Below are 230686 nucleotides of genomic sequence, written 5' to 3'. Positions count from 1 at the left end.
CGGTCGGACCGGCCGCGGCGAAGGTGAGGAACATGAGGCCCACCAGGGTCACCGCGACGGGAATGTGCCGCCACGGCTTGGGCTGGCGGGGCGCCACCTTCTCCAGCATCTCCATATTGGAGAAGCGCAGCATCTGTTTGCGACGCCGCTGCTGCATCAGGATGTAGATCAGCGCCGCCAGCGCGATCACGGCCAGGAAGGCCAGCCAATACTGGTAGGCGAAATGCGAAAGGCTGAAGGTCAGCTCGCCGATAGTCACTGGCGCGGCACCCGTCCGGCGTTCGGGGCGCCAAAGGTGTGGCGCCGGGTGGACACGAATCGAACCACGTCCGCGATCCAGTCGCCGTCGGTGCGCAGGGTCATCACCGGCGCACCACAACTGCGCAACGCCTGCTCGACCTGATCCCGATGGCCTTGCGCGGCGCGCGCGAAATCGGCGCGGAGCGTGGGGGTCACACTGAATTCCCGGGTCCGTCCGGTCTCCGGGTCGTGCAGGACCACATCGCCCAGATCCGGAAGCTCCAGATCGCGCGGGTCCAGCACCTCGACACCGAGCAGGTCGTGGCGGCCGGAGATGGCGCGCAGCGACCGCTGCCAGTCGATATCACCCAGGAAATCGGAAATGACCACGGCCAGACCGCGTTTGCGCTGCGGTCTGCGCAACGCCTCGATCGCGTCGCGCAGGTCACCGCGGACACCGTCCGGGGCGTGCGGGGTGGTCGCGATCTTGCGCAGCAACGACTGCTCGTGCACCCGGCCGCTGCGGGCCGGAATGCGGATCAGCTCATTGCCATTGGTCACCACCGCGCCGATCCGGTTGCCGCCGCCGCTGGTCAGATGCGTGACCGCGGCCGCCGCGGCGACCACCAGATCCCGCTTCTCGCACAGCGCGGTACCGAAATCGAGGCTGGCCGACAGGTCGACCACCAGCCAGGTCTCCAGCTCACGGTCGGCGATCATCTGCCGCACGTGCGGGTGGGTGGTGCGGGCGGTGACCGACCAATCCATCTGCCGCACATCGTCGCCCGGCTGATACATGCGGGCATCGCCGGGCTCGGAGCCGGGACCCGGGATCAGGCCCAGGTGGTCACCGTGCAGCACGCCGTCCAGGCGCCGGCGCACGGTGAGTTCGAGCGTCCGCAGCGCCGCCGACAACCGCGGGTCGGTGAGCTGACCCTGCCGGAACGAGGGCGGGGCGTGCGGGGAGTCGCTGGGAGTTGAGATCGTCACGGGCGCAGTCGATTCCGTGGCCACCTACTTCGGCTGCGGCTGACCGGGGACGCCGGGCATCTGACCGTTCGGAGGCTGCGGGATGCCCTGCTGCGGCGGCTGCGGAATACCCTGCGCGGGCACGCCCGGCTGCTGCGGAATGCCGGGCTGCGGCACGGCGGCGGGCATCGGGGCGGGCGCGCCGGCCGGAGCGTTGGCCTGAGCGGCGACCTGCGGCAGGCCGACGGTCTGCAGCACGCGCTTGATCACGTCGTCCGGGCTGACCTCGTCGGCCAGCGCGTCGTAGGACAGCACCAGGCGGTGACGCAGCACGTCCGGGATCACCTCGACCACGTCCTGCGGCACCACGTAGTCGCGGCCGCGGATCAGGGCCACCGCGCGGGCGGCGGCGATGATGCCCAGCGAAGCTCGCGGGGACGCGCCGTAGGAGATCCAGCCGGCGACATCCTGCATGCCGAAGTCGGCGGGCTTGCGGGTCGCGGCGATCACCCGGACGACGTAGTCGACCAGGGCGTGGTGCACGAAGGTGTTGGCGGCGACGTTCTGCAACCGCACCAGCTCGGCCGGGTCGAGGACCCGCTTGGGCTCCGGCGGGGTGACACCCATCCGGTAGATGATCTCGCGCTCCTCCTCGACCGAGGGGTAGTCGACGACGACCTTGAACAGGAAGCGGTCGCGCTGCGCCTCGGGCAGCGGGTACACACCCTCGGACTCGATCGGGTTCTGAGTCGCCATGACCAGGAACGGATTCGGCATCGGGTAGGTCTTGCCGCCGATGGACACGTGCCGCTCGGCCATCACCTCGAGCAGCGCGGACTGCACCTTGGCGGGCGCGCGGTTGATCTCGTCGGCGAGCACGAAGTTGGCGACCACCGGGCCCAGCTCGGTGTCGAACTCCTCGCGGCCCTGCCGGTAGATGCGGGTACCGACGAGGTCGGTGGGCACCAGGTCCGGGGTGAACTGCACGCGCGAGAAGCTGCCGCCCACCACGGTCGCGAAGGTCTCCACGGCCAGGGTCTTGGCGATACCCGGCACACCTTCGAGCAGCACGTGCCCCTTGGCGAGAACACCGACCAACAGCCGCTCGACCAGCCGATCCTGACCGACGATCACACGTTTGACTTCGTAGATCGCCTTTTCCAGGGTCTGGACATCGCGCTCGAGGGTGCTCGGAGCCGAAGGTGCGTCCTTCACCGTGCTTACCCCGCTCACACCGTCAGTCGAAGTCACCAACATCCCCGCTTTCGCCTTGGTCCTGTGCGTTCCGCCCCAACTATTCCAGGTATCTCGCGCGATTGCCGCACCCGCCCGCGATCGGGGCGCGAAATTTCGGCGCGAAATGTGGCTTTCAGCTAATCCGGAGCCGGATCGGCGGCCGGGCGGGTCAATTCGCGCAGCGCCGCCGCCGACGCGGTGCCGGGCTCGGCGCTGTAGACGACCAGGGCACGAACGCCGGGGTCGGCGGGCAGATTCAGGAACTCGAAATCCAGCCGCAGCTCACCCACGCGCGGATGGTCCAGGTGGTAGCGACCGTAGGCGAGATCGCTGACATCGTGCGATTCCCACATGTAGCGGAATTGATCGCTGGCCGCGGTCATGGTGGCGACCAGGTCGCGCAGGGCCCGGTCGTCCGGGCGGGCGCTGGCCCGCAGACGCAGGTAGGTGACCACGCGCCGGGCCATGTCGGGCCAGGTGGGCGCGGTGATCCGGCGGACGCGGTCGTCGAGGAAGATCAGATGGGCCCAGGTGCGCTCGGCGGCGGGCACCGCGTCGAAGTCGACGTCGAAGACCACGCTCGCGGCCCGGTTCCAGGCCAGGATGTCGGTGCGGTGGCCGACCACATAGGCCGGGTTCGGGTCCAGGGCGGTCACCAGTTGCCGCAGGCGGGGCCGCAGCCGGGGCGGCTCGGACATCCCGTCGGCGGGCGGATGCGCCAGGTTGCGCAGGTGCAGCCGTTCGTCGGAGTCCAGGCGCAGGGCGGTGGCGATCGCGTCGAGGACGGAATCGGAGACATTGTCCACGCGGCCCCGCTCGACGCGGACGTAGTAGTCGGCGCTGATCCCCGCCAGCTGGGCCAGCTCCTCACGGCGCAGCCCAGGGACCCGCCGGCGGGTGCCGTAAACCGTGAGGCCGACGTCCTCGGGGCGCAACCGGGCCCGCCGGGACCGCAGGAACGCGCCGATCTGCGAGGACTCTTCCACGACCGGACATCCTAGAGGGGTTCTCGCAAACCCCCGTTTCGGCGAGCCCCGGGATCGACCGGGCTCTGGCTGCGAGTTCGCGGCGCGCGCACGCTGATTCGCATGAACCGAGCTTTGATCGTGATCGATGTCCAGAACGAGTACGTGACCGGGCGGCTGCCCATCGCCTATCCCCCGCTGGATGTCAGCCTGGCCAATATCGCGGCCGCCATGGACGCCGCGCGGCGTGCCGGAATTCCGGTGGTCGTGGTGCAGCATGTCGCGCCCGCCGAGTCGCCCGTCTTCGCGCGCGGCGGAACGGGATTCGCGCTGCACCCCACCGTCGCCGAGCGGCCGTGGGACCTGCTGGTGGAGAAGACGCTGCCGTCCAGCTTCCCCGAGACGGGGCTGGCGCAGTGGCTCGCCGAGCGGGACGTGGACACCATCGTGGTCTGCGGGTACATGACGCAGAACTGCGACGAGTCGACCGCGCGGGACGCGGTGCACCGGGGCTTCGCGGTGGAATTCCTCTCCGATGCCACCGGCACGCTCGCCCTGACGAATCAGGCCGGGGCGGTCGCGGCCAAGGAGTTGCACGAGGCGGTGCTGGTGGTGATGCAGTCGCGATTCGCGGCGGTGGCGACCACCGCGGAATGGATCGAAACCATCACCGGCGGAGCCGAATTGGAGCGATCCGGGATCCTCGCCAGCGCCACGACCGCAAGGCCGTGAGCGGCGCGCTGCAGATACCGGCCTGGCTGGATCTGACAGCGGTGGCGGTCGGCGCGCTCACCGGAGCCGTCACCGCCACCCGCCACGCCGATCGCATCGACGCGATCGGCGTGGCGGTCATCGCCATCGCGACCGGGCTGGGCGGGAGCATGCTGCGCGACGCGGCGCTCGGGCAGCTTCCGGCCGCCTTGCGCGGGGACCGCTACCTGATCGCCGCGCTGCTGGCGGCGGGCGCCGGAATGGCCTTCGCGCGCTGGCTGGTTCGCGCGGCCGGAGTGCTCGCGGTGTGCGACGCGGCGGCGCTGGGCATGTACCTGGCGCTGGGCATCACCAAAGCGCAGGCCGCCGGCGGCGCGACGACCGGGACGGTGCTGGTCGGCGTCCTGGCCTGCACGGGCGGCGGGGTGGTGCGCGACCTGCTGCTCGGCGATCCGGTCGGTCTCGTCCGGGTCGGATCCTGGTATGTCACCGCGGCGCTCGGCGCGGCCGGGGTGTTCCTGCTGTGCCAGCCGCGGACCGGGATGACCGTGGCCACCGGCGCGGCCGCGGTGACCGCCTTCGCTTTGCGCACCGCGGCGCTGCGGTGGCGGTGGTCGACCCCGGCCGTCGGGCAGCCACGAGCCTGACCAGTGCTAGCGCCGGAGCGTGGTCGACCGCTCGAGCACGAGCTCGATCGCGTCCGCGACCGGCGTGTGGCCCTCGGTGAGCTCGAGGATCACGCGATTGAGGGCCGGGCGGTGCAGGGCCACATCGATGAAGGCGGCGACGTCGTCGCGGCGCACATCGCCGTATTCGATCGCCAGTCCGGCGGTGACCAGACCGCTGCCGGGTTCGTCACGCAGGGTTCCGGGACGGATGATCAGCCAGTCCAGGTCGGTGCCGACCAGGTAGGCGTCGGCGGTCTTCTTCACGCGCATGTAGTTCTCGAAGCCCGGCGTGGTCTCGCGGTCGCGGCCCGCGTCCGGGAACACCGAGACCAGGACGAAGCGGGCGACACCGGCGAAGCGGGCGGCGTCGGCGGCTTTCTCCAGCCCCCGGCCGTCGATGAGGCTGGTCTGGTCCATGCCGGTGCCGTGCGCGCCCGCGGAGAAGACGATGGCGTCGTGGCCGTGGAACTTGGCGGCCAGGTCGTCCACCGAATCGGCGATCAGGTCGCCGTGCAGCGGGATCGCGCCGGTCGCGGCGATGACCTCGGCCTGCGCCGGGCCGCGGTGCATGCCGGTGACCTCGTCACCGCGGGCGGTGAGCAGGGTCGCCAGGCGGCGGCCGATACCGCCGGCCGCGCCGATCTGGAACACCTTCACGATGACTCCTCTCGTAGATAGACGGTACCGGTCCAGCTTCCGTTCACGGAGTGTGTTGTCTTGTTCCGTGACCTGCCCGATTGCTCCGGTAGGGTTGGCCCGCAACCGCAGTTTCGGGTCTTCCCGTGGCGATACCACCGCCCGGCGTACCGGGTCTTACACGGTTTCCAGCGGGCATCTTTACCGTCCCGACGCAACTCGCCGAGGACACCAACGCCGCCAAATTACGGGCAGCGTTCACATCACGATCCAACACCAGACCACAATGATCACAGCGAAATACGCGCTCACCCAAAGCCAGCTTGGCTTTCACTGCCTTGCAGGACGAACACGTCTTGGAACTGGGATACCAGCGGTCAGCAGTCACCAGCACCCCGCCGCGCCAGCGCGTCTTGTATTCGAGCTGGTGGCGCAGTGTGGAGAACCCGGCCGACCAGATCGCCTGCGCCAGGCACCGATTGCGCAGCATCCCCGCAACATTCAAGTCCTCCACCATGATTGTCCCGTACTCACGGGTCAGGCGGGTGGCGAGCTTGTGCAGCCCGTCACGGCGCATCGCGGTCACACGATGCTCGAGACGGTTGGCTTTGGCATTGGCCTTCTCCCACCGCCGCGACGCTGCCACACCGTGTTTGTGGTCGGGGCTTCGGCGGCGAGACCGCGCCCGCGCCAAGCGGCGACGCTGCTTCTGCGTCCGCTGGTAGCGCTTCGGGTTCGGGACGACCTCGCCTGTGGACAGGACCGCGAGGGACTTGACGCCGAGGTCCGCCGCGACCACGGCGTCGAGCCGCGCGGGTTTCGGATCATTGCGCTGGACCCGGACGGTGAACGACACCCACCACCGGCCACTCCGCCACGACAGGGTCATGGCACCCAGTTTCGCGGTCCCGTTGCGCAGCCGCCGCGCGAGCTTGCGCGTCGATTCCCCGGTCCGAACGATCCCGACCCGGGGAATCTTGACCTGCCGCGACCCTTCGCCGAGACCGTAACCGCCCGTGGTGACGGTGAACGACTGGTGCGAATGCTTCTTCTTCCGTGCCGGGACACCCACACGTGCCCCGGCACGGGTGCCGCGCGTGGACTTCGAATAGTTGGCGAACGCATCAGCAACACGCGCGATACCCGACGAGTACGCCTCTTTACCGTTATCCGCCCACCACGGCGCGACCATGCCCTTCTCCGCGTTCCAGGCTTTGCGGAGACTGTAGGCGGATTGATCGATCCACGGAGCGCGTTCGTGGGTCGGCTCCAACGCGAACCGGTACGCCTGCACCTGCCTCGCCCCCTCCTCGGGGCGATCATTCGACGACCATGGTTCGCTCACCTGTTCGACAGTAGAGAAACCGGACCAGACACGACAACAGCGAAACCGAGGACACGCCAATCGAATCGCGGCAACCGCGCCGCCGCCCGACCCTCCCACCGCAACACTCCAACACGCAACGACGTGAAACGTCACAAACCACCCAACAGTTGACAGCCCCCGGCGCGGTGATGGCACGCAGGCATTTCGGGCCGGTGTCGAGAAAGTTTCCGGACCCAGGATCGCTGGGGCGGAAGTGCGCCTATTCTTGCGAATGTCTCTGCCGCCGACCGTTTCTCCGCCGGTAGCGTTATCCATATCGGTCGACGGTGTCCGGTGATACGGGATGTGGTGTGCAGTGTGGGATTTCGAAGTTTCGCCCGGGCAGTCCATCGGCGAAACGGTGTTGCAGGAACTGCGGGAGCGGGCCGCCGCGGAGGGAGTCGCGCTACGGGTAGGGGTGGTCGTCGAGCACAATGACTCGGTACTGATGCTCGAGCACGAGGAGCACGTCGAAGGGCGTAGTCCGCTGCACCTACCGGGCACCGTGGTGCGCCCGGGCGAGTCGCTGGCCAGCGCGGTGGTGCGGGCCGTGCGCGAGGAGACCGGTCTGGCGGTCACCGATATCGTGCGCCACCTCGGCAGCTTCGACTACCTGTCCAGCGCCGGGAAACCGGTGCGCCGGGAGCATTTCGCCGCGGTGGTCGCCAGCGCCGGACCGGTGCGGGTGACCAACTACGCCGAATACCGGTGGGTTCCGCTGACCGGGGACCTGCCGGTCACCTCGTCGATCCGGCGCATCCTCACGACCTATCAGGAGTAGCCGGGGCCGCGCCGCGCCCGAGATACGACAGGGCCTGCGCGGCAACATGATCACGCAGGCGTGCCACCGCGGGAGTCGGGCGGTGGCTGCCCGAGACCAGGCCGATGCTGCGGTCCCGCGCACCGGCCAGGCTCACGCGTGACAGGCCCGGGTGGGCGACCTCCGGAGCGGGCAGCACCGCGATGCCGAGATTCTGGGCGACCAGGGCGCGCAGCGTCTCGAACTCGGTGATCTCGAAGCCGACGCGCGGGGTGAATCCGGCCTCGGCGCACCAGGAGTCGACCAGGCGACGCAGGTGGTAGGTCGGCGGGTTCGCGATGAACGGCTCGTCGGCCAGTTCGGCGAGCTCGACCTCGGCACGGGTTGCCAGCGGGTGGGCGTCGGCGACGTACAGATGCAGGCGCTGGTGGCCGAGGATGATCGCGGGCAGGTCGTCGGGGGCCGGGATGGTGACGGCCAGATCCAGGCGGCCGTCGCGGACCATCTCGGTCAGGGCGCTGCCATGAGCCTGCACGAGGTGCAGGCGGATACGGGGCGCGCCCGCGTGGAAGTCGGCCAGGAGTGACGGGATGCTGACCGGGCCGAGGGTGAACGGGAAACCGAATCGGACCAGGCCGCTGTCGGGGTCGGCGTCGCTGCGGACCACGTCGACGGCATCGGTGAGGGCCTGGACCAGGCCGCGGGTGCGTTCGTAGAGTTCCTGGCCGGCGGCGGTGAGGGCGATGCGCCGACCGACCGGTTGGAAGAGTTTCACCCCGACCACCTGCTCGACCGCCTTCAATCGGCGACTCAACGACGACTGCGGCACGCCCAGCCGCTGCGCCGCACGGGTGACATGCCCCTCCCCCGCGGTCGCATCGAACGCCGCGAGCAACGGGATCAGGGCTTCCACCTGCGATGACGCCAATTCATCCATATTCGGATCATAACGGTGCGGAATGAACATTGGACGGATGGATACGCGCGGCGTGACGATGACGAAGTACCCGCCGACCAGGAGGTCACGCAGATGAACGACCACGCCACACACAGCGAAACCGCCACGGACACAGAAATTCTCGATGTCGTACTGATCGGCGGCGGCATCATGTCGGCCACCCTCGGCGCGATGATCGCGGCGCTGCAACCGGATTGGTCGATGGCCTTGCTGGAGCGGCTCGACCGGGTCGCGGCCGAGAGTTCGGATCCGTGGAACAACGCGGGCACCGGGCACTCGGGCCTGTGCGAACTCAACTACATGCCCGATCCGGGCGATGCGGGCAAGGCGGCCGAGATCGCGTCGATGTTCGCGCTGTCGCGGCAGTTCTGGACGGGACTGGCCGAGCGGGGCGCGCTGGCCGACACCGGATTCGTCACGGCGACACCGCATATGGATGTGGTCTTCGGCGAGCGAGATGTCGACTACCTGCGGCGGCGATTCGAGACCCTGCGCGCGCTGCCCGCGTTCGCCGCCATGGAGTACAGCGAGGATCCCACCGTCATCGCGAACTGGGCTCCCCTGCTCATGGCGGGCCGGAAGCCGGGGCAACCGGTGGCCGCCACCCGGTTCGAGGCTGGCACCGACGTCGATTTCGGGGCGCTGACCGGGTCGCTCGTGCGGGCGATGACCGACGCGGGCGCGCGGGTGCGCACCGGTCACGAGGTGAAGGGGCTGCGGCGCGACGCCGATGGCATCTGGACGGTGACGGGCCGGGATCGGCACGGCGAGCGGCGCTTCACCATTCGCGCCCGCTTCGTATTCGTGGGTGCGGGCGGCTACGCGCTGAAGCTGCTCCAGCGGGCCCGCATCCCCGAGGTGCGCGGTTACGGCGTGTTCCCGGTCGGCGCGCAGTTCCTGCGGACCGACAACCCCGAGGTCGTGGCCCGGCACGAGGCGAAGGTCTACAGCCAGGCCCCGCTGGGCGCTCCCCCGATGTCGGTGCCGCACTTGGACAAGCGGAATGTCGGCGGCGAGTCGTCACTGCTGTTCGGCCCGTACGCGACGTTCAGTACGCGGCTGCTCAAGCACGGCAGGTTGATCGACCTGTTCACCACGCTGCGGCTGACGAACATCGTGGTGCTGGTGGCGGCGGGATTGCAGAATCTGCCGGTGGTCCGCTATCTGGTCGGCGAGTTGCTCGCGACCCGGCGGCGCAAGTTCGCTCAGCTGCAACGCTTCTACCCCGAGGCCGATCCGGCCGACTGGTATCTCGTCCAGGCCGGACAGCGCGCGCAACTGGTGAAGCCCGACCTCGACCGGGTGGGTGTGCTGACCATGGGCACCGAACTGGTCACCGGCGCCGACGGCACGATCGCGGGCTTGCTGGGCGCGTCCCCCGGTGCGTCGACCGCACCCGCGATCATGATCGAACTCCTGGAACGGTGCTTCCCGCAGCAACGTTCGGGCTGGGAGCCGGGCCTGCGGCAGCTGGTGCCGGGCTACGCCGAGGGCTCGAACTCCCAGAGCTCGGGCCCCGCCGCCGCGGCGGGGATCGGGAAGTAGCTGTGATGATCGGCCGGATCGACCACGACGACGTGCGCGCCGTCGGCCAGGTGCTCGGCTCCGACGGGAGCCGGGTGCCCGGTCCTGGCGTCGAACATACCGACCCAGCCGCTCTCGGCGGCCACGTAGACGCGCTGCGCGCCGGGATCGTAGGCGAGTACGTCGGGGGTCGGGCCGACGCTGTTCCGGTCGGTGACAGCGTGTTTCGCCAGATCGACCGTGGCCAGCGTGGCGTCGTCCTCGCAGCCGACGTACATCAGCTGCCGGGCCGCGTCCAGCGCCTGACCGTGCGGTCCCGAGCAGCCGGGCGTCGGAATCCGGTCGGTGACCGACAGCGCGCCGGGGTCGATGACCGCGAGATCGCCTCGGCCCTGCACCGCCACGATCATGCGGTCAGGACCCGGGTCGTAGACGACATTGCCGACTTCGCCGCCCAGAGTGACCGTGCCGCGGGCATGTCCGGTGTCGGCGTCGAGGACCGACTCGCTGCCCGCGCGCTCATTGGTGGTCCAGACCGCGTCGCGCACCGGATCGTAGGCCAACCCGTCCGGGTACGTCCCGGTCGGCGCGGTGAACAGCACCGACCCGCTGTCCTCGTCCAGGGCGACGAGCCGATCACGCCCGGTCACGGTCGCGTACACCCGGTGCTTCTCCGGAACGACCAGCACGCCATGGACATCCGGGGTGTCGGCGATCGTGCGCACCACGCGGTGCGCGCGGACGTCGACCTCGACGATTTCACCGGCTCCCAGGTGTGCCAGGAACAGCAGTCCACGACCGGAATCCAGGCTCGCGTAATCGAATCGGGCCGAGCCGCCCGGCAGGGCCACCTGGGCGACCTTCCGCAGCGGCAGCGGTCCGCCGGAGGTGGCCGGGCCGGATGAGCAGCCCGCGACCAGTGCGATCGCGGTCAGCGCCCATCCGGCTCGTCTCGGCCACATCCGGCTCACCTCACGCGGGTCAGCAGACGCCGCGGAACAGGTCGGCGGCCGCGTCGGCGGCGGGCTCGATCAGGCGGGGATCGTCGTAGAAGTCGATCTGGCCGACCGAGTCCAGCCACAGCTCCGATTTCGGGGATGCCACCCCAGCGTAGAACTTGCGCGCCCACGGCGGGACCAGGGCGTGCTCGGAGTGCACCAGCAGGAACGGCACCGACAGCCGGGCCGCCGCCTCCTGGGCGTCGAAACCCGCGGTGTGCTCGAAGGATTCGACGGCGAAACCGTTCGTGTAGTTGGGGACCACGCCGCGCGGGGTGCCGTAGTACTCGAACGCCTCGGTCAGGGGCATGGCCACGTCGCCGTTGTCCGCGGCCACCGCCGGGATGGTCTCGACCTCGCCGGTGGCGAGGCGGCGCTCCCGTGCCAGGCGGCCGCGCTCGACCACCGCCGGATCCGCCGGGTTGGCGGCCGCGTCGGCATACACGCCCGCGACGCCGGCGAACGCCCGCAGGCGCGGGTCGTCGGCGACCGCGCGGGCCATGTAGCCGCCACCGGCGCAGACGCCCAGCGCGACCACGGTCTTACCGGTGAAACGCTCGTCCGCTTCCAGCGCCGAGACGGCGGCGCTGATGTCGGCGGCCTTGCCCAACGGGTCCTCCAATTGCCGCGGCTCCCCGGCGCTCTCGCCGAAGGTCCGGTGATCGAAGGCCAGGGCGGCGAACCCGCGGCGCGCCAGCGCTTCGGCGTAGACGCCCGCCGCCTGCTCCTTGACGGAGGTCAGCGGGCCGGTCGTGACCACCACGCCGGTGGGCTCGCCCTCCGGCACATACAGGGTGCCGACCAGTCGGTCTCCGGCACGGGTGAAAGTGAACGGAACTGTGCTGACAGTCATCTGGTGCTCTCGTCCTCGAAGTCGTCGCATTACGGTGAAACACGACGGTAGGCGCGGACCCCCGCCACCGATAGAAGGCACTTCGAAGTGCCCTTCCGAACGGAGGCGCGATGGACCTGGTGATTCCCGACGTACTCGAGGAATCCTGCACCACCCGCCAGGCCCTCGAACGCCTGGCCGCCAAATGGCGCATCCTGCTGATCTACGCGTTGCTCGACGGCGCCCAGCGCCCGGCCGCGCTGCGCCGCCGCCTGCCCGGCATCACCCAGAAGGTGCTCACCGAAACCTTGCGCGGCATGGAATCCGACGGGCTCGTCGAACGCCACGTCTTCAAGGAGACCGCCCCGCAGCACATCGAGTACTCCCTCACCGAACTCGGCAAATCGCTGCAGACCCCGCTCGCCGCCATCTGCGCCTGGGCCGCCGACCACCCGTGACCGAACGGTCGGCGGACCACACGGCTCCGGCCCTCACCCCTCCCGAGGGCCCGAGCGTTCCGCGATCCCGGCCAATCGGGCCAGATCGGAGTGCAGCGCCGACCGGCGATCATGATGGGCCGGGGTCGCGACCCAGACGACGCGGTCGAACCACATCGGCATGGACAGCACCCGATAGGTCTGCACGATGCGCGTGCCGCCCTCGGAAGGTTCGAGGGTGTAGCGCCATTCGGTGTTGTCACCGCAGACCCCGCCGTGGGTGACCCAGCCCAGTTCGCGCGGCGCGTCCAGCACCGTGATCGTGCAGGCGCGGCTCCAGCGCATGACACCGGACTTGCTGTACCCGACGAATCGGGCGCCCGGGGACGCCTCGGTCGCGCCGTCGAGCCAGCGCGCGGAACGGCACTCGTGACTCCACTCGCCGACGCGGGTGACGTCGGTGAGAATGTCCCAGACCTGTTGCGGTGACGCGGACGTCGTGTATTCCTGGCGGCCGCCGAGTGTGGTCTTCAGGGAACTGAACTCGCTGGTGCGCCACCGCTGGAACGCGCCGTGCCGGTAGCGGTGGATCATCAGGTGGAGAATGATCCAGCGCGGCACCGCGGGGACCAGTTCGGTGATGGCGGTCCGATCCTGACCTCGCAGGCCGTCCAGGATGAACAGGCCCTGATCCGATAAATCGATGGGCCCCAACGGTTTCACGTTGTATTCGAGATCCCAGTGCCGCCACTCGGCGTCGGTGAGGGTCTGCGAGACGATCGGCATCATCTCCGCCTCCTCGCGCGCGAGATGCGGAAGCAGGACGCCGGTCAGCGCATCGAGGGCGTCGACCACGCGCGGGCGATGCTCGGCCGAGTCACGGTAGGTCCGGGCGGCGGCGCCGAGGTCGTCCATGGCGGGCGCGATGGACCGATGATCGGTGTTCATGGTGTCGAGGAGGGCCCAGGCGCCCGAATTGCGCTCACGGACCAGCGGATACAGGTGCTCGTCCTCGGATTCGTGGTGATGGTGCAGGAAGTCCATCATCCAGAGCAGATGGGCGGCCAGCGCCCGGCGTTGCTCGTCGAAGGGATAGGGCCATTCGGTGAGCGCGTGGCGGGCGCGTTCGAAGTCCCGCCGCAGGGCGGAATGAACGATTCGCATGACTCGGGTATCCGCGGGTCCGGCCAGGCCGGTGTCGGCGGTCATGGCATTGCTACTCCTCGTGAAGGTCGAGCAGCCGCACGATCGCGTCGGCCGCCCACTGTTGATACTGGGCATGACTCCACCCGCTGACCGTGGTGAGGAGCCGGTAGATCTCATTGCTGAACACCGACTGGACCGCATCGGCTTCCAGCTCGGTCAACGGCCGTCCGGCCGCCGCGGACACGAGCGCGGTGCGCGAGATGCGTTCCTGCGCACGGCTTCCGGCGTCCAGCTGAGCGAGCTCGGCGTTGCTCCGAGCCGCGCTGTCGAGGACGCGGCGCAGTTCGGCGGTGCGCCGGTAGATCCCGGCGCTCACCTCCGCCAGTGCGGCGACGCGGGTCGCAAGGGGACCTTCCCCCACGCCGAACCACGGGCGATCGTCGAGTGCGATCTGCGCGTCGTCGCCGACGACCGCGATGTCGAGGACGGTCTTCAACAGTGCGGTCTTGTTCCCGACGCTCGCGTACACCGTCTCCACCGAACATCCCGCTTCGCGCGCGACATCGCGCATGGAGGCGCCCTCCCAGCCGCGCTCGACGAACAGTCGCGAGGCGACCTCGACGACCCGCCGGCGGGTCCGCGCCGCCGTCTCCTGACGAAGCGGCGACTCGTAACGACGGGACTTGGCGGGTGACACACAAAAAGTATGGAACGACCAAGTATTCAACACAAGACTGTTCCAGTGATTTACCACGGAGCCATCGATTGACAGGTTGCGCCAAGTTCGCCAGTGACCCTCCCCTTGAGGGTTCGAGGCGTGCGAGAGGCTAGCTTTCGATCTGGTCTCGACTCACGTCACTGTGATTTTCACGGCTAAACTGCACCAATATCGCAGGTCACACACCATGAACTAACGTTCGGCCATCCGGATCCCATGCTGTGAGGCACAACCTTTTCCAACATTTTGATCAATAAACCGACTGGTTGCGGCATCGGAGCGCAGAATCATCATGGACAGTCGCTTTTCAAGTTGGGAAGTTCGGCATGGTCTCAGTCGACACTGCGGTCGAAGGCATACTGGACGGTTTTCCGGGAGGTCTGAGGGTGATTCGGGGGTCGGGGTGGATGCGATGTAGCGAACGAATGCCGGGAATCGAGCGCCGACGTCGGCACATACGAACCGGTTGGTACTCGCTGTAATGATCTCAGCGGCGGACCCGACGTACACAGCAATGCGGGTGTCGGAGTCACACCCTGCCGCCATATTCCATGGTCCCCGGACCCGGCGCGCGTGAGCGTATCGACAGCCGGCCCTCGGGCGTTTTGAGTTCCTGACGTGAACGTTGTTTGCTGGAGGTCGAAATGCGCCAACTGCACAATGGCATCGAAAGCAATCCTGACCAGCCAGAATCGTTGCCAGATGGCACATTTCATTCATCACACGAGGTCTTTCCGCTGACATCCGCGCAGCGGGGAATCTGGTTCGCCCAGCATCTCGCGGTCTCCACACCCATATCCGTCGCCCAATACGTCGAGATCGTCGGCGAATTGGACGCCGAACTCCTGGTCGAAGCCTGCCGAACGGCCGGCCGGGAGTTCGGGTCGGGGCATACTCGCCTGGTCGAGATCGACGGCGAGCCATTCCAGTACGTCGACGCCGACAACGGCGCCTCGGTGTGGGTCGAGGACTTGCGACAGGATGCCGATCCGGTGGCGACGGCACATCGCAGAATGACCGAGGACTATTCCGCACCCCTGGATCTCTTGCGCGACTCCCTGGTGATCGCCATTGTCTTCCAGGTCGGCGACGACCATTACCTGTGGTACCAGCGCGCGCACCACATCGCGCTCGACGGATTCGCCGCCGTGACCATGCTGCACCGCATGACCGAGCTGTACAACGCGTGGATCAAGGCCGAGGAGCCCCCCGCGTGCGTGGCCCAGGACCTGCGGCTGGTCGCCGAACAAGATCTGGCGTACCGCGATTCGACGCGGATGGAGAACGATCGCGCCCACTGGATGGAGCATCTGACGGGCGCACCGGCGGGCGCCAGTCTGGCCGCCCACGTCAACAAGCCCACCATTCATCCGACGCTGGTCAGCACCGAACTCGCCGAAGACACCGCACATCTGCTCGATACCGTCGCGCTCGACCACGACAAGAGCGTGACCCCGATCATCGTCGCCGCGTTCGCCGCCTATCTGGCGAGAATGACCGGCAGCGACGAAGTTCTCCTGAGCCTGCCCGTGTCGGGCCGGCATTCCGCGGTATTGCGGCGTTCGGGCGGCATGGTGGCCAATGTGGTCCCGTTGCGCATCCGAGTCGCGGATCGCACCGTCGGCGAACTGATCGCGGCGGTGAAAAGCGAATTGACGAGCGCCCTGCGACGGCAGCGGTATCGCCAGGAGGACATATTCCACGATATGGGAATCGCGCGCGACGAGGCCGCCTCGTTCGGCCCCGCCGTGAATCTCATGATGGTGGAGAACGAAGTCGTCCTGGGCGAGACGACGGGCCGTTTGCACGTGCTCACCTCGGGCCCCACCTCCGACCTTTTCGTCAACATCTACCCGGGCGCGGGCAAAGAGAGCACATATATCGACTTCCAGGGGAATCCGAATTCCTACAGCCATGACGAACTCGCCGGTCACCATCGGCGATTCCGCATGTTCCTGCACGAATTCCTGGCGAGCGGATCCGACGGCCGGATCGGCGCTCTGCCGCTGCTCGACGTCCAGGAACGCGATGAGCTGCTGCCCGTGCGCGGGCCCAGCGCCGTCGACACCCGCCTGCTGCCCGACATGCTGGCCGAGAGCGCCCGCCGGAACGCGGCCGGCTGCGCGATCATCTCCAATGGCCGGAGCATGACCTACGCCGAACTGGACTCCGAGTCCTCGCGGCTCGCCCGGCAGCTGATCGCGCTGGGTTGTGGCCCGGACACGGCGGTGGCGATCATGCTGCGCCGGTCGACCGATTCGGTGGTGGCGACCTGGGCGGTCGCCAAGAGCGGCGCGGCCTTCGTGCAGATGGCCCCCGACTATCCGGCCAAGCGGATCGAGCACATGGTCGCCGACAGCGGTGCGACCGTGGCGATCACGGTGAACGCGCTGCGCGAGACCCTCCCGGCGGACCTGCGTCAAGTAGTGCTCGACGACCCCTCGACCCTGGCTCTGTCCGACGCCGCGGACGGGCCGATCTCCGACCTCGACCGCAGCCATCCGCTGCGGCCGTCCAATGTCGCGTACATGACCTACACCTCGGGCTCCACCGGAACGCCGAAGGGTGTGCAGGTCACGCACACCGGTCTGGCGAATCTGGTCGCCGATCGCGCGGCCACCTTCGGCATCGACACGACTTCCCGTGTGTCGTACGCCCTCTCCCCCAGTTTCGACGCCTCCCTCGAACAGTTCCTGACCTGCTTCGCGTCCGGGTCCACGCTGGTGGTCGTGCCGCCCGAGGTGGTCGGCGGCGACTCGCTGACCCGGCTGCTGGCCGACGAGCACGTCACCCACCTGACGCTGACGCCGACCATGCTGGCGACGGTGGATCCGGAGCTGCCGACCGATGTGCGAGTGGTCGTGGTGGGTGGCGATGTCTGCCCGCCGCATCTGGTCGAACGCTGGACGCTGTCGGCGGCCATGTTCAACGAGTACGGGCCCACCGAATCGACCGTCACCGCCGCGGGAGCGATGCTCGAGCCCGGGCAGGTGCACACGATCGGCGGCCCGATCCGCGGCGTCGAGGCCATGGTCCTCGACCGTGCGTTGCAGCCCGTGCCACGCGGCACCGTCGGCGAGTTGTATCTGGCCGGACCGGGATTGGCCCGCGGCTACAGCCACCGATTCGTCGAGACCGCCGCCCGCTTCGTCGCCGACCCGTACGGCGGGACCGGTGCGCGCATGTACCGCACCGGCGATATCGCGCGCTGGACCGGCGAGAACGGCGACACCGCGCTCGAACTGATGGGCCGCAGCGATTTCCAGGTCAAGATCCGCGGCTACCGGATCGAGCCGGGCGAGGTCGACGCCGCGCTCACCACCCACGAGGACGTGGATCTGTGCGTCACCGTGCCGGCACAGAACAATGTCGGCACCACCGTGCTGGCGTCGTATGTCGTGCCGGTCGAGGGCCGCGATATCGATCCGGTCGAGATCCTGCGCTTCGCCCGCGAAACGCTACCGCCGCACCTGGTTCCTGCGATCGTGCTGCCCCTGGACAGCCTGCCGATGAACGCCTTCGGCAAGGTGGATCGCCACGCCTTGCCGAAGCCCGAGTTCGGGACCGCACCCGCCGGGCGGGCCCCGGCGACCGAACGGGAGAAGACGATCGCGGGGCTGTTCGCGGAGGTGCTCGGGGTGCCCCGGGTCGGGGCCGACGACAGCTTCTTCGTCCTGGGCGGCGACAGCATCCTGTCGATCCGCCTCGTGGCGCGCGCCAAGGCCGAGGGCCTGGGCTTCTCGACCCAGGACGTCTTCGTGCACAAGACGGTCGCCGGGCTGGCGGCCGTGGCCACCGAGGTCGGCGATGCGCCCGGGCTGGCCGAACTGCCGGGCGGCGGCGTCGGGCGGATGCCGTTGTCGCCGATCATGCACGCCATGCTCGACCGCGGTCACTACGACCGGTTCGCGCAGGCCGCGCTCGTGGAACTCCCGGACGGAGTCGATCGAGCCGGTCTGGTGCGCGCACTGGGCTCCCTGATGGACCGCCACGACATGCTGCGCGCGGCCTTGCGCGGCGTCGGATCGGGTGGCTACGTCGAGGTCCTCGAGCGGGACGCGGTCGACCCGGGTTCCTCACTGCACGAGGTGCGCCTCGGCCGTCGCGACGCCGACGAGATCGACCGTCATCTCCAGGACGCCGCGGATCGATTGGATCCCGGCAACGGCGTACTCGTTCAGGCCGTGTGGCTGCGGGACGACCGCGATTGCGGACCCGACCTGCTCTGGCTGGTGATCCACCATCTCGCCGTGGACGCGGTGTCGTGGCGCACCGTGCTCACCGATCTCGCACAGGCCTGGACACAGGGCGATGAGCCGCGGTGGGGTCCGGCCACCACCTCGGTGCGGCGGTGGCTGCACGGTTTGGCCGAGCGGGCGCACGGTAGGCGCGCGACCGAACTCGAGCACTGGAAAGACGTTCTCGCGCACGAGGACCGACTACTCGGCTGGCGTCGCCTGGACCCGGACGTCGACACCGGGGCCACCGCGGGCCGGATCCACGAACGGATTCCGGCGGCGGTGACCGAGGCGGTCCTCACCACCATCCCGGACCGATTCCATTGCGGCGCCAACGATCCGCTGGTTGCGGCCCTGGTGCTGGCTCTGGCGGAGTGGCGGCGCCGGCGCGGCGTGACCTCGACCGGGGAGTCGATCCTGTTGGAGGGCCACGGCCGCGAGGAACACGCCGTCCCGGGCGCGGATCTGGGCGCCACCGTCGGCTGGTTCACCACCCGCTTCCCGATCCGCATCGAGTGGGACGACCTCGACCTCGACGACGCCCTCGCCGGCGGCCCGAGCGCGGGACGGGCGATCAAGCTGGTCAAGGAGCAGCTGCGCGCGGTGCCGGGCAACGGCATCGGCTTCCCGGTGCTGCGGCATCTCGATCCCGTGGGCCGCGCCGAGCTCGCGCCCCTGCCCAAACCGCAGATCAGCTTCAACTACCTCGGCCGCGTGAGTTCGGGTGAGCGGTCCGGGCCGTGGGCCCCGACCACCGAGTTCACCGCGCTCACCGGGACCAGCGATCCGGCCATGGCGCTGGCCGCCCTGCTCGATGTCAATGCCATCGCCGAGGCGGGCAACGATGGGCTGGAGCTCGCTGTGACATGGGAATTCGCGTCGCAGGCGATGGCGGCCGAGGACGTCGAGGAACTCGCCGGACTGTGGACCCGCGCGCTGGAGTCGCTGGCCGATCACGTCCGGTCCGCGACCGGACACAGCTACACGCCCTCCGACTTCCCGCTCGCCACCGTCGCCCAGGAGCAGATCGACCGGTGGCTGCGCGAATACCCGTCGATGACCGAGGTGTGGCCGCTGACCGCCCTGCAGTCCGGTTTGCTGTTCCACACCATCTACGACCGGGGCGGCGAGGACGGCTACATCGTGCAGGCCGCGCTGACGTTCGACGGCCAGGTGGACGGCGAGCGGATGCGGCGGGCCGCCCAGGTGCTGCTGGATCGGCACGACGCCCTGCGGACCGCGTTCGTCGAGACCGATGCCGGGCCGCGTCAGATCGTGCTGCGCGACACCGCGGTCGAGTGGGCCGAGTCCGATGTCAGCCTGGTCGACCGGCAGGACGAAGCGCTGCGGGACATCGCGCGCATCGCCGCCGCGCCCTTCGATCCGGCGCGGCCGCCACTGGTGCGTTTCCACCTCGTGCGCACCGGTGTCGAGCAGTTCCGGCTGCTGGTGACCAATCACCATCTGGTGCTGGACGGCTGGTCGATGCCGCTGCTCATCCACGAGTTGCTGACGCTGTACGTCTCCGACGGCGACACCGCCGGCCTCGCGCCCGCGCGGTCGTTCCGCGAATACCTGCGCTGGCTCCAGGAGCAGGACGGCGACGCCACGGCGGCCGCGTGGCGGGACATGCTCGCCGGGATCGACCGGCCGACGCGGATCACGAACGGCCCGGAGCGGACGGTCACCTCGGACGCGGGCGAGGTGGGCCTGCACCTCGATGCCGCCACCTCCGCCGCGATTCTCGACCTCGGCCGCTCGCACGGCGTCACCCCCAATACCGCCCTGCACGTGGCCTGGGCGCTGCTGGTGTCCGTGCTGGCCGGGCGGCCGGACGTGGTGTTCGGCAATACGGTCTCGAACCGTCCGCCGCGGATTCCGGATGTCGAGCGCATGGTCGGGCTGATGGTGAACACGCTGCCCGTGCGGATCCGGCTCGAGCCCGGCGAGACCGTCGGCGATCTGCTGGTGCGGGTGCAGTCCGAGCAGGCCGCGATGCTGGATCACCGGCACATCGGCTTGGCGGAATTGCAGCGGGTATCCGGGATCACCGACATGTTCGACACCGCGACGGTGCTCGAGTCCTACCCGTTCGATCGGGAGCTGCTGGCCCACGACCTCTCGGCCGCCGGTTTGCGGCTGGTCGAGATCGACGCGCACGACGCGACGCCGTTCCCGTTGAGCCTGCAGGTGACCCCACCGCGCCCGGGTGGCGACGGCGGAGCCGACACCGGAACCTATTCGGTGACACTGAAATTCGCTGCCGACCGCTTCGACGACAATGACGCCCATCAGCTGCTCGGTCGCTTCGAGCTGCTGCTCATGCAGCTCGTCGACGATCCGGCCGCCACGGTCGCGTCGATCTCGTCCTGCTGGGATTCCGAACGCGCCAAGCTGCTCTCGGTCAGCGGCGGCGAGCCCGCCCCCGAGCGGGTGCTCCGCGACATCCTGTCCGCGACCGCACGCCGGCACCCCGACGCCGCGGCTATCCGGTACGGCGACACCACGTGGACCTATCGGGAGCTGGACGAGCGCGCCGACGCGTTCGCCCGCCGACTGGTCGCCCACGGCGCACGCCCCGAGTCGACCGTGGCTCTGGTGCTGCCCCGCTCGGCCGAACTCGTCGTCGCGATCTGGGCCGTCGCCAAGACCGGCGCCGCGTTCCTGCCCCTGGATCCCGGCAATCCGGCCGCGCGGATCGGCGAGCTGCTGTCCGGCTCGCACACCCGACTGGGTGTCACGACAAGCGCTGTCGCACAGCAGCTTCCGACGGCGGTCGACTGGCTGACGCTGGACGCTTCGACGTCCGACGCCGATGAGCTTCTCCCGCACCCGCCCGAGGTGGACCTGTCGGTCGACCACGCGGCGTACGTGATCTACACGTCCGGCTCGACCGGCACGCCGAAGGCGGTCCACCTCAGCCACCGGGGTCTGGCCGATCTGGTCGCGGCGCAGGCCGACGCGTTCCGGCCCACCCCGGAATCCCTGGTGTTGCAGGTGGCCTCGCCCGGATTCGACGCCTGCGTCTCGGAGATGCTGTTGGCGCACAGCAGCGGGGCGTGCCTCGTGGTCGCGCCGCCCGAGGTGTACGCGGGCATCGACCTGGAGGAACTGCTTCGGTCGCAGCGGGTTTCGCACGCGATCATCACCCCGTCGGTGCTGAACACCATGGACCCGTCCCACCTGCCGTCGTTGACCACCCTGGCCGTGGTCGGTGAGGCGGTCGGGCCCGACACCGTGAACCGGTGGGCCCCCGGCCGGCGGCTCATGAACCACTACGGTCCGACCGAATGCACCATCTGGGCAACGGGATCCGACGATCTCGCCGCCGGTGACCCCGTCACGATCGGCGGACCCGTCATCGGCGCGTCCGCGCTGGTGCTGGACCCGTGGCTGCGACCGGTGCCGGTCGGCGTCGCGGGTGAGCTGTACATCGGCGGCCCGGGCCTGGCCCGCGGCTACCTCGACCGCCCGGAGGTGTCGGCGTCGCGGTTCGTCGCCGATCCGCGGTCCACCCGCGGTGAACGGCTCTACCGCACCGGTGATTCCGTGCGCTGGGTGCGGGCGAACGGCCGTCTCGCGCTGGAGTACCTGGGCCGCATCGATCAGCAGGTCAAGATTCACGGGCTGCGCATCGAGCCCGGCGAGATCGACGCCCACATCGCGCGCCACCCCGCCGTGTCCAGCGTCGCCACGGTGACCGTCGACGGGCCCACCGGCGAACCGTTGCTGGTGTCCTATGTCGTGGCCGCACCCGGCGAATCGGTCGACGTGACCGCCATCGAGGGCGATCTGGCGGGCAGCATGCCGCGCTACATGAACCCCGCCGCGATCGTGCGGCTCGAGGAGATGCCGCGCACGCCCACGGGCAAGGTCGATCGAAGAGCCTTGCAGAAGCGCGCCTTCGAGGTGGGCGCGACCGGCGGCAGAGCACCGTCGACCCCCGCCGAGCAGGTGATGGCGCGGCTCTTCGCCGAGGTGCTGCACCTGGAGTCGGTGTCCGCCGACAGCAACTTCTTCGCCCTCGGCGGCGACAGCATCGTGTCCATGCGGCTGGTGGCGCTGGCGCGGAACGCGGGGTTGACGCTGACTCCGCGAGATGTCTTCGAAGGCAAGACCGTTGCCGCCCTGGCCGCGATGGCCGACGGCGGGGCGACCCCGAAGGCCGTCGAGGAGCCCCCGCGGCCCGCCACCGCGCATCACGCGTATCGCGCCGCGGGTACCCAACTCGTCAAGCTCACCCGCCAGGACATCGATCAGCTCGAGCGGCAGTACCCCCGGCTGTCCGATGTCTGGCCGTTGTCGCCCATGCAGTCCGGCATGCATTTCCATACGATGTTCGACCCGGACGCGGACGACGGCTACACCGTCCAGACGATGATCGGCTTCTCCGGCGCCGTCGACGCCGAGCGGCTGCGGCGGGCCGCGCAGGCCCTGGTGGACCGGCACGACATCCTGCGGGCCGCGTTCGCGGAGACCGCGGCCGGGCCGTGCCAGGTCGTGGTCGATCACGCCGAGATCCCGTTCCGGGTGGTCGATCCGGCCGCCGGCGACGACGCGGACGGCCCGGCCGACCCGGCGGCGATCGCCGCGGCGGACGCGGCCGAGAGCTTCGACCTTGCGGCCCCGCCGCTGCTGCGCCTGACCCTGATCCGGCTCGGTGCGCAGTCCTACCGGCTGCTGGTCACCAATCACCATGTGATCCTGGACGGCTGGTCGATGCCGCTGCTCATGGCCGAACTGCTCGACTACTACGGCTCGCCCGACCACATCGACGCCGCCGGACCGGCACCCACCTACCGCGACTACCTGACCTGGCTGGGTCGGCAGGACAACGCCGAGTCCAAAGCGGCCTGGGCGCGGGAATTCTCGGATGTCGACGCCCCCACCCGGGCGTCCCGTGAGGCCGACGCGGGCCCGACGTCCTCCGGCGAGGTCGGGGCCGAGCTGACCGAGGACCGCTTCGGCGCACTGCGCCGGGTGGCCGCGGACGCGGCCGTCACCCTCAATACAGCCGTCAACGCGGCCTGGGCGCTGAATCTGCGTGTGCTGACCGGTGAGACCGACGTGATCTTCGGCGCCTCGGTCGCGGGCCGGCCTCCGGAATTGCCGATGGTCGACCAGACGCTCGGCATGTTCCTGAACACGATTCCGGTGCGCGTCCCACTCGATCCGGCCATGACGGTGCGCGAGTTGCTGAGCGAGATGCAGTCGCGGCAGGCCCGCATGCTCGACCACCACCACATCGGCCTGCCCGAGATCCACCGTAGCGCAGGCTTGTCGGAGCTGTTCGACACCGCCATCACCTACCAGTCGTTCCCCGTCGACCGCTCGGCCCTGCAACGCCTCGTCGATTCGGCGGGCCTGCGGGTGACCGACCTCGACGGCGTGGACGCGGCCCCGTACCCGTTGAGCATGGTCGTGGAACCGATGCAGTCCGAGCACGGTGCGGCGAACGGCCTGAAGATCATCCTCCGCTACCACGAACGGGTCTTCGACCACGACTCCGCGCGGCGCGTTCTCGACCGCTTCATCGACCTGCTGGGCCGGATCGGCGCGCACGCCGGCACCCGGCTGGGCGAACTGCCCCTGGACCGGGAACCGCCGCCCGCGTGGCCGGAATCGGCTGCCGAGGTGGCGCTCCCGGAGACCCTGGATCGCATCCTCGCGGCCTCGGTCATCGCCGATCCGGATACGGTCGCGGTTCGCTGCGGCGCGGATTCCCTGACCTACCGGCAGCTCGACGACCGATCCACCCGGCTGGCTCGAATCCTGTTGCGGCGCGGGGCCCGACGCGGTCAGGTGGTCGCCTCGGTGCTGCCCCGCTCGCTGGCGGCCACCGTCACCCTGTGGGCGGTGGCGAAGACGGGTGCGGCGATCCTGCCGATCGATCCGACGCTGCCCGCCGAACGGATCGAATTCCTGCTGTCGGACTCGGGCACCGTGCTCGGGCTGACCGACGGTTCCGTCCGCAAGCGCCCGCCGGACGGCGTCGACTGGCTGCTGCTGGACGGGTCGCAGGCGTTGCACGCCCTGGACTCGGTGTCGGGCGCGCCGATCACCGATGCCGAACGCGGCGCGCCGATCCGGCGCGAGCAGATCGCGTACGTCAGCTACACCTCCGGCTCCACCGGAACCCCCAAGGGCGTGCTGGTGAGCCATCGCGGCCTGGCCGATATCGTCGCGGCGCAGCGGCGGCGGTTCGGGGTGGACCCGATGTCGGTGGTGCTGCAGGTCGCCTCGCCCAGCTTCGACGCCTCGGTGTTCGAACTGCTCATGGCGCACGGGTCGGGCGGCCGCCTGGTCGTCTCCCCCGGCGAGATCTACGCCGGGCCCGACCTGGCGGAACTGATCGCGCGCGAACGGGTTTCGCATGCCGTGGTGACCCCCTCGGCGCTGGCGACGGTCCCGACCGCCGGTTTGGACGGGCTGCGGCTGCTGGCGACCGCCGGTGAACCCCTCGGGCCCGAACTGGTCGAGCGGTGGGCCCCCGGGCGCACCATGGTCAATCTGTACGGGCCCAGCGAGACCACCATCTGGGCGACGGCCACCGACGCGCTGACCCCGGGTGCGGCCATCACGATCGGCCGACCGGTCGGTCCCGTGGCGGCCGTAGTCCTCGACACCTGGTTGCGGCCGGTGCCGCACGGCGTCGCGGGTGAGCTGTACCTGTTCGGCGCGGGCCTGGCCGACGGCTACGTCGCCAGGGCGGCCTTGACCGCGGCGCGCTTCGTGGCCTGCCCGTTCGGTGCGCCCGGCCGCCCCATGTACCGCACCGGCGACGTGGTGCGCCGCACCGCCGACGGCGAGTTCGAGTTCCTGGGCCGCAACGACTTCCAGGTGAAGGTGCACGGCACCCGCATCGAACTCGGCGAGATCGACGCCGCGCTCGGCGCGCGGCCCGAGGTCGCGTACGCGGTCACCGTGCCGCGCCACGATCCCGGTCGGCCGGTCCGGCTGGTGTCCTATGTCGTGCCCGCGGCCGGAATCCAGCTCTCGGGTGCGGAATTGCGTGCGGCACTGGCCGAGTCGCTGCCCCGGATCATGGTGCCGTCCGCGGTGATCGTGCTCGACGAGGTGCCGCTGACCGCCAACGGCAAACTCGATCGCGACCGACTACCCGAGCCCGTCGCCGTCACCCGCGAATTCCGGGCCCCGACACCGGGTGCGGAAGAACTGGTGGCACGGATCTACGAGCGGGTCCTCGATGTGGCCGGTGTCGGCGCGGACGACGACTTCTTCGAACTGGGCGGCGATTCGCTCAGCGCCTCGCTGGTCGCGGGACGGCTGGGCGCGGCCCTGCAGGTGCAGGTGCCGGTGCGGTCCATCTTCGAAGCGCCGACGGTCGCCGAATTGGCCGCTCGCACCTGGACATTCAGTGACTCGGACCGGCTGCCGCTGCTGCCCGGGACCCATCCCGACCCGGTGCCGCTGTCGCTGGCCCAGCAGCGGATGTGGTTCCTCAACCGCTTCGAGCCCGAATCCCCGGCCTACAACATCCCGGTCATGCTCCGGTTGTCGGGATCGCTGGACACCGAGGCCCTCGCGGCCGCGCTCGCCGATGTGGTCACCCGCCACGAGGTGCTGCGGACGGTCTACCCCGAATTCTCCGGTGAGCCCCGGCAGGTCGTGCTCGACGAGCCCGCGACCGCGGTCGAGCCGAAGCGCGTGCCCGAAGAGGCCGTCGCCGAGGTGGTCGGCGATTTCGTGCGCCGCGGATTCGACGTCACCGCGAACGTTCCGATGCGGGTGGGCCTGTTCGAACTCGCCGAACACGACGATGGCACCGGCGAATTCCTGCTGGTGCTGGTGGTCCATCACATCGCCGGTGACGGCCAGTCGATGGGGCCACTGGCCCATGACGTGATGACGGCCTACGCCGCGCGAACCGCGGGGCACGCGCCCGAATGGAAGCCGCTCACCGTGCAGTACGCCGACTTCGCGTGGTGGCAGCGCGAGATGCTCGGCGCCGCGGACGATCCGGCCTCCCTGATGTCCGCCCAGCTGGAGTTCTGGCGCACCACCCTCGACGACGCGCCGGACCGATTGGACCTGCCCGCCGACCGCCCGCGCCCCGCCGTCGCCTCCCTGGCGGGCGGCCGGGTGCCGGTGCGGATCGACGCGGACCTGCACCGGCAACTGGTCACCCTCGCGCGGTCGCGTGGAGCGTCGCTGTTCATGGTGATGCACGCCGCGCTGGCAACGGTGCTGGGACGGCTCGGCGGCACCGACGACGTCGTGATCGGCACCCCTGTCGCCGGGCGCGGCGAACCCGGCCTGGAACAACTGGTCGGCATGTTCGTGAACACGCTGGCCCTGCGCACCCGGGTCGACACCACCGAGCGGTTCGCCGAACTCCTCATGCGCGCCCGCGACACCGACCTGCTGGCCTTCGAGCACGCCGACGTGCCGTTCGAGCGGGTGGTGGAGGAGCTGAACCCGGAGCGATCCGCGGCCCGGCATCCGCTGTTCCAGGTGGCCCTGGCGTTCGAGAACCTGGCGACGGTCGAGGTGGCGCTGCCCGGCGTCCGCATCGCCCGCGCCGAGGTCGATACCGGGGCGACGCAGTTCGACCTGCAACTCGTGCTCTCCGAAGCGGCCCCCGAGGCCGGTGTCGCACAGGGCATCTCGGGCATGCTGACCTTCGCCCGGGACCTGTTCGACGAGTCGACCGCGGCGGCGATCGTGCGCCGGTTGGTGCGGGTGCTCGAAGCCGTCGCCGCCGATCCGGCCGTGGTGGTCGGCGATATCGACTGGCTCGACGCCGACGAGCGCGCCGCGCTCACCTCCCGGGCCGGAGCGCGCACCGGCACCCGGCCGGAGCCCTCCGGACTGCTGCCGGAGGTGTTCGACACCGCCGTCCGGAACAACCCGCACGGCATCGCCGTGGTCGCCGGCGACACCGCGTTGACGTACACGCAACTCGATGAACGCTCGAACCGGTTGGCGCGGTTGCTGATCGGCCGCGGCGCCGGACCGGAGACCCCGGTGCTGGTGGCGGCCTCGCGCTCGCTGGAGACCGTGGTCGCGTGGTGGGCCGTGGTGAAGTCGGGCGCGGCTTTCGTCCCGGTGGACGCCGGATACCCGGAGAGCCGGATCGCGCAGATGGTGTCGGATTCGGCCGCGACGCTGGGTGTCACGGTGTCCGCCGTCTCCGGCCGGCTGCCCGCGTCGGTGGACTGGATCGTGCTCGACGACGCGGCTGTCGCCGAGCGCCTCGACGGGTTGGCGAGCGGGCCGGTCGGCGATCCCGACCGGCTCCACCCGATGCGCGCCGAGAACGTGGCATACGTGGTCTTCACCTCCGGGTCGACCGGAAAACCGAAGGGCGTGGCCGTCACCCACACCGGCGTCGCCGACTTCCTCGCCTCGTTCCGCGCCGACTTCGACCTCGGGCCGGCCTCCCGGGTGCTGCGCTTCGCATCGCCGTCGTTCGACGCCGCCCTGCTGGAGACCCTGATGGCGGTCAGCGGCGCCGGTGCGCTGATCATCGCGCCGACCGGCGTCTACGGTGGCGCCGAGATGACGGAATTCCTGCGCGAGGAGCGCGTCACCCACGCCTTCATGACCCCCGCCGCGCTGGCATCGGTGGATCCGGCCGGGCTCGACGACCTGCGGGTGGTCATGTCCGGTGGTGACGAGGTGTCGGCGGAGCTGGTGAACCGGTGGGCCGGAACCGATCTCGCGGGCGCCCGGATGTTCCGGGAGCTGTACGGTCCGACCGAGGCCACGATGGTGACCACGGCGACCGGACCGCTGTGGCCCGGCGACCGGCCGACGATCGGCGTTCCGTTGCAGGCCGTCCAGGCGCTGGTCCTCGATGCCCGGCTGCGGCCGGTGCCCGTCGGGGTGGCCGGTGAGCTGTATCTGGCGGGCCCCTCCCTGGCGCGCGCCTACCTGGACAAGCCCGCCGCCAGCGGGTCCCGCTTCGTGGCGCACCCGTTCGGGGAACCCGGCAGCCGCATGTACCGCACCGGCGACGTGGTGCGGTGGAACGCCGAGGGCAATCTGGAATTCCTGGGACGCAACGACTTCCAGGTCAAGATCCGCGGCTACCGGGTCGAGATGGGCGAGATCGACGCCGTCCTCGACGCGCGGCCCGATGTCGCCTACGCGATCACCACACCGTGGCGCACCGACACCGGGCCCACCCAGCTGGTGACCTATGCGGTCCCCGAGGCCGGGGCGAGCCTGTCGAGCGAGGAGCTGCGCGCGGCACTGGCCGAGGCGCTGCCGTCGTACCTGGTCCCCGCCGCGGTGATGATCCTCGACACCATCCCGCTCTCCCCCAACGGCAAGCTCGACCGCTCGGCGCTGCCCGCTCCCGTGGTGCAGGCCAAGCGATTCCGGGCCCCGTCCTCCCCCGCGGAGGAGATCGTGGCGGGCATCTTCGCCGACGTCCTCGACATCGACACCCCCATCGGCGCCGACGACGACTTCTTCGAACTGGGCGGCAACAGCCTGGTCGCCACCCGTGTCGCCGCCCGCATCGGCGCCGCGCTCGACGGGACCGTCCCGGTGTCGACCATCTTCGAAGCGCCGACCGTGGCGCGGCTGGCCGCACGCGCCGAATCGCGGGCCAATACCGGCCGGATCGGGTTGACCGCACAGCAGCGGCCGCAACGGATTCCACTGTCCTACGCCCAGCAGCGCATGTGGTTCCTGAACCGGCTCGAGCCCGACTCGGCCGCCTACAGCATCCCGATCATGCTGCGGCTCACCGGAGAACTGAACCTCGACGCGCTGCGCGCGGCCCTCACCGAGGTGGTCGACCGGCACGAGGTGCTGCGGACCGTCTACCCGTACGCCGAGGGTGAACCATCGCAGGTCGTGCTGCCCACGGCACGGGCCATGACGCCGATCACGCCGACCCCGGTCACGGAATCGGAACTGGCCGAAGCGATGTCGGCATTGGTCGCGACGGCCTTCGACGTCACCGTCGACGCGCCCCTGCGGGTCCGGCTGTTCGAACTCGGGCAGCACGAATGGGTCCTCGCCGTGGTCGCGCACCACATCTCCTGCGACGGCTCCTCACTGGGCCCGCTCGCCCGGGACACCATGACCGCCTACGCCGCCCACCTGACCGGCGAGACCCCGAATCTGCCCGAACTGCCGGTGCAGTACGCGGACTACGCGATCTGGGAACGCGCGGTGCTGGGCACCGAGGACGATCCCGACTCGCTGATCCGAGCCCAGATCGACTACTGGACCCTCGAATTGGCGGAACTCCCGCCGCTGCTGGAACTCCCGACCGACCGGCCGCGGCCGCCCGTGCAGACCTACGCGGGCGCGACCGTACCGATCAGCATCGACGCCGACCTGCACACCGGACTGCAGCAGGTCGCGCGGGAGCACAACACGACGCTGTTCATGGTGGTCCACGCCGCGCTGGCCGCCACCCTGGCCCGGCTCGCCGACATGGACGACATCGCGATCGGCACCCCGTACGCGGGACGCGGCGAACCCGAACTCGACGACCTGGTCGGCATGTTCGTCAACACCCTGGTGCTGCGGACCCGGCTGGCGCCGGAGATGACCCTCACCCAACTGCTCGAGCATGTGCGCGGCACCGACCTCGCCGCCTTCGGGCACGCCGACGTGCCGTTCGAGCGGCTGGTGCAGGAGCTGAATCCGATGCGGTCGCACGCGCATCACCCGCTGTTCCAGGTGATGCTGGCGTTCCAGAACGTCGACAAGGCCGAATTCGAACTGCCGGGCCTGTCGGTCTCGGGCGTCACACCCGACGCCGACACCGCGCTGTTCGATCTGCTGGTGTCCGTACAGGATTCCTACGACGCCACCGGCGAACCTGCCGGAATCACCGGAGCGGTGACCTACGCGAGCGACCTGTTCGACGCGGCCACGGCGAGCACCATCGCCGACCGGCTGCTGCGGCTGCTCGGCGCCCTGGCGACCGACGCGACCCAGCAGGTGTACGACGTGGACCTGCTCGGAGTCGAGGAACGGGACACCGTGCTGCGGCACTGGAATTCGACCGACCGCGACCTCCCCACCGACGAGACGCTCGCCTCGCTCTTCACCGACTCGGTGCGGGCCCACCCGGACCGGACCGCCATCGTGACCGCCGACGAGTCCCTGACCTACGCGGCATTCGCCACCCGCGTCAACCGGTTGGCGCGCTGGCTGATCGGCCGCGGCGTGGGCCCGGAATCCCTGGTGGCGCTGCGGATGCGGCGGTCCCTGGACCAGGTGACCGCCATGTACGCCGTGCACGCCGCGGGCGCGGGCTACGTGCCCATCGATCCGGACCTGCCGGACGATCGCGTCGAGTACATGCTGTCGATCGCGGCGCCCGCGCTGGAACTGTCGACCCTCGACGGCCTGGACCTGTCCGGATTCGACGACGGACCGGTGACCGACGCCGACCGGATCGTGCCGCTGCGACCACACAACCTCGCCTACGTCCTGTTCACCTCCGGGTCGACCGGACGGCCGAAAGGCGTGGCGGTGACCCATGGTTCGGTGGTGAACCAGGTGCGGTGGCTCGGCGGCACCTACGCGTGGTCACCCGACGACGTGGTGCTGCACAAGTCCCCCGCCACCTTCGACATGTCGGTGTGGGAACTGTTCGCGACCCTCGCCATGGGGGCGCGCATGGTGATCGCGCGCGCCGACGGGCACTCGGACCCGATCTATCTCGCGGAAACCATTGCCGCCCAGCGAGTCACCATCACCGCGCTGGTGCCGTCGATGCTGGCGGTGTTCGCCGACGCGGTGCCCGCCGGATCCCTCGACTCGGTGCGGACGCTGCTGGTCGGTGGTGAGGCGTTCGGTCCCGACGTCGTCGCCGAGGCGCGGCGCACCATGCCCGGGGTCGAATTGCACAACCTGTACGGGCCGACCGAATTCACCGTGTGCGCGACCTCGCATCCGGTCACCGACACCGACAGCGGGAACATGCCGATCGGCGCACCCGCCTGGAACACCCGGGCCTACGTGCTCGACAGCCGGTTGCACCCGGTGCCGCCGGGCGTCGCGGGCGAGCTGTACCTCGCGGGCGCCCAGCTCTCGCGCGGCTACCAGTCGCGACCCGGCCTCACCGCGGAACGGTTCGTGCCCGACCCGTTCGGCGACGGCGGACGCCTCTACCGCACCGGCGACCTGGTGCGCTGGAACAGCGACGGCGAACTGGAATACCTGGGCCGCACCGACTTCCAGGTGAAACTGCGCGGCCTGCGGATCGAACTCGGGGAGATCGAGGCGGTGCTGGCCGAGCACCCGAGCGTCGCCCGCGCGATCGCGCTGGTGCACAACACGGGCGCGGCCGAACACCTCGTCGGGTACGTGGTGCCCGCCGCGGGCGCGACCATCGACACCGCCGCGATCCTGGCGCACGCCGCGGGCGCGCTGACCGACTACATGGTGCCCACCACCGTGATGGCCCTGGACAGCATGCCGCTCACCGTGTCCGGCAAGCTGGACCGGAAGCTGCTCCCCGAGCCGGTGCTCCCGGTCGGCGAGTTCCGCGAACCCTCGTCGTGGCTCGAGGAAGAAGTCGCCCGAGCCTTCGGCGCGGTGCTCGGCGTGGACCGGGTCGGCGCGGACGACGACTTCTACGCCCTCGGCGGCAACTCGCTGAAGTCGGTGCAGGTGGTCACCCACCTGCGCAAGGAGATCGACTACGAGGTGCCGATCCGGTGGATGCTGTCCGATCCGTGCCCGGCCGACCTGGCCAAGCGGATCGAATCCGGCATGCGCTCCGGCAGCACGGTCGACGGCGCCGCCCTCGGCTTCGACGTCCTGCTGCCCATCCGGACCGGCGGCGACCAGCCTCCGCTGTTCTGCATCCATCCGGCCCTGGGCCTGTCGTGGTGCTACCACGCCTTCGACCGGTACCTCGCCGGCGATCGGCCGATCTACGGCATCCAGGCCCCACAGATCACCGGCGAGGACCCGGGACCGACCACGATCGTGGAGATGGCGCAACGCTACTTCGCGGAGATCCGCGCCGTGCAACCCCACGGCCCGTACCACCTGCTCGGCTGGTCGCTGGGCGGCGCTATCGCCCACCAGATCGCCGTCGAAATGCGTTCCGCCGGTGAGGAAGTCGCGCTGCTGGCACTGCTGGACGCCGAGGCGAGCGGGGTCGACGAATCCACGCTGCGCACCGTCACCGCGGGCGAGCTGATCAGCAACCTGGGCCCGGTCATGGGCGTCGACTACGTCAGCCCCGACGCGACCGCCCAGGAGGCCGCCGACCTGATCGAACAGCACCTCGGCACCGCGATGGGCATCGACGCCGCGCAGATCGAGCGCCTGACCGACGCCTACAACCTGGCGATCCGGGCCGCCAGCACCTGGCAGCCTGCGGTCCTCGACAGCGACATGCTGTACTTCACCGCCACCCGCGACCGGCGGGCCGACGCCGCCGGACACGCCGGATGGGCCGACGTTGTCAGCGGCCAGATCTCGGCCTTCGACATCGATGCGGCCCACCTCGAGATGACCGACCCGGGCGCGGTCGCCCAGATCGCCCACATCCTCAACGCCTACTTGGAGCGCTGAGGATGGTCGTTAGTCCAGAGCGGTGGATACGCCGGTCCCGTCGTCGACCGGCGCGTCCACCGGCAGCGGCGTCGTGAGGCCCACGATCGCCCCGACCGACGCCCCCAACGCCGCGCCCAGCACGGCCGCGGGCCCGGCCACGACGGCCACGCCGACAGCCGCCCCGACGAGCGGTCCGACCACCAAACCGGTAGGCAGGAACGGGATTCCGGCGACGAATCCGAGACCGGCGCCGACCAGTCCGGTGGCGATCGCCAGCGGCGCGGACACGCCCACCCCGATCCCCGCCCCGATCGCCGCGCCGACACCCGCGTCGACCACGGTGACACCGCACCGCTGCGCGTCGACCGGAATGGACGCGCACAGCGAACCCACGAACTCCGGATCCACGCCCGGCAGCGGCTCCGCCGCGTCGATCGCGGGTAGATCGATCGCGGGTAGTTGGCCGTTCATCATCCAATCCGGTGGCGCCGGTAGCGCGGCGGGCGGCGGCGCGTCGGCCTCCGGTGCCGCCGAGGCGACTCCGGTGCCGAGTAGCACGGCGAACGGCAAAGCACTCGCAATCAACAGTGGTCGCGACCGGATCCACCAATTGGCTTCCAGCATTCCGCACCTCCTGAGCGAAAAACTGCTCTACATCGAGCAATTGCCTGATGCCCTAGAGATCTTAGGCGGAGCGCATGGCGAAATAAGGACGAAACTCCAATATCAATTCACAATCAGCAAATCCACCGTCACACCCCATATTCCGCACCCTCCACCGCCTCCGGCGCGCCGCCGGCCGACCTCCCGCGGGCTCGTGCCCACAATTAGCCACCCACCCGATACAGCACTACGGGCGGCGAATTCTCCTGTCCACCAGCCGATGTGATGGCGGATATCTGTCACCATCGATATATGTCGCAATACAGAGAAGCCGTAGAATCGGCGGACGGCACCCGCATCGTCTTCCACTCCCGAGGCGACGGCCCGGCCCTGGTTATCGTCCCCGGCGCGCTGGTCACCCTCGACTTCTATTTCCAGCTGGCGGAATTGCTGGCCCCGGCCTACCGGGTCCTCGTGGTCGAACGGCGAGAATACGGCGAGAGCGGAAACGGCCCGCGCCCCGCCGAATTCACCGCCCAGGCCGCCGACCTGGCAGCGGTGCTCGCGACCCTGGACGACCACGCCTTCGTCTTCGGGCATTCCGCGGGCGGCCTGGTCGCTCTGCATGCGCTCCACCGGGATCAGTCGATGGTCCGCGGCCTAGCGCTCTACGAGCCCCCGGTGTCCCTCGCCGGTCCCCCGCTGACGTCGACCCTCGCAACGATCCGCGACCACATGGCCGCCTCGCGCCCCGCGGACGCGATCATCGAATTCTTCACCGCCATTGTCGAACCCACCCCGCCCCGCGCGGCCTTGCAGCCCCTCGCCGACGGCCTGGCCTTCCGAGCCTCGGGCCTGGTGGCCGACCTCGAATGCCTGACCGCCATGAACGCCGACATCACCCCCTGGTCGGCCATCGATGTCCCCGCCCTCCTGCTCGCGGGCGGGCTCACCGACCCCTACGGCACCGAGAGCGTCGAACTACTCCAGGCGACGCTCCCGGATGCGCGCACAATCACCCTGCCGGGGCAGTTCCACCATCCCCACGACGCCGCCGTGGTGGCCGCGGCACTGCGGGAGTTCTTCGCCTGAGCAGACGTGTTGACACCGCTTACATTCACTCCTAGCCTGATGTTAACAGCGCATACATTAGAGCGAGGAACCCGGAAACATGCCATCGACCTCTCAGAACACAGTCAAGGTCGCCCTCGACGGCCGCGTCGTCACTGTCCCCGAAGGCGGCCTGTACGACACCTACCGGATGCGACCCGACCTCGACGCCATCGCGGCGGATACACGGGTGAGCAGCGTGGATTTCTTCCGCCGGATGCCCAAGACCGAGGTCGACTCCCGGATCGGCAAGACGCTCACCCCGAACTTCTACTACCGCATCTCGACCGCCCGGCTGGTGATGCTCGCCCGCACCCGCACCATCCGCGGCCGGCTCCCCCGCGAGCTCGCACCGCTCGAGGTCGTGCCCGGCATCGGGATCGTCTCGCTGATGGTGTTCCGCTACGACGTGTGCGATATCGACTTCTACACCGAGGCCGCGGTCGGCATCGCGGTCCGCCCGGCACGGCACGGACGCCTCGGCACCGTGGACCTGCTCGCCGGACTCGCCGGCGACCATCTCCACTCGTACGTGCTGTCACTCCCGGTCAGCAGTGAGGTCGCCCAGGTGCGCGGCCACGACGGCTACGGATTCCCCAAGTGGGTCACCGACATCGACATCGACATCCGGGCCGACCGGGCCACCGCCCGGGTGGCGAACGACGACGGCGGCACCGATATCGCCCTGTCGGCGCCGACACCCGCGCAGACCACCCATCGCACCGGTGCACAGGTCTCGTCGCTCACCTCCTACACCCGGATCGATGGGGCGTGGCACTCGACGCTGAGCCAGACCAACACCCTGGCGGCCGGAAGCTCCCTGCTGCCGCGCGGTATCGACCTCGAACTCGGGACCGGCCGCATGGCGACGGACCTGCGCTCACTCGCACCGTTCCGGACCATCCGGCTCGATGTCATGACCGAAGGCCAACTCGCCCTCCACATGCCGGTCCCGACCTCGGTCCCCACCCTCGGAGCAGCGGCATGACCATCGAGTACGCCTCGCCCACCCGCGCAGCCGGTGGCACCGGCCACCGGTCCCCCGCCCCGGCATCGACCGCCGAGCTCATCTCCCGACTGGCCACCCGGGTCACCGCAGCGCCCGGCGCCGCCGCGGTCACCAAGACGATCCCGTACACGGGCGCCCCCTTGACCGATCTGCCGGTGTCGACGAACACCGACGTCGAAGCCGCGTTCGCCCGCGCGCGGGCCGCGCAGAAGCGTTGGGCGGCAACGTCTTTCCGTGACCGCAAGGCGATCATGCTGCGCTTCCACGATCTGCTGCTCGAACGTCAGCGCGAGGTGCTGGATCTGATGCAGGCCGAAAGCGGCAAAACTCGGCGCGACGCCTTCCTCGAAGTCGTCGACGTCGCGATCGCCGCCCGCTATTACGCGCGGCGCGCCGCGGGGCTGCTCGCGCCCACCCGCCGCCGCGGCGCGATCCCGCTGCTGACCCACACCACCGAACTGCGCCACCCCAAAGGCGTTGTCGCCGTGATCTCCCCGTGGAACTATCCGCTCAGCATGGCGGCGAGCGATGCGATCCCGGCGCTGCTGGCGGGCAACGCGGTGGTCCAGAAACCCGACACCCAGACCGCGCTCACCGCGCTGTGGGCGCTGGACCTGATGCGTGAGGCCGGCCTGCCCGACGACGTGTGGCAGATGGTGGTCGGGCGGGGCAGCGATATCGGCGACGCACTGATGGACAACGCCGACTACATCATGTTCACCGGCTCGACGGCCAGCGGCCGCCGCATCGCGCGCGACGCCGGTGAGCGGCTCATCGGGGCATCCCTGGAACTGGGCGGCAAGAACGCCATGCTGGTCCTCGACGACGCCGATATCGATCGGGCCGCCGCCGGCGCGGTCGATGCCTGCTTCCCGTCGGCGGGTCAGCTCTGCGTCTCGGTCGAGCGTCTCTACGTCGCCGAATCGATCCGCGCGGAATTCGTCGCGGCCTTCGTCGCCCGCACACGCACGCTGAGCACCGGCGCGGCCTACGACTTCAGCCGCGACGTCGGATCGCTGACGACGGTCTCCCAACTGGAGACCGTCACCGCGCACGTCGACGACGCGGTGGCCAAGGGCGCAACGGTGCTGGCGGGCGGCCGGGCGCGACCCGATCTGGGTCCGCTGTTCTTCGAGCCGACGATTCTCACCGATGTCACGCCCGACATGACGCTCTGCGCGCACGAGACCTTCGGCCCGGTCGTGTCGATCTACTCGTTCGACAGTCTCGACGATGCGGTCGAGCGGGCCAACGCCACTCCCTACGGTCTCAATGCCAGTGTGTGGACTCGCGATGGTGCCAAGGGCCGGGCCGTCGCGGCCCGCCTGCACGCGGGGACGGTCAACGTCAATGATGCGTTCGCCGCCGCCTGGGGCAGCATCGACGCTCCGATGGGCGGGGTGGGCGACTCCGGGCTCGGACGACGTCACGGGGCGGAGGGCATTCTCAAATACACCGAAGCGCAAACCGTCGCCCACCAGCGCGTCATGGGATTCACCCCGCCGGCCGCCGTGCCGTACCGAGCGTGGGCGGGCATTCTCACCACGTGGCTGAAGGTGATGAAGCGCTTCGGCGTCCGGTGAATCGACCCGCCCACCCGTCTCAGTCCCGGAACGCGCAGACCACGACCGGAATCTCGCGGGCGGTCCGCTGCTGATAGTTCGCATAACCCTGGTACGCCGAGGTGATCTGCGGCCAGAGGACCGCCCGCTCCTCGGCGTCGGCGGTGTGCGCGTGCACTTTTCGCCGTCGCCCGTAGATCACGACCTCGGCGTCGGGGTTGGCCCGCAGGTTGCGGTACCAGTCGGGATTTCGGTCGTCACCGCCTTTCGAGGCGACCAGGACGATCCGGTTCGGATCGTGCACGGGGGCCGTCAGATAGCACGACCGCGGTTGCCCCGATTTCCTTCCGATCGTGTGCAATTCGACCACCGGCATTCCGAACGGATTGGCCAGCAGCTTGTTTCCGCTGACCGTGAGGACGAGCCGGTGTGCGAAGTTCATCAGCTTGGCTCCGCGGTCTGCCACCGTGTTCTTGTTCATAGCGCACCCCTTGTGTCGAGTTAGCGGCGCTAACATTACCAAGGGTGTGAACAGTGTCAACATTCATTCTCGCCGGTCGGCGACCCCGACCGGTTGTGGAGGTCAGTTGGCGTGAGGCGTGTTCGAGACCTGGCTCGACGCGCCGAGCACCGCGAAGACCGCGGCGCGAATACGTTCGGCGACAGCCGTGTCGGAGATCGCCTCGAACTTGCCGTCCAGGTGCAGGAACGCCAGGCCGTGGACCAGCGCCCACACCGCGGTGGCCATGGCCTCCGGATCCGACGCCGGAAACGCCTGCCGCACAATGTTCTCCACGTACTCGTGGATCGCCTCGGTGGCCGCCACCCGCTCCGGACTCGTCGGATCACACGGATCGGCGAACATCACCCGGAACAACCCCGGCCGATCCAAGGCGAACCGCACGTACGCGACGGCGATCAGGGCCAGATCCTCCGGCGTCACCGGCGCGGGATGCACGGCGGCCAAACGGCTTGCCAGATCGCGGTATCCGACGGCGGCGACCGCGGACAGCAGGGCTTCGCGGTCCGCGAAATGGCGGTAGGGCGCGGCGGTCGACACACCGGCACGTCGGGCCACGGCACGCAAGGACAGGTCGGCGGCGCCGTTCTCCTCCAGCAGCTCGACCGCCGCACGCAACAGCGCCGAGGGCAGGTCGCCGTGATGATACGGCTGAGTGGTCGACGACGTCACGCGATCGAATCTATCAAGCGGCGACACCACGCCGGACCGCCCACCGGCCGATCTTCCGCTGGAACACCGCCCTAACGCGGCCCCGCCCACCACCGATAGCGGGGTGTGGTCGCCGACCGTCGCACCCGGTTCGCGGCCCCACCCGGTGCTGGTTCCGGATCGCCGCCGCGTCTACGATCCACCCATCGACCGGGGGACGACGATGCGTAGGAGGGGCATTGCGCACTGATCTGACTCTGCTGCACCAGTTTGTGCTCTCCCAGCTGACCTCCATGGGACTCGACCGCACGCGGCTGATCCAGGAATCCGGTGTGCCGGAGTGGACATGACCGGCGGCGGCGTCCACGTTCCCAGCGAAACCTTCTGGCGACTGTGGGAGACCGGGGCGAGGATGCTCGACGACCCGGACGTGGCGTTGCGTGTCGCGAGCCGGTACCAGCTCCGTGCAACGGGCCTCTACGACTATTTGTTCACCAGCGCACCGACCTTGGGCGCCGGATTGGCGACCTGCGGCCCCTATGTCAGCGCCGTCACCACCAATCACAATTTCACCCTCGTCGACGACGACCGCGGACCGACACTGCGCCTGGACATGGTCGACGGGGCCGACGCGACCCGTGACCACACCCAGCTGTGGGGTTTGGCCGCCGTGCTGACCCGGGCCCGCCGCGTCGTCGACGCCCCCGTGGACCCCGTGCGAGTCACCGTGCGCCGCAACGCACCTCGGCGGCTCGATGCTTACCGGGACGTATTCGGCGACGCCACCATCGAATTCGGCGCGGACATCGACGCGATGACCTTCCGCCCGTCCGACCTGGCCCTGCCGCTCACCACCGCCGACCCGGTCCTCGCCGCCGTCCTGCAACCCCTGGCGGACGCGCTGCCGCCTCCCCCGCCGCTGATCTCCGCGTGGCCCGAACGGGTCGCCGTGGCGGCCGCCGCCGCCCTCGACGAGGGCGACGCGTCCTTGGAACGGGTCGCGCGGCGACTCACCACCAGCCCGCGCACCCTCCAACGCCGGCTCGCCGAAGCCGGGACGACCTGGCGGCGGGAGCTGGACCGGGCACGCTCGGCCCGCCTCGGCGCGGCGCAGGCGACCGGACCGCTGAGCCGCGGCAAACAGGCACAACTGCTGGGGTACGCCGACGAGTCCTCCATGCGCCGGGCCGCGCTGCGCTGGGCGGTCGCCAACAGCACGCACCGCTCACCGCTGCAGCCGTGAACGACAGACGATCGAGACCACCGATCCTGCACCGAATAGCTGCATGTCTGCCTGTCATCGGCGATAGGCTGGACACCGTCGAAAGGTGAGTCGATCATGGCCCGTGCTCGCAGCCATACCGTGAGGATTGCGCGCGGCCGATGATCGACGACGCGACGAACCGAACCCCCCGCGACATGAGCCTGACGGTAGCGGAGGAATTGCGCGAACTCGGCTTCGAGAACGCCGAAAAGATCGGTAGCGGCGGTTTCGATGTGGTCTACCGCTGCCGGCAGCCGAGGCTGGATCGCACGGTCACGGTGAAGGTCCTGACCGAGAACCTGGACGAGGAGCGCCAGGCGCGGTTCGTGTCGGAGCAGCAGGCGCTGGGCCGCCTGACCGGGCATCCCAATCTCGTCACCGTGCTGGCGGCCGGTGTCACCAGCGGCGGGCGCCCTTATCTCGCCCAGCCGTATCACCCCGTGGACTCGCTGGATACGCGGATCCGGCAGCGAGGTCCGCTTCCTGTCGATGACGTGCTGAAGCTCGGAGCCGGGATTGCCCGGGCACTCGAGAGCGCGCACCGACTGGGCATCGTGCACGGAGATGTGCGGCCCGGCAACATCCTGTTCCCCGAACACGGAGAACCCGCCCTGACCGACTTCGGAATCGCGCGCGTTCCCGGAGGCCCCGAAACGTCCGCCGAGGGACGCGCACCAACTCTCGCCGCCGATATCCACGGGCTCGGCGCCACGTTGTTCTGGGCACTGACCGGGCATGCGGCCTCCGAGCCGAAGGCACCGGACCTGCGCGATCGCGGCTTCCCCGCCGAGCTGTGCACCGCCGTGGAAGCGGCGATGCACCGCGATCCCGAACAACGGCCCTCCGCGGCGGAGCTCGGCGCGACCATCCGGCAGATACAGCAACACGGCGCCGCGGCGCGAACCACGCGACACCACCGCACTCTGCTGCCCGAGTTGACCAGCTTCATCAACCGGCGCGCCGAGTTGACCGCACTCAAGCACCAACTCACCGTGTCGAGGCTGGTGACTCTGGCCGGGATGGGCGGCGTCGGCAAGACCCGGCTGGCGCTGCGAGCGGCCTCGGCCGCGCAACGCGATTTCGCCGACGGGGTGTGGGCGATCGACCTGGCCGATGTGCGCGACCCGTCACTGGTGGCTCCCATCGTCGCGGCCGCTCTGGGTGTGCGGGCCGATTCGGCACGGCCGGTCCACGACACGCTCGTCGAATATCTGCGATCCCGGGAAACCCTGCTCGTCGTCGACAACTGCGAGCAGGTCGCCAAGCCGATGGCCAACCTGGCCGAGACATTGTTGTCGGCGTGCCCGGATCTGCGGATGCTGGTCACCAGCCGCGAGCCGCTGGATATCGGCGGCGAAGCGGTGCAACGGCTACTGCCGCTGAGCGTTCCCGCCGCCGGCCGCGAACCGACGCTGCGACAGCTACGTAAGTACGACGCCGTGACACTGTTCGCCGATCGCGCCGGCACGGTCGTGCCCGGGTTCGAGGTGACCGAGGAGAACAAGGCCGCGGTGGCCGGTATCTGCGCCCGATTGGACGGTCTGCCCCTGGCGATCGAACTCGCGGCGGCTCGAATGCGCACTATGTCGCCGGACCAGATTCTGCAACGGCTCACCGACCGGTTCGCCCTGCTCACCCGGGGCCACCGGACCGCGCCGACACGGCAGCAGGCCCTGCGGTGGTGCATCGACTGGAGCTATGAGCTGTGCGCCCCGGCCGAACAGCGGCTGTGGGCCCGATTGTCGGTGTTCGCCGGCGGTTTCGAACTCGAAGCCGTCGAGTCGGTGTGCGGCGCCGAGGCCGAGGCGGCAGAGCTGCTCGACGTGCTGTCCTCGCTGGTGGACAAATCGGTGGTGATCAGGGAGGAACCCGAGGGCGCGGTCCGCTTCCGGATGCTCGACACCGTCCGGGAATACGGGCAGGACAAGCTGCGGGAGGCCGGTGCGGAGGAGGAATTCCGGCGCGGGCACCGCGACTGGTATCGGCAGCTGGTGCTCGACGCCGAGGACGACTGGATCAGCGACCGGCAATGCGACTGGATGGCCCGGCTCGACCGCGAGCAGGGCAACATTCGGGCAGCGCTCGAATTCTGCATGTCCGACCCGACCGAACAGTCGGCCGAAGCGGGGCTGCGCATCAGCGCCGCGTCCCTCACGTTCTGGAGCTTCCGCGGCCTGTTCGGCGAAGGCCGCCGCTGGCTCGAGCGCGCCTTGGCCCATCCGTGCGCGCATTCGACCACCGACCAGGTCCGGGCGCTGCACGCCAGCATATTCATGGCCACCCGGCAATGGGACCTGGAGACGGCGGCCGCCCTGCTCGCCCACGGGCGGGTGCTCGCCGAGCGCGATCCCACACCCCTGAATCAAGCCTTGATCGCCTACGCGGAGGGAGATCTGGCGCTCTATCGCGACGAGCCCCCGCGCGCGGTGGCGTGTATCAATCGAGCCATCGAGGTGCTGAGCTCCGACCCGCGCGGATCCCTGCACGTTTCCGCGCTGCTGTTGCTCGGTGTGGCGTACGCGCAGCAGGGCGACGCCGAGCGTGCCGCCGAGTGCCATCAGCGGATCCTGTCCATCACCGAGGAGTGCGGCGAGTCGCTGTTCCGATCGACCGCTCTGGGAATGACCGCGATCGCGGCCTACCGCCAGGGTGAGAGCTCCCGCGCACGGGATCTGCTGCGGGAATCGCTGCGGCTCAACCGGCGCGTGCGCAGCCTGCTCGTCGCGGCGCTCGATCTCGAAGTGCTGGCGTGGATCGCCGCCGGGGCCGACGACCAGCGAGCCGCCGTGCTGATGGGCGCGGCGGCGAACATGATGCGGACCGCCCCCGGCGTGGCGATCTACTTCCCCCAGATGGTCGAAGCCCACCTCGACTGCGAGCGGGTGGTGCGCGGCGCGCTCGGCGCCGCGCGCTTCGATACGGCATGGCGACGCGGGCAGGCGATGCGGGTCAACGCCGCGGTCGCCTACGCCCTGGACGAAGAACGCCCCGCCGACACGCCACGCGCCCGCGCGACGACTCTGACCAAACGGGAACGCCAGGTGGCGGGCCTCGTCGCCGAGGGGCTCACCAACAAGCAGATCGCGACCCAGCTGGTGATCGCCCAGCGCACCGTGGACGCGCACGTCGAGCACATCCTGGCCAAGCTCGGGTTCAACTCTCGCGCCCAGATCGCGGCGTGGATCGTGGACGCGACCCAAAAATAGGTATACCCAGTGGCCATTCCACCGTCGCGCGAGCCGTGCGGACCGACGATGCTGAGAACCGAAATCCACCAGCACCGGTCCACGGAGGTTCGGTTCCATGTCCCTACCGATTGCCCAGCACACAGCGGGTGTCAGCGACGACGAAGACATGTTCGCGATCCGGCGATGCGCGACCTGCGACAAGCTGTTCGGGCCGATGATCGGCGCCTGTTCGGCCTGCGCGTCCGCCGATCTCGAGTGGGTGCCCTCGTCCGGGTCCGGTTCGATCGTGTCTTCGCGGAGGGTGCACCGCTCGGGTGATCCGCACGGCGTGTCGACGCCGCTGACCATCGCCATCGTCGAGCTCGACGAGGGCCCCTGGGTCTACACCTCCCTCGAAGGCGAGATCCCGCTGGTCTCCATCGGGCCGGTGCGGGTGCGCTTCCAGCAGAGTCGCCGCGAGGACGGATTTCCGGTCGTCACCGTCGCCGACCGCCCGAACCGGCTGCTTCGATGACCGCTCTGCTGCCGCTCGCCTACGGATACGTGCGCGACGATCTCTTGAGCAACCGCGACCCGAGTGTCAGCGATACGCTACTGCGCGCCGCCGCCCGATCACTCGGGTACGCGCTCGGCACGGTGTTCCACGAGCCGGGACCGCAGGGCGCGACCCTGCCCCCGGTGTTCATCGACCTCGTCCACGAATGCCGGCGGGCCCGAGCCTGCCATGTGCTGACGCTCCCCGGACACCTGTCGGGCACGTCCGTGTGCCGCAAGGTCCTGCTCGCGATCCTCGAGGCTCGAGCCGAAGCCGCGGTACAGGAGGTCCGCCCATGAGCCTCGTCTCCGCGCCGCTGACGCCGGTGGCGATGCTGTTCATCCTCGGGTATCGGATCCTTCAGATCACCGAAGCGACCTACTACCGGTGGGGTAGCCGACACCACTGCTCATCCGACGGCGCCGCGCGGGTGTAGCCCGGCGGCCCGGTAGACATCGTCGATCAGTTCCATGGTGACGACGGAGTCCGCGGGCGGTGTGAGGTTGGTGTCGGCGCCGGACACCGCGCTCGCGAAGGCGCGCAGCTGACGGACGTAAGTGGGTTCACCCGGGATCCGCTCGCGGCGGGTGACACCGTCGACGGTCACCGTCACTCGGTGGAAGGCCTGCGGCAGTATGTGATTGAGGACCTTCATGGTTCCGCGCTCACCCTCGACCCGCAGCCCGATCCGCAGCAGCGAACGCGACCACATCGACGCGTTGATCCGGCCCACCGCGCCGGACGGGAAACGGAAGTCGGCGGTCATGGCCCGATCCACGCCGGGACCACGCAGCAGGGCCCGCGCGGCCGTCACCTCCGGGCGGTCGGGATCGAACAGTCGCATGCTGTGGATCGCGTAGCAGCCCGCGTCCATGGTGGCCCCGCCCGCGAGGTCCAGCCGGTAGCGGATGTCGCCGAACTTGGGCAGCGGGAAGCACATCGAGCTCTCCACCCGCCGGATGGCGCCCAACTCGGTCGCGGCGATCTCCCGCATGCGCTCGGCCAGCGGGTGATACCGATAGTGGAAGCCTTCCATGACGGTGAGCCCGGTGCGCCGCGCTTCCTCGGCCACCTGCCGGGCCTCCGCGGCATTGGCGGTGAGCGGCTTCTCGCACAGGACATGCCGACCCGCGGCCAGAGCCCGCAGCGTCCACTGCGCGTGCAGCGCATTGGGCAGCGGAATGTAGACCGCGTCCACCGCGCTCAGCAGGTCGGCGTAGGAGTCGTATACCTGCGCGACCCCGTGCTTGCGGGCGAATGCCTCCGCTCGTGCGCGGTCCCGGGCCGCGATCGCGGTGACCTCGACCCCCGGCACCACCGCGGCGGGTCCGATCAGCGCGGTGGGCGCGATCGACGCCGCACCCAGGATCCCAATCCTCAAGACACTCTCCCTTTTTCGATCGACCCCGATCCCGCCGTGGTCCGCGCGGCCGCGCTCGACAACGACGCCACGGCCGTGGCGATGCGCGATCCCGTCATCTCCCGGCCCGGATGCAGCCAGAGGTGCGCGTCGACGTAGCCGTCCGCTCCGAAGACGGGCACGCCCAGCACCGTCACATCGATCGATTCGTCGCCGTCGGGCGCGGTGGGGAAATACTCGGCGGGCCCGAGCCGGGCCAGCAGCGACAACACCGCGTCCCGCAACCGGCCATCGGCACGCGACGACGATCCGGCGATATCGGCCAGGACGTCACGAAGTTTCGTGGCGGCCGGGGTGAGGCGTTCGAGGACGAACCCGCGCCGCGCGGTCTCCTCCAGCGCGCGCCGGAGCTCCTCGCGCTCAACGGAATTCGTGGTGTCGGGCAAGCGGTTCATCCAGTCCTGGTGCCCGGCGGGATCGAACGCGGCGAACACCATCCCGACCGGCGGCGCGTACGGAACCCTGCGGCCGATCAACTCCGCCGCACCGGGGCCTACGGCGTCGACCAGCACGATCGAGTCCCCGTCCAGCACCGACACCCCGGCGGTGAATCCCGTGGTCGCGGCGAGGGACGGCAATTCCGAGGCGGCCGCCCGCGCCATCGGATACCCCGACGCGGCGGCCCGGCCGATCGCGAGCATCGCCGGTCCCAGGCCGTAGGTCAGGTCGGTCCGGGTCACCCACCCGGACCGCACCAGGCTGACCAGGATGGCATGGCATGTGGCGGTGGTGATTTCGGCCGCGCGAGCCAGCTCGCTCAGCGAGAACGATCGCCCCGGGTGCGCGGCGAGGACGGCCACGATCCGCACCACCCGCTGCGTGGGAGGCGACCCCGAGTCAGCCGGAACAGCCACCGGATTCCTTTCGACTATTCGAAAGCGTTCATCGCTATTTCGAATACTCGGCGAGAATACCCGGCATCACGGCACACCGCTCAGCGGGCGGGCGATACGCTCGGTCAGAACCCGAGACCGGTGTGGATTCGATCCAGCAGTTCGCCGGTCCGGAACGGTTTGGGCAGATAGCCCGACGCGCCCGCGCTGATCGCGAGGCCCACGAGGTCGGGATCGGTTTCGGTGGTCACGATCAGGATCGGCACCGACGAGGTCGCCCGCAGTCGCAGGCAGAACTCGGGTCCGGAAAGGTCCGGCAACAGCAGATCCGTCAGCACCAGATCCGGCTTCCAGCCGGCGACGGCGGTGAGCGCCTGTGCGGCCGTCGACGTGTGCACGGCGTCGAAGCCGGCCGCGGCCAGTACCAGCAGAGTCATCTCGGCGGTCGCGGGATGTTGCTCGACGATCAGCACGCGGGCCGCCGGCCGCATCTCATCGGGCACGTCGATCGGCGGACGGCTGGCTCGAATGGTGGAGAGTTGATGAAGGTTCATGGACGTATCCCTTGCTGACCGGATCCCCGACCGGGTGTGACCCGCCCCACTTATCCGGACGGAACTCGACGCTAAGCCGAACAGCAACTTGTCAGCAATAGCTGCGTGCTCTAGACCGTCCGATTAATCACGATCGTCACGTTCCCGTGATCTCGTGGCGTCCAGTCGGCCGCCACCGTGTCCGTATCGAGACCGAACAGCCACTTGGAGTTCATCGAAGTGGCTTCGAGAACGGCGGCCGAGGCCGACCAGGGACAGTCACTGGTTCGACGACGCCGGCCGAAGCGCACCCTGGGACATGCGAGCAACACCGCTGCTACAGGAAACGAGGAACAGGCCATGACAACCACAGGGGTTCCCGCACTGAAGCTCGAGGCGGTCGTCATCCCGGTCGCCGACGTGGACCGGTCGAAGAAGTTCTACGACGGTCTGGGCTGGCGCCTCGACGCCGACTTCGAATTCGACAACGGCTTCCGGGCCGTGCAGTTCACTCCCCCGGGCTCGCCGACGTCGATCCAGTTCGGCACCAGCATCACCACCGCGAAGGCGGGCACGGCGGAAGGCATCTACCTGGTGGTGTCCGATGTCCAGCAGGCACGCGACGCGCTCGCGGCCCAGGGCGCCGACATCAGCGAGGTCTTCCACGCCGGCGCACCCGGAGCCCAGTTCCAGCCCCTGTCGGGCGACGGGCGCGTGGCGGGAGCCGCCGACGAGCGCGCGAGCTACGGATCGTTCGCGACCTTCCGGGACCCGGACGGCAACACCTTCCTGCTGCAAGAGGTCACCGCCCGGATCCCGGGCCGGGTCGAAGCCACCGAAACCTCCTACGCCACCACCAGCGACCTGGTCGACGCGCTCGTGCGCGCGGCGACCGCCCACGGCGAGCACGAGGCCCGCAACGGCGGCCGGTACGACGCCGAGTGGCCCCGGTGGTACGCGGCCTACATGGTCGCCGAAGCCCACGGCGATCAGCTACCCGAGTAAAGGAGAACAGCCCCATGACCACCATCCATATGCACGCGAACGCGCATGTGACGCCCGAGCAGTTCGTCGCGGCCCTCACCGACTTCGGCCCGGACCGTTCGGAACTGTTCGGCAACAGCGCGGGGTCGTACCTCGCGGTGCACGCCCAGGATGCCCATCACGCGGACGTCACCGAGGGATCCACCGGAATCTGGGAGCGGCTCGTGTACGACTGGACCAACCCGGACCACGTCGTGCTGACCACCACCGATTCCAACGCGTGGGGTCACCACTCCGGACACACCTACGATCTGACCCCGCGTCCCGACGGCACCACCGATATCGACTACGTCGTGGTACGAGAGGGCAAGAATCCGCGCGGCTGGTTCCTCGGAGCGGTGCTCGCCACCGTCGGCAGGGGCGTACTGACCAAGGCGTTCAAGAACTCCGTGACCGCGATCGAGGCCCGAACCGAGACCGGCAGGTAGACCAGGCCCGGTGTCGACGAATTCCTCGCGGGCACAGCCGAATAGCAGCGCTGTCGCGCGACGACGGTGGCCTGCGGTGGCGAAACGGCCGCACAGACCACCGCTCGTCGCGGTCGGATGGTGGAAGGTCTTCGGCAGACACGGGATCAGCTCTCGACGCGAATCGCGCACCGTGACCATGAATTGCGCACCGTGACCATATGGAGAGCAAACAGCCATGTGGAGTTCATCGCGGTTCCGGAACGGCACTCGACCACGAGGCGCGACCATGGGGTATGGCAGCGAATGATGAAGATCAGCAGATCAAGGAACTCGTTCGTCGACTCACCACCAAGTTTCCGGCCGTCGGCGCCGGGACGGTCGCCGATATCGTTCACGACGCCCACCGCAGCTTCGACGGACGTCCCGTCCGCGACTTCGTCCCGCTGCTCGTCGAGCGGATGGCCGCCCGCAGGTTGACCACCGCCCCACAGTGATTCGATGCTGTCGACGGTGCCGGGCCGATCGATGACCCAGGCGATCCCGCGGGCAATGTCCTCGGGTTGCAGGCCGACACGCTCGCCGGCGTGTGATCGCTACGCGCACATCGGGTTTCGTCGCCGCCTCGGCGGACCGGTCGCGTCGGCCCTCAGCCTGCGGGCTCGGTCTGCCGGATGCCTCGCCAGCCGAGTGGAAGTTGGACGCGCCCCGCGCGGATATCGCTGATGAGGTGCGCGTAGCCGTCGCGAACCTCGCCGAGATGGACCCAGGCCGAGTGTCGAAGATCCTCGCAGTCACTGTGCAGCACCGTCCACCACGCTTCGGCGTAGGTCTTGGCCACGTGACTGATCACCTCACCGAAGGTGTGGGTGTGGCGGCGGGCGCAGCGGCTGTGGCGTACAGCGGACGCGGCCCAGGAGTTGATCTTGTCGATGACCTTCGCGATATCGGCGCACAGCGCCGCCTCGGTGACCTCCGGCGCGTTCCGCCGCGGATTCAGAACCGCCGCGATCAACGCGGCGTGCAGATCGCCGAGCTCTCGCGCCCACGTGACGAGTGGGAACGGTTCGGCGAGCCGCCCGGCGATCGCGGCCAGCAGTTGCTCCGGCGACAACAGCGATTCGGAATCGGTCGCCGGGTCCTCGTATGCCGCTACGTCCGCGTTCATGCGCGCCCGCCCGTGGGGCTGTCGGAGGAGCCGGTCATGCGATGCATGCGAGGGCTCGTCGCTCATCGACAGTTTCGGTGAGATTGGCGTGCTGATACATGGGCGGTAGGTCAACTTTTCGAGATGAATGGTTGATGTAGAGAACGCGCCGCTGCGACTCGGGGCATAATGCTAATACTGACTGCGCACTCAGTCAACGACAGGTCGCGGGGTTGATCGGTTCTCAGGGGCGTCGGAGAATACGAACGAAAAGGGGCGGGATCGATGAATGGACGTGCGGCGGGACCCGGCAAGTCGGGCGCGATTCTCGATACTTTCACGCGCCATGTCGCCGAGAAGGGCTACGACGGAACGAGTTTCAGCGATGTGGCACGCGAGCTCGGCATCTCCCAGGGCTTGATCGTGCACCATTACGGCACCAAGGCGCGGCTTCTGGAAGCGCTGCATGTTTCCTATATGCGGCGCCGTGTCGACGAGGCGGAACGAATCGTCTCGACCTTCTCGACACCACCCGAGCAGCTGGCCGGATTGTTGCACGCGGCCATGCTGTATCAGGTACACGACCGGAACCGGACCGTCGCATTCCAGCGCGAGGTCGCCCGGTTCGGGCAGCAGGAGGAGGATTCCGAGGGGCGCAAGCTGCGCAGGTATTACATCGGAATCCTGCGTGGCGTGCTAGAGGCGGGCATCGCATCCGGCGACTTCCAGCCCGTCGACACCAGTATCCGGAGCCTGCTCATCTTCGGCGCCGCGCAATGGGCGTGGACGTGGTTCGAGCCGGGCGGGCGCAATTCCGCCGAACAGGTCGGTGCTGAACTGGTAGATCTCACCCTGGGATCGCTTTTGCAGGACAGGGCGTCGCTACCGCGCCTGCGCGATCCCGGCGGCGATCTCGTCGCAACGGTGATCGGAATTATCACCGCCTAGGAGAAGAGTGACCGCAGCGGCGCATGTCCTGCCCAGGTGCGGACGACGCAGCGCGGGGACGTGGCGCGGACGGTTTCGATGAGTTCGGAGCGGGATCGGCACGCCGACCATCAGGCGGTTGCGCGGATCCCAGGATGCTTCTTGTAGCCTCAGCCCTCGTCCGAGACATCTGGCCGTCGAGCTCAGCTGTCTTACGGCATAGGACATCTGACGGGCGGGAGTTTCTGATTTCGCGGCAATCAAGGACAGCCTGGTCGGCGACGCCCACCGCGGAGGCCGACGATAGTCTGACCGATGTGTCCCGGTTGCGAGCGACAGATGCCTGACGACGGCCCGAACGGGAGTCTGGGCGGCATCGACATCGACTCCACATCCGAAGACGCTGCGGCACACAGGATTACACATTTCCGCAGCGACAGCTTCCGGTCGGGACTGGGAAATCTGCCCTTGCAGTTGACCAGCTTCGTCGGCCGCAGGACACCGCAGTCCGACGTCAAGAACCTCCTGGCCGGCTCGCGTCTGGTGACACTGACCGGGATCGGGGGCGTAGGCAAGTCACGGCTCGCGCTACGGGTCGCGCACAGCATGCGGCGGAACTTCGCGAATGGGGCATGGCTGGTCGAGTTGGGCGACGTGCGTGACGAGGAGTCGCTGCCGGACGTCGTGGCCGCCGCCTTCGGCCTGTCCGACCACGGCGGCGGATCGGCGCCCGACGCGCTGATCCAGTTGCTGGCCGGCCAGGACCTGCTCCTCATCGTGGACAACTGCGAGCACCTGGTCGCGGCCGTCGCACGGCTGGTCGAATCGATCCTGAGAGCCTGCCCGAACGTGCGGATCCTCGCCACCAGTCGCGAGACCCTCGATATCGAGGGCGAGGCGGTATATCCGCTGTCGCCGTTGGATGTACCCGATCCGGCCGCCAATCCGTCATTGCGGACCGTCACCCGCAATGACGCGATCGCCCTCTTCGCGGAGCGAGCGGCCGCGGCGGTACCCGGATTCGAGGTGAGCGACGACAACAGGCTGTCCATTGCCCAGGTCTGCGCACGGCTGGACGGCCTACCGCTGGCGATCGAACTGGCCGCGGCGCGCCTGCGCACGATGTCCGTCGAACAGATACTGAACCGGCTGGACGACCGGTTCGCTTTCCTGACCCGGGGCAACCGTAGTGCGCCCAGACGGCAGCAGACGATGCACACCTGCATGGACTGGAGCTATGACCTGTGCACATCGGACGAGCGGCGGCTGTGGCGTCGGCTCTCGGTGTTCGCCGGCGGGTTCGAACTCGACGCGGTCCTGCACGTGTGTTCCGCCGGCGCGGCCGAGCCGGATTTGCACGACACGCTGTCGGGTCTGATGGAGAAGTCGCTCCTCATCCGCAAGGAGGAGTCCGGCTCGGTGCGGTTCCACATGCTCGAGACGGTCCGTGAGTTCGGCGCGCAGAAGGCCGACGAGTCCGGGGAGTCCGAGCTGCTTCATCTCCGGCATCGGGAGTGGTGTGAACACTTGGTGCACGATTGGAGCGCCCACTGGATCGGGCCGCGCCAGATGTACTGGGTCGAACGGCTGGAGCGGGAGCAGGCGAACGTGGTGAACGCACTGGAGTTCAGCCTCACCGAGTCCGAGGACAGCGGACTGCGGATCGTGACCGGCCTGTATGTGTTCTGGCTGTTGCGGGGCCGGATCAGCGAGGGTCGCCGGTGGCACGAGCGGATTCTCGCGCGCCCGTCCTCGGGCCCGTCGACGGAACGGGCCGAAGCCCTTTTCGCCGCCAGCTTGATGGCGGCCCTCCAAGGTGACCTGCGGACCGCCACCGACCAGGTCGAGGAACTGGAGAAGCTGTCCGAGCAGACCGACGATCCGACGGTTCCCGCGCTGCTCGCGCACACGCGGGCGAACTACGCGCTCACCGGAGGCGGGGGTGATCCCCACCGGTTGGTCGCCGATCTGGAGCATGCGCTGCGCACCTACGAGAGCTGCGGTGCGGTCGCCCGGCAGTTGGATGCTCGGGTCTCGCTCGGCTGGTGCTATTCACTGCTGGGCGAGACCTCCCGAGCCCTCGGCGTTCTGGAGGAGGCACTCCGCCTCACCGAAGTCGCGGGCGAGACGATCTACCGATCCTATGTGCTGTGGACGGCGGGATTCGCGGCCTGGCGCTGCGGTGAGACCGAGCGGGCCAGACGCTCGCTCGCGGAGGCGATTCGGTTGGCCGACAAGGTCGCTGATCCGCTGGTCATCACGGGCTGCCTGGCGACGCTGGCCTGGATCGCCGCCGATGAGCTCGAGGCCCGTCGTGCGGCTGTCCTGCTGGGCGCGGCGGATGCCCTGGGGCGTCTCGCCGGCAGCCCCACGATTCTGCTGATGCCCTACCGTCACGAATGCGAGCAGAGCGGCCGCCGAACCCTCGGCGACAACGCGTTCGATGCCGCCCTCCAGCACGGCGCGTCGATGAGTCTCGAGAACGCGGTCGCGTTCGCACTCGGGGACCCATCCCCGGGCGTCTCCCCAGCCGATCGTTCGCCGGAGACTCTCACCGCACGGGAACGCCAGATCGCCGACCTCGTCGCCGAAGGACTGACCAGCAAGGCGATCGCCGATCGCCTGGTCGTGTCGCCGCGCACCGTGCAGGGGCATATCCAGCACATACTCACCAAACTGGGCTTCACCTCGCGCGCGCAGATCGCTGTCTGGGCCGCGGCTCAGCCTGCGGACACGGCCGAGTAAGGGCTCTCCGCGCCGGGAGCGGAATTGACAGACAGCTATTGATAATCCGCAAAGAGAATTGATTTCTCGAATACCCGGAGAGCAAGTAGGGTTTCGAAATCAGCCGGATGACTTCGGCTTCGCGCACACCATCGGGCGGCGATCGATTCTTTCACGCCGCCGTGAACGGATTGAACTCGGCCACCCGGCACCGTCAGTCCTCCGCCAGCAACAAGATTCGAAACCGGAAGCGGGCCGATGAGTGCGCCGAGTCGAATTCTCCACCTTCACCTGGAATTGGGACCACTGGTCTTGGACTATCGGGGCCACGCCGATCAAATCGGCGAAGTGGCCTTCGAGCTGAGCGCCGCCGGCGTGGTCGCGGTCACGGTCGACGAACTCGTGACCCCCGAGATGCCTTGTCTCCCTTGCTCTCGACTGTGGGGGGTCTAGCCGGACCACGGGAATGGAGGTCGGCACCGCTGGCTTTCCCGCCCCTTCACGGGCATTCACCAGCGATGCCGACATTTGCCTCACTGCGCTCGGCGAGGCGGTGCGAGCCTGGAATTGGAAGCGGGCTCGCACGTCTGGAAGGCCGCCGTGAACGGCGTCCGCACATTGGATTTCGCGAACCGCCGCAAATGAGGGGAACTCAATTCTTCTCGCCGCGGACGCATGAGTCATGCTAGTGCAACCGCGCTGCGAAGAGAAACCGCTGTCGATGGATTGTCCACAAGTTCCGCTTGTCAATTCGATCGCAACGTTGTCCGGCTCATCCAAGGCGATTCCCCGGGCTCGTCAGCGGCATCATCCCGCGCCTTCGAGCCCGTGCCCGCGGCCACCGTGCTTGCCTGGAAGGCCCCGTCGGAACAGAAACAGGTATACCCACACGTAATTCCACCGTCGCGGGATCACTCGCCGACGACCATGCTCGAACGAGTCCACCAGCACCGTTCCGCAGAGGTTTCCATGATCCCATCGAAAGCCCGGCTCCCGCAGGATGGCACCGACGACAGCGCCTGCGCCGCCATAGACACGTTGATGATCCGGCGTTGCACGGCATGCGACAAGATCTTCGCCCCGCTGACCACGGCCTGTTCCGTCTGCGCGGCCGATGATCTCGAGTCGGTGCCGGCGTCGGGCGCCGGTTCGATCGTGTCGTGGCGGATGATGTACCGCCCGAGCGGTCCGAGCGGTGAGCCGGCGCCCGTGGCGACCGCCATCGTGGAGCTCGATGAGGGCCCATGGATCCACACCTCCATCGAAGGACACCTGCCGCTGATCTCCAACGCGCCGACGCGTGTGCATTTCCAGCCGAGTCCCCGGCCGGACAGGTTGCCGGTCTTCACCGTCGATGCCGATCCTTGGCATCCGGCATTCTGGAGCGTCTCCCCCGCCCGCGTGTCCGGCTGATCGCGCGCCATGCGATCCCAGCATCCGCCGCACGGCCGCCACGACGAGCCGACGGTCGCGCCGCGCTCTATGGACGTTCATTCCCGCCAGTTGCGGAATTTCATCGTCGTCGCGGAGGAATTGAACTTCACCCGGGCCTCACAGCGCCTCGGCGTGACTCAGCAGGGGCTCAGCACCCAGATCAAGCAGCTCGAGCAGCATGTGGCCGTCGCATTGTTCGCCCGGAGCACACGTCATGTCGAGCTCACCGCGGCCGGAGCGGCGTTTCTCCAGCATGCGCGGGACGCGCTGCATCGCTTGGACTTCGGTGTCGAGCAGGCGCGGGCGGTGCACCGCGGCGAACACAACCGCCTGGTGCTCGGCTGTATCGAGGGGGCGGCGCTGACGCTCACCGCACCGATCCTGGCCGCGTTCCGGCAACGCCACCCGAACATCGCCCTCGAGTCGAACTACTTCACCTACGAGACGCCCTCGGCCGGATTGGCGGACCGCCAGGTGGATGTGGCGATCGTGCGGCGGCCGTTCGAGGATGACGGGCTGCGATTCGAACCCCTGTTCCGCCAGCCGCTGATGGCGATGCTCCCGGCGAACCATCGCTTGGCGCACCGGGCCGAAGTCGCGGTGGCGGAACTGCTGGACGAACCCATCCTGTCCTCCGCTGCCACCGACAAGGTATGGAACGCCTACTGGCAGTTGAACTCCCATCGCGGTGGACGGCCCGCACGCGTGGCCGCGCGCACGAAGACGCTCCTGGAGGAGCTGCACCATGTGGCGACCGGGGCGGCCATCGCGGTCACCGTGCCGTGCGCGGCGTGGATCAAGTTTCCCGGCGTGCGGCTGGTACCGGTGACCGGCACGGCCCCGAACGAGGTCGCCGTGAGCTGGCGCGCGGGGAACGACAGCCCCCTCGTGCGGTCCTTCGTCGACGTCGCGCGCCGCATCCGCGATACGAATCCGGGCATGGTCGCGCGGCTGCAGGCGCCCCGTTGCCGCAACCGCGCATCCCAACCCGCGGTGTAGCTGGGTCTCAGAGCTTGTATCCGATGGCGCGGAGCAGTTGGTGCCGGTCGGCCCGGTCGGTCTCGGTTTCGATCCCGAGGGGTGGTGCACCGTCGACGACGCCGATGATGCCGCGTCCGAGCGGGGTTTCGGCGATGAGGACTTCGACGGGGTTGGCAGTGGCGCAGAAGATGGTGCAGAGCTCGGGGATGTGGCGGATCGCGTTGAGGACGTTGACGGGGTAGCCGTCGCGGAGGAAGACGATGAAGGAGTGGCCGGCGGCGAGGGCCGTCGCGTTCCTGGTGGCGAGGTCGACCAGGCTGTCGTCGTTCCCCGACCAGCGGATCAGGCGGGGGCCGGAGGCTTCGCAGAAGGCCAGCCCGAAGCGGAGTTGCGGGCCGGTGCCGACGAGGGCTTCGTGGAGGTCCTCGACGGTCTTGATGAAGTGGGACTGCCCGATGACGACATTGAGCTCATCGGGATTCTCGATGGGCACCGCTGTCAGTTCCATGGGGCTATCGTCCCTCGTCACGCCGCTGGGAAACAAGCTTCAGGAGTTGTCGGCGCGGGCGTTTCGGTGCGTGGATCGTGGTGACCGTCCTCGACCGAGCGTGGACCGGCCCTGTTCGACGATCCAGGCGGGCCCGACGCCGCCCGCGTACGCGACATCCACAAATCATCGCGCGGATGGGCACGACGTGCCCGCCCTCATCGCCCGGTGGGATGCTCGGCGCGGCCCCGGAAAATGAGGGCTCCGGCCCGCCGACACGAAGTCCGTCCACGACGTAATGTTCGAAATCACGTACAGCGGAACGGATCACGTCATGGGCACACCACCACCGCCATCCAGCGATGACGATTACTGGAAGCCGCAGGCGCCCGGCGCGATTCCCCCGCCGCCACCTGAATACCTCCAGGGCACTGGCGAATACATCCCGCACTTCGACTATCCCGAACAGCCGGTGCGGCCCGCGCCACCGGCACCGCGCTACCAGCCCTATACCCACATTCCAGCGAGCCCGCCACCGGAGGGCAAGGGGCTGGCGATCACAGCCTTGACCTTCGCTGTGCTGTCACTCGGGGTGCCATGCCTGTTCGGTTGGGCCGGAATCTTCCTCGGTCTCACGGCCGCGAAGAAGGGCCATCCACTCGGCAAGGTAGCGATCTGGACATCCATCATCTGCATGTTCATCGGATTCCTACTGGCAGCCCTGGCGAACAAGTACTGGCTGTAGCGAAAGGCGATTCCAGCGCCGCCGTGATGTGGCGGAATCGGGATCACACCCGTTGCGAGTGGACATGATTCGTCGCCGGTCCGTTTTCCACACACGACACACGTCGGGATGGCCGGGTATTCGTCGTTGTCGGATCGTGGCTTCCTGCTGAAATCGCTTGGCGTTCTGAATATTCCAGGCCGGACATCGGCCAGGCCAGCCGCTGCTGGCGCTGGTCGACCACCTGAAAAGCAAGTTCGGCACCAACCAGGCCGCGAGCGGCAAACGCCTGGCCAGGCCGCTGTCGTCAGGGAAGGTGAGGTGGCATTCGGGGCAGTCGCAGCTGAAGACGCGGTTACTGAACGGGCCGCCGTCGACGTGCGAGCTGATGTCGAGTACCGGGTACTCGTCGGTGGACAGGATTCCAACGTCTATACCGCGGCTGTCGTTGCCGTCGATCAGCATCATGTGCGAGTAGTGGGGGATTCACCGTGAGGGATCAGGATTTCACTGAAGCGGCGCAGGGTGATTCGGTGTTCGGCCTCGATGACGCTGACGATGTCGGCGTCGCGAGCACGTTTGAGTAGCCGGCCCCGGATCTTGCGCAGGACTGCGAAGGTGTTCCATCCGTTCCAGATCTCCGTCGTCGAGCAGCAGCCGCAGTTTCTTCAGCAGCTTGAGGATTTCGACTTTGTCAGCGGCACTGTAGGTTTCGCGCTCGAACTACTCGTTCACCTGAGCGTGGGCAGCGAGGATCTCGGTAGCGACCGGTTCGGGAGCATCCATGACACGCGGCCGGGAGAACGGATTCTCCCTTGTCGGCGGCGATCCGTAACGATTCACGAGATTCCACTACCTGTCGGACATCCGTCCGATTCTCATCAAAGACTTAGATAACAATAGACATATTCACGTCCGACCCCCCATCGCTCCACAATGGAATGCGCCCCCGCCGTGGGGGTCGCGCGTGGATAAGTTGGTCGCCCGACTTGATCGGTCAGCAAAGAACTTTGAAAGATCTTCTCGTGGATGGTGAAACACTTCCTCCGGCGCCTTCGATGATTCACGTACTGAGACTCGGGGAGTTGAACAGAAACGTAAGACACAGTGCTGGAAGGGAACCCTGACTATGCCTACGAACAACGCCAAGCAATTTTCCGATGATTGGTGGGAGCAGTTGGAGGTAGGGCTCAAGGGAGTCGGATTCGCTGCCCTCGATGCGCTTCTGAAGCAGGCAATCACGGCGATGCTCGGTGAGCCGGCCGACAAGACTGAGTCGACCAACCTGATCGGCGGCAGGTACCAGCGTTCCACCAAAGGGATCATTTACAAGTACGAGCACAATGACGGCAGGCATGTCGCGGGAATAGTGCCGCGCGGCGGTGTGTACGAGCTGTGGACCAGGTCCGGGAAGGAACTCGGGCCGTTCGGTTACCCCGTCGGTCTGCCGGATTTGGCGGGCAACAAGACGACGAGCACGTTCGAGGGTGGCACGATCACCTCGATCGCCGAGGAGCCTCGCTCGGTCATGTTCTACAACACGGCCTTGATCGGTGTCGATGTCAACGGCGTGCCACAGAACAGCATCCCTGTTCTCGGCATACCCGTGTATTCGGGACGTGGCCGCGCCCCGCAACTGAAGGCGGTCATCGACACGGTGTCCGACTCTGCGGCCGACGTGGTGGTACTCGCCGAGATGATGGGCAACCGGGAACGCACCGCGGTCAAGAAGGCTGTCAAGCAGAAGTTCCCCCACACTGCCGAGGGACCGGATGAGCGGGACCCCGAGGAGGACGGCGGGTTGCTCGTCTTGAGCCGCCACCCGATCCGGGAAGTGCGGAGCACTATCTACAGGTCGTGCATCGGGGAAGACTCCTTCGCCAACAAGGGCGCCGTCATGGTGCGTGTATCCCCGACCGACGGGCCGGAGTTCTGCGTAATCGGCACCCACCTACAGGCCAGCCCCAAGGGTCAAGTACCCGAATTCGGGGTCGGGAGTGGGGCCAGCGGAAAGCGCGAGGCCCAGCTGCGGCATCTGGATTCGTGGATTCTGGCGGTGCGCGATCTCGACCTGCCGGTCATCATTGTCGGCGATTTCAATATCGACGCCAACACTCCCGGCGGCCGAGAGACCTTGGCGGAGAATCTTCCCGACGCCCGCGACCTGTGGCCCGAGTTCAACATGTGGCGGCGCGCGGACCAGAAGCTCGACGACCTCGTCACGAGCGACAAGTTCAGCACCTACGAACCGGGCAAACAGCCGATTCCCATGTCGAGTGGAGATCGCTTCAAAAAGGGTGGGCGGATCGATCTTGCCATGCTCGATCAAGGCGAACGCGTCACCGCCCACGTCAAAGGCATGAAGTTGGTTACGCCCGAACTCAGTCCTGGCATCGACGCGTCGGATCACTACGCGATCAAAGTCTCATTCGATATGTCGACGGTTAGTCACAAGCTGAACCGGAAAGTCCGCAAGACCACCGCCTGGCTGAAATACATCCACGCGCTCGAAGTTACCGACGGTGCGGGAGTTCCGGCCGCGTCGAAGCTGGATCCTGACGAAGTGGATGTCTCCGCACGGATATACAAAGGCAAACCGGGGCACGACGACCGGCCGCGCGCACGTGTCGAGTACGACCTACGCACGATGTCGATGGGCGGGCGGCACGAGTACTCGTTCAAACCGGGCAAGACGTTGATCTTCGATGGTGCTGACGACGTCCACCTCGAAATCACCCTCGACGAGGTAGACACAGTGCTCGGGGCCGAGGTCGGCCGGACCGCGATCGGCACGGACCGCGACGTCATCGTGCCGAAATCCTCCCAACTGCTGCACGAGTTGCGGGGCCGCCGATACGCGCCGAACCTCATGACCGGGGACGGATCGGAATACGTCGCCATCCTCTGGATCAACGTCGATATCGAACCGTTCACCCACCGCCGAGAACTGCCCTCCTTCCCCGACATCGTTGTCTAGCCCGACCAGAGGAACGCCCAGGACGTGCCGGATGGTGGCCTCGCCGCCGAATGCGCCGGTACCGGGAACACACCTGCCCCGACGCAGCAGCGCCACGAGAGTCAGCGCGATCCTGGTGACACCGATCTCGGCCGCGTCTTTGCTCACGTCGCCCGGGGTGATCCAGCGTAGGAACTGGTAGGCGATGGAATGCAACGACTAAGCGATGAGGCTTGCTCGTATGGACGGGGACGCGTAACAAGACAATTGGCCGCTCTGTTGGACAGATCGGCCTGCTGCCTGCGGTCCTTTTTGCGCTGGGTGGCGGGCCGGTCGACAGTTCATAGCACCCATCGTCCCCGTTGAGGCACGTGAGATTGGCAGGCTCGCCTAATCAACTGTCGCGGGCTCGTGGTGTCCAACCCGACGGTGTCCGTAGAGCGAGGGTTGTTCGCCGAGGCGGAGCAGGGGTGTGTAGCTTCTCAAGTCCTGCTTCATCTTGGAAGCGCTTGAGCTGCCGGTTCTCGTGTTGGTCCCATGTCCGAACTGAAGGAATTTCTCAGGCACCGCTTCATTTCCTAGGCGGCTCCCTGCTCCGGTGTCCTCAGCACGACGACGCGAGTACCGGGACCAAGGCAACTCGTCGCATATCCAGCCCAGCCCGATGGGCCTGGCGCTCTTGCTCGGTCACCGCTGGAACCGCCTGCGCCCGACCGTCGTCTACGAGGACGTCAACAACACTGCAGCGATCTGCCCGGCCGGGCTCTTCTTTCCGCACCACCCGGTAGTCTCCGAACCGGACTTGATCACCATCAACTGATGCGATCAGGGCCGATTACCCACAGAAGAGCCCTGCCGGTGGCCACCACCTCAGTCACAGTGACCGCTATTCGCCCGGCAGGGCTCTTCGTGGAGAGGAACGCAGCTTTGCGTCGACAAGCCAAAGGCGCCAGAGCTTTCAGTAATGCCGTCGTGCGCCTCAGTAGCCACACGGCAGCCCAACGCAAGCGCTGACCATGCATCCATCCAGATCGCGATGGTGCCCGCTCCCCACCTTCACCTCAGGCATGTGGCGTTGGTCTGTCGAAGGTTCAGCCCGGGAGAGGTTTGTCGGCCCGGGCGGTTGAGGAGACATGGGACGACGCTGTTTCCGAAGCCGTCGACCACTTTGAGGCCGAAGCGGTTGGGCAGCACCGCACCCGGGGCTATGGGTGGCAGGGTGTTCGTCCGGAACATGACCGTGGCGCCGTAGCCGCACCAGTCGGTGGCCATCCGGGCAGCTACCAGTTGTGGTCGCGCACCAGTTCCGCTTGTGCTAGCCGCAGCAGGTCATGTTGGAGTGGCCGACAATAGACCCACCAGTCCGGGCATTCCGCTGGACTGCGAACAGCGTGATGCAACCCCCGAGCATGTGCGATCACGCGATCTCGCAACGGATCAGAACAGATGATCTCGATGCGCTTCTCTGCAAGCCAGACGTTCTCGATCAGGCGCTTCAAGTCTTCGGGAGTGCCTCCGCGTTCTCGGACATCGAGCTCACCCTGAAGGCGCTGTGCCGTCTCGAAGTAGTTCAGAATCGCGGACTTCAGTTCCTCACGGTGCGCGAGACGGCTCTCAGCTCGAAACCTCAGCTTGGCCTCACGCGCCGAACTTCGTTGCACGACGAGCGTTGCCGATGCGCCGAGACCGGCGCCCAAGAGGGGCAGGAGCCCTGTCACCAACGTCGTAATCACACCCGACGACATGACCACGATTCTTCCGGTTGGCGGCCTAGTTGTGTGTCGAATGCCCTTGAACGTAGATCTGATTCCGCCCCGGATGCAGACGACACACTCGGCGTCGAATCGAGGACGGGCCGGTCAGCCGGTCACATCGCGGCCGATCAGTTTCCGGGCGATCGTCCACTGCTGTAACTCGTTCGCGCCCTCGAAGATCTCCAGAATCTTGGAGTCGCGCTAGAGCTCTTCGAGGCGCACGGACTCCCGCGTCTCGGCGACCTCGCATGCGAATCCGCAATCGCCGAGGATCTGCATCGCGTCGCGCACCGTATCGACCGCCACTTGAACCGTAGGCCCTGGCCATCGACGCGGTCCAAAGACTGTCCTCGTGACCGACCACCCGCATAGGCTGACTATATCGTCACATACGATAGATTTGTTCATTAGTCGAAGATGTTGCAATCGCTAGCACTGACGAGGAGGTGCGATGCCGGCAAGCCCGGTCCACACGACCTCGGCGCTGAGTCCAGTGCGGCTCCGCAGGGACATTGACCGCAAGGGCGGGTTCGCCCACTGGGCGGGACCGCACGCAGGCCGCGTAATCACGCTCCCCAGCCTGATGGAATATGTCCAGCACCAGCTGTCAGCGACCGACCACGGCTTCTGGCCTGCGGCGACGGGGGTGGAGACCACTATCCCCGAGGAATGGCGCATCGACGGCCTACTCGAAGCCCGCTCAACGAGCTTGGCCGCATCATTGGACGCAATCGTGCGCATGCGCTCGACGTACGTCGACGAGCAGAATGTGTTCGATCAGGCCCGCGGACAGTTGACCGGCAGAAGAGGCGGGCTTTGGTGGACACCGCGCGACCCCGACACCAGACAGCACCGGACCGTCGCCCTGCTGCAGCGGCACCCCAGCGCCAGTAAGCTCGCCTTTCGCGACTTCGTCCACGAAACCCTCGGCCCTGCATTGCGTTCCGCAGGGGCGGCAGGCTTGCGAACATACACCCTGCAGCCAGCCACGAAGCTCGATCTGATTCCTTGCGGCGGACAACCAACACCCGGCCACCACAACGCCATACTCACAATCGACACCGCAAGTCGCGACCACTTGATGCAGTTGTTCACGACGCCGCTGGTTTCGAAATTCATCCGCAGCCAAGCCGGCCTTCTTGCCCGGGCACACGCCTACACGGTTACCAGGAGCATCGAACTCATCCCGGAACCAAAGGAGCGTGACCCCGCGGAACGAACCACCATCGCGTCATCAACCACCCAGGTCCCGCCGCCGGGCCGCAGGTCGCGCTCGACCTAGACCGATACGAGAAGATGACGAAATCCTCAGAAAGACGTTGACTCGCCTCCACGCTGTACTTACACTTCGTAGCTACACGATGTAATTTGCATCACGATCGTTCCATCGAGATGCGTGCATCACAGTTGGCGATCGAGACAGCGGAGAGTGTTGTGAGACAGACAGTTTCGACCCGAACATGGGTAGTCATCGGCATCGCTCTACTGATCACTGCGGCACTCATCCGGTATGTCGGCGTGCCATTCGCGTGTCGGTTGCCAGAAGGATTCACTTCCACTCAACGGCTGACCGGCGAGTATCGGGCACTCGACCCGAGCACATTCGACCTGGGCGCACCCAGCTCGATCGATGCCCAGCGCGATACCGACGTCGAGCGGACCGACGGATCGACGGCGGTCATCAGATCGACAACGGCCTTGCAGCTCCCGTCCGGTCCAGTGACGTCTGTGTACCACTACGCCGTGGATCGAACCGACTTCAGCCAGACTCCGGCACCGTCAGGGACGAAAGTCAAGGATCAGCTTGGCGGCATGGTTATTTCACGGGCGGTCGGCGCCGACGCGGACAGCTTCAAGGTGTACAACCCCGCACTCGACAAAACCCAAAGGATGACGTTCACCGGGCAGAGCGAAATCCACGGTCGCAAGGCGTACGGATTCAGCGGTACGGCCTCCGGAGTCATCGCCGACCCTCAGCTGGCCGCTCCCTACCAAGCCGCCATCGCGCAGATGGCGAAAACCGGTGACGGTTCGACGATGCCGAAGCTCCTGCTCGAGATGATCGCGTCGGGTCTGCCTGCCAGGTACTCGGCCGGATTGAACGCGGTCCTCCCGAATCTTCCCGACGAGGTGCCGATCAGATTCACCATTGACGACGTGACGTCGATGGCGCTCGATCAGCAGCTCGGGGCTCCGATCACCTTGGCCGCCCAGCAGACCACCGTGTTGAACGTCCTCGTCGATTTCAAACTTGTGCCAGTCCTGCCGCTGTCGATGGTCTCCCTGCACAGCACCGATGAATCCGCCACCGAGGCAGCGCAGTTCATGAACGCCAACGGATGGAAACTGACGGTTCTCGGAACCTACCTGCCGATCACGTTGGTGTCAGCTGCCATCGTCATCCTTCTCATGGCCGTGACCAGCCGTCTGACAGCGCGCAGACACCGCCGAGGCTTTACCGCCCGCGACGTCGGGATTCATACCCGGGACGAGGCGCATGGACCCGAGCACGAGCACTTGGAGCTGGTGCCTTAGGGCCGGTGCGTACGTCCGCCCCGTCGCCGTCTCGCAGCTTGCGGCATCGCGAGGATGCTGTTCGCGACGCCTTCGATCGCCGCGGTGTAGTAGGCGACGAACTTCTTCCTGGACATCTTCGGATTGGCGAGCAACCACCGCCCCAGCTGCTCACCGATACCTGAGACTGCATAGGCGAAAGCAGTGAGGGCTTCGTCGCTCAGCTCCGGGACGTACGGTCGGACCGTCTCGACGGTCGAGTTGATGGATCCCTGCCGCAGGTACCTGAGTTCCTCCGCCAGCGTGCCGTCCAGGTTCGCCGAAGTCGTGAAGAGCAGGTTGAAGCGCCGGGGATCGGTGGTGATGATGTCGCAATACGCCGCACAGCCCGCTTTGATGCGCGCGGCGATATTGTCCGGCGCAGCCGCGACACGGTCGAACACCATCCGATCGCAGTGCTCGCGCGCCCGTCGAACACACGCGATGAACACGGACTCCTTCGACCCGTAGCGCTGATAGACAACCGGCCGCGTAACTTGGGCAGCCCGGGCGATGTCCTCGATCGTCACGCCGTCGAATCCCCGCTCGGTGAACAGCTTCTCGGCAATATCGAGCAGCTGCGTCTCCCGTTCGGAAACCGATAGGCGAGCGCGCCTGGGACGTTCGGCATTTGCGGGCGCAGCGGGCACATGCGTGATGTTACAGCGCGTAAGTTTCGGACGCACCGCGGTTCCAGGCCCGCGAACGCGTGACAACGGTGGCACCGAACCGCCGTGGCGATGGGGCGGGGCGTAGGCACGCGCGATCAGATCGCAGTCTGTGGGCGATCGATGGGGTGCTCGATATCGCGGCGGGAGTGAGTTCGTCTGCCTCGCCACTAAGTTCGCGTGGGAGAACGCGGTACTGCATACCGCTCACACGCCGGATCACGCTGATGTTCACGAATCGGGCGCGTGCTGGGCGGCCTTGCCTCCCGTCGAACCGCATAGGCCGGCGGTGGACTCGGGGCGACTGTCAGCAGGATGCTGGCGGAGTTGCGGCGGCCTCCAACGACTGCGTCTCGACGCTGACGGAAGACAATTTCTCTTCTGCGCACGACGTATCGAGGCCCGGTATACAGGGATTTCCGTACGCCTCGATGGCCGTAACGAATCCGACTTCGTATTGCGCGACCAGCAGCAGTTTGCCGAGCACGTGAGACGGCGGTAGCCGTAGAAACTGCGGATCCTCCTGGAGGATGAGGTCCTCGGAGGCCATCGTCGCGCCCAAGTCCAGCCAATTGCCGTGCGTGAGCTCGATGCCTTTCGGGTGTCCCGTGGTTCCGGTTGCATACATGATCGTGGCCAGGTTGTCAGGTGTCAGCTCGGCCAGCGTATACACGATCGCGTCGGGATAGGCCGAGAGCAAGGTGCGGCCGAGCTCGGCGAGTTGAGTCAGAGACAACACGGCCTCGTCGTCACTGTGACCGTCGAACAACACGAATCGACGAGCGGCCCCGATGAGGCCTTCCGCAGTCTGGACTTTCGCCAATTGCTCGGCGTTCTCTACGAAAACGACTTCCGCGGAACAGTCGCTCAGGATGTAACCAACATCCTTGGCATGGGTGCTCGGATACACCATTGTGGTCGCAGCACCAGCGAGAGCGATGGCCAGATCGGCAAGCACCCATTCCAACCGCGTCGAGCTCACGATGGCGACCCGATCCTCGATCGCCACTCCCAAGGCCAACAACCCAGCTGCGAGATGACGGCTCCGCCTAGCAACATCGAACCAGGCCACCGAGTCCCATCGGCCATCCTCGCTCGGCACTCGGAATGCCTCGCCCTGCGGAGAGCTTGCGCACTGCGCCAGAAAACGGGCACCCACCGAGGAAAAGGTCCCGGCCGTGATCGTCATGGTGTGTAACTCCAATCTGTCTGCAGTGCGCGTCCACCCGGGTCGCTTATCCGAGCAGTACGTACTCCTTGGTCAAGAAGTACGAGGACTGCGCCACGTCGATGAACTCCTTCTCGTTGTCGGCGAGCGCCTGGTTGGCCTGCGTTCCCGCCGGTGTGGCCAGAGCCGCGAGCAGCCTCTGTTCCGAGGGGAACCAGGCTTCGGTGATGCCGTCGTAGGCCGGACCGGTGCTGTGGGAGACCGCGACAGTTGCGTTGAGAACCGTATCCGTCGTGTGGCTTTGGACGTAGCGCGTGGCACCGAGTGCGGTGAGCGCCTTGATCGCAATGGGGCCATGGACTTTGAGCCAATAGTCGTTGAACTGGTCGGGAGTTCTGTCCTGCCGACGGCGTAGGGCACAAATGAGTTTGACCGCACCGCCAGGTTCGGTCTCCGCCGCCGCTCGCGGAAGCTGGGAAGTAAGCATCGCGGCGAGCCCGGCCGCAGACGCGCCGCCGAGCGGGATGCGCCACGAACGTGCGCCGCGGGTGGTGTTCTTATTCAATTGCTCAATCTCTCTTCACTGGTTTGTCCGCAACGGTCAGCCGCTTACCCGAGGAGCACATACTCTTTCGCGAGGAAGAGCGAGCATTGCGCCGAGTCCATGAAGTTCTTCTCGTCATTGACGAGGTTCTGGTTGGCGATCACCCCTTCCGGGGTGGCCATAGCGGCCACTAGAGCCTCCGTGGACCGGAACCAAGCCTCGACGACGCCGTCGTAGGCTGGCCCGGTGCCGTGCGAAGCGGAGAACAGAGAATTGACGCTGGAGTCCATCGTGTGGCTCTGGACGTAGCGATAGCCGCCGAGCGTCTCGATCTGCTGCCTGGCATAGGGCCCGTGGTGGTTCAGCCAGTAGTCGTAGAACTGAGCGGGCGTGAGGTCCGGCCTGCGGCGAAGCGCGCCCGTCAGTTTGATCGGACCCGAGTTGGGTTCGGCCGCTGCTTGCTGGACATGGGTCGCCAAGAAGACGCCGAGGCCCACCGTCGTAGCACCGGCAAGGAAGGCGCGGCGTGAACTCGCGCCTCCGCGGGTGTTCTCTATCAACTTCTCATCCTTCTCGATGGCCACCCGTGCGCGAGATGCTCAGCGTTGCTTCGCAATCGACGCAAGAGTCTTGACCGGAATCGTCGGCAGCCGACACCCCGCTGCCTCATCTGATGGTTCCATCAGGCGTGACGAGACTAACAGGCAGTAGCAAAATGACGCAACCCTCACATATGAAGACATCGTCAGCATGCGTCCTGAGGACCCCCTGGCACCACGCGACGCGCAGACAACCATCGAGATCAGACAGCCCTGGCCACCCATCGCAGCGGCAGGTTCCCGAGCGCGAATCCGATCGGAATCCACGGCCAAGCAGGAACTTTCGCCACGTCCTTTTCTCGTTCGATCGCCTTGACCATCGCGCGAACGCCCCTTTCCGTGGTGACCGCCAGCGGCCGCTTCCCCGCCCCCCTGCTCAGCTCCGACTCGATGTAACCGGGATACAGCGTCGTGACGGAGATGGGCGTGGCAATAGTGTCGGCGCGGATGGCCTCGGCGAGTGTTGCCACGCCGGCCTTGGTCGCCGAGTAGGTCGACATATGGCCGGGCAGGCCACGCAGGGCACTGATCGATGAAACCATGACGAGATGGCCGCGGTTCTGGGCACGGAAGATCTCCATCGCCGCCTCGCACTGAGCCAGCGCCGCAACGAAATTCGTCTGCGCGGTCTGCAGATTGGCATCGAAACGACCAGTACCGATCGGCTGCCCCTTCCCCACTCCCGCGTTGACGACCACCCGGTCCAGGCCACCCAGTTCACCCGCAAACCCGTGAAAGACCGTGAACACCTGGTCGTGATCGTTCACATCCAACGGAGCGATGGCCACCTTGATGCCGGGATGGGAGCGCAGCAGGTCTGCCCGCAATACCTCGAGCCGATCGACACGTCGGGCGCACAAGGCGAGACTTCGTCCGCGGGCAGCGAACTCGCGCGCCATCTGCGCACCCAGCCCCGAACTAGCCCCAGTAATGACGATGTTGGCACGCCTAGCCATCTCAGCCTCCTCAGAGTTAGAACTGATGATCAGATGTGATCATCTGATCACAGATGTGCCTGAACAAGAACGCGAGGGCCGGACCGCGTTCGAGTCGCCAAATTCCCACTTTGACGGTTTCATCAGATACGATTCTGATGACGATTCCGATTCAGGAGGGCAGATGACCGCCGATCCCGTGGCGCGCAACCGTGTCGACCGGCGACGCGAGCGCACCCGCAACGCCTTGCTCGGCGCCGCCCGCAAGTTTCTGTCCGAGGGCCGAACCGCGGTGAGCATCCAGGAGATCACCGACGCGGCCGATGTCGGATTCGGCTCCTTCTACAACCACTTCGAGTCGAAGGAGCAACTCTTCGACGAGGCCGTTCGCTCGGCACTCCAGGTCTACAGCGAAATGCGAGACGGCATCGTGTCGCTCTACGACGATCCCGCCGAGGTGTTCGCTGTCAGTTTCCGGATGACCGGACGCCTGCAAAGACAGATTCCCCAGATGGTGCGGGTGATCCTGAATTCCGGCATGTCAGTGTTACTCCGGGACGAAGGCTTGGCACCGAGGGCCCGTCACGACATCATCGCGGCGCAGGAGGCCGGCCGTTTCGAGCCGATGGACCCCAACATGGCGGTGATGGCTGCGGGCGGCGCATTGTTGGGCTTGCTACAGCTGCTCGACGCACAACCGGACGCCGACGTGGAGGCACGAACCGACGAAATGACCTTCCACGTCCTGCGCATGTTCGGCATGACCAAGCGATCGGCGCAAAAGCTTTCCTCCTCTCCCCTGCCACCACAACCTGAACTGTGACGACCTGCTAGCTCAGGACTGGCTTCGGTTGGCCGAGTGGTGCCGGGGCGGTTCAAGTCCGGGACCGGACAGTCCTCGGCGTCGGACTACGGAGAGCATCACCTCCCGCTGGCCACGGATCTCGGGGTTGTAGCAATCGATCCGGGAGCCACTGAACCGCGCGATGCACCCGTTGCAGTAGCCGCAGACCGGACGCTCGGCAAGCGGTTCACCCACGATGTTCCGATAGAGATAAGGGTCGGCGATGAACGCCCGCGCCGCCGACACGGCGTCGGCGGCTCCGCTTCGCAGAGCTGCCTCCATCCCATCTCGCGTATGGAACCCACCGACCACAATGACCGGAATGTCGAGGCTGTCGGTAAATCGTTGCGCAAAGGGGAGGTTGAAGCCCTCACGCGGCGGCCGCGCCCACTCCGCCACTCGCTCCACTACCGGGGCTACCACGCGCGCTGCCATTTTTCGCATCGCAGATCCATGGGTCGCGGCGCCGACTGTCACGCTGGCCTTGATGAAGCCCCTATACCTGCCCTGAATCATTCCCGGCCACGATTCGTAATGACCGCGGGAGATCTCGATGGCATCGGCGCCAGCCTCTTGCAGCCAATGGGCAACTCGCACAAGCTCCTCAGAAGTCGCGGCGCGTCGCAGCGGAAGATCGTCTGTCCCATTCAGTTTCACGAGAATGGGATAATCGGCGCCGCATCGTTCCCGCACCGCCCGCATCACCTCCAGCTACAATCGCGCCCGCCCTTCGAGCCCACCGCCGTAACCGTCCGTTCGCCGATTCGTGTGCGGAGTGAGGAACTGGCTCAGCAGGTAGCCGTGTGCGGAGTGGATCTGAACTCCATCGAACCCTGCTGCACGTGCTCGTGCCGCAGCAGCGGCGAAGCTGTCGATGATGCCGGGAATTTCGGCCAGGCGCAATGGCGAGGGCTTCGTCCCGTAGAGCGGCTCACGGACGTCGGACGCCGATACGATGCGATCCGCTCCTGGCGCGAGCTGAGCGATCTGCCGGCCCCCATGGTTGAGCTGAGCGACGAGCTTGGATCCCCCGGTGTGGGCAACACTGACCCACTCCCGCAGGCCGGGGACCTTGTCGTCGCTGTCGATTCCAGCTTGTCGACCCGCTGATTTGCCCTGGGGAGAGACGTAGAGATTGCCAGTCACGATCATCGGAGTGCCTGCGACTGCCATCGGTTCGTAGAACGCCAACAGGTCATCGGTAACGAAACCGTCACTGGTAGCTCGGGTTTCACTCGTCGCCGACTTGAACAGTCGACCTTCCAGACGCATCGACCCCACCTGGAGCGGGCTCTGCAGCAACTCACTCATGTTGCATTCCTGATCCAATCGTCAGATGTGATGACTAGATCATTCAATGCCATCCCGGCGCGCGACGTCAAGCACCAACAGTGACCCTTGACGCAGTTGCACAGTCGTGTGATTCTCGTAACCATAGGTGACGCTGAAGTCATCACTGACATATTCATCATCAATCGTGTTCGCTGCGCGACCGCTCGGACACGTCGACAGGACATTGTGTGAACACAAATCTCACGGGCCGGACGGTCATCGTGACCGGCGGAGCTCAGGGAATCGGCCTCGAAACCGCGCGGCAGATTGTCAAGTCCGGCGGCCGCGTCGCGATCCTCGACGTGGACGGTGAGGCCGCTGCGGCAGCTGCGGGCGGACTCGGTTCCCCGGCCGTCGTGCAGGCATTCGCCGCTGATGTCCGGAACCCGGACTCCATCGAGGCTGCACTCATCGGAGTTCACGAGCAATTCGGCGGGTACGACACCGTCGTCGTCAACGCCGGTGTAGGGCTTCCGTTGCAGACCTTCCGCTCCACTGCCGCCGAGCAGTTCGCCAGGGTCGTCGACGTGAACCTCGTCGGCGCGGCCAACACTGTCCGCGCCACGCTGCCCACGGTGATCGAACACGCCGGGCAGTACCTCATCGTGTCGTCGGTCGTCGCCTTCAATAACGGCGCGCTGGAGTCCGCCTACGCCGCCTCGAAGGCCGCGGTCGAAGCACTGGGGCGCGCCCTGCAGATGGAACTGGTGCCGTACGGTGTCGACGTGACCATCGCCTATCCGGGCTACGTGCGCACCGGCATGCTCGACCTGTTCTGGGAAAACGAGGTTGCCCGCAGGTTCGACAGAACAATTCCCAAATTCCTCAAGGGAGGCCTGTCGGCGCAAACCGCTGGACAAGCAATGGCTGGTGCGCTTGTCAAGCCAACCAAGGCGCTGGTGTTTCCGGGCCGGTGGCGACCGATCAAGGCATTGCGTGGTCTGTGGGGGCCGCTCAGCGAGGCGACGCTGTCCCGTAACACAGACTTCGCGGCGGCTGTGGCTCTGTCCGATTCGGAGGTGCTGTGATGACAACCCCGATCCACACCACCTCCTCGGTGAATCCGGTCTGGTTGCGCCAGGACGTATCCAGGGAAGATGGCTTCGCCTACTGGGCGGGACCGCATGCCGAGATCATGACCCGGTTGCCGGGTGTGACCGAGTATGTGCAGCGCCACTTCTCGTTGTCCGACCACGGGTACTGGCCGGCGACGCAGAAGGTCGGAACGCTGATCCCCGCGGACTGGCGGTTGGACGGGTTCCCGGAGGTTCGCTTGCGCAGCGCCTTCGCAGCACTGAACACCGCACTTCACCTGCGCGAGATCATCTTCGACGAGCAGAACGTCTTCGATCGTGTGCTCGGTCAGCTGACCGGACCGGGCGGGGGTCGCTGGTGGGAACCCACGCACGATGACACCGTGCCACACCGCACCGCGGTTCTCCTGCAACGTCGGCGAGGTGTGCGCGGGCCCGAGTTCCGCAACTGGGTCCACGAAACGCTGGGTCCCGCACTCCACGCGGCGGGAGCGCAGGACCTCCGGACGTACACGTTTGTTCCCTTCACGAAGTTCGCGCACCCCACACCGGGTGTCAATCACGACTACGCCGCGTACCGCCGCTACCACGGTGCGCTCACCATCGGAGCCGACAGTCCCGAGAACATGCTCGAGATTCTCTCCTCGCCCACCGTCTCCGCCGTGGTCGCGGACCAGGCCCGAGTGCTCACGGCCGCACATGCCTACACCGTCGACCGCACGATCGTGGTGATCCGTGACGGCCAGGTCGTTCCCGCCGAACAGCGTCGGTTATGACTTGTTTGTAATACTCTGCGGCACTTCGGTTTCGAGCTCGGGTGCGAATCGACGTTCGAGCTCAACGCCTTCGATGTCGAGATCGGGAACGTAGCGGGCGAACCAGCTCGGGTGATACCACATGCGATTGCCGATCAGTGCCATGACAGCGGGCACGAGCGTCAGCCGCACGATGAAGGCGTCCAGCAGGACACCGACCGCCAGCGTGAAGGCCAAGGGTCGGACGATCGGGTTGTCCACCGTGGTGAATGCGACGAAGACCGCGAACATGATGAGCGCCGCGGCTGTCACGACCCGGGCGGAGTGGGCGACACCATTCTGCACCGAGGTGACGGCGTCGGCAGTACGGGAATGCTCCTCTTTGATGCGTGACACCACGAAGATCTGGTAGTCGCTGGATAGGCCGAAGATGATGGCCAGGGTGATGATCGGCAGGAAGCTCAGAGTCTGCGCCTTGGTGACGTCGAAGAGACTTGCGCCCCAACCCCACTGGAAGACAGCGACCTGGACACCGAGGGATGCGAAGACCGACAGTATGAAACCGACGATCGACGAGAGCGGGACCAGGATAGTGCGGAACGCGATCGTCAGCAGGACCAGGGCCAGACCGACGACAACGACGAGGAAGATCGGCAACGCCTCGGCCAGTCGCTTCGAGGTGTCGATGTTCGCGGCAGTGGTTCCGCCGACGAGATATGACGCTCCGGTACCGGCTTCGATGCTGGCGCGGTCATCTCGCAGCTGGTTCACCAGATCATTGGTCGCGCTATCCGCTGGACCGGTCTTAGGCACCACTTGGAGCAGGACGAGACCATTTCCGGAAGCCGCGGGCTGGACCACCGCGACATCGGGTTCCTGCTGCAGTCGGCCCACCAGGGTCTGTACCGCATCAGCCGAGGTGGCGTGCGAGGCATCGGCCACCACCAACAGCGGCCCGTTGAAGCCGGCTCCGAACGAGCGGGTCACCAGATCGTAGGCTTTGCGCGCGGTGCTGGATTCCGATTGCGTTGCACCGCTCGGTAATCCGAGATCCATGCGGGTCGCTGGAATCGCGAGAACGGCGAGCAGTGCGACGCCCAGCACCAGCAGCGGAATGCGGAAGCGAGTGACGAAGCGCCCCCAGGCGTGGCCGCAGGTACGTTCAGGCTCGTATGCGGCGATGCGCGCCACTTCTTCGGCCTTGCCCGGCTGCAGAGGCGGCGAGATGAACTTGGCGACGAGGCGCCCGGCGAAGGACAGCAACGCAGGCAACAATGTCAAGGCGACGAGCATCGCCACCAAGACCGCCGCGGCCGCGGTCAGACCCATGACGGTGAGGAACGGGATGCCCGCGACCGCCAGGCCGCACAGCGCGATGATGACCGTGACCGCGGCGAACACCACCGAACTTCCCGCGGTGCCCACGGCCAGTGGAATCGATTCCGCCGCAGTCATTCCCAGTACGATCTGGTGCCGATGGCGGGACAAAATGAACAGCGCGTAGTCGATGCCACAGGACAAGCCGAGCATCAGTGCCAGTGAGGACGCCGCCGAGGGCACGTCGACGAACGCGGCGATTCCCAAGATTCCACTGAGTCCGATGCCGACGCCGACCAGCGCGGTGACGATAGGCAGGCCCGCAGCAACGACCGCGCCGAAGGTGATCAGCAGGACGATGAACGCCGCGACGATGCCGAGAACCTCAGGGTTGTGCGGGATTTCAGCCGTAAACCCTGGATAGATGCCACCGGCGAATTCTACCTGTAAGCCCGCATCGCGAGCCGGAGCAGCGACGGCTTCGACCGCATCGAGAGTGCTCTCGTCGACCTCCCCCGCCGACACGGAGAATTGCACGCTCCCGAGAGCGACACGCTGATCCGGCGAGACGGCCTGCGCTTGAAATGGGTCCACCACCGCTGCGACCTGCGGCAGCGCCTTCAGTTCGGCCATGACATGCCCGATCTGGCCGGTTATCTGCTGGTCGGTGACTTTGGCCAGACCGGGCGTTGCGAACACGACCTGCATCTGCGCGCCGCTGTAGGCCGGAAGCCTGTCCTGCAGCAAGGACACGGCATCCTGCGATTCGGTGCCTGGGACGGTGAAGTTGTCGTTCGTCTTCCCGCCAGTGCCGACGGAGAAGGCGATCGCGCCGCCCAGCAGCACGATCCACGTAACGAGCACCCACCAGCGCCGACGGGCTACGAACTGCCCCAGAGCGAACAGATAGCGAGACATCAGAGTCCTCCCAACGAGACACCTCAGCGAATCATTGACAGCTATCGCGCATAACTATCGATACGGTAGCACGGTAACTGACGATATCCTCATAAACGCGATTGCAATCAGCTAAGCCGCAAAACGCTCAGCTCGCGCGTGCCCGTCGTTCACTGGGCGCGAACCGAGGAGCAGCCGCACAAAGGGCGGACACGCTCTCTCCACCGCTCTGCACGGTGCCGTCGGGACGCACCAGGACGGCGACCGCGCGGCTCCGGCGAAGCCAACGACAGAGTTCCGAATCGGGCTCGGCGCGCAATACGACGCCGCCGCGCTGTTCCACCACAACCCGCTCGCCCGGCGACGGTTCCACACTTGCGATGACGGCGTAGCGTCCCGCGATGACGTCGTCGACACGCCGCGCGTCCGCCAGCCGACTGTTGGGGACAAGCCGACCAGCCAGACCTCTGCGGATCCGAGGCGCCGTGACCAGCGATGAACGGTGCAACGCTGGCGACTCCCCACTGGTGACCATCCTGGTCAAACCCGGTACCCACCGCAGACGCGGCGCGATGAGGTTGCGCAGCCGGTTGCCCAGCTCGCCGCCCTCCGTCATCGTCAGACCAGTGAGTTTCGCGAGCCTGATCATGGCGCGCGCGTGCGGCTTTCGCTCGGCTTCGTAAGTGTCGAGGACACTGTCGGGCAACTCGCCGCGCAGTACCCCGGCCAGCTTCCAACTCAGATTCGCCGCGTCGCGCATGCCCGCGCCCATGCCCTGTCCGATGAACGGTGGCGTGAGGTGCGCGGCGTCGCCGAGCAGGAAGACTCGGCCGCTGCGCCACCGGTCGGCGAGCTGGGCACGAAAGGTGTACTCGGCGACCCGCACCAACTCCAGCCGTTGGAAGGCTGCTGCGTCGAGCCACGGTTCGAGCAGCGGGCGCAGCCGTGCGAGGTCACCGTATTCGGACGCGGTTTCGTGCGGGTGCAGCCGGAATTCCCATCGGTATCTGGTTTTTCCGATGCGCATATACGTCGCCGCCCGGCTCGGGTCGCAGACCTGATACACACCTTCCCAATGACCCAGGTCAGCGGTGGTGGCGATGTCCACCACCAGCCATCGTTGTTCGAATTGCAGGTCCTGCATCCGACCACCGATCGCCGCGCGCACCAGACTGTTCGCACCGTCACAGCCCAGCACGTACTCAGTCCGGACGGATTCGGCGCGCCCCGTGACCCGGTCGTTGAAATCCACTCGGACACAACCGATTCCCTCCGTGACGGCGGTGACTTCCGAGCTGCCACGCAGAGTCGCGGCCGGGTAGAGACTCAGGTTCGTGCGCAGGATATCTTCCAGCTCCGGTTGGTCGAACAGGTTCGCCTCGGGAAATCCGTTGCGTCCACCGGCCGGGTCGCGGTCGAATTGGGCCATTACATGGTGGTCGGGATCTGCCAGGCGCAGACCTAACGCGGGCCGGGAGATCGCGTCGAACTCGTCGCCGATGCCGAGCCGCTCCAGGATCCGGCGAATCTCACCGTCCAGGTGGACCGCACGGGGCTGTGGGTACACGCCTTCCCATCGCTCCAGCACCAGTGATTCGATACCGTACTGCGCAAGCAGGGTGGCCGCGGTGAGCCCGGCAGGCCCCGCACCGACGATCACGACCGGAACCGTCGGCGAGCTCACGACGACGTACCTACCAGGGTGGCGATATAGGCCGCTGCCACCAGCGCGCTTCCGGCAGCAGGCGCGATTTCCACGGCGCCGTCACCGTTTCGAAGGTGGCTGGCGACGGCACCGGTCATCAACAGCATCAAGCCGGCACCGGCGGCCATCCCGATCGACGGCTGAGTCAAACCCGCCAGAACGCCACCTGCCGCGACAATCTCGACCGCTCCGATACCGCGGTAGGCGGTCGTGGAGTAACCGAGGTCTGCGGCGCGCTTCCGCATCGAGGCGACCGCCGCCAATTTTGCTGCCCCGAAGGACAGGAATTCGGCGGTCAGCAAGCCCGCGAGCACGATCGACACCACTTTCACTGCCGCACCTCAACTTTCCAAGTAATCGCGTAGCGGCCGAGAATCGCCTCGGTCACGCTTCGGTCGGTATCGGAGTCGAGCGCCACCGTCGCCACGATCGCGCCGTCCTCGACAGCGGCCGCGATACCGGCAACTCCGGCGATCTCGGCGAGCGCCTCCAGGAGTTCGCGACGCGTCGCGTCCGCGCGCAGCCCGAGCTTGAAGGGCTTTCCGACGTCGGTGACCGGCAGGGCGTCCAGGACAGTGACGGTCTTTGGCGCGGCGGCACGCTCGTGCACCCGCTCGCCCGCCCATGCCACGAGCTCGTCCTCGGTGACGTCCGCGCCCGCCACGAGCGCGACGTAGGCGACCGGGACCTCCCCGGAGTGCACGTCCGGGCGGCCCACAGCTCCGGCACCACTGACCTGCGGGTGGCTCAACAGCGCATCTTCGATGGTCGCGGGATCGATATTGTGTCCGCCGCGGATAATGAGATCCTTCGCGCGACCGTGCAAATGAATGAAGCCGTCATCGTCGATGTGAGCTAGATCGCCAGTGCTGAGCCAGCCATCGACCACCGTGCCCAACCCGTCGACGTAGTGGCCTGCACTGCCACGACCGGTCACATACCCGGCGAATATCGTCGGACCGCTGATAACCAGCACACCGATCTCACCGGCAGGCAGTCGTTCCCACCGCCCGTCCTCCGCAGTACGAATAACCGCCACCTGCTGATAGGGCATGCGCTGCCCGACCGCGCCGGGTCGCGGAAGTTCCGGGAAGCTGCGCGCGGTCGCGCAGGTGGCCTCGGTGAGGCCGTAACCTTCCACCAGGGTGACCCCGGTGTGCAGCTGAAAGCTCTCACGAACCGCGAGCGGCAGCGGCGACGCGCCGACCATGGCGTAGCGCAGGCTCGAGATATCGGTGTCGATCGGACAGTTTGCCAGCACGGCGTACACCGTCGGCACCGCGCTCATCGCGGCAATCCGATAGTGCGCCACGATATTCCAGAACTCCGCGTACAGTGCGAAGTCCCGGTATCCCAGGGGGCCGGCCCACACCACCGACTGACCGCGGAACAGTGGTGCCAGCAGAGTCACGACCAGCGCGTTGACATGGAACAGGGGCAGCGCGGCGAAAACCACCGACTGGTCGTCGAGTAGGGAATTCGCTGCGATCATCCACGCATTGGAGACCTCACCGGAATGGCGGTGCGCAGCGAGCTTGGGTACGCCGGTGGTGCCACCCGTGTGGAACAGTGCCGCCAGGTCCGACGGCGCCGGCGGCGCTCCGAGAAACTCGGTCGAATCCTGATTGGCGGCAAGGACTTCGAGGTAGCCGACCCGGAGGCCGCCGTCGATGCCGGGCAGGGCCGGCGGCGGCTCCGGGGCGGCAGTCGGACGCAGCACCAGTATGGCGTCCAACAAACCGCGCGCGGCTAGTTCGCGCGCGGTGGTCCATGTGTCAGGTGCGAGTTCCGGACCGGCGGTGACCACGACGCGCGCGCCCGATCGGCGCAGCAGCTCGGCGACATGGTCTTTCGACAAGCCACCATTGATCGGCGCGGCGATACCAGCCAGCTGCGCGGCTAGGGTGGCCGGGATCAGCTCCGCGCAGTTGGGTGCGATGAGCGCGACCGCGTCAGTGCGGCGCACCCCCAGTTCATACAGCAGGTTTGCGTAGCGATGCACGTCGGCGAGCAGTTCGGAGTACGTGCGCCGCACCGGCTCTCGCCACCTGGCCGCGTCTGGTAACACGGTGAGCGCGTTACGCTCCGGCCAGCGCTGCGCCGCGCGGACGAGGAGGGCATATGTTGACTCTGGCAAGCCACGTGCCTCGAGCGGCACCGCTTCGATGGCCGCCAGATCGTCCGGTCGGGCGTAGCTGGGCCACAGCAGTTCCTCGGTCGAGGTTTCGAGCGTGGACTTGTCGGTCATCGGGCGTACCTCACGACCGTGCGCTGGCGACCCAGGTCGAGGGCGCCGTCGTCGGTGCCGATCTCGGCCTCGACCACGTCGCCGTCCTTCAAGTACTTCGGATTCTTCGCCTGGCCCTGGAAAAACATCTTCCACTTGACCTTCGGCGGCAGCAGAGACCCGATGAGCGCCACCACCTTGGGCGGAGCGCTGATCGCGGTGCCGACCGGGGTACCGGTCAGCAGCAGGTCACCGACCTCCATCCGCTGGAAACGGGTGAGCGCCCGAAGCGTCTCGACCGGCCGGTAGATCATGTCGGCGACCGTCATGTCCTGTCGCACCTGGCCGTTGACCCACAGTCGCAGCCGCAGATCCTCGAACCGCTTCAGCTCGTCGGCGTCCAGCAGCACTAGCGCTGGACCGACCGGCGTGAACGTGGGATACGACTTCGCCTCGTAGAACTGCGTTTTCGGCAGCTGGACATCACGTGCGGAGATGTCATTCGTGACGACCAAACCTACGATGTAGTCCGCCAGGTTCTCGGCGGTGATATCCGAACCGACCGGCATCTCTCGACCGAAGACGAGGCCGATCTCCACCTCGTAATCGAGCAACTGCACGTGGGCGGGCCGGATGACGTCGTCGTTGGGTCCGCTGATCGACCCGGACGCCTTGCGGAAGAAGGTCAGCGGCACCGTCTCGGGATCCATGCCCGAGTCCTTCACGTGGGAGGCGAAGTTCGTCATCTGCGCTACCACACGACAGGGCGCCGTAACCGGCGAGATCAGCGGCAGGCCCTCCACCGCAACGGTTTCCGAGCTCGCTGCAGCGGCGGCAATCGCGTCACGCTCGGCCAGCAACTCCCGCGTGGTCGTCGCCGTGGTGTCGATGCGGGCCGCACCGGAGGCGGTGCGCACCCACCAGGCGTCGGCGGTGCGGAGGATGGATGTGCTCATGAGTTGGCCACTTTCAACAGGCCGCGCAGGCGGCGGATATCGAATTCGTTGTCCTCGCGCAGCGCCTTGACGATCGAGCGAACTTCGCGCGCCGACTCGGCTCCGGGCTTGATGCCGAGGAAGTCCTTGGTGGCCGGGGGTCCCCATTGCGCCAGCCCGGAGGCGGTCATCGGGGCCCAACCCGGTTCCAGGGTGCAGTCGAACATGTCTCCGTCGCTGAAGTGTTCGACCATAAATCCGTCGGGATCACGCCAGTAGTCGAAGATCTGGCTGCCTTGGATGTGCCGCCCGATCCCCCACGACCGGTGGTAGCCCTGATCCAGCAGGTACTCACCACCGGCCGCGAGGGCATCCAGATCCGAGACCTGGTAAGCCGAATGCACGTATCGGTTCGACGGTCCCAAGGTCAGCGCGAGCGTGTGGTGATCGGCAGGTGTCGATCCGCGGTCGCATCGAATGAAACTCATGACCGGTCCGAGCTCCCGCTGGCCCGGATAGAACAGAAAGTCGCTGACGATCAGTCCGAGATTGTTCAGATACCAGTCGAGGGTCTCCCGGTACTTCGTCGACTGGATAACAACGTGCCCGAGCCGCTGCACGCGAGCGGGAACCCGCGGCGGCCTTTGCGTCGCATTGGTCCGCAGCACCTCGTGTCCGAAATTCAGGACGTGCGGCTGCTGCATCGGCATGCCCGCCAGTTCGTGAGTATCGGCAACTACACGTACCCGCAACCGACTGGGGTCTACGAGGTCTACCGTCAGCCCGCCGAGTGACTCGGGCAGCGGTGCCGGTCGTGCACCCGAAGCCTCGGCCAGTCGCAGCAGGTCCGCGGACTCGGCGGCCTTGAACGCCGGGCCGACGAACCGAGAACGATCTCCCCGACGGATGAGTACGCATGGCGCGCCTGGGTCAGACCCGCGCAGCTGCAGCTCGTCGGGCGTCCGCGCCGCCGTCGAGAATCCGAAGGCATGCGCGAAGGTCTCCGCCGCGTCGAGATCGGGCTTCTCGAATTCCAGCCAGGCCAGATCGAGCACCTTGATCACCGGATTCCGGGCCCGTCCAGGATGCTCACCCGTCAGCGCGCCGTGCTCACTGTGCAGGCCGCTGTGCACATCGTGATGGCCGCTCATCGACCACTCCCTTCCACTCGCTGACGATATCGTCACTCACGAGAGGGTGATCAGTCAAGCAAATCTGAGTATTTCGTCAGCATTGACTCGAACGCTACGATGACGTGGACGCCCATCAGGAGAGGTGCATTCATGAGCGCACGCAACGGTTCGGAACCCAACCGCCTGGAACGTCGCAAGGCGCGCACACGCGCCGCGTTGATCACGGCGGCCCAGTCATTGCTCGCCGAGGGCAAGCTCAATGTGCCAATCCTCGAGATCACCCAGGCCGCGGACGTGGGGATGGGGTCGTTCTACAACCATTTTCAGAGCCGTGAAGAGCTCTACCACTTCGCCGTAGAGGAAGCGCTCGACCGTCATGGCGCACTTCTCGACACGTTGTGCGAGGACATCGACGACCCGGCTCAGGTGTTTGCCCAGAGTTTCCGCCTGACCGGCCGGTTGCATCGCATGAGTCCTACTCTCAGCAAGGTCTTGCTCAACGATGGACTCAGCCTCGCCACATCGGACAAGGGCCTCGCACCACGGGCGCGTCGCGATATCGAGGAAGCAGTCAAGGCCGGCCGTTTCGATGTCAGAGATCCGGAGCTGGCGATGACCATCGTTGCGGGAGCCACGCTATGCCTAGGACGACTGCTGCACGACCAACCAGAACGCGATGACGCCGAAGCCACCGACGAGGTGGTCGAGAATCTGCTGCGCATGTTCGGCATCCCACCCGAGGAGGCCCGCGAGATATGCCAGCGGCCCCTGCCCGCTTTCGCTACCCCTGAGGACGGCACTGCGGCCTGAACGTCGTCATCAAAATGAGCGCGGGGACTGCCGGGATCCGGCAGTCCCCGCGCTCATCGTGTCTCAGGTGCGTTTCGAGCGCATGTACCTCAGCGTTGGGGAGCGAGGGTCGCGAACAGGCGGCGACCCAGGCTTCTCGGCAGGACCCTCAGGAGGGCCGCCGAGATCTTGTACATCCGGCCGGGAACCACCATGGCTCGCCCATCGGCTGCGCCGTCCAACGATTCCGCGGCGACGCGCTCCGGCGTGAGGATGAGCGGGCGCGGGACCCGGTCGAGCGCTCCGTCGACGCCCGCCGTTTTGGTGAACTCGGTCTGCACGTAGCCGGGCATCACGGTCGTGATTGTGATCGGTGTCGAGCGGGCTTCCTCATGGATCGCCTCGAAGAGGCTGTTCACGAAAGCCTTGCTGGCGCCGTACACCGAGTGGTACGGCGTCGGTTGCAGCGCATCCATCGAGGACACGGCAATGATCGCGCCGGATCCCCTGGCGTGCATCTTCTGGATGGCCCGGCGCGTAAGCCGTAGTGGCGCAAGGACGTTGACACCAACGGTCTGGATCTCGGCGGCGATGTCGGTCGCCGTGAACGCACCGAATGTTCCGACACCGGCATTGTTCACCAGGAGATCGACGAATGGTTCCGCGCTGAGACGACGTTCGACCGCCTCCAACGAACCTTCCTCGGCCAAATCCGCGGGCAGCACTTCGACGTCGATGGCGTGGCGGGTCTTCAACTCCTCGGCCAGTTCCTCGAGCCGGCTCTTGTCTCGTGCGACGAGCACGACATCGACACCGCGTGCCGCGAGATCTCTGGCGAACGCCGAACCGATGCCGGCCGAGGCGCCCGTGACCAACGCACGTTTCCACGGTGCGGGCTTCGCGGATTCTGTCTTCATCGCTGTTGTCTTCCTTACCTAGAAGTTGTTAACGCGCACTTCTCATGCGAATCGCCGGCACCGACCGCTCGACGCTGTAGGCATGGATCGCAGTGCAGGCCAGATGCTGCTTCTCGACCGCGGCTGCGACGAAGGACGATCGAAGAAGTTCATCGACGGCTTCGCGATCACGCGCCCCGAAAATCACGGCACCATGGTGGCGATGCTCGACCGGGTTGTCGTGACACACCCCGGGCGACGTGTTGTACCACCGTGTCCACGGCAGGAAGGTGTAGGTCCGCAGGTCGCGCACGCCGGCGTCGAGGAGCGCTTGCCCGATCCCACCATGTACGAATTCCCGGAACGCCGAACCGCGTACACCGTGGCGCCTGCGCAGCAGCAGCATGACGTGATGTCCTGTGGTGTCGTCGAAGTCGCCGCTCCACCATCGGCCGCCCCCGGGCCCGGTGGCATGCCCGATGACTCTGCCGAAGACGTTCTGTTCGTCCAGGTACACCTCACGCGCATGAGGAGCAGTCATCAAGGTCGCGACAGTGCTGCGAAACCGCAGTTCAGCGCAGCCATCCAGGCGGCGATCGGCAGGGATGCTCGTCCCGACCCCGACGGTGGCGGGCCAGAATCCGTGGTCGGTGGTAGAGAAATGCCGCTGGGTGTATTCGACCAGATTGGGCAGTTTCCTGACCTTTTCGGCGTGGTTCGTCGACCAGTAGTCGGTGGCTGTCCCCCGCGGCAGATCGCCACGGAGCATCAGGGGGGACAGCATTGAACTGGTGCGAATGGGGATTGTCATCGTTGACTCCGGGCGTGTTGGTCAGGAATAGATGCTGTCGATCAGATGCGCGTGGTTGCGCACGACGACCGCGCGTTTGATCTTGAAACTGGGCGTCAGTTCGCCGGTCTCGACGCTCAGTTCACGAGGCAGAAGGCGGTACTGCTTGATGGTCTCCCACCGATTCAGGCCCGCATTGACCGAGTCGAGAGCACGTTGGATCGTCTCGTTAACCGCTTGATCCGTCATGCCACCAGTCGAGTCAGGGTCGACGGTGAGCAGCATGCTGGCGAAGTTCCGGCCGTCGGCGACGACGATGGCATGCGAGATGATCGGGCACGCGACCTTTACGGCGGATTCGATCGCGGTCGGGGCGATGTACTTTCCTCCGCTGGTTTTGACGAGATCCTTCTTGCGGTCGGTGATCCGGAGAAATCCGGCGGCGTCGAGTTCACCGATGTCGCCGGTGGCGAACCAGCCCGCGGCATCGATGACGGCGGCCGTCTGTTCGGGCAGTCCGTGGTAGCCGCGCATGATCCCAGGTCCGCGCAGCAGGATCTCGCCGTCTTCGGCGATCTTCGCCTCGCTTCCGGGAAACACCAGACCCACTGTCCCGATACGGATTTCGTGCGGGCGATTCACGAAGATGGCGCCGGTGGTTTCGGTGAGGCCGTACCCTTCGAGAACCGGCAGCCCCGCCGCGGTGAACCATTCCGCGATCTGCGGCGAAAGTGCGGCGCTGCCCGAGACGAGGTACTCGAGGTTTCCGCCGAAGCGATCACGAATACGCGCGAACACGAGTCGGTCCGCGATCGCCAGTCGAACTGCGTGCCAACGGGTTAAGGTCTCCCCTGCCGCCTTTTGGCGGACGGCGCCGATTCCGACATCGAAGGCCCACGTGTACAGCGCTTTCCGCAGTGTCCCTCCCTCGGCGGCCGCGATCGACACTCGGCTGTGGATCTTCTCGAAGATCCTGGGAGCCGCGGCCATGAAGCTGGGGCGGATCAGGGGCAGGTTGTCGATGATCCGGTCGACCCGGCCGTCGATCGCGGTCACGAAGCCGATCTCGTACTGTGCGGCCAGCATGAGCTTGCCGAACACGTGGGACAGCGGCAGCCAGAGAAACTGCAGATGATCGGCGCGAATGACACTCTCGGACGCGATGGCGGCGCCGAGGTAGAGCCAATTTCCGTGAGTGAGTTCGACACCCTTGGGCCGTCCGGTCGTGCCGGAGGTGTACACGATGGTCGCGAGATGGTCCGGGGTCACTTCGGCCAGCGCGTTGTCGATCGTGTCCGGATGACGCATGAGTCGATTGCGGCCGAGTTCGGCGAGTTCGTCGATCGACATCACGAACTCATCGTCCGCGCCACCCTCGAACATGACGGCCCAACGGACGCGACCGACAAAACCGCCGGCGCCGCGAAGTTTCGCCAGTTGTTCAGCATCCTCGACGAATACGACCGTGGCTGCGCAATCACCGAGGATGTACGACACGTCCTCGGCGTGGGTACTCGGGTACACCGTCGTCGTCGCAGCACCCGCCAGGGCTATCGCGAGATCGGCGAGCACCCATTCAAGCCGGGTGGAGCTAGCGATCCCGACACGGTCCTCGGTGGCGATGCCAAGCTCGAGCAGCCCTGCGGCCAGTTCACTACTCCGCGACGCCATGTCCGACCAGGTCAGCGACTTCCATTCGCCATCCGACCCCGGGGCGCGAAACGCCTCGGCGTTCGGATTACGCCCACATTGTGCGAGGAAGCGGGCGCCCACAGAAGGGAAGGGCGGGGTCGTAGCTTTCACAGTCCGTACTCCGGTCTTTCGTTCACTGAGGCGTGTTGGCCGCTCGATCACGGCCGGCGACCATCTTTCGACATAGTGATGAGAGTATCAACACTGTGTTGACTGAGGTCAAGACCTCACCTAGAGTCGGTTCTGCGTTGATGTGGCTGCCGTCACTAGCGCTGCGCCACGTGCCGGCCGGCCATCGCCGAGAGTCGGGCCGAAAGGAAGACCCTGTGAGAATCTGGCCCGAATCTGTTGGGTCTTTATCGCTGGTAAACGGCCAGCATGTAAATCGAGACCAACGTGTCGAGAAGCCGTTCCTCGGCTACCGCGGGCCCTTGTCCAGCGAAACTGGCGAACAGATTGCGTTCCACCATCCAACTGAGAGATGTCGCGAGATCGCGCGCTGGGATGCCGTCCGGGGCCGCGCCACGGCGCCGCTCGGACTCGATCGCGGCCAGCGCGTCACCGACGAACTGGTCCATCACCTGCGACCACTGCTCCTGGACAGCAGGACTGGTGAATTGCGCCGCCAGTGCTGCGGAGGCGACCGCACGGTGCGCAGCGAAGGTGGCAACGAATGCGCCGATCGCAGCCCTCCAGCCCTTCTCCTCGCCCTGGTCCAGATGGAGCAGCACGTCGCCTCGGTTCGCTCGGGCCTCTCGCAGAACCTTGTCGAACAGCGATAGAAGCACTTGCTCCTTCGACGCGAAGTAGAAGTAGAACGTCGGCCGGGAGATGCCGGCGCTCTTGGCCAGGTCATCGACCGAAAGTTCCGCGTACGAGCGTTCGCCGAGCAGCCTTTCGGTGCCGATCAGGATCGCTCGTTCACGATCGTCACCGCTGATAGCGGGCACCCGTCGGCCACGGGTTGCCGGCCTGGCAGCAGGCTCGATCACTGGATCCATGAACGTCATCCTACTGACGTCATCACCGATTCCGACGCGACATGGTCCTGGCCAACACATATGCAACCCAGTCCACCGAAGCAGAATGGTGGACGCTATCGAGAAGGCGTCATCATGACCGAGCGCAGTGTGCTCGCTACTCCGTTGACCATCGGCTCAATGACCCTCGAAGGCCGAGTATTCAAATCCGCAACCAGCGAGACACGTTCCAGCCCAGAGGGGTTCGTCACCGACGAGCTGCTGCGCTTCTACGCTCCCATGGTCGAGGCACGCACCCCCATGATCGTGACCGGCAATCTGTATGTGTCACCGCAGGGTAAGTCCGCGGGCCGCCAGGCCGGGATCGACGCAGACGACAAGATCCCTGGGCTGAGCGACTGGGTCGCACTCACCCGTGACAGCTCCGTCAAACTCATCGCTCAGCTCAATCACGGTGGCCGCCAGATCGGCACCCCCGCTCTGGGTGTAGATCGGGTCGTATCGGCATCCGCTGTGCGCGAGCCGATCCTTGGAACCAAACCTTCGCCGCTCCGATCCGATGAGATTCCACTCATCGTCGAGTCTTTCGCAGCCGCGGCAGCACGCGCTCGGGAGGCCGGATTCCATGGGGTCCAGATCCACGCGGCACACGGATATCTCCTCAATCAGTTCCTCACCCCGCACACCAACCGCCGGACCGACGAATATGGTGGGAGCCTTGGCAACCGCGCCCGGCTATTGCTGGAAGTCCTGCGGACCGCACGGTCCCGCGTGGGCGATGACTATCCGGTTCTCGTGAAACTGAACGGGACGGACGATCTGCCGTTCCGCGCGGGCGCGAGCACCGAGGAGCTCGTTCGCGTCGCGCAATGGCTTCAAGACGAGGGGGCCGATGCCATCGAAATCTCCCGGGGGCATTACGAATCGTGGCCCGGTACCGTACAAGGGCGGTACAAGGACTTCTTCCGGGTGAGTCTGTCGGTAGGCTCGGGCCGGGACATGCCGGCCGCCCGCAAGGCGGCGGGCCGCGCGATGGGCCCGATCGTCGAACGGATCGCCCAGCAGCTACGTCCCCCGGTCGAGGGGTTCAATCTCCCCTACGCTCGCCAGTTCACACACGCCTTGGATATCCCGGTCATCTGCGTAGGAGGGTTCCATACCCGACGCGGAATGGAGGCGGCGATCACGACGGGCAGTACCGACGCTGTTGCCGTCGCGCGGGCGATGATCGCGAATCCGCACCTGTATCGGACTGTCCTGCAGGACATCCCCGATGTACCGGTGTGCGGGTATTGCAACGGCTGCATCGCCCGGCACGGCGGAATGCCCATCGACTGTTACAGCGACGAAGTCCGATACGCCCGGGATCTGATGCTCGACCGGGAGCGGCGAAAGTCCGTACTTCCGTCTGGCCTCTATCAGTGACCGACTAGGCAATCCACCACCCACGAGAGGAATCACCTTGTTTGTAAACAGGTTCAGCACGAAGGTCGACGAGGACACATTGCGCGGCAAACGCGTCGTGATCACCGGAGGCGCCCGGGGAATCGGCCGCGCGATAGCCGCTCAATTCGTTGACGCCGGTGCGCGAGTTGTGCTCGGCGACGTCGACGGCGACGCAGCCCACCAGACTGCTGTCGAGCTCGGAAATGGCACGGTCGGAGTCGCACTCGACGTCAGCGACTCCCAGAGCTTCGCGGCGTTCCTCGACACTGCCGAGGACGCTATGGGACCGATGACGGTGATGATCAACAACGCCGGAGTCGACTGGATGGGCCCGTTCCATTCCGAACCAGCCCACGCCAGCCGCCGCCAGCTCGAGGTCAACCTGATGGGACCGATCATCGGTTCGAAACTGGCCCTCCAGCGGATGCTCCCCCGCGGTACCGGTCATCTGGTCAACATCGCCTCTGCGGCCGGCCGGGTGCCGCAGCCGGGAAGTGCGGTGTACACGGCGACGAAGTACGGTGTCGTCGGCCTGACCGAGGCTCTTCGGCTTGAATATCGTGACAGCGGTGTGCGATTCAGCGTCGTGCATCCCGGACAGGTACAGACACGGATGATCGAAGGCACGGGCCGGGCCTCACGCCTGCTCCGAGTGATCAGCCCTGACGACTGCGCACGTGCCGTAGTTGATGCCGTGCGCCACAACCGTTTCGAGGTATGGGCACCAGCTGACCAGCGGATCGGTGTCCAACTCGGGCACATGGTGCCGCGAGCCCTGCGCGAGAAGGTCATGCTGGCACTGCGCGTGGACGCGATCGCCCGGCAGGCAGATGAATCCGTTCGAGGCGACTATCACGAACGGGCGTTCGGGCGAGGCCGCTGACCGGGACGGTTCACGGGGTCCCCCGGCCGGTGCCGAGTAGATCCAGCGGCATCGTGCGATCGGTGCGCCTCTAACGATGCGACCACTGCTAGTGCAGCGCAGTGTATTTCAGCGATCGATCGTCGCGGTGGTCCAGCGCCGCGGCTCGCGCCCGCAGCGCAGTCCCGGGCCCGCGTTCCACCGATACCTCGGCATCAGGTTGATCGCGGAGGGCGTTCTGGGATCACGCCGAGTGGTCGGTATCTCAACCAGGCGATAGGCAACGATCGCCGTCTCACCCCGGAGGCATTCAACGACCCCGAACGGGGGCGCGAGCTGCTGGACGCCGCGCCCCCGTTCGGGTTCAAGCCACTACGGCAACTTCAGGATCTTTGTCGGCAATCGCCATGGGCTCGGGCTTGCGCCTCCCCGGAAGCAACACCGCGACGACGACCGTGCCGACGGCCAGCACAACCGACGCGATAAGGCTCGTGTGCGAAACCGCGTGGGCGAAGGCGGTATCCGCCGCCGAAATGAGCTCAGCGGCCTGCTCACGCATGCCGGCATCGGCCGCGTGCTTGGCCACGATGAGCGCACCACCGATCGAGTCCTGCACCGCCGCTGCGGCATCTCCCGGCAGCCGACCGGCGACCAACGGACTCACTTCTTCCCGGTAGGAGCTCGCGAGCAGCGAGCCGAACACGGCGATGCCGAGTGTGCCGCCCAATTCGACCGACGTGTCGTTGACCGCACCGCCAACGCCGAGCAAGCGCTCCGGGAACGCGTCCATGATGGTGTCGGTCGCGGGAGAGACACTCAGGCCGATCGCCAGTCCCAGCAACATCAACGGCCAGGCGAAGTTCGCATAGCCGGACTCGGCGTCGACACGGATGAGGATCACCAGGGCAGCGGTGCCGACTGCCATGCCCGCCACAACCATGGCCCGCAAACCCAGCTTCGGGGTCAATACGCCGGTAATCGCGGAGCCTACGAACACCGCGGCGGCCAATGGCAGCAGCCGGACACCAGTGGCGAGGGCGTCGTACCCGAGGACGAACTGGAGATGCTGAGTGATGTAGTAGATGGCACCGAACGCGGCCAGGAAGAACAGCAGCACGGCGAGGTTCGCGCCCGCGAACGATCGGTCACGGAACTTGCGCACGTCGAGCATGGGATTGGGGTGGCGCAGTTCCCAGGCGACGAAGGCCGCAGCTGCCAGCACTGCGAGGATCCCGGCGCTCACTGCCGAAGCATGCCAACCGTTACGCGGGCCTTCGATGATCATGTATACCAGCGACGCGACAGCCACGACCGACAGTCCACCCCCCGGCAGATCCAATCGCTGCGCCGTATGCGCCTTCGACGGAGGAACCAGCACTAGCGCCGCACCCATCGAAATCACCGCAATCGGGACGTTGATGAGGAACGTCGATGCCCAGCCGTGGTCGCGCAGCAGCCAACCGGCCACGAGCGGACCAACCGCGATCGCGAGGCCGGTCGTGGCCGTCCAGATCGTAATGGCGACAGCGCGTTCACGTTTCGGGAAGGTCGCCACGAGCAATGAGAGAGTCGCGGGCATGATCATTGCCGCGGCTGTCCCCATGATCGCACGGGCAGCGATGACCCAGCCGGCGCTGTCCACGAGCGAGCCGAGCACCGCGCCGCTCGCGAAAACCGCCAGCCCCGCCAGCAGCATGCCGCGGCGACTGTACTTGTCACCGATCGAACCCATGAGCAGCATCAGCGCCGCGTACGGGATTGTGTAGGCATCGATGATCCACTGCAGTTGCTGACTGGACAACCCCAGGTCAAGTGTCATATCGGGGGCCGCGACGATCAGTGACGTATTGGTCATGACGCCGATCAGCACGCTGAGGCACAACACCGCGAGCGCTGCCCACCGTCGGCCGTAGTTGGTTCCGGGTTCCACAGGTGTGGTGACCAGCAGGGCCATGTCCACTCCTTCCACTTAAAATGCACACCATTGTGCAATTGCACGTTGATGTGCAACTTAGGGGATTTGCACACTAACGTGCAACTGTGGGAGCCTGCTTCGTGAAAGGACTCACATGACAGCAGCGGGAGACATGACTTCATCGGCCTCACCAGGCAGCCGGGCACAAGCCAACCGCCGTCGAATCCTCGACGTCGCAGCGGCCGAGCTAGCTCGCAATCCCGCGGCGAGCATGGAGGAAATCGCCTCTGCGGCAGGCGTTGTGCGCCGCACGCTCTACGGGCACTTCCCGACCCGAGAAGCCCTGATCGACGGCATCCTGGATCTAGCATCCGAGGACATCGCCCGAACTCAGCGCTCGCTGGACCCCTCCGAACCGGTCGCGGTGACCTCCGCGAGGTGCACGATCGCCCTTTGGCGGGTCGGCGACAAATATCGGCTGCTCTTCAAGCTCACGGAGACGAATCTCGGAGCGCGGATCGAAGAACGACTCGCACCCGTGCACGAGCACGGCACGTCGATCTTGCGCCATGGTCAACAACTTGGGATCTACTCGGACCATCTTCCCGCTGAGGCACTTTCCCGAGCGCTCGCCGGGCTCGTCTTGGCGCTATTGGAGGCGCGAAACGACGAGTCGTGGGTAGAGCCCGAGGCAGATGTGGCAGCAGCCCGCGCCTGCCTGATCACCATGGGTGTGTCACCGCGCGAGGCCGATGAAATCGCCAGGGCCGCAGCGGCTCTCGAAGACTCGGTCGGATCGAGCGCACAGGAATTCGGAGCTGCCACTTAGAGGCAGAGCCCGAATCGCCCCCATGCCACAGTCAGCGCGGCGATCGCCAACAACGCAGTGGTCGCGACTTCCAGGTATTGGTTCTCCCGTGCGCGCACGACCGCCGCTCCCATCATCATCGCGACGAGGCCCGCTGCCGCAACCGGGGCCAGGCCTGCCGCCACGCCGAGCGCGGGGGGCACCGTCAAGGCGATCGCGGCGAGTAACTCGGCCAGACCGAGCAGGCCGACAAGCGGGCCCGGAAACCGTTCGACCCACGTACCGAGGTGGTCGGCCAGGATGTCACGCGGTTGAACGAGCTTCGTCGCCCCGGATCCCGCGAAAGCGAGCGCCAGGGCTATCTGCAGTGTCCAGAGCAGGGTGTTCATTTGCATCCAAGCCTTCGCGCGGCGGCAGCGATGGTGCCGACGGGTCAGAAGTCGAAGAAAGCGGCAGGTAGCGGTCTCGATGCTATGGCCATCGCTTCATCGCGAGGCAGCCCCAACGCACACAGAGCCAGTTCGGCGGCCGCGCTTCCCGCCTCACGCCATCCTTGATGACCTTCGAGGACCATCCACATTGCGCTGACTACAGTTCCCATGAGCATCGATGCGATGCCGAGCTCCATGCCAGGGGTGACGACGTAGCGACCGGCAGCGATCCCCGCGGCCACATCCTGCATCGGCGGCCCGCTCATCATTTCGCGCAACGACTCGTCGGTCAGCCCGTAGCGAACTATGAAGCGACCCATTGCCGGATTGTCATGGGCGAGCCTGATCAACATTCGCGTGCCGACGGCGAGGCGTAGTGGCGGATCCAGGTCACCGTGAGCGTCCATCGCTCGCACGTTCGCACTGTGGATGTCCATGGCAAGTTGCGCTCGGACCTGCTCGAAGAGCCGATCCATCGAATCGACGTTTCGGTAGAGCGTGCCACGCGCAACGCCGGCCTCCGCAGCCAGCTCACTGATCGTCAGATCCGTGCTCCCACGCTCGGCGAACAGCTTCATGGCCGCGGTAGTGATCCTCCGCTGTGTCGCATTCATCGGCACCTCCTCGTCTCGGAAGAAAGAGTACGTTTCCGATCCAAATGAGTCAATGATGCCCCACAGTTAACACTCTTGACACCGATTGAACACGAGTGTTCAATCTGTACAACTAGAGGAAAGGGAAAACGCCATGAACAGCTCGCCTCCGACCCAGCGCACGACCCCACTGCCCGACATCACACCAGTCCTCGTGGTGGGAGCAGGACCGGTCGGGCTGACGCTGGCACTGGAGCTGGATTTCCATGGCGTGGAATGCGTTCTCGTGGAGCGGAATACAACCACCACCCAGCATCCGAAGATGGATATCACCAACTGCCGGAGTATGGAGCTCTACCGCCGGCTCGGCGTCGCCGACGATCTGCGTAAGGTGGCCATCCCCGCGGATACGCGCATCAAGGTGACCTGGGCGACCAACGCGGTCGGCTGGGAGCTCGCATCCTTCGAATACCCCAGCGTCGCAGAGTCTTACGAGCAGATTCATCTACGCAACGACGGCAGCCAACCGCTGGAACCGTCGATGCGCGTCTCACAGGTGATTCTCGAGCCCACCCTCCGGGATCTACTCGAGACCCGCGCGGAGCACGCACAGGTCCACTACGGCTGGGCATTGGAGAGCTTCACCGAGGATGACGATGGCGTGTCTGCGGTACTGATCCACGGCGAGACCGGCGAACGTCATACCGTCCGTTCCCAATACCTGATCGGCTGCGACGGCGCCGGCAGCCGGACCCGGCAGCAACTCGACATCGGACTCGACGAGATCGACCTACGCAAGATGCTCATCAAGGAGCTCGGCCTGCCGAAAGTCGCGAAAGCAGTCGCCCAAGCATTCCTGGCTCGCGGCGAGCGTCCCGCCGACGGCCGCTTCTACCTCGTGCACTTCACAACGACCGACACCGAGGTGCTCACCCGCTTCGGCACGGTATGGCATCTACAGTCACCCGAGGGCTGGACGATCATCTCCCAGAACGACTCCAACACATTCACGTTGCACGCACCGCTGGGCATGGGCCTCGACGCCGACCGCATCGACCCACGGGAGTTCGTCTACGAACGAGCCGGTCGCAAGTTTGACATGGAAGTCCTGGTCGCGAACGCCTGGACGCCGCGACTGACTGTCGCCGACTCATTCGGTCGAGGGCGCGTCTGGTTGGCCGGAGATGCCGTCCATCAGGTGACACCCACCGGCGGGTACGGCATGAACACCGGCGTCGGCGACGCTGTGGGACTCGGCTGGGCGCTGGCTGCGCAGCTCCAAGGCTGGGGAGCGCCAGGGCTTCTCACCGCGTACGAGCACGAACGGCGGGCGGTCGCACGGCGTAACCGTAGCGCCGCAGCTCGTCACAGCGTCGTCCGAGCGGCAGTGATGTCAACTTTCCGGCCTTCGATGTACAGCGAGCGGTGGCTCGGCGAACGCACCCGCCAGCAGATCGGTCGCGAAATCAGCGATCTGGGAAACCTGGAGAACGAGGCATGGGGCATCGAACTGGGGTACCGATACGACTACTCCCCCGCCATCTGCGGTGAGGCCGAGGGCCAGGCGCCACCGCTGCGAATGGACGTCTACACCCCGAGCACCTGGCCGGGGTCGCGGCCGCCGAGCATTCGTCTCGATGACGGCCGAGCGATCTTCGACCTGTTCGGACGCGGATTCACGCTGTTGCGGTTCGCGGATCGAGATGTCGACGGCTTCACCGAGGCCGCCGCACAGCGCGGTGTTCCCTTCGAGGTCGTCGACATCCGCGATGACCGTGCACGCGCGTTGTACGAGCGCGACCTGGTGCTCGTACGCCCCGACCAGCATGTCGCCTGGCGCGGAAACACCGCACCCACCGCACCCTTGCTGATCATCGATCGTGTTCGCGGGGCACGCAATTGAGCGGCTGACTCGGCCTGAATGCGGCTACAGGGAAGCTGAGCCATACATCACAGATCGGTAACGCGGGCTCGCTATACGGCGACAAGATGAACGGCCAGACCTCGCCAAACTATTTGGGAGCGTTGGCATTCGACCGAATCATGGTCGTTCATCCTCGTCGAAAGGCACCATTCATGCAGCTGCCCCACCGAAGGTCCCGCCGTAGATCCAGACGCGTCGAAATCGCACGGCTGATACTGTCAGCGATATTCTCGTTGATCTGCGCAGTCTCATCGCAAGGCATTTTCGCGCCTCATGCCGACGCGGCGTTCAATGCGGATGGGTTCGACTTCTGGGTGGACTCCGCCGACATGGGCCCTATCAAATCTCGCGTCTTTCGGGCTGCCGACGGCAACACTGACAGGGTCGTTTACGCCCTCGACGGTATGCGCGCCAGGGAAGATCTCAGCGGCTGGGAGCTCGAGACCGAGGTCGCCCGCGAGCTGACCAGGTGGAACATAAACGTGGTCATGCCGGTCGGCGGACAGTCAAGTTTCTACATCGACTGGAACGCGCCGTCGAGTTTCCTTGGCGTCCAGCCCGGCTCCGGTTCTGCGTCCGGCTCATCCTCGGGATCGGGTGGACTTCAGATCTTCTCCGCGGGTCCCGGCAAGTCGCACCGGTACACCTGGGAGACGTTCTTGACCCGGGATCTACGTACAGCATTGCGAGATCGGTTGGGCTTCAATATGAATCACAATGGCGTGTTCGGGCTGTCCATGGGTGGCAGTGCCGCGCTGACGCTCGCGGCCTACCACCCCGACCAATTCAGCTTCGCTGGTTCTTTCTCCGGCTATCTGAACATCTCGGGCCCAGGTATGCGAGAGGCGCTGCGGATCGCCATGATCGATGCTGGCGGATACAACGTGGATTCGATGGCCGCACCATGGGATTCGAAGTGGTTGCGCATGGATCCGTTCGTGTTCGCTCCCCGACTGATCGACAACAACACCCGAGTCTGGGTTTCGGCCGCCAGCGGACGTCCAACCGCCTCCGACGGACCGAGCTTCAACACCCTCACCGGCATGGCCCTCGAATCGCTGGCCTGGACGAACACACGCGCCTTCCAGGCCAGGATGTTGATGCTCGGCGCGACCGACATCACCTACGATTTCCCCGAGTTCGGCATACACAATTGGCCCAACTGGCAGGACCAGGTATTCCGCATGTTGCCCGTTCTTTCGGAGTCGATCGGGTAGGAGCACCTATCATCAGGTGACGGCAGGTTCGGTCGCGCTCGGCTCAACGATCGGCCTACCGTCCCTCGAATGCCGGCTCACGCTTCTGTCGCACAGCCGCGATGCCTTCCACCAAGTCGAGCGAGGGAAGGAACGCGGCGTTCCAGGTCGATACGTACCGCAGGCCCTCGGCGACGACCGGGGCGGTCCGGGTCTCCAACACGTCCTTGATGCCCTGCACCACCAAGGGCGGGTTCTCCGCGATGTCGCGGGCCAGGTCATGGGCTGCCTCCAGGACAGCCCCCTGATCGGCGTAGACATCGTTGACGAGGCCGATCTTCTCGGCACGTTTCGCGTCGATGTCCTTTGCGGTGAAGGCCAACTCGCGCAAGTGGCCCTCACCGATGACGCCGGGCAGACGCTGCAGCGAACCCATGTCTGCAACGATGGCAACCTTGGCCTCACGCAGGCTGAACTTTGCATCTGCACTGGCGAGGCGGATGTCAGCAGCCGCGATCAGGTCGAGCGCTCCGCCGATGCACCAGCCCGACACTGCCGCCACCACGGGCTTGCGACACTCTGCTACCGCAGTGATCGACGCCTGCATCGCCCGGATCTCGTCGAGGAACTTCGTCCGCGGCGCCGCCTTGACGTCGTCGCCCATTACGGGGTCCAGGAGCTCACCCATTCCGAACAGGTCCAGGCCGGACGAGAAGTTCTTGCCGCTGCCGGTTAGTACTACTGCGCGAACCTCACGATCCCTATCCAGTTCGCGGAAGATCTCAGGCAGTTCGCGCCAGAACGCCGGGCCCATCGCATTGCTCTTACCGGGTCCGATGAGCGTCACCCGGGCGACGTGTTCGGAAATTTCTACGGTGAAGGCCGTCCACTCAGTCATACCCAATAACCTATCATTATTGAGATATTCGTCATTCTTGAGCAGCTGATCGCTTGCGCCGTCCATCAAACGACCTTCGCCAGCCGCGGAAACAGCTCCAGCGCGTTCCCCCGGTCGATGCCAGCCCTCCCGACGCGGTCCAACCCTGGATAGGTATCGAGTTGCCCTGTGAAGTAGGCGACGCCAGGTTCGGGCGCGAACGGCCAGTCGGTGCCGAACAGGACATGGCCGGGTTCTGCGAATGCGAGAAGACTGGGCAGCGCCGCTGGGCTGCCCGACAGCGCGGTGTCGAAGAAGAATCCGCGCAGGTCTTCCAGGCATTCGGCCGGGTTGCGGCCGGTCTCGGCCACGATGGCCGCCGCGATGCGGTGCGAGGCATAAGGTACGAAGCCACCGGCATGCGACAGGATGAACCGGATGTTCGGGTAGCGGCGCGGGACATCGTGCATGACCAGATTCGTTGCGGCGCGGGTAGTGTCAAGGAGGAAGTCTGCTGCGAAGGGCGGAATTCCCGGCACCGTCGGACCCGGCAGGTCGGAGGGGTGCACGAACACGACGGCCGCTCTGCGGTCCAGATCCGCCATCACTGGATCGAGGGATGGGTCCCCGAGGTAGCGGCCGTGCGAGTTCGCCAGCAGGACGACACCATCAGCGTCGAGATCATCGTAGGCGTAGCTGATCTCGCACACCGCCCCCTCGATGTCGGGCAGTGGCACGGTTGCGAACAATCCGAACCGATCAGGGTGGTCACGAACCAGATCAGCGGCGGTCTCGTTCACTCGACGTGCCCAAGTCCGCGCGTCAGCGTCGTCGCCGAGATGGGTTCCCGGCGTCGACAACGACAAGATCGCGGCGGCGATGGAGTACCGATCCATGAGGGCCAGTGCGCTTTCCGGGCTCCACTCGGGTAGCGGACGACCGCCGGCTGCGGTTATGCCCTTGGCGCCCAGCCATTGGGCGTAGTCCTGAGGCACGAGGTGCTGATGTACATCGATGCGCGCGGTGGTCAAAGGCCTTCTCCTTCGGGTCGGCGGTTCCAGCGGATTGCGATGGTCACGAACAGGCCCAGACTCAAAGTCGAGGCCGGCGCTGTCAGCGCCGCGGCTCGAAACGCTGTGTGTGCGGGGTGTTGAAGGGCGTAGATCGTCCAGTACGCGAGAAAGACCGCGGGCGCGGCAGCCACACTCTGACAATGGATGCGCCAGTCGTGCGCGGTTGACGTGGGTCCGGCGCGCCTCGCGCGGGACCTGGTGAGCACGAAGCCGATCAGCACGACGAGGTAGCAACCGATAAGAACAGCCGGCTCCGAATCGACGGTGCCGATCTGCGCCCGGTAGCGCAGCACGATCGCCACGGTGGCCATAGCCGACCCTGCCCATGCCGCGTACTCGAACCAGGCTCCAGCCGGGCGCGGCGCCATTGCCGCCGCAGGTGCGTGCATGTCGGCATGTCGAGAGGCAACGATCGCGCCGACGACGATGACGAACCCGCTGGTGATGCCACCCAGCATGTTGGTCGATTCCTGGGTCGTATCCCGGCCGATGCCAAAGACCAACCACGACAGTCGCAGTACTGGCGCGGTCAGCAATAGCGCGAAGCTGTAACCCATCAAGGTGCGATGCGCCACGATGCGCCCCGTGCGCGCGGCAAATGCCGCCAACAGCGTCGCCAGCAACGTTGCTGTCGCCAGAAACCAGAGCTGTATGTAGAACGGCGGTCCATCGAAGGTCAAATCCGGCCCGGCGTACACCAAATGAACTATCGCGGAGGTCATTCCGGCGACGACGAGCGCCACGTAGGTGTAACCACACCATCGGTGCACGGCGGGCAAGCGCTCGCGTACCAACCTGCTGAACTGGGCCAGCGCCACGAGTATCGAGAGACCGCCGGCCATGGTGTGAACCAGCATTGCCGTTCTCGACCGCCGATACACCTGGCTTTGGCTTGCCGCGACCGAGCCCATCCCAGATGCCTGACGTTCGCCCACAGTCGCCACGAGGACGTGCTGCCACAGCTGCGGGGCACTCGTCGCGAAATAGTGCCACATGTACTCGATTGCCAAGGGGCTGTAGGCCATCACCACGACGACCACCACCAGCCAGGCCATCCGGACCGCAGGCCTGGAATCGGACCTCTTTATCGCGGCGCTCACCGGCTCGAGGGATGCCGCTAAGACCGGCGACCGGCCACGTCGAGCGCGATGTCCACGAGCATGTCCTCCTGGCCGCCGACCAACCCACGACGACCGGCCTCGTTCAGCAGAGTTCGCACATCGACGCCGTAGGTGGCGGAGGCCCTTTCAGCGTGCCGCAGGAAGCTCGAATACACCCCCGCATAGCCGAGTGCCAGCGTCTCACGGTCGACCTGAACGGGACGTTCCATCAACGGCCGGACCAAATCGTCGGCGGCATCGGTGAGCGCGTCGAGGCTGGCACCATGTGACCAGCCGGAGAGATCGGCGACGGCGACGAAGGCCTCCAGCGGCGTGTTGCCCGCTCCCGCACCCAAGCCAGCCAACGAGGCGTCTACCCGAGTCGCACCTTCTTCTACGGCGACAACGCTGTTTGCCACCGACAACGAGAGGTTCTGGTGGGCGTGGATGCCGATCTCGGTGGCCTCGTCCAGCACATCACGGTACGCGCGGACGCGATCGCGGACGCCACTCATCGTCAAGCGGCCACCGGAGTCGGTGACATAAACACAGTGCGCACCATAGGATTCCATGAGTTTGGCTTGCGCCGCGAGCCCATCAGGGGTGTTCATGTGGCTCATCATGAGAAACCCGGAAACATCCATACCCAGTTCGCGGGCGTAGGCGATGTGCTGGGCGGCGATGTCCGCCTCTGTGCAGTGGGTGGCGACGCGGACGGATCGTACACCCAGGTCATGAGCCCGCCGCAGATCGCCGATCGTGCCAATGCCCGGTAGAAGCAGGGTGGTGAGCCGCGCTTTGGTCAAGGCCGGGCCGGCCGCCTCGAGCCATTCCCAGTCAGTGTGGCTGCCCGGTCCGTAGGTGAGGCTGCCGCCGTGCAGACCGTCACCGTGCGCGACCTCCACTGCGTCGACGCCCGCCGCGTCCAATGCGGCGGCCACGGCCGCAACGGCTTTCGGTGTGATGCGGTGACGTAGGGCGTGCATGCCGTCGCGCAGGGTCACGTCTTGGAGGAAGATTTCGGTCATCGAACACTCTCCGGGAGGGTCGCCGCGATCCGTTCGGCGACGCGCAGCGCAGCCGAGGTCATGATGTCGAGATTTCCGGCGTAAGCCGGCAGGTAGTGCGCGGCGCCTTCGACTTCCAGGAATACCGAGACTTGATGTGTGACGGGATAATTCCCCACTATCGTCGGAAGGGCTGCATCCGGTGCGATCGGTACGATCTGGATGTCCTGTTTGAGCCGGTAGCCAGGTACGTATGCCGCCACGTCGGCGATCATGGCGTGGATCGACTCCCGCACCGCCGAATCCGCTTCCGAATCAGGGTCGTTGATCAGCGCCAGCACGGTGTCGCGCATGATCAGTGGCGGTTCGGCGGGGTTGAGAATGATGATTGCCCGGCCGCCGGCCGCCCCGCCGACCTTTTCGATGGCGTGCGAGGTCGTCTCGGTGAACTCATCGATATTGGCGCGTGTCCCGGGGCCAGCCGACTTCGACGCGATGGACGCCACGATTTCGGCATAGGGGACGGCGGTGACGCGGGAGATGGCCGCGACGATGGGGATGGTGGCCTGTCCACCGCAGGTCACCATATTGACATTGGGTGCGTCCAGGTGCGCGTCGAGATTGACCGCGGGGACCACGTACGGGCCGATCGCGGCCGGGGTCAGATCGATCAGGCGCTTCCCGTACGGCTCGAGCGCGGCAGCGTTGGCCAGATGCGCACCCGCGGAGGTGGCATCGAACACGATGTCGATCGCGTCGAAGTGCGGCATGGCGATCAGTCCGGTGACACCGTCCGCGGTGGTCGGCACACCCAGCCGTGCAGCCCGTGCCAACCCGTCCGATGTCGGATCGATGCCGACCATGGCCGCGATTTCGAGACATTCCGACAGCCGCAGAATCTTGATCATCAGATCGGTGCCGATGTTGCCCGATCCGATGACGGCTACCTTGATGCGGCTCATGATTCCTCCCAGGTGAAGTCGACGGCGGCGAATATCTCCTTGCCGCAGATCAATTCCGAGCGCACCCGCACTCCGGGCCGCAGTGGCGCCATCGGCCCCAGCGCGCCGGTCAGGATGATCTCCCCGGCTTGCAGTGGTGCACCGAATTCGCGCGCGGTGCGCGCCAGCCACGCCAGCGCGTTGAGGGGGTCACCCAGGCAGGCCGAACCGGTGCCGACCGCGACGACCTCGTCGTCGAAGGTCATCGCCATCGCGACGTCGCGCGGCTCGAATTCGTCGAGCGACAGTCGCTGGGTTCCGAGGGCGAACCATCCGCTGGACGCGTTGTCGGCAACCGTGTCGCCGAAAGTGATGTCCCAGTCGGCGATGCGGCTGTCGACAATCTCGAGTGCAGCGACGGCGTAGTCGACCGCGCCGCGGGCAGTGATGGCGTCGAGCTGGTCTCCGTCGAGATCGGCGCCCAGAATGAAGGCGAGCTCGGCTTCAACTTTTGGTTGTAGCAGCGGAGGACGTTGCGCCGTTGTGGTTTCGGCGACGTTCATGTCGGAGAAGAGCACACCGAAGTCGGGCTGGTCCACGCCGAGCTGCTTCTGCACTGCGGGTGAGGTGAGTCCGATCTTGCGTCCGACAAGTTGTGCGCCCGCTTCGAGACGGGTCCTGACGCCGATGCGCTGTACCGCGTATGCACGGCGAACGTCGTCGGCGCCGATGAGGTCCCGGACAGGCCGAACAGGGTTGCCGGATTCGGCGGCCTCGGCAAGCCTGCCGGCTGCCGCGCGCACCTCTGGGGTGTCGATCACGATCTCGGTCATCCAGCCTCCTCGAGGTGTGTGTACGGTTCGGACACCGACGCCGACGGCGGCTCCGGTAGCGCCACAAGCGAATCCGCCTCTGGCGTCTGCTGGGTGTCCAGCTGCTTGGACAGTTCGGCGATCAACTCACCGCCATGCCCGCGCGCCGCGGTGCCGAACACGAATCGGTCCGGGCGCAACAACAGCAGGCCCCCGGTCTCGACACGTGCCTTGCCGAACCATCGGGCCAGCGCGCCGGTGTGGTCCTCGATGTCGGCGTAGTCCTGACCGGTGGCGCGCCCATCACCTGGTACGCCTTGGGGTCGCGCGCCGACCTTGTACACGGTGACGAACCGAGCTCCGATCGCCCGCAGCGCAGCCAGGTCTCCAGCGTTCAGTGCGGCTCGTGGATCGATGTTGTATCCGAGCACCGAGAATCCCAACCCCAGTACATCGTCGAAGCGACAATGGTGTCCGTCGTAGGTCCGCACCTCGGGTTGCGGTGCCAAAGTGCCCTCGACACCCCACAAACCCCGTCTCGGCAGCCCCAGATAAGCGCCACGGCGGAAGCGCGGCGACGGCTTCATCTTCGCGCCGCGAATCCACCCGCCGAGCCCCGGGACCCGTAGCGCGGTGGTGAGGGCGAGATCGCGTGCACCCGCGATCAGCTTGTTGTCGATGGACACCAGGCTCTTGTTCAACACCGACAGGTCGATCATGGCCTTCGCGTGCGGCCGACGTTCGGTCTCGTAGGTGTTCAAAATCCGTTGGCTCGCACCATGTTTGAGGATCGCGGTGAGCTTCCACGATAGGTTGTCCGCATCGCGGACACCCGAGTTCATGCCCTGACCGATGAACTGCGGGGTCATGTGGGCTGCATCGCCGGCGAGCAGAATTCGTCCGACGCGCCAACGGTCGGCGATCACCGCGTTGAACGTGTAGACCAGCTTCCGGAGCACTTCGACCTCGTCGGGGTCCACATACCGGGAGATGTGGCGGCGCACGGTCTCCGCGTCCTCCATCTCCTCCTTGGTCTGGTCGTCGCTGAGCATGAACTCGAAGCGGTGATGTCCGCCTGGCTGCGGACACGACACAATCGGCAACTCGGGATCGCAGACAAAGTTGAAGTAGGGCAGGTGACGGAAAGCGTCCACACCGTCGTTGGCCTTCAGGTCGACTACCAGCCACCGCTCCGGGAAGCTCGTGCCGGTCATATCGATGCCGAGGTTGGTGCGCACGACACTGCGCCCGCCGTCACAGCCGACCAGGAACTGCGCCCGCACCCGTTCGGCGGTACGCGGATCGGGTTCGGAAGCGCGCTGGCCGTAGCCGGTGCCGCCGGATTCGGCATGCTCCACACTGACGCCGAAAGCATCCTGGTCGAAGGTGGTGACCTCACGTCCGCGGCGCACGGTGACGTGGGGGTAGCGGCTGAGGGCGCGTTCGAGGCTGTTCTCCAGGTAGGGCTGGTACAGGAAGTTGACGATAGGCCAGCCCAGTGGACGGTCGGTCGAGTGGAACTGGGCCAGCACCGAGCCATCACCGCGCACCCATTGCACCGTGGAGTCGATGTTCATGTCTGCGGCGAGTTCGTCTGCCGCCCCGGCGGTTTGGAAGACCCGCAGACCCTCGTCGTCGGTGTACACCGCGCGAGCCAACCCGTAGTACTCCGGCTCGCGTTCGAGAACCAGCACACTCACTCCACGCCGACCGAGCAAGTTGGCAAGTGTCAGGCCGGTGGGGCCAAGTCCTACGACTACTACGTCGTAATCGGTGGGGTTCATCGCGACATCCCTCCTGCTAGCTGGGGAACGGTGATCTCAGGGGTGCGCACGGTCGCCAGCGCTTGCCGGAATTGCGCGAATTTGGTCAGGACCGTATCGGCCACGGGCTTGTGACCCCAGATGCTGATGCCCTGGTAGGTGGTCGGTTCCCACGTCGATTCGAGCTCCGGGCCGACCACGATCGGATTCCAGCCGACTTCGAGTTCGAAGCCGGACGGCGTCATGCAGTAGTAGGACAACTCGCGATCGTTGGTGTGCTGCCCCACCGACCATTGCATGCGGAAACCCAGGTCGGTGACGCGCTGGAAAGAGTCCAGCATGTCGTCCAGCGTCGCGGACTGAATGTTGATGTGCTGCACACGGGTTCGAATCGGATCGACCTTCACGCCGCGGATGTTGGCGATGGCGATCGAGTGATGCCGCTCGTTCACCCGCAGGAATCGGATCTTCATCTTCAGCCCGGAGATGTTCTCATCGATGTAATCGGACAATCGCGAGTCGAAGACGGTGTCGTAGTATGCGCGCATCGCCTCGGGTTCCCGCGACAGGATCGCGACATGACCCATTCCGGCTTCTCCGGTCACCCATCCGGTGCTGATCATGCGCAGCGGCTCCGACGTGGTCACCGGCACCGTGAAGATCTCCTGCACAATGCCTTTCGGCCCGGCGAAGCGCCACAACCGCTCCACGCCACGCAGGACGGCCTGTTCGGGTGTGGCCTCGGTGATCGGCACGCCGCGGTCGGTGACACGGGCAATGATGCGGTCGAAGGCTTCGTGATCGTCGATTTGCCATCCCAACGCCACCACGTCCTCGGCCGGGCCACGCTGGACAAGGAACCGGCATGCACGATCGTCCAAACGGAATCGCGCGGTGTCGCGGTCGAGCGCGTCGACGTGCAGGCCGATGGCGTCGGCGCCGAATCGCCGCCAGTCGCTCAGCCTATTCGACTGCACGACCACGTATCCCAGATGCACTGAGCCGAATACCGAAGCCTGCGTCGCCGAATCCGAGCGATTGCCGTTCATGACTTGGCTTCCAGGAAGGCCATGGCCAGTGCGTTGAACAGGTCCGCGCGCTCCCATTGCACCCAGTGACCGGTGTTGGCAGCCAGGTACAGGTCGCAATTGGGCATCGCCTCTGCGAGCATCCGGCCGCCCTCGGGCCGATTGACCTTGTCTGCCGCGCCCCAGACGACCAAGGTGGGATGTGCGACCGAACTCAGTCGGGAGTCACGGGTGAAATCCATCCGCCAGAGCGTGCGCAGTGCCAGAGGACCGGACGGACGCCGCAGCGGCGGATTCGCGATCACCTCGGGATCTACGCTGGCGCGGAAGCGTTCCTCGATCAGTTCCTCAGGCACCGTGCTGCCGTCGAAGACGAGGTACTCCCGCACGAAGCGGGTGATCTTCTCACGGCTGGGCCCACTACCCGCGTAGTAGCTCAGCAGTTCCTGAAGCCCGGCCGTGGGCAGCGCACGTGTGGTCCCGATACCGCCTGGCCCCATCAGGATCATGCGATCGACCTTCTCCGGCCGCTCCATGGCCAATCTCAGCGCGGCGGCCCCACCGTAGGAATTGCCGACCAGGTGCGCCGAGACGATGCCGAGTTCGTCCAGCAGGCCGCCGATCGCTTGGGCGAGATCCCCGAACGGATCGGACTGCTTCACCTTCTTCGACGACCGCCCGTAGCCCGGCATGTCGGGGACGATGACTCGGAATCGCTGCGCCAGCGCGTCGATATTGCGCGAGTAGTTCGACGCTCCGGTCGCTCCCGCGCCGCCACCGTGCAAGAGCACGACGGCCGGGCCGGAACCCGCCTCATTGAAGAAGATCTCACGCTCGCCAACCCGGACCGTTCGCCCGGTGCCGACACCTTTGTCGATGCTCGTCACTGCTACCTCCACGACTGATACTGATGAAATCATCAACTACTCAACCGGGTCCTGTCAAGGGAATCTGATGAAACCATCAGAACAACTGCCGTCAAGGGCTACATCACAGCATTTGACCACTTCTCTCACCCATGATGAAATCCTCATCTGACCGGCCGGGGATGTCCGCACCGGCCGATCGCGCGCCGCCGACGTCGCACCGAAATCACTGTCGAGCGCAGAAGCGCACGCAAGGGGGAAACACGATGGGGCGTCAGAAGCGACGCAAGCACCTCCGGATCGACGAGTCGTTCTGGGCGTGGCTCGATTCACCCAGCACTCCGATGCACGTCGCGGCCGTAGCTGTCTTCGAATCCGAAGATGACTCCGCAACCGCGGTCGTCGCCCGAATCATGACGGCCTTCAGGGAACGCACCGATACCCATCACCGATTCCGCACGGTGATCAAGATGCGGCGTTTTCCCCGCCTGTCCCGTCGCGAACTGGTCGACCAGCTCGACTTGGACAAGCATCTACACCACCACGTCACAAGTGGGTCAGACTTCGAACACGCACTGGCACATCTCATTTCACAGCTACAGTCGCGGCGAATGGACGCCAGACTGCCCATGTGGGAACTGCATGTCATCGAAGTCACCGGCACGAATCGCTTCGCCCTTTACGTCAAGGCTCATCACTCGTTGATCAACGGTGTCGATGCGGTCCGCATGCTCGGCCGTTCTCTCCAGATCGCCCCCGACGAGCACACCGTGACCCCGCTGTGGACGATCGACGGCCCTCGTCCGCGACTCACCACAGTTGCCTCCGGTTCACCGAGAGCCTCCTTCTGCAGCAAGGCGAGGCCGATTGCAGCAGCGACGAAAGCTGTTGCACGGCTGTATAACCCGTTCCGGAACCGGTCGCCGTTGACCGGCCCCTTCGCAGCATCGCTATCCCGGCTCAATGCCGATACGGGTGCAAGTCGACGGATCCGCACCGTTTCCCTCGACATGAACACGCTCAAACAGCTCGCCCAGGCCAGCGGGACCAGCCTCAATGACGTCGCACTCGCGACATGCTCCACCGCACTGCGTCGATACTTGCTCGATGTCGGTGACCTGCCGGCGAAGCCTCTGATCGCGGGGTGCCCGGTCTCCATCTCGGCGCCTGGGGGCTCCTCTGCGAACAGTTCGATCGGGATCATGTTCGCCGATCTGGCGACAGACCGAGCCGATACCGTCGAGCGGTTGACCACTATTGCCTGCTCGACGCAGGCGGCGAAGGATCATCAGGCCGCTCTGCCGCATGGCGCACTGCTCCCCTATTCGATTCTTGCCATGGGATCGCACACCCTGAGGCAGGTCGCACCCCACGCGACCGAGTTCATGGCCCCGGCCTTCAACCTGATCATCTCGAATGTGCCTGGACCATCCCGGCCACTCTTTCTCGCCGGAGCCAAACTGATCGAGCTTTATCCCCTCTCACTGCTCTTCAAGGGCGAAGCAATCAACATCACCGCACTGTCCTATGACAATCGGATGAACTTCGGGCTCACGACATGCGCCTCCAGCGGGTTGGACGTCGACCTCATCGCCCGCTATCTCGAACAAGCGGTCGGTGAGCTTGAAACAAGATACGCCGCAAAGCTTCCCAACCTCACGAAGCCTGCATGACGTCACTCAACGCCGGGTGACGAGCTGCATCGCGGTACGGCCGAGTAAGTAATTGACGAAATCGTCACACTTTTGACGATCATCATGTTGCGACTGCCAACATGGCTACACGCGGGAAACCACTGTTCGCCCGATGCGACCACACGTAGCCCCGCGAACTCGAGCCCGATGGAGTGAGCAATATGCGCATGAGGAAGATCGTCGCCGCAGCCTCCGCGGCGACGCTGTCAGGGTTGTACACCGTTGCCCTGACCACCGGGGTCTCCGCAGCGGCCAGCGACTGCCCATCGCTGTACGTCGCGGCGATTCCCGGAACATGGGAAACCGGCAGGGACAAGTCGCCCACCGCGAACGGACGGGGCATGCTGGCCGACATAACCGACGGCCTGCCCGGTTCGACGCAGGTCGACTACGTCGACTATCCAGCCACCGCCTTTCCATGGGAGGGCGACTTCTATAGCTCGTCGAAGCGGCAAGCCGTCGACAATGCCAAGGCGATGGTCAGCACGATGGCGCTGCGGTGCAGCACCACTCGGATCGCGCTGGTCGGGTACAGCCAAGGCGCGGATGCCGCCGGCGACCTCGCCGCCGAGATCGGAACTGGACACGGGCCGGTGCCGCCGAACCGCCTCGTCGGAGTTGGCCTGCTGTCCGACCCCAGCCGGTCGCCCGACGACACCCAGGTCGGGCAGCCAGTAGGCGGCACCGGCGCCGCGGGCCCGAGACCGGGCGGCTTCGGCGCAGTCTCAGACCGAGTCCGCACCATCTGCGCGGTTGGAGATCTCTATTGCGCCACCGATGATCACGACTATCTCCTACGTGCAGCAGGTTTCCTCGCGAGACAGGACCCGACTCCGAGCAACCCGTGGCGTTACGAACTCGAAGCCGCGACGTGGCTCAGTGAGCTGAAGGCACAGGGCGGCATTCCAGCCCTTCAGTCACAACTGGCGTCCGAATCGGCGCGAGCGCAGGCACAGCAGCTGGCGAAGTTCTACGCGACCGGGACACACCAGTCGTACGCCACATATCAAGTTGGCAGCGGACAGACCGCGACCAGCTGGATGCACACTTGGATCGCTTCCCTCGCTGATTGAACAATCAGTTACGACTGGATAGAGGTTTTTTGATGTTCCCTAAGAGATCGACCAAATTATCAAGAGTGTCCTAAGAAATCGGACGAACCAGCCCCTCCGGCTTGTGGCCATCACCCGAGCCTCCTACTGTTCACATCGTCCGGTTCGTAGCTGCCGAAACTCTGTGAGCAGCAACAACTCCCATCAACTCCCTCCGGGCCGGACCATGCTGTATTGCGCTGTCCGCGCGACGCCGGACCCATTGCATCGCAGGAGCAGTGACGACGCATGCCCAATAGGGGAGGCAGGAAAGGTTCACGCCGTGAAACTCACCCGAATCGCCGGAGCAGCGCTCGCTACTGCGACTGCCCTAGCGGTGGCCGCCGCTACGGGTCATGCTGCACCCCAACATGATTCACAGGAACAGGTGATCAACTACACTACCACCAGCACAGGGACTAGCACGCTGATCAACACCGATGCGGGTTCGATGGTGGCCGAAAACGGCGTCTTCAAGATCAAAGCGCCCGACGGCACCACTGTCGGTGGCAGCGAGTTGTCGTTCCGAGTGGATGATTTCGTATTCCCGATCGCCACCGAGATCAACGACCGAGTGGCCACCCTCACCCCGCAGTTCGATCTCTCGCACGCGCAGTACAAGCCCGTGGCGCTGCCGTACGAAGACCAGGCACCGTGGAAAAACGCGTACGACCGCGAGCAGGCCGCTTGGAACCGCATGCGGGACACCATCGGAATGGGCGCCACGATCGGCAGCACAGTCGGCGTCGTTGGCGGTGCGGCGGCCGGCTGCGCGCTCGGCGGACTCTCCGGCGCAGCGCTCACTGGCGCGCTCGCCACGATGCTCGCCAGCCTGCCCGCTGGAGCCCAGGGATGCGTCGCAGGAGTAGCGGCAGGTGGATTCCTTGGCACCCTGGCTGGCCAGGTCTTCGTGACCGCCCCCGTAGCCATCGCCGCAGCGGCCCAGTACTTCACGACGATCAACCAGCCCATGCCGAATCAGCCACCAACTGCCGAACAGAGCAAGTAGCCGATCCGCAAGACCGCATGCGGGAACCGCCGCGCGACGGCGATTGAGCGATCATTCCGATCGCGCGGCGAGGCCCCTGCTCCACCCCGGCCGGTTTTATGACAGTATCATCACTATCGACGAAGACGTCACCCACTGGAGCCCTGGTGGGGTCGGTTGGGAAAGGTGGACGGCCGGTGGGCCATTTCAAGAGCAATGTGCGCGATCTAGAGTTCAACCTTTTCGAGGTACTGGGCATGGACGCAATCCTGCAGTCCGGAGCATTCGGCGACCTCGACGGTGACACCGTGAGATCGATGCTGACCGAGGCTGCCAGGCTGGCAGAAGGTCCGGTCTCGGCGTCCTACGCCGAAGCCGACCGCAACCCCCCGGTCTTCGATCCAGAAACCCACACCGTGCGACTGCCAGAGTCGTACAAGCAGTCGGTGCGCGCATGGCACGAAGCGGACTGGTGGCGCGTGGGCAAAGCCGAACAGATCGGCGGCGTTCCGGCCCCACAGATGTTGACCTGGGCCATCACCGAGTTCTTGCTCGGAGCACAGCCTTCGGCCTGGATGTACCTCGCTGGTACCAGCATGGCCAACCATGTCCACCGTTCCGGAACCGAGTTGCAGAAGCGCTGGGCAGCCATTGCTACACAACGCAATTGGGGAGCAAGCATGGTGCTGACCGAACCGGACGCTGGGTCCGACGTCGGCGCCGCCCGGACACGCGCGGTCCCGCAGCCCGACGGGACATGGCACATTGAGGGCGTCAAGCGGTTCATCACCTCGGCCGACTCCGACGACCTGTTCGAGAACATCGTCCACCAGGTCCTCGCACGGCCGGTAGGAGCCGCACCCGGCACGAAGGGCTTGAGCCTGTTCTTGGTTCCCAAATACCGATTCAACCCCGAAACCGGCGAGTTGGGTGAACGCAACGGGGTTTACGTCACCAACCTCGAGCACAAGATGGGGCTGAAGGCATCCGCCACCTGTGAACTGACCTTCGGCGGCCATGGTGAGCCTGCAGTCGGCTACCTCCTCGGCGAGGTACACGATGGCATCGCTCAGATGTTTCATGTCATCGAGGAAGCACGGATGATGGTGGGCACCAAAGCTATCGCCACCCTGTCCAGCGGTTACCTCAACGCGCTCGACTACGCCAAGACACGCGTCCAAGGCGTGGATCTGACCCAGATGACCGACAAGGCCGCACCGAAGGTCACCATCACCCACCATCCCGACGTCCGCCGATCCCTGATGTCGCAGAAGGCATATGCAGAGGGGCTGCGCGCGGTCTACCTGTATACGGCCGCACACCAGGACGACGTTGTCGCACAGCATGTCTCCGGCATCGATGCCGAACTTGCGCACCGCGTCAACGACCTCCTTCTACCAGTTGTGAAGGGTGTCGGTTCCGAGCGGGCCTACCAGTACCTGACCGACTCGCTGCAGACCTTCGGTGGCTCCGGCTTCCTGCAGGACTACCCGATCGAGCAGTACATCCGCGACGCCAAGATCGACTCGCTGTACGAGGGCACCACCGCCATCCAGGCGCAGGACTTCTTCTTCCGCAAGATCGCCCGCGACCGCGGCGTCGCCCTCGCTCATATCGCCGGCCAGATCCGCAAAACGGTTGCGCCCGAACGGGATTCCGGCTGGCTCAAGCCTGAGAAGGTTCTGCTCGGCGCGGCCCTTGACGACATCCAGGACATGGTCGGCAACCTCACCCAGCACCTTATCTCCGCACAGGAGAATCCGACCGCGCTGTACAAGATCGGCCTGGCGTCGGTGCGCTTCCTGCTCGCCTTCGGCGACCTGCTGATCGCCTGGCGCCTCATCGTCGGGGCCGAAACCGCGCTGGCAGCCCTTGAAGGAGACCTCAGCCACCAAGATCAAGCGTTCTACGAGGGGAAGGTTGCCGCCGCATCGTACTTCGCCCGCAACGTATTGCCGCGCCTCAGCGCAGACCGGGCAGTGATTGCCGACATCGATAGTTCGCTCATGCTACTGGACGAGGCGGCGTTCTAACGTCTCGTCGCGGGTGTCGCGAATGAGAGTGAACCGGAATTCAAGAGAATCCGAGTCCTAGCCGAAGCGCACACAATCAGGAGATGTACCTAGCCGGTCAGGCCTGTCGGATATTGCCGACAGGCCCAACTGGCTATTCCTTTCACTGCACCGAATCCGGATACTGAGAACCAACTCACATTGCCCAAATATGCGCTAACACAACACTTCTCGATTCGATGTCTATCTCGACAGTCGGTTTATCCGAACACATGGAAGAAAGGCACAAAATGATCCCCGTTATCATCGACACCGGCAGTGCGGCAGCCCACGGCCTCTTCGAAACGTTGGGCTCCGCGATCCACGGCCTGACCGACACCCTGTGGACCGCGCTCTTCGGTCGCTAGCCACGGCCAATTCCTCGTCAGCTCATCAGCCGGCCCCGAGTCAACCAGCCTCGGAGTCGGCTGATGAGCACTTCACGCTTCCTGCGCAGAAGTATCCGAAACACTCAGTTCGCCGAAGCATTTACATTCACCCACAGTGTGTGATGAAATCGTCACTACCGATCAGAATGTCATCAGTCTACGTACCTACCGACGATCACGACTGATCGAACTATCGTTCGAACTGCCCAGGAGAGATAGAGCAATGCGCACACTGAGCGACAAGGTCGTGGTGATTACCGGTGCGGGATCTGGGATTGGCAGGGCTTTGGCCGTACGAGTAGCCAACGAAGGTGCCCGCTTGGCGCTATCAGACATCTCTGCCACCGGTCTGGCGGAGACTGCGGCCATGATTCGACAGCGTCGAGGAGTCGAGTTGCGGACCGATCAGCTCGATGTTCGGGATCGTCAGGCGATGGCTGCCTATGCCGCATCGGTAGCCGCGGAGTTCGGAACTGTGAACGTTGTGATCAACAATGCGGGCGTCGGCTTCTATGGGTTTCTCGACGAGATGACGTACGAGCAGTTCGAGTGGGTAATGGACATCGACTTCTGGGGTGTCGTGTACGGCACCAAAGAATTCCTCCCCTACCTCATCGCGTCGGGCGACGGACACATCGTCAATCTGTCTTCGATGGATGGCCTGGTCGGGATGGCCGGTCAAACTCAGTACTGTGCAGCGAAGTTCGCCGTCCGGGGATTCAGCGAGGCGCTTCGCCAGGAGATGATGATCAGTGGCCACCGAGTTGAGGTCACCACGGTCCACCCTGGGTCGATCCAGACGCCGATCGCCCGCAATGCGGGAATCGCCGGGAATCGCGACCGCGACCACCACGCCGAGTTCTTCGAGAAGTACATGGCCATGACGAGCGCGGAGCACGTAGCCGACCGAATCATCAATGGAATCCTGAAGAAGAAGCCGCGGGTGGTCGTCGGCCTGGACGCAAAAGCACTTGATGTCCTCAGTCGCATCGCAGGTGCTGGTTATCAGCGAGCCTTCGCCGCGATCACCAAGTTGGGCAACAAGAAGCTTGCAAAGTCATCCACGCCGCCTCGTGCCGGGGATTCACATCGCTGATAGGGCCTGATGTATAGGTGCGCCTCGTACATGTCTGCCTGGCAACACCAGGCGGACATGTACGAGGTGCCATCGGCTATCAGAGTGCCCGGATACCTTCCAAGACAGCGTGCAACAGCGCCATGTCTGCGCTGTTGCCGGTCGGGGACGGCGGAGAGCGGAAGAGCAGTCGTCCGTCGTCGATCAGATCGCCGACCAGCACCTTGGTAACCGCCAGTGGCAAACGCAGGTGCGCGGAGACCTCCGCTACCGACGTTGGAGTTTGACACAGCCGGACTATTGCGGCGTACTCGGGAGCGGTGTGCCGCGTGGTGATACCTCGCGCGCTGTCGATCAGCAACGTAGCCACGTTCAACTCCGCGCGCTCGACACTGCCGCGACCACGCGTCACGGCATAGAGTCGAACCAGCGGCCCCGCATCGTCTTCGTACCAGTGCTCGCTCGGGTCACTCATTACCGTGGGGCGTCGCCCGTATGGCGACGCTGGTCAACCGAGAGGTGCGTGCCGACGCGCTGCACCGTCTGGTTCATCTCATAGGCCACCAAGCCCAGATCCGCCGTCTCCGAGGCCAATAGTGCTAGACACGCGTTTGCGCCGGCGGTCGTAATGAAGAGCACCGCATGGTCCAGTTCCACCACGGTCTGGCACACGCCACCGGCCTTGAAATGATGACCCGCACTGCGCGCCAGACTGTGCAAGGCCGAGGCCATTGCACCGAACCGCTCGGCATCCGAACGCTCTTGTCCCGCAGAGTAGCCGAGCAATAGTCCGTCGGTGGACAGCAGCACCGCCGTCTGCGCGTCGACCAGCCCGTTCACCAGTTCATCGAGCAACCAGCCGAGGTTCGAACGCTGCGAAGTTGTCATAGTGCCTTCTTATCGATGGAGTTATTTCTTTGTGTTCCAGTCGGATTCGCTGCGCGGTCGACGGCCCTGCTGAGTTCCCTTGGCGAGTGCGCTCATGCGGCTGCGCGCCTCATCCGCCGTCCGCTGTCGCGCCGGTGCGCCGGCCGACTGTCCTCCCGCAGGCTCCGACCTCACCTGACGGCTGCGACGCGGCAGCATCGGTCGGTCCGACCAGGTCGAAGGTTGAGCATGCAATGACGGCCGATCCTCCTGCACATGCTGGCTCGGTGTAGTCGAATCCGGGGCTGGGCCCGGCTTCGGTTTCGCCGAATCTATCGCTTGTGTGGCGGGGATCCGTTCGAGTTCACCGGCGTTCGTCCAGCTGACCGCAGGGGTTCGCAGAGCATCAGGGATACGTTCGGTGACCTCGGTCGTCATCATCAGTGTCGACGGGATCAACACCACCGCGCGCACCCCGCCATACACGGACTCATTCAAACGAACCGAAATTCCGTGTCTTCCTGACAGCTTCGCGACGACGAACAGTCCCAGTCGGGTGTTGCCGGACACCGTCGCAACACTGAAGTCGGGCGGATCTGCCAGCGTCGCGTTATGTTCGGCGAATTCGGCCTCCGACATTCCCAGACCCTGGTCGATGATCTCCACGACCGCGCCTCGGCCGACCAAGACGCCGGAGACAGAGACGGGGTTTTCCGGCGGCGAGCAAGCAGTCGCGTTGTCCATCAACTCGGCCAGCAGGTGAATCACGTCGGCGACGGCGTGACTCGCGATGCGCACATCGGGCATACGCTCGGTCTGGATCCTGGTGTAGTCCGCGCTCTCCGAGACCGCGCCTCGCACCAGATCGAGCAGTGCCACTGGGTTGCGCCAGCGTCGGCCTGGCTGCTCGCCACCGAGAATGATGAGATTCTCCGCGTTCCGGCGGGCTCTGGTCGCGAGATGGTCCAGCTGGAACAGCAATTCGAGCTGACGGGGATTCTCTTCCGAACGCTCGGCCCGGTCGAGCAACGCAAGGAGCCTGTGCACTACGACCTGACTGCGATGCGCGATATTCAGGAACACCGCATTGATGCCGGCGCGGGTTTTGGATTCAGCGATCGCAGCCGAAACCGCCGCAACATGGGCGCGGTTGAAGGCAGACGCCACGTGCCCCAGCTCGTCGGTACCGAAGTCCAACTGCGACCCCTCGAGACTGGCGTCGACGTCCTCCCCCGCGCCGAGCCGCTGGATCAACGCGGGCATGTGCTGATCAGCCAATTCCAGTGTCTCCTTGCGCAATCGATGCATTCGACCGATGAACCGATTAGCAAGTACGAGCGCCGCCATGAACGCCACCGCGGTAATCAGGAGCACACCGAGGCCACCGAGTATCGAGTCTCGAACCGCTCGTTGGCCCTGCTCGCTGGCGATCGCATTGGCTTCGTGCCCTTGGTCCTCCCAGAGCTTCTGCAGCGCGGCATTGACCCGACCGGACGCCTCCTGCCAACTTGCGAGGCTCATAGGCAAGGCGGCTGCAGTCACCGTCGACGCCGATTCAGCGTGGGGCACGGGTCCGCGGAGCAAGATGGCATCGTGCATCGCTGCGACCTGCTGCCAAGCCGCATCGCTGGTGATTCCCCGGATTTGAGAAAGCCTGGGCCCCTTCAGGATTGTGATGGAATAGGCCACCCCGGAACGAAATTCGCCGACCAAGCGACTGAATTCAACCAGCTGAGCCGCGGTTATCTCACCGGTGGTCAACGCCACCCCGCCGATGGCGTCAGCCTGCGACAGTGCTTCGACGGCACGCAAGAGCTCGACGCAGTAGCTCAGCTCGATTCCAATACGAGCATCCGGAGCTACCCGGGCAGCCAGAAGGGACGCGGAGATAGCAATCCCGATCACCTGCGTGAAGAAGCCGAACGCCTCATCCTCAGGTATCGCGTGAGAGTCCACCGCGGCTCGGAACGATGGCACCACGGTGAAGAGCTTCTTATAGCCGTCGATATCAGCGGCCGAGCCGTCTGGATTGAGTTCACTAGCCTTCTCGCTCTTGGCGATGATGGCAGCCGAAGCCTGGTCGGAGCGCTGCCGGGCGGCGGCAAGCGCTTGCGTAGCACCAGCATCACCGGCCAGATACAGAGCCGACAGCCGCCTTTCTTCCTCGAAGGCGGACACCATGAGCTTCGCAGGACCTGTGGTGCTGCTGGCGAACTCAGCCCACTGCGTGGACTCCTGAGCGTCCTTCATCAGGTAAATGGCCGCGCCACCGCCGATGCCCAGCAATGTCACACTCGAAATCAGCACGATTCCCAACAGTCGAGCTCGAACACCGACTCGACCGCGCGCCCCCGAACCAGGCCTTCCACGAACCGATTTCCGCAGGTTCTGCCAACTTCCCACCGTGAAATTCAAGTCTTCCTACTCCGAGCCGCCGTGGCACTCTCACATGCATACTGTGACTAGGTGAGCATTTCATCATGCTTGAGCTATTCGTCACAGTGTCTTGCCGAGATGGTAGCCGAAGCACGGCGATTCGACTACCGAGCCGCCGTGGTCTTCCGCGCTGGGGGACGTAGACGCAGAAGTGGTGTCCGCAACGCTGGTCTTCATAGTCGGCGAGCGAGTAGCCCCGCCATCAGCAACCGATCCACCACCCGGCATCTATCGACCGTTGCGCAGGAGTCGGCGACCGCCCCGGGCACACGCTGCGGCACCGACGAATACCGGCCTCCCGGGGTTACCGAACCGTGGACATGCGCATACCTCGCCGACGAGCGTGGCACCCCTGACCACCGAGACGTTGGCTTATCCGATGGCGCGCATACCGTGCCAACCATGCGTCATCTCGCCGACTGGTAACGGTCCGGCCTCCGAAAGCGGAGTCAGCGGTATGGACATCCGGTCAACTGACCTCAGCCCCGCCACCTCGGACACGCTTCGGACGGTGACACATCCCGACCTTTCCTCAACCCTGTTCCACTTCGTGGACCGGGCCCGGCCGACCGGGAACGAGGTGCCCGACGAGATCCGGGCGATGGGCGCCGCCCAGAGGTTGGAGTCGATCCTGACCCAGAACGCCATCTCCGCGTTTGTCACGTTCTCCGGCGGCGATCCGGCGGTGTGCATGACCGAGGCCTCGTGGGCGGGTGTGCAACACCTCATCGAAGATCGCGGCCAGGCGCCATGGGCGCTGATGTTCGACCGGCAAGCCGTCTACGACGCCGGTGGCGGTCCGGTCTGGTACGCCCGGCCCCACGAACTCGAGCGGCTGAAAGAAGTTCCCGGACTACGGACCTGGGCTGTCAAATTCAGTGCTGATTCGGACTGGTCGCACGAGCGCGAGTGGCGGATACCGCGATCGGTCGGGGCCGAGTGCGGCGCGCCCTCGATTCCGTTGTCGGAGTTGGGTTTGTGCGGGGTGATCGTCGGCGACCCGGACTGGGACTGTCGGATCCTTGCACACAACCCCCACCTGGGAGATGGCAGCGAAGCGACCCACTGGGATTTCGAACTCGTCCGTTCCATGGACGGAATCCCGCGGTATTGGTGGAACTCCTGCGAATGCCGCTTCGAGCGGCTGTGATCCGAGGGCCTTCGTAGCGGCCGGTGCGAGGAACCTCAGGATCCACCAGGCTCAGTGCATCTGGCCCCCGTCGTCGACTATGCCGACGGTCATGCTGCGCCTGGACGTGTTGCTGCTGGTCGTCGCCGCGGCCCGCGCCCGCACGCTGCGTCCAGTGCCAGCCGCGTCCGATGAGAGGTAGGGGATTCGATTCTCAACGATGAGTGGTTTACGGCGTAGTTGGTGCTAAGGCTCGACAACTGGACTGATGAATCTCAAGGTGGCCGGTCTAGGACGAGGTTGAGCTCAGAAGCTGGCCGACCGGACTGCGATGGAACATTGGCAGCACGAAGTTACGCAGCAGCTCCATCAGCTCGGCCTCATGATCGACAAGGTTCTCCAACGCCATCTCCAGTACCTCGGCGTCGTCGGGACTGAGCAGGGCTTCGACGAGTGCGGAGAGGTCGACGCCGTTCGGCCCGGCCTGCGCAATGGTGCGGATAGACAGGTCGGCCCGTTCCAATACCTGCCGGTGCGCGGACTGGTCGACCAGTTCGGCTACTACCTCGCGGTATTGCTGCCATGCCTGATCGGCGGTCGTGGCGAGCTCTCGACGGATATCGGCGCCCCGTACGCCGCCGAGGCCGCGCACGGTGGAGCTGGAATTGGTCTCCTCGGCGGCGGTGCCGATGCGGTCTTGAACAGCGACGGCCGATTCACGGACGAGCGGGACATCGCTCAGTGCGCTGCGAAGCCCCTCGGCGATCGATATCCGGACTTGGTCATTGATCATCGCGGCACGCACGAATACACGTGCCACGGCGAGCGGATCAGCCAGTCGGGGGGCCCGCAAGATCGCCAGGGCCGTCGCAAGGAGACGGTCGTGGAACTTGGGGACCGCGCGGGCCATCCCGTCATCGATCAGATCCAAGGCGAGCTCAGGCCCGATCGGGCACACACGGCCGAGTCGTTGAGCGGCATCTCGGTCGATCTGTTCGACCAGTGAAACGACCGCCTCGTGCTGGTGGGGCTGGGTTTCTGCGAACAGCTGCCCGGCGGCGAAGATCCAGGTGTTGCGCCAATGCGGGTTGGCCGCGGCGACCCTCAATCGGGTGATGACCTCGTCGATAGGACCGGTGGTCAGAAATCGTGCGGCCATGAGTTCTTGGAGTGAGCGGACATCGAATCCGAGTCCATCTTGTCCGCGTGAGATCGGCGTGAGCAGGACCAACCGGTGAGTTGCGGCGATGACGATGCGGTCGAGGAGGTCGGAATCGCGGTGCGCAGGTTGGAAGCCCTCGTCGAGCAGTATCTGTCGTGCCACCTGACGTAGCTCGGTGGGCGCCATCAATGCCGTCGAGATGTCGCTTTCGCTGCTGACCTGCAATTCGAAACCAACGCGTTGATGCAGGGTCAAGATTGTTTTGCTGTGGTCCTGGAGCAAGCGGGCGTGTGTGGTCGGTTTGCTTCGTTCTCGCCTGAATACCGTCTCGTAATAGCCCCAGAACAGGCTGTAGCGATCCGGGGCGAGCCGTCCGGCGCCCTTCACGATGATCGTCATGATCAACACCTGACCACGCCTGCGGGGTCTCGCCTTGGGTCCGATGTCTACCAGGCCATCGGCGACATACGTTCGACACCGCCGACACTTTCGACCCACTTACTGCGGCCTTCCGCCGTGCCTGCTACGGGCGGCACTCGAAGCGTCCCCTGGAAGGCCCAACAGTTGATCAGCTGGTCAGGGTCCAGCTCACACAGCACAGACGGTGATGTCGACGAATTCTCAAACTCTTTGCACAGGTGCAGCCCAGATGCAGCTAGCACTGAGAAAGTGCACGCCGAACTGAGAACCTACAGGTGGTGGGTCAGGAGATGATGCGGACGGCGTAGGGCATGATGCCGTCTTCTCGGACCGGGGAGACCTTGACGACGTCGCCGGATTGTGGGGCCTCGACCATCTTGTTGTTGCCGATGTAGAGGGCTACGTGCTGGGAGCCGCCGGCGCCCCAGAAGAGCATGTCGCCGCGGGCTCGTTCGGAGACGGGAACCCGTGTGCCCATGGTGTATTGGTAGCCGGAGTAGTGCGGGAGGGAGACGCCTACGCCGGCGAAGGCGTAGATCATGAGGCCGGAGCAGTCGAAGCCGGTCTTGTTGTAGTCGCCGTAGCTGTCGGCGGTGCCGCCGTCGCGGATGCCGAGGGTGGGGCCGTCCTCGTCGCCGCCGCCCCAGGCGTAGACGACGCCGAGCTGGGACATGGCGCGGTCGACGACGGTTTCGATGAGTTCGGAGCGGGAGCCGCCGCTGGGACGGGTGGTCTGCGTGTCCGAGCGGTTGGGCTGGGGGCGGCGCGGGGGTGGGGAGGAGTCCTGGACCTTGTGCGGGCGGTGGCTCTGGCCGACCTGGTTGGCGCGGTCGGCGGCGGCGCGGTCGGCGGCCACGCGTGCGGCGGCGGCGACCGCGGCGGCGTGGGCGGCGGCTTCCTCGGCTTTGCGCTGCTGATCCCAGGCGACGAAGGCGTCGCGCTGATTCTGCAGGCCGGCCACGTTGGCGCGGGCGGAGTCCAGGCGCTGCTGGGCCGAGTCGCGCTGGGAGACAAGGCCGTTGCGGACATTGTTCTGCTGGTTGAATTCGGCCTGGGCGGTGGTGACGGCGTTCTGCGCGTCGGCCTTCTTGGCGTCGGCGGCGGCCGCGGACGCGTCGGCGGCCTGCTGGGCCTGTTTGGCGGCGGAGGTCTTGTTGGCCTGGTCGACCTGGGCGTGGCGGAGGCCGTCGACGACCTGCTGCTGATTCTTGGAGGCGATGGTCAGGATCTGGGCGCGGTTGAGCGCGATCTCAGGGCTCGGCGCGGCCATATAGCTGATCAGCGAGGTGGAGCCGGGACGCATGTAGACCTGCGCGACGTACTTGTCGAAATTGCCGTGCGCGGTATCGACTTTCGCGCCCGCGTCGGTGAGCTCCTGCTGGCACTGCACCACGGTCTGGGCGGCGGCATCGGCGGCGTCGCGGGCGATCTGCAGATCCACCAGGGCCTTGTTCACCGCTTCGCGGCGCACGGCGATGGCGTCGTCGAGCTGTTGCAGCTGCTGTTCGGCGGTGGCGACCTGGTTGATGAGCGCGCCGACCTCGCCGACACCGGCGTCGACCTGGGCTCCGGCGGCGTTGAGGTCGCCGTCGCTGGGATTGGGGGGTGGGGGTGGGACCGCCTGTCCGGAGGCCATGCCACAGGCCAGCACGACCGCCGCTACGAGCAACTCCGTAGCGACTCGCGCTGGACGTCCGCGCCGCTTCGCCGGTCGTCGCATCGCACCTCCCTGGAGTCCCATTCGGCACATCTGTCCCAGCCGTGCCATCGCGAAACCGTACGACATGTCATGAACCGGTCAGATCAGCCACGCCACAATCACACATATGTAATTCGTCAGTAGCCACATATTTGCAGGTAGACCACACAATCACCATGCGTCACATGACACGACACGCGTCACCAATCGGGCGTGTCGCATACGAACCGGGCGGTTTGCTTTACCGCGCACCCGGATTCGGGCAATGAAAAAGGGGCCCGGGACGAACCCGAACCCCACCCGGCGACCCCGTCGCCGTCGGCAGTGGAACCCCTACCCCACCGGAGTCGGCGGCTGCGCCCCATCCGAGGACCGCCGCGACTTCACCACGTACAGCCCGCCGATCCCCGCGACCAGCAGACCCAGCAGTACCAGCGTGATCACCGTCCAGGACACCGCCTCCGGCTGCTGCAGCCGATCGACGAAAACCCGTGCGGCATCGGCGGTGTGCTCGGATCCGCGGTACTTGGCCCCGTCCTCGGCGCGCTCGAGCCGCCCGCGGGTGAATTGATCGCTGAAGGTGCCGACCCAGTCGTCACTGAAGACCACCACGGTGCCGTGCTCGATCTTGCCGACCTCGTTGGCCAGGTCGCGCAGATTCGCCTCGATCCCCGGATTGCCCGGCACCACAACGATATCGAGCTTGACGCCCTGATCGCGCGCGTCGGCGGCGATGGCCGCGAGGGCCTCCTGGTCGCGTCCCTCGGGGGCGGCGACATGGTTGTCGTCGAGATCGGCGATGATCTTATTCAAGTCGGTGTTCGGCGGTAGTTCCGCCTTCACGGGCGTGAAAACCGAGGGGTGCGAGACGGTCACGAACGCAGGGTACGGGACGGCGTGTCAGATCGCCTCACCGCGCCACGGTCTTCCCGCCCCCGATGTGCTCACAGGACAAGCGTACTGTTAATGTCGGAAAACGGACGAGGCCCGCGCCTCGACGAGGCCATCGGCACAGCCCCGCCGCTGGCCCTCCCATTCACAGACGAGTGGAGCTGAACGTGACGAGTATCGATACCTTCGGCGCCAAGGGCACCCTCGAGGTCGGAAGCAACTCGTATGAGATCTTCCGTCTCTCGGCCGTGCCCGGCACCGAGAAGCTGCCCTACGCCCTGAAGGTCCTCGCGGAGAATCTGCTTCGCACCGAGGACGGCGCGAACATCACCGCCGACCAGATCCGCGCCCTCGCGGCCTGGGATCCGTCGGCCGAGCCCGACACCGAGATCCAGTTCACCCCGGCCCGCGTGATCATGCAGGACTTCACCGGCGTGCCCTGCATCGTCGACCTGGCCACCATGCGTGAGGCCGTCACCACACTCGGCGGCGACCCGAACAAGGTCAACCCGCTCTCCCCCGCCGACATGGTCATCGACCACTCGGTCATCCTCGACGTGTTCGGCACCGCCGACGCGCTCGAGCGCAACGTCGATCTGGAGTACGAGCGCAACGGCGAGCGTTACCAGTTCCTGCGCTGGGGTCAGGGCGCGTTCGACGACTTCAAGGTCGTCCCGCCGGGCGTCGGCATCGTGCACCAGGTCAACATCGAGTACCTGGCCCCCACCGTCATGGTCCGCAACGGCCAGGCCTACCCCGACACCTGTGTCGGCACCGACTCGCACACCACCATGGTCAACGGCCTGGGCGTGCTGGGCTGGGGCGTCGGCGGCATCGAGGCCGAGGCCGCCATGCTGGGCCAGCCGGTCTCCATGCTGATCCCGCGCGTCGTCGGCTTCAAGCTGACCGGTGAGATCAAGCCGGGCGTGACCGCCACCGACGTCGTGCTCACCGTCACCGACATGCTGCGCAAGCACGGTGTGGTCGGCAAGTTCGTCGAGTTCTACGGCGCCGGCGTGGCCGAGGTGCCGCTGGCGAACCGCGCCACCCTGGGCAACATGTCCCCCGAATTCGGCTCCACCGCCGCGATCTTCCCGATCGACGAGGAGACCATCAACTACCTGCGCCTGACCGGCCGCAGCGACGAGCAGCTCGCGCTCGTCGAGGCGTACGCCAAGGAGCAGGGCCTGTGGCACGACGCGGCCAATGAGCCCGCGTACTCGGAGTACCTGGAGCTGGACCTGGGCACCGTGGTGCCGTCCATCGCCGGCCCGAAGCGCCCGCAGGACCGGATCCTGTTGTCGGAGAGCAAGTCCGCCTTCCGCCAGGACATCCGCACCTACACCAACGACCCCGTCCCGCACACCGCGCTGGACGAGGCCATCGAGGAGTCCTTCCCGGCCAGCGACCCGGTCGCCCCGGGCACCGCCTCCGACGACTCGGCCGTCCCGACCGCCGCCAACGGCAACGCGGGCCGTCCGTCCAAGCCGGTCAAGGTGTCGGACCCGGAGCGCGGTGACTTCGTGCTGGACCACGGCGCCGTCGTGGTTGCGGGCATCACCTCCTGCACCAACACCTCGAACCCGTCGGTCATGATCGGCGCGGCCCTGCTGGCCCGCAATGCCGTCGAGAAGGGCCTCGCGTCCAAGCCGTGGGTGAAGACCAACATGGCCCCGGGCTCGCAGGTCGTCGCCGACTACTACGAGAAGGCCGGTCTCTGGCCGTACCTGGAGAAGCTGGGCTTCTACGTGGGTGGCTTCGGCTGCACCACCTGCATCGGCAACACCGGCCCGCTGCCGGAGCAGATCTCGGCCGCGATCAACGACAACGACCTGTCGGTCACCGCCGTGCTGTCGGGTAACCGCAACTTCGAGGGTCGTATCTCCCCCGACGTGAAGATGAACTACCTGGCCTCCCCGCCGCTGGTCATCGCGTACGCGCTTGCGGGCACCATGGACTTCGACTTCGAGACCGACGCCCTGGGTCAGGACGCCAACGGCAACGATGTCTTCCTGAAGGACATCTGGCCGTCGGCGCAGGAGATCGACGACACCATCAAGTCGGCGATCAGCCGGGACATGTTCACCAAGTCCTACGCCACCGTGTTCGACGGTGACCAGCGCTGGCAGGGCCTGAACACCCCCGAGGGCGACACCTTCGCGTGGGACGACAAGTCCACCTACGTCCGCAAGGCCCCGTACTTCGACGGCATGTCGATGGACCCGGCTCCGGTCGAGGACATCAAGGGCGCGCGCGTGCTGGCGCTGCTGGGCGACTCGGTCACCACCGACCACATCTCCCCCGCCGGTCCGATCAAGCCGGGCACCCCGGCCGCGCAGTACCTGGACGCCAATGGTGTTGCGCGCAAGGACTACAACTCGCTGGGCTCGCGTCGTGGTAACCACGAGGTGATGATCCGCGGCACCTTCGCCAACATCCGTCTGCGCAACCAGCTGCTGGACGACGTCTCGGGTGGTTACACCCGCGACTTCACCCAGCCGGGTGGCCCGCAGGCCTTCATCTACGACGCCTCGCAGAACTACCAGGCCGCGGGCATCCCGCTGGTCGTGCTGGGCGGCAAGGAGTACGGCTCGGGTTCCTCGCGTGACTGGGCCGCCAAGGGCACCAGCCTGCTGGGCGTCAAGGCCGTCATCACCGAGTCGTTCGAGCGCATCCACCGCTCGAACCTGATCGGCATGGGCGTTGTGCCGCTGCAGTTCCCGGCCGGCCAGTCGGCCGCGTCGCTGGGCCTGGACGGCACCGAGACCTTCGACATCGAGGGCATCACCAAGCTGAACGAGGGTGTGACTCCGAAGACCATGAAGGTCACCGCCACCAAGGAGAACGGCGAGAAGGTCGTCTTCGACGCGGTCGTCCGCATCGACACCCCCGGTGAGGCGGACTACTACCGCAACGGCGGCATCCTGCAGTTCGTGCTGCGCAACATGATTCGCGGCTAGTCACTGCGATGTAGCTCGGTTCTCGAAGGGCTGTTTCGAAACCGAGTCGTGGTGGCGGGCACCGGAATCGCGTGAAAGCGCAGCTCCGGGGCCCGCCACGCGACCCCTCACCGGGTCGCTTCGCTCGTCGCTCGTGCGGGTTCTCCGATTTGGTCGCAAGATCGATAAGGAGAACCCGCACAACACGTTTCGGAGGAGTCCAGTGCCCAAGGTGTCAGACGACCACCTCGCCGCCCGGCGCAGCCAGATCCTCGACGGAGCCCGCAGTTGCTTCGCCGAGTTCGGCTACGAGGGCGCCACCGTGCGTCGTCTCGAAGAAGCGACCGGTCTGTCGCGGGGCGCGATCTTCCACCACTTCCGGGACAAGGACGCGCTGTTCCTGGCGCTGGCCCAGGAGGACGCGGGCCGCATGGCCGAGGTCGCCGCCAACCAGGGTCTGATCCAGGTCATGCGCGATATGCTCGCCCGCCCTGAGGATTTCGATTGGCTGGGCACCCGCCTCGAGATCGCCCGCCGCCTGCGCAACGACCCGGAGTTCCGGGCCAACTGGGAAGAGCGCTCCGAGGAGCTCACCGCCGCCACCGTGGCCCGCCTCGAGCGCCGCAAGGCCGCGGGCGCGCTGCGCGACGACGTTCCCACCGAGGTGCTGCTCGGTTACCTGGACCTCGTCCTCGACGGCCTCATCGCCCGCATCGCCTCCGGGCACGCGGGCAACAACCTCGAAGCCGTGCTCGATCTGGTCGAGGCCTCCATCCGCCGCAAGGCGTGATCACCCGGGGCGGATTCGCCCCGCGCTCGTCAGCCCTCACGTTCGAGATCGGCGAGCAGCAGCCGCGAGATGCGGTCGAGTTCCTTGCGATCCGCGGCGCTCAGCACCGACAGGATGCGGGTCTCGTTCTCGAAGTGGTCGGTGACCACGATGTCGATCAGGTGCAGGCCGCGGTCGGTGAGCGCCACCTTGATGGCGCGCCGGTCCCCCGCGTCGGCGATGCGGCGCACCAGACCGGCCTGCTCCAAGCGGTCGAGCCGGCCGGTCATGCCCGCGCGCGACATCATCACGGTGTCGGCCAGAGCGGAGGGGTTGAGCTCGTAGGGCTCCCCCGAACGGCGCAGCGCCGCAAGCACATCGAACTCGCCGCGCTGCAATCCGTGGGCGGTGAACACCGTTTCGACCTTCGCGCCCGCCACCGCGGCCAGCCTGCCCAGGCGGCCGATGATCTCCATGGCCTCGCCGTCCAGGTCCGGCCGTTCCCGCCGCCACTGCGCCGCGATGGTGTCCACGGCGTCGGTCTCGTTCTCACCCATGGACAACACTCTATTCGATGCCATATAGTTCGGTAGCGAATTATCAATCACCGAATGATCCGGAGCTTCTCATGAACGCCGCTTCCCGCCCCGCCGCCATCCGCCGCCCCGAGGACTCCGAGATCATCGGGGCGGGGCAGCCCGCCTCGGTACGACTGCTCATCGACTCCGACGAGGCGGGCGGGTCGGTCAGCACCGTCGAGGTGACGCTGGCCGAGGGCGCCGACGGGGCCGCGCCGCACTATCACACGCTCTCCGACGAACTGTTCTTCGTCGCGGACGGCGAACTCCAGGTCATGGCCGGGGACGAGATCGTCACCGTCGGCGCGGGCGGGGCGTTGGTGGTCCCCAAGTTCATGCCGCACGCCTTCGGCGCGGTCCCCGGCTCCTCGGCCCGCCTGTTCATCGCCCTCATGCCGGGCGTGGAGCGGCACGGGTACTTCCGATTCCTGGAGCAGCTGGCACTGGGGCAGACCACCCCGGCCGACATCGAGGCGGCGCAGAAGGAGTACGACAACTACTTCGTCGACGCTCCGCGGTGGTGGGCCGAGCGCACCGCGAACCGCGCCTGAACACGCGAGTTCGCCTGCCGCGCCGCGCATTCGCCGAGCCGCCGGCGCGGTTCACCGGCAACCGATCGCGACACCCGCCGAGTCATCCTGCCCGGCGGGTAGCCCGAGAATCGCCGGGCTGAATGTGCCATAGGCCACCCGACATGCGGAATGATCATCGGGTCGGCGCGGGTTGGACCTTGCATGGCATTCTCTGTTCCCATCACCGTGCGCGGCTATGAGCTCGATATCAACGGGCATCTCAATCAGGCGGTCTACCTCCAGTACGCCGAGCACGCGCGCTGGGAGCTGCTGAAGGCCGCGGGCATCGCCGGGGACAAGATGGTGACCGCGGGCATCGGGCCGGTAGTGCTGGAACAGACCATCAAGTACCAGCGCGAATTGCATCTCGGCGACGAGGTGAACGTGACCTGCGAGTTCGAATTCACCGGCGGCAAAATCTTCCGGATGCGCCAGCGCATCGTGAAACTCGACGGCACCGTGTCCGCGGAGATCGACGCCGTATCCGGCATTCTCGACCTCGCGGCCCGCAAACTGGTTGCGGATCCCGGTGCGGCACTGCGGGCCGTGGCCGACTCGCCCGAGGCCCTGGGCCTCTAGCCCCGCGACGCCCGTCCGCACCCACCCCGGTTGTTCAGCGAAAATCTTTCAGCGGGAGCGATTTCCGAAACCCCGGCAGAGTTTGCCGAGAAGGCTGAAATCTGTCGATGCGGACCGAATTCGATCGGTCGCGGGATATGATTCAGATCACGCTCGGCCCCGCAGCAAATCCCGAGCAGATCGGAGTTCCGCATGACCGGCGCCCTGCACCGAACGGGATCGGCGACCCTCGCCAACACCGCGCGACAGCTACCCGGCTACCTTGTCGCAGCCACCGAGCGAAGTATCAGCGTGCGCGTCGGCGACGGCACCTGGACCCTGGATCGCGCGGATGTGCTCGACATCGCCCGGTGGGATGCTGCGAGTGCGCAGAGTGGTTGCGAGGGCCGTCCGGTACTGGTGCGGGTACGGTCCGGCGCCACAGCCGATTTCACCCAGCGCCGTCGCGTGGAGGTCACCGATCGTCCGCTCACGCTGGCGCCGGAACAGAGTCCCGCCCGCGGTGACGACGAGCTGCGGCGCCAGACCGAGATCTGGGCCCGCGGACTGGATCTGACCGCGAGACCCGGGGTCGGCGGGGCCACCATGACCTGCTGCCAGACCCGGTCGCAACACGGCAGCGACGACGGCATCGCCTGCGACAGCCTCGACTGACGGGGGCCGCGCATGGCCCGCACCACGGGTTCGGTCCTCATCGTCACCGAGGCCGAAGATCTGCACGGCGATGCCCTCGCCGCTACACTGCGTAAATTTCACGGCCACAATCCGATTCGTCTCGACATGCGTGACTTCCCGCGCGAGAACGGCACTTTCCGGCTCGGCGCGGACGGCTCCTACCGGAGCCTGTCGCACATCTTCGGACTCGACGACGTCACCTCGGTGTGGTGGCGGCGCCCGCACCCCACCCTGGTGCCGGGCGGGCTGAGCGCCGAGGACGACGACTACCGCCGCGCCGAGTGCGACGGCTTCCTGCAGGGGCTGCTGTGGTCGATCCCGGCCCTGTGGGTCAACGACCCCGGGGCCGACCGCACCGCGGGACGCAAGATCGTGCAGTTGGAGACCGCCGCCCGGGCCGGATTCGCGATTCCGGAAACCCTCGTCACCAATGACCCCGACGAGGCGCGCGCCTTCGTCGAATCCCGGCCCGGGCCAGTGGTTTACAAGCGCACCGGCACCGGGCGCGGGGCGTTCACCGAGACCCGCCTGTTCACCCCGGCCGATTTCGACCGGCTCACCACGATCCGCAACTCCCCCACCATCTTCCAGGACTACATCCAGGCCGAGAGCGACCTGCGCATCGTGTGGGTGGACGGCATCGAGTGGGTGGTGCGCATCGACTCGCAATCCGGTGTGGGACGGGTGGATTCGCGCCTGGACACCTCGGTGGCGTTCACCGCCGATCGCCTGCCCGCCTCGGTGAGCAAGTCGCTGACCACGCTGATGGGCGCGCTGGGACTGGCTTTCGGCGTGCTGGACCTGCGGGTGGGGCTCGATGGCGAGTTCTACTTCCTGGAGGTGAATCCCCAGGGGCAGTTCGCCTATCTCGAGATCAAGACCGGTCTGCCGATTTTCCGGAGCCTGGCGAACCTGCTGGTGCTCGGCGACGGGACCGTGACCCCGTAGCGGCCGCACGCCATCGCGAGCGGAGCGAGATCGCAAGTCCCCGACCGGCGTTCACCGGCCGAGTCCCCGCGATCGTGTTCCCGGAACGGGACGCTACTTGCTGACGGGCTTGCCGGCCTTGCGGCGGTTGGCACCGCCCCGGCTGCGGAGTTGCACATGCGACTCCACGAGCACGTTGTGAATGAAGCCGTACGACCGCCCGGTTTCCCTGGCTAGGGACCGGATACTGGCCCCGGCCTCGTACTGCTTCTTGAGCTGGGATTGCAAGCGATCGCGGGATTTCCCGGTGACGCGCGTGCCTTTACCCAATACGGCTTTACCCTGTGCGGGCCTGTCACTCATGGCTTCCTCCGAGTCGCCGTGGGCGCCTCATTCCAGGGTAGAGACTCGGATGCCTGTGATCAACGAAACGGTGTGATGTGAATCACCGAGTTTTGGCGAACACGCGTTTTTCGGTGCGGGAAGCGAGTTTCCGGGCGCGGACGGCGGTTTCTCCGCGCCCGGAACGCGCGCGCTCAGGCCAGCTGGATCAGTTCCAGGTAATCCTGCGACCAGTGGTCCTCGGTGCCGTCGGGCAGCATGATGACGCGCTCGGGGTTGAGCGCCTCGGCCGCGCCCGGGTCGTGGGTCACCAGGACCACCGCGCCCGCGTAACTGCGCAGCGCGTCGAGCACCTGCTCACGCGAGACCGGGTCGAGGTTGTTCGTAGGTTCGTCCAGCAGAAGGACATTCGCCGCCGAGGACACCAGACCGGCCAGGGCGAGACGGGTCTTCTCACCACCGGAGAGCGTGCCCGCGGGCTGCTCGAGCTGCGGCCCGGAGAACATGAACGCGCCGAGCAGACCGCGCAGGTCCTGTTCGCCCGCGTCGGGGGCGGCGTGCCGGATGTTCTCCCAGACCGTGGCCTGATCGTCGAGGGTGTCGTGTTCCTGGGCGAAATATCCGATCTTGAGGCCGCGACCGGGGTCGATCTGGCCCGCGGTCAGGGTCTCCACGCCCGCGAGCAGCCGCAGCATGGTGGTCTTACCGGCGCCGTTGAGACCCAGGATGACCACCCGGCTGCCCTTGTCGATGGCCAGGTTCACCCCGGTGAAGATCTCGAGGGACCCGTACAGCTTGGTCAGGTTGGTGGCCATCAGCGGTGTCTTGCCGCAGGGGGCCGGCTCGGGGAACTTGATCCGGGCCACCTTGTCGGCCACGCGGATGTCGTCGACCTCGTTGAGCATGCGCTCGGCGCGCTTGACCATCTGGTGTGCCGCAGCGGCTTTCGTCGCCTTGGCACCGAGCTTGGCGGCCTGCTGCTTGAGCGCGGAGGCCTTCTTCTCGGCATTGGCGCGCTCGCGCACGCGGCGCTGTTCGTCGGTGGCGCGGGCGTCGAGGTACTTCTTCCAGCCCATGTTGTAGATGTCGGCCTCGCCGCGCACGGCGTCGAGGAACCACACCTTGTTCACCACGTCGCCGAGCAGTTCGACATCGTGGGAGATGACGATGAGGCCGCCGTCATGGTTCTGCAGGAACCCGCGCAGCCAGTTGATGGAGTCGGCGTCGAGGTGGTTGGTGGGCTCGTCGAGCAGCAGTGTGGTGTCGGACTTGCCGCCGCTGCCGTCGGAGGCGCTGAACAGGATGCGCGCCAACTCGATTCGACGACGCTGACCACCGGAGAGAGTGCGCAGCTGCTGATTCAGCACCCGGTCGGGCAGGGCCAGGCTGTGGCAGATGCGGGCGGCTTCGCTCTCGGCGACGTAACCGCCCAGGGCCGAGAAACGCTCCTCGAGGCGGCCGTACTTGCGGATCGCCTTGTCACGTTCCTTCTCGTCGGCGACCTCGGCCATCAGCGCCTGCTGCTTCTCCATCTCCCGCAGCAGGGTGTCGAGGCCGCGCGCGGACAGCACCCGGTCCTTGGCGAGCATGTCGAGGTTGCCCTCGCGCGGATCCTGGGGCAAATATCCCAGTTCTCCGGAACGAATGACCTTGCCCGCGTAGGGTTCACCTTCACCGGCGAGAATGCGCAGCGTGGTGGTCTTGCCGGCACCGTTGCGGCCCACCAGCCCGATCCGGTCACCGGCCTGCACCCGCAGCGCCGAGCCCGGCGCCGTCAGCAGGGTGCGGACTCCGGCCCGGACCTCCAGGTCGGTCGCGGTGATCACAAGCGTCTCCTCGGGTGCAGCGGATGCCGATGGTTAACTGATCGATTGTGCGTCGCGTCGACACACAAGAACCACCGATTTTACTGCAAGCGCGGCAGAGCCCAAGGTCAGGGGCATGGGATCACACTCCGACCTGCCCGGACTCCGGTTTTGATCGCACTTCGCCCGGTTTCTGGCGCCCGAGACCGGGCGCCCACGCCGACGACCGGCCACCGTTGCGGCTCCGCGATCTTCTAGCAATCAACAAACAGATGCGCGAGTGCTAATGTTTCGCCTTGTCAGGGAACCGGGTCCCGGAAGGAGCGGATTCGAATGTCTGCAGCACTTCACACCCAGCACACCGATCACGAACACGTCCACGGCCCAGGTTGCGGCCATGTCGCCGTCCCGCATGGTGACCATGTCGACTACGTGCACGACGGTCACCTGCATCGCGCTCACGACGGCCACTACGACGAATGCGAAACCGCGGGGCACAGCGAACACGCCGACCACGCCCACGTACACGGCGAAGGTTGCGGCCACGTCGCCGTCCCCCACGGTGACCACGTCGACTACATCCACGACGGCCACCGGCACGCGGCGCACGACGACCACTACGACGATCACTGACCGGACGAGCCCCGCTCACCATCGGCCGATCCCCCGCCGAGCCTCCCGCGCTCCGATCGACCCAGCGGGATCTCCAGGTGCACGGTCTGGAACCGTCGTCCGGGTTCACGGTCATCGTGCACGACAGTGCCGAGCGATTTCCAGAACTCCAGCGCACCGGGCACACTCGCGTCGGTGTGTAGGTACAACCGCTGGTAGGCGGGTGTCACGCGGACGAATTCGACCGCCCGCGTGACCAATTCGGTCGCCAGCCGGTGCCGGCGGTGCTCGGGACGCACGTAGACCCGGAACAGCTGGGCCGTGCTGTGGTCGGGGTAACGTGCGGCCAACCACGCCGGATGCGGCGGCGTGCGCGGTCCCCTGGCCCGGATCGCGGTGGTGGCGACCACCTCCGCGCCGAGCACCGCCACCCAGAGGCGCTGTCGGGGATGGCAGAGGTAGGCGCGGGCCGGGTCGACGACGTCGTCGTGATGCTCGGGCAGGTAGCCGTATCCGAGGTCGCGGTAGAAGGTGTCGAGCATGACGCTGCGGGCGCCCGGGAGATCCTGCGGCAGTGCCGCGCGGAGGGTGTAATCGCTCATCGGAGGGCGCCGAGCTTGGCGGACAGCACCTCGAGGCCCTCGACGGCGACCGGACCGGGCCCGGTGTAGCCGAACGGGACGGCGATGACACGGTCGTGGCGGATCGCGTCGAGCGAGGCCAGTTCCGGACGGTCACGGAGGGCGCGCCGGACCGAGTCGGGAGTCTGGTCGCCCTGGGTGAGCAGGATGATCACGTCGGGATTGCGGGCGATCAGGGTTTCGGTATTGGCTTCGAAATTGCGTTTGGCCACGTCTCCGAAGATGTTCTCGAGCCCGAGCGTGCCCATTTGCGTGTGCACGGTGCTGGTGGCGCCGTACGCGCTCAGGGTGGAGCCGTCCCGGGAGAGGATGAGTGCGGCGGCGGGGCGGGCCGGGCCGCCGGGCCGGTGCTGATCCGCGACCGCGGCGACGCGGCGACGCAGGTCGGCGACGGTGTCACCGGCTTGCTTCGCGGTCCCGAACAGCTTTCCGTACAGCTCGATATCGGCGAAGATGTCGTCGTAGGCGCCGGCGGCGTTCTTGCAGTAGCCGCGGGTGACCAGCAGCGGGATGCCCGCCGAGGCCAGATCCTCCGGTTTGACGGCCGCGCCCTCGAAGCTCACCACCACGTCCGGATTCCGCGCGATGATCTGTTCGCGGGCGAGATCCGCGGTGGGCGTGATCATTTCGGCGTGACCGAGCGCGGCGGCGTATTCCCCGGGGAAGGGCGCGGTTTCGAAGGTTCGGGTCACGACGCGGTCGGCGGCGCCGGCGGCGGCGATGAGCGGGGCGGCCACCGATCCCACGGTGACCACCCGGGCGGGGGCGCGGTCGAATCGCACGTCCCGGCCGCAACTGGAGATGGTGAGCGGGAAGGCCCCGTCGGTGGGCTGCGTGTTCTCGGGTGCGGTCGCGCCGCAGCCGGTCAGTGCGAGCATCGCGACAACGGCGGCGGGCAGGGCACGCGCGAGGGTGGTGGAGATAGGCATGATCGATGAATCCTTGTGTCGTGGTTCAGGCAACGGGGTTGCGAAAGCGGCGAATGAGAACGAGCAGGAGGGGTGCGCCGACGACCGCCGTGACGATGCCGAGCGGTAATTCCCTGGGCGAGAATGCGGTTCGGGCCACCACATCGGCGACCACCAGGAAGACCGCCCCCAGCAGGGCGGACGCGGGGATCAGCCGGCGATGGCGACCACCGGCGAGCAGTCGCGCGGTGTGCGGCACGATCAGTCCGACGAACCCGATGGCCCCGGCCACCGCGACCACCGCCCCGACGCACAGCGCCACCACCCCGAGGGCGGCCACCCGCCACCGGGTCGGCGCGAAGCCCAGGGTGCGCGCGGTGTCGTCGCCGACGGCCAGCGCGTCCAATCGCGTGGCCATGAGAAACAGCGCCACCGCGCACCCGCTCACCGCGGCCGTCGTCGTCGCGACCGGGGGCCAGGCCGCGGAACCGAGCGAACCCAGCAGCCAGAACAGCACCGCGCGAGCGCCTTCCGGCGAGTCCGACGCGAAGATGAGGAAACTGGTCGCCGCCGAGAAGACGTAGCCGATGGTCACCCCGCCGAGCAGCAGTCGCAGTGAGGTCAGCTGTCCATGACTGCGTGCCACCGCGAACAACAGCACGGTCGCGGCGAGTGCTCCGACAAACGCACTGCCGGAGAGCATCCCGGCCCCGGCGGTGACTCCGAACAGCAGCGACAGCGCCGCCCCGGTGGACGCCCCCGACGTGACGCCGAGGATGTGCGGATCGGCCAGCACATTGCGCACGACGGTCTGCAGCACCGCTCCGCTGACCGCCAGCCCGGCGCCGACCGAGGCGCCCAGCAACACGCGCGGTACGCGCACCCGCCACACGATGGCGTCCTGCGCCGCCGTCCACTCCGATGCCGCCGGAACTCCGGCCACGTGATGGCCGACAATGCGGGCGACGGTGAGCGGCGGCACCGCGACCGGTCCGATCCCGCACGCGCAGACGATCACAGCCAGCAATACGGTGCCCAATGCGGTGAGCCATGCGATCGACGCCCATCTGCGCCGGGCATGTCCGAGATCGTCGGGTGGGGCCTCGCTCGCAGCGGTGGAGAGGAGTGTCATTGCGGCGCTCCCTGTTCCACCCGCCCACCCGATCGCCCAGCCGGCGAGCCGGACAGGTCGCCGGTCCGATCGTTGTGCTCGGCCGGTGGCCGTCGTGGGCCGAACAGCAGTTGCGGGGAATCGAAGGCGGTCGAGCGCTGAACGCTGACGCCGTAGACAGGTTCGAGGACCTCGGGCGTCAGCACCTCGTCGACGGTTCCGGTGGCGGCGACGCGGCCGCGATCGAGCAGGACCAGGCGGTCGCAGTAGCGGGCGGCGAGATTGAGATCATGCAGGACGATGACCGTGGTGATCGCGAGTTCTCCTAGCAGGCTGAGCAATTCGTGCTGATATCGGATGTCGAGGTGGTTGGTGGGCTCGTCGAGGAGCAGGTGGTCGGCTTGCTGGGCCAGGGCGCGGGCGATGAGCACGCGCTGGCGTTCGCCGCCGGACAGCGCGGTGAACGGGCGGTCGGCGAGGTGCCTCGCACCGACGCGATGCAGGGCCGCGGCCGCGGCGGCGTGATCGGTCCGGGCGTAGCCCCGCACCGCACCGGCCCAGGGCGAGCGACCCAGCAGGACCATGTCCGCCACCGTGATCGGCGTCTCGGCGGGCGCTTCCTGGGCGACGACCGCGAGGCGTTCGGCCAGCGCTCGCCCACGCAGGGCGTCCACCGAGGTCTCGTCGATCAGCACCGTGCCGGTGCGAGGGCGGAGCGCACGGTGGATCACCCGCAGCAAGGTGGATTTGCCGGAGCCGTTGGGGCCGATCAGTCCGACGGTGGAACCGGTTTCGGCGGTGAGTTCCACGCCGGACAACACCACCGCACCGCCGAATTCGACGCGGATGTCGGTCGCGCTGATCACCGGACCGCCGCCCGCGCCTCGCGGCCATGCCCCGTCGCCGCGCTCGGCGAGGATCCGGCCCGCGGCCGCATCGTGGCCGGCGCGCCCGCCGACCCCGGCCAGTCCGGCGGGCGCGGACGCCAGGTGTGATGCACGCTGACCGCCGTTCCGTATTCCGCCGAGATCCGTTGGGCTTCAGCCAGTTTTCCCAGGTAGTCCGGATCGTCGTCGGCCAGCAGGATGCCGGTGGCGGTACCGCTGTGGGCGATCACCACCCCGAGCGCCCCCATACCGCGCGCGGCACGGCACGCCAGGTCCAGGTGCGGACGTTCGCGCAGCACCGAGTTCATCAGCGCGCTGCGGGTGGCGATCTCGCCGATGCGATGGTGGTCGCGCCGGGCCAGCGCCTCGGTGAGACCGCCGAGCAGCCGGGTGTATTCGCGCTTGTCGGCCGCGGTGAAGGGTTTGGCGCGGCGGTTGAAGTCGACCGTGTCGAGCTGCCCGCCCTCGTCGGCGAGGACGATGGTGAGCGGCGGCAGCGCGGGCAGCCGGGCGAGCAGCCGCACCTCGCGGTGATAGAACGCGACCGACCCGGGATACATGACGCCGTCGGAGGGTTCGATCCCGCGCAGCAGATCCTCGATTTCGGCGGCGTCGATACCACGGCCCTGCGCGTCGGCGATCGCGCGAGCCGCCGCGACCAGGTCGGCCGTGGAGCTGGCCAGCCCCTTGCCCTCGGGGAGTTCGCTGATGATCGTCAGGCGTCCCGGCTGCCGGTGGCCCGACCGCTCGAGCATGAGTTCGGCCAGCCGGCGCGCTTTGCTCTTGTGTGGCGGTACGGTCTCGATCTCACCGTCGCCCGTGCCGGGCTCGAACACCGCGACCGAGCCCTGCCGGATCGGCAGCGTCACCAGGAAATCGCGATCGTCGCCGGCGGTCACGCCTTGCAGCAGTTCGCCACAACTACCGAAAGCGCTGCCCACCCCGGTGCGCATCGATGTGCTCACCGCTCGCTCGTCTGCTCGCTCCGGCGGGCGATCACGTGGAGGCGGTCACCGGTCAGGGCGGCGGAACGGGTGCCGTCGCCCGGCCAGGCGGGTTCGGTGAGCGGACCCGGCTGGTCGAACATAGCCAGGACGTCGAATCCGCTGGTGTGCAACAGGTATCGGAGCTCCTCGGGGAACAGCAGCCGCCACGCCGTGTGCTGGACCACGGGTTCGCCTCCCACCCAGGTCCAGTCGCGCCGCCGCCGCAACAGCTGCGCGGACAGGTCCACCGACAGCGTGGTACGGGAGGTGTAGGCGACCCCCTCCCACTCGATCTCGCGGACGGACACCTCATCGAGCAGCTCGCGGCGACCGCGATCGGTGAGCAGGAAGGCGCCACTGCGCATTTCGAGCACGAGCAGCCCGCCCGGCCGCAGGCAGGCGGCGAATCCGGTGAGCGCTGCGGCCACATCGGCGCTCGAGTGCAGGTGCAGCAGCGTGCTGCCCAGGCAGGTGACCACGTCCATCCGCTCGCGTGTGCCGAACCGGCGCGCATCGCCGACCTCGAACGCGATACCGGGATACTTCGCCCGGGCATAGGCGACCATGCGGGGCGAAATATCCATGGCCGTCACGACATAGCCCAGTTCGGCCAGCCGCGCCGCGTCCCGGCCGGTGCCGGAACCGACGTCCAGCAGCCGCATCGCCGTGCCGTCGGGCGTCGTGCCGAATTCGGTGACCAGGTCGTGGACGAACCGGGCGTTGCGGTGGCCGCTGTCGGGGAAGGTGCGCTCGTACAGCGCCGGATTGTCGGTCAGCAGATTCTCGGTGGCGAGCACCGGGCCCTCGGTCGGGCAGGTCATCGTGGGTCTCGGCTTTCGGTGTCGGGAGCGGTCGCCGCCGTGGCGACGGAGACCGCTGTCTCACTGGGTTTTTCGATGTCGGCCACAGGCAGGAGCCGACCGCGGTGCAGCGCGCTCACCGCGACGGCGGCCAGTAGCCCGGTGCCCGCGCAGAGCCCGGCGGGCCACCACGCCAGCGGACCGCCGCCCCGGTCCACCGCCGCGCCGACCAGCGCCGTCAAGCCGACGGTGCACACGCCGGACACGAGATAGAAGGCGCCGAAATAGGTTCCGGTCAGGCGGACGCCGCCGAACGCGGCGACGAGTTCGTTCACGAAGGGCTGCACGATCATCGCGCCCACCGTGAGGACCACGACCGCGGCGAGAATCGGGACCATGCGCAGCGACGTCGCCACGACACCGTCGCCGCCCCCGTCGATGAGCGGCGCGGCCAGCGGCGGAATCACGAACGCGAGGCCCATGACGGCCATGCCCGCGGCCATCGCGGGTCCGCGTTCCCCGCGTGCGAAACGCTGGGTGATCCGCACTTGCAGCAGCAGGATCACGGCGGTGTCGACCAGGAACAACGCCGCCACCGCCCCGGTGTCGTGCGGACCGGCGACCCGCCGCGCCTGCAGGGTCAGGAGGAAATAGCTCTGGCTCTGCAGCGCGAACATGCCAGCCAAGGCGACCGCGAAGGCCCAGAAGGCGCGGTGGGAGATCAGATTTCGCAGATCGTGCAGCACCCCGTGGTCGGCGGGCGGCACCGGGCGCGCGGGCAGGAACACCAGCTGCGCGATGGTCAGCAGCACGAAGATGCCGGCCGCCACCGCGGCGGTGAGCCGGAATCCCATCGCCACCAGCACCGTTCCGGCCAGCGGACCGACCGCCGAACCCACATTGCCGAACACGTTGAACAGCGCGAACGCCGAGGCGGCGCGGTCGGCGCTGTCGCGGGCGATATAGGCGCGCACGGCCGGATTGAAGAGCGCACCGGCGAATCCGGTCAGCACCGAGGCCGCCAGCACCACCGCCAATGACCCACCAGCGGCGAACAGTGCGAACCCGACGGCCCGGATCGCCGCGCCGACGATGATCACACCACGGGCGCCGAGCCGGTCGGAGATCGCGCCGCCGACCAGGAACAGGCCCTGCTGGCTCAGATTCCGCACGCCGAGCACCACACCCACCACCGCCGCCGACAGGCGCACGTCGGTGAGCAGGTAGCCCGCGAGGAACGGCATGAGCATGTAGAAGCCGGTGTTGCCGGCCAGCTGGTTCACCAGCAGCAGCCGCACCGACAGCGGAAACGAGCGGAAGAGCCCGAGCGTGTTCATCCTGCACCGCCGGGTCGGACGCCGAGCCCTGGACCCACGGGCCGCAGCAGTAACCCGTCCGACCCGCCGAGCCCCTGCCAGGGATCGCCGGTGATGAGTAGATGCCCGTCCAGGTCGACCCAGCGCGCGGCACCGCTCAGATGCGCCGCGGCGGCGATGCTCAGCGAGGTCGACGCCTGGCAGCCGAGCATCACGGCGACCCCGCGCCGGCGCGCCCAGTCGATCATCGACAGGGCCGCGTCCAGCCCGCCGCATTCGGCGAGTTTGATGTTGATGCCGCCGATTCCGCCGGGTAGCGCGTCGAGATCGGCGCGGGTACCGGCGTCCTCGTCGGCGATGACCGGTATCGGCACGGACTTCGCGACCAGCGCCAGCTCGTCCGGAGCCCCGGCCGGAACCGGTTGCTCCACCGCGGCGATCCCGAACTCGGCGAGACGGCCGAGCGCGGCGACCGCGGTGTCGGTATCCCACGCGCCATTGGGATCCAGTAGCAGCGCGGCCGCGGGAGCGGCGGCCCGGATCGCCGCCACCCGGGCGATATCGTCGGCCGGATCGGCGGCTCCCAGCTTGACCTTGATCGTGGTGAACCCCGCGCGGACCAGGCGCGCTGCCGTACGGCCCGCGTCCGGGGCCGGCACGATGCCGATCGTGTAGGCCGTCGGCACCCGGTCCCAGGCGGGCATGCCGAGCAGCTCGCAGAGCGGGACCCCGGCCGCGACGGCCAACCAGTCGTGGATGGCGGAATCGACGGCGGCGGCCACTGGCAAGGCGTCGCGCAATCGGATTCGGAGTTCGGGCAACCGCTTCGGCAGGCGGCCGGGATGCGGGTCGTCCCCCATCCATTCCACGGCGACGGCCAGCGCCCGCTCGATGGCCGGGACATCCAATCCGAGCCGCGGGCTCGTCACCACCTCCCCGCTCCCGTGAGTCCCGTTGTGCGAGAGCCTTACCCACACCGCGTCGCGCTCGCTCATGGCGGCGCGCGAGATCCGCAGCGGCTCGGCCAGCCGCAGCCGGGACACTCGAGACTCCAGTCTCATACCGGCGCCCCCGCCCCGGCCGGGTCGCGAACCACGCCGCACCGCGCCCAGCCCTCGACCTCGACCGCGTCCGGTGCCGCGATCTCGACCGGATCGGTCGCGGCGGCGCCCAGCAGCCCACGCGCGGCACACCATTCGTCGTCGTAGATGGTGCGCAGGTAGCGGTGCGGCCCGTCGGGGAAGACGGTCACGACATGCGCTCCGGGTTCACGCCGGGCGGCCCACCCGGCCACCAGCGCGGCCGCCCCGGTACTCCATCCACCCGCCACGCACGTCCGCGCCGCCACGGCTCGGCAGGAGGTGACGGCCTCGACCGGACCGACCCAATGCACCTCGTCGTAGTCCGAATACACCACATTGCGGGGCAGGATGCTGCTGCCGAGGCCCCGCATGACCCGGTGCCGGGCGGGCTGGCCGAAGATCCGCGAGCCCACCGAATCCACCCCGATCACGCGCAATCCGGGCCAGCGCTGTCGCAGTACCCGGGTGAGCCCCGCGCAGTGGCCGCCCGAACCCACCGTCGCCACCAGGACATCGACGGTCTCGACCTGGTCGATGATCTCCTGTGCCATGGCGGCGTACCCGGCGGCGTTGTCCGGATTGTCGTACTGGTCGGGCCAATACGCGCCGGGCGTGGCCGCGAGCACCTCGCTCAGCCGATCCAGGCGCGCCTGCTGCCAGCCGCCCACGGCATGCGGGCGTTCGACCACCTCGAGCCGGATGCCGTAGGCGGTGAACAGGGCACGCATATCCGGTTCCAGCTCGTCGTCGACGACCAGTACGACCGGATGCCCGAGCGCGCGGGCGGCCAGGGCCAGCCCCATTCCCAGGGTGCCGCTGGTGGATTCGACCACCGGCGCACCCGGCGCCAGCTCGCCCCGCGCGACCGCACCGGACAGCAGCGAGATCGCCGCGCGGGCCTTCATACCGCCGATTCCGGCCGATTCCAGCTTGGCCCGGTACCCGACGCCGGCGTCACCCGCCGGTATCCACGCCATCGGCGTGCCGCCGATCAGGTGCAGCAGGCCGGACTGTGCGGGTGTTGCTAGGCGCCGCATGCGAACTCCCCGCCGCGATAGTGGAAGTGGGTGCTCGGACCGCCGTCCAGCGAGAAGAACGGGTACGGCTCCGCGGCGACCGCGGTCAGCCCGGGCGCGCCCAGGAACCACGGCAGCACCGCGCTGCCGGTCTGCGCGAACATCACCATCGGCACGTCGCGATCGCGGGCCCGCGTCAGCAGGTCATCGAAACTCGCATTGCTCAGGCACATTCCGGTGACCAGCAAGGCATCGTAGGGTTCGTCGATCGCGGTGGCCGAGGTGCGCACCGTCTCACCCCACTCGGTGACGCCGCCCGCCAGGTCGCAGGGGATGTAGCCGATACCTCGGCCGCGCAGCTGCGCCAGCAGGGAATTCACCACACCGACCACCAGGACCCTGCGCACCCCCCGGGGCAGCAGATCGACGACCCCGGCGGCCCGGGTCCGCGATTTCGCCAACGAGGACTCCCCCGCCACGAGAACCGGCTCACCGCGCACGCCACCGGCATCGGGATGCGGATGGGCGTGCATCAGATAGGCGTCCAGCGCGGCGATCCGCACGGCGGGCAGCGGATGGTCCAGCAGGTCGTCAATGCTCGCGCCGACGCACTCGCCGACGGCGGTCACATGATCGGACCCGTCACCCGGTTCGAAGGCGCACGAACCCACGGCGGCGCCGACCCGGATACTGAGAATCTCATTGCGGTACCGCTGGTTCCGGCCGACGTGGCGGGTGCTGTGCAGGGTGAGGAAGGCGGCGGCCACCGTCACGGTGGCCGGGTCGGGACCGATGCGACCGGCCCGGACCGAGGAGATCAACGCGTCCAGGGTGATCGGCCGGGCAAGGGGGCTGTCGGTCACCGGGCCACCGCGGCCTCGGCGTAGGAGACCCGCAGTGCGTCGATCAGTGCACGCGCCGAATCCCCGGCCGCGCCGGCCTGCTCCTCGGCGACCATCACGTGCGCGAGGTAGCCGTTGTTGTTCTGCGCGGACCGCACCCGGGTACCGGGCGCGGCCAAGTCGTAGTCCACGATGCGGGTGTCCAGCTCCCAGTCCTCGGCACCGGAAACGCCTTCGAGGACACCGGTTTCCCGCGGCACCAGGAAGGCGATCGCCGCGCTGCCGACACCGGTCGGCGCGGTGGTCAGATCCGGCGCCCGGCCCAGCGCCAGATCCGCGCACACCGCGGCCAGGTCGATACCGGTCACCCGGCGCACCAGCTCGGTGATGCGATTGCCCGCCGGCCGCGGATTCACCTCCACCAGCCGAGGGCCGCTCGCCGTCAGTCTTATCTCGACGTGCGCGACCGTATTGTCCAGTCCCAGAGCGGCTATCGCGGCGCGTGCGACATCGGCGATGGCCGACTCCGCGGCGGGTTCCAGCAGCGCCGGGAACATATGTCCGGCCTCGATGAACCACGGCGCGCCGGTGAGTTGTTTGTCGGTGATGCCGACGACCGTGGTGCGCCCGTCGAAAGTGACGGTCTCCACACTGAATTCGGGTCCCTCGAGATGCTGCTCCACCAGCACCTCGGCGGCGCGCTGCTGTCCGCGCGCGTTCACCGGGAACCCGGTGATCTCGCCCAGGGCCGCGCGTAGCTGCGCGGCGTCGTCCACGCGACGCACGAACATTCCGCCGCACAGGTCGACGGGCTTCACCACCACCGGGTAGCCGATCCGCTTCGCGGCCTCCAGCGCGTCGGCGTCGGTGGCCGCCACGGCGAATTCCGGCCCGGGAACGCCTGCGGCGCCACAGATCCGGCGGGTTCGGGCCTTGTCACATGCCGCCGCCACGGCCTCGCGGCTCGGCCCCGGCAGTCCCAGCTCGGCCGCGACCGCCGCGACCGCCGGCAGGTAGTAGTCACAGGAGGACAGCACGCCGTCGAACTCCAGGACCTCGTGCAACCGCCGCACCCACGGCAGCAGCGCCGCCTCGGCGTTCGTCTCGGCCGTCACGATATTCGCGGCGCCGAGCAGCGGGTGCCCGGCGTCCGGCGCGGCTCGCACATAGTGCCGCAGGTCGCGGGTCAGGAAGCTGAACCGGTCCCCGCGCTCCCGGATCGCCTGCGGCAGCAGGGTACTCATCGACCCGACCCAACTCTCGATCATCAGCAGATGTCCCATTCGGCCTCCTCGGAACTGATTGACGGGGCTTAACGATAATGATTGTCATTATCTCTGTAAACCCGTAATCTCTCCCAGCGCCGGGCCGAGCCGAAAACGCATGCGCGCCGAGGCCGATCACCACAACCCGGCGTGCCACACCACACCTGATGAGAAAATTCGAGGTCAGTCACATGGGGTATTCCCCTGCCCGTCCCGCCGCCCTGTCCGCGGCACTGCTCATGACCGTCGCGAGCATCGGCGCGGCCACCGCGACAGCCGCCCCGGCGGACACCTCCGGCGCGATCGACTACACCGCGACTGTCGGAGACACCAGTACGGTCATCCGGACCTCCGCCGGATCACTCGTGTCCGACAAGGGCGTCTTCACGATCGTCGCCCCCGACGGCACCACGCTGGGGGGCACCGAATTGTCTTTCCGGGTAGACGATTTCGTGTTCCCCATCGACGCGGACATCCACGACCGCACCGCGACCCTCACCCCCCGGTTCGACCTGCGGCACGCCGAATATCGGCCGGTGGCACTTCCATTCGAGGATCAAGCGCCCTGGAAGAACGCCTACGAACGCGAACAGGCCGCGTGGAGCCGCATGACCAGCACCATCAGCATGGGCGCGACCGTCGGCACCCTGGCCGGCGGCCTCGGCGGAGCGGCCGTCGGCTGCCTCATCGGCGGCGCCACCGGAGCCACCCTCACCGGCGCGCTCACCGCCATGTTCGGCGCGCTGCCGGGCGCGGTCGCGGGCTGCCTCGCGGGCGCGGCGGCCGTCGGCTTCCTCGGCACCGTCGCCGGGCAGATCTTCGTGACCGCACCGGCCGCCGTCCTCGCCGCGGCACAGTACTTCACCACCATCAACCAGGCCATGACGGCGCCGAAGCCGGCGAGCTGAGGCGGGACCCCACCGGAGCGGATCGCGGCCACACTCCCTGAACCGCGATCCGTTCCTCGCCCACCCCGGCCCTTCACCCCGAACGCCCGCACGCCAGAAGCGAATCGGGCTTACAGGTTGACATTCGCCGGTGATTTGTAACACACTCGCTGAGCTCAACTGGTGAGGGAGGGTTCGGCGGTGACCGATCACGCGCGTGTGGCGCTCGAGCTATTGCGGGACAGCAGCCAATTCAAGTGGTACGTGATTCCGCTGTTGCTGGTCGTCATCTACATCTACGCCACCGAGGTCGAGCGGCGGAACTGGAACGTGCTGTTCGCGGGCCTGGCGCTGTGGGGCATGGACCTGTTCAACGAGATCTGCAACTCGCTGGTCTTCCACGGCACCGGGCGGGCGCCGGTGTGGGCCGCGTCCGGGCCGACGGCCTATCAGATCCTCATCGGGTTGAACATCGAGATCTGCTTCATGTTCGCCATCATGGGCATCGCCGCGGCGAAGATGCTGCCGCCCAAGGAGACTCGTATCCTCGGGCTGCCCAACCGGCCGGTGCTGATCGCGCTGAACTCCGCGGCCGCGGTCGGGGTCGAGGTGCTGCTCAACAAGATGGGCGTGCTGACCTGGGACTGGTCCTGGTGGCACGCGGGCTTCCCGTTCCTGATCTGGCTGGTCGGCTACGTGCCGTTCTTCGCGGCCTGCTTCTTCGTGTACGACCTGCCGACCGTGCGGGCCAAGGCCATCGCCGTCGGCGCGATCCTGGGCGTCGACGCGCTCGCCATCGCGATCTTCGGCACCCTCGGGTGGCTGTGATGACCGATCTGTCCTTGCGCCACGGCGTGCTCGCGGCCGCCGCCGGGCTCGCCTTCACCCTCGCCGCGCCGCAGCAGGCGGCCACCGCCGCCCCCGCCTGCGATCTGCTCGGCACCGTCGGCACCCCCGAGCCGGGTGCGGACGAAACCACCGCCGGCCTGGACGCGTTCCCCGCCGCCACGGTCGCCCTGCCGGATCGGGTCCTGCTGCGCGGCACCGCGGAGACCTTCAACCGCCGCTGGTCCTTCGCCACCCGCGACGGCGCGATCTACGTCAAACCGGCCGCCGCGCAGGGCGGTTGGCGCACGCTGCCGCTGCCGGGCTGCCTGGCGGGACGCGTCGCCGGGGTCTCGGCCGACGACGACGAGATGATGGCCATCGATGTCGACGGACGCTTCTTCACCATGGACCGTATTCTCAGCGCCCCCAAGGACTGGAACTGGTCCAGCCGCTACGGCTCCCCGCTGTGGACCGGTCCGGGCAACACCCTGCCGCCGGGCACGACGGCGTGGACCTGGTCGGTGCTCTCACCCAGCGAGGACCACGTCTGGCGCGATATCGCGGGCAACGACCACACGGTGGGCGGCGCCAAGGTGTCGCACGTGTACGCGCTCACCGACGACGGCCATCGCATCCACTACGTGGACCCGTGGCTGCCGCTGGACCACAGCTACGAGATGTCCACCCCGGCCGGCGGCCGTTTCCGGGCGGTCGGTATCTCCACCAGCGGCTCCACCACCCTGGTGGTGAACCGCTTCGGCGACCTCTACACCCGCCTGTACGACTTCGACATCTCGGGCGCGGACAAGGTCTTCTTCCGCTACTCCTACGAGGATCAGCGCGGCCGTCCCGAAGCCCCCGACATGCTCTCGGAACGGATCGACGACCACTACGCCGCGATCCAGCTGCCCGCGCCCGAGTGGACCGCGCAGCCCAAGATCCCCGGGCAGATCACCGACCGGGTCTCGGTGCACAAGACCGGGATCGGCTCGGCCGCACGCGAACTGCGCGTGGAGGGCGTCGCCGACGGGCATACCGGGTACTGGGTGAAAACGCTGACCGCCGAGCAGTGGGGCTTCGTCCCCACCGATCAGCCGCTGGCGGGCAAGATCCTGGACAACACGCCCGCGGACCATTCGGTCGACGACAGCGTGCCCGTATCCCCTTACACCTATGCGGGCACGACCCCGTCGGGTGTGGGAGCGCGGATCGAGAATTTCGATCTCGCGGTCTCGCCGACGCCGCTGCGGCTGGAGTTCGCCGACGGCAGCAGGCTGGATCTGATCCTGCACACCGTCGACGGACTCCGCCAGACCGTGCAGGCCGCCGGAATCACCGATCAGCCACGGGGTTTCGACGGCAGCATCGAGGTCCCCGCGGCCACCCTGGCCACGCTCGCCGAACAGCCCGACACGGTCCGCCAGTTCGTGCGGACCACCCTGGGCGGCCGCCGTTTCACCGACACAGCGGTCCGCGTCACCACGAGCGGCTTCGCCGTCGACGCCCTCGCGGTGACGCTCCCCCGCACGCACTGACGACGGAGAACGGCTGTCCGGCCGAGGAATCAGAGGTCGGGCAGCCAGTTCCCGTGGAACCCGTGCGGCACGCGGCGCGGCAGGTGGATGCTGCCGATCGGCTCGCCGCCGAGGTCGTCGGCATCGAGAATAACCAGGTCACTGCTGTTTTCGGCGGCGTCGTAGACGTAGGTCATGAGATAGCCCGCACCGCCGGGGTTTTCGTCGGCCGCCGCGAACGCGGCTTCGGCGGGCACGCGGCCTGGACCGAAGTCGTGGACGGTGGACGATCCCGTGTGCAGGTCGTAGCGCAGCAGCGCGCCGGTGCCGCCGCCGGAGACCGAGGCGTGGCCGTAGCGGGCGTCGAGCCCCGCCAATCGGTCGTCGATGCGCGGGAATTCGGCGATCCGGTCGTCGATCCGTTCCTCACGGACGGCCCCGGTCACGAGGTCGAGGGTCCAGCGCCACAGGTTCGCGCCGGTGTCGAAGCCCTGTGAGGTGTCGCGCCACATGCTCGGATAGCGCATGGCGTACAGCACGATCCGGCCCGCGTCATCGTGGGCGTTGAGGGTGTGGAAGACGTAGCAGGGTTCGATGTCGAACCAGCGCACCGGGCCCTGCGGGTCGTCGCGGCGCAGCACGCCGATGCGCGCCTGATAGTCGTCGCTCCACCGGAACGGCATGGCCCCGCCGGACATGGCGGTCCGCATGTCGAACACCACCGGCAGATCCAGGAACAGCACATGCTTCGCGGTGAGGGCGAAGTCGTGGTGCATGGTGGCGGCCGGGACATCGATGGCGCGGCTGAGTTCGAGATCGCCCGCGGCGTCGGCGCGGTGGTAGGTCAGGTACGGCTCGCGGAAGTCGTAGCCGAAGAAGTGCAGTTCCCCGGTGACCGCGCAGGTCTTGGGGTGCGCGGTCATGGCGGTGGTGAGCTTGCCGTCGAAGTCGTAGGGGCCCACGGTGTCCAGCTCGCTGGTCAGCTCGTAGGGGAACGAGGATTCGACGAGGGCGAAGCTGCGGCCCGCGTGCCGGACGATGTGGGTGTTGGCCGCACCCGCGGCGTAGTCGCGGTTGCCCTGCGCGTCGATGCCCTGCGCGCCGTCGGTGAACCGGGTGGTCCGCACCCACCGATTGCGGTAGGACACAGCGCGTCCGCCCTCGAGCCGTACACCGTGCACCATGCCGTCGCCGAAGAACCAGTGCGGGGAGGCGGCGTCGTGCGGGTTGGGCCCGTTGCGCACGAACCAGCCGTTGAGGTCCTCGGGAATCGTTCCGGTGCAGGGCAATTCGAAAGCGGTGATCTCGTCGGGGACCGGTGCGTAGTTGCCGGAGAGATGAGGAGGAGTGGTCATGATCGATACCTGTCTGCCCGAGCAGCGGCGTGCTCACGGCTGCGACATTCCAGTTCTGACATGTCCAAGATTGAGGCTCCAGTTCCGACATGTCAAGAGTGGAATGTAAGCTGATTCCATGAGTCTCCGGTACGCCCTGCTCGGATTGCTGTCGGACGGTCCCGCCAGCGGGTACGACCTGCTGCGAACCTTCAAGCTGTCACTGGCCAATGTCTGGCCCGCGACGCAGAGCCAGATGTACACCGAACTCACCAAGCTCGCCGACGCCGAACTCATCGCCGTCACCGACGAGGGCCCGCGCGGGCGCAAGGAGTACACGATCACCGCCGCCGGGCTCGAGGACCTGCGCACGTGGCTGACCACCACCACGCCGAAGGAGGTGCACCGCGACGAGACGCTGTTGCGGATCTTCTTCCTCGGTGTCATCCCGCCCGGGTTGGCCCGCGCGTATCTGACCGATATCGCCGAGCGGGCCGAACGCGAGCACGCGAATCTGCGCGAACTGGAGCAGGGCATCGATTGGAACGAACGCGACCTGTCCCGCTACGGCCATCTGGCCCTGGAATACGGGGCGCGCGCCACCGCCCTGAAGGCCGAGTGGGCCCGCTGGGCGCTGGAAAACCTACCGCCCGAACAGGATTGATCCGGCCGGGACCGAGCGGCTACAGGCCGAGCCCGTGCGCCAGCACCGGCCAGGACGCGGGCAGCTCGTCGTCCCAGTAACCCCACGAGTGGGTGCCGTACGGGTGCAGTTTCACGGTGGCGGGGATGCCGAGCTCCTCGAGCCGATCGCCCATGGCGCGGGTGCACTGATCGGTGGCCGCCTCGAGGATGCCGCCCACCAGGATCTGGTTCGCGAGATTGTCCCCGGCCCCGGCGAAGTGCTTGTCCAGGACCTTGTCGTGCGGTCCCGGCATGCCATTGCCGCTGGACAGGTACAGGTCCAGGCCGCGCAGGCCCTCGGCGTGCAGGTAGGGATCGTTGGCCGCCCACTGCGGGTCCCCCGACGGACCGTACATATTGATGGCGTCGCCGCCGCCGAAGGCGACCGTGATCCGCACGAACGCCTCCCCGATCGGATCGGCGATCCGCGCGCAGCCACTGTAGGCGGCCACCGAGCGGTACAGCCCCGGCTTGACGATCGGCAATTGCAGCACCGAGGTGCCGGACATGGATACGCCGACCAGCCCGTTCAGGCCGTTCGCCCCGAGCGCGGCGTCGATGAGCGGAGGCAGTTCCTCGGTGAGGTAGGTCGTCCACTTCATGACGCCCAGCCGAGGATCCGGGTGCCGCCAGTCGGTGTAGTACGACGCCGCGCCGCCGATCGGCTGCACGACGTTCACGTTCTTGTCGGCCAGGAAGTCGAAGGCGTTGGTGCGCTGATCCCAGGACGCCGCGCCCTTGCCGCCGCTGCCGCCGCTGAGCATGTACAGCACCGGCCGCGGCACGGAGGTGTCGGCCGGGCGCTGCACGTCCACCGGGAAGTCCATGTTCATGGCCGCGGAATGCACGGTGAACTGCAGGTGCCGATCATCGATCACGCGGGTTGCCACGATTCTCGAACCGTCCGGCGCGCCCTCCCCGCCACTGCCGGTCGAGAAGGGCAGCGCGTCGGGTTCGGCGTTGGCCGCGAGATCGAAGGGCGTCGAGGTCAGCGCGAGCAGGCCCGTCGCCGCCATGACCGCCGCACTGCACATGATCGAGCGGAATCGCACGTCCGGGGTTTTCCTGGTTCTCGCATGCCGCGCCGGGTTCGAACCCGGGCGGGGGTGTTCTCCGACGGCCGTGGCCGCCCACGGCCCGACAAACTGCGCATCGGGCACGCGGCGGACAGTCTGGCACACGCTGCCGAACGGTAGGTTGCCGGATCGTTGCACGCAGCGAACAGCTTGCGCACTGGCTCCCGAGGCGGGAGTGAACTCGGCGGGTTACCCGAGAGTCAGGAGTTTCGCCGTGCCGGACACCACGGTCTGGCTCTGGTCGACCAGCGCGACCCGAACTTGTACGGGCGCACCCTTTTCCAGGGCCGGCTCCCCCGCGGCCGGGCTGAGCGCCACGGTGGCGGTGTGCTGGGACCCGTCACAACTGAACGTCAGCTGCGCGCCCGTGGCGGCCGGGCGGTCGGCATTGGGATCGCCGACCATGGCTTGAATGCTGTCTACCCCCGCTGACGGCTCACAGGTGTAGTCGATCCCGATCGAGGTCGCGGCGGCGGAGGTGACCGCGATCGAATTGGCGGCGAGAGCGGGGGCGGCGGTACAGACCAGGCTCACGCCCAGCGCCGCGAACGCGGAGACGGACAGGGCGGAGCGGTACCGATTCCGGATGGTGACCATGGATATTCATGCCTCCTGGGTGAGGGACCTGAATCACTGAACACACTCGGAAAAAGACGCCCGGCCAGTATGGCTGGGCGTCGTCATGGTCCAGCGCGCGGGTCCCGCGCCCGGGAGAACCGCACCGCCCGGCGAGGGCCGGGCGATGCGAGGGTCTATCAGGGGCGGGTCACTCGCCCGGGTTCAGCACCGCCGGCAGGCTGGTGTGGCCGTTGGAGATGAAGCTGCCGATCGGGGTCAATTCCGTTGCGGGCGTGGCCAGCCGGAGGTTGGGGAACCGCTCGAACAGCGCCGGGAGCGCGATCGCGGCTTCCAGGCGGGCCAGCGGCGCGCCGAGGCAGTGGTGGGCGCCGTGGCCGAAGGCGACGTGCTGGTCCTTGGTGTCGCGCTGGATATCGAACCGGTCCGCGGTCTCGCCGTGGATCTTCGGGTCGCGGCTGGCCCCGGCGTAGGAGGCGAGGATGGCCTCGCCCTTGGCGATCACGACGCCGCCGACCTCGATGTCCTCCACCGCGTAGCGCAGCGGCAGGTGGGCGACCGGAGCCTGGTAGCGCAGCGTCTCCTCGATGACGTCGTTCCAGGACGCCTGCCCACCGACGACGGCGGCCAGCTGCTCCGGATGCGACAGCAGCGCGACGATGGCCTGGCCGAGCAGGTTGACCGTGGTCTCGTGGCCGGCGTTGATGACCAGCATCAGCGTCTCGACGAGTTCCTTGTCGGCCAGCTGCGAGCCGTCCTCGTCGCGGGAGGCGATCATCGCGGTGGTGATGTCGTCGCCCGGGTGCTCGCGGCGGTAGGCGACCAGTTCGCCGACCCGCTCGTACATGTCCATGAAGTTGGCCATGGCCTCCTCGGCGGTCAGCGACCCGTCGAAGAAGCCGTCCACGCACTTGTGGATGGCGGCGTCGAGGTGCTCGGGCACCCCCATGAGCCCGCTGATCACGCGGATCGGGACCGGGTAGGCGTAGAGCGAGCGCAGGTCCGCGGTCGAACCGGCCGGGAGCTCGGCGAGTTCGGCGAGCAGTTCGGCGACGATGGCCTCGATGCGCTCGCGCATGGCGGTGGTGCGGCGGTGGGTGAAGGCCGGGGAGACCAGCTTGCGCAGGCGGCGGTGGTCGGCGCCGTAGGCGGTGAACATGTTCTCCACCGCGACCCACGGCAGCAGCGGCCAGGCCTCGGTGATCTCGCCATTGCGGAACGCCGCCCAGTGCTGGCGCGGGTCCTTGGAGACGCGTTCGTCGGTGAGCAGGCTCTTGAGCACTTCCTGGTCGGTCACCGACCACGCCTGCACGCCGCCGGGCAGCTCGACCAGCGCGACGGGGCCCTGCTCGCGAATCCGGGCGGATTCGCCCTGGATATCGGTGCCGGTGACATCCAGCACGATCGGGCTCTGGGACATGAACAGCTCCTTCTACACCGCGCGCAGCGCGGGACTGATCGGGAATTCGACCGGCAGTGCCACCATGGCGCGGTGGAACGGGCCGGGACGCCAGGAGATCTCGTCTTTGCCGACGGCCAGCACGATGTCGGGCAGCGCGTCGAGCAGCTGGTCGATCGCGGTCTGCGCGACCAGATACGCCACCGAGCGGGCGGGGCAGGCGTGCGGGCCCGCGCCCCACGCCAGATGTGAGCGGTTCCCGGTGCGGTCGCCGCCGGCGATCTCGGGATCGTTGTTGCAGGCCGCGAGGCTGATCATCACCGGCTGGTGGGCGGGCAGCCAGGTGGTGTCGATGAGCACCGGCTGGCGCGGGTAGCTGATCGAGAAGTTGGCCATCGGCGGGTCGTTGAAGAGGACCTCGTCGAGGGCGTCGCGGGTGGAGAGGCTGCCGCCCAGCATGTCTCCGCCGAAGCGGTCGTCGGTGAGCATGAGCAGCAGCGTGTTGGCGATCAGGTTCTGCATCGGCTCGAGACCCGCGCCGTAGAAGCTGACCAGCTGGTACAGCATCTCCTCGTCGTTGAGCGCGGCCGGGTGGTGCGCCATGCGGGAGGTGACGTCGTCGCCGGGCTCGGCGCGGCGCAGCGCGATCAGCTCCATGAGCGCCTCGGCCAGGGTCTGCATGCCCCACGCGGCATTGACGGTGTCGAACAGCGCCGCCATGCCGGTGGCCACCCGCTGCCCGATATCGGCCGAGCAGCCCACCACCTGGTTGAGCACCTCGAATACCAGCGGCAGCGCGTAACTCGACACCAGGTCGGCGCCGCCCTCGGCGGCGATCCCCGCGATCAGCGGGCCCGCGATCTCCTCGACGGTGGAATGCACCGCGTGCAAGTCGATTCCGTCGATGGCGGCGGAGTAGGCCTGCCGGTAGCGCAGGTGCTCGGCGCCGGCGTTACGCAGCGCGTTCGGGTACCACTGCATCATGGGCCGGATCGGCGAGTCCTCGGGGATGGTCTCCTGCCAGACGCGCGGGTCGGCCGGAAAATGCTCCGGATCGTTGAGGATTCGCAGGGCGGTCCGGTAGTTCACGACCAGGGTGGCCGGAACGCCCGGGGACAGTTCGATGGGCACCATGGAGCCGTGGCGTCGCCGCATCTCCCGGTAGGCGGCGTGCGGATCGGCCGCGAATTCCGGTGTGCCCAGCAGGATCCTGAGCTCCTCGGGCGCGACACCCACTCCACCGCGAACCGGACATCCCTGCACCCCCGCGAACCCGCCTCGCGACCCTGTCGTGTCCACGACCGAAACTCCCTATCGACGAACAACTTTCACCGCGCCCCACCGAGCTTTCCCGATCGGGCCACCGCATCGCAGACTAGCAGCCCCGCAGCACACCTACCGATTTTGTGAAACGCCAACGGCCGCCGGGACTCCTCGGGCGGGCCGCTATTCCTCGACGATCGAGGTGATCAGGGTGCGGCCGCTGACGGTGCGGGTGGTGACCGTCTGGGTGAACGCGTCCGGCAATTCCCCGGGCCGCTGCTGCATGACCTTGACCGCCCAGTGCTCGTCGTCGCCGGGGGTCATGCGGCCGATCTGCACGCAGTAGCGGGTGCCGACCGGCAGTGAATCGATGCCGGTCTGAATGGTCGCCGGGTTGGCCACATTGGAGGCGTCGCCCGCGACGAATTGGCTTGCCACCGAGCCGGAGCGGAGCACGTAATAGGCGTATTGGAAGGCCAGGATCGCGTCGGGGCCGCTGGCGATGCCACCCGGATCGGTGCCGGTGACACTGTCGGGGGTGCGGCGGGTCTGGCAGCCGTCGGCGGCCGCGGCGGCGGCCGGGTTGACCGATGTGGCCACCGCAGCCGTACTCGTGCGGGCCGGGGCCGAGGTGCGCGAGCTGGTCGTGGGCGCGGCCGAATCCTTCGAACTCGGTTCCATCAGAGCCGAGAGCAAACCGACCGCGGCGGCCGTGGCGCCGACCGCCACGACGACCGCGAGCACCACCAGCAGGGTGCGCGACCGCGCCCAGGGCTCCGACACCGGCACGGCGGCGTGCCGGTTCTTGTCGCGCGGGTGCGTCGCCTTGGGCGGCGGAACCGCCGGCGCCGACCGTGATTCGGTGAGCACGCCGCTCACCGCCGCGGACAGTTCGGCACAGGTCGCGTAGCGGTGGCGGGGATTCTTCGCCATCGCGCGCGCCAGGATCGGGTCCAGGGCGGCGGGCAGGGCCGGGTTGAGCGCGTGCGGCGCGGGTACCGGGGCCTTGACGTGCCGGTAGATAAGCCGGGGCAGGTCGGTGTCGGCGTACGGGGGTGTGCCGGTGAGCATTTCGAACAGCGTGCAGCCCAGCGAGTACACGTCGGCGCGGCGGTCGACACGGGCCTCGTCGTTGAAGCGTTCCGGCGCGGTGTACTGGAAGCTCGCGACCACCTCGCCGCGCCCGGTGATGCCGCGGACCTCATGCCTGGATTCGGCGATGCCGAAGTCGGTGAGCAGCGCCCATTCTCGCGGATGCGCGGTGAGCAGGATATTGGCGGGTTTGACATCGCGGTGCAGTACACCCGCGTCGTGCGCGTAGTCGAGGGCGCGCGCGACATCGGCGGTGATGGCGGCGGCGCGGCGCGGTTCCAGGGGCCCGGCCAGCAGTTCGGCCTCCAGGTCCGAGCCGTCGACGTAGGCCATGGCCAGCCACAGCCGCCCTTGTTCCTCGCCGCGCGCGTAGATCGTGACGATGTTCGGATGGGCGAGCCGGGCAATGATATTGGCCTCGCGCAGGAATCGCTGCCGGGTCTCGGCGCTGTCTCCCGCCACCACGTTGAGCAGCTTCAAGGCGACGAATCGGGGCAGGTCCCGGTCGTGGGCCAGGTACACCTCACCCATTCCGCCGACGCCGAGGAGCCGCTCGACCCGATACCCGGCGAAGGTCACTCCCGGCCGGAGCTGCTCAGCCAAACAATCCTCCCGATTCACCTGCACCGCAGACAATACCGGGACCGATCGGCGGTGGGAGGAACGGTTCGGATCGGATGCGGCGGGGCGCCGGTGCGCCGGGATTTCCGCTGGCTATGGTCGGTGCGACCAGTACCGCACCGATCCGGGAGGCCCATTGACCGCCGCCGCTCGACCACACATCGCGGTGGTGATGGGCGTGGCGGGATCCGGCAAATCCACTGTCGCGAGCATCGTGGCGCGGACGCTGGACTGGGATCTGCTGGAGGGCGACGACCTGCACCCGCCCGCCAATCGCGCGAAGATGGCCGCCGGTCGACCGCTCACCGATGCCGATCGGAGGCCGTGGCTGGCGGCCGTGGCGGAATGGATGTCCGCGGAGTTCGCGGCGGGCCGTTCGGGAGTCGTCGCCTGTTCGGCGCTGAAACGCTCCTATCGGGACATCCTGCGCGCCAGCCGCATCGGACACCCGGACGCGGTCCTCACCTTCGTGCACCTCACGGGCGCCCGAGAAGTACTGCGCGCCCGCCTCCTCGCGCGCACCGACCATTTCATGCCGCCGGACCTGCTGACCTCGCAGCTCGAGACCCTGGAGCCACCCGACCCGGACGAGCAGGTGGTCACCCTCGAAATCGATCGTCCGCCAGCCGAAGTCGCCGACGCCGCGCTGGCCGCCCTGCGTCCGCACAGCTGACCCGAAGCTTCAGCTCAGCTTCAGGCCACGTCTCTACCATCGACGGCGTGTACGCACCGAGAATCGCCGCCGCGGTCCTGCTCGCAACCGTGTTCCTGGCCGCGGGGTGCACGTACCCGCGGGCCCGCGCGGCGGCCGACACGACAATCACCCTCGAATTCGGCGGCCTGCAACGGCAATACCTCGTCCACTACCCCGCCAACCGCCCGCAGGGCCTGGTGCCCGCGGTCCTCGCCTTCCACGGCGGGGGCGGCACCGCCCGGAACCTGGCGGAGACCTCCGGCTTCGACGAACTCTCCGACACCGAGGGCTTCATCGCCGTCTACCCCGACGGCTACGAGAAATCATGGAACGACGGCCGCGGCGCGGACACCAAGGCGGGCGCGGCCGGAATCGACGACGTGGGTTTCGTTGCGGCGGTGATCGACCGGCTCGTCGGCGGCGACGGCGTGGACCCGTTCCGGGTCTATGCCACCGGGATGTCCAACGGCGGCATGTTCACCGAACAGCTCGGCTGCCGGCTGTCGGGGAAACTCGCCGCCATCGCCCCCGTCGCGGGACCGCTCCCCCAGGCGGACGAATCCGACTGCACGCCCGCCCATCCCCTGCCGGTGCTCGAGATCCACGGCACCGCCGACCCGATCGTCCCTTATGACGGCGGCGTCGTCCGGATCACGTCCGGGCGGCTCGGCGCGGGCACCAGCCCCGTGCTGTCGGTCGACGCGACCCAGCAGTGGTGGCGCGAGCGTGACGACTGCTCCGGCGTCACCACCACCCAGCTGCCCCTGCGCACCGACGACGGGACCTCGGTCACGCTGCGGTCCGCCGACTGCCGGAACGGATCCGCGGTGCAGCTCTACACGGTCACCGGCGGTGGTCACACCTGGCCGGGTGGTCAGCAGTACCTGCCCGAGGCCATTGTCGGCAAAGTCACGCGCCAATTCGACGCCGCCGACGTGATCTGGCGATTCTTCGCTCGATTCGCGGCATAACCGCCGGTCGAACACTGGACAACCAGGACTTACCGGTACCGTGGGCCAATGGCCGCCCCACAGTTTGCCTGTCGGTAACTCTCATATGAAACAACCAACGCAGAAGCGCCGGATGGTTCCATGAGAGGTGGGCAGCACGTAATGCCGCGACCGCAGGCCGATATCGAGACAGACGCGAACCCGATGGTGCGGGCCGCCCTCGCGCCGCGAGCCCGCACCCTGGTCGACGTTCTCGCCGCGACCGCCGCGGCCTACCCCGACGCACCCGCCATCGACGACGGCGAGGTGGAACTCGGATACGCGGAGCTGCTCGCGGAGATCGCCGTCGAGATGGATCGGCTGGCCGCCGCGGGTGTGCGCGCCGGGGACCGGGTCGGGGTCCGGATGCCGTCGGGGACGCGCGGGCTCTACATCACCATTCTGGCCGTCCTGCACGCGGGCGCGGCCTATGTCCCGGTCGACGCCGACGATCCCGACGAGCGTGCCCGGCTGGTGTTCGGCGAGGCCCGGGTGTCGGCCATCGTGACCGCCGCCGGCATCGAAACCACCGGCGACCCACGGGAATCCGGCGATACGCGGACCCGACCGGCCGCCCCCTCCCCGGCCGACGACGCCTGGATCATCTTCACCTCCGGATCCACCGGCACCCCCAAAGGCGTTGCGGTGACCCATCGCAACGCCGCCGCGTTCGTCGACGCCGAAGCGAACCTGTTCCTCCAGCACGAACCCATCGGCCCCGGCGACCGAGTACTGGCCGGTCTGTCGGTCGCCTTCGACGCGTCCTGCGAGGAGATGTGGCTGGCCTGGCGGCACGGCGCCTGCCTGGTCCCGGCTCCGCGCGCGCTGGTGCGCACGGGTGCGGACCTGGGTCCGTGGCTGGTACGCCGCGAGATCAGCATCGTCTCGACCGTCCCGACGCTGGCCGCCACCTGGCCCGCCGAGGCCCTGGAACCGGTGCGCCTGCTCATCTTCGGCGGCGAGGCGGTCCCGCCCGAGCTGGCCGAACGACTGGCGGACAACCAGGATTCCGAGCGCGAGGTGTGGAACACCTACGGCCCCACCGAGGCCACCGTGGTGGCGTGCGCGGCACTGCTGGACGGCGGCTTCCCGATCCGCATCGGCCTGCCCCTCGACGGCTGGGACCTGACCGTCGTCGACGCCGCCGGAAACCCCGTGGGCGAGGGCGAATCCGGTGAGCTGGTGATCGGCGGCGTCGGCCTGGCCCGCTACCTCGACCCCGCCAAGGACGCCGAGAAGTACGCACCGCTGGAATCGGTGGGCTGGGAACGCGCCTACCGCAGCGGCGATCTGGTCCGCAACGACCGCGAGGGCCTGGTGTTCCTGGGCCGCGCCGACGACCAGATCAAACTCGGCGGCCGCCGCATCGAACTCGGCGAGATCGACAACGCACTGCAGCACCTGCCGGGCGTGACCGGCGCGGCCGCCGCCATCCGGACCACCAAGGCGGGCAACAAGATCCTGGTCGGCTACCTCACCGGCCCCGACGCCGACTACGACCTGACCGCCGCCAGAACCATTCTGGCCGAACAACTTCCGGCTCCCCTGGTGCCGCGCCTGGCCGTTGTCGGGGAACTGCCCACCCGCACCTCCGGCAAGGTCGACCGCGACGCCCTGCCCTGGCCGCTGCCCAAGGCGGTCGCCGCCACCCCCGAGGCCGGGCTCACCGAGACCCAGCAGTGGGTCGCCGGACTGTGGGATTCGATCCTGGGCGCCGAGGTCACCGATCCCGACGCCGACTTCTTCGATCTGGGTGGCGGCTCCCTCGCCGCGGCCCAGCTGGTGGCGGCGCTGCGCGAGCGGCATCCCCGGATCGCGGTGGCCGACCTCTACGACCATCCGCGCCTGGGCGCGCTGGCCGCCTTCCTGGACGGCTTCGCCCCGACCGAGACCGTCGAGGAGCGCGTGGTCCGGCCGGTGCCGCTGTCGGCGCAGCTGTTCCAGGTGCTCGCCACGATCCCGCTCACCACCCTCACCGGTCTGCAATGGCTGACCTGGCTGGCCACGGTCGGCAATATCGCCGCCTGGTCGGGCTCGCTGCCGTGGCTGCCGCACCTCTCCTGGTGGTGGACCCTGGCGGCGTTCGTCCTGTTCATCTCCCCGCCCGGCCGGATGGCGCTGTGCGTCGCCGGGTCCCGGCTGCTGCTGCGCGGCGTCGCGGCCGGCACCTACCCGCGCGGTGGTCTCGTGCACCTGCGACTGTGGACGGCCGTGCGGCTGTCGGAGGCCAGCGGCGCGGAGAACCTGTCCGGCGCACCGTGGATGGTGCCGTTCGCCCGCGCGCTCGGCGCGACCGTGGGCACGGGCGTCGACCTGCACACCCTGCCGCCGGTCACCGGCATGCTGCGGCTCGGCGACGGCTGCAGCGTCGAACCCGAGGTCGACCTGGCCGGGTATTGGATCGACGGCGACGTGGTGCACATCGGCCCGATCGAGATCGGTCCCGGCGCGGTGGTCGGGGCGCGGTCGATGCTGCTGCCCGGCACCAAGATCGGCCGCAATGCCGAGATCGCGCCCGGCTCGTCGGTGTCGGGCAAGGTGAAGGCCGAACAGGAGTGGGCGGGCTCGCCCGCGGTGAAAGTCGGCCGGGCCCAGCACCGCTGGCCCGACGCCACGCCCGCGCGCGCCCCACACTGGGTGGCCATCTTCGGCATCACCTCCATGCTGCTGGCCTCGGTGCCGATCCTGGCGCTGGGCAGCGGCGGTCTGCTGATCGCCTGGTGGATTCGCGACACCCAGACGCTGACAGCGGGTTTCGGTCGCGCGTTCGCCGTGCTGCCGGTCGCCATGCTGCTGGTCCTGGGCGTGTACGCGACGGTCACCATCGTGTCGGTGCGGCTGCTGGCCATCGGGCTCACCGAGGGCCATCACCCGGTGCGCAGCCGCCAGGGCTGGCAGGCGTGGGCCACCGAACGCCTGCTGGATTCCGCGCGCACCTTCCTGTTCCCGCTCTACGCCAGCCTGCTGACCCCGGTGTGGCTGCGCCTGCTGGGCGCGAAGGTCGGCAAGCGCGTGGAGGTTTCGACCGTGCTGCTGCTGCCGAAGTTCACCGTGGTCGCCGACGGCGCGTTCCTGGCCGACGACACCATGGTCGCCAGTTACGAATTGGGCGGCGGCTGGCTGCGGATCGGTGAGGCCAAGGTCGGCAAGCGGGCCTTCCTCGGCAACTCCGGCATGACCGCGCCGGGCCGTCGCGTCCCCAAGAACGGCCTGGTCGCGGTGCTGTCGGCCGCGCCGTCGAAGGCGAAGGCGGGATCGTCGTGGCTGGGCAGCCCACCCATCCGATTGCGCCGCGCCGCCGAAACCGCCGACACCGCACGCACCTTCGACCCGCCCGCGCGGCTGCGGATCGCCCGCGCGGTGGTGGAGACCTGCCGGTTGATCCCGGTGCTGGTGACCTTCGCCATCGGGCTCGGCGTGCTGTTCGCCCTGGCCTGGCTGGCCCAGACCCTCGGCCACCTGCCCACCGCCCTGCTCAGCGGCCTGGTGCTGCTGACCGCGGGCGCGGTCGCGGGCGCGTCCTCGGTCATCGCGAAATGGCTGCTGGTGGGACGGATCGGCGCCGAGGAGCATCCGCTGTGGAGCTCGTTCGTGTGGCGGAACGAGGTGGCCGACACCTTCGTCGAGCATGTCGCCGCACCGTGGTTCGCGCGTGCCGCCACCGGAACGCCTGTCCTGAATGTCTGGTTGCGTGGACTCGGCGCGAGAATAGGCCGCGGGGTATGGTGCGAATCCTATTGGCTTCCGGAGGCTGACCTGGTGACACTCGGCGACGGCGCGACCGTGGAACGCGGTTGCGTGGTGCAGACCCATCTGTTCCACGACCGCATCATGGCCATGGACACCGTCACCCTCGGCCCCGGCGCCACCCTCGGCCCGCACTGTGTCGCCCTGCCCGCCAGCGTGATCGGCGCGGGCGCCACCATCGGGCCCGCCTCGCTGGTCATGCGGGGCGACAGCGTCCCGCCGTCCACCCGCTGGTGGGGCAACCCGATCGCACCCTGGCCGGACGGGAGCCGCTGATGGTGAATCCGATCGACGAACCCATCGACGATTACCTGCCGCAGAACGGGAATCGCGGCTACCGGGTCTCGCGCTACGACCTCGAACTGGTCTACAAGGTCTCGAGCAACCGGCTCGCCGGGCGCGCCGACATCACCGCGGTGACCACCGGTGCGCGAGATCGCTTCGCGCTGGACCTGTCCCAGGCGCTGTCGGTGTCCAAGGTGCTGGTGAACGGCGCCAAGCCCGCCAAATACGTCCACCAGCGCGGCAAATTGGTGATCACCCCGCGCCAGCGCATCCCGGCGGGCGGCGCGCTGGTACTCACCGTGCAGTACGCGGGCCCGCCCACGCCGGTGCGCGGTCCATGGGGCGAGGTCGGCTGGGAGGAGCTCACCGAGGGGGCCCTGGTGGCCAGCCAGCCCAATGGCGCGGCCTCCTGGTTCCCCTGCGACGACCACCCCAGTTCCAAGGCCAGCTACCGGATCTCGATCACCACCGACTCCCCGTACTACGCGCAGGCCAACGGCACCCTGGTGCGCAAGCAGACCAAGGCCAGCCAGACCACCTGGGTGTACGAGCAGCCCGAACCCATGGCGACCTACCTGGCGACCATCCAGGTCGGCCACTACCGCAAACAGCGGATCGACGCGCCGCGCGGATCGGTCCCCATGCAGGCGGTGCTGCCGCCGCGGCTGCGCCTGCCCTTCGAGCACGACTTCGCGCGCCAGCCGCGCATGATGGAGGTCTTCACCGAACTGTTCGGGCCCTACCCGTTCGAGGCGTACACGGTGGTGGTCACCGACGACGACCTCGAGATTCCCGTCGAGGCCCAGGGCATTTCGGTGTTCGGCGCGAATCACTGTGACGGGCAACGTGGTTCGGAGCGACTGGTCGCGCACGAGCTGGCGCACCAGTGGTTCGGCAACAGCCTCACCATCCGGCAGTGGCGCGACATCTGGCTGCACGAGGGTTTCGCCTGTTACGCGGAATGGATCTGGTCCGCGGCCTCGGGCGGCCCGTCGGCCGATCAGCTGGCCCGCACCGCGCACCGCAACCTGGCGCGGCTGCCGCAGGACATCCTGCTCGCCGACCCGACCCCGGAGTTCATGTTCGACGACCGGGTCTACAAGCGCGGCGCGCTCACCCTGCACGCCCTGCGCCTGCAGCTGGGCGACTCCGCCTTCTTCGACCTGCTGCGCGCCTGGACCGCCCGGTACCGGCACGCCTCGGTCGGCACCGACGAATTCACCGACCTGGCCGGGCATTACAGCAACCAGACGCTGCGACCGCTCTGGGATGCCTGGCTGCACGCCCGACCGCTGCCGCCGCTGCCCGCACTCCCCGCGTACCGGACCGATTTCGAGGCCGGGTAGACTTCCAGCGAACACGTTGTTGATCATGGCTGTGCCGGTGCGAACCGTCACACCAGCGTCGTAGATCGCTACAACTCCCAAGCAGCCCCCACTGCGCGGCTTAGCTTTCCTTACGGCGATCGATTTTGCCCACTGGCAATCTCGCCACCTTGTGCCCCCGGCGCGGACCCGATGTCCGCCGCACGGCTCGGGCACGCCCCCGATGCCCGAAAGGCACTGCAGCTCCGATGACTTCCGCCCCCACCTCCTTCGCCGCGCTCGGTGTGCACGAGCCGCTGATCCGCGCCCTCACCAGTGCCGGTATCACCGAGCCGTTCCCGATCCAGGCCGACACCCTGCCCGACACCCTGGCCGGGCGCGACGTGCTCGGACGCGGAAAGACCGGCAGCGGAAAGACCTTGGCGTTCTCCATTCCGATGATCGACATGCTGGGCCGGGACCCGCAGCCGTGTGCGCCGAATCACCCCGCCGGGCTGGTCCTCGCGCCGACCCGCGAGTTGGCGACCCAGATCGCGGCCACCCTCGAGCCGCTGGCCGCCGCGTACCGCATGTCGGTGACCACGATCTTCGGTGGCGTGTCCCAGCACCGGCAGGTGCAGGCGCTGAAGAAGGGCGTCGATATCGTCATCGCCTGCCCGGGCCGCCTCGAGGACCTCATGCGGCAGGGCCTGATCAGCCTCGACGATGTCGAGATCACCATTATCGACGAGGCCGACCACATGGCCGACCTGGGCTTCCTGCCCGGTGTCACCCGGATCCTGGCCGCCACTCCGAGCGACGGCCAGCGCCTGCTGTTCTCGGCCACCCTCGACAACGGCGTCAACAAGCTGGTCAATCGGTTCCTGCCCAACGCGGTGAAACACGAAGTCGACGAAGCGAATTCGCCGGTGGCCGCCATGACCCACCATGTGTTCGAGGTGCCCACCAACGACGCCAAGCGCGCGGTCGTGCACCGCCTCGCGTCCGGCACGGAGCGGCGGATCCTGTTCACCCGCACCAAGCATCAGGCCCGCAAGCTGGCCCGCCAGCTCACCACCGCCGGCATCCCGGCCGTGGACCTGCACGGCAACCTGACCCAGCCCGCCCGCGACCGCAATCTGGCGGCCTTCGCCTCCGGCGCGGCCAAGGTCCTGGTCGCCACCGATGTGGCCGCGCGCGGCGTGCACGTGGACGGCGTGGAACTGGTCGTGCACGTCGATCCGCCCGCCGAGCACAAGGCCTACCTGCACCGTTCCGGTCGCACCGCGCGCGCGGGCAATGACGGTGATGTGGTCACCCTGGTGCTGCCCGATCAGCGCGGCGATATGGCCGCGCTCATGCGCAAGGCCAAGATCACCGTCTCCCCGCAGTCGGTGACGCCCGACTCCCCGCAGGTGAGCGAGCTGGTCGGCGAGGTCGCCGCGCTGGTTCCCGTCTCCGGCGGCGATACCGCCCCGGCCCGCGGCGAGGCGGCCGCGGCTCCCGCGCGCGGTACGCGTCAGCCCCGTCAGCGCACCCGCCCCGTGGGCGACAAGCCCGCCGCGCCGCGCCGGCGCAAGTCCGGCGGCCGTGGCGACGAGGTGCGCAGCGACCGCCCGGCCGACCGCAAGCACGAGACCGTCAAGGACGGCCGCCCCGGTGGACGCACCGGCGGGCGGGCCTCCGGCAAGCCGCGCACGGCCTCGGGTGCTCCCGCGGCGTCGGGTCACGGCTCCCGCGGCGGCGAGACGGGCGGCAAGCCCGCGTCGCGCGCCCGGTCGGATCGCCGTGCCGCGGCTCCGGCCCGTCAGCGTGACCACGGCCAGAGCGCTTCCGACACCGCGGGCGGCCGCTCCGGGTCCCCGCGTACGGGCGGCGCGCCCCGCCGTCGCCGCAACGGCTGACCCCCTCGGCGACACTCGCAGCACGCTCGGCGCGACCGTTCTCCGGTCGCGCCGAGAATGTAACCTTTGTCCGTATCCACACGGCGTGGAATTTCTTACAGTTAACTGAGAGCAAGCAGCAGCCCGCTCCCACGCCGTGAATATGTTTCCACCGCCCCACGTCCGCGCAGGGTGAGGAGAGAAGCAATGGTTACGCACGCCGCCCCACTGAGCGAATCGGTCACGGTCAAATTCGAGCGGGTGGACGAACACCGCTACAAGGTGTCGGTAACGCCGATCGACCGGCTGCAATGGCGAGTGGGGTACGCGCCGGATATGAAAGCCGCCGTGCAGCTGGCTCACGAGCTCGCGAAATAGCCGCTACAGCGCCGACGCGCCGGGCTCCAGCAATCGTTTGGGGTGCATGCCGTCGACCTGCCCGATGAAGGGCGGATGAATGCTGTAGCCGAGCATCCGGCGAATGTCCTCGGAGACCGCGCGCACGGTATCGCGGGTCATCGACAGGGTGAACGCCTCCTGCGGGCGCAGCCACGGCTCGCAATACTGCGCGGTGAGCGCGAGCCGCGGATGCGCGGACCGATTCGCGCCGCCGCCGTGCCACAGAGTGCCACCGAAGAATACGCAGCTACCGGCCCGCATCACGATCGGTTCCCGCGGCGTGGATTCGTCGGGGAGTTCGTCGCCCCACAAGTGGCTGCCCGGCACCAGATCGGTGGCGCCATTGTCGGCGGTGAAGTCGTCGATGGCCCAGATGGTCGCCGCCCCCAACGCCTTTCGCGGCCGCGGCAGCGGGTAGAAGCCGTCGTCGGTGTGCAGCATCTGCGCGGCTTCGCCGGGCTGGATATTGATCACCTGCAGCATGGACAGCAGATAGTTGGGCATGAACAGCCGGTCCAGCAGCGCCAGCACGCGCGGGTGGTCGGCGATGCGGTCGCAGGATCGCGTCTTGTTCAGCACGCTGTAGACGCGCTGGGTGGAATGGCCCTCGAAGTTGTTGCGTCCGCTCCGATCCAGCAGTGGCGCAACGCTTTCCCGGATCTCGTCGAGTTCGGCCGCCGTCAACAGGTCGGGCAGGATGACGTAGCCGTCGCGCTCGAGCGCGGCCAGATCCGCGTCGACCACCGCCGGGTCCACGCTCGCGCCGCTGCTGCCGGTGCGCCGATAGGTTCCGGCCAGATCACCGTCGAGATCCCGTAGCGAGGTCACCTTCGTGCTCATCGGGCCATCCTTTACATAACTGAGTTCTGTTATCCTCCGACTGTGGCACGAGCACCGATCGGACGTCAACAACTTCTCGACGCCGCGCGCGACGAACTGGTCCACGCCAACGGACTGCTCGAGCTGAGCGCGCTGACCCGCCGCACCGGCCTGAGCACCGGCGCGCTCTATCACCACTTCGGCTCGAAAGTCGGTCTGCTGGCGGCGATCTGGGACGACTTCTACGAAGGACTCAGCCGGGCCATCGCCGACGATCGCCTCCCCGACGGCGACTGGGCCACCCGCGAACGCGCCCGCACGCAGTGTTTCGTGGCCTACCACTTCGACCACCCGCTCGCGGCGCTGCTCCTCAATCGCGCCGCCCCCGATCCGGGTCTCACCGAGATCGAGGCCGTCTACATCCGCAATCTCGGTGATGCCGCGGCCGCCAATATCCGGCGCGGGCAGGCCACCGGCGAGATCCCCGCCGATCTCGACCCCGACAGCGCGGGCGCGTACGTGATCGGCGGTCTACGCCACGGCATCGGCCAGCAGTTGCGCACCCACCCCCGGCCCGCGGTCGACCTGGCCGCGGAACGCCTGTGGCGCTTCACGGCCGCGACGCTGGAGCTGTCCTAGAATCCGCGCGACACCCCGCGGAGAGACCTCAGGCCGCCAGCCCGAGGTTGGCGACGAGCCGGCGCACCCGCTGCTCGATGTCGTCGCGAATGGCGCGGATCTCCTCGATCCCACCCCCGGCGGGGTCGGGCAGCGGCCACTGCTCGAACCGATGCCCGCCGATGATCGGGTTGTCGTCACCGCAACCCATGTCGATCACCACATCGGCGGCCCGCATCAATTCGTCGGACCACGGCTTCGGGAATTCGTCGGCGATATCCACACCGCGTTCGGCCATGGCCGCGATCACCAGCGGGTGGATCGCCGCGCTCGGGGCCGAGCCGCACGACCACGCGGCGGCCTGCCGCCCGGCCATGCTGGTGAAGAATCCGAGCGCCATCTGTGAGCGCCCGGCGTTCTGGGTGCAGACGAACAGGACCGTGGGCCCGGTCGGGGCGCCGTGCCCCCGGGTGCGGGCCAGGGCGGTGAGCCGCTCGCGGGCGAATCGCTCGGCCAGTACGGGCAGCCGCTCCGCCGGCAGCCCGATGGCCGTGAGATGGTCCAGCGAACCGTCGAGGATGCGCTCGACCGTGCCGCGGTCCGCGGACGGTCCGAACTCGTCCATCAGACGTGCCACCGCGTCGCCCCGCGTAGCCGGTTCCGTGTCGGTGCCGGAAGGCAGGGCGGTGCCGGGATTCTCGTTCACGCTCACTCCCTCCGCTCGAAATTCCAGCGTATCGCTGTTGGCGCCGTCCGGGCCGAACGCCGAACCGGACACGAGACCTGTTAATAGCCACACGCTATCGTCGATCGTCCGCACTGCGCCACCCGCGCACCCGGTCGCCCGACGACTTCGCGGTGAGCGAACGACCACATCGAAGCCGGCAGTGTGACGACGGCCATGGTCCTGGTGCGCCCGCGGCCCCGTCACTCGGATCAGGAGCGGTGTCAACGGCCGCCGCTAGCGCGCCGGGCCGAGCTGGTCGCGGAACTGGCCGGGGGTCAGACCGGTCTCCTCGCGGAAGGCGCGGTAGAAGTGACGGTCGGTGGAGAACCCGCAGGCGGCGGCGACCGCGGCCAGCGAGCGGGTGCGATCGGCGCGAATCAGGCGGCGGGCGTGGGCGATTCGGGTGCGGCGGATCAGCGCGCCCGGCTCACCGAAACCCTCGCACACCCGGTAGAGGGTGCGGCGGGAGAGCAGGCAGGCGTGGGCGATCTCGTCGACCGTCAGGTCCGGATTGGTGAAGTTCTTGCGAATGTAGGCCAGAACCTGCTGACGGGTGTAGAGCGAATCCGACGGGGCGGGTGCGCCGGTACCGGTGGACAGCAGCAGGGCCGAGGCCATCATGCCGGCGGCGTCACCGCCGAATACCGTGACCGCGCGGGCGATGTCGTCGGCGGGGAGTTCGGCCAGATTGCGGAAGAAGCCGGTGACCACGCCGAGGGCTCCGGTGGCGGGGACAGCGGTGGCGGTGGGCAGCTGTTCACGGGTGAGGCCGGAGTGCTCGAGGACCTGCCGCATCGGGGCGCGGATCAGGGTGGATAGGCAATTGTCGGTGGTGCGGCTCTCGAGCGGCAGGCCGCTGTCGAAGAATGCGATGGTGCCGGGCTTGGATTCGGCGGTGCGGCCGCCCTGCTCGGTCCAATTCGTCCCTTTCAGAACGATATTCACGAGCAGGAAGTCACCGGTGGTCCGCGCCACCATCTTCGGTGTCCGCAGGGCGCGTTGCGCACTGGCCTGCATGCGCGACACCGAGAATCCGTCGTATTGGGTCGATACCACGCGGCCGTGCCAGTGACCGGTGCGCAATGGCTCGATGGCGGTCGGCGCGACCGCGTCCGACATCAGGGCTTCCCACTGTTCGAATGCCTGACGTGGCGAAAGGGCCGAGGATGACGAGACCTCGACGGCGCCGGAAACGGCATGGTCCACACAGGCAATCCTCCCACCGCGATGCGCCGGCCAATCCCCTTTTCGCGGGATATCTCGAGGCATGGGAGAGCCGCTCATGAGCAGTGCGGTCGATGTCACGAGGCGTTCGACGCGGAGCGGCGATCCGAGATCTGTGCAGTGCCACAAGGGAGTTCGCACAGAATCCGATTCCGCGGTGTGTCTGCGCGAGCCCGAAAGTCGAGCGGGTCGTCGCCGTTGCGCCGGCCCGGCGACGCGGCGCTAGGGAGAGTCGCGCAGCGTGTACCCGACGCCGCGCACCGTGTGAATCAGTGGCGGATGGTCGGTATCGATCTTGCGCCGCAGCTGGCTGACGAACGTTTCGACCACTCGGTCGGCTCGTCCTTCCTCGGCCTGCCACACACGGTCGAGGATCTGCCGCTTGCTCACCACCTTGCCCGCATTGAGCATCAGGTACTGCAACAGCTTGAATTCGGTGGCGGACAGCCAGATCAGTTCGCCGCCCCGGAACACCCGGTGGGTGTCGGCGTCGAGTTCCAGGTCGGCGAAGCGCAGCCGCTCGGGCGCGTCGTCCTCGGCGGGTTTGGTCCGGCGCAGGATGGCGTGCAGACGCAGCACGACTTCCTCGAGACTGAACGGTTTGCTCACGTAGTCGTCGCCACCGGCGCTGAGTCCGGCGATGCGGTCCTCGACGGCGTCGCGGGCGGTGAGGAACAGCACCGGCACCTCGCTGCCCGCGGCGCGCAGCCGGCGGGCGACGGTGAAACCGTCGAGGTCGGGCAGCATGACGTCGAGGATCATGACGTCGGGCGGCCGCCGGGTCGCGGCTTCCAGCGCGCCCCGGCCGCTGTCGGCGGAGCTGACGTCGAACCCGCTCAGCCGCAGTGCGGAACAGAGCAGGTCGAGAATGTACGGCTCGTCGTCGACGACCAGCACGGTCGCCGCCGGGGTCGCGGCGCGATCGCTCACGCTGGTCACCCTAGGCGCTCTCGCACCGGATTCGTGCGCGCACTCGCGCCGCTCTGTGTCATACGGGCCATCCTCGGGGCCGGGCCCACCGGGCAAGCTCGGTGTCAGCTGGGCGTTTCCTGTGAACCGGCGGCCTCGGGTCCGGACTGGTCCGGAAGCGGGAACACCATGCGGAAGAGCGTGCCCGCCCCGGGCCGGGTGAGCAGTTCGATCCGCGCGCCGTGCGCGGTCAGCACGGCGGCCACGATGGCCAGTCCCAGCCCGGAACCGCCTGCGCGCGAGCGGGATTCGTCGACCCGATAGAAGCGGTCGAAGACGTGTCCGGCCTGTTCGAGGGGGATGCCGGGGCCGGTGTCGGATATCTCCGCGATCGCCGCCGGACCCCCCGCCCGCAGGTCGGCCCCGGCGGCGGCGACCACTCCGGCCGCGTCCGGCACCGTGCCCATAGCGATCCGAATGTCGATCTCGGCCGTGGCGGGTGTGTGCACGAGCCCGTTGCCGACCAGGTTGGTCAGCACCTGCCGCAGCCGATGCTCGTCCCCCACCACGCGCACGGCGCCGTCGGGAAGCCGCAGCCGCACAACACGTTCCGGCTGCCGGGCCAGCGCGTCGCGCACGATGTCCCCGGCGAGGACGGACAGGTTGACGTCGGTCAGGTCCAGCGGGCGTTGCTCGTCCAGGCGCGCGAGCAATAGCAGGTCCTCGACCAGCAGTCCCATGCGCGCGGCCTCGTCCTCGATGCGGCGCATCATGGTGGCGACCTGGCCGGTATTCGCGGCGCCGCCCATCCGGTACAGCTCGGCGTACCCGCGGATCGAGGTGAGCGGGGTGCGCAGTTCGTGCGAGGCGTCGGCCACGAACAGCCGCATCCGCGCCTCGGATTCCCCGAGCCGTCGCATGCTGGTCGACAACCGTTCGAGCATCACGTTGAACGCGGCCCCCAGCCGCCCGACCTCGGTGTGATCGTCGGTGTGCTCGACCCGCCGGCCCAGATCTCCGGCCGCGATGGCCTCGGCGGTGTGCTCGATCCGCGAGAGCGGCCGCAGCCCGACCCGCACCACCCAGGTCGCCACGGCGGCCATCACCAGCACCAGCGCCACTCCGGAGATCACTTCGATGGTCCGCAATTCCCGAGCGGTCGCGTAGTAACCGTCCAAGGGCATGACCACGGCCGCCGTCGCCCCCTGCGGCTGCATCCGGCTCGGCGGCTGCACCACCGTCCGCACCCGCCAGGGCGACCCGTGCGAGTCGTTCACCTCGAAGATCCGGTCGCCACGCGCGGCGACTGCCGCCTTGTTCATCGCGGGCAGCGACAACTCGACGCCACCGACACCGATCTGCCCCGACGGAGCGCCCGTGCTGTCGAAGAACAGGATCTGGAAGGTCGAGGGCAGGCCCTTCACCGGTTCGTCGGGCCGCGGCGGCGGGGGCGGACGGCTCTCGGTGGCCAGATCCCCCGCGACCGCGGTCAACTGTCCATCGATGCGCGCCAATTCGGAGCGGCCGAGCATCGCCTGGGTGAGCACCCCGAACGCGGCCAGCCCCGCCGTGGCGATCACCAGCACCGACACCAGCAGCCGGGTCCGCAGCGTCCACCGCCGCAGCCTGGGGAAACGACGCCCCGCATCGGCTCCGGCGCAGGGGGAGGCGATCACTCGATCACGCACGAACCCACCTAAACACAGCCCGTCGACGGCCCACGCCGATCTCCCTTCCGCCGCGCTGCCGCGCGAACCGCCCCGACAGTAGGCGCCGAACCTCCGGCGAACTCGAGAAGCCGCGTCCGCCGCGCGCCGATTCCGGCCGGCCCCGACCCACAGCACTGATCCCGGCCACCACGAACCCCGACCCGCGCCAGGCGGCGGCCCGGATCGCATCGACCGGTGGCCGGGCGTGAGTGGTGGTCGACCGGCGACACCACGCCGCGGCCCACCAGCCAGACCTCCGGCACCGGTCGCCACCCGACGCGGGGATCTGTGTGGAGCGCCCCCCCGGCCCACGCACCTCGTAGGTGCCAGAGCTGCGCACCACCATCGCTCGGCCTCGCAAGCCGCTGTCGCGAGTCCACACCGCGCTCCCAGCGGACTCCCAGATTCGCACGCCATTCACCCCGAGCCGCGGCGAACAGGATCGGCTGCGACGACCGCGCCGCGATGACGGTGCCGCGGTGAGCGAAGGGACGGGATATGACATCGACAGCGTGGCGGCCGGAGGTGGCCGCGGCGGACCGACCGGATGGGGGCGAAGGCGGGCGGGGTGAAACACGGTTCGCCCGGCTGGTTTTCGGGCCGGCTGGACAACCCCGCTGGGCGCGGCCGGGTCTGCTCGGACTGCTCGCGGCGACCGCGGTGCTCTATGTGTGGGATCTGACGAACTCGGGTTGGGCCAACGAGTACTACTCGGCGGCCGCCCAGGCGGGGTCGCGGAGTTGGAAGGCGTTGCTGTTCGGGTCGTTCGACGCCGGGAACGCCATCACGGTGGACAAGCCGCCCGCGGCGCTGTGGGTGATGGGATTGTCCGGGAAGCTGCTCGGCTTCAGCCAGTGGTCCGTGCTGCTGCCGCAGGCCCTCATGGGTGTCGCGTCGGTCGGGCTGCTCGCGGCCACCGTGCGTCGCTCGAGCGGGCCGGGCGCCGGGCTGCTGGCTGGTGCGAGCGCGGGTCTGACACCCGTGGCGGTGCTGGTCTTCCGCTTCGACAATCCGGACGCGCTGCTGGTGCTGCTGCTCGTCGCGGCCGCCTACTGCACGGTGCGCGCCATTCAGGCCACGGGCGATCGGGTGTGGTCGGCGCCGTCGGGCTGGCTGATGCTCGCGGGCGCGGCGGTGGGGTTCGGCTTCCTCACCAAGATGATGCAGGCGTTCCTGATCCTGCCCGGGCTGGGCCTGGCCTTCCTGATCGCCGCGAACGGTCCACTGCGGCAGCGAATCCGGGCGCTGATCCTGGCCTGCGTCGCCGTCATGGCATCGGCGGGGTGGTATATCGCCCTCGTGGATTGGTGGCCCGCGGATTCCCGGCCGTTCATCGGCGGCTCCACCGACAACAGCCTCTGGCAGCTGGCGGTCGGCTACAACGGCCTGGGCCGCATCTTCGGCGGCAGCGGCAATATGGGTTCCCATGGCCCCGGCGGCGACGTGCCCGAAGGCATGTCCGGATTCGCCGGGTTCAGCGGATCTTCGGGCATCACACGGCTTTTCAACTCGGCAATGGGCGGCGAGATCTCCTGGCTGCTCCCGGCCGCACTGATCGGGCCGGCCGCCGGGCTCTGGCTCACCCGCCGGGCGCCGCGCACCGACCGCACCCGGGCGGCTTTCGTCCTGTGGGGTGGCTGGCTGCTGATCACCGGAGCGACCTTCTCGTTCATGGGCGGCATCGTGCACCCGTACTACACCGTGGCCCTCGCCCCGGCGATCGGCGCGCTGGTCGCTGTGTCGGTGCGCGAATTGTGGTCGCGCGCGGCCCATCCCGCCGCGCGCCTGACCTTGGCGGTCATGGCGGCGGGCACCGGCGCGTGGTCGTTCGTGCTGCTGAACCGCACACCGGACTGGCTGCCGTGGCTGCGCTGGACAGTGCTGGCCGGTTCGATCCTGGTGGCGCTGGCCCTTGTCGCTGGTACCCGCGAGTCTCGCCGCTACGCCGCCGTCCTGGCCCTGGCGGGCGTGCTGTTCGGACTCGGCGGCGCGAGCGCGTGGGCGGTCTCGACCGCGGCTCATCCGCACAGTGGCGGCAATCCGCTCTCCGGACCCGCCGCCAGCCAGAGTTTCGGCCCAGGCGGCGCTCCAGGCGGGGACGGCGCGCGCTTCACACCACCGGGCGGCACGAGCGGCGCAGCGCCCGAAGGGGATCCGGCCGCCCCGAGCGGCGAGATCACGACCGGGCCGACCGACGTGATTCCGGTCCAGCAAGGCGGCACAGGCGACGGCGTGCCAGGCGACGGGCACGGCCCGATATTCGCGTCGGCGAACAATACCGAGCTGGTGGCCTTGCTCGAGCACAGCGACGCTCGCTGGGCGGCCGCGACCGTCGGGGCGGGTTCGGCTGCGAGCCTTGCCCTGAATTCCGGCAAGTCGGTCATGGCGATCGGCGGCTTCACCGGTGGTGACGACTCCCCCACCCTGGCGCGGTTCCAGACCTATGCGTCCGCCGGTCAGGTTCGCTACTTCATCGACGGCGGAATGGTCATGGGCGGCAACGCCGATTCGAGCGGCTCCCAGATCTCGGACTGGGTGAAGTCCCACTTCACCGCGCTCACCGTCGGCGGCAGCACCGTGTACGACCTGTCCCGCCCGGTCACCGCCTGAGCGACCGGGCGATCAGATCAACGCCTTGTGCACCCGCAGCCGACGGCGCACGTTCGCCATCATGCTCCGGGTGCCCGCGTTGCGAATGAATCGGGGAATGAAGCGGTTCACGAAGCCCACGAACACGAACAGGTGCTCGAAGCGACGCTGGTCGGCGGCCGACCAGCTCACGCCGAGCTGCTCACGGAAGTACGGGGGCAGGTAGCCGACGGTGAGGAAGCGCAGCAGACCGCCGAAGATCACCCGCAGATACCAGTGGATCATGCGCAGGTGCAGCAGGTCGTCGATGAAGGCGCGGATCTTCTCGTCGGCCGCCACCTGCTCGCACGCGCGCACCCAGTACTCGTCGAATTCGGCGCGGGTTGCGGGCCACATCTCGTCGGTGACCTGGAGGGTGGTGCCCAGGGGCGCGGAGGTGGAGTAGAACGCCTCGGCCTGTTCGGGATTCATCTTCCCGTTGAGCAGCTGATACGAGTCCTCGAAGCCGATGTAGAGGCAGGCCGCGACCCACAGTTGCAGGTCGCGGTCGAAGGCGTTGTAGCGGACCGCGACCCCGGGTTCGGACTTCACCTGGCGGTGGGCGACATTGACCGCCTCCCGGAAGGCGACCTTCTCCTCGGGCGTGCCGAGGATGGCGACCGCGAGGTAGGACGCGGTGGTGCGCAACCGTTTCCATGGATGCACCATGAGCGCCCCGGAGTGCACCTTGCTGTCGGCCACGCCGTGCCCGACGCCGGGTCGCGCCATCTGCATGGCGACATTGGCGGCCGCGCCGGAGAACTGCCAGAAGTCCAGCGCGTCCTCGAGTTTCGGCGGGCGTTTGGTGTCGGCGCGGTGCACGCCGGGGATGTGGATGCGGGTCTGCTCGAGGGTGAGGGTGGCGTCGCCGGCCGGCTGCGGTGCCGCGATGGTCATGGATCTCCTTCGATCGGGCGCGGGCTATGTTACCGAGGATTCCGCAGCGCGGTCTCCGATTCAAGAGGTGAATTTAAAGTAACTTAAGCCCACCCGTATTACCGCATTACCGCTGCATGAGACGTTGCATCTTCCCAATCTCATCCCCGAAGAAGATCTCCCGATTCTCTTCCATTCGCGAGAATCCTGAGTAACATACGTCGCTGCGGCAGCTCGTGCACAGAGGCGCGGGGCGGGGACGTGAGAGGACGTTCGCAAGATGCTGAAACGGTTGGATCGCATACTGGGCTACGAGATGAAGGTGTCCGAATTCCTCGGGACGCTGATCATCCTGGCCATTCCCTACGGGCTGGTGGGGGTGGTGTGGACGCTCACCCACACCGCACATCTGAAGCAGTTGCACGGCCTCGACGTGATCATCTCGTTCCTCGGATCGATCGTGTGCTGGCCGGTGCTCACCTTCTCGAATGTGTGCATGACGTAGATGATGGTTCTGGTCTGGCTCATCGACATCCTGGTAATCGGGATCAAGATTCTCGGTGGGCATATGCGAGTGAATCCCGTTCTGCGCGTGGGCCTGTGGGTGGCCGTGCTGTGCACCGTGGCCGCCGGTCTCTCGGTGGCCGGGTATCTGCTGATGCTGTTGCAGCGCTACCTCGAGGACATGGCCTGATGACGACACTCGAAAAACCTTCCGGCGCACCGGAACCCTCCGAACTGGAGCGGATCGGCCGGAGCGCCCGCCGGTTGTGGCGCGATCATCCGCAGCGGTCCCTGGAAACCCTGGGGCGGCAGGTCGATCTGGGCCGGGACGCGCTGCGTCAGCTGGTGGTGTCGATCCTGTCGCGGCGGTTCCCGTACCGCGAGTTCATCAAACAGTGCGCGTTCATGACGAGCGTGTCGGCCGCCCCGACGGTGCTGGTGGCCATTCCCATCGCGGTGGTGGTGTCGATCCAGGTGGGCGCGTTGGTGAATCAGGTCGGCGCGACCACCTTCATCGGCGCGGTGGCCGGACTCGGCATCATCCGCCAGGGCGCGCCGCTGGTCACCTCGCTCATGATCGCGGGCGCGGTCGGCTCGGCCATCACCGCCGACCTGGGCTCGCGCACGATCCGCGAGGAGATCGACGCCATGATGGTGATGGGCGTCGACCCGGTGCGGCGGCTGGTCGCGCCGCGGCTGGCGGCGGCGGTGCTGGTGAGCATGCTGCTGTGCGGCTTCATCGTGTTCGTGGGCTTCGCGACGGCCTACATGTTCAACGTCTACGCCCAGTCGGGGACGCCGGGCTCGTTCATCGGCTCGTTCGCGTCCTTCGCGGTGGCCAACGACCTGGTGATCGCGGTGCTCAAGGCCGCCATCTTCGGGCTGCTGACCGCGGTGATCGCCTGCGACATCGGCCTGCATGCGCACGGTGGCCCGGGCGGGGTGGCCAATGCGGTGAACTCGGCGGTGGTGAGCTCGGCGCTCATGCTGTTCGCCACCAATATCGCGCTCACCCAGCTCTACAACACGCTGCTGCCGACGAAGGTGGTGTGAGATGGGCAGTCCCTACACTCCCCCGGCGCTCAAACCGGTTCGCCTGGCCGCGAACGTGGTGTCGGCGCCGGTGCAGGCCAATCAGCGCCTGGGGCATCAGGTCATCACCTTCTTCCAGGCCCTGATCGCAATTCCGTTCGTGCTCAAGCACTATCGCCAGGAGGTGCTGCGCCTGACCGCCGATGTCGGCTGGGGCAACGGGTCCCTGGTGGTGGGCGGCGGCACCATCGGCGTGGTGGTGGCGTTGTGCGGGTTCGGCGGCATCACCGTCGGCATGGAGTCGTTCACGGCGTTGAACCTGCTCACCATGAGCCCGCTCACCGGCGCGATCTCCGGTTTCGCGACCACCCGGGAGCTGGCCCCGATCATCGCGACCCTGGCGTTCGCGATCCAGGCCGGGTGCCGGTTCACCGCGCAGCTGGGCGCCATGCGCATCTCCGAGGAGATCGACGCGCTGGAATCCATTGCCATCCGCCCGCTTCCGTACCTGATCAGCACCCGCATGATCGCCTCCACGCTGACCATCGTCCCGCTCTACAGCGTGGGCCTGGCGGTGGCGTACCTGGCGACCAAGTTGTCGGTGCTGATCCTGGGCGGCACCACCGCCGGCACCTACGACCACTATTTCTTCCAGTTCCTGCTGGGACCGGACGTGTTCTGGTCGCTGCTCAAGGTCATGGTGTTCGTGATGATCTCGACGTTCATCCAGTGCTACTACGGCTTCGTCGCCACCGGCGGGCCCGAGGGCGTCGGGGTGGCGGCCGGGCGCGCCATCAAGATGGTCATCGTCGTCATGGTCTTCGTCAATCTCTTTCTGACCCTTGCGATCTGGGGCATCGACCCCGGCTTCCGCATCTCGGGATAGGTGTATCGATGATTCTCGATCCCAGCGGGCGGGGCCCCACGGCCCGCCACCTCACGCTGGCCGGACTCGCGCTGCTCACCACGGTGGCGCTGCTGCTGTATCTGCTGGCCCTGCGCTACAACGGCCGCTTCGAGGACAAGGTCCCGGTCACCGCGGCGCTCACCAGCACCGGCGACGGGCTGCCCGCCCACGCCGACGTGAAGTTCCGCGGCATGATCGTCGGCCGCGTCGAGGACGTCACCGTGGTGGCCAAGGGCGAGCGGCAGGAAGCCGCCATCGCACTGAAACCGGTGGTGGCGAACACGATTCCGGCGAATGTGGCGGCACGGGTGATCCCGAACAATATCTTCGGGGTGACCGCGGTCGAACTGGTCGACACCACGCCCACCACGGACACGCTGCGCGCGGGCGCGACCATTCCGGAGGACACCAGCACCGCGACGGTGCAGTTGCAGAGCACCCTCAATGTGCTGCGCGCCGTGCTGAGCAATATTCAGCCCGAGAAGCTGGGCCGGGTGCTGTCGACGCTGGCGGCGGCGCTGGATCCGTCGGCCCGGGTGCCCGGGTCCACGGTGGAGCGGCTCGACCGCTGGGTCACCGAAATGCGCGGGATCGACGGCGTCGGCGATCTGCTCGGCAATCTGGGCCGGGCGGCGACCGCGTTGAGCGAGTCCGCCCCGGATCTGGTGGGGACCCTGGCCAAGTCGGTGACCACCGCGCGCACCCTCACCGAGCAGCGGGCGGCGCTGGTCAGCCTGCTGACCAATGGCGGCAGCGCGGTGGACACGGTGAACGGGCTCTTCGCCCGCAATCCCGATTCCGGCAAGTTCCTGGTGTCGGGTCTGAACCAGCTCTTCGGCAGTCTGGCCCAGGACCCGCAGGCGATTCCGTTCGCCATCGCCAATCTCAATACCGCCCTGCAGCGGTTGCAGGGCGTCTTCACCTTCGGGCCCAAGAAGCAGATGGTGTGGCGGATGGATGTGTCGTTCACGCCGTTCCAGCAGTACACGGCGTCGGACTGCCCGCACTACGGGGAGCTCGCGGGACCGCGCTGCGGTGGGTCGACGGTGCCGGATACCGCTCCGGCGCAACAGTTCCCCCAGCAGCAGCTGCCCACCTGGCTCGATGCCGCCGGGCCCGCGCCGACACCGGCGGCCACCCCCGCGATTCCGGGTCTGCCTGCCATTCCGGGTCTTCCGTCGATTCCGGGACTGCCCGCGATTCCCGGGCTCACGGCGCCGGCCGGCGCGACCCAGCCCGCACCCGAGGCCGTTCAGCCCGCCGGATTGCGCGGCAGCGACGCGGTTGCCGCGATCGTCGGCCACCGGCCGGACGCGGCTCAGCTGCTGTTGCTGACTCCCCTGCTCGCGGGCGGCGCCCTGGTCCCGGCCGAGACGGGAGGCGCGTCGTGAAGTCCGGAAAAGCCTTGGCGGGCTTCGGCCTGTTCGCGGCGGTCGCGGTCCTGCTCACCTACACGATGTGGTCCACCCTGCAGCGTTCGGTGCCCGGCGCCACCAACTCCTACTCCGCCGTGTTCTCCGACGTCCTGGGCCTGCGGGTCGGCGACGACATCCGGATGGCGGGCGTGCGGGTCGGCCGGGTCGACAAGATCGATTTCACCGACGGCTACCGCGCCCGGGTCGACTTCCGCATCGAGGCCGAGCAGCATCCGACGACCTCGACGAAAGCCCTGGTGCGCTACCAGAACCTGATCGGGCAGCGCTATATCGCGCTGCTGCCGGGCAAGGAGGCGGGCGTACCGCTGCCCGACGGCGGTCGGATTCCGCTCGACCGGACCGAGCCGTCCTTCGATGTCTCGTCCCTGCTGTCGGGCTTCGAGCCGCTGTTCAGCGTGCTGCAACCCGATCAGGTGAACTCGCTGTCGGAGACCCTGATCCAGGCGTTGCAGGGCAATGGCGTCTCGTTGAGCGCCCTGGTGACGCAAGCCGCGCAGCTGGCCGGAACCTTCGGGCAGCGCGACGAGATCCTGGGCCAGGTGGTCGGCAATCTCAGCAGCGTCATCTCCGGCCTGGCCCACCGCAGCAATGAGCTCGAAACCCTGATCACCCAGGCGCGAGCGCTCACCGATGCGCTGTACGCGCAGGGCGGCACGCTGAAATCGTCCGTGGAACGCGTTGCGACCGCGACGGATTCACTGGTGGGCATCCTGGCCCAGGTGAAGCCCGGCGCGGCCCGCGCGCAGACCGACGCCAGTGCCGGTGTCGCGTTGCTGCTGCTCAATGGTGCGTCGCTGGACAAGGCGGCCGTCGAACTGCCCGACGTCCTCAATGGCGTCGCGCGGTTCAGCAGCTACGGCGCCTACGGCAACGCGTACCTGTGCAGCCTGGACGTCTCATTGTGGGGCGTGCTGCTGCCACCGGGCCTGTTCAACCAGATCGGCGGCCAATCACATTCGGAGGTGTGCCGATGAGGCGGCTTCGCTACCCGGGCTTCCTGGCCAACCGGCCGCTGCGGCTGGGTCTGTTCGCGTCCGGATTCGTGGTGGCGCTGCTGGCCGGATCCACCCTGATCGAGCAGGCGCACGTGGGCGACAAGACCATTCACGCCGAGTTCGCCCAGGCCGCCGGGTTGCGGCCGGGCGCGACGGTGGATGTCTCCGGCATCGAGGTCGGTCAGGTCGGCACCGTGAAGCTGGACAACGGCAAGGTGCTGGTGGACATGAAGGTGCGGCGCGAGATCACGCTCGGTGACGATGCCCGCGCCGCCATCAAGATGTCCACCATCCTGGGCCGCCTGCACGTGGAGCTCACCCCCGGCAGCGGACGGACCCTGCTCGGCGACCGGATCAAGCTCGACCACACCTCGGTGCCCTACAACCTGGGCAAGGTGGTGCAGGATCCGCAGTACAAGAACGCCTTCGAACGCGTCGAGAAGCTGGATCCGCAGAAGCTGCGCAGTGCCTTGGACCTGGTGGACCAGCAGATGGGCAACTCCCCCGAGCTGACCGTGCAGGCTCTCGACAGCGTGGGCGCGCTCGCCAAGGTGATCAACGATCGCCGCGACGAGGTGGACACCCTCTTGAAGGGCATGGACACGGTCTCGCAGCTGGCCTCGGACAACCAGAACAGCGTGCTCATGCTGCTGACCCGCGGCGAGGCCATCGGCAGCGCGGTGCAGAAGCGGCAGGCGCTGCTGAAACAGCTGCTCGACAATGTGGCTTCGCTGTCGAAGCTGTTGCAGCAGATGGGACTCGAGAACAACAACCAGCTCGGGCCGCTCATCACCGACCTGAACACCATGTCGGCGGGCCTGGACAAGAACAAGGACAACCTGGCGCGGCTGTACCAGATCATGCCGGTGACCTTGCGGCAGTTCAACAATGTGCTCGGCGACGGGCCGTACGGAAACGTGTACGCGCCGTGGCTGTTCCCGGACAACTGGCTGTGCTTCGCGCAGGCCGTGCAGGGGTGCAAGTGATGCGATCACGCAGACGATTCCGGCTGGCCGCGGTGTGCGGCGCGCTGCTGCTCACCTCGGCGTGCGGGCTGTTGCCCGATTCGATCGGCTCGCTGCCCCAGGAGTATCTGGGCGCGCGCATGAAGGTCACCACGGATTTCGAGAGCGTCGCGGGCCTGTACGCGGGCAATGAGGTGGCGGTGCTGGGGGTTCCGATCGGGACCGTCGAAACCGTCACGCCCAAGGGCAGTTACGTCCAGGTCACCATGTCGCTGGACAAGGACGTCAAGATTCCCGCGGATGCCATTGCGGCGCTGGTGAATCCACAGTTGATCACGAATCGTCACGTGGAGTTGGCTCCGGCCTACACCGGTGACGGTCCGACCCTCGCCGACGGCGCCTATATTCCGTTGCAGCGCACCCGCGTTCCGGTCGAGCTGGATCGGATCCTGGCCACCTTCTCCCAGCTCGGCGATGCGCTCAAAGGTGACAACACCACCGGGCCGATGGCCAGCCGGGTGCTGTTCCCGCTGCTCAACGGCAATGGCGACAAACTGCGCCAGACCCTGGACCAGCTGTCAGGCGCGTTCGAGGTGACCTTCGCCAACAAGGACCAGATCTCCAACACCATCGTCAAACTCAATGACATCACCCAGGTCATCGCCGCCAACGATCAGACGGTGCGCGATTTCAGCGGCCGGCTCACCGAACTGGTGAACCTGATGGGCGAGCAGGCTCCCGGCATCGACGCGGTGCTCCGCCAGCTCGACGACTTCGTCACCAATACCGCGACCCTGGTGGGGCAGAACAAGGATCAGCTGGCCGGGGCGCTGACCCGCTTCGTGGCCATCACCGATCAGATGCGCGCCAATGCCCGCGGCCTCACCGAGATCGTGGACGTCGGTCCGCTCATGTTCCAGAACCTGGCCAATGCCACCAGCACCGAACATCAGGCGCTGCGGCTGCACGGCCTGCTGGACAAGTCGGTGCTCGACGGCGAGATCCTGTCCACCTTCTGCGAGCGCATCCAGATGCGGCTGGACGGCTGCCGCACCGGCAAGGTGGCCGACTTCGGACCCGACTTCGGCATCACCGCCGCACTACTGGGGATCACGAACCTGAAATGACACTACGCACAACGGCTCTCGGCGGAGTCCTGACCGCCGCCACGCTGCTCACCGCCACCGGGTGCGCGGTCACCGTGGACAGCCTCCCCCTGCCCAAACCCGGTCTGGGCGCACCCGGTTACACCGTGCACGCGTCCTTCGCCGACGCGCTGAACCTGCCCGACCACGCGCACGTCAAGATCGGCGGCACCGATATCGGGGTGGTCACGAAGATCGCGACCACCAACTTCCTGGCCGACGTGCGCATGCTGATCCGCGAGGACATCCGGCTGCCGCGCGGCACGACGGTCGAACTGCGCCAGGCCACCCCGCTCGGCGACATGTTCGTGGCCATGACGCTGCCGTCGGCCGCCGACGCCGGGGACCCGCTGCGCGACGGCGACACCATCGGCACCGACCACACCGCGGCGGGCGCCTCGGTGGAGCAGCTCATGATGTCGATCTCGCTGCTGCTCAACGGCGGCGGCATCAATCAGGCCGCCAAGATCACCGGCGAGATGAACTCGATGTTCGGCGGACGCGCGCCCGAACTCTCACATCTGATCACCGAGATGACCGCCGCCATCGGCGCGCTCAATGCCCGCACCGGCGATATCGACTCCGTCCTCGGCGGGATGAACTCGCTCTCGGGTGAGTTGGCCCGGCGCAAGGAGCAACTCGGCGCGGCCGCGGACACCTTCCCGGCGCTGATCGGACTACTGACGGAGAACAATCAGCAGATCGTGGACCTGCTGACCAAGGTAGCGACCACCACCGACGCGCTCGGCGACTTCGCCACCACCACCGGCGGCGATTTCGTGGGACTGTTCAACAGCATTCAGGCCCTGATGTCCGGCTTCGCGCAGAGCGATCAGCTGACCGGGGCGCTGGACGGGCTGCACGCCATCTATCCGTCGCTGATGGCCAGCCTGCGCGGGCCCGCTCTCGCGGTGGCGGCGACGGTGTCGTACCTGAGTGTGGGCGCGCTGACCGATCCGCACGGTAGCCGCTGGCCGGAACTCGGTGACGCCGGGCAGTTCATCGGCAGCCTGACGCAGGTCCTGGAGAAGGTGTTCGGCCGGCTCACCAGCCCGCCGCGACCGCCCAGCGTGCAGCCGGGTCAGCCCGAGACCCAGCCCGTGCAGCCGGAGGGAGGGGATCGATGAATCCGCCGCTGTGGCGCTGGGTGGTCCAGCGCCGGATCGCCATCGCCAATCTCGGACTGATCGTGGTGCTGATCCTCGGGTCGGGCTATATCGGCGGTTATGTGCTGCGATTCAATCCGATTCCGCACACCTATACCGTGACCGTGGAACTGGTGTCCTCGGGCGGGCTGCTGCCCGGCAATGACGTGACGTTCCGGGGCAGCCGGGTCGGCAAGGTCAGCGACGTGCACGTCGCCGGGGACGGGGTGGCCGCGGTCGCCGAGATCGACGACAGTGCCCGGATTCCGCTGGGCGGGACCGTGGCGGTGGGCCGGCTCTCGGCGGCCGGGGAACAGTATCTCGACTTCCGGCCCGACTCCGACACCGGGCCTTACCTGCACGACGGGTCACTCGTGGAGCGGGCGCGCACCAGCGTGCCGGTGCAGATCCAGTCGGTGTTCAGCAACCTCGGCGACCTGGTCGGCAGCATGAACCCGGATCGGCTCACCGTGATCGTCGACGAGCTGGACAAAGCCCTCGCCGGCGGACCGGATCGGTTGCGCAACATGATCTCCGGGCTGAGCCGGGCCATGGCGGGCCTCACCGACCTGCTGCCGCAGACCCGGCAGCTGATCGAGAATCTCGAGGTCATCGCCGGCACCACCCAGCACGCGCAGCCCGACCTGGGCACCCTGACCAAGGCGGGCAGCGTGCTGTTCGACCAGTTCGCCTCCGCCGACCAGGAATTGCGCACACTGCTCCGGCAGGGGCCCGGTCAGCTGTCCACCCTCACCGGGTTCATCTCCGAAACCCAGGACCCCATCACGAATCTGGTGACCAACTTCGTGGCCGTCACCCGCGCGGCCAAGCTGCGCGCGCCCGCCATCGCCGCGCTCTTCCCGGCCCTGCGCGCCGGATCGCAGGCGCTCGGCGTGCCCGCGCACGACGGCGCGTACCACACCCTGGTCGATCCATGGCCCCGGCCCAGCTGCGACTACCAGACCATCCCGGTGGTACCGACCGATATCCAGGCCGACAACCGGGTGCGGCTCTACAACTACTGCGTCACCAGCGATCCGGCCCTGCAGGTCCGCGGGTCGGCCAACGCGCCGCGACCCGATGTGCCCGACAACGGGGCCACCACACCGCCGGGGGCCACCGGCAACGAAATGTCCCAGCCTGTCCCCCGTTAGGAGACTTCCCATGAGCGACAACACCATCGAGCAGCACCCGGACGAGACCTCCGACCCCGAGGCGACCCCGGCCGTGCCCGTCGATCTCGACAAGACCGACACCGCGGCCGCCGAGATCGCGGAGCCCGAGACCGCCGCGGCCGTCGCGGACACCGCCGCCCCGACATCGACCGGGCACACGTGGAAGTCACGCCTGCGCACGACGTCGTTGCCCACGCTCGGCCCACGCGGCCGCATCGCCGCCTGCGCCGCGGTGGTGCTCGCACTGGCGGCGTCGATCGGGTCCAGCATCGTGCTCTACCGGCACGATGCCGAGCAGAAGGACCTGCTCGCCGCCCAGGAACAGGCCCGGGCCGCGGCCTGCGCGTACGCGCCGATACTGGCCACCTACGACGCCAAGAACCTCGACGCCTACTTCACCGGCGTCCTCGACGGCGCGACCGGCGAGTGGCGCAAGCAATTCGACGCCACCAGCAAGGATCTGCGCGACGTGCTCACCCAGGGTCAGGTCGTGTCCAAGGCCACCGACGTGCAGTGCGCGGTCCGCAATACCGAACGCGACTCCGCCGAGGCCATCGTCGTGATCGGCCAGACCATCACCAGCCTCGGCACCCAGGGCAAGCCCGCCCCCGGCCAGCTGTCGATGGTGATGCGGCTGCAACGGTCCGGCGATCGGTGGCTGGTGAACAAGGTGAATTCGCCGCTGGCGCAACAGCCGCAGTCGTGAACCGGGCCAGGACGCCCGCCCCCGAACCGGGTGCGCGGGCGGTTCGGCGGCGGCCGAAGAACCGGCGCGCCCAGATCGCGGCGGTATCGGCCGCGGAATTCGCGGCGCAGGGCTACCACCGGGTGAGCATGGACGACATCGCCGCCCGGCTCGGCATCACCTCCACCGCGCTGTACCGGCACTATCCGAGCAAGTATGCGCTGTTCGCGGGTGAGCTGCTGCGACTGGGCGAGGTGACGGTGGCGGCGGTGAGCCTGCCAGAGGTGGCGGCGGGCTGGCCCGCGCGGCGGCGGCTCGGGTACGGGATCGACGGGATCATCGCGGAGACCATCGTGAACCGGACGACGGTCGGGCTGGCCCGGTGGGAGCACCGCTACCTCGACGATTCCGACAAGCGCACGGTGGACCAGCATTTCAGCACCGCCCTCACCGACCTCAGCGCTCTCATCGACGCGGTCCGGCCCGGCCTGTCCGCCCGCGAACTACGGGTGCGGGCCATCGGGGTCTTCAGCACGGTGAGCTGCCTCGGCGACCACCGGGTCGTGCTCGCCTCCAAAACCCTTGCCGTCCTGCTGAATACGGCCTGCTGGGCGATCATCGCCGCCGACCTGCCCGAGCCCGCCCAGCCGCCGCCCGCCCCGCGCGCGGTGGAGACGCCGCTCTCGCTCACACATGAACTGCTGCTACAGCGGGCGGTGCGGCTGTTCTACGAGCGCGGCTATCCGAACGTCAGCGTCGAGGACATCGCGATCGCCGCGGGCCTGCCCTCCACCTCCGCGGTGTACCGCTACTACCGCGGCAAGAGCGATCTGCTCGAGGCCGCCTTCCGCCGCGCCGCCGACCGTATGTCGGCCGTCATCGCCCCCACCCTGGCCGAATCCTCCGGCCCCGCAGAGGCTTTGGCCAAGCTCATCGACATGTACGTGGCCGGAGCCTTCGACGAACGCGAGCTGATCTTCGTGTACTTCGCCGAATTCGGCCACGTCCCCGACGACGAGCGCGCGACCCTGCGAGTGGTGCAGCGCATGGTGGTCACCGAATGGGCGGCCCTGCTGACCCGCGTCCGCCCCGGCCTCACCCCCGCCGAGGCGGCCGTCCTGGTGCACGCCGCCCTCGGCCTGGTGGTGGACTACGCCCGCGTCTTCGGCGACGACGAGCGAATCTATCCGCGCCAGTGGGTGATTCGCCTCATGGAGGCCGTCCTGTTCGGACCGGCCGAGGTCCGGAACTAGGCCGGAGTGACGATCTGGATCAGATTGCCACAGGTGTCGTCGAACACCGCGGTGGTCACCGGGCCCGCCGCCACCGGCTGCTGGGTGAACTTCACCCCGAGCCCGCTCAATCGCTCGAATTCGGCCCGCACATCCGCCACCTGGAAGGAGGCCGCGGGAATTCCGTCACCGACGAGCGCGTCCTTGTACGGCTTCACCGCCGGATGCCCGTCGGGCTCGAGCAACAATTCCGCCCCTTGCGGGTCCTCCGGCGACACCACGGTCAGCCATCGGGCCGCGCCCAGCGGAATGTCGTGCTTCTTCTCGAAGCCGAGCACCCCGCTGTAGAAGTCGAGCGCCTTCTGCTGGTCGTCCACGAAAACACTGGTGATGTAGATCCGCATGGCTCCTACCCTTCCTGTGCGCCGGCCGCGTGGCGACCGGATTCGTGAGAGTCCCTCGTCCGGCTAGTTGGCGACGTGCTCGCCGTCGCACCACTGCTCGGCCGGAACAGCCGCCTTGACCTGGTCGATGTGGTCGCCACACCCTGCCCAGGTGATCTTGCCGCAGGTCTGGCAGGGGGTCGGTTGACACATGGTTGCTCCTAGGGCCGATCGGATGGGTTCGGGTGGATGGTATCGGGTTCACGGCCCGGTTCGTGGTGTCGGGCCCGGCCGGACCACACCCTCCAGAATACCCCCTGGGGTATGCTACGGTGATTGACATACCCGGAGGGGTATCTGTGAAGCAGTCGAAGGAGTAGGCATGTCCGCACCGCACGAGACCACGCAGGCGTCGCCGCACGGAAAGGCCGTGCTCACCGAGCTGTCGCCGTTGCACCGGGAGCTGCGGCGCGCGATTCCCGAGGTGTACAAGGGTTTCGGCGAGCTCAGCAAGGCGGCATTCGCGCCGGGCGCGCTCGATCGCAAGACCAAGGAGCTGATCGCGCTGGCCATCGGCGTCGTCGAGGGCTGCGACGGGTGCATCGCCTCGCACGGCCAGGCGGCCGCGCGGGCCGGGGCGACCAAGCAGGAGGCCGCCGAGGCGATCGGCGTGACGTTCCTGATGCACGGCGGTCCGGCCACGATCCACGGCGCGCGGGCCTACGACGCGTTCTGCGAATTCGCCGACGCCATCGCCTCCGGTGAAGCGCCCGCCTGAGAACTCGGAGGACTCTCGAATGTGTCGAGCGACGCGGTGCCTGACCTGCGGCAAGACCACCTGGACCGGATGCGGGGCGCACATCGCCCAGGTACGCGCCCGGGTTCCGGCCGGGCAATGGTGCGCGGGGCACGAGCGGGCCGCCGAGGGCGGCTGGATTCGGCGGATCCTCGGCCGGTGACGGTACCGGCGCACCGGTGATGACGCCGCCGTTCCGGTGACGACAGCGCCGTGCCGGCCCGCGATCCCCTCCGCCACGGGCCGGCACGACGGATCGGGAAATCAGGCCAGCTGGCGCGCCAGGCGCGGAATACCCTCTCCCGCAACCTGATCCAGCGCCGCGGTGCGGCCGGTGACCAGGAGCAGCAGGGCGAGGATCGGTCCCGCAATCTCACTGCCGGCGCCGTGGGTCCAGTCGACATCGGTGGCGACGAGCCGGATGCCGTCCAGGCGGTGGCGATCCCAGACCGGCCACCCGCACGCGGCGGCGGTGCCGGCTCCGGCGGCGGCCGCCCCGGCATCGACGTCGAGGACCCGGCCCAGCGGGATCGCGATGTCCTGGCCGTGAACGATGGTGTCGAACAAGATGTTTCGATAGTTCGTGAGTTTCGGCAGCCGACGCGAGGCGGCATGATCGCGGAGCTCACGCACCAGTTCCGAGGTCGGCCGTTGCGCGTGCCGGGTGGTCAGGTCGTCGATCATCCGGTTGTAGTCGCCGCGGACGCGGAGCGCCGTGCGCAGCAGGACGCCAGGAGCGGGCGGATTCGGCGTCGCGGCGATGTGCGCGGCGACCTCGCGCACGCGCCAGCCCGCGCACAGCGACGGCGTCTCCCATTCGGAGGGCGTCAGATCCTCGAGCAGGGCGGCGATGGCCCGGCGCTGCTGTTCGATGTGCCGCCAACTGTTCTCACGGTCCATGGCGTTCCCCATGCCTATGATTAGTCAGATACACTGACTAGTATGGTCAGCGTCTCTTACCAAGTCAAGGAGCGGGGATGTCCGGCGGCGAGCTGAATGCCGGGCTGCTCATGTTCATCGCGTACCGGGCCATGGAGGACCGCATCTTCACCGCGCTCGCCGAGGCCGGGTACGCGGATATCAGCGTGGCGCAGGGCAGACTGGCCGCCCGGATCGCGGCCGAGGGGTCGCGCATCACCGAGCTGGCCCAGCAGGCGCAGGTGACCAAGCAGACGGCCGGGTTCCTGGTCGATCAGCTCGAACGCGCCGGGTACGTCGAGCGCACGCCGGATCCACGCGACGGCCGCGCCCGCCTGGTCCGGCTCACCGCCCGTGGCCGCGCGCTGGCCGAGTACTCCAACACCATCGCCGATGCGGTCGACGCCGAATGGGCCGCGCACCTGGGCGAACGCCGCATGCGCGCGCTGCGCGAGGCCCTCACGCGGCTGCGCGACATCACCGACCCCTACGCCTGACCCTCGCCCGGGCTCCGCAGCCCGATGAAGATCTGCATGCGCCCGGGGTAGGCCGTGCTGTTGACATTGAACAGCTGCCCGACGATCCGAGCCGTCGCACCGTCGCCGTCGCGCAACCGGATGACCGGACGGGCGCGCTCGTAGCGGGCGGTGGTGTCCGACCAGATCTCCAGGAAGAGCGGGAACCGGGCCAGCTCCTGCAACAGGTCGTCGAACCAGCTGGTGTCGCCGTGCTGGGCGATGTAGCCGTGCAGCCACTGGATGGAGATCCGTAGCTCCCGCTCCCATTCGGCCAGCGCGTGCCGCGCGCGCGGATCATCGAGCATCCAGCGCAGCAGATTGCCGTCCTCGGTCAGTCCCGGGAAGCCCGCGGCGAAGCTGTCGTTCCACATCAGGATGTTCAGTCGGGTATCGACATAGGCGGCCAGGTGCGGCTCGTACAAGGCCAGCGCCTGCGGAATACCGCGTCCGAGATCGGCGCGCAGGTCATCGGTCGAGGGCTGCTCCACCGGACCGAGTCCGGCCAGATCCGATAGTTGCCGGAATTCCTCCGGGGCCAGTGCCGCCAGGCGATCGAGATAGCGCATCAACGCCGTCACCACTTCCCGGGTGGGCCGCTCGCGTTCGCCCTTCTCCAGGTGATTCACATAGCTGGCGCTGACCCCCGAATTGAAGGCCAGCCGCTCCCGCGACACGCCGCGCGCATCGCGCAGCCGGCGCAATACCGACCCGAACGTGGGCGCGTTGGGAAGCCCCTCCCCCGCCACCTCGGTATCGAACTCCTCCATCGCCGCCTCTCCCACGCGCGAACCGTCCGGTGTGCTGATTCTTCCATTCCCCCCAATCAGCGCGTGCCCCAGGGGAAAGTGGGCGATACTGGACGAATCGGGCGTGATCGGATGGCGGGGAGCCGGCTCGCACTCCAGGGTCGGCGGATGAGGCCACGCGGATTCGCGCTCGCCGAAGGAGCTGTGCCCCATGGTTTCCGAGCGAATCATCCTTCCCGACTTCTACATGCCGTATCGGCCGGAAGGAACCAATCCCAGAGCCAGAGCCGCCGAATCCAAGATGTGGGAATGGCTGGTCAACCTGGATCTCGTTCCCGAGGAGTTGTCCCGACGCAGAGTGGCGGGTTCCCGCCCGGTCGAGATGTATTCGATGTGGTGCCCCGACGCCGACGTCGAATCGCTCGCACTGCTCGCCGAATTCACGGCGTGGGCGTTTATCGTGGACGACCAGTTCGATATCGAAATGCCCGACCCGCGAAGATGTTTGGCCACCATTCAACGTCTGGAGACGGGCTTTCACCTCGACGGCACACCGTCCGGCGTGCTGGCGACCGGCTTCCAGGACCTGTGGCGCAGACTGTGCCGCGGCCGCTCACCCCAGTGGCGACACGCGGTGCGGGCCGAGATCGTGGAGTGGTGGTGGAGCTACTACACCGAGAGCGTCCGCACCATCACCCGTGACCTGCCGAAACTCGACGAATACCGCACGCACCGGCAGATCTCGGTCGCCATCTACATGCTGCTGGATCTGAGCGAGATCACCTACGGGATCGATCTACCCGACGCGGTCCGGCAGCTGCCGGCCATGAAGACCCTGCGCGCGGCGGTCACCGAGCACATGGGGTTGATCAACGACGTGCATTCCCTGCCCGCGGACGAGGCGGTCGGTTACGCCTACAACGCGGTGCTGCTGGCCGAATATCACCTCGGCTGCACCAGGACTCACGCCCTGCGCGTGGTCAACGAGATGCTGACCGATTGCATTCTGCAGATCGGCCGGATGGAGGAAGCCCTGGCCGAGGAACTCGACGTGCTCGGCATCACGGGGCAGGCCCGCGCCGACACCCTGCACACGCTGGAGGATTATCGCCGATACGTGCGCGCGAACTTCGACTTCCACTACCGCGCACCGCGTTACACCAGCCCGCCGATCGAGGCGCTGGCACACGGGCAGCTGCTGTCCTAGTCCGCGGCCGGACGGCTCTCGCGCCGGGCGCCGGAGGCGTCGATGGCGTACTGGGAGCGGAATTCGCCAGGCGTCATACCGGTTTCGAGCTGGAACGCGCGGTAGAAGTGCCGGTCGGAGGCGAAACCCGAGGCGGCTGCGATGGAGTTGAGGGAACGGGTCGGCTCCGACCGCAGCTGCCGCCGGGCGTGCTCGATGCGCATGCGCCGAATCAGCGCGCCCGGGCCGCCCAGCCCTTCGCACATGCGGAACAGGGTGCGCCGGGATACCAGGCAGGCCTTGGCGATCTCGTCGACGGTGAGGTCGGGATCGGTGAACCGTTTTCGTAGGTAGGCCATCATCTGCTGGCGGGTGTAGAGCGAATCCGCGGGCGCCGGTGAGGCTTTTCCGACCGCGAGCAACAGCGCCGAGGCCAGCATGCCGGTGGTTTGCCCGTCGAAGGCGAGGTTCGCGCGCTCGGCTTCCTCATTGGTCAGTTCGGCCATATCGCGGAAGAAGCGGGTGACCACGCCCATGGCGCCGTCGGCGGGAATCGGCACGGCGAAAGGCAATTCGTCGCGCGCCAGCCCGGCGTAGTCGAGCACCGGCTGCAACGGCGCGCGCAGCAGCGTCGACATCGCGTTGTCGGTGGTGCGGCTGAGCAGCGGCTGCGCGCTGTCGTAGAAGGCGATGGACCCGGCCACCGATTCCGCGGTCCGCCCCTGCTGCTCTGTCCAATTCGTCCCTTCCAGCACGATATTGGCGAGCAGGAACTCCCCTTGCGACCGCGAGACCATCCGCTGCGTCCGGTTCACCTGCTGTGCGCTGGCCCGCATGAGCGCCACCGACACTCGATCGAACTGGGTGCTGGTGATCTTGCCGTTCCAGCACCCGTCGTGTAGCGGCGATATCGCTGAAGGCACGATGGCATCCGCCATCAATGCTTCCCACTGCTCGAAGGCATCACGCGGCTTCAGCGTCGAGGACGAGCGCACCTCGACTGTCACGGAGGCGGTTTGCTCCACGTCCGCATCTTCCCACCGCATGTGCCCGCGCGGGACTGGATTCTGAGGAATAGCGAGACCCGGAGTCGTTCGATCACCGCCGATCAGAGCTGGAACGCAAGGGTTTCGGTATGTGCGGGGTCGTGAGGACGACACTGGATGTCGTCGCCACCCGTTCGAGCGCCTCGAGGTCCTTCTCGATGACGCCGTACAGCAGATACGCGAGCACGAAACCGATGATGCCGCCGACGCACAGGATCCGCACCGCCCAGATGATGGACTCGATATCCACCCCGGGCAGGAACGTGACCCCGGTGACGCCGACCAGCGGCACCGCGGCCGCCACGGTCAGATAGAAACCGGTGCGCCCGGCGAGCCGGTGCAGGTGGTCGATATCGGCGGCGTCGGACCGTCCGTGTTCCAGGAACACCGGGTACAGGCAGCGCACCACGTACCAGGTGAGCCCGAAGTACGGATACGCCACGGCCATCGCGCCGCACACCACGACCGACAGCAGGAAGTGCACGTAGGTGGAGTACGGCACGCCCCCGGCGATCAGGTTCAGCAGGACCGGGAACACGATCCCGCCGAGCACCCAGAACACGAAGGCGATCCACACCACCCGGGGACCGAGCCGGAGCGCGTCGATGCGTGCGCGGGTGAGCGTCTCATCGGTGAAGTCCCAGCCGATACGCAGGCCGACGAGCACCAGAACGAGGCGGCGCGCGGCGAAGAGAATCAGGACCGCGGCGACCACGATGGCGAGCGGATACAGCACCAGCGCAACGTATTCGAAGGTGTGCCGGGCCTGCGGCGTGAGCTTCCCGACGATCAGTGTCCTGCTGTAGTAGTAGTTGTATCCGACCGCGATCAGGTTCGGTACGGCGATCGCCAGCGCGAGGATCGGGATCGCCCACAGTGGTGCGGTCGGCAGCCAGCGGCGCTGTGGCGCGTCCACCAGCTCCCGGGCCCGAGGGTCGAGGCACAGTTCGAATTGCTGAGCCAGCTCCGCGCCATTGGCCCAGCGGTCCTCCCGTTTCGGCGCCAGGCAGGTCAGCAGCACGCGGCGCAGCGAGGGCGGAGTGTCCACGGGGAGGTCGTCGAGGAATTCCGGTGCGATCGGGCGGCGACGCACCCCGAGCAGTTGCTCGACCGCGGCCTGCGAATCCTTCGCCTCGACCTCGGGAAACGGCCGCCGCCCGGTCAGCAGCTCCCACAGCACGACGCCGAGTGAATAGATGTCGCTGCGCGTGTCCAAGTTCTCGACGGTGCCGGGCAGAGCCGGGTGGCTGGCCGCGAGATGCTCCGGCGACATGTAGGCCAGGGATCCACCGAAGTACGCGACCGGGCTGCTGCCGGCGACGTGGTCGCTCGCGCTGATGTTGAAGTCGGCCAGTTTCGGGACGCCGTCGGCGGTGAGCAGCACGTTCGCCGGTTTGATGTCGCGGTGCAGGACACCGCGCTCCTCGGCGTAGTCCAGGGCCTCGGCGAGCCTGCGGCCGAGCCAGGCCACCGTCTCCGGCCACGACAGCGCGGCGATCTCGTCGCGCACCCGGGCGCCCGAGGTTCGCAGCTCGCCCTTCTGTTCCAGCGCCGCGTCGGCGGCGTCGAGCAGCAGTTGTCCGCCGCGTTGTTCCGGCGGGGTCTCGCGAACGCGGTGCAGGACCGCGGACAGCGTGCCGCCGGGCAGGTACTGCATGTACATGAGTTTCAGCGCGCGGTCCGCCAGTACCCGCTGGTCGTAGACGCGCACGATGTATTCGTGGTCCAGCTGGGCCAGCATCTGCGGTTCGGTGCCGTGGTCGGTGGAGACCTTCACCGCGACGAGTCGCTGCATCGAGAGTTGCCGTGCCAGAAAGACTCTCGCGAACGCGCCGCGGCCCAGTTCCAGGAGGAGATCGAAGTCGTCGATGCGGTCGCCGGGTTCGAGTTCCTCACTCGCGACCGGCGGGCCGGTCCGATCGACGAGGGTGCTCTCGTAAGGGTCGTCCGGCCGCAGGATCGCGTCGATCCGGTCGGCGTACGCGGGATAGTCCCGCGCGTATTCGGCGACGTCGATCCGGACGCCGGCGCGGCGCAGAATATGGAACTCCTCGTAGAGCAATTGCCGCGGCATCGGGCCGGACGCCAGTTCCGGAAACCGGGCGCGATATTCGGCGAGCCGCTTCGGGTGCTCGTAGCGCAGCCATCGGTATTTCAGATCCACCTTGATCAGTGCGATCAGCGAGGCCCGGCGGGCGGAGTCACCGGTCAGCGCGAATTTCGCCAGATCGGGCGGCAGGCCACCGGATTCCCATGCGGCCGTGAACTCCTCGACCGCGTCGACGAGCCGCAGCAGAGTACTCGCGGCACGATCGGCCAGCGGATCGAATACCGCGGTTGCGTTCGCGTTCGGCTCGGTCATGGCGGTCACTCCGGGGTGAAACTCCGAGGCGTCTTACCCAGACCACGGTATCCGGATTTCCGGACATCCACGAGATCAGGCGTGTTCCGCCACCCAGGCGGCAATCTGTGCGCGGGAGGTGAAGCCCAGTTTCACCAGGATGTGCTCGACGTGGCCCTGCGCGGTGCGCTGGGAGATCACCAGGCGGGAGGCGATCGCCCGGTTCGTCAGGCCTTCCGCGACGAGCTCGGCGACCTGGCGTTCCCGTTTGGTCAGCACCTGCGGGGCGGTCTCGCCGGCCGGGGACGGTTCGTCGAGCGCGAGCCGTACGGCGGAGTCGAGGCTCATGGCGGAGCCTTCCTGGCGGGCCCGGTCGAAGGCGCGCGGGCCGAGCGCCTCGCGGCTGCCGCGCATGCAGTCGGAGCGGTAGGTGAGCAGGTCGCGGACCATGAGGGTCGCGGTTCCGGCGAGGCGACCCAGTTTGTCGGCCGCGCCCATGAGGACGGCCGCGCGGCGCGGTTCGTTCCGGTCCGCGGCGATCCAGGCCAGGGTCTCCAGGCAGCCCGCGGCGACCAGCGGTTCGGCGATCAGGGCGGAGAGCCGGACGCCTTCCTCCAGCAGGCGCTTGGCGCGGTCGACGTCGCCGTTTCGCCAGACCGCGAACCCCGCCGCGAACAAGGCCCACGAGCGGTAGATGGATTCGCCGGAGGTCGCGGTCGTGGCGAGCGTCTTCTCGTGACAGGCGACGGCTCGGGGGGCGTCACCGCCGAGGGCATAGGCCCAGCCCAGGGACAGTTGCGCGTCGAGTTGCATGCCGAGTTCACCACACGCCTCGTACTTGCGGATCGCGTCGGTCAGCAGGGCCGTCGCGTCGGACTCGCCGACATTGCCGCGGGCCAGCGCGGCATTGGCGTCGACATGCTCGACCAATGCCTCGACCAGGGGATCCGGGGTCTGCTCGGCGAATACGCGGAGCGCGTCGAAGCGCTTGTTCGCGGTGGCCAGGTCGCCGGTCAAACCCACGAGCGTGCCCGCGGCGAACAGTGCCCGGGCGCGATCGGTGGTCCGGCCGCCGGGATGACCGAGCGCACGTTCGTACCAGCGGCAACCCTCGTGGAGCCGCCCTCGCAGACCCCAGAACAGGTACAGATCGGTGACCATCACCAGGCCGCCCTCACCGGTCTCGGACAGGCTGTACTCGAAGGCTTTTCGAAGATTCGGCAGTTCGCGGTCGAGCCGGGCGACCCAGTCGAGTTGACGCGGGCCGATCATCTCGGCGTTCGCATCATGGACCAGTCGCTGACACCAATCCCGGTGGCGCTGATGCAGATCCGGGTACAGGCCGGATTCCTCGGCCTGCTCCCGGCCGAATTCCTGCACGGTCTCGAGCATCCGGAAGCGCACCGCCCCGTCGGTTTCCTGCCGGACCAGGATGGATTTGTCGACCAGCACGGACAGGGTGTCGAGGACTTGGTATTCGGGCAGGTGACCGGCGCACACGTGCTCGGCCGCGTCGAGTTCGAAGCCGCCGGTGAACACCGACAGGCAGGCCCACAACCGCTTCTCGTCGGGGGTGCACAGGTCGTAGCTCCAGTTGATGGAGTATCGCAGGGTCTGCTGCCGTTTCGGGGTGCCCCGGCCACCGCGGGACAGCAGGGCGTACCGGTCGCTGAGTCGGGTGCGGATCTGCTCGACCGACATGGTGCGCAGGCGCGCGGCGGCCAGTTCGATCGCCAGCGGCAAGCCGTCGAGGCGGGCGCAGATCTCGGCGATCGCGGGCTGATTCGCGTCGGTCATCTCGAAGCCCGGCACAGCCGCGGCGGCGCGCTCGACGAACAGCGCCACCGCGTGCGACTGCGCCGACGCGCGTTCCTTGCCCGACTCGGGAACGGTCAGCGGCGCAAGCGAATACGCGGCTTCGCCACCGATGCCGAGAGCCTCGCGGCTGGTGGCCAGGATTCGCACGTTCGGGCAGACCCGCAGCAGTGCCTCCGACAGCTTGGCGGCCGCGTCGATCACGTGCTCGCAATTGTCGAGCACCAGCAGCAGATCGTGCGGGGCCAGCGCTTCCACCAGGGTGTCGAGTACGGATATGACGCCCTGGCTTCGGATTCCGAGGACCGCGGCCACCGCATCGGGCAGCAAGGCGTCGTCACGCAGCTCCCCCAGTTCGACGAGCCACGCGCCGTTCGGGAACCGCTGCCGGGTCTTGTGCGCGACTCGCAGTGCGAGCCTGGACTTTCCGACCCCGCCGATCCCGGTCAGGGTCACCAGCCGCGACCCGGCCAGGAGGTTCACGACCTCGGACAGCTGGGTCCGGCGATCGACGAAGCTGGTCAGTTCGAGCGGCAGATTGCCGGTCCCGTCGTGCAAGGCGTCACTGTGCAGACGCGGAACTCCGTGCGATGCGATCATTTCCGATCCTGGGAGTGATTCGGATTCGGCGCCCGGTTCGTCGCGCACCGCCATGTCGTCGACCGGAAAGCCGCGTTCGACCTGTATTCGGCGCAGCTGGTCGCCCAGGGAAGCCGCGGTCGGACGGTCCTGCGGGTCGCGGGACATGGCCGCTTCGATCACCGCGCGGACATCGCGTGGGATCCCGATCTCACAGCGTTCGGGATTCGCGGAGGTGGCGATCCGCACGAGCTGGGTCGCCCGCTCATCATCGGGTTGCTCGAAGGTGACGCGGCGGGTGAGCGCGCAGAGCAGGCTGGCTCCCAGCCCGTAGACGTCCGAGCCACGGCTGGGGGCCTGGCCGTCGAGCACTTCGGGCGCGGTGACGGCCTGCGAGCCGGCGACGTCCGCGATACCGAAGTCGGTCAGCACGGGCTCGTCGTAGTCGGTGAGCAGGATGTTCGCGGGCCGGATATCGCGGTGGACGACTCCGGCGCGATGCGCGGATTCGAGCGCCCCCGCGATCCGCACCCCGATGTGCAGGGTATCCGGCAGCGACAGCGGGCCGTCGACGTGGAGCCATTCGCCCAGCGAGCCCCGGGGAAAATACGGCATGACCAGGTAGGGACGGCCACTGCCGGTCTCGCCGACCTCGAGCATGCTGACGATGTTCGGATGCCCGGTGAGGCGTCCCAGCGCACGCTGTTCGCGGAAGAACCGTTCCCGATCCTCGTCCAGGTCACCGGTGAGAACTTTCACCGCCACATCCCGCTCGGCGGCGACCTGCGTGCAGCGGTAGACGATTCCGAGTCCGCCGCGCCCGATCTCGTGCGCGCCTTCGAATCCGGCAGCGTTCAGCTCCGTGACGACGTCGGAACCGGCATCACGCTGCACTTCGAATGGATCGGCTTGGACCATCGGTAACTCGCAAATCGCCAGCAGCGGGCACCAATCAGCTTATCTCCCCCGCACGTGCGCGGCGGAAATAGGTATATGCCCGGCAGAACGACCGTCGTGCGCAGGTATTCCCCCGACCGACGCTGTGTTCACCGCCGAGCGACCGCACGGCATCAGAAAACCCTCAGGAGAACCACCATGGCTACCGGACACCGCTCCCCCTCCCGGATCGCCCGCCGTCTCGCCGCTTGCGCACTGGCCGCCGCATCGCTGTCGATCGTGGCAACCGCCCAGGCCTCGGCACTCGTCCCGGACGCTCCGGCGCGGACCCTGCCCGCAGCCGTCAACCTCTCGGCCACGACAAAGATCGCGCCGACCGCCGCCTCGAACGACCTCGACGGCTGGATCCGTGAAGCCCTGGGCATCATGGCCGCCCACGGCATTCCCGGCAGCTACGAGGGCATCCACCGCAACGTCATGCGCGAATCGGGCGGCGACCCCGGCGCCATCAACCTCTGGGACTCCAACGCCGCGGCGGGCATCCCGTCCAAGGGCCTGCTCCAGGTGATCGACCCGACCTTCCAGGCCTACCACGTCGACGGCACCTCCTGGGACATCTACGATCCGGTCGCCAACATCGCCGCGGCCTGCAACTACGCCGCGGCGCGCTACGGCTCGATGGACAACGTCGACTCGGCGTACTGACCACTGGATTCGCTCCACCCGCTCGGGCGGTGATCCACTCCCCGGATCACCAGCCCGGCCGGAGCATTCCGGAACGCGTCCCGGACGGCTCCCAGCTCGATCCCGAACTCCAACAAGGCTTTCGCCCCGCTCAACATCCAGGTGAAGCCCCCGGTCGAATCCGGCGCGTACGCGACCATCTCCTCGACCGTCCCCGTCACACCGGTGGATCCCGGCGAGCACGCGGACCGCCACACCGACCCGAACTCGAGAACATCCGGGTGTCGGCTCCCCGGAACTGTTCCAAAGCCGCCCCGGAAAACCCGCGCCCGAATCATGATGGGACACACCACGTTCGCAGTCGGCAGGAGTCCACACATCATGTCGGTGAAAGCCATATCGGTGAGCGTGACGGCCGTGTTCGCCGCACTCGCTCTGACCGGGTGCGGCTCCAGCAGCAGCACATCCGACCAACCGAGCACCACGATCGCGTCCACGACCACCCAGCCCGCGCCGACCACAGCGGGGTCGTCGCTGTCCCCGGCCGCGGCGGCGGCACGACGCTCGGCATGCGTCGGCATGCACGCGGTGCTCGCCTTGGCCGTCAGAAGCCACGCCGGAGATCCCCGATGGTCGTTGCAGAACGCCGCCGACGACCTCCTGACCGAATGGCTGACCAGCCCCGACGCCGCAGCCGCGACACCCGACGAGAACGCCGGCTTCACCGCCGGCGCGCGCGACGCCGTCACCCTGGTCTCACGCGGCCAGAGCTACGATCAGTGCCCATAAACCCGCCCAGCCCGCGCGCGGCATGCGCTCAGGAGGGTGCGCCCGACAGGACCTCGACCTCCCCGGTATCGAGGGAGTAGTAGGCGCCCACCACCGCCATCCGGCCCTCTCCCACCATCGGCGCCAGATCCGCGTTGCCACGCAACCGATCAGCGACCAGCCGCACCTGGGCCCGCGCCATGGCATCGGGACGATCCTGGTCACTGACGCGCACCTGCTCGTAGGCCGGGCGCAAAGCGAGCGCTATCTCCTGCAGATTGCCCGGCAGCGCCTTGCCCGTACGCAAGGCCTCCTCCGCGGCGATGACCGCACCGCACCGCTGGTGCCCGAGCACCACGATCAACGGCGTGCCACCGGTGAGCGGCCCGTACTCGGCGGACGCCTCCACCAGTGGTCCCATCACCTGCGCACCGGTCCGCAGGACGAACAGATCGCCGAGACCGACATCGAAGAGCAGTTCCGGGGGCACCCGAGAATCGATGCAGGACAACACGACACAGTACGGGTTCTGCTTCATGGCAAGGAGTTCTCGCCGATCCGGATCGCGGTCGGGATGATCGAGATTGCCCTTGACCCAGCGCCCGTTTCCCGCCATCAGTCGCGACCACGCCGCCGCGGGAGTCGACGGCGCCGGAGCCTCGGGCGAGGCCACCGCGATCGGGGTCGATGTTTGCCCCTCCGACCGAGACGAGTCCGAACACGCGGCCAACGACCCCGCCGCGAGCATCACTCCACCCGCCAGCACCCCCCGACGCGACAGACCCTCGTGAGCCGAACCCATAGGCATCCACCTCCGGTCGACATCGCGACAGACAGCTAACAACGCGTTACTGTACGCGCGATTCCGTCGTCCCACGCGGCAGATCGTGAAATGTCTTGCGCTCGAGCCTGTTCGGCGGCGCTCGCACCCGTCCCGGCTCGGACTTTTCACGGCCGCGACCCCTGCGCCCATGCGGTCAGCGATCGCAGTACCGGTCGACCCATGACCGCGTAGTCGGATCGGCCACACTTCAATTTCAATCACTGATTGAAACAGTGATTGAATACATGATTTACTGCCCGTATGACAGAGAACACTCGACGGCTGGCTCGAGCATGAGTAGGCGTGTGGCGGGCAAAGTGGCCCTCATCAGTGGTGGCGCGCGCGGAATGGGCGCCGCGCACGCGCGTGCTCTGGTCGAGCACGGGGCCAGGGTGGTGATCGGCGATCTGCTGGATTCCGAGGGTGAAGCGCTGGCGGCCGAGTTGGGTGCAGCGGCGCGCTTCGTTCACCTCGACGTGACCGACGCCGAGCAGTGGAAACGGGCGGTCGATGTGGCGACGAGTCCAGCTATACGACCGGCGCGGAGCACGTCATCGACGGCGGCCTGATCGTCGGCGCGCCCCACAAGACGTTCGGATGACGCACGCACTACCGATTCGAGGATTTGATTCATGACCAACGCCGTTGACCTCCAGAAGCTCGCCACGCAGGTGACCGCACAGCTGACCGGCCCGGGAGGTCCATTCGAAATAACCGTCGAGCAGGTGCTGGGTGCACCGCAGCCGGTCTTCAAGCACCGCCGAGGATCACTGTTGGAGCTGTTGGAGGCCTCCCGTGACCTGGGCGAACTCGACTACCTCGTGTCCGCGCGCACCCGCTACACCTTCGCCGAGCACCACGCCGCCGCCGGCGCGCTGGCCGGCGCGCTGGCCGAGCGCTACGGCGTCGGCAAGGGCGACCGGATCGGCATCCTGGCCGCCAACACCCCCGAATGGGTGGTCACCTTCTGGGCCGCCCAGAGGTTGGGTGCGATCCCGGTCGGCTACAACGCGTGGTGGGCGCCGCGCGAGATCGAGTACGGCTTAGCGCATTCCACCCCGAAGGTGGTGATCACCGACGCCAAGCGCGCGGCGGTCGTGGCGGAGACCGGCACCGAAATCCCTTTGCTCACCATGGAAGTCGACCTGCCCACGCTGATCGCCGAATTCGCGGGCGGCAATCCGGCCGCCGAGGTGACCGAGGACGATCCGGCGATCATCCTCTACACCTCCGGCACCACCGGCCGCCCCAAGGGCGTGGTGCACACCCAGCGAAACATGGTGGCGGTCGCCGACTACCACCGCTTCACCGACGCGCTGGCCGCCGGCTTCCGCGGCCAGGCCTGGGACGGTTCCCCGGCCCGCCGCCGACATCTGGCGACCATGCCACTGTTCCACATCGCCAGCCTGCATAACATCGCGATCCCGCGCCTCACCACGGGTGACGCGATCATCTTCCCGACCGCGGGCGAGTACGATGCCGAATCGCTGCTGCAGCTGGTCGAGACAGAGCAGGTCACCAACTGGGCGGCCGTACCGACGCTGGCCAGTCGCATTCTTGGCGTGGACATTTCACGCTATGACCTGTCCTCGTTGGCGGCGTTGTCACTCAACTCCGCCCCTTCGTCCCCATCGCTCGTGCAGCGGCTGCGTGAACGCTTCCCCGTCGCATTGCAGGGCCTGACCACCAGCTACGGCTGCACCGAGTCCGGCACCGCCGCGACCGTGGCGACCCCGCCGGAACTGGCCGCCGACAACGAGACCGTGGGCCGCGCGGTGGTCGGCGTCTCGCTGGAGGTCCGGGATCCGGACGGCAAGCCGGTGCCCGACGGCGAGGAAGGCGAGATCTGCATCCGCAGCCCCTACGTCATGCTCGGCTACTGGAACAACGACGACGCCACGAAGGCCGCCATCGACGAGAACCGCTGGCTGCGCACCGGCGATTTCGGAACCCTGCGCGGCGGCAAGCTCTACATCTCCGGCCGCCGTTCGGATCTCATCCTGCGCGGCGGCGAGAACGTCTACCCGCAGGAGATCGAGAACGTCCTCGACGAGCACCCGCTGGTGCGCGAGTCGGCCGTGATCGGCATCCCGCACGAGGATCTCGGCCAGGAGGTGGCCGCCATCGTCGTGGTCGACGATCCGCAGACCCTGACCGAGGACGAGCTGCGCGACCACGTGGCCAGGCAACTGGCCTACTTCAAGGTGCCCGCCCGCTGGCTGGTCACCGCGGATCCGCTGCCGCGCAACGCCACCGGCAAGGTGCTGCGCCGCGACCTCACCCTGGGGAAGTGAATTCCACCCGGGCTCGGTATGTGGCAAGCCCAATACTTCACCGGACCGTCGTGGACTGGATGGTGTCGCAGCTGCCCGTCTACGACCTGCGGGTGGAGCCCGGGAGCCGGGCCGACGAGGAGCGGCCGGACCGGCTGCTGTCGCTGGCCGAATCCGTTGAGCACGAGCTGTCCCGGGAGAACGACGCCGATTGCACGGCCTGCTCAACAGTCGCGGGCCGGACGACTATCTCGAGCAGCCTCTCGCGGACTTCGAGGAGAAGCTGAAATCACTCCAGGATCTGGCGCTGTTCCTCCAGCGAACCGAACCCCAACTGCGGCAGACGCCGTAACCGGCCCCGATCCGAGCTCGAACCCCGCGGGTCGAGTTCAGCGCATCCGGGCTGATCGGCCCGGGAGCGCGCGGGGACGCGCCCGTCGATCCGGCACTGGACGAACCGGAGTGCCGGGCCGCGCCGACCGCGCCGCATTGTCGACTGTGTCGTGGCTCTCTTTGCGGCACATTAACTGCGACATCACAGGTCACGCGCAGGGAGTTGAGCAGATGCATCTCGGAGCCGTCGGCATGCTGGACGAGGATCGGACGGAGGCCGTCCCGCGCCTCCACTTCGATCCCGATTCGCTGCCGCCCCGTGCGAGGCTGACCTGGCCCGGCGCCCCGGCATCCCTGACCGAGCTGATCGAGATCTTCTCGGCCCTGGGCCTGCACGTCACCACCCACGAGGTGAGCGTGGAGGGGCTGTGCACCGAGCATCGATTCACCTTCGGGCCCACGGCCTTCGGGCTGAGCGAGCCGACGGCCGGACTGCTCGCGGAGGCGTTCACCGCCGCCACCGCGGGCACGCTGGAGATCGACGGCTTCACCGGTCTGATCCCCACCGCGGGCCTGGCCTGGCAGGACGCGATCCTGGTGCGGGCCGCCAGCCGGTATCTGCGGCAGGCCGGGCTGCGCATGAGCGAGCCCCGGATCGCCGAAATCCTCACCGCCCATCCGGATTTCGTGCGCGCGTTCGTCGCGCTGTTCCATGCGCGCTTCGATCCCGAACTCCTGGATCGCGCCGCCGCGGTGGCCGATGCCGACGTCGAGGCCAAGCACCGCCTGGAGGCGGCCACCACCCTGCCCGAGGATCAGCTGCTGCGCGGGCTGTACACCTTCTGCACCGCGGTGTTGCGCACCAACTGGTTCCAGCCGGACCGGGCGGTCGCCGCGTTCAAGATCGACCCCGCGCGGTTGTCGCTGTCCACGCCGATCACGCCCTATCGCGAGATCTTCGTGCACTCCACCCGGGTCGAGGGCAGTCATGTGCGCGGCGGCGTGATCGCGCGCGGCGGTCTGCGCTGGTCGGATCGCGTCGACGACTTCCGCACCGAGGTGCTGGGCCTGATGAAGACCCAGACGGTGAAGAACTCGGTGATCGTGCCGATGGGCGCCAAGGGCGCGTTCGTCGTGCGCGGCGGCCGCACCGATCCGGCCTCCGCGGAATTCGCGTACGCGGCCTTCATCGGCGGCCTGCTCGATGTCACCGACAATCTCGTGGACGGCGCCATCACCGCACCCGCGCACACCGTCGCCTACGACGACCCGGATTCGTATCTGGTGGTGGCCGCCGACAAGGGCACCGCCCGCTTCTCGGATCTGGCCAATTCCATTGCGGTGGCCCGCGGTTTCTGGCTCGGCGACGCCTTCGCCTCGGGCGGCTCGACCGGCTACGACCACAAGACGCTGGGCATCACCGCGCGCGGCGCGTGGCGCTCGATTCGGCAGCACTTCGCCGAACTCGGCATCGATCCCGATACCCAGCCCTTCACGGTCACCGGTATCGGCGACATGTCGGGCGACGTCTTCGGCAACGGCATGCTCGAGACCGACCGCATCCGCCTGGTGGCCGCCTTCGACCACCGGCACATCTTCCTGGACCCCGACCCGGATCCGGTGCTCTCGCACCAGGAACGCACCCGGCTGGCCGGATTGGAACGCAGCAGCTGGGCCGACTACGACCCGGCGCTGATCTCCGCGGGCGGCGGCGTGTGGCCGCGCACCGCGAAATCGGTGCCGCTCGCACCGGAGGTGCGCGCACGGCTGGGCGTCACCGCCACCGAACTGCCCGCACCCGAGCTGATCCGGGCCATGCTCGGCGCGGAGGTGGACCTGCTGTTCAACGGCGGCATCGGCACCTACGTGCGGGCCCGGGACGAACAGGACGCCGACGTGGCCGACCCGTCCAACGACGAGGTGCGGATCACCGCGGATCGACTGCGCTGCCGGGTCATCGGCGAGGGCGGCAATCTGGGGCTCACCCAGCAGGCCCGCATCGAATTCGCCGTCGCCGGCGGCAAGGTCAACGCCGACTTCATCGACAACGCCGCCGGCGTGGCCACCTCCGACCGCGAGGTGAACCTCAAGATCGCGCTGAACTCCGCGGTGGCCGCCGGACTGGCGACGGTCGACGAACGCAATCGGCTGCTGGCGGCGGAGGCCGACGCCGTGGCCCGCGCCGTGCTCGCCGACTGCGATCGACAGGCGCTGGCCATCAGCCTCGCCGAGACGCACGCTCCCTTCCTCATCGACCGGCACGGCCGCCTGATCGAGAACCTCGAGCACGCGACCGAACTCGACCGAGCCGCCGAATTCCTGCCCACCCCGGCCGATCTCGCGGCGCGCCGCCGGGCGGGCAAGGGCCTGGTGCGCCCGGAGATCGCGGTGTTGCTGGCCACCGCCAAGAACCTGGTGCGCGAGGAACTACTGGCCTCGGACGCGCCGACCGACCCGGTGGTGACCGGCGCGCTCGCGAGCTACTTCCCCGACCGCATCCGGGACCTGCTGGGCGAGCGGCTGCTGAGCGAGCATCCGGTGGCCCGCGAGATCATCGCGGTGGCCGCGGCCAACCGAGTGATCAACCGGGTCGGCCCCGGCATGATCCACCGGCTCGAGGAGCGGCTGGGCGCGGGCACCCCGCAGATCGTGCTGGCCTGCGCCGTCGTCGACGCCGTCCTGGACGTGGACCGGTGGTGGCGTGAGGCGCTGGCACTGCCGGGCGTCTCCCCGCAGATTCGGATGGGCATCCTGAAAGGCATTCAGGACGCGGTGGAACAGGCCACCGCCTGGCTGCTCACCCATCGCAGCGCGGCCACCTGGTCCGCCGAGATCGACTGCCACGCACCGGTTGTCGCCGAACTGATGACGGTCCTGCCGCGCCCCGGCGGCCATCCCGGGCGGGACCTGGCCAACCTGCGCCTGCTCGCCCAGGCCCTGCCGCTGAGCGCGACCGCCCGCCGGACCGGGCTGCCGGTCGCGCTGGTCAGCCAGACCTACCGCGAGCTCGGCGACTTGATCGGCCTGGACTGGCTGGCCACGACCTTCGCCGCCACCCGCACCTCCGACCACTGGGAGACGCTGGCCGCCGCGGTGCTGGCCGATGAACTCCAAGCCCGTTGGCACGCCCTGGCGGCGGCGGTCCTGTCCTCGGCCTCCCCCGCCGATTCGGCCCGCGACCACATCGCCGCATGGAAGTCCACGCCGTCCGCGCTGCGGCTGGTGGAGTTGGTCGCGCGCCTGCGCCGTTCCGGCACAGTCGATCTCGCCCGCCTCTGCGTCGTCAACGCCGAGCTGGCGACCGCCGCCCTCGGTAACGAATAGTCCCCACACCACCGCGAGCGACGTCGATCGAATCGGGATCGACGGCGCTCGCGGCGTTGCGCGGCCCGGCACGCACGCCCCGGGCACCGCGCCGATCAGCGGCGGGAAACCACAGCCAGCAGCAGTTCGGCGCGGACCAGCGCCTGATCGAGCTTGCAGCCCAGAATCGATTCGATCCTGGCCACGCGACTGCGCAGGGTGTGGCGGTGCACGCCGAGCGCGGTGGCGGCGGTCTCCCACTGGCCGTGGGCCTCGAGGTAGGCGCGCAGCGAGCCGATGAGATCGGTGCCGTGCCGGTCGTCATAGTCGAGCAGCGGCTGCAGCATGGCCTCCGACACCGCGCTCAGCACCCGCTGGGCCTCCGGAAAAGCCAGCAGCGCGTGGCCCGCCAGCGCCGCCAGCTCCAGCGGGCGGGCCCCGGGCGCCGCCGCCGAGGCGGCCAGCTCGGCATTGTCGACAGCCGCGCTGAAGCGGCGCAGCGGATGCGGCGAGCTCAGCCCCGCACGCACGGTGGCACGCACGTCGCCGGGCAGATCGGCCAGGAGTTGTTCGGCGAGCTCGTCGGTGTCGGAGCCGCGGAGCAGGACCGCGGCGTGGTCGCCCATGACGTGCGCGAACAGCTGCCGGTTGAGCAGGCGCAGCCGCGCGTCGATCGCGTCGAGAGCGACCGCCGCGGCCTCGGGCCCGGGGCACCACAGCACGAGGGCGCGGATGCGGCCGGTGCGGTCGGCGGCCGCGGTCAGGTGCTGCCACATACTGTCGGGGTCGCCCGGCTGTTGCAGCAGCATGGCGATGGCTTGAGAGTTCAAGTGGTTCTGGGCCATTCGCAACCGGGCCGGCTTCTCGAAGTCGAGGGCGAGCAGCGAGCTGGCGTGACCGAGCAGCACCTGATCGACCGGACCGAGCGCGGTGGCGGTGACAATTGCCAGGTGCCCGTGCACGGTCTGCCCGGCACTGATGGCCTGCAGCACGATGTACTGCCCCGACGACACCTGGATGACGCCGCTGCCCGCGCTCTCACCGTGCGCGGCGATGAACTCCCCGATCCGGTCGAGGATCTCGGCGGCGGGCGACCGCGGATGCGCCTCGGTCACGACGCTGTCGCCGCCGACCACGAGCACCGTCGCCGACAGCGCCACCGACAGCTCCTTGATGACCGCGCGCACGCCCTGCACGGCCGCCCGTGTCATGCGCGGCTGCGCCCGCGAGGCGCGCAGCACCTTCTCGTACTCCTGCTCGGCGAGCCGCTGCATGACCTTCTTGGTGATGGCCGCGAACGGGGTCGGCAGCGGCACCTCGAACAGCGGCAGCCCGAGCCGGTCGGCGGCCTCGACCAGATCCGCGGGCACCGTCTCGTGCGAGAGCCCGATGCCGAATCCGACGCCCGCCACCCCGGCCGCGCCGAGATCCTCGAGGTACCGCGACCGGTCGGCGCGACTGAGCGGCAAACCCATGCCGGTGGTCAGCACCAGCTCGCCCCCGGACAGCCATTGCTGGGGTTCGGTCAGCTCGGAGGTCAGGACGAGGGTGATGACCCGTCCGAGCCCGCTCGCGCCGCCCTTGAGCACCAGGCCCAGCTCGGGTTGGGACAGGACCCATCGGACAGGTATTCCCGCGTTCACAGCGCTCCCATAGCAATCTGGACGATCTGTCGAAACCGAATTCTGCTCCCACGCCGATCCGGCAGGTGACGCAGGGGTGTGTTGCGCAGCACACTAACTGGCAACCACACAGAACGCACTTTCGAACGAGATCGGGCACACACATGACGACTGAGCTGCTCCGCAACTACATCGATGGCCGGCTGGTGGCCGCCACCACGTCGGAGTCGTTCGAACTGATCAGCCCCGTGGACGAAGCGGTGACCGGCCTCAGCCCGATCTCCGGCCGGGCCGACATCGATGCCGCCGTCGCCGCCGCCACCCGCGCCCTCCCCGCCTGGAAGGCGACCACCCCGAGTCAGCGGCAGGCCGCGCTGCTGAAACTGGCCGACGCCATCGAGGCCAACTCCGACGCGCTCGTCGAGGCGCAGTGCCGCGAGACCGGCCAGCCCAAACATCTGGTCGCCTCCGAGGAGGTCGCCGCCGGCGCCGATCACCTGCGCTTCTTCGCGGGCGCCGCGCGCATGCTGGAGGGCAAGTCGGCCGGCGAGTACATGTCCGGATTCACCTCGTATGTGCGCCGGGAGCCGATCGGCGTGATCGGCCAGGTGACCCCGTGGAACTACCCGCTGATGATGGCCATCTGGAAGATCGGCCCGGCGCTGGCCACCGGGAACACGGTGGTTCTCAAGCCCAGTGATACCACCCCGGGCAGCACCCTGCTGCTGGCCGAGCTGTCGCGCGGCATCCTGCCCGACGGCGTGCTCAATGTGGTGCTGGGCACCGCGAGCACCGGCGCGACCCTGGTGAGCCACCCCGGCCTGGACATGGTGGCGATCACCGGTTCGGTGCGGGCGGGCATCGCGGTGGCCGAGGCCGCCGCCGCGCAGGTCAAGCGCGCGCACCTCGAACTCGGCGGCAACGCGCCGGTGGTGATCTTCGGCGACGCCGATCTGGCGCTGGCCGCCGACCGCATCGGTGACGCGGCCTTCTTCAACGCCGGTCAGGACTGCACCGCCGCCACCCGGGTGCTGGTGCACGAGTCGGTGCACGACGACTTCGTCGAGGCGCTGGTGAAGAAGGCGCGGACGGTGAAGCCGGGCCTGCCCGACGACCCCGAGGCCGCCTACGGCCCGCTCAACAACATCCGGCACTTCGAATCCGTCATCGGCAAGATCGCGGCGCTGCCCCCGCACACCACCGTCGCCACCGGCGGTGAGCGGGTCGGCGAGCGCGGCTTCTACCTCGCCCCGACCGTCATCACCGGTGTGCGCCAGGACGATCCGATCGTCCAGGAGGAGACCTTCGGCCCGGTCATCACCGTGCAGACCTTCGCCGACGAGGCCGCTGCCGTGCAGCTCGCCAACGATGTCGTCTACGGCCTGGCCTCGAGCGTGTGGACCCGCGATCACGGTGTGGTGCAGCGTGTCTCGGCGGCCCTGGACTTCGGCGCGGTGTGGGTCAACTGCCATATCCCGCTGGTGGCGGAGATGCCGCACGGCGGGTTCAAGCGCTCCGGCTACGGCAAGGATCTCTCCGCCTACGGCGTGGAGGACTACACCCGCGTCAAGCACGTGATGAGCGCGCACGACTGAGTTCACCACGCCACCCGACCCGTAACTCCTTTCCGCAGAAAGACTTTCGATGACCGAGATCACCTACCGGCTCCCGCAGCAGCGGGTGCTGACCACCGCTCTACCGGGCCCGCGCTCGCAGGAGCTGGCCGCCCGCCGCAAGGCCGCCGTCGCGGCCGGGGTGGGTTCCACCGCGCCGGTGTACGCGGCCGACGCCGACGGCGGTGTCATCGTCGACGTCGACGGCAATTCGCTGATCGACCTGGCCGCCGGCATCGCGGTGACCAATGTCGGCGCCTCCCACCCCAAGGTGGTCGCGGCGGTGCGGGAACAGGTCGAGCGGTTCACGCACACCTGCTTCATGGTCACCCCGTACGAGGCGTATATCGAGGTGTGCGAGCAGCTCTCGGCGCTCACCCCGGGCGATCACGAGAAGCGCAGCGTCCTGTTCAACTCCGGCGCGGAGGCGGTGGAGAACGCGGTGAAGGTGGCGCGCCTGGCCACCGGCCGGACCGCGGTGGTCGCCTTCGACCACGCCTATCACGGCCGCACCAACCTGACCATGGCGCTGACCGCGAAATCCATGCCCTACAAGTCGCATTTCGGTCCGTTCGCCCCCGAGGTGTACCGGATGCCGATGTCCTACCCGTTCCGCGACGGCGGGCAGGACGGCGTGGCCGCCGCCCGCGAGGCGATCACCCGGATCGAGAAGCAGATCGGCGCGGATTCGGTGGCGGCGATCATCATCGAGCCGATCCAGGGCGAGGGCGGATTCATCGTGCCCGCGGCCGGCTTCCTGCCGACGCTGGTGGAGTGGGCGCGCGCGAACGGCGTGGTGTTCATCGCCGACGAGGTGCAGACCGGTTTCGCGCGCACCGGCGAATGGTTCGCCTGCGATCACGAGGGCGTGGTCCCCGACATCATCACCATGGCCAAGGGTATCGCCGGCGGTATGCCGCTCTCGGCCATCACCGGCCGCGCCGAGCTGCTCGACGCCGTGCACGCGGGCGGCCTGGGCGGCACCTACGGCGGCAACCCGGTCGCTTGCGCGGCGGCACTGGCCGCCATCGAGGCCATCCGGGACCACGATCTGCCCGCCCGAGCCCGCCGGATCGGCGAGACGGCGCTGACGCGCTTCCACGCACTGGCGCAGGAAGTTCCGGCCGTCGGCGACGTGCGCGGCCGCGGCGCCATGCTGGCGCTCGAGTTCGTCCGCCCCGGCACCACCGAACCCGATGCCGCGCTGACCGCCGCCGTCGCCAAGCGCTGCCTGGAGCAGGGTGTGCTCACCCTGACCTGTGGCACCTACGGCAATGTCATTCGACTGCTGCCGCCGCTGGTGATCAGCGACGAACTGCTCGACGAGGCGCTGACGGTGCTGTGCACCGCCATCGCCGATCTCGCGGGCCGATAGGGGGCTGGGACAACAATGGTGGAATACGACAACATCAGCGCCCTCGTCCCCACCGGGATGTGGATCGACGGGGCGTCCGCCCCGGCCGCTGGCGGCCGCACCTTCGCGGTCCACGATCCGGCCGGTGGCGGGGTCCTCACCGAGGTCGCCGACGCGAACGGCGAGGACGCCCTGCGCGCCCTCGACTCGGCCTGCCGCGCTCAATCCGCGTGGGCCGCGACGTCCCCACGGGAACGTTCGATGATCCTGCGCCGCGCCTGGGAGATCCTGCTCGAACACACCGAGGACATCGCGCTGCTGATGACCCTGGAAATGGGCAAGACCCTGGCCGAAGCGCGCGGCGAGGTCGCCTACGGCGGCGAATTCCTGCGCTGGTTCAGCGAGGAGGCCGTGCGCGTCGGCGGCCGGTACACCGAATCCCCCGCCGGGACCGGGCGCATCCTGGTCACCCAGCAGCCGGTCGGCCCCTGCCTGGCGATCACGCCGTGGAACTTCCCGCTGGCCATGGGCGCTCGCAAGATCGCCCCGGCGCTGGCCGCGGGCTGCACCGTCATCGTGAAGCCCGCCGAGGACACCCCGCTGACCATGCTGGCCCTGGCGCGGATCTTCGCCGAGGCCGGTCTGCCCGCGGGCGTGCTGTCGGTGCTGCCGGGCAGCGATGCCGCGGCCATCACCGCGCCGCTGCTGGCGGACCCGCGCCTGCGCAAGGTGACCTTCACCGGTTCGACCCGGGTGGGCAAACTGCTGCTGCGCCAGGCCGCCGACAATGTCCTGCGGACCTCGATGGAGCTGGGCGGCAACGCCCCGTTCATCGTGTTCGAGGACGCCGACCTCGACCAGGCGCTGGCCGGGGCGATGGCGGCGAAGATGCGCAACGGCGGCGAGGCGTGCACCGCGGCCAACCGCATCTACGTGCACAACTCGATTCGCGCGGAGTTCGCCGCACGCCTGGCCGAGCAGATCGGCGCGCTGCGCGTCGGACCCGGTTACGCACCGGGCGTCGACACCGGCCCGCTGATCAACGAACGGCAGCGCAAAACCGTTGCGGCACTGGTCGACGACGCCGTCGCCGGCGGCGCGGTGGTCCGCACCGGCGGTCAGGTCATCGACGGGCCGGGCTGGTTCTTCCAGCCCACCGTGCTCGACGAGGTGCCGCGCACCGCGCGCATGCACCGCGAGGAGATCTTCGGCCCGGTCGCCGCCGTCTACGGCTTCGACACCGAGGACGAGGTCGTGGCCCTGGCCAATGACACCGAATACGGCTTGGCCGCCTACTTCTACACGCAGGATCTGGATCGCGCGCTGCGCGTGTCCGCGGCGCTCGAGGCCGGGATGGTCGGCGTGAACCGCGGCGTCATCTCCGACCCGGCGGCCCCGTTCGGCGGGGTGAAGCAGTCCGGTCTGGGCAGTGAGGGCGGGTCCGAAGGGATCCACGAGTACCTCGACACCAAATACGTCGCGCTGACCCGCTGACGTCATCCCCCGGCACCCCGGCCCCTGCGCCGGATCCGGTGCCAACCCGGTCTCCGGCAATGACGCCGCTGATCGGTTCGCCACCGCGGCGCGGTGCGGTCGAGGGCTCCGGCCTTCGACCGCGCCACACCCCGTACCAGGAGCTTGAATGCTCGTACAGAACACCTCCGAGACGGCAGAGCCCGCTCAGGACCACACCGCTTCCGGCGGTAAGGGATTGGCCACCGACAAGGTCGGCACCCTGGCCGGCGCGGTGCTGAGTATCGCGTCCATCGCCCCCGCCTACACCACCACGGCCAGCGTAGGCCTGATCGTCGCCGCGGTCGGCCTGAAGATGCCCGCCCTGCTGATCGCCGGGTTCGTTCCGATGTTCCTGGCGGCCTTCGCCTATCGCGAGTTCAGCGCCGAGACACCGGACTGCGGAGCCTCCTTCACCTGGTCGGCGCGCGCGCTGGGACCCTACGTCGGCTGGATGGCCGGCTGGGGTTCGGTGATCGCGGTGGTCATCGTGCTCGCCAATATCGCCGCGGTGGGAGCGGAGTTCCTCTATCTGACCATCGGTCGGATGACGCACTCGGAATACATTGCGGCACTGGGTGAGAACAAGCTGATCAATATCGCCACCACGCTGGTCTTCCTGGCCGCGGCCGGATGGGCGGCCAGTCGCGGCATCAGTTCCAGCGAGCGGGTGCAGTACGTGCTCGTCGGATTCCAGCTGGCCGTGCTGCTGCTGTTCGCGGGCATGGCCCTGGCCAAGGCCCTCAGCGGCGATACGCCCTCGGGGCTGAGCTTCAGCCTCGACTGGTTCAACCCGCTGACCGGACTCACCCTGGGCGCCTTCGCGATCGGATTGATCGGCTCGGTGTTCATGTACTGGGGCTGGGACACCGCACTCACCCTGGGCGAGGAGTGCAAGGACCCCCAGCGCACGCCCGGCCGCGCCGGACTGCTGTCGATCCTGACCGTGCTGGGCACCTATCTGCTGCTGGCGGTCGCGCTCATGTGGTACGCCGGGGTCGGCGACACCGGCATCGGCCTGGGCGGGGAGAAGGCCCGCAACAATGTCTTCGGCACGCTCGCCGAACCGGTGATGGGCAGCGCGGGCGAACTGCTGCTGTTCCTGGCCGTCCTGGTCTCCACCATCGCCAGCCTGCAGGCCACCTTCCTGCCCGCCGCGCGCGCCATGCTCGCCATGGGCACGTTCAAGGCGCTGCCCGAGCGGTTCGCGTCGGTGCACCCGGTGTACCAGGTGCCGCGGTTCGGCGCCGCGGTCGCCGCGGTGGTGGCGGGCGGTCTGTACGCGATCACCGCGCTGCTGTCCGAGCACGTGCTGCTGGACACCATCGCCGCCCTCGGCATCATGATCTGCTGGTACTACGGCATCACCGCGTTCGCCTCGGTCTGGTACTTCCGCAAGCGGTGGTTCGCCTCGGCGCGCGACACCGTGTTCAAGCTCGTGTTCCCGCTACTGGGCGGGGCCATGCTACTGGTGGTGTTCGCCATCTCGGTCCGCGAGAGCCTGAAGCCCGAAGTCGGCAGCGGCGCTTCGATTCTCGGCATCGGACTGGTCTTCTACCTCGGCTTCGGGATCCTGGCGCTGGGCGCGGTGCTCATGCTGATCCAGCGCTGGCGTCAGCCGGAGTACTTCCAGGGCAAGACCTTGCCGCGCGCGGTGTCGGGCGATCCGATGCCCGAACCGGTGGCGCCCCATTTCAGCGGGCACTAGCGCGCCGCACACTTTCGACGATCAGGAGTAGTCATGCACGTCATCACTTGTTTCGAACCGCCCGTTTCGCATGCGCGAGTACAGGATCCGGTCCGCCCGCCGCTGCGGGTCGCGCTGGTCCAGCACCACTGGCAGGCCGACGGCGAGGCCATGATCGCCGAGCTGAACGAGGGCATCGGACGCGCCGCCGAGCTGGGCGCCAAGGCGGTCTTCCTGCCCGAGGTCACCTTGAGCAAGTACCCGGCCTTCGTGCGCGGCGGCGAGAATCCGGGCGCCGACGCCGAGGACCTGACCACGGGCCCGACCTTCACCTTCGCGGCCAAGGCGGCCATCGAGCACGGCGTGTTCGTGCACGCGTCGCTGTACGAGCGCGCCGACGAGGGCGACGGGCTCGGCTTCAACACCGCGATCCTGGTGTCCCCCACCGGCGAACTGGTCGGCCGCACCCGCAAGCTGCACATTCCGGTGTCGGCCGGCTACTACGAGGACACCTACTTCCGGGCCGGCCCGGCCACCGACGAGGCGTACCGGCCGCACAGCCACCCCGATCTCGGCGCGGCGCGCATCGGGATGCCGACCTGCTGGGACGAGTGGTTTCCCGAGGTCGCCCGCATGTACTCGCTCGCGGGCGCCGACATCATCGTCTACCCGACCGCCATCGGCTCCGAGCCCACCTTCCCCGACTTCGACACCCAGCCACTGTGGCAGCACGTGATCGTCGGAAACGGCATCACCGCGGGCACTTTCATGGTGGTGCCCAACCGCTACGGCGACGAAGGCGAGATCACCTTCTACGGTTCCTCCTTCATCTCCGACCCGTACGGCCGGGTGCTGGCGCAGGCCCCGCGCGACGAATCCGCGGTGCTGGTGGCCGATCTGGATCTGGATCAGCGCAGCGACTGGCTGACGCTGTTCCCGTTCCTGGACACCCGCCGCCCCGACACCTACGCCCGGCTCACCGCGCCGGTCGACACCGAGCACCCCTTCGGGCGGGCCTGATGACCTGGCGTATGCCCGCCGAACACGGGCCGCACCGCCGCACCTGGATGGCGTTCCCACCCGAGGGTTCGGAGATCACCGCGACCCCCGAGGCGACCGACGAGGCCCGCACCGCCTGGACCGCGGTCGCGCACGCGGTGGCCGAGTTCGAACCGGTGACCATGGTCGTCGATCCGGCCGACGTCGGCACGGCCCGGCGCACCCTGTCCTCGGCGATAGACATCGTGGTCGCGCCGCTCGACGATGCCTGGATGCGCGATATCGGGCCGACCTTCGTGCACGCCGACGACGGCTCGGTGGCGGCCGTGAACTGGGTGTTCAACGGGTGGGGCCAACAGGATTGGGCCGCCTGGGACGACGATCGCGAGATCGGCCGGGCGGTCGCGGCGGCGGCCGGGATCCCGGTCGTCGAGTCGCCGCTGGTGAACGAGGGCGGCGGCATCCAGGTCGACGGCGCGGGCACCGTCATCCTCACCGACACCGTGCAGCTGGACCCGTTCCGCAATCCGGGCCTGTCCAAGGCCGAGGTCGAAGCCGAACTGCGGCGCACCATCGGCATCGACACCGCGATCTGGCTGCCGCGCGGGCTGTGGCGCGATTCGCAGCGCTTCGGCACCCGCGGGCACTCCGACATCGTGGCGGCGCTCCCCGCGCCCGGGGTGGTGCTGGTGCACGATCAGCGCGACGGCGAGCATCCCGACCACGCGCTCAGCCTCGAGCTGATGAAGCAGTTCGCGAACGAGACGACGTCCGCCGGAAAGCCTTTCACGGTGGTCCCGCTGCCCGCGCCGCGCACGCTGCGCGACGCGGAGGGGTTCGTCGACTACAGCTACATCAATCACTACGTCTGCAACGACGCGGTCATCCTGTGCGGGTTCGACGACCCGAACGACGCCGAGGCCGCGGCGGTGCTCGCCGAGGTCTATCCCGGCCGGACCATCGTCACCGTCGACGCGCGGCCGATCTTCGCGCGCGGCGGCGGCATTCACTGCATCACCCAGAACGAACCGCTGCCGATCCCTGCCGGGCGGTAGCTCACGCACGGACACCGGACCGTCACGCCACCCTGGCGAATGAGGGGCGGCCCGGTGCGCCGAATCGGCGCGGGCATGATCGTGACCGCGCCCACATACTGAATTAGCAACCTCCGGGCTATCCGGAGGTCCCCGAATTACCGGTTAAGGAGCTCTCGTGGCTGTCATCACTCGTGACGTCGTGATCGTGGGTGCCGGACCCTCCGGCCTGACCGCTGCGGCGGAATTACGGAAGGCCGGCCTGACGGTGGCCGTCTTGGAGGCCCGCGATCGGGTCGGCGGCCGCACCTGGACCGGCGACGTCGACGGCGCCATGATCGAGATCGGCGGCCAGTGGCTGTCCCCGCACCACACCGCCGCGCTGGCGCTGGTGCGCGAACTCGGGCTGGAGACCTTCTCCCGCTACCGCGACGGCGACTCGGTCTACCTGGCCGCGGACGGCACCCGCCAGCAATTCGTCGGCGACGTCTTCCCCGCGGCCCCCGAGACCGCCGCCGAGATCGACCGGCTGATCACGCTGCTCGACGAGCTGGCGGCCGAGGTCGGCGCCGAGGCCCCGTGGACGCATCCGCAAGCGGCGGAACTGGATTCGGTGCCGTTCAGCATCTGGCTCGAACGCCAGTCCGACAACGAATACGCCCGCGAGACGGTGTCGTTCTACGTCGCCGGCGCCATGCTGACCAAGCCCGCGCACACCTTCTCCACCCTCCAGGCCCTGCACATGGCCGCCGCGCAGGGCTCCTACACCTCGCTGGCCACCGACACCTTCATGCTCGACAAGCGCGTGGTGGGCGGGATGCAGCAGGTGTCGCAGCGCCTGGCCGCTCCCCTCGGGGCCGATCTGCACCTCGGTGCGCCGGTGCGCCGGATCCAGTGGTCCGAGACGGGGGTGACCGCCTTCGCCGACGGCGATCTCGAGGTGCGCGCGAGCCGCCTGGTGCTGGCGGTGCCGCCGAACCTGTACGCCGGTATCAGCTTCGATCCCCCGCTACCGCGCCGCCGCCACCAGATGTACCAGCACATGTCGTTCGGCTTCGTGGTCAAGGTGCACGCGGTGTACGAGACCCCGTTCTGGCGCGCGAAGGGCTTGTCCGGCACCGGCTTCAGCGACACCGACATGGTCTCGGAGGTGTACGACAACACCAACCACGGCATGGACAACGGCGCCATGGTCGGTTTCATCGCCCACGAACAGGCCGACGCCTACTTCGCCATGGGCCCGGCCGAACGCAAGCGGGCCGCGCTCGACTGCCTGGTGCGCTACCTGGGTCCCGAAGCCGCCGAACCGGTCGTCTTCTACGAATCCGATTGGGGCTCCGAGGAATGGACGCGCGGCGCCTACGGCGTCAGCTTCGACCTCGGCGGCATGACCCGCTACGGCCACGATCACCGTGACCCGATCGGGCCCATGCACTTCGCCTGCTCGGACCTGGCCGGCCACGGCTTCCAGCACGTCGACGGCGCGGTCCGGATGGGCAAGGCGGCGGCCGCCGCCATCGTGGCGCAGCACAGTCTGGTCTGACACACCGCGATGGGCGATCGGTCGGACCGCTACACTGGGGCACTGACTGAAATTTCAGTCGAAAGCGTGGCCCGGTGTCGAAGGAGGTAGGGCGCATGGATACATCGGCGTTCGGCCGCTACGACCTGCAATCGCTCATCGGTGAAGGCGGTATGGGACGGGTCTACCGCGCCTACGACACGGAAACCGACCGGGTCGTCGCGGTGAAGGTCCTGCACGAGCGCCTCGCGACGGACCCGGAATACCGGGAGCGGTTCCGTCGCGAGGCCCACTCCACCGCGCGGCTGCGCGAGCCCCACATCGTCCCTATCCACCACTTCGGCGAGATCGACGGCCGCCTGTATCTCGACATGCGGCTGATCGACGGCACCGATCTGCACACACTGCTGTCCCAGCGAGGCGCCATGCCGGCCCGGCTGGCGGTGTCGTTCATCGACCAGGCCGCCGCCGCGCTGGACGCCGCGCACGCCGAAGGCCTGGTGCACCGCGACGTCAAACCGTCCAACCTGCTGATCAACGGCCGGGACTTCGTCTATCTGATCGACTTCGGCATCGCCCACTCCGGAACGGTGGGCCTCACCGGGGTCGGCAACGCGATCGGCACCTTCACCTACATGGCCCCCGAACGGTTCACCACCGGCCATGCCGACGCGCGCTCGGACGTCTACGCGCTGGCGTGCGTCCTGTACGAGTGCCTCACCGGAAACCGCCCCTATCCGGGCGACAGTCTGGAACAGCAGCTGGCCGGGCATCTGAACACCCCGCCGCCGCGGCCCAGTCCGGCCCGGCCCGGCATTCCCGTCGCACTCGACGAGGTGATCGCGCGCGGGCTCGCGAAGAATCCCGACCACCGCTTCCCCACCGCCGGGGCGCTCGCGGCGGCCGCCCGACGGGCGGTCGAGTCCGCTCCCCGCACCGCCTCGCCCATCGAATCCGGCAGCGGCGCACCGCAACCCGCCACCCGGATCCTCCCGCCACCGCCGCGGCTCGGTCCGCCCGCTCCGCCACCCCGGCCGGTCCCGCCGCCAGGGCCACCGCCCCGGCGGCGCCGAGCCGTCGGTGTCATCTCGAGCGTGGCGATCCTGGCGGCGCTGATCGGCGCGATCACCTACTTCCTGCTGCCGCCCGCCGCGGAGGACGAGCCGGACTACCGCACCGGGTACTCGGTCGAGACCACCGTCTACCCCTCCGAAGCCGGCTCCCCCGCCCCGGGCGAATAGGAACTCAGCGGTCCCGCTCCCCGACCCGATGAACGTGGACGGCGTTGGTCGAGCCGACCGCGCCCGGCGGGGGTGCCCGCGACGATGACCACCAGATCGCCTCTGCGATAACGGTTCAGGGCCGGGCAGCGCATCGTCGATCGGGGCGATCATGGCGTCGATGGAACGCACCTCGGCACGATGAAGGTCGCCGTGCCCCAGGTCAGGGCCAGTCGGTTGCGACGGCGAGAATCCCGACCGTGCGGCCGGTCCGCCAGGGGATGCGGGAGCATCGCCCTGGCGGATGTCGGTGCGCTGATCGATGGTTGTGTGCTGCTCAGGGGTTGGTGTCGGCCGGGACCGGTCGACGCCGAGGACGCCATCCCGGCCGCGGGACGCTGTCGAGCAGCGCCCGCGTGTACGGGTGCCGGGGGTCGCGGAGCAGCTCGTCCGTCGGCCCGGCTTCGACGATCCGACCGGTCTGCATGACGATGCAGTGCTCGGTGATCTGGCGGACGACCGCCAGGTCGTGGGTGATGAACACGTAGGAGATCCCGGTGGACTCCCGGATATCGTCGAGCAGGTTGAGGATCTGCGCCTGGATCGAGACATCCAGGGCGGCAACGGCTTCGTCGAGTACCAGCACCCGGGGATCGGCGGCGAGCGCGCGGGCGATGGCGACGCGCTGACGCTGGCCGCCCGACAGGTGCGCGGGCAGCGACGCGAGCAGGCGGGCGTCGAGCGCGACCATGTCGGCGAGTTGCCGCACCCGCTCGGCGGTGGCGGCGTGCCCGGTGTGCAGACGCACCGCCTCGGTGAGCGTCTGGCGGACCGTGCGCTGGGGATCGAGGCTGGTGTACGGGTCCTGGAACACCATCTGCGCCTCCCGGGCCCTCGCCCGGCGCGCACGGGTGGAGCGCGACGGCCGGGATCGGTCGCCGCCGCAGCAGACGATGCTGCCGGCGCTGGGCTGTTCCAGCCCGATGATCATGCGGGCGACGGTCGTCTTGCCCGAGCCCGATTCGCCGACGATGCCGATCGAGGACCCGGCGGCCAGTTCGAAGGACACGTCGGTGACCGCGGCGAAGGCGCCGAAGTTCTTGCACAGTCCGGAGACTCGCAGTGCCGGTTCGTTCATTCGGTGTCTCCTCGCAATCGCGGTCCGAGTTCGTCGGCGCGCAGGCATCGCACGGCGACGCCGGATTCGTGGGTCAATGGCACCGGGCCGGATTCGGTACAGCTGGGCAGGTGGAAGGGACAGCGGGCGGCGAACGCGCAGGTCGGTTCCGCCTCCCACGCCCCGATCGGGCGTCCCGGGATGGCCGCCAGGCGCGTCCGGGGCCGGTCGAGGTCGGGTCGCGCGCCCGCCAGGGCCGCGGTGTAGGGATGGCGCGGATCATGGTGCAGCGCTTCGGATTCCTGCGATTCGACGATCTGGCCCGCGTACATGACGGCGGTGCGGTCGCAGACGGCGGCGGCGAGATCCAGGTCGTGGGTGATGAACAGCAGCGACATCCCGGCGTCGTGGCGCATCTCGTCGAGGATCGCCATCACCTCCGACTGGGTCGTCACGTCGAGGGCGGTGGTGGGCTCGTCGGCGAGGATGAGCTTGGGTTCGCCGAGCAGGGCGGCGGCGATCATGACCCGTTGCAGCATGCCGCCGGACAGGTCGCCCGGGTACTGCCGCATCCGGCGGGCGGTATCGGTGATGCCGACCTCGGAGAGCATGCGCTGCGCGCGCCGGGTCGCCTCGTGCCGGTCGGTCCGGCCGACCGTCCGCAGCTGCTCGGTCAGGAAGTCGCCGATGCGCCGCACCGGGTTGATGTAGGCGCGGGGGTCCTGGAAGACCACCGCCAGGTCGCCGCGCTTGCGGCGCAGGGCGTCACCGCGCAGGGCGAGCAGGTCCTGGCCGTCGAAGCGGATGGTCCCGGTGGTCTCGGCCCGGTCGGGCAGCAGCCGGGCCAGCGTCCGCAGGGTCATGGACTTCCCGGCCCCGGATTCCCCGACCAGCCCGAGCGCTTCGCCGCGCTCGATGGTCAGCGAGATGTCGTGCAGGACTTGGCGTTTGCGGCCGCCGACGTCCAGGGTCAGATTCAGTCCCTCGATCGCGACCAGCGGCGCGTCGGCGCCGGTGGTCGCGGGACCCCGCGACCCGGGGACGGCCTGGGGGGTGGCGGTAGTCATGAGCGTTCCCTGCCCTGCTTGTCGTTGAGGCGTTCACCGAGGATGTTGAAGGAGACGATGACCAGGACCAGCGCGGTGCCCGCGACGAACGATTCGGCGGGAAATCCTTGCAGCACACCGGTTTCTCCCTCGGAGACCATGACGCCCCAGTCGGCCTGCGGCGGCTGGACACCCAGTCCGAGGAAGGAGACCGCCGCGAGATCCAGTGCGGCCCAGCCGAACAGGATCGTGGCCTGCGCGACGAGCAGCGGCGCGATATTGGGGATCAGGTGCCGGATCGCGATGGACCAGGCACCGCTCCCCTGCACCTCGAGCGCCTCGATGTAGGGCAGCGAGCGTTCGCGCAGGGCCGCGCCGCGCACGATCCGGGCCACGTAGGGGGTGTAGGCGACCGCCAGCGCGAGCGCCGCCGACCACTGGCTGGGCCCGAAGACCGCGGCGCCGAGGACCGCGAGCAGCAGTCCCGGGAACGCGAACACGAGATCGGATCCCGAGGAGATGACACTGTCGGTCCAGCCCCGCCGCCACGCCGCGAGCACCGCGAGCGCGGTTCCCGCGATGATCGCGACCGCGGTGACGATGAACGCGCCCAGCATGGACGAGCGCGCCCCGACAAGCAGGCGCGAGAGCAGGTCACGGCCCTGGGAGTCGAAGCCCAGCGGATGCGAGCCGGTGGCGCCGACGAACGCGTGCGACAGGTTGCTCTCGTTCGGCGGGAACGGGGCCAGCAGCGGCCCGAACACGGCGACGATGATCGCCAGCACGATGATCGCCGCGCTCGCGTAACCGATCCAGCCGACACCGTTCAGGCCGGGAACCCGCCACCGGCGGCCGGTCGGGAGGCTGGCATCCGAGGCGGGCACGGGCCCGGAGACGATGGTCATGCCGCCGCCGTTCCGAGACTCACCCGCGGGTCGAGCAGCGCGTAGAGGAAGTCCACGACGCTGTTGACGATCACGAACGCCACCACCATGAGCAGCGAAATGGCTTGGACCACAGCGAAATCCTTGTTCTGTGCGGCCGTGACCAGACTCGATCCCAGCCCGTTGAGGGTGAACGCCTGCTCCACGATCGACACCAGCACGATCAGCGACGCCAGGGCCAGGCCGGTGACGGTGGTGATGGGGATCGCGGCATTGCGCAGAATGTGGCGGCGCAGAATGTGGTGCGCCGGCAGGCCGCGGCTGATGGCGGTCCGGACGTGCTCGCGGGCGGATTCGGTGCGCACCGACGCCCGGGTGATGCGGGCGACCAGTGCCAGCGACGAGCACGCCAGCGCGATCGCCGGCAGCGTGAGATGTCTGATCTGGTCGGCGAATCCGACGCCGTCGCCCAGGGCCGGGAACCAGCGCAGCTTCACGGCGAACAGGCTGATCAGCGCGAGAGCGGCGACGAAGGACGGGAGCGCCGCGAGCACGGTGGTCGTCAACAGCGCCGCGGTGTCCAGGATGCCGGGCTTGAGGGCGCTGAGAATGCCGATGCCGATACCGACCGCCACGATGATGAGCGACGTGTAGGCCACCAGCAGCAACGTGGTCGGCGCGCGTTGCGCGATGAGCGTCGACACGTCCTGCCGGGTACCGATGGAGTAGCCGAAGTCGCCCTGCAGCGCCGAGGTCAGCCAGTACCAATAGCGCACCGGCAGCGGGTCGGCGAGGTGATACCGCTCGGTCAGCACCGCGCGGTACTCCGGGGTGATCTGCCGCCCGCCGGTCAGTACCGCAATGGGATCGCCCGGCGCCAGATACATCGCGGCGTACACGCCGACGCTGGAGATGAACAGGGTCGCGAGCAGCAAGGCGCCGCGTCGCAGGAGGAAGCCGCGCATGTCATCGCCCCCGGCCGAGTCCGGCCAGCCACGGCGCCTGCATGTAGGCGAACGAGGAGGGCGCGCCGGTGAGCTTCTTGTCCAGGATCAGGAACAGCGCCGGATGGACCATCGGAATCCAGGGCAGGTCGGCCATGACCAGCCGGTCGGCCTCGATCATGGCCGCGGCCCGCTGGTCCGGGTCGGCCTGGGTGCGGGCGCGTTCGAGAGCGGCGTGCAGTTGCGGATTGTCGTAGCCCGAATAGTTCTGCGCGCCTTTGGGTTCGGTATAGCTGGCGATCAGCGCCGCGGGATCGGCGTAGTCACCGTAGGTGGTGGTGCTGAACGCGTCGACGCCCTCGCGGGCCTTCGGATCGGTGAACAGGTTGATGTAGTTCTGCGGCGACACGTTGGACAGGCTCGCGTTCAAGCCGATCGAATCCGCCGCTTCCAGCCACGCGTTGGCGGCGGTGTTGACCGTGGACAGTCCGGTGGAGGTGGCGATGACGAACGGTTTCCCGGCGGCTCCGGCCTCACGGATGAGCTGCTTGGCCCGCTCGAGATCGGGCGCGGGATCGGCCGCGGCGTTCCAGGCCGCGGTGAAGGCGTCCTTCGCGTACCCCCAGGTGCCCGGATTGGTGGACATGCGCGGCCCCACCGCGTTGCCGCCGTACACCGCGGCGCTGAAGGCGTTGCGGTCGAAAGCCAGCGACAGCGCCTGCCGGACCCGCAGGTCGCCGAGCACGCCGGTGAGATTGGCGGGGATCAGGAATTCGGTCTCGCCCGAGGGACCCTTGTGGATCTCGACATTCTTGATCTGCTCGAGCTCCCGGAACGTGGAGGTGTCGGTCAGATAGGTTCCGCTGATCTCGCCGGTCGACAGCCCGGTGGTCAGGGTGGCCGCGTTGGAGACTCCGCGGAAGTCGATCCGGTTGGTCATCGGTTTCAACGACGGATCCCAGTAATCCGGATTGGCCGTCACCGTCAGCGATCTCCCGGCCGTCCACTCGGCCAATTTGTACGGCCCGGTGCACATCGCGCCCCCGTCGGGCGTGCCATAACGTTGCCCCTGACCGCGGGCATACCGTTCCTCGATGACCACGCCCGCCATCGACGAGAGCTCCCCGGGCAGCCAGTAATCCGGGCTGCTGAGGGTGAGCGTGACGGTGTCGGGACCATCGACGGAGATCTTGGTGATGCGGTTGAGGACCGTGCTGTAGAAACCACCCGTCTGGGTGTCCATATTGCGTTGCAGGCTGAACGCGACATCGGCCGGAGTCAGTGGCTGACCGTCCCAGAAGCGCACTCCGGCACGCAGTTTCAGGACCAGGGTGGTCGGGGTGGCGAAGTGGTACTCACTGGCCAGCCCGGGTGCGAGCGACCCGTCGGGCTGTTGGCGCAGCAGCGATTCGCACAGCGTCGAAACCACGGTGTTCTCCGGGTAATCGAACGCGGTGGCCGGATCGATCGTGGTGGGGTCGCGGTACAGCGCCCAGGTGACGCTCTCCGCGGGCCCGGCCGCCGCGGCGGTCATCGAGGGAAGGCCCAGGAAGTTCGAGCTGGAGATGGCGGTGGCGGAGGTTTCCGGCCGCCCGCCGCACCCGGCCAGCAGAGCTGTCGCACAGGTGGCCAGGGCGACCGTTTTCATTGTGGTGATGCGCATTTCGTCCCTCGGAATGTCGTGGGCCTGTCTCGGTGTGCCGCGGGCGAGCCGCCGGGCACGGGAGGGGTGGTGCTGTTATGCCTCGACGGCGGCCGATTCGGCGGTGAGAGCGCCGTAACTGGCCGGACGGCGGGTGTCGAACATGCCGAAGGTGAGCCAGTCCCGGCGCTGGTCCAGATCCAGGTCCGCGACCAGGACGGTGTCCCGGTCCCGCGGTGCCTGCACGATCGTCCGCCCGTACGGATCGGAGATGAACGACGATCCGTAGAAGGTGATGCCGTCCTCGTGCCCGATCCGATTCACCGCGACCATGAAGGTGGCGTTCGCCAGACCATTGGCCGCGATCATCTGATGCCACATCGGCAGAGTGTCGAATTCCTTCAATTCGGGATCGCTGCCGATCGCGGTCGGATAGACCAGAATCTCCGCACCGCGCAGCGAATAGACGCGCGCCAGTTCCGGGAACCACTGATCCCAGCAGGTGGGGAATCCGAATCGGCTGCCCGCCGCGTCGATCACCGGGAATCCGCTGTCGTCGGAATCGAAATAGCGGTCCTCGTGATACCCGGGGAATTGGGGAATGTGCAGTTTGCGGGTGCGGGCCAGCACCTCGCCGCTGGGCGCGACCAGGATCGCGGTGTTGTACCCACGGCCGGTGTCGCTGTGCTCGTAGAGCGAGGCGTGTACCAGGATCCCGTGGCGGGCAGCGAGTTCCCGCGCGAACGTGGTGGTGGGCCCGTCGGGAATCGTCTCCCGGTGCGCCGCGGCCTCTGAGTTGTCGGGCACGGTCGCGAAGTACGGGCTCAGGGTCAGTTCCTGCAGGCACACCACCTGCGCGCCGAGCAGCGCCGCGCGGGCGACGCCGGCGGCCAGGACCGCGCGATGTTCGTCCGGATCGGCGTGCCAGCTGGTCTGCACCGCGCCGACCCGGATCGGGGTCCGCGTCGGCGGGTCGATGCGGGCCGGTGAGGATGTCGGGGTGCCGAGCGCGGTGACGGTGACGAAGGTGCCGTCATCGGTGTGGCCGGGTCCACGGAAATCGAGGTCGCTCACTGGTTCACCCCCGTGCTGGTCGCGGCCGGGATCTGCTGGGTGATGCAGTGGACGCCACCGCCACCGAAGGCGACGATATTGCCCGGGACGCCGACGACTTCGCGATCGGGGAAGGCCTTGCGCAGCGTGTCCAGCGCGGGCTCGTCGAGTTCGTGCCCGGCGGTCGGGGTGATCACCGCGCCGTTGGCGACGTAGAAGTTGGCGTAGGCGACCATGGTGTCGGTGCCGTCGGGCAGGGTGGTGACCGGGAATTCGGGCAGTTCGTAGATCTCGAACGGCCGCCCCGCCGCGTCGGTCGCGGACCGCAGCACCTCGAGGTTGGCGGCCATCCGCTCGTAATCGGGCAGATCGGGATTCGTACAGGTCTGGGCGACCACCGCCCCTGGTCGCACGAACGTGCAGACGCCGTCGACGTGGCCGTCGGTGTGAGCGTCGTCGAAATGCCCGTAGGGCAGCCAGATCACGGTGGTGATGCCCAGTCGCAGCCGCAGCTCCGCCTCGATCTCCTCCCGCGACATCGACGGGTTGCGATTCGGGTTGAGCAGGCACTGCTCGGTGGTGATGAGGGTGCCCTCGCCGTCGACGGTGATCGAGCCGCCCTCGAGCACCATGCCCGACGCGTGGCGATCGAAGCCGAGGGCCTGGAGTACCCGACCGGCGAGTTCGTCGTCCTTGTCGTAAGGCAGGAATCGTTCGCCCCACGAGTTGAAACGGAAGTCGACGCCTGCGCGCCGGCCGTCCCGATCCTGCACGATCAGCGGCCCGGAATCCCGGATCCAGGAATCGTCGATCGGCATCTCGACGACATCGACCGCCCTGCCGCACGCCTTGCGCACCTCGTCGGCCTGACCCGGATCGGCGATCATCAGCACCGGCTCGAAGTCACCGATGGCGTTCGCGGTCGCGGCGTATTCCGCTTTCGCTTCCTCGAAGTATGGGCCCCACAGGCTTTCGCGAGTCGGCCACGCCATGAGGCAGCGCTCGTGAGGCGCCCACTCGGCCGGCATTCGCCAGGTCGTGGTTGTACTGCTTTCCATTTGCGTTCTTCCGATCGTTCGGACGTCGAAACGTAGGGGCATCTTCACACTGACCAAATTGTTAGTCAATGGCGCCGACCGGCCTGGACCTGCTGCGATACTGCCGGTCAGCGGATTGCGGTCAGTTCACCGGAGCGGGCGGGGTGGCCAGGTCGGCGAAGAACTGGAACAGGGCCACCGCCGTGATCGGGCCGCCGACGGCGATCAGACCGACGGCCGCGCCCAGCGGCGCGGTGGCGGCGGCGGTGACCAGGCAGCCGCCGATCGCGCCCGGGATCGCCAGGGTGCCCAGGGTCGGGATGCCCGCGCCGGCGCCCAGCAGCGCACCGCCCGCGACACAGCCCACGGCCGCGCCGATCGCGGTCCCGATCAGGGTGCCGACCGCGGCGCCGATGGTGGCGGCGCTGGAGAAGTTGGCCAGCGCCTGGTTGTAGTTGGGATTGGCGGTCGCGTCGACCGAGGTCAGCGTCGGCGTTCCCGCCGGAACCGGCACCGCCGCGGCCGGATCGGTGGCGGGCGTCAAGGTGGCGGTGTTGCCGTCGACGCGGGCCGAGATCGGCCAGACCATGCCCTCACGCTGATAGCTCAACGGCAGCATCGCGACCGGTGCGCCACTGCGGTCGAGCACCTCGAACCGGCCGTCGCGGGCGGCGAGCGAACCGGCGTCGGTGGTGACCACGACCGAGTGATCGACCAGGGTGGCCCGGTATTGGATCCCGGGCGCCGAGGTCGGCGAATCCGGCTGCGCAGCAGCGACATTCGTGGTCATCGAGGTGGTGGCGAGTGCGGCCGCCGCCACGGCCGCGGTCGTGGTGATCGAGCGAAACTTCATCCTGATCTCTCCGGTTGGGGATGTTCGGTGTGGAACAGTGTGCGCCGCATCACTCCCGCGATCGCCATGCCAGTGTGTCTAAATTTTCAGTCAGTATTCGCCGCACCGTCCACTGGATGTGCGACGGATTCCGCACTACAAGTGCAAGACGCGCCAATACGGCGGCTATCGATTGAATTTTCAGTCAGGGCTATCATCTCGGTAGCCCTGCGATCGCTCATGCGATCGGAACCCCATCAACGGACCGGACAACGAGGAGTGGCGCGATGCGGCGGCGGCGATTCTTTCAGGTGAGCATGGCGATGGCGGGCGGCCTGTTGCTGGCCGCGTGCGACGACACCGGCTCGGACACCAATGACACTCCGCCCAGCCGGGTTCCGCATGACGACCGCACCTGGCTGATGCCCGAGGAGGGCGATCCGCACACCCGGACCTGGATGGCGTTCGGCGCGAGCGAACGGGTCTGGGGCGCGGAGCTGCTCCCGGTGGTCCGCCATGATCTGGCGTCGATCGCGCAGGCCATCGGGCGGTTCGAGCCGGTGTCGATGCTGGTCCGACCCGAGGAGATGGACATCGCGCGCGGACTGATCGGCGGCGCGAACGTCGAACTGATGCCCGCCGCGATCGACGATCTGTGGATGCGCGACACCGGGCCGGTGTTCGTCAAGGGCGGCGGGGCGCTCGCAGGGGTCGATTTCAATTTCAACGGGTGGGGCGGGAAACAGGCGCACGCCCAGGACGCGAAGGTCGCGCAGATCGTCACCGGCCGGGCCGGGGTCGAAACGCTGCACACAGGTCTGGTGCTCGAGGGCGGCGGGATCGAGGTCGACGGTCAGGGCACCGCCATCATCACCGAAAGCTGTGTGCTCAACGACAATCGGAACCCGGGTTGGAGCAAGCCGGAGGTCGAGGCCGAGCTGAAGTACCTGCTCGGCCTCGAGCAGATCATCTGGCTGCCCGGTATCAAGGGGCACGACATCACCGACGGTCACACCGACTTCTACGCCCGCTTCGCCCGCCCGGGCGTCGTCGTGGCGGGCCTCGACACCGACCCCGAGTCCTACGACCACGACGTCACCCAACGGCATCTCGAAATACTGAGGGACGCAACGGATGTGCACGGCAACCGGCTGCAGGTGGAGGTGATCGAAGGTCCGGCGCAGGTACGCCCGCAGTACCGGAACGAGAAGGACTTCGCGGCCGGGTACATCAACTTCTACGTCTGCAACGGTGGTGTCATCGCGCCGCAGTTCGGCGATCCGGACGGCGATGCGGCCGCCAAGGACACCCTCGAGCGTCTGTTCCCGGACCGCGAGGTCGTCCAGATCGATATCGACGGCATCGCCGCGGGCGGTGGCGGCATCCACTGCACCACCCAGCAGCAGCCGGTCGGCTAGCGCGGTGAGGGAACGCGAACGGCACATCCTGGAGGCGGCGGTCCGGGTGATCGCCGAGGACGGGGTGCGGGGATTGCGCATCGGCAAGGTCGCCGCCGAGGCCCAAGTCTCGACCGCGCTGATCTACCACTACTTCGAGGATCGGGCGGGCGTGCTGCGCCATGCCCTCGAATATCTGGATCTGCGGGCGGCGGCGCACATCGAGGAGGCGGTGCCCGCGGACCTGGGCCCGCGCGCCGCTCTCGACCGGATGCTGCTGGTGGAACTGCAGAGCGCGCTCGACGTGCGCATGCACTGCATCGCCTGGGGTGAACTGCGGGCCAGCGCCGTGTTCGCACCGGATCTGCGCGAGACATTGCGGTCGACCACCGGTGAATGGGTCGACCATGTCGCGGATGTGATGCGAGAGGCGGTCGAGACCGCGCACGGTACCCCCGCGCCCGACCTGACCGGCGCGGCCGAACGCCTCACGACCCTGGTGGAAGGCTTGAGCAAACGGTGGCTCAGCGGGTGCTGCACCATCGAGCGGACCCGCGAATTGCTCTCCGGCGCAATCGCTGCCGAGCTCGCCACGATCTGATCGGTGTCAGACCCGGCCCAGTTCGGCGACGACCGCGCCCGCGAGCAATTCGCGGGCGCGGGCAAGGTCCAGGGAGCCGCTGAGCCAGCGCTCACTGAGGCCCTCCACGAGGGCGGTGAGGCGTTCGGCGGCGGCGGTGGGGTTGACGTCGCGGACCGCGAGCCCCGCCTCGCGGGCCCGCTCGATGAGAGCGGCCGCTTCCTCGACCCAGCTCTCGGTCGTGGTGCGCAGCTGTTCGCGCAGATCCTCGGAGAAGACCGCGCTGGCCCGGAGTTCGCCCCAGGCGATGCTGTTGTTGCGCACGTCGGGAACGTCCTGAATCTCCAGCAGCAGCATATGTTCCAGCGCGGCACGGGGATTGGCGATCGCGAACGCCGAATCGGTATAGCGCTGCGCCTGGTCGTTGATGAATCCCAGCGCGGCGTCGAGCACGCCCGACCGATCCTTGAAGTGGTAGTAGATCAGCGCCGTGGAGACTCCGGCTTCGGCGGCGAGCTTCTCGATACGCAGCCCGCGCACGCCGTCCTGGGCGATGACGCGAATGGCTGCTTCCAGGATCTGAGTCTGACGGTCGGACACGGAACCTCACTTTACGGATGTGCCGGATGATCGGACGTATACGGGTCCCGAGGGGTGGGTCGAGGGTGCAGGATCGCGGGCTCCTGCTGGGTGGTGCAGTGGATGCCGCCGCCGCCCGCGGCGATGCCGTCGATCGGGATCTGTGCGACATAGCGGTCCGGGAACAGGCGGCGCAGGGTGGCGTGTGCCGCCGAATCCGCTCGGGGGTCACCGAATTCGGGTGCGATCACCGCGCCGTTGCAGACGTAGAAGTTGATGTAGCCCGCCGCGAAGTCCTCGCCGTCGAACTGCGGGCGGACCTGCGAGGGCCCCTCGATCACCTCGACCCGCAAGGGCCTGCCCTGGGCGTCGGTGGCCGAGCGCAAGATCTCGAGATGCGTGTGGGTGACGTCGTAGTCGAAGGAGTCCGGGTCGGTGTCCAGGCCCGCCACGACCACACCCGGCCGGGCGAAGCGGGCGTAGAAGTCGGTGTGCCCGTCGGTGATGTCGTAGCCGGCGATGCCCGGCAGCCAGATGATCTGCTCGAGGCCGAGCAGGTATCGCAGCTCGTCCTCGACGTCCTTCTTCTTCCAGCCCGGGTTCCGATTGTTGTTGAGCACACAGCTTTCGGTGATGATGGCGGTGCCCTGACCGTCGACCTCGATCCCGCCGCCCTCGAGCACCAATTCGGCGGGCAAGGACTCCACCCCCGCCGTGCGGGTGACGAAGTCGGCCACCTTGCGATCCTGCCGGGCCTTCTGTTTCCCGCCCCAGCCGTTGAAGTTGAAATCGACCGCGGCCCTGCCGTTCTCGCCGTGCACGAAGACCGGTCCGGTATCGCGCATCCAGATGTCGTCGAGCGGCGCGGGGATCAGGTCGATATGGGGGTCGGTGAGCAGGCGGCGGGCCAGATCGAGGTCCTCGGGGCGGACCACCACCGAGACGGGTTCGAATCGCGCGATCGTCAGCGCGATCCGCGCCAGATCGTGCTGGACCTGCGGCAGCAGACGTCTCCCCCACACCGCCTCGTTCGCGCCGAAGGCCATCCAGGTCCGCCGATGCGGATCGCCTTCCTCCGGCATCGACCAGCGGCGGCCGTCGTCCTCGAAGTCGCGCGAATCTCCCAGCAGACGGCTCAGCGCACCGCTCGCGAATCGGCCCATACCCATGCGTTCTCTCCCGTAGTTTCCGAAAGCCCCGCACACCGACTCTAGTCTTGACTGAAAATTCAGCCAATGCGGCGCGCGGGGCGGCCTCAGTGATCTCGCAGGTGGTCTAGTCCACCGGTTCCTGCTGCGTGGTGCAGTGGATGCCACCGCCACCCCAGGCGATCCCGTCGATGTTCACCTGCACGATCTGCCGGTTCGGGAACAGCCGGGCCAAGGTGGCCTTGGCGGCCGAATCCGCTTCGGCGTCACCGAATTCCGGGGCGATGACCGCGCCGTTGCAGACGTAGAAGTTGATGTACCCGGCGGCGAAATCCTTGGTCTTGTACTCGGACCGGGCCTGGGTCGGCGCCTTGATGACCTCCACCTGCACCTGCCGGCCGCGCGCATCGGTGGCCGTCTTCAGGATCTCGAGGTGGCGCTTGGTGACGTCGTGGTCGTAGGACTTCGGGTCGGTGTCGAGCGCGGCCACCACCACCCCGGGCCGGGCGAAGCGGGCGTAGAAGTCGGTGTGCCCGTCGGTGATGTCCTGCCCCGCGATGCCGGGCAGCCAGATGATCTTCTTCAGTCCGAGCAGCTTGTCCAGTTCGGCCTCGACGTCGGCCTTGCTCCAGCCGGGATTGCGATTGGCGTTGAGCACGCAGCTCTCGGTGATGATGGCGGTGCCCTCGCCGTCGACCTCGATCCCGCCGCCCTCGAGCACCAGCTCGGTCGACACGGTCCGCACACCCGCGCGACCGGCGACCAGGCCCGCCACCCGCGCATCCTGCCCGTGCGCCTGCTTGTTGCCCCAGCCGTTGAAGTTGAAGTCGACCGCGGCCTTGCCGCCGCCGCCCTTGACGAACACCGGCCCGGTGTCGCGCATCCACAGATCGTCGATCGCGGCGGGCACCAGTTCGAGGTTCGCGCCGCCGATCAGTCCGCGCGCGATATCCATCTCCTCGGGTCGGACCAGCATCGACACCGGCTCGAACCGCGCGATGGCCTGCGCGATCGACGCCAGATTGCGCCGGGCCTCGGGCAGCACGTCACCGTAGGCGGCACTCGCGCCGAACGCCATCCAGGTGCGCTTGTGCGGCTCCCCTTCCTCCGGCATCGACCACGGCCGGTCGCCGCCCCCACTGCCGGTGGCAGGCATGGCCGAGGCGGCCTTGGCGGCCAGGAGCACCCCGCCGACCACGCCGATACCCGTCTGTACGAACCGACGTCGCTGCATACATATCTCCCAAAAGTCCGGTCTTGCTCGAAGGCTGCAACGGTATCCCTGACTAAAAATTTGGTCAAGGATTGGCGACAGGGGTCACCGGCCGTCGCGAACAGGTCAGTGCGCCAGGGCCAGCGTGGGCGGGGGCCGACGGAAACCGCGGGTCAGGACGCCGAGGTAGAGCACGCCCACGCTCAGCCAGACCGTGCCGATCACCAGGGTCCGTCCCGAGAGGCTCGTCCACAGCCACACCGTGAGCGCGAATCCGACCGTCGGCAGGACTCCGTAGAGCAGCAGGTCCTGACGACCGCGGCGACGCCCGTCGATCAGGTAGTGCTTGATCACCGACAGGTTCACCGCGGAGAAGGCGACGAGCGCGCCGAAACTGATCATCGACGCCAGCGTCCGCAATTCGAGCACGAGCGCGAGCAGCGAGATCGCGGAGACGACGAGCACCGCCGGAACGGGTGTGCCGAAGCGACCCGCGATGCGGCCGAGCACCTTTCGTGGGAGCACGCCCTCTCGGCCCATGGAATACAGGATGCGTGACACCGACGCCTGCGAGGTGAGCGCGGATCCGAGCGAGCCCGCGATGTAGGCGGCGGTGAAGAAGACCTCCAGGAAGTGGCCGCCCGCGGTGACCATCACCTCCAGCGCGCCGGAATCGACGTCGGCGAACGCGTGACTCGGAAACACCAGGTGGCCGAGGTAGGACAGGGCCACGCAGATCAGGCCCGCCAGCACGGTGGTCGCCATGATCGCCCGGGGGATGGTGCGCGTGGGGTCGCGGGCCTCCTCCGAAAGGGTGGAGACCGCGTCGAAACCGAGGAAGGACAGGCACAGCACCGCCGCGCCCGCGAACAGCGGCGCCCAGCCTCCGCCCGCACCGGTCAGCGGCGCGAGCAGGTTCGGGCTGCCCGCCCGCGCGATCGTGACCACCGACATCACGACGAACACCGCCACGAAGATCGCCTGCACCGCGACGATCAACCCGCTGGCCTTGGCGACACTGTCGATTCCGACGATATTGAGCAGCGTCACGACGACGATCGAAGCCAGGATGAAGATCCACGCGGGGATCGCGGGGAACTGCGCGTGCAGATAGATGCCGATCAGTAGGTAGTTGATCATCGGCAGGAACAGATAGTCGAGCAGCAGTGACCACCCGGCGGCGAATCCGACACTGCCGCCGAAGGTTCTGCCCGTGTAGCTGTAGGCCGAACCGGCGATCGGGTACACCCGGGCCATCGCGCCGTAGGACCAGGCGGTGAACACCATCGCGATCATGGTGATCAGGTAGGTCACCGGCAGGCGTCCGCCGGTCATGTCGGTGATCAGCCCGTAGGTGGTGAACACTGTCAGCGGCACCATGTACACCAGGCCGAACAGGATCAGCGACGGCAGGCCGAGGACGCGCCGCAGCTGGGCATCGCCGGTGGGGTCGCCGGTCCGAGCCCGGGGTGCGTTCCGGGCTTCAGGGAAGGTCATCGTCGTTCTCGCATTCGATGGTCGTGCGGTTCCCCGCCGCGGCGCGGCGGTAGGTGGTCTGTCCGGCCAGCCAGGTCTCCAGCACCTGGATCTCCGGGATCGACTGCGGGGCAGACGATCTCGGGTCGGTGTCCAGCCACACCAGATCGGCGGCGGAACCGGGGGCCAGAGTCCCCCACGGGGCGTCGCGGAGGTCCGCGAAGGCCTGGTGGGCGACGCCGGCGGTGTAGGCGTCCAGGGCGGTGGTGATGTCTAGGAGCTCGGCGGGAATCCAGCCGCCGCGCGGTTCGCCCTCGGCATTGCGGCGGGTCACCGCCGTCGCGATGCCGTCGAGCGGAATCGCCGACGACACCGGCCAATCGGAGCCGAACGCCAGACGGGCGCCGCCCTCGGCCAGACTCCGGAAAGGGTATTGGCGTTCGGACCGCCGAGCGCCGAGCCGGGGCATGGTCAGATCGACCATGACACGGTCGAGTTGCGCCCACAGCGGCTGCACATTCGCCACCACGCCGAGTTCGGCGAACCGCGGAATGTCGCCGGGGCTGATCAGTTGCGCGTGGGCGATCACCGGTCGCCGGTCGCGCGGCCCGTTGCGATCGGCGCAGGCCGCGACCGCGTCGAGTGCCGAACGGACCGCCGCATCGCCGATGGCGTGGATGTGCAGCTGGAACCCGGCGGCGTCGACCGCGGCGGCGGCGTCGGCCAGCGCCGCGGGCTCCCAGGTGTCCATGCCGCGCGAATGGCGGTGGGTGCAATACGGTTCGAGCAGCGCCGCGGTCTCGTTCTCGATGATGCCGTCGGCGAAGAACTTGATCGAATTCGCGGTCAGCAGTGGGTGATCGAGGGTCCGGACCCGGGCGCGGGAGGCGAGCAGGGTGGGCAGGTCCTCGGCGAACCGGCGCGGGTCGACCAGCAACGCCAGGTTCACGCGGGTCGACAGCGCACCGGAGCGAGCGGCCTCGAGGTAGACGGCGACGTCGGACGCCTCCACCCAGGCGTCCTGTACCCAGGTGACACCGTGCCGGGCGTACCGCGCGGTCGCGCGCCGCAGGGCGTCGACCCGCGCGGCGGTCTCGCCGGCGGGTGCGGCGGCCAGGAGCAGGTCCACCGCTCCGGCCTCGCGCAACGTGCCGAGCGGGCTCCCGTCGGGCCGCCGCGGGATTTCGCCGAGCACCGGTTCGGGTGTGCCGGCGGTGATGCCGGCCAGTTCCAGCGCCGCCGAATTGCACCAGACCGTGTGATAGTCCCAGGCCCGCAACATGACCGGGCGGTCCGGGACCGCGTTGTCGAGCCAGGCGGCGTCGAAGAGCCCGTCGGGGGCGAGACTGCTGTCGTAACCCGCGCCGATGATCCAGCCGGGGCCGGGATGCCGCCCGGCCCATCGACGCAGCACCTCGGCGATCTCGGAAACGCTTGTGCAGGTTCGCACCTGAGGGCCGACGGCCTCGAGTCCGCCGAAGATGGGATGCGCGTGCCCCTCGCCGAACGCGGGCATCAGGAAGCCGCCGCGTAGATCGACGGTCCGCAGATCACCGGCCGGTACGGTCCGGGACCACCGCAGGGCGTCCGCGCCGACCGCTACGACCCGGCCGTCCGCGATGCCGAGCGTCTCGCAATCGGGCTCTCCCGGCGACCAGATCGACCCACCGATGAACAATGTGCGGCGTTTCCGTGGACCATGGGCACGCAAATGGCGATCCTTGCTCTCGCACAGCATTTGTGATGTGAGTCATGTGAACTGAAGTCATTATGCGGCGAATTCAAGAATGTGCAACCTGCCTTGTCGGCGAAACTCGGCAATGGTTCCGCGCCGAAACGTACATTGGCTTCGAGCGGACGATTTGCATGCGTTGCCGTCGCGCTCATCTGCCGATTTCATGCCTACCACCTGCACCTATGTCGAACACTTCGGTCGAAATCCGGTCCGGGACGCCACCCGCGCAGCCAGTCCCCATGAGGTATCAGTCACACTTCCGACCGCGGCACGGATCGCGACAGAAACCCTGCCCAGCCCTTATTGCCTCGCACTATCAATCAAAGAACAAATTCCGATTGGTTCTATCAATTTGCGCTCGATAGTTTCGAAAGCAGAGATCCCATCACCTTTCGGAATGAGGCCAATTCATGTCGCTGATCAACAAGCGGATCAAGTCCTTCTCGGCGGAGGCGTTCAAGGACGGCTCCTTCGTGACCGTTTCGGACGCGGACATCCAGGGCAAGTGGGCGGTCTTCTTCTTCTACCCGGCCGACTTCACCTTCGTGTGCCCGACCGAACTCGGCGACCTCGCCGACCACTACGACGAGCTGCAGCGCCTGGGCGTCGAAGTCTTCTCCGTCTCCACCGACACCCACTTCACGCACAAGGCGTGGCACGCGTCCTCCGACACCATCGGCAAGATCAAGTACGCCATGATCGGGGACCCCGCGTTGCGGATCAGCGCCGACTTCGGGGTGCTTCGCGAGGACGAGGGCCTGGCCGACCGCGGCACCTTCCTGGTCGACCCGGACGGCGTCGTCCAGTTCACCGAGGTCACCGCGGAGGGCATCGGCCGCAACGCATCCGAGCTGCTGCGCAAGGTCAAGGCCGCCCAGTACGTTCGCTCGCACCCGGGCGAGGTCTGCCCGGCCAAGTGGGAAGAGGGCGAGGAGACCCTGGCCCCGTCCCTGGAGCTCGTCGGCAAGATCTGATTCGCCGACGCCTGCCCGCACCCGTTCCCGACCCATCGGAGTAGACCGC

Annotated in this window: 197 protein-coding genes and 3 pseudogenes (1 of these 200 only partly in view); 94 read left to right on the top strand and 106 right to left on the bottom strand. The window is 67.7% G+C overall.

All coding sequences use genetic code 11. From position 1 onward, the window contains the following. The 4 genes from ACFRAQ_RS14085 to ACFRAQ_RS14070 form a co-directional block, all read right to left on the bottom strand. On the bottom strand, positions 1-259 hold the start of the coding sequence (locus tag ACFRAQ_RS14085) for a VWA domain-containing protein (protein WP_357276959.1). Its footprint begins 767 nt before the window's first position; the window shows 259 of its 1026 coding nt (coding positions 1-259); it begins with the start codon at positions 257-259; its stop codon lies beyond the left edge, outside the window. Beyond that, the gene (locus ACFRAQ_RS14080; protein WP_379098899.1) at positions 256-1230 is read right to left on the bottom strand and encodes a DUF58 domain-containing protein; all 975 of its coding nucleotides are present in this window, start codon (positions 1228-1230) and stop codon (positions 256-258) included. The genes ACFRAQ_RS14085 and ACFRAQ_RS14080 overlap by 4 nt, the downstream gene beginning before the upstream one ends. A 24-nt stretch (positions 1231-1254) precedes the next feature. Beyond that, positions 1255-2466 (bottom strand): MoxR family ATPase, encoded by a 1212-nt coding sequence (locus ACFRAQ_RS14075; protein WP_357082395.1) that lies wholly within the window; start codon positions 2464-2466, stop codon positions 1255-1257. Between the two features lie 116 nt (positions 2467-2582). Further along, entirely contained in the window at positions 2583-3431 is an 849-nt protein-coding gene (locus ACFRAQ_RS14070) for a helix-turn-helix domain-containing protein (protein WP_379098894.1), read from the bottom strand. A 102-nt stretch (positions 3432-3533) separates the two neighbouring features. Here ACFRAQ_RS14070 and ACFRAQ_RS14065 point away from each other — a divergent pair, with 102 nt between their 5' ends. Both ACFRAQ_RS14065 and ACFRAQ_RS14060 read left to right on the top strand, forming a co-directional pair. Further along, positions 3534-4142: a cysteine hydrolase family protein gene (locus tag ACFRAQ_RS14065; RefSeq protein WP_379098892.1), complete on the top strand. Its 609-nt coding sequence runs from the start codon at positions 3534-3536 to the stop codon at positions 4140-4142. Beyond that, positions 4139-4768: a trimeric intracellular cation channel family protein gene (locus ACFRAQ_RS14060; RefSeq protein WP_379098889.1), complete on the top strand. Its 630-nt coding sequence runs from the start codon at positions 4139-4141 to the stop codon at positions 4766-4768. Before ACFRAQ_RS14065 ends, ACFRAQ_RS14060 begins: the two co-directional genes overlap by 4 nt. Before the next feature lie 6 nt (positions 4769-4774). Here the strand turns inward: ACFRAQ_RS14060 and ACFRAQ_RS14055 are convergent, their stop codons facing one another. Together ACFRAQ_RS14055 and tnpB are read right to left on the bottom strand one after the other, a co-directional pair. After that, positions 4775-5446: an NAD(P)H-binding protein gene (locus tag ACFRAQ_RS14055; protein ID WP_379098886.1), complete on the bottom strand. Its 672-nt coding sequence runs from the start codon at positions 5444-5446 to the stop codon at positions 4775-4777. A gap of 43 nt (positions 5447-5489) precedes the next feature. After that, complete coding sequence (gene tnpB, locus ACFRAQ_RS14050) at positions 5490-6770, bottom strand: IS607 family element RNA-guided endonuclease TnpB (RefSeq protein WP_379098883.1); 1281 nt, start codon at positions 6768-6770, stop codon at positions 5490-5492. A gap of 337 nt (positions 6771-7107) precedes the next feature. On the opposite strand from tnpB, the gene ACFRAQ_RS14045 reads away from it, so the two are divergent. Next, on the top strand, positions 7108-7572 hold the full coding sequence (locus ACFRAQ_RS14045; RefSeq protein WP_357276963.1) for an NUDIX hydrolase: 465 nt from the start codon (positions 7108-7110) through the stop codon (positions 7570-7572). Here ACFRAQ_RS14045 and ACFRAQ_RS14040 read toward each other — a convergent pair. Continuing rightward, the gene (locus ACFRAQ_RS14040) at positions 7553-8488 is read right to left on the bottom strand and encodes a LysR family transcriptional regulator (protein ID WP_379098881.1); all 936 of its coding nucleotides are present in this window, start codon (positions 8486-8488) and stop codon (positions 7553-7555) included. The two genes, ACFRAQ_RS14045 and ACFRAQ_RS14040, sit on opposite strands and share 20 nt — an antisense overlap. A 93-nt stretch (positions 8489-8581) precedes the next feature. Here ACFRAQ_RS14040 and mqo point away from each other — a divergent pair, with 93 nt between their 5' ends. Further along, positions 8582-10054 carry a malate dehydrogenase (quinone) gene (gene mqo / locus ACFRAQ_RS14035; RefSeq protein ID WP_379098878.1) on the top strand — a complete coding sequence of 491 codons (1473 nt, stop codon included), beginning with the start codon at positions 8582-8584 and terminating at the stop codon, positions 10052-10054. Here the strand turns inward: mqo and ACFRAQ_RS14030 are convergent. Beyond that, entirely contained in the window at positions 9991-10995 is a 1005-nt protein-coding gene (locus ACFRAQ_RS14030) for a YncE family protein (protein WP_379098875.1), read from the bottom strand. The genes mqo and ACFRAQ_RS14030 overlap by 64 nt on opposite strands. A gap of 19 nt (positions 10996-11014) precedes the next feature. Continuing rightward, the gene (locus tag ACFRAQ_RS14025; RefSeq protein ID WP_379098872.1) at positions 11015-11884 is read right to left on the bottom strand and encodes an alpha/beta hydrolase; all 870 of its coding nucleotides are present in this window, start codon (positions 11882-11884) and stop codon (positions 11015-11017) included. A gap of 110 nt (positions 11885-11994) precedes the next feature. Between ACFRAQ_RS14025 and ACFRAQ_RS14020 the strand changes: the two genes are divergently transcribed. Continuing rightward, a complete protein-coding gene (locus ACFRAQ_RS14020) occupies positions 11995-12321 on the top strand; it encodes a helix-turn-helix domain-containing protein (protein ID WP_357276973.1) in 327 nt (108 codons plus the stop codon). Between the two features lie 33 nt (positions 12322-12354). On the opposite strand, the gene ACFRAQ_RS14015 is transcribed toward ACFRAQ_RS14020, so the two are convergent. Beyond that, complete coding sequence (locus ACFRAQ_RS14015) at positions 12355-13509, bottom strand: hemerythrin domain-containing protein (protein WP_379098869.1); 1155 nt, start codon at positions 13507-13509, stop codon at positions 12355-12357. 7 nt (positions 13510-13516) lie between these two features. Further along, entirely contained in the window at positions 13517-14143 is a 627-nt protein-coding gene (locus tag ACFRAQ_RS14010; protein WP_379098867.1) for a TetR/AcrR family transcriptional regulator, read from the bottom strand. 665 nt (positions 14144-14808) lie between these two features. On the opposite strand from ACFRAQ_RS14010, the gene ACFRAQ_RS14005 reads away from it, so the two are divergent. Next, positions 14809-32928, top strand: coding sequence for an amino acid adenylation domain-containing protein (locus ACFRAQ_RS14005; protein WP_379098864.1), 18120 nt, complete (start codon positions 14809-14811; stop codon positions 32926-32928). 9 nt (positions 32929-32937) lie between these two features. On the opposite strand, the gene ACFRAQ_RS14000 is transcribed toward ACFRAQ_RS14005, so the two are convergent. After that, positions 32938-33534 (bottom strand): hypothetical protein, encoded by a 597-nt coding sequence (locus tag ACFRAQ_RS14000; protein WP_379098861.1) that lies wholly within the window; start codon positions 33532-33534, stop codon positions 32938-32940. A gap of 291 nt (positions 33535-33825) precedes the next feature. On the opposite strand from ACFRAQ_RS14000, the gene ACFRAQ_RS13995 reads away from it, so the two are divergent. The 3 genes from ACFRAQ_RS13995 (at position 33826) to ACFRAQ_RS13985 (ending at position 37215) form a co-directional block, all read left to right on the top strand. Then, the gene (locus tag ACFRAQ_RS13995) at positions 33826-34605 is read left to right on the top strand and encodes an alpha/beta fold hydrolase (RefSeq protein WP_379098857.1); all 780 of its coding nucleotides are present in this window, start codon (positions 33826-33828) and stop codon (positions 34603-34605) included. Positions 34606-34684: 79 nt separating this feature from the next. Then, on the top strand, positions 34685-35611 hold the full coding sequence (locus tag ACFRAQ_RS13990; protein ID WP_379098854.1) for an acetoacetate decarboxylase family protein: 927 nt from the start codon (positions 34685-34687) through the stop codon (positions 35609-35611). Then, complete coding sequence (locus tag ACFRAQ_RS13985; protein ID WP_379098851.1) at positions 35608-37215, top strand: succinic semialdehyde dehydrogenase; 1608 nt, start codon at positions 35608-35610, stop codon at positions 37213-37215. The genes ACFRAQ_RS13990 and ACFRAQ_RS13985 overlap by 4 nt, the downstream gene beginning before the upstream one ends. A 19-nt stretch (positions 37216-37234) precedes the next feature. Here ACFRAQ_RS13985 and ACFRAQ_RS13980 read toward each other — a convergent pair whose 3' ends face one another. Together ACFRAQ_RS13980 and ACFRAQ_RS13975 are read right to left on the bottom strand one after the other, a co-directional pair. Beyond that, positions 37235-37675 (bottom strand): nitroreductase family deazaflavin-dependent oxidoreductase, encoded by a 441-nt coding sequence (locus ACFRAQ_RS13980; protein ID WP_379098848.1) that lies wholly within the window; start codon positions 37673-37675, stop codon positions 37235-37237. A gap of 102 nt (positions 37676-37777) precedes the next feature. Further along, positions 37778-38386 carry a TetR/AcrR family transcriptional regulator gene (locus tag ACFRAQ_RS13975; protein WP_379098845.1) on the bottom strand — a complete coding sequence of 203 codons (609 nt, stop codon included), beginning with the start codon at positions 38384-38386 and terminating at the stop codon, positions 37778-37780. A 325-nt stretch (positions 38387-38711) separates the two neighbouring features. On the opposite strand from ACFRAQ_RS13975, the gene ACFRAQ_RS13970 reads away from it, so the two are divergent. From ACFRAQ_RS13970 to ACFRAQ_RS13950, 5 genes are all read left to right on the top strand, one after another. Beyond that, positions 38712-39608 (top strand): AraC family transcriptional regulator ligand-binding domain-containing protein, encoded by an 897-nt coding sequence (locus ACFRAQ_RS13970; protein WP_379098842.1) that lies wholly within the window; start codon positions 38712-38714, stop codon positions 39606-39608. 176 nt (positions 39609-39784) lie between these two features. Continuing rightward, complete coding sequence (locus tag ACFRAQ_RS13965; RefSeq protein WP_379098839.1) at positions 39785-42835, top strand: LuxR C-terminal-related transcriptional regulator; 3051 nt, start codon at positions 39785-39787, stop codon at positions 42833-42835. Positions 42836-42932: 97 nt separating this feature from the next. Then, positions 42933-43331, top strand: coding sequence for a Zn-ribbon domain-containing OB-fold protein (locus ACFRAQ_RS13960; RefSeq protein WP_379098836.1), 399 nt, complete (start codon positions 42933-42935; stop codon positions 43329-43331). Next, positions 43328-43651 (top strand): hypothetical protein, encoded by a 324-nt coding sequence (locus ACFRAQ_RS13955; RefSeq protein ID WP_379098834.1) that lies wholly within the window; start codon positions 43328-43330, stop codon positions 43649-43651. Before ACFRAQ_RS13960 ends, ACFRAQ_RS13955 begins: the two co-directional genes overlap by 4 nt. After that, entirely contained in the window at positions 43648-43788 is a 141-nt protein-coding gene (locus ACFRAQ_RS13950; protein WP_379098831.1) for a hypothetical protein, read from the top strand. Before ACFRAQ_RS13955 ends, ACFRAQ_RS13950 begins: the two co-directional genes overlap by 4 nt. On the opposite strand, the gene ACFRAQ_RS13945 is transcribed toward ACFRAQ_RS13950, so the two are convergent. The 3 genes from ACFRAQ_RS13945 to ACFRAQ_RS13935 all read right to left on the bottom strand — a co-directional run bounded on the left by ACFRAQ_RS13945 (position 43762) and on the right by ACFRAQ_RS13935 (position 46159). Further along, complete coding sequence (locus ACFRAQ_RS13945; RefSeq protein WP_379098828.1) at positions 43762-44733, bottom strand: Gfo/Idh/MocA family protein; 972 nt, start codon at positions 44731-44733, stop codon at positions 43762-43764. The genes ACFRAQ_RS13950 and ACFRAQ_RS13945 overlap by 27 nt on opposite strands. Then, on the bottom strand, positions 44730-45626 hold the full coding sequence (locus ACFRAQ_RS13940) for an IclR family transcriptional regulator (RefSeq protein ID WP_379098825.1): 897 nt from the start codon (positions 45624-45626) through the stop codon (positions 44730-44732). Before ACFRAQ_RS13940 ends, ACFRAQ_RS13945 begins: the two co-directional genes overlap by 4 nt. Positions 45627-45730: 104 nt before the next feature. Next, positions 45731-46159: a PleD family two-component system response regulator gene (locus tag ACFRAQ_RS13935; RefSeq protein ID WP_379098823.1), complete on the bottom strand. Its 429-nt coding sequence runs from the start codon at positions 46157-46159 to the stop codon at positions 45731-45733. Between the two features lie 339 nt (positions 46160-46498). On the opposite strand from ACFRAQ_RS13935, the gene ACFRAQ_RS13930 reads away from it, so the two are divergent. The 3 genes from ACFRAQ_RS13930 to ACFRAQ_RS13920 all read left to right on the top strand — a co-directional run bounded on the left by ACFRAQ_RS13930 (position 46499) and on the right by ACFRAQ_RS13920 (position 48086). Beyond that, entirely contained in the window at positions 46499-47143 is a 645-nt protein-coding gene (locus ACFRAQ_RS13930; protein ID WP_379098820.1) for a VOC family protein, read from the top strand. A gap of 14 nt (positions 47144-47157) precedes the next feature. After that, a complete protein-coding gene (locus tag ACFRAQ_RS13925; RefSeq protein ID WP_379098818.1) occupies positions 47158-47610 on the top strand; it encodes a hypothetical protein in 453 nt (150 codons plus the stop codon). Positions 47611-47810: 200 nt separating this feature from the next. Next, on the top strand, positions 47811-48086 hold the full coding sequence (locus ACFRAQ_RS13920; protein WP_379098815.1) for a three-helix bundle dimerization domain-containing protein: 276 nt from the start codon (positions 47811-47813) through the stop codon (positions 48084-48086). Positions 48087-48238: 152 nt separating this feature from the next. Here ACFRAQ_RS13920 and ACFRAQ_RS13915 read toward each other — a convergent pair whose 3' ends face one another. After that, positions 48239-48757, bottom strand: a complete 519-nt coding sequence (locus tag ACFRAQ_RS13915) for a hypothetical protein (RefSeq protein WP_379098812.1) — start codon at positions 48755-48757, stop codon at positions 48239-48241. A gap of 264 nt (positions 48758-49021) precedes the next feature. On the opposite strand from ACFRAQ_RS13915, the gene ACFRAQ_RS13910 reads away from it, so the two are divergent. From ACFRAQ_RS13910 to ACFRAQ_RS13895, 4 genes are all read left to right on the top strand, one after another. Beyond that, on the top strand, positions 49022-49684 hold the full coding sequence (locus tag ACFRAQ_RS13910) for a TetR/AcrR family transcriptional regulator (protein WP_379098807.1): 663 nt from the start codon (positions 49022-49024) through the stop codon (positions 49682-49684). Positions 49685-50131: 447 nt separating this feature from the next. Next, a complete protein-coding gene (locus tag ACFRAQ_RS13905; protein ID WP_379098804.1) occupies positions 50132-52408 on the top strand; it encodes an ATP-binding protein in 2277 nt (758 codons plus the stop codon). A 906-nt stretch (positions 52409-53314) separates the two neighbouring features. After that, positions 53315-53800 carry a Zn-ribbon domain-containing OB-fold protein gene (locus tag ACFRAQ_RS13900; RefSeq protein ID WP_379098802.1) on the top strand — a complete coding sequence of 162 codons (486 nt, stop codon included), beginning with the start codon at positions 53315-53317 and terminating at the stop codon, positions 53798-53800. Positions 53801-53809: 9 nt separating this feature from the next. Beyond that, positions 53810-54820: a LysR family transcriptional regulator gene (locus ACFRAQ_RS13895; protein ID WP_379098799.1), complete on the top strand. Its 1011-nt coding sequence runs from the start codon at positions 53810-53812 to the stop codon at positions 54818-54820. 7 nt (positions 54821-54827) lie between these two features. Here ACFRAQ_RS13895 and ACFRAQ_RS13890 read toward each other — a convergent pair whose 3' ends face one another. Beyond that, positions 54828-55310 (bottom strand): adenosine-specific kinase, encoded by a 483-nt coding sequence (locus ACFRAQ_RS13890; protein ID WP_379098796.1) that lies wholly within the window; start codon positions 55308-55310, stop codon positions 54828-54830. 313 nt (positions 55311-55623) lie between these two features. Between ACFRAQ_RS13890 and ACFRAQ_RS13885 the strand changes: the two genes are divergently transcribed. Next, positions 55624-56034: a hypothetical protein gene (locus ACFRAQ_RS13885; RefSeq protein WP_379098794.1), complete on the top strand. Its 411-nt coding sequence runs from the start codon at positions 55624-55626 to the stop codon at positions 56032-56034. On the opposite strand, the gene ACFRAQ_RS13880 is transcribed toward ACFRAQ_RS13885, so the two are convergent. Next, complete coding sequence (locus tag ACFRAQ_RS13880; protein WP_379098791.1) at positions 55999-56481, bottom strand: hypothetical protein; 483 nt, start codon at positions 56479-56481, stop codon at positions 55999-56001. The genes ACFRAQ_RS13885 and ACFRAQ_RS13880 overlap by 36 nt on opposite strands. A gap of 661 nt (positions 56482-57142) precedes the next feature. Here ACFRAQ_RS13880 and ACFRAQ_RS13875 point away from each other — a divergent pair. Continuing rightward, positions 57143-58990 (top strand): endonuclease/exonuclease/phosphatase family protein, encoded by a 1848-nt coding sequence (locus tag ACFRAQ_RS13875; protein WP_379098788.1) that lies wholly within the window; start codon positions 57143-57145, stop codon positions 58988-58990. Between the two features lie 577 nt (positions 58991-59567). Next, a complete protein-coding gene (locus ACFRAQ_RS13870; RefSeq protein WP_379098786.1) occupies positions 59568-59789 on the top strand; it encodes a hypothetical protein in 222 nt (73 codons plus the stop codon). Positions 59790-60249: 460 nt separating this feature from the next. Here ACFRAQ_RS13870 and ACFRAQ_RS13865 read toward each other — a convergent pair whose 3' ends face one another. Beyond that, positions 60250-60714, bottom strand: coding sequence for a hypothetical protein (locus ACFRAQ_RS13865; protein ID WP_379098783.1), 465 nt, complete (start codon positions 60712-60714; stop codon positions 60250-60252). A 592-nt stretch (positions 60715-61306) separates the two neighbouring features. On the opposite strand from ACFRAQ_RS13865, the gene ACFRAQ_RS13860 reads away from it, so the two are divergent. Both ACFRAQ_RS13860 and ACFRAQ_RS13855 read left to right on the top strand, forming a co-directional pair. Next, entirely contained in the window at positions 61307-62005 is a 699-nt protein-coding gene (locus ACFRAQ_RS13860) for a hypothetical protein (RefSeq protein WP_379098780.1), read from the top strand. A gap of 86 nt (positions 62006-62091) precedes the next feature. Next, positions 62092-63258, top strand: a complete 1167-nt coding sequence (locus tag ACFRAQ_RS13855; protein WP_379098777.1) for a porin PorA family protein — start codon at positions 62092-62094, stop codon at positions 63256-63258. Here the strand turns inward: ACFRAQ_RS13855 and ACFRAQ_RS13850 are convergent. The 5 genes from ACFRAQ_RS13850 to ACFRAQ_RS13830 all read right to left on the bottom strand — a co-directional run bounded on the left by ACFRAQ_RS13850 (position 63255) and on the right by ACFRAQ_RS13830 (position 67211). After that, positions 63255-63926 carry a TetR/AcrR family transcriptional regulator gene (locus tag ACFRAQ_RS13850; RefSeq protein ID WP_379098774.1) on the bottom strand — a complete coding sequence of 224 codons (672 nt, stop codon included), beginning with the start codon at positions 63924-63926 and terminating at the stop codon, positions 63255-63257. The two genes, ACFRAQ_RS13855 and ACFRAQ_RS13850, sit on opposite strands and share 4 nt — an antisense overlap. 325 nt (positions 63927-64251) lie before the next feature. Beyond that, positions 64252-65133 carry an AMP-binding protein gene (locus ACFRAQ_RS13845; RefSeq protein ID WP_379098772.1) on the bottom strand — a complete coding sequence of 294 codons (882 nt, stop codon included), beginning with the start codon at positions 65131-65133 and terminating at the stop codon, positions 64252-64254. Positions 65134-65179: 46 nt separating this feature from the next. Beyond that, on the bottom strand, positions 65180-65677 hold the full coding sequence (locus tag ACFRAQ_RS13840) for an EthD domain-containing protein (RefSeq protein ID WP_379098769.1): 498 nt from the start codon (positions 65675-65677) through the stop codon (positions 65180-65182). A 44-nt stretch (positions 65678-65721) separates the two neighbouring features. After that, positions 65722-66240 (bottom strand): EthD domain-containing protein, encoded by a 519-nt coding sequence (locus ACFRAQ_RS13835; RefSeq protein WP_379098766.1) that lies wholly within the window; start codon positions 66238-66240, stop codon positions 65722-65724. Positions 66241-66458: 218 nt separating this feature from the next. Continuing rightward, positions 66459-67211: an SDR family oxidoreductase gene (locus tag ACFRAQ_RS13830; protein ID WP_379098763.1), complete on the bottom strand. Its 753-nt coding sequence runs from the start codon at positions 67209-67211 to the stop codon at positions 66459-66461. 163 nt (positions 67212-67374) lie between these two features. Here ACFRAQ_RS13830 and ACFRAQ_RS13825 point away from each other — a divergent pair, with 163 nt between their 5' ends. Then, positions 67375-68013 (top strand): TetR/AcrR family transcriptional regulator, encoded by a 639-nt coding sequence (locus ACFRAQ_RS13825; protein WP_379098760.1) that lies wholly within the window; start codon positions 67375-67377, stop codon positions 68011-68013. Positions 68014-68025: 12 nt separating this feature from the next. On the opposite strand, the gene ACFRAQ_RS13820 is transcribed toward ACFRAQ_RS13825, so the two are convergent. Together ACFRAQ_RS13820 and ACFRAQ_RS13815 are read right to left on the bottom strand one after the other, a co-directional pair. Continuing rightward, positions 68026-68739: a hypothetical protein gene (locus ACFRAQ_RS13820; RefSeq protein WP_379098757.1), complete on the bottom strand. Its 714-nt coding sequence runs from the start codon at positions 68737-68739 to the stop codon at positions 68026-68028. 6 nt (positions 68740-68745) lie between these two features. Continuing rightward, positions 68746-69345: a hypothetical protein gene (locus ACFRAQ_RS13815; RefSeq protein WP_379098754.1), complete on the bottom strand. Its 600-nt coding sequence runs from the start codon at positions 69343-69345 to the stop codon at positions 68746-68748. A 209-nt stretch (positions 69346-69554) separates the two neighbouring features. On the opposite strand from ACFRAQ_RS13815, the gene ACFRAQ_RS13810 reads away from it, so the two are divergent. Beyond that, a complete protein-coding gene (locus ACFRAQ_RS13810; protein WP_379098751.1) occupies positions 69555-70394 on the top strand; it encodes an SDR family NAD(P)-dependent oxidoreductase in 840 nt (279 codons plus the stop codon). After that, on the top strand, positions 70394-71176 hold the full coding sequence (locus ACFRAQ_RS13805; RefSeq protein WP_379098748.1) for a hypothetical protein: 783 nt from the start codon (positions 70394-70396) through the stop codon (positions 71174-71176). Before ACFRAQ_RS13810 ends, ACFRAQ_RS13805 begins: the two co-directional genes overlap by 1 nt. Here the strand turns inward: ACFRAQ_RS13805 and ACFRAQ_RS13800 are convergent. From ACFRAQ_RS13800 to ACFRAQ_RS13775, 6 genes are all read right to left on the bottom strand, one after another. Continuing rightward, a complete protein-coding gene (locus tag ACFRAQ_RS13800; RefSeq protein ID WP_379098745.1) occupies positions 71171-73390 on the bottom strand; it encodes an MMPL family transporter in 2220 nt (739 codons plus the stop codon). The genes ACFRAQ_RS13805 and ACFRAQ_RS13800 overlap by 6 nt on opposite strands. A gap of 127 nt (positions 73391-73517) precedes the next feature. Further along, complete coding sequence (locus ACFRAQ_RS13795) at positions 73518-75053, bottom strand: bifunctional 3-(3-hydroxy-phenyl)propionate/3-hydroxycinnamic acid hydroxylase (protein ID WP_379098742.1); 1536 nt, start codon at positions 75051-75053, stop codon at positions 73518-73520. Continuing rightward, the gene (locus tag ACFRAQ_RS13790) at positions 75050-75406 is read right to left on the bottom strand and encodes a DoxX family protein (RefSeq protein WP_379098739.1); all 357 of its coding nucleotides are present in this window, start codon (positions 75404-75406) and stop codon (positions 75050-75052) included. Before ACFRAQ_RS13790 ends, ACFRAQ_RS13795 begins: the two co-directional genes overlap by 4 nt. Beyond that, entirely contained in the window at positions 75403-77322 is a 1920-nt protein-coding gene (locus ACFRAQ_RS13785; RefSeq protein WP_379098736.1) for an acyl-CoA synthetase, read from the bottom strand. The genes ACFRAQ_RS13790 and ACFRAQ_RS13785 overlap by 4 nt, the downstream gene beginning before the upstream one ends. Beyond that, entirely contained in the window at positions 77319-78257 is a 939-nt protein-coding gene (locus ACFRAQ_RS13780) for a fumarylacetoacetate hydrolase family protein (protein WP_379098733.1), read from the bottom strand. The genes ACFRAQ_RS13785 and ACFRAQ_RS13780 overlap by 4 nt, the downstream gene beginning before the upstream one ends. Next, on the bottom strand, positions 78254-79387 hold the full coding sequence (locus ACFRAQ_RS13775; RefSeq protein ID WP_379098730.1) for a VOC family protein: 1134 nt from the start codon (positions 79385-79387) through the stop codon (positions 78254-78256). Before ACFRAQ_RS13775 ends, ACFRAQ_RS13780 begins: the two co-directional genes overlap by 4 nt. Before the next feature lie 132 nt (positions 79388-79519). Between ACFRAQ_RS13775 and ACFRAQ_RS13770 the strand changes: the two genes are divergently transcribed. Beyond that, positions 79520-80179, top strand: coding sequence for a TetR/AcrR family transcriptional regulator (locus ACFRAQ_RS13770; protein WP_379098727.1), 660 nt, complete (start codon positions 79520-79522; stop codon positions 80177-80179). 89 nt (positions 80180-80268) lie between these two features. On the opposite strand, the gene ACFRAQ_RS13765 is transcribed toward ACFRAQ_RS13770, so the two are convergent. The 4 genes from ACFRAQ_RS13765 to ACFRAQ_RS13750 all read right to left on the bottom strand — a co-directional run bounded on the left by ACFRAQ_RS13765 (position 80269) and on the right by ACFRAQ_RS13750 (position 84537). Continuing rightward, entirely contained in the window at positions 80269-81075 is an 807-nt protein-coding gene (locus ACFRAQ_RS13765; protein WP_379098724.1) for an SDR family NAD(P)-dependent oxidoreductase, read from the bottom strand. A gap of 28 nt (positions 81076-81103) precedes the next feature. Further along, the gene (locus tag ACFRAQ_RS13760; RefSeq protein WP_379098722.1) at positions 81104-81865 is read right to left on the bottom strand and encodes an EthD domain-containing protein; all 762 of its coding nucleotides are present in this window, start codon (positions 81863-81865) and stop codon (positions 81104-81106) included. A 21-nt stretch (positions 81866-81886) separates the two neighbouring features. Further along, on the bottom strand, positions 81887-83617 hold the full coding sequence (locus tag ACFRAQ_RS13755; RefSeq protein ID WP_379098719.1) for an AMP-dependent synthetase/ligase: 1731 nt from the start codon (positions 83615-83617) through the stop codon (positions 81887-81889). 275 nt (positions 83618-83892) lie between these two features. After that, on the bottom strand, positions 83893-84537 hold the full coding sequence (locus ACFRAQ_RS13750; RefSeq protein WP_379098716.1) for a TetR/AcrR family transcriptional regulator: 645 nt from the start codon (positions 84535-84537) through the stop codon (positions 83893-83895). A 114-nt stretch (positions 84538-84651) separates the two neighbouring features. Between ACFRAQ_RS13750 and ACFRAQ_RS13745 the strand changes: the two genes are divergently transcribed. After that, complete coding sequence (locus ACFRAQ_RS13745; RefSeq protein WP_379098713.1) at positions 84652-85941, top strand: hypothetical protein; 1290 nt, start codon at positions 84652-84654, stop codon at positions 85939-85941. Between the two features lie 37 nt (positions 85942-85978). Beyond that, positions 85979-86845 carry an SDR family oxidoreductase gene (locus tag ACFRAQ_RS13740; protein ID WP_379098710.1) on the top strand — a complete coding sequence of 289 codons (867 nt, stop codon included), beginning with the start codon at positions 85979-85981 and terminating at the stop codon, positions 86843-86845. Between the two features lie 343 nt (positions 86846-87188). On the opposite strand, the gene ACFRAQ_RS13735 is transcribed toward ACFRAQ_RS13740, so the two are convergent. Then, a complete protein-coding gene (locus ACFRAQ_RS13735; RefSeq protein ID WP_379098707.1) occupies positions 87189-88778 on the bottom strand; it encodes an MFS transporter in 1590 nt (529 codons plus the stop codon). Positions 88779-88893: 115 nt separating this feature from the next. Between ACFRAQ_RS13735 and ACFRAQ_RS13730 the strand changes: the two genes are divergently transcribed. After that, positions 88894-89568: a TetR/AcrR family transcriptional regulator gene (locus ACFRAQ_RS13730; RefSeq protein ID WP_379098704.1), complete on the top strand. Its 675-nt coding sequence runs from the start codon at positions 88894-88896 to the stop codon at positions 89566-89568. Here ACFRAQ_RS13730 and ACFRAQ_RS13725 read toward each other — a convergent pair. Together ACFRAQ_RS13725 and ACFRAQ_RS13720 are read right to left on the bottom strand one after the other, a co-directional pair. Beyond that, positions 89565-89936 (bottom strand): DoxX family protein, encoded by a 372-nt coding sequence (locus ACFRAQ_RS13725; RefSeq protein ID WP_379098701.1) that lies wholly within the window; start codon positions 89934-89936, stop codon positions 89565-89567. The genes ACFRAQ_RS13730 and ACFRAQ_RS13725 overlap by 4 nt on opposite strands. A gap of 44 nt (positions 89937-89980) precedes the next feature. Beyond that, positions 89981-90592: a TetR/AcrR family transcriptional regulator gene (locus tag ACFRAQ_RS13720; protein ID WP_379098698.1), complete on the bottom strand. Its 612-nt coding sequence runs from the start codon at positions 90590-90592 to the stop codon at positions 89981-89983. Positions 90593-90677: 85 nt separating this feature from the next. Here ACFRAQ_RS13720 and ACFRAQ_RS13715 point away from each other — a divergent pair, with 85 nt between their 5' ends. Both ACFRAQ_RS13715 and ACFRAQ_RS13710 read left to right on the top strand, forming a co-directional pair. Beyond that, the gene (locus ACFRAQ_RS13715; protein ID WP_379098695.1) at positions 90678-92474 is read left to right on the top strand and encodes an FAD-dependent monooxygenase; all 1797 of its coding nucleotides are present in this window, start codon (positions 90678-90680) and stop codon (positions 92472-92474) included. A gap of 173 nt (positions 92475-92647) precedes the next feature. Beyond that, positions 92648-93712 carry an alpha/beta hydrolase gene (locus tag ACFRAQ_RS13710; protein ID WP_379100257.1) on the top strand — a complete coding sequence of 355 codons (1065 nt, stop codon included), beginning with the start codon at positions 92648-92650 and terminating at the stop codon, positions 93710-93712. 55 nt (positions 93713-93767) lie between these two features. Here the strand turns inward: ACFRAQ_RS13710 and ACFRAQ_RS13705 are convergent, their stop codons facing one another. The 9 genes from ACFRAQ_RS13705 to ACFRAQ_RS13665 form a co-directional block, all read right to left on the bottom strand. Then, positions 93768-94589 (bottom strand): crotonase/enoyl-CoA hydratase family protein, encoded by an 822-nt coding sequence (locus ACFRAQ_RS13705; RefSeq protein ID WP_379100256.1) that lies wholly within the window; start codon positions 94587-94589, stop codon positions 93768-93770. A gap of 65 nt (positions 94590-94654) precedes the next feature. Beyond that, a complete protein-coding gene (locus ACFRAQ_RS13700) occupies positions 94655-95599 on the bottom strand; it encodes an amidohydrolase family protein (RefSeq protein ID WP_379098692.1) in 945 nt (314 codons plus the stop codon). Then, a complete protein-coding gene (locus ACFRAQ_RS13695; protein ID WP_379098689.1) occupies positions 95596-96696 on the bottom strand; it encodes a DUF2306 domain-containing protein in 1101 nt (366 codons plus the stop codon). The genes ACFRAQ_RS13700 and ACFRAQ_RS13695 overlap by 4 nt, the downstream gene beginning before the upstream one ends. Before the next feature lie 62 nt (positions 96697-96758). Continuing rightward, positions 96759-97769: a 4-hydroxy-2-oxovalerate aldolase gene (gene dmpG / locus ACFRAQ_RS13690; RefSeq protein WP_379098686.1), complete on the bottom strand. Its 1011-nt coding sequence runs from the start codon at positions 97767-97769 to the stop codon at positions 96759-96761. Next, complete coding sequence (locus ACFRAQ_RS13685) at positions 97766-98710, bottom strand: acetaldehyde dehydrogenase (acetylating) (RefSeq protein ID WP_379100254.1); 945 nt, start codon at positions 98708-98710, stop codon at positions 97766-97768. Before ACFRAQ_RS13685 ends, dmpG begins: the two co-directional genes overlap by 4 nt. Continuing rightward, positions 98707-99522: a 2-keto-4-pentenoate hydratase gene (locus ACFRAQ_RS13680; RefSeq protein WP_379098683.1), complete on the bottom strand. Its 816-nt coding sequence runs from the start codon at positions 99520-99522 to the stop codon at positions 98707-98709. The genes ACFRAQ_RS13685 and ACFRAQ_RS13680 overlap by 4 nt, the downstream gene beginning before the upstream one ends. Continuing rightward, positions 99519-101285: a bifunctional 3-(3-hydroxy-phenyl)propionate/3-hydroxycinnamic acid hydroxylase gene (locus tag ACFRAQ_RS13675; RefSeq protein ID WP_379098680.1), complete on the bottom strand. Its 1767-nt coding sequence runs from the start codon at positions 101283-101285 to the stop codon at positions 99519-99521. Before ACFRAQ_RS13675 ends, ACFRAQ_RS13680 begins: the two co-directional genes overlap by 4 nt. Beyond that, on the bottom strand, positions 101282-102313 hold the full coding sequence (locus ACFRAQ_RS13670; RefSeq protein WP_379098677.1) for a VOC family protein: 1032 nt from the start codon (positions 102311-102313) through the stop codon (positions 101282-101284). The genes ACFRAQ_RS13675 and ACFRAQ_RS13670 overlap by 4 nt, the downstream gene beginning before the upstream one ends. Then, complete coding sequence (locus ACFRAQ_RS13665; protein WP_379100252.1) at positions 102310-103170, bottom strand: alpha/beta fold hydrolase; 861 nt, start codon at positions 103168-103170, stop codon at positions 102310-102312. The genes ACFRAQ_RS13670 and ACFRAQ_RS13665 overlap by 4 nt, the downstream gene beginning before the upstream one ends. A gap of 254 nt (positions 103171-103424) precedes the next feature. Between ACFRAQ_RS13665 and ACFRAQ_RS13660 the strand changes: the two genes are divergently transcribed. The 6 genes from ACFRAQ_RS13660 (at position 103425) to ACFRAQ_RS13635 (ending at position 110467) form a co-directional block, all read left to right on the top strand. Continuing rightward, complete coding sequence (locus ACFRAQ_RS13660; protein ID WP_379098674.1) at positions 103425-104831, top strand: wax ester/triacylglycerol synthase family O-acyltransferase; 1407 nt, start codon at positions 103425-103427, stop codon at positions 104829-104831. A 188-nt stretch (positions 104832-105019) separates the two neighbouring features. Then, positions 105020-105925: a cutinase family protein gene (locus tag ACFRAQ_RS13655; protein WP_379098672.1), complete on the top strand. Its 906-nt coding sequence runs from the start codon at positions 105020-105022 to the stop codon at positions 105923-105925. Positions 105926-106331: 406 nt separating this feature from the next. Further along, positions 106332-106952: a hypothetical protein gene (locus tag ACFRAQ_RS13650; RefSeq protein ID WP_379098670.1), complete on the top strand. Its 621-nt coding sequence runs from the start codon at positions 106332-106334 to the stop codon at positions 106950-106952. Between the two features lie 176 nt (positions 106953-107128). Continuing rightward, positions 107129-108964, top strand: a complete 1836-nt coding sequence (locus ACFRAQ_RS13645; RefSeq protein ID WP_379098667.1) for an acyl-CoA dehydrogenase — start codon at positions 107129-107131, stop codon at positions 108962-108964. Positions 108965-109182: 218 nt separating this feature from the next. Continuing rightward, positions 109183-109350: a hypothetical protein gene (locus ACFRAQ_RS13640; RefSeq protein ID WP_379098664.1), complete on the top strand. Its 168-nt coding sequence runs from the start codon at positions 109183-109185 to the stop codon at positions 109348-109350. A 244-nt stretch (positions 109351-109594) separates the two neighbouring features. After that, positions 109595-110467 carry an SDR family NAD(P)-dependent oxidoreductase gene (locus tag ACFRAQ_RS13635; RefSeq protein WP_379098661.1) on the top strand — a complete coding sequence of 291 codons (873 nt, stop codon included), beginning with the start codon at positions 109595-109597 and terminating at the stop codon, positions 110465-110467. Between the two features lie 79 nt (positions 110468-110546). Here ACFRAQ_RS13635 and ACFRAQ_RS13630 read toward each other — a convergent pair whose 3' ends face one another. The 3 genes from ACFRAQ_RS13630 to ACFRAQ_RS13620 are packed head-to-tail and all read right to left on the bottom strand — an operon-like array spanning position 110547 to position 113620. Continuing rightward, positions 110547-110921 (bottom strand): DUF742 domain-containing protein, encoded by a 375-nt coding sequence (locus ACFRAQ_RS13630; protein WP_379098658.1) that lies wholly within the window; start codon positions 110919-110921, stop codon positions 110547-110549. Continuing rightward, positions 110921-111334, bottom strand: coding sequence for a roadblock/LC7 domain-containing protein (locus ACFRAQ_RS13625; protein ID WP_379098655.1), 414 nt, complete (start codon positions 111332-111334; stop codon positions 110921-110923). The genes ACFRAQ_RS13630 and ACFRAQ_RS13625 overlap by 1 nt, the downstream gene beginning before the upstream one ends. 21 nt (positions 111335-111355) lie before the next feature. Further along, positions 111356-113620 (bottom strand): nitrate- and nitrite sensing domain-containing protein, encoded by a 2265-nt coding sequence (locus ACFRAQ_RS13620; protein ID WP_379100250.1) that lies wholly within the window; start codon positions 113618-113620, stop codon positions 111356-111358. Positions 113621-114260: 640 nt separating this feature from the next. Here ACFRAQ_RS13620 and ACFRAQ_RS13615 point away from each other — a divergent pair. Then, on the top strand, positions 114261-114899 hold the full coding sequence (locus ACFRAQ_RS13615; RefSeq protein WP_379098652.1) for a hypothetical protein: 639 nt from the start codon (positions 114261-114263) through the stop codon (positions 114897-114899). A 268-nt stretch (positions 114900-115167) separates the two neighbouring features. Here ACFRAQ_RS13615 and ACFRAQ_RS13610 read toward each other — a convergent pair whose 3' ends face one another. The 3 genes from ACFRAQ_RS13610 to ACFRAQ_RS13600 all read right to left on the bottom strand — a co-directional run bounded on the left by ACFRAQ_RS13610 (position 115168) and on the right by ACFRAQ_RS13600 (position 119035). Further along, a complete protein-coding gene (locus tag ACFRAQ_RS13610) occupies positions 115168-116439 on the bottom strand; it encodes a hypothetical protein (RefSeq protein WP_379098649.1) in 1272 nt (423 codons plus the stop codon). A gap of 304 nt (positions 116440-116743) precedes the next feature. Beyond that, positions 116744-118180, bottom strand: coding sequence for an NlpC/P60 family protein (locus tag ACFRAQ_RS13605; RefSeq protein WP_379098646.1), 1437 nt, complete (start codon positions 118178-118180; stop codon positions 116744-116746). 312 nt (positions 118181-118492) lie between these two features. After that, positions 118493-119035, bottom strand: coding sequence for a DUF6676 family protein (locus ACFRAQ_RS13600; protein ID WP_379098643.1), 543 nt, complete (start codon positions 119033-119035; stop codon positions 118493-118495). Positions 119036-119217: 182 nt separating this feature from the next. On the opposite strand from ACFRAQ_RS13600, the gene ACFRAQ_RS13595 reads away from it, so the two are divergent. Together ACFRAQ_RS13595 and ACFRAQ_RS13590 are read left to right on the top strand one after the other, a co-directional pair. After that, positions 119218-122010 carry an aconitate hydratase gene (locus ACFRAQ_RS13595; RefSeq protein WP_379098640.1) on the top strand — a complete coding sequence of 931 codons (2793 nt, stop codon included), beginning with the start codon at positions 119218-119220 and terminating at the stop codon, positions 122008-122010. A gap of 202 nt (positions 122011-122212) precedes the next feature. Next, a complete protein-coding gene (locus tag ACFRAQ_RS13590) occupies positions 122213-122779 on the top strand; it encodes a helix-turn-helix domain-containing protein (protein ID WP_357082556.1) in 567 nt (188 codons plus the stop codon). A 29-nt stretch (positions 122780-122808) separates the two neighbouring features. On the opposite strand, the gene ACFRAQ_RS13585 is transcribed toward ACFRAQ_RS13590, so the two are convergent. Beyond that, a complete protein-coding gene (locus ACFRAQ_RS13585; protein ID WP_379098636.1) occupies positions 122809-123315 on the bottom strand; it encodes a MarR family winged helix-turn-helix transcriptional regulator in 507 nt (168 codons plus the stop codon). 71 nt (positions 123316-123386) lie between these two features. Here ACFRAQ_RS13585 and ACFRAQ_RS13580 point away from each other — a divergent pair, with 71 nt between their 5' ends. The 4 genes from ACFRAQ_RS13580 to ACFRAQ_RS13565 all read left to right on the top strand — a co-directional run bounded on the left by ACFRAQ_RS13580 (position 123387) and on the right by ACFRAQ_RS13565 (position 126110). After that, a complete protein-coding gene (locus ACFRAQ_RS13580) occupies positions 123387-123887 on the top strand; it encodes a cupin domain-containing protein (RefSeq protein WP_379098633.1) in 501 nt (166 codons plus the stop codon). 183 nt (positions 123888-124070) lie between these two features. Beyond that, positions 124071-124487 (top strand): acyl-CoA thioesterase, encoded by a 417-nt coding sequence (locus ACFRAQ_RS13575; RefSeq protein WP_379098630.1) that lies wholly within the window; start codon positions 124071-124073, stop codon positions 124485-124487. 192 nt (positions 124488-124679) lie between these two features. Next, positions 124680-125141: a hypothetical protein gene (locus tag ACFRAQ_RS13570; protein ID WP_379098627.1), complete on the top strand. Its 462-nt coding sequence runs from the start codon at positions 124680-124682 to the stop codon at positions 125139-125141. Between the two features lie 12 nt (positions 125142-125153). Continuing rightward, complete coding sequence (locus ACFRAQ_RS13565) at positions 125154-126110, top strand: hypothetical protein (protein WP_379098624.1); 957 nt, start codon at positions 125154-125156, stop codon at positions 126108-126110. Positions 126111-126203: 93 nt separating this feature from the next. Here ACFRAQ_RS13565 and ACFRAQ_RS13560 read toward each other — a convergent pair whose 3' ends face one another. Both ACFRAQ_RS13560 and ACFRAQ_RS13555 read right to left on the bottom strand, forming a co-directional pair. Further along, complete coding sequence (locus ACFRAQ_RS13560) at positions 126204-126452, bottom strand: helix-turn-helix domain-containing protein (protein WP_357082573.1); 249 nt, start codon at positions 126450-126452, stop codon at positions 126204-126206. A 173-nt stretch (positions 126453-126625) separates the two neighbouring features. Then, entirely contained in the window at positions 126626-128257 is a 1632-nt protein-coding gene (locus tag ACFRAQ_RS13555) for an ABC-F family ATP-binding cassette domain-containing protein (protein ID WP_357287741.1), read from the bottom strand. Between the two features lie 312 nt (positions 128258-128569). On the opposite strand from ACFRAQ_RS13555, the gene ACFRAQ_RS13550 reads away from it, so the two are divergent. Further along, on the top strand, positions 128570-128869 hold the full coding sequence (locus tag ACFRAQ_RS13550) for a hypothetical protein (protein WP_379098619.1): 300 nt from the start codon (positions 128570-128572) through the stop codon (positions 128867-128869). Here the strand turns inward: ACFRAQ_RS13550 and ACFRAQ_RS13545 are convergent. Genes ACFRAQ_RS13545 through ACFRAQ_RS13495 form a run of 11 tightly spaced genes read right to left on the bottom strand, consistent with a single transcriptional unit; the run spans position 128863 to position 139720 of the window. Further along, complete coding sequence (locus ACFRAQ_RS13545) at positions 128863-129450, bottom strand: GNAT family N-acetyltransferase (RefSeq protein WP_379098616.1); 588 nt, start codon at positions 129448-129450, stop codon at positions 128863-128865. The two genes, ACFRAQ_RS13550 and ACFRAQ_RS13545, sit on opposite strands and share 7 nt — an antisense overlap. After that, positions 129447-130418 carry an ABC transporter substrate-binding protein gene (locus ACFRAQ_RS13540; RefSeq protein ID WP_379098614.1) on the bottom strand — a complete coding sequence of 324 codons (972 nt, stop codon included), beginning with the start codon at positions 130416-130418 and terminating at the stop codon, positions 129447-129449. Before ACFRAQ_RS13540 ends, ACFRAQ_RS13545 begins: the two co-directional genes overlap by 4 nt. Before the next feature lie 25 nt (positions 130419-130443). Next, a complete protein-coding gene (locus ACFRAQ_RS13535; protein ID WP_379098611.1) occupies positions 130444-131529 on the bottom strand; it encodes a FecCD family ABC transporter permease in 1086 nt (361 codons plus the stop codon). After that, a complete protein-coding gene (locus ACFRAQ_RS13530; RefSeq protein WP_379098608.1) occupies positions 131526-132374 on the bottom strand; it encodes an ABC transporter ATP-binding protein in 849 nt (282 codons plus the stop codon). The genes ACFRAQ_RS13535 and ACFRAQ_RS13530 overlap by 4 nt, the downstream gene beginning before the upstream one ends. Then, a complete protein-coding gene (locus tag ACFRAQ_RS13525; RefSeq protein ID WP_379098605.1) occupies positions 132371-133360 on the bottom strand; it encodes a hypothetical protein in 990 nt (329 codons plus the stop codon). Before ACFRAQ_RS13525 ends, ACFRAQ_RS13530 begins: the two co-directional genes overlap by 4 nt. Beyond that, complete coding sequence (locus tag ACFRAQ_RS13520; protein ID WP_379098602.1) at positions 133357-134202, bottom strand: class I SAM-dependent methyltransferase; 846 nt, start codon at positions 134200-134202, stop codon at positions 133357-133359. The genes ACFRAQ_RS13525 and ACFRAQ_RS13520 overlap by 4 nt, the downstream gene beginning before the upstream one ends. Continuing rightward, the gene (locus ACFRAQ_RS13515; RefSeq protein ID WP_379098599.1) at positions 134199-135518 is read right to left on the bottom strand and encodes an MFS transporter; all 1320 of its coding nucleotides are present in this window, start codon (positions 135516-135518) and stop codon (positions 134199-134201) included. Before ACFRAQ_RS13515 ends, ACFRAQ_RS13520 begins: the two co-directional genes overlap by 4 nt. Beyond that, entirely contained in the window at positions 135515-136540 is a 1026-nt protein-coding gene (locus tag ACFRAQ_RS13510; protein ID WP_379098597.1) for an enolase C-terminal domain-like protein, read from the bottom strand. The genes ACFRAQ_RS13515 and ACFRAQ_RS13510 overlap by 4 nt, the downstream gene beginning before the upstream one ends. Positions 136541-136554: 14 nt before the next feature. Beyond that, the gene (locus ACFRAQ_RS13505; protein WP_379098594.1) at positions 136555-137616 is read right to left on the bottom strand and encodes a PLP-dependent cysteine synthase family protein; all 1062 of its coding nucleotides are present in this window, start codon (positions 137614-137616) and stop codon (positions 136555-136557) included. After that, a complete protein-coding gene (locus ACFRAQ_RS13500) occupies positions 137604-138458 on the bottom strand; it encodes a hypothetical protein (RefSeq protein WP_379098591.1) in 855 nt (284 codons plus the stop codon). The genes ACFRAQ_RS13505 and ACFRAQ_RS13500 overlap by 13 nt, the downstream gene beginning before the upstream one ends. Further along, a complete protein-coding gene (locus ACFRAQ_RS13495; RefSeq protein WP_379098588.1) occupies positions 138455-139720 on the bottom strand; it encodes an ATP-grasp domain-containing protein in 1266 nt (421 codons plus the stop codon). Before ACFRAQ_RS13495 ends, ACFRAQ_RS13500 begins: the two co-directional genes overlap by 4 nt. Before the next feature lie 173 nt (positions 139721-139893). Here ACFRAQ_RS13495 and ACFRAQ_RS13490 point away from each other — a divergent pair, with 173 nt between their 5' ends. From ACFRAQ_RS13490 to ACFRAQ_RS13480, 3 genes are all read left to right on the top strand, one after another. After that, on the top strand, positions 139894-140610 hold the full coding sequence (locus ACFRAQ_RS13490; protein WP_379098585.1) for a hypothetical protein: 717 nt from the start codon (positions 139894-139896) through the stop codon (positions 140608-140610). 180 nt (positions 140611-140790) lie between these two features. Further along, positions 140791-141417: a hypothetical protein gene (locus ACFRAQ_RS13485; protein ID WP_379098582.1), complete on the top strand. Its 627-nt coding sequence runs from the start codon at positions 140791-140793 to the stop codon at positions 141415-141417. Continuing rightward, positions 141417-142952 carry a hypothetical protein gene (locus ACFRAQ_RS13480; RefSeq protein WP_379098579.1) on the top strand — a complete coding sequence of 512 codons (1536 nt, stop codon included), beginning with the start codon at positions 141417-141419 and terminating at the stop codon, positions 142950-142952. Before ACFRAQ_RS13485 ends, ACFRAQ_RS13480 begins: the two co-directional genes overlap by 1 nt. A gap of 29 nt (positions 142953-142981) precedes the next feature. Here ACFRAQ_RS13480 and ACFRAQ_RS13475 read toward each other — a convergent pair whose 3' ends face one another. Then, the gene (locus tag ACFRAQ_RS13475; protein WP_379098576.1) at positions 142982-144286 is read right to left on the bottom strand and encodes a carotenoid oxygenase family protein; all 1305 of its coding nucleotides are present in this window, start codon (positions 144284-144286) and stop codon (positions 142982-142984) included. A gap of 118 nt (positions 144287-144404) precedes the next feature. On the opposite strand from ACFRAQ_RS13475, the gene ACFRAQ_RS13470 reads away from it, so the two are divergent. Continuing rightward, a complete protein-coding gene (locus tag ACFRAQ_RS13470; RefSeq protein ID WP_379098573.1) occupies positions 144405-144929 on the top strand; it encodes a PadR family transcriptional regulator in 525 nt (174 codons plus the stop codon). 19 nt (positions 144930-144948) lie between these two features. Here ACFRAQ_RS13470 and ACFRAQ_RS13465 read toward each other — a convergent pair whose 3' ends face one another. The 5 genes from ACFRAQ_RS13465 to ACFRAQ_RS13445 all read right to left on the bottom strand — a co-directional run bounded on the left by ACFRAQ_RS13465 (position 144949) and on the right by ACFRAQ_RS13445 (position 150958). After that, positions 144949-145965: an alpha/beta hydrolase gene (locus ACFRAQ_RS13465; RefSeq protein WP_379100248.1), complete on the bottom strand. Its 1017-nt coding sequence runs from the start codon at positions 145963-145965 to the stop codon at positions 144949-144951. Positions 145966-146214: 249 nt separating this feature from the next. Continuing rightward, the gene (locus ACFRAQ_RS13460; RefSeq protein WP_379098570.1) at positions 146215-146622 is read right to left on the bottom strand and encodes a hypothetical protein; all 408 of its coding nucleotides are present in this window, start codon (positions 146620-146622) and stop codon (positions 146215-146217) included. Between the two features lie 169 nt (positions 146623-146791). Next, complete coding sequence (locus ACFRAQ_RS13455; RefSeq protein ID WP_379098567.1) at positions 146792-148021, bottom strand: cytochrome P450; 1230 nt, start codon at positions 148019-148021, stop codon at positions 146792-146794. 12 nt (positions 148022-148033) lie between these two features. Beyond that, entirely contained in the window at positions 148034-149236 is a 1203-nt protein-coding gene (locus ACFRAQ_RS13450; protein WP_379098565.1) for a cytochrome P450, read from the bottom strand. Between the two features lie 210 nt (positions 149237-149446). Continuing rightward, the gene (locus ACFRAQ_RS13445; protein WP_379098563.1) at positions 149447-150958 is read right to left on the bottom strand and encodes a protein kinase; all 1512 of its coding nucleotides are present in this window, start codon (positions 150956-150958) and stop codon (positions 149447-149449) included. A gap of 190 nt (positions 150959-151148) precedes the next feature. Between ACFRAQ_RS13445 and ACFRAQ_RS13440 the strand changes: the two genes are divergently transcribed. The 6 genes from ACFRAQ_RS13440 to ACFRAQ_RS13415 all read left to right on the top strand — a co-directional run bounded on the left by ACFRAQ_RS13440 (position 151149) and on the right by ACFRAQ_RS13415 (position 160256). After that, positions 151149-151649 carry a gluconokinase gene (locus ACFRAQ_RS13440; protein WP_379100246.1) on the top strand — a complete coding sequence of 167 codons (501 nt, stop codon included), beginning with the start codon at positions 151149-151151 and terminating at the stop codon, positions 151647-151649. A gap of 47 nt (positions 151650-151696) precedes the next feature. After that, positions 151697-152641 (top strand): alpha/beta hydrolase family esterase, encoded by a 945-nt coding sequence (locus ACFRAQ_RS13435; RefSeq protein WP_379098560.1) that lies wholly within the window; start codon positions 151697-151699, stop codon positions 152639-152641. Positions 152642-152782: 141 nt separating this feature from the next. Then, on the top strand, positions 152783-156682 hold the full coding sequence (locus tag ACFRAQ_RS13430) for a Pls/PosA family non-ribosomal peptide synthetase (protein ID WP_379098558.1): 3900 nt from the start codon (positions 152783-152785) through the stop codon (positions 156680-156682). Then, a complete protein-coding gene (locus tag ACFRAQ_RS13425; RefSeq protein ID WP_379098554.1) occupies positions 156682-158037 on the top strand; it encodes a M1 family metallopeptidase in 1356 nt (451 codons plus the stop codon). The genes ACFRAQ_RS13430 and ACFRAQ_RS13425 overlap by 1 nt, the downstream gene beginning before the upstream one ends. Positions 158038-158264: 227 nt before the next feature. Beyond that, positions 158265-159899, top strand: coding sequence for a DEAD/DEAH box helicase (locus tag ACFRAQ_RS13420; protein WP_379098552.1), 1635 nt, complete (start codon positions 158265-158267; stop codon positions 159897-159899). 186 nt (positions 159900-160085) lie between these two features. After that, positions 160086-160256, top strand: a complete 171-nt coding sequence (locus tag ACFRAQ_RS13415) for a hypothetical protein (protein WP_379098549.1) — start codon at positions 160086-160088, stop codon at positions 160254-160256. 3 nt (positions 160257-160259) lie between these two features. On the opposite strand, the gene ACFRAQ_RS13410 is transcribed toward ACFRAQ_RS13415, so the two are convergent. Beyond that, complete coding sequence (locus tag ACFRAQ_RS13410; RefSeq protein ID WP_379098546.1) at positions 160260-161117, bottom strand: phytanoyl-CoA dioxygenase family protein; 858 nt, start codon at positions 161115-161117, stop codon at positions 160260-160262. A 42-nt stretch (positions 161118-161159) separates the two neighbouring features. Between ACFRAQ_RS13410 and ACFRAQ_RS13405 the strand changes: the two genes are divergently transcribed. After that, positions 161160-161735, top strand: a complete 576-nt coding sequence (locus tag ACFRAQ_RS13405) for a TetR/AcrR family transcriptional regulator (protein ID WP_379098544.1) — start codon at positions 161160-161162, stop codon at positions 161733-161735. A gap of 28 nt (positions 161736-161763) precedes the next feature. On the opposite strand, the gene ACFRAQ_RS13400 is transcribed toward ACFRAQ_RS13405, so the two are convergent. From ACFRAQ_RS13400 to ACFRAQ_RS13385, 4 genes are all read right to left on the bottom strand, one after another. Continuing rightward, positions 161764-162420, bottom strand: a complete 657-nt coding sequence (locus ACFRAQ_RS13400) for an arsenate reductase ArsC (RefSeq protein ID WP_379098541.1) — start codon at positions 162418-162420, stop codon at positions 161764-161766. Between the two features lie 255 nt (positions 162421-162675). Next, on the bottom strand, positions 162676-163647 hold the full coding sequence (locus ACFRAQ_RS13395) for a helix-turn-helix domain-containing protein (RefSeq protein ID WP_379098538.1): 972 nt from the start codon (positions 163645-163647) through the stop codon (positions 162676-162678). A 240-nt stretch (positions 163648-163887) separates the two neighbouring features. After that, positions 163888-164595 carry a response regulator transcription factor gene (locus ACFRAQ_RS13390; RefSeq protein WP_379098535.1) on the bottom strand — a complete coding sequence of 236 codons (708 nt, stop codon included), beginning with the start codon at positions 164593-164595 and terminating at the stop codon, positions 163888-163890. A gap of 104 nt (positions 164596-164699) precedes the next feature. Then, positions 164700-166262, bottom strand: a complete 1563-nt coding sequence (locus tag ACFRAQ_RS13385; protein WP_379098532.1) for a sensor histidine kinase — start codon at positions 166260-166262, stop codon at positions 164700-164702. Positions 166263-166781: 519 nt separating this feature from the next. On the opposite strand from ACFRAQ_RS13385, the gene ACFRAQ_RS13380 reads away from it, so the two are divergent. Continuing rightward, on the top strand, positions 166782-168893 hold the full coding sequence (locus ACFRAQ_RS13380) for an ArnT family glycosyltransferase (protein WP_379098529.1): 2112 nt from the start codon (positions 166782-166784) through the stop codon (positions 168891-168893). A 12-nt stretch (positions 168894-168905) separates the two neighbouring features. Here the strand turns inward: ACFRAQ_RS13380 and ACFRAQ_RS13375 are convergent, their stop codons facing one another. Beyond that, positions 168906-169808 carry an oxygenase MpaB family protein gene (locus ACFRAQ_RS13375; RefSeq protein WP_379098526.1) on the bottom strand — a complete coding sequence of 301 codons (903 nt, stop codon included), beginning with the start codon at positions 169806-169808 and terminating at the stop codon, positions 168906-168908. A 259-nt stretch (positions 169809-170067) separates the two neighbouring features. On the opposite strand from ACFRAQ_RS13375, the gene ACFRAQ_RS13370 reads away from it, so the two are divergent. Genes ACFRAQ_RS13370 through ACFRAQ_RS13315 form a run of 12 tightly spaced genes read left to right on the top strand, consistent with a single transcriptional unit; the run spans position 170068 to position 181029 of the window. Next, complete coding sequence (locus ACFRAQ_RS13370; RefSeq protein WP_357082672.1) at positions 170068-170292, top strand: hypothetical protein; 225 nt, start codon at positions 170068-170070, stop codon at positions 170290-170292. Then, on the top strand, positions 170293-170481 hold the full coding sequence (locus ACFRAQ_RS13365; RefSeq protein ID WP_379098523.1) for a hypothetical protein: 189 nt from the start codon (positions 170293-170295) through the stop codon (positions 170479-170481). Further along, on the top strand, positions 170481-171344 hold the full coding sequence (locus tag ACFRAQ_RS13360; RefSeq protein ID WP_379098520.1) for an MlaE family ABC transporter permease: 864 nt from the start codon (positions 170481-170483) through the stop codon (positions 171342-171344). Before ACFRAQ_RS13365 ends, ACFRAQ_RS13360 begins: the two co-directional genes overlap by 1 nt. 1 nt (position 171345) lies before the next feature. Then, positions 171346-172209, top strand: a complete 864-nt coding sequence (locus ACFRAQ_RS13355) for an ABC transporter permease (protein ID WP_379098517.1) — start codon at positions 171346-171348, stop codon at positions 172207-172209. Between the two features lie 8 nt (positions 172210-172217). Next, positions 172218-173621, top strand: a complete 1404-nt coding sequence (locus tag ACFRAQ_RS13350; protein WP_379098514.1) for an MlaD family protein — start codon at positions 172218-172220, stop codon at positions 173619-173621. After that, positions 173618-174640, top strand: coding sequence for an MlaD family protein (locus ACFRAQ_RS13345; RefSeq protein WP_379098511.1), 1023 nt, complete (start codon positions 173618-173620; stop codon positions 174638-174640). The genes ACFRAQ_RS13350 and ACFRAQ_RS13345 overlap by 4 nt, the downstream gene beginning before the upstream one ends. Continuing rightward, positions 174637-175647 (top strand): MlaD family protein, encoded by a 1011-nt coding sequence (locus ACFRAQ_RS13340; protein WP_379098508.1) that lies wholly within the window; start codon positions 174637-174639, stop codon positions 175645-175647. The genes ACFRAQ_RS13345 and ACFRAQ_RS13340 overlap by 4 nt, the downstream gene beginning before the upstream one ends. Further along, on the top strand, positions 175647-176753 hold the full coding sequence (locus ACFRAQ_RS13335) for an MCE family protein (protein WP_379098505.1): 1107 nt from the start codon (positions 175647-175649) through the stop codon (positions 176751-176753). Before ACFRAQ_RS13340 ends, ACFRAQ_RS13335 begins: the two co-directional genes overlap by 1 nt. Further along, positions 176750-177898 carry an MCE family protein gene (locus ACFRAQ_RS13330; protein ID WP_379098502.1) on the top strand — a complete coding sequence of 383 codons (1149 nt, stop codon included), beginning with the start codon at positions 176750-176752 and terminating at the stop codon, positions 177896-177898. Before ACFRAQ_RS13335 ends, ACFRAQ_RS13330 begins: the two co-directional genes overlap by 4 nt. Beyond that, positions 177895-179070: an MCE family protein gene (locus ACFRAQ_RS13325; protein WP_379098499.1), complete on the top strand. Its 1176-nt coding sequence runs from the start codon at positions 177895-177897 to the stop codon at positions 179068-179070. Before ACFRAQ_RS13330 ends, ACFRAQ_RS13325 begins: the two co-directional genes overlap by 4 nt. Before the next feature lie 10 nt (positions 179071-179080). Further along, positions 179081-179797, top strand: coding sequence for a hypothetical protein (locus ACFRAQ_RS13320; RefSeq protein WP_379098497.1), 717 nt, complete (start codon positions 179081-179083; stop codon positions 179795-179797). Then, complete coding sequence (locus tag ACFRAQ_RS13315; RefSeq protein WP_379098494.1) at positions 179794-181029, top strand: TetR/AcrR family transcriptional regulator; 1236 nt, start codon at positions 179794-179796, stop codon at positions 181027-181029. Before ACFRAQ_RS13320 ends, ACFRAQ_RS13315 begins: the two co-directional genes overlap by 4 nt. Here ACFRAQ_RS13315 and ACFRAQ_RS13310 read toward each other — a convergent pair. Continuing rightward, on the bottom strand, positions 181026-181412 hold the full coding sequence (locus ACFRAQ_RS13310) for a VOC family protein (protein ID WP_357082705.1): 387 nt from the start codon (positions 181410-181412) through the stop codon (positions 181026-181028). The two genes, ACFRAQ_RS13315 and ACFRAQ_RS13310, sit on opposite strands and share 4 nt — an antisense overlap. A gap of 63 nt (positions 181413-181475) precedes the next feature. Continuing rightward, entirely contained in the window at positions 181476-181604 is a 129-nt protein-coding gene (locus tag ACFRAQ_RS13305) for a hypothetical protein (RefSeq protein ID WP_357287872.1), read from the bottom strand. Positions 181605-181773: 169 nt separating this feature from the next. Between ACFRAQ_RS13305 and ACFRAQ_RS13300 the strand changes: the two genes are divergently transcribed. Together ACFRAQ_RS13300 and ACFRAQ_RS13295 are read left to right on the top strand one after the other, a co-directional pair. After that, on the top strand, positions 181774-182169 hold the full coding sequence (locus tag ACFRAQ_RS13300) for a carboxymuconolactone decarboxylase family protein (RefSeq protein ID WP_379098488.1): 396 nt from the start codon (positions 181774-181776) through the stop codon (positions 182167-182169). Between the two features lie 19 nt (positions 182170-182188). Further along, positions 182189-182350: a hypothetical protein gene (locus tag ACFRAQ_RS13295; protein WP_379098485.1), complete on the top strand. Its 162-nt coding sequence runs from the start codon at positions 182189-182191 to the stop codon at positions 182348-182350. Between the two features lie 101 nt (positions 182351-182451). Here the strand turns inward: ACFRAQ_RS13295 and ACFRAQ_RS13290 are convergent, their stop codons facing one another. Then, complete coding sequence (locus tag ACFRAQ_RS13290) at positions 182452-183099, bottom strand: maleylpyruvate isomerase family mycothiol-dependent enzyme (protein WP_379098482.1); 648 nt, start codon at positions 183097-183099, stop codon at positions 182452-182454. A gap of 65 nt (positions 183100-183164) precedes the next feature. On the opposite strand from ACFRAQ_RS13290, the gene ACFRAQ_RS13285 reads away from it, so the two are divergent. Next, a complete protein-coding gene (locus ACFRAQ_RS13285; protein ID WP_379098479.1) occupies positions 183165-183602 on the top strand; it encodes a MarR family winged helix-turn-helix transcriptional regulator in 438 nt (145 codons plus the stop codon). Here ACFRAQ_RS13285 and ACFRAQ_RS13280 read toward each other — a convergent pair. After that, positions 183593-184390 (bottom strand): helix-turn-helix domain-containing protein, encoded by a 798-nt coding sequence (locus tag ACFRAQ_RS13280; protein WP_379098476.1) that lies wholly within the window; start codon positions 184388-184390, stop codon positions 183593-183595. The two genes, ACFRAQ_RS13285 and ACFRAQ_RS13280, sit on opposite strands and share 10 nt — an antisense overlap. Before the next feature lie 190 nt (positions 184391-184580). Between ACFRAQ_RS13280 and ACFRAQ_RS13275 the strand changes: the two genes are divergently transcribed. Then, complete coding sequence (locus ACFRAQ_RS13275; protein WP_379098473.1) at positions 184581-185576, top strand: hypothetical protein; 996 nt, start codon at positions 184581-184583, stop codon at positions 185574-185576. On the opposite strand, the gene ACFRAQ_RS13270 is transcribed toward ACFRAQ_RS13275, so the two are convergent. From ACFRAQ_RS13270 to ACFRAQ_RS13260, 3 genes are all read right to left on the bottom strand, one after another. Then, entirely contained in the window at positions 185573-186580 is a 1008-nt protein-coding gene (locus ACFRAQ_RS13270; protein ID WP_379098470.1) for an AraC family transcriptional regulator, read from the bottom strand. The two genes, ACFRAQ_RS13275 and ACFRAQ_RS13270, sit on opposite strands and share 4 nt — an antisense overlap. Positions 186581-186653: 73 nt before the next feature. Continuing rightward, positions 186654-188963, bottom strand: coding sequence for a serine/threonine-protein kinase (locus ACFRAQ_RS13265; RefSeq protein WP_379098467.1), 2310 nt, complete (start codon positions 188961-188963; stop codon positions 186654-186656). A 75-nt stretch (positions 188964-189038) separates the two neighbouring features. Further along, complete coding sequence (locus ACFRAQ_RS13260) at positions 189039-192230, bottom strand: protein kinase (protein WP_379098464.1); 3192 nt, start codon at positions 192228-192230, stop codon at positions 189039-189041. A gap of 201 nt (positions 192231-192431) precedes the next feature. On the opposite strand from ACFRAQ_RS13260, the gene ACFRAQ_RS13255 reads away from it, so the two are divergent. Next, complete coding sequence (locus ACFRAQ_RS13255; RefSeq protein ID WP_379098461.1) at positions 192432-192938, top strand: transglycosylase SLT domain-containing protein; 507 nt, start codon at positions 192432-192434, stop codon at positions 192936-192938. On the opposite strand, the gene ACFRAQ_RS13250 is transcribed toward ACFRAQ_RS13255, so the two are convergent. Beyond that, a complete protein-coding gene (locus ACFRAQ_RS13250; protein ID WP_379098458.1) occupies positions 192902-193498 on the bottom strand; it encodes a hypothetical protein in 597 nt (198 codons plus the stop codon). The genes ACFRAQ_RS13255 and ACFRAQ_RS13250 overlap by 37 nt on opposite strands. A gap of 16 nt (positions 193499-193514) precedes the next feature. Here ACFRAQ_RS13250 and ACFRAQ_RS13245 point away from each other — a divergent pair, with 16 nt between their 5' ends. Next, positions 193515-193706 carry a hypothetical protein gene (locus ACFRAQ_RS13245; RefSeq protein WP_379098455.1) on the top strand — a complete coding sequence of 64 codons (192 nt, stop codon included), beginning with the start codon at positions 193515-193517 and terminating at the stop codon, positions 193704-193706. A gap of 28 nt (positions 193707-193734) precedes the next feature. Here the strand turns inward: ACFRAQ_RS13245 and ACFRAQ_RS13240 are convergent, their stop codons facing one another. Beyond that, positions 193735-194358 (bottom strand): carbonic anhydrase, encoded by a 624-nt coding sequence (locus ACFRAQ_RS13240; RefSeq protein ID WP_379098453.1) that lies wholly within the window; start codon positions 194356-194358, stop codon positions 193735-193737. A gap of 443 nt (positions 194359-194801) precedes the next feature. Here ACFRAQ_RS13240 and ACFRAQ_RS13235 point away from each other — a divergent pair. The 4 genes and pseudogenes from ACFRAQ_RS13235 to ACFRAQ_RS13220 all read left to right on the top strand — a co-directional run. Next, positions 194802-195026: pseudogene (locus ACFRAQ_RS13235) on the top strand (SDR family NAD(P)-dependent oxidoreductase); the annotation flags it as partial. 114 nt (positions 195027-195140) lie between these two features. Continuing rightward, positions 195141-196802, top strand: a complete 1662-nt coding sequence (locus ACFRAQ_RS13230) for a class I adenylate-forming enzyme family protein (protein WP_379098450.1) — start codon at positions 195141-195143, stop codon at positions 196800-196802. Positions 196803-196852: 50 nt separating this feature from the next. Next, positions 196853-197068 carry a hypothetical protein gene (locus ACFRAQ_RS13225; protein WP_379098448.1) on the top strand — a complete coding sequence of 72 codons (216 nt, stop codon included), beginning with the start codon at positions 196853-196855 and terminating at the stop codon, positions 197066-197068. A gap of 277 nt (positions 197069-197345) precedes the next feature. Then, the gene (locus tag ACFRAQ_RS13220) at positions 197346-200438 is read left to right on the top strand and encodes an NAD-glutamate dehydrogenase domain-containing protein (RefSeq protein ID WP_379098445.1); all 3093 of its coding nucleotides are present in this window, start codon (positions 197346-197348) and stop codon (positions 200436-200438) included. Between the two features lie 95 nt (positions 200439-200533). On the opposite strand, the gene ACFRAQ_RS13215 is transcribed toward ACFRAQ_RS13220, so the two are convergent. Then, on the bottom strand, positions 200534-202060 hold the full coding sequence (locus ACFRAQ_RS13215) for a PucR family transcriptional regulator (RefSeq protein WP_379098442.1): 1527 nt from the start codon (positions 202058-202060) through the stop codon (positions 200534-200536). A 143-nt stretch (positions 202061-202203) separates the two neighbouring features. On the opposite strand from ACFRAQ_RS13215, the gene ACFRAQ_RS13210 reads away from it, so the two are divergent. From ACFRAQ_RS13210 to ACFRAQ_RS13175, 8 genes are all read left to right on the top strand, one after another. Then, positions 202204-203634, top strand: a complete 1431-nt coding sequence (locus ACFRAQ_RS13210) for an aminobutyraldehyde dehydrogenase (protein WP_379098438.1) — start codon at positions 202204-202206, stop codon at positions 203632-203634. Between the two features lie 49 nt (positions 203635-203683). After that, the gene (gene gabT / locus ACFRAQ_RS13205) at positions 203684-205027 is read left to right on the top strand and encodes a 4-aminobutyrate--2-oxoglutarate transaminase (RefSeq protein WP_379098435.1); all 1344 of its coding nucleotides are present in this window, start codon (positions 203684-203686) and stop codon (positions 205025-205027) included. A gap of 15 nt (positions 205028-205042) precedes the next feature. Further along, a complete protein-coding gene (locus ACFRAQ_RS13200; protein ID WP_379098432.1) occupies positions 205043-206500 on the top strand; it encodes an NAD-dependent succinate-semialdehyde dehydrogenase in 1458 nt (485 codons plus the stop codon). Between the two features lie 148 nt (positions 206501-206648). Further along, positions 206649-208226, top strand: a complete 1578-nt coding sequence (locus ACFRAQ_RS13195) for an APC family permease (RefSeq protein ID WP_379098429.1) — start codon at positions 206649-206651, stop codon at positions 208224-208226. 33 nt (positions 208227-208259) lie between these two features. Next, positions 208260-209225: a nitrilase-related carbon-nitrogen hydrolase gene (locus ACFRAQ_RS13190; protein ID WP_379098426.1), complete on the top strand. Its 966-nt coding sequence runs from the start codon at positions 208260-208262 to the stop codon at positions 209223-209225. Next, entirely contained in the window at positions 209225-210259 is a 1035-nt protein-coding gene (locus ACFRAQ_RS13185) for an agmatine/peptidylarginine deiminase (protein ID WP_379098422.1), read from the top strand. Before ACFRAQ_RS13190 ends, ACFRAQ_RS13185 begins: the two co-directional genes overlap by 1 nt. A 157-nt stretch (positions 210260-210416) precedes the next feature. Continuing rightward, the gene (locus ACFRAQ_RS13180; RefSeq protein ID WP_379098419.1) at positions 210417-211781 is read left to right on the top strand and encodes a flavin monoamine oxidase family protein; all 1365 of its coding nucleotides are present in this window, start codon (positions 210417-210419) and stop codon (positions 211779-211781) included. A 95-nt stretch (positions 211782-211876) separates the two neighbouring features. Then, complete coding sequence (locus ACFRAQ_RS13175; RefSeq protein WP_379098416.1) at positions 211877-213001, top strand: serine/threonine-protein kinase; 1125 nt, start codon at positions 211877-211879, stop codon at positions 212999-213001. A 4-nt stretch (positions 213002-213005) separates the two neighbouring features. On the opposite strand, the pseudogene ACFRAQ_RS13170 reads toward ACFRAQ_RS13175, so the two are convergent. The 9 genes and pseudogenes from ACFRAQ_RS13170 to ACFRAQ_RS13130 all read right to left on the bottom strand — a co-directional run. Next, positions 213006-213222, bottom strand: a pseudogene (locus ACFRAQ_RS13170) (pyruvate kinase alpha/beta domain-containing protein); the annotation flags it as partial. Positions 213223-213317: 95 nt separating this feature from the next. Then, positions 213318-214118, bottom strand: a complete 801-nt coding sequence (locus ACFRAQ_RS13165) for an ABC transporter ATP-binding protein (protein ID WP_379098413.1) — start codon at positions 214116-214118, stop codon at positions 213318-213320. Continuing rightward, a complete protein-coding gene (locus tag ACFRAQ_RS13160) occupies positions 214115-215164 on the bottom strand; it encodes an ABC transporter ATP-binding protein (protein ID WP_379098410.1) in 1050 nt (349 codons plus the stop codon). The genes ACFRAQ_RS13165 and ACFRAQ_RS13160 overlap by 4 nt, the downstream gene beginning before the upstream one ends. Further along, positions 215161-216048 (bottom strand): ABC transporter permease, encoded by an 888-nt coding sequence (locus ACFRAQ_RS13155; protein WP_379098408.1) that lies wholly within the window; start codon positions 216046-216048, stop codon positions 215161-215163. The genes ACFRAQ_RS13160 and ACFRAQ_RS13155 overlap by 4 nt, the downstream gene beginning before the upstream one ends. Next, positions 216045-216992 (bottom strand): ABC transporter permease, encoded by a 948-nt coding sequence (locus ACFRAQ_RS13150; RefSeq protein WP_379098405.1) that lies wholly within the window; start codon positions 216990-216992, stop codon positions 216045-216047. Before ACFRAQ_RS13150 ends, ACFRAQ_RS13155 begins: the two co-directional genes overlap by 4 nt. Position 216993: 1 nt before the next feature. After that, complete coding sequence (locus tag ACFRAQ_RS13145; protein ID WP_379098402.1) at positions 216994-218634, bottom strand: ABC transporter substrate-binding protein; 1641 nt, start codon at positions 218632-218634, stop codon at positions 216994-216996. Between the two features lie 75 nt (positions 218635-218709). Next, positions 218710-219687: a nitrilase-related carbon-nitrogen hydrolase gene (locus ACFRAQ_RS13140; RefSeq protein ID WP_379098400.1), complete on the bottom strand. Its 978-nt coding sequence runs from the start codon at positions 219685-219687 to the stop codon at positions 218710-218712. After that, positions 219684-220694: an agmatine/peptidylarginine deiminase gene (locus tag ACFRAQ_RS13135; RefSeq protein WP_379100244.1), complete on the bottom strand. Its 1011-nt coding sequence runs from the start codon at positions 220692-220694 to the stop codon at positions 219684-219686. The genes ACFRAQ_RS13140 and ACFRAQ_RS13135 overlap by 4 nt, the downstream gene beginning before the upstream one ends. A 151-nt stretch (positions 220695-220845) precedes the next feature. Then, positions 220846-221556: a hypothetical protein gene (locus ACFRAQ_RS13130; RefSeq protein ID WP_379098397.1), complete on the bottom strand. Its 711-nt coding sequence runs from the start codon at positions 221554-221556 to the stop codon at positions 220846-220848. 266 nt (positions 221557-221822) lie between these two features. Here ACFRAQ_RS13130 and ACFRAQ_RS13125 point away from each other — a divergent pair, with 266 nt between their 5' ends. Beyond that, positions 221823-222953: an agmatine/peptidylarginine deiminase gene (locus tag ACFRAQ_RS13125; protein ID WP_379098394.1), complete on the top strand. Its 1131-nt coding sequence runs from the start codon at positions 221823-221825 to the stop codon at positions 222951-222953. Between the two features lie 4 nt (positions 222954-222957). Beyond that, on the top strand, positions 222958-223533 hold the full coding sequence (locus ACFRAQ_RS13120) for a TetR/AcrR family transcriptional regulator (RefSeq protein WP_379098391.1): 576 nt from the start codon (positions 222958-222960) through the stop codon (positions 223531-223533). 6 nt (positions 223534-223539) lie between these two features. Here ACFRAQ_RS13120 and ACFRAQ_RS13115 read toward each other — a convergent pair whose 3' ends face one another. The 5 genes and pseudogenes from ACFRAQ_RS13115 to ACFRAQ_RS13095 all read right to left on the bottom strand — a co-directional run bounded on the left by ACFRAQ_RS13115 (position 223540) and on the right by ACFRAQ_RS13095 (position 229639). Further along, positions 223540-224112: a TetR/AcrR family transcriptional regulator gene (locus ACFRAQ_RS13115; RefSeq protein WP_379098388.1), complete on the bottom strand. Its 573-nt coding sequence runs from the start codon at positions 224110-224112 to the stop codon at positions 223540-223542. A gap of 77 nt (positions 224113-224189) precedes the next feature. Continuing rightward, a pseudogene (locus ACFRAQ_RS13110) lies at positions 224190-225254 on the bottom strand (agmatine/peptidylarginine deiminase); the annotation flags it as partial. Between the two features lie 112 nt (positions 225255-225366). Then, positions 225367-226473, bottom strand: coding sequence for an agmatine/peptidylarginine deiminase (locus tag ACFRAQ_RS13105; RefSeq protein WP_379098385.1), 1107 nt, complete (start codon positions 226471-226473; stop codon positions 225367-225369). A 105-nt stretch (positions 226474-226578) separates the two neighbouring features. Further along, positions 226579-227949 (bottom strand): APC family permease, encoded by a 1371-nt coding sequence (locus ACFRAQ_RS13100; RefSeq protein ID WP_379098382.1) that lies wholly within the window; start codon positions 227947-227949, stop codon positions 226579-226581. Next, the gene (locus ACFRAQ_RS13095; RefSeq protein ID WP_379098379.1) at positions 227936-229639 is read right to left on the bottom strand and encodes an amidohydrolase; all 1704 of its coding nucleotides are present in this window, start codon (positions 229637-229639) and stop codon (positions 227936-227938) included. The genes ACFRAQ_RS13100 and ACFRAQ_RS13095 overlap by 14 nt, the downstream gene beginning before the upstream one ends. A gap of 434 nt (positions 229640-230073) precedes the next feature. On the opposite strand from ACFRAQ_RS13095, the gene ahpC reads away from it, so the two are divergent. Further along, positions 230074-230637 (top strand): alkyl hydroperoxide reductase subunit C, encoded by a 564-nt coding sequence (gene ahpC / locus ACFRAQ_RS13090; RefSeq protein WP_357289051.1) that lies wholly within the window; start codon positions 230074-230076, stop codon positions 230635-230637. Positions 230638-230686: the final 49 nt, after the last annotated feature.

This window comes from Nocardia sp. NPDC056611, assembly GCF_042792755.1.
Classification (GTDB): domain Bacteria; phylum Actinomycetota; class Actinomycetes; order Mycobacteriales; family Mycobacteriaceae; genus Nocardia.
Note: the sequence above shows the minus strand (reverse complement) of the source record. Positions and strands in the feature narration are given on the sequence as shown.

What these genes read in the sequence shown, in the direction of transcription:
- ACFRAQ_RS14075 (WP_357082395.1), bottom strand. Translation starts at nt 2,466, where the DNA reads ATGTTGGTGACTTCGACTGACGGTGTGAGCGGGGTAAGCACGGTGAAG.
- ACFRAQ_RS14065 (WP_379098892.1), top strand. Translation starts at nt 3,534, where the DNA reads ATGAACCGAGCTTTGATCGTGATCGATGTCCAGAACGAGTACGTGACC.
- ACFRAQ_RS14040 (WP_379098881.1), bottom strand. Translation starts at nt 8,488, where the DNA reads ATGGATGAATTGGCGTCATCGCAGGTGGAAGCCCTGATCCCGTTGCTC.
- mqo (WP_379098878.1), top strand. Translation starts at nt 8,582, where the DNA reads ATGAACGACCACGCCACACACAGCGAAACCGCCACGGACACAGAAATT.
- ACFRAQ_RS14030 (WP_379098875.1), bottom strand. Translation starts at nt 10,995, where the DNA reads ATGTGGCCGAGACGAGCCGGATGGGCGCTGACCGCGATCGCACTGGTC.
- ACFRAQ_RS14025 (WP_379098872.1), bottom strand. Translation starts at nt 11,884, where the DNA reads ATGACTGTCAGCACAGTTCCGTTCACTTTCACCCGTGCCGGAGACCGA.
- ACFRAQ_RS14020 (WP_357276973.1), top strand. Translation starts at nt 11,995, where the DNA reads ATGGACCTGGTGATTCCCGACGTACTCGAGGAATCCTGCACCACCCGC.
- ACFRAQ_RS14015 (WP_379098869.1), bottom strand. Translation starts at nt 13,509, where the DNA reads ATGACCGCCGACACCGGCCTGGCCGGACCCGCGGATACCCGAGTCATG.
- ACFRAQ_RS14005 (WP_379098864.1), top strand. Translation starts at nt 14,809, where the DNA reads ATGCGCCAACTGCACAATGGCATCGAAAGCAATCCTGACCAGCCAGAA.
- ACFRAQ_RS14000 (WP_379098861.1), bottom strand. Translation starts at nt 33,534, where the DNA reads ATGCTGGAAGCCAATTGGTGGATCCGGTCGCGACCACTGTTGATTGCG.
- ACFRAQ_RS13995 (WP_379098857.1), top strand. Translation starts at nt 33,826, where the DNA reads ATGTCGCAATACAGAGAAGCCGTAGAATCGGCGGACGGCACCCGCATC.
- ACFRAQ_RS13990 (WP_379098854.1), top strand. Translation starts at nt 34,685, where the DNA reads ATGCCATCGACCTCTCAGAACACAGTCAAGGTCGCCCTCGACGGCCGC.
- ACFRAQ_RS13985 (WP_379098851.1), top strand. Translation starts at nt 35,608, where the DNA reads ATGACCATCGAGTACGCCTCGCCCACCCGCGCAGCCGGTGGCACCGGC.
- ACFRAQ_RS13980 (WP_379098848.1), bottom strand. Translation starts at nt 37,675, where the DNA reads ATGAACAAGAACACGGTGGCAGACCGCGGAGCCAAGCTGATGAACTTC.
- ACFRAQ_RS13970 (WP_379098842.1), top strand. Translation starts at nt 38,712, where the DNA reads ATGACCGGCGGCGGCGTCCACGTTCCCAGCGAAACCTTCTGGCGACTG.
- ACFRAQ_RS13965 (WP_379098839.1), top strand. Translation starts at nt 39,785, where the DNA reads ATGAGCCTGACGGTAGCGGAGGAATTGCGCGAACTCGGCTTCGAGAAC.
- ACFRAQ_RS13960 (WP_379098836.1), top strand. Translation starts at nt 42,933, where the DNA reads ATGTCCCTACCGATTGCCCAGCACACAGCGGGTGTCAGCGACGACGAA.
- ACFRAQ_RS13955 (WP_379098834.1), top strand. Translation starts at nt 43,328, where the DNA reads ATGACCGCTCTGCTGCCGCTCGCCTACGGATACGTGCGCGACGATCTC.
- ACFRAQ_RS13950 (WP_379098831.1), top strand. Translation starts at nt 43,648, where the DNA reads ATGAGCCTCGTCTCCGCGCCGCTGACGCCGGTGGCGATGCTGTTCATC.
- ACFRAQ_RS13935 (WP_379098823.1), bottom strand. Translation starts at nt 46,159, where the DNA reads ATGAACCTTCATCAACTCTCCACCATTCGAGCCAGCCGTCCGCCGATC.
- ACFRAQ_RS13930 (WP_379098820.1), top strand. Translation starts at nt 46,499, where the DNA reads ATGACAACCACAGGGGTTCCCGCACTGAAGCTCGAGGCGGTCGTCATC.
- ACFRAQ_RS13925 (WP_379098818.1), top strand. Translation starts at nt 47,158, where the DNA reads ATGACCACCATCCATATGCACGCGAACGCGCATGTGACGCCCGAGCAG.
- ACFRAQ_RS13920 (WP_379098815.1), top strand. Translation starts at nt 47,811, where the DNA reads ATGGAGAGCAAACAGCCATGTGGAGTTCATCGCGGTTCCGGAACGGCA.
- ACFRAQ_RS13915 (WP_379098812.1), bottom strand. Translation starts at nt 48,757, where the DNA reads ATGAACGCGGACGTAGCGGCATACGAGGACCCGGCGACCGATTCCGAA.
- ACFRAQ_RS13910 (WP_379098807.1), top strand. Translation starts at nt 49,022, where the DNA reads ATGAATGGACGTGCGGCGGGACCCGGCAAGTCGGGCGCGATTCTCGAT.
- ACFRAQ_RS13900 (WP_379098802.1), top strand. Translation starts at nt 53,315, where the DNA reads ATGCTCGAACGAGTCCACCAGCACCGTTCCGCAGAGGTTTCCATGATC.
- ACFRAQ_RS13895 (WP_379098799.1), top strand. Translation starts at nt 53,810, where the DNA reads ATGCGATCCCAGCATCCGCCGCACGGCCGCCACGACGAGCCGACGGTC.
- ACFRAQ_RS13890 (WP_379098796.1), bottom strand. Translation starts at nt 55,310, where the DNA reads ATGGAACTGACAGCGGTGCCCATCGAGAATCCCGATGAGCTCAATGTC.
- ACFRAQ_RS13885 (WP_379098794.1), top strand. Translation starts at nt 55,624, where the DNA reads ATGGGCACACCACCACCGCCATCCAGCGATGACGATTACTGGAAGCCG.
- ACFRAQ_RS13880 (WP_379098791.1), bottom strand. Translation starts at nt 56,481, where the DNA reads ATGATGCTGATCGACGGCAACGACAGCCGCGGTATAGACGTTGGAATC.
- ACFRAQ_RS13875 (WP_379098788.1), top strand. Translation starts at nt 57,143, where the DNA reads ATGCCTACGAACAACGCCAAGCAATTTTCCGATGATTGGTGGGAGCAG.
- ACFRAQ_RS13865 (WP_379098783.1), bottom strand. Translation starts at nt 60,714, where the DNA reads ATGTCGTCGGGTGTGATTACGACGTTGGTGACAGGGCTCCTGCCCCTC.
- ACFRAQ_RS13860 (WP_379098780.1), top strand. Translation starts at nt 61,307, where the DNA reads ATGGAATATGTCCAGCACCAGCTGTCAGCGACCGACCACGGCTTCTGG.
- ACFRAQ_RS13845 (WP_379098772.1), bottom strand. Translation starts at nt 65,133, where the DNA reads ATGACGATCACGGCCGGGACCTTTTCCTCGGTGGGTGCCCGTTTTCTG.
- ACFRAQ_RS13830 (WP_379098763.1), bottom strand. Translation starts at nt 67,211, where the DNA reads ATGGCTAGGCGTGCCAACATCGTCATTACTGGGGCTAGTTCGGGGCTG.
- ACFRAQ_RS13825 (WP_379098760.1), top strand. Translation starts at nt 67,375, where the DNA reads ATGACCGCCGATCCCGTGGCGCGCAACCGTGTCGACCGGCGACGCGAG.
- ACFRAQ_RS13815 (WP_379098754.1), bottom strand. Translation starts at nt 69,345, where the DNA reads ATGAGTGAGTTGCTGCAGAGCCCGCTCCAGGTGGGGTCGATGCGTCTG.
- ACFRAQ_RS13805 (WP_379098748.1), top strand. Translation starts at nt 70,394, where the DNA reads ATGACAACCCCGATCCACACCACCTCCTCGGTGAATCCGGTCTGGTTG.
- ACFRAQ_RS13800 (WP_379098745.1), bottom strand. Translation starts at nt 73,390, where the DNA reads ATGTCTCGCTATCTGTTCGCTCTGGGGCAGTTCGTAGCCCGTCGGCGC.
- ACFRAQ_RS13785 (WP_379098736.1), bottom strand. Translation starts at nt 77,322, where the DNA reads ATGACCGACAAGTCCACGCTCGAAACCTCGACCGAGGAACTGCTGTGG.
- ACFRAQ_RS13780 (WP_379098733.1), bottom strand. Translation starts at nt 78,257, where the DNA reads ATGAGCACATCCATCCTCCGCACCGCCGACGCCTGGTGGGTGCGCACC.
- ACFRAQ_RS13775 (WP_379098730.1), bottom strand. Translation starts at nt 79,387, where the DNA reads ATGAGCGGCCATCACGATGTGCACAGCGGCCTGCACAGTGAGCACGGC.
- ACFRAQ_RS13770 (WP_379098727.1), top strand. Translation starts at nt 79,520, where the DNA reads ATGAGCGCACGCAACGGTTCGGAACCCAACCGCCTGGAACGTCGCAAG.
- ACFRAQ_RS13765 (WP_379098724.1), bottom strand. Translation starts at nt 81,075, where the DNA reads ATGAAGACAGAATCCGCGAAGCCCGCACCGTGGAAACGTGCGTTGGTC.
- ACFRAQ_RS13760 (WP_379098722.1), bottom strand. Translation starts at nt 81,865, where the DNA reads ATGACAATCCCCATTCGCACCAGTTCAATGCTGTCCCCCCTGATGCTC.
- ACFRAQ_RS13750 (WP_379098716.1), bottom strand. Translation starts at nt 84,537, where the DNA reads ATGGATCCAGTGATCGAGCCTGCTGCCAGGCCGGCAACCCGTGGCCGA.
- ACFRAQ_RS13745 (WP_379098713.1), top strand. Translation starts at nt 84,652, where the DNA reads ATGACCGAGCGCAGTGTGCTCGCTACTCCGTTGACCATCGGCTCAATG.
- ACFRAQ_RS13735 (WP_379098707.1), bottom strand. Translation starts at nt 88,778, where the DNA reads ATGGCCCTGCTGGTCACCACACCTGTGGAACCCGGAACCAACTACGGC.
- ACFRAQ_RS13730 (WP_379098704.1), top strand. Translation starts at nt 88,894, where the DNA reads ATGACAGCAGCGGGAGACATGACTTCATCGGCCTCACCAGGCAGCCGG.
- ACFRAQ_RS13725 (WP_379098701.1), bottom strand. Translation starts at nt 89,936, where the DNA reads ATGAACACCCTGCTCTGGACACTGCAGATAGCCCTGGCGCTCGCTTTC.
- ACFRAQ_RS13720 (WP_379098698.1), bottom strand. Translation starts at nt 90,592, where the DNA reads ATGAATGCGACACAGCGGAGGATCACTACCGCGGCCATGAAGCTGTTC.
- ACFRAQ_RS13710 (WP_379100257.1), top strand. Translation starts at nt 92,648, where the DNA reads ATGCAGCTGCCCCACCGAAGGTCCCGCCGTAGATCCAGACGCGTCGAA.
- ACFRAQ_RS13705 (WP_379100256.1), bottom strand. Translation starts at nt 94,589, where the DNA reads ATGACTGAGTGGACGGCCTTCACCGTAGAAATTTCCGAACACGTCGCC.
- ACFRAQ_RS13695 (WP_379098689.1), bottom strand. Translation starts at nt 96,696, where the DNA reads ATGGCCTGGCTGGTGGTGGTCGTCGTGGTGATGGCCTACAGCCCCTTG.
- dmpG (WP_379098686.1), bottom strand. Translation starts at nt 97,769, where the DNA reads ATGACCGAAATCTTCCTCCAAGACGTGACCCTGCGCGACGGCATGCAC.
- ACFRAQ_RS13685 (WP_379100254.1), bottom strand. Translation starts at nt 98,710, where the DNA reads ATGAGCCGCATCAAGGTAGCCGTCATCGGATCGGGCAACATCGGCACC.
- ACFRAQ_RS13680 (WP_379098683.1), bottom strand. Translation starts at nt 99,522, where the DNA reads ATGACCGAGATCGTGATCGACACCCCAGAGGTGCGCGCGGCAGCCGGC.
- ACFRAQ_RS13675 (WP_379098680.1), bottom strand. Translation starts at nt 101,285, where the DNA reads ATGAACCCCACCGATTACGACGTAGTAGTCGTAGGACTTGGCCCCACC.
- ACFRAQ_RS13670 (WP_379098677.1), bottom strand. Translation starts at nt 102,313, where the DNA reads ATGAACGGCAATCGCTCGGATTCGGCGACGCAGGCTTCGGTATTCGGC.
- ACFRAQ_RS13660 (WP_379098674.1), top strand. Translation starts at nt 103,425, where the DNA reads ATGGGGCGTCAGAAGCGACGCAAGCACCTCCGGATCGACGAGTCGTTC.
- ACFRAQ_RS13655 (WP_379098672.1), top strand. Translation starts at nt 105,020, where the DNA reads ATGAGGAAGATCGTCGCCGCAGCCTCCGCGGCGACGCTGTCAGGGTTG.
- ACFRAQ_RS13640 (WP_379098664.1), top strand. Translation starts at nt 109,183, where the DNA reads ATGTCTATCTCGACAGTCGGTTTATCCGAACACATGGAAGAAAGGCAC.
- ACFRAQ_RS13635 (WP_379098661.1), top strand. Translation starts at nt 109,595, where the DNA reads ATGCGCACACTGAGCGACAAGGTCGTGGTGATTACCGGTGCGGGATCT.
- ACFRAQ_RS13630 (WP_379098658.1), bottom strand. Translation starts at nt 110,921, where the DNA reads ATGAGTGACCCGAGCGAGCACTGGTACGAAGACGATGCGGGGCCGCTG.
- ACFRAQ_RS13625 (WP_379098655.1), bottom strand. Translation starts at nt 111,334, where the DNA reads ATGACAACTTCGCAGCGTTCGAACCTCGGCTGGTTGCTCGATGAACTG.
- ACFRAQ_RS13610 (WP_379098649.1), bottom strand. Translation starts at nt 116,439, where the DNA reads ATGACGATCATCGTGAAGGGCGCCGGACGGCTCGCCCCGGATCGCTAC.
- ACFRAQ_RS13605 (WP_379098646.1), bottom strand. Translation starts at nt 118,180, where the DNA reads ATGCGACGACCGGCGAAGCGGCGCGGACGTCCAGCGCGAGTCGCTACG.
- ACFRAQ_RS13585 (WP_379098636.1), bottom strand. Translation starts at nt 123,315, where the DNA reads ATGGGTGAGAACGAGACCGACGCCGTGGACACCATCGCGGCGCAGTGG.
- ACFRAQ_RS13580 (WP_379098633.1), top strand. Translation starts at nt 123,387, where the DNA reads ATGAACGCCGCTTCCCGCCCCGCCGCCATCCGCCGCCCCGAGGACTCC.
- ACFRAQ_RS13575 (WP_379098630.1), top strand. Translation starts at nt 124,071, where the DNA reads ATGGCATTCTCTGTTCCCATCACCGTGCGCGGCTATGAGCTCGATATC.
- ACFRAQ_RS13570 (WP_379098627.1), top strand. Translation starts at nt 124,680, where the DNA reads ATGACCGGCGCCCTGCACCGAACGGGATCGGCGACCCTCGCCAACACC.
- ACFRAQ_RS13565 (WP_379098624.1), top strand. Translation starts at nt 125,154, where the DNA reads ATGGCCCGCACCACGGGTTCGGTCCTCATCGTCACCGAGGCCGAAGAT.
- ACFRAQ_RS13560 (WP_357082573.1), bottom strand. Translation starts at nt 126,452, where the DNA reads ATGAGTGACAGGCCCGCACAGGGTAAAGCCGTATTGGGTAAAGGCACG.
- ACFRAQ_RS13550 (WP_379098619.1), top strand. Translation starts at nt 128,570, where the DNA reads ATGTCTGCAGCACTTCACACCCAGCACACCGATCACGAACACGTCCAC.
- ACFRAQ_RS13545 (WP_379098616.1), bottom strand. Translation starts at nt 129,450, where the DNA reads ATGAGCGATTACACCCTCCGCGCGGCACTGCCGCAGGATCTCCCGGGC.
- ACFRAQ_RS13540 (WP_379098614.1), bottom strand. Translation starts at nt 130,418, where the DNA reads ATGCCTATCTCCACCACCCTCGCGCGTGCCCTGCCCGCCGCCGTTGTC.
- ACFRAQ_RS13535 (WP_379098611.1), bottom strand. Translation starts at nt 131,529, where the DNA reads ATGACACTCCTCTCCACCGCTGCGAGCGAGGCCCCACCCGACGATCTC.
- ACFRAQ_RS13520 (WP_379098602.1), bottom strand. Translation starts at nt 134,202, where the DNA reads ATGACCTGCCCGACCGAGGGCCCGGTGCTCGCCACCGAGAATCTGCTG.
- ACFRAQ_RS13515 (WP_379098599.1), bottom strand. Translation starts at nt 135,518, where the DNA reads ATGAACACGCTCGGGCTCTTCCGCTCGTTTCCGCTGTCGGTGCGGCTG.
- ACFRAQ_RS13505 (WP_379098594.1), bottom strand. Translation starts at nt 137,616, where the DNA reads ATGCGGCGCCTAGCAACACCCGCACAGTCCGGCCTGCTGCACCTGATC.
- ACFRAQ_RS13495 (WP_379098588.1), bottom strand. Translation starts at nt 139,720, where the DNA reads ATGGGACATCTGCTGATGATCGAGAGTTGGGTCGGGTCGATGAGTACC.
- ACFRAQ_RS13490 (WP_379098585.1), top strand. Translation starts at nt 139,894, where the DNA reads ATGGGGTATTCCCCTGCCCGTCCCGCCGCCCTGTCCGCGGCACTGCTC.
- ACFRAQ_RS13480 (WP_379098579.1), top strand. Translation starts at nt 141,417, where the DNA reads ATGACCGATCTGTCCTTGCGCCACGGCGTGCTCGCGGCCGCCGCCGGG.
- ACFRAQ_RS13475 (WP_379098576.1), bottom strand. Translation starts at nt 144,286, where the DNA reads ATGACCACTCCTCCTCATCTCTCCGGCAACTACGCACCGGTCCCCGAC.
- ACFRAQ_RS13470 (WP_379098573.1), top strand. Translation starts at nt 144,405, where the DNA reads ATGAGTCTCCGGTACGCCCTGCTCGGATTGCTGTCGGACGGTCCCGCC.
- ACFRAQ_RS13465 (WP_379100248.1), bottom strand. Translation starts at nt 145,965, where the DNA reads ATGGCGGCGACGGGCCTGCTCGCGCTGACCTCGACGCCCTTCGATCTC.
- ACFRAQ_RS13460 (WP_379098570.1), bottom strand. Translation starts at nt 146,622, where the DNA reads ATGGTCACCATCCGGAATCGGTACCGCTCCGCCCTGTCCGTCTCCGCG.
- ACFRAQ_RS13455 (WP_379098567.1), bottom strand. Translation starts at nt 148,021, where the DNA reads ATGTCCCAGAGCCCGATCGTGCTGGATGTCACCGGCACCGATATCCAG.
- ACFRAQ_RS13440 (WP_379100246.1), top strand. Translation starts at nt 151,149, where the DNA reads ATGGGCGTGGCGGGATCCGGCAAATCCACTGTCGCGAGCATCGTGGCG.
- ACFRAQ_RS13430 (WP_379098558.1), top strand. Translation starts at nt 152,783, where the DNA reads ATGCCGCGACCGCAGGCCGATATCGAGACAGACGCGAACCCGATGGTG.
- ACFRAQ_RS13425 (WP_379098554.1), top strand. Translation starts at nt 156,682, where the DNA reads ATGGTGAATCCGATCGACGAACCCATCGACGATTACCTGCCGCAGAAC.
- ACFRAQ_RS13420 (WP_379098552.1), top strand. Translation starts at nt 158,265, where the DNA reads ATGACTTCCGCCCCCACCTCCTTCGCCGCGCTCGGTGTGCACGAGCCG.
- ACFRAQ_RS13415 (WP_379098549.1), top strand. Translation starts at nt 160,086, where the DNA reads ATGGTTACGCACGCCGCCCCACTGAGCGAATCGGTCACGGTCAAATTC.
- ACFRAQ_RS13410 (WP_379098546.1), bottom strand. Translation starts at nt 161,117, where the DNA reads ATGAGCACGAAGGTGACCTCGCTACGGGATCTCGACGGTGATCTGGCC.
- ACFRAQ_RS13380 (WP_379098529.1), top strand. Translation starts at nt 166,782, where the DNA reads ATGACATCGACAGCGTGGCGGCCGGAGGTGGCCGCGGCGGACCGACCG.
- ACFRAQ_RS13375 (WP_379098526.1), bottom strand. Translation starts at nt 169,808, where the DNA reads ATGACCATCGCGGCACCGCAGCCGGCCGGCGACGCCACCCTCACCCTC.
- ACFRAQ_RS13370 (WP_357082672.1), top strand. Translation starts at nt 170,068, where the DNA reads ATGCTGAAACGGTTGGATCGCATACTGGGCTACGAGATGAAGGTGTCC.
- ACFRAQ_RS13365 (WP_379098523.1), top strand. Translation starts at nt 170,293, where the DNA reads ATGATGGTTCTGGTCTGGCTCATCGACATCCTGGTAATCGGGATCAAG.
- ACFRAQ_RS13360 (WP_379098520.1), top strand. Translation starts at nt 170,481, where the DNA reads ATGACGACACTCGAAAAACCTTCCGGCGCACCGGAACCCTCCGAACTG.
- ACFRAQ_RS13355 (WP_379098517.1), top strand. Translation starts at nt 171,346, where the DNA reads ATGGGCAGTCCCTACACTCCCCCGGCGCTCAAACCGGTTCGCCTGGCC.
- ACFRAQ_RS13350 (WP_379098514.1), top strand. Translation starts at nt 172,218, where the DNA reads ATGATTCTCGATCCCAGCGGGCGGGGCCCCACGGCCCGCCACCTCACG.
- ACFRAQ_RS13340 (WP_379098508.1), top strand. Translation starts at nt 174,637, where the DNA reads ATGAGGCGGCTTCGCTACCCGGGCTTCCTGGCCAACCGGCCGCTGCGG.
- ACFRAQ_RS13335 (WP_379098505.1), top strand. Translation starts at nt 175,647, where the DNA reads ATGCGATCACGCAGACGATTCCGGCTGGCCGCGGTGTGCGGCGCGCTG.
- ACFRAQ_RS13330 (WP_379098502.1), top strand. Translation starts at nt 176,750, where the DNA reads ATGACACTACGCACAACGGCTCTCGGCGGAGTCCTGACCGCCGCCACG.
- ACFRAQ_RS13325 (WP_379098499.1), top strand. Translation starts at nt 177,895, where the DNA reads ATGAATCCGCCGCTGTGGCGCTGGGTGGTCCAGCGCCGGATCGCCATC.
- ACFRAQ_RS13320 (WP_379098497.1), top strand. Translation starts at nt 179,081, where the DNA reads ATGAGCGACAACACCATCGAGCAGCACCCGGACGAGACCTCCGACCCC.
- ACFRAQ_RS13310 (WP_357082705.1), bottom strand. Translation starts at nt 181,412, where the DNA reads ATGCGGATCTACATCACCAGTGTTTTCGTGGACGACCAGCAGAAGGCG.
- ACFRAQ_RS13305 (WP_357287872.1), bottom strand. Translation starts at nt 181,604, where the DNA reads ATGTGTCAACCGACCCCCTGCCAGACCTGCGGCAAGATCACCTGGGCA.
- ACFRAQ_RS13300 (WP_379098488.1), top strand. Translation starts at nt 181,774, where the DNA reads ATGTCCGCACCGCACGAGACCACGCAGGCGTCGCCGCACGGAAAGGCC.
- ACFRAQ_RS13295 (WP_379098485.1), top strand. Translation starts at nt 182,189, where the DNA reads ATGTGTCGAGCGACGCGGTGCCTGACCTGCGGCAAGACCACCTGGACC.
- ACFRAQ_RS13290 (WP_379098482.1), bottom strand. Translation starts at nt 183,099, where the DNA reads ATGGGGAACGCCATGGACCGTGAGAACAGTTGGCGGCACATCGAACAG.
- ACFRAQ_RS13285 (WP_379098479.1), top strand. Translation starts at nt 183,165, where the DNA reads ATGTCCGGCGGCGAGCTGAATGCCGGGCTGCTCATGTTCATCGCGTAC.
- ACFRAQ_RS13280 (WP_379098476.1), bottom strand. Translation starts at nt 184,390, where the DNA reads ATGGAGGAGTTCGATACCGAGGTGGCGGGGGAGGGGCTTCCCAACGCG.
- ACFRAQ_RS13275 (WP_379098473.1), top strand. Translation starts at nt 184,581, where the DNA reads ATGGTTTCCGAGCGAATCATCCTTCCCGACTTCTACATGCCGTATCGG.
- ACFRAQ_RS13265 (WP_379098467.1), bottom strand. Translation starts at nt 188,963, where the DNA reads ATGACCGAGCCGAACGCGAACGCAACCGCGGTATTCGATCCGCTGGCC.
- ACFRAQ_RS13255 (WP_379098461.1), top strand. Translation starts at nt 192,432, where the DNA reads ATGGCTACCGGACACCGCTCCCCCTCCCGGATCGCCCGCCGTCTCGCC.
- ACFRAQ_RS13250 (WP_379098458.1), bottom strand. Translation starts at nt 193,498, where the DNA reads ATGCCGACGCATGCCGAGCGTCGTGCCGCCGCCGCGGCCGGGGACAGC.
- ACFRAQ_RS13230 (WP_379098450.1), top strand. Translation starts at nt 195,141, where the DNA reads ATGACCAACGCCGTTGACCTCCAGAAGCTCGCCACGCAGGTGACCGCA.
- ACFRAQ_RS13220 (WP_379098445.1), top strand. Translation starts at nt 197,346, where the DNA reads ATGCATCTCGGAGCCGTCGGCATGCTGGACGAGGATCGGACGGAGGCC.
- ACFRAQ_RS13210 (WP_379098438.1), top strand. Translation starts at nt 202,204, where the DNA reads ATGACGACTGAGCTGCTCCGCAACTACATCGATGGCCGGCTGGTGGCC.
- gabT (WP_379098435.1), top strand. Translation starts at nt 203,684, where the DNA reads ATGACCGAGATCACCTACCGGCTCCCGCAGCAGCGGGTGCTGACCACC.
- ACFRAQ_RS13200 (WP_379098432.1), top strand. Translation starts at nt 205,043, where the DNA reads ATGGTGGAATACGACAACATCAGCGCCCTCGTCCCCACCGGGATGTGG.
- ACFRAQ_RS13195 (WP_379098429.1), top strand. Translation starts at nt 206,649, where the DNA reads ATGCTCGTACAGAACACCTCCGAGACGGCAGAGCCCGCTCAGGACCAC.
- ACFRAQ_RS13190 (WP_379098426.1), top strand. Translation starts at nt 208,260, where the DNA reads ATGCACGTCATCACTTGTTTCGAACCGCCCGTTTCGCATGCGCGAGTA.
- ACFRAQ_RS13185 (WP_379098422.1), top strand. Translation starts at nt 209,225, where the DNA reads ATGACCTGGCGTATGCCCGCCGAACACGGGCCGCACCGCCGCACCTGG.
- ACFRAQ_RS13175 (WP_379098416.1), top strand. Translation starts at nt 211,877, where the DNA reads ATGGATACATCGGCGTTCGGCCGCTACGACCTGCAATCGCTCATCGGT.
- ACFRAQ_RS13165 (WP_379098413.1), bottom strand. Translation starts at nt 214,118, where the DNA reads ATGAACGAACCGGCACTGCGAGTCTCCGGACTGTGCAAGAACTTCGGC.
- ACFRAQ_RS13160 (WP_379098410.1), bottom strand. Translation starts at nt 215,164, where the DNA reads ATGACTACCGCCACCCCCCAGGCCGTCCCCGGGTCGCGGGGTCCCGCG.
- ACFRAQ_RS13155 (WP_379098408.1), bottom strand. Translation starts at nt 216,048, where the DNA reads ATGACCATCGTCTCCGGGCCCGTGCCCGCCTCGGATGCCAGCCTCCCG.
- ACFRAQ_RS13150 (WP_379098405.1), bottom strand. Translation starts at nt 216,992, where the DNA reads ATGCGCGGCTTCCTCCTGCGACGCGGCGCCTTGCTGCTCGCGACCCTG.
- ACFRAQ_RS13145 (WP_379098402.1), bottom strand. Translation starts at nt 218,634, where the DNA reads ATGCGCATCACCACAATGAAAACGGTCGCCCTGGCCACCTGTGCGACA.
- ACFRAQ_RS13135 (WP_379100244.1), bottom strand. Translation starts at nt 220,694, where the DNA reads ATGCCGGCCGAGTGGGCGCCTCACGAGCGCTGCCTCATGGCGTGGCCG.
- ACFRAQ_RS13130 (WP_379098397.1), bottom strand. Translation starts at nt 221,556, where the DNA reads ATGAAGTTTCGCTCGATCACCACGACCGCGGCCGTGGCGGCGGCCGCA.
- ACFRAQ_RS13125 (WP_379098394.1), top strand. Translation starts at nt 221,823, where the DNA reads ATGCGGCGGCGGCGATTCTTTCAGGTGAGCATGGCGATGGCGGGCGGC.
- ACFRAQ_RS13105 (WP_379098385.1), bottom strand. Translation starts at nt 226,473, where the DNA reads ATGCAGCGACGTCGGTTCGTACAGACGGGTATCGGCGTGGTCGGCGGG.
- ACFRAQ_RS13100 (WP_379098382.1), bottom strand. Translation starts at nt 227,949, where the DNA reads ATGACCTTCCCTGAAGCCCGGAACGCACCCCGGGCTCGGACCGGCGAC.
- ahpC (WP_357289051.1), top strand. Translation starts at nt 230,074, where the DNA reads ATGTCGCTGATCAACAAGCGGATCAAGTCCTTCTCGGCGGAGGCGTTC.